Below are 229,651 nucleotides of genomic sequence, written 5' to 3'. Positions count from 1 at the left end.
TTGACATATCCTTCACCTCTCCTGATCCCGAGGGCGCAGCCAGGATTGCGAACGCCACGGCCGATGCCTTCGTACGTGAGCAGATCGAAACCAAGACTGACGCAGCCAAGGAAGGAGGCGCGTGGCTGGAAATGCGGCTTCAGCAGCTGCGAACTCAAATGAATGAGGCCATGGCAAAAGCGCAGCAGTTCCGGTCACGGCACGACTACAGCGTCGGCATTGAAGCCAAAGCAGACGGGACGAGTGCTGAGCCGACGCTCGAAGAACTTGAGGTGACGGCTGAAACCTACCAGAAGATGTACGAGAGCTTCTTGCAGGCCTACACCAACTCGGTAAGCCAACAGTCGTATCCGGTTGCCGATGCAAGGGTCATCACAGCTGCGACGGCGCCGCTCAATCCGAGCGCTCCAAGGCCGAAGTTGATGCTGGCCTTGGCGGTGGTTGCCGGTCTCATTTTCGGTATTGGACTTGCGTTTGTAAGGCACGCGTTTGACTGGACCATAAGGTCGCCACGACAGATCCGCGACAATCTGGGCGTCGAATGCCTCGGAGAACTGCCGCCGATCGGCAGAAGATCGGGCCTTGTCGACCAAGTGGCAAGATCTCCGCAATCCCGATACAGCCATAGCCTGAGAAAAGTGCGAACCGAGATAAGCCTTGCGGAAACCAGCCGCCCGATCAGGTTTCTTGGGTTGACTGCCGTATCCAACGACGGTTCGAAGAGTTCGGTGGCCAGCAATCTCGCTACGCTCTACTCGATGTCGGGCCTGAAGACGCTGGTGATTGACGCCGACATCCGGCGCCCGACCATGACCCCCTCGCGGCTTCTGAGCCAGTCGGGAGCCCTCGACCTACCGTGCCAGGACCCTGTCCGTCTCAACATCGTTCGTGCTGCGGGGCGGCCGTTCGACATCCTTTCCAGTTCGACCGTGGACGCCAGACACCTCCTGGCGCCTAGCAAGATGGAGGCGTTCCTCTCGGAGCTAGCCGCTAGTGACCTTGCCGCCAACGGACTTCCTGCCTACGACATTGTCATACTCGACCTGCCGACGCTTGCCTCGGGTGCCGACGAACTGATTGTCGGATCTGTCCTGGACGGCGTGGTGATCGTTGCCGAGTGGGGCAAGACACAGGTCCAGACGCTGCAGGAACTTGTCAAGACGTTGCAGGCCTGCAGGACCCCGATACTAGGCGTACTCTTGGCCAGGGTCCGCGCGCCCAAGCGCCGCAAAGCATGAAACCGTAGCGAGACATTCTCCTTCGGAAGTTGCAAAAAGTCTAGGAGGATCATTCCTTGGGATTAGGGGGATAGCCCCTGAGCGTCACGCTACCTCCTTTGCCCTTCTTGTCGACAACCTCCGACCTTGGAAGAGTGCAACAACAAGTCGAAACAGCGATTGTTCCATGACAACGAACGCCTTCGAGTCACATCAGGCAGCCCCGATCTGGGTTCAGCCATCTCTGCCTATCCCGTCCGACAGCCGAACGGCAGTCCTGCACGTCCTTCCCGCATCCGACAACAACGGTGCCGGGGCAGTGTTGACGGACCTTTCGCCCGCGCTCAGGTTGGGAACGACGAACCCTCCTGTGGGCGGTCTCCTGAAGCGCATCATGGATCTGGTAGTAGCATTCACGGCGCTTATGGTTGCCGCGCCGGTAATGATTGTCGTTGCTCTGCTGATCAGGATGACGGCAGGAGGCCCGGCAGTGTTCTCGCATAGCCGCATCGGCTTTGGCGGAAAGCCATTCGATTGCTACAAGTTCCGCTCGATGGTCACCAATTCGGACGAAGTTCTGAAGTCATTTCTCGACAGCAACCCTCAAGTCAGGTTGGAATGGGAGGAGACCCGCAAGATCAGGAACGACCCCCGCGTCACGGTGCTTGGGTGGATGCTGCGTAAGTCGAGCCTCGACGAACTCCCGCAATTGTTCAACATCATCCGCGGCGACATGAGTTGTGTGGGTCCAAGGCCCATCGTCAAGGACGAACTAAAATGCTACGGCGACCACTTAGGGGAATACCTTCGGGCAAAGCCCGGGCTCACCGGTCTGTGGCAGGTGAACGGAAGAAGCAGCATGGACTACGCCAACCGCGTGAAGCTGGACTGCCAGTATGTGCGGAACTGGTCGGTTTGGCTCGATATCGTGATCCTGTTCAGGACGGTTTTCGCAGTCATACGTTTCGACCGGGCTTCCTGAAGTCCCGCCGTGTCACCTTTCCTTGCGCTTCCGGTGGACGGACAGGGACAGACCGATGATATAGGCGCCAGCCAAGACGAATGACAGTATCAGGAACTTAGTGACGGTCACGTAGCCCGGCAACCCGAGCCCATTCCAGGCAAAGCTTCCGACCACAAGCAGCGCAGTCGCCGCGATCAGCGCAGGAGCCTTGAAGCGCAGTCCCATCAGAACGCCTGCCGCCGATATAGCGATTACACTCATGAGCACCGACATCTCCAGTGATACCCGCAGGAACTGATCGCCTCACTGCGGCAGGGAAGGCATCGTCAGCGTGCCCACTGATATGCGGCCTCAAAGTGCAAGGCAAGTGCCGCCGGAAATTGCTAGCATGGTCGGCCAGATCATTGAACTTGAAGCGAACCAGTTCAAAGAAAGGTGCGCGGCGGTTTTCCGTGTGGAACAGCAGAAAAACAAGCACCTGCAGCGAGCTGGCAGCTCCGCCCACTCTGAACCGCTCTGGCCATGACGCCGGCGCGTTCTTTACCCGTCCAGGCGGCCACCAACGGTCTCGGGTTCGGAGGTCATGTCGAAGGCGTTGCGAGCCGGCACCCGCGCCAATCATGAAGCCTGTCAATTGGTACCTTGAACAGAAACCGTCCCTGCCTGGACGTCGTCCTCTACAGGTAGAGCAGCCAAGCCGGACGGCGGGGCGGGGATATCGATCTTCACGGTATCGCCTGGCTCGATCGGCGTCGTTTCCTCAGCCGTGAGTTCTTGCGAGCCGCTGTCCGTCGTCCTCACGATCTTGAAGATCGGCTTGGCCCTTTCGGCGCGCTCTCTAAGGGCGAGCAGAGCAGGGGCCGTGACCTCGGTATCGTGCAACAACTGCACCGCGGTGTTGGCCTTGCTGGTCACTTCATTGAGCTGCAGTTGCGTCTCGCGCAAGGCAGCAGCGACTTCGCTGGCTTGGCTATTGCCGAGGTTGAGGATCTCGATGTCGGTCTTGCTTATCTCCTGCCTGACTCGCAAGAGCGAGGTCTCGGAAACCAACCTGTCGCTCTGCATCTGTGCGACCGTTCCCTGTAGAGAGAGTTCCCGCGGTGCAACCGCCAGCCCCTTCTGGACAAGGGCCGAAACACCCGCGAGTTCCTTCTGGATAAGTTCGATCTGTTGGTCGTGGAAGGCCATCTGCTGGCCGAGCGAGGTCAGTTCCTTTTCGAGGAAATCCTTGAGTTCGCGCAGGGCACGGAGTTGCGTCGCCATGGCGTCCTTGCGGACGGCGAAGATCTTGCGCTCCTGCTCCATCGCCACCGCGACCGTCTCGTTCGAAGCTCTGTCCTTCAGTTGCGCAGGGAAGGCGATGTCGTCGCTGCCAGCTAGTTCTGATTCCAGCCGTGCTTTGCGGGCGAGCAGACTGACGTTGCTCAGCGCCAACAAACCCACATCGCCCTGACCCACGATGACTTCACGCTCGAGCCTCGACATGTCTTCCTCGCGTGTTCGCAGGCCGCCGGCGATTCCCAGCGCCTGCAGCACTGTCAGCCCGGGCCTGTAGGGGAACTCGCCTGGCTGCGTGACGTAGCCGACAATGTAGAACGGCCTGTACTGGACAATCTCGACAGCGACATCCGGCTGGCGGCCGAGGCCCATGTGCTGCATCAGGCGGTCGCCGATCGCGCGGGCGAGGTCGCCGGGGGCGGTGCCCTGCGCGCGTATCTGGCCGACAAATGGAAGGAAGAGCGTGCCGTCGGCACCGACGACGAAACTGTCGTTGAGAGCCGTCCATTCGAAGATCACGTCGCGTGATGCGCGCCATTCGTAGACCTTGAGCCTGACCTTGTCCTGAGGTCCGAAGAGGTACTCGGCAGCCACCGTCGGCAAGGGGCAGGCAGCCGCCGCCAATGAAGCCGCCGCCACTGTCACAAGCCATTTCCGCATTGTCTTCCCACCTTCAGATTTTCAGGATGTATTCGGGTTCGATTCGTCCCATGGCGATGTGCCGGATCGCCAGCATGTTACCCCTGAGCCTGCCCCTGCGATCGATATACGGCTCAGGCCGCAGGCTCTTTGCGAGATTCGCGGCGATATTCCTGAACATCAGCGGAAGAGCGAAAGAGGCCGGAACGGAGCCCTTCCTGATCAGATAGATCGCATTCGCAACCTGGGAGTAGCCGAACCGCTCGCCGCTGACCCGCCCTGTCTTGATACCGAGATGGACGCCCGTGATCGCGGTCACGCAGACCACGCGGCCTTTGGATCTCATTTGGCTGGTGAAGTCGATGTCTTCCTGCCAGCCGTACAAGACGAGGCGCTCGTCGAAGCGCAAGTCGCCCACAAGCGAGGAACGCAAGGACATGTTGCATCCGTATGCTCCGACATGGTCGACCACCGGCGGTCCATCATGTTTTTTGCCCTCGTTTTCCCGCAAGGCGGCTTCGGCATTTTCCCAGGTGAGGCCAGCATTCGTGGCACCGTCCCTGACGACCGTGCCCATCACCACCGCCCATCCATCATTTTCCACGAAAGCTTTCTCGACCTGCTGCAGATATTCGGCGGACGGAACGAAATCATCGTCGAAGAATGTGATGATGTCGAAGCGCCCCAGGGAAGGTACGAGAGCCCTGTTCCGCTGGGCAGCCAGTCCTTTCGGTCCGAAAACGAGTGACACCTGGAAAGGACAGCTTTCCGGCAGGTCGACATGCGAGGCGTCGGGCGCCGACACTATGACCTCATCAGGAAGCCTCGTCTGGCCGCCCAAATATCCAAGCAAACGCCCGACCTGTCCGCTGCGGCCAAGCGTCGGGATGATCACTATGAGTCTCATGCTCGATCCAGCTTCGGTTCCGCCGAAACCTAGACCGACGAGTGGACCGACACAGCCTGCATAAAAGGAGACGGGAGGAGCCTGGCCTACCGCCGGACACAGGCTTTCGGAGTATCCCGGTGACGGACCACATCCGCAAGTATTAGATGGCCATGCGCCCGTAGCGGTGTGTAGCCGATCGGACAGCTTGCCGGAGCAACGACATGGAATGGAGACTGCCAGCCTTATGAGGCTAGGGGGAACCATGCTCCACGAACGCTCTTCCGATTTGGCCGTCGCTGCCAAGATCGATGTATCCATCGAAGAATTGCCGGCCGCGCCGGGGCCCGGCTTCGACAGCAATGCCAGGATAGCGATCGTTCATGACTGGTGCCCGAATTTCCGGGGAGGGGAAAGGGTTCTTGCGCAAATCTGCAAGCAGTTCCCCAACGCCGAGGTCTTCACGCTTTTCGATTTCCTGCCACAAGAGGTGAAGGAGCAATATTTCCACGACGTGGAATTCCATACGTCTGCGGCCAACCGGATACCGATGGTCCATAAATTCTATCGATCCCTCTTCTTTTTCTGTCCCTTTCTGATCGAGCAATTCGACGTGACGGGCTACGACGCGGTGATCTCGTCGTCGGCCGCCTTCTCGCGCGGCGTCATCACCAGGCCGGACCAGCCGCATCTGTGTTATGTGCACAGTCCCGTCCGCTACGCCTGGGATGAACAATTTTCCTATCTTCAGCAGGGACGGCTTGGTTTCGGCCCCAAGGGAATGCTCTATCGCTACATGCTCCATCGCCTGAGGACATGGGATACGAGAACCGCGCACGGTCCGGACCTGATGCTGGCGAACTCGAATTATGTCCGCTCCCGTATCCAGCACATTTACGGGCGCCAGGCGCGCGTCGTTTTCCCCCCGGTCACACTGGGCGAATTGCCTTGTGTGGAGGATAAGGACGATTACTACGTTTCAGCGTCCTTCCTCGCCCCCTACAAGCGCACCGACCTTGTCATCCGGGCCTTCAACGAAATGCCGTCGCGGCGACTGGTCATCGTTGGCGAAGGGCAGCAATCAGCCTGCTTGCGGGCGCTTGCCGGTCCCAACGTCACCTTCTCGGGCTACCTGCCCCGGAAAGACTATGTGGACACCCTGGCGCGGGCGAAGGCGATGGTGTTTGCGGGCTGCGAGGATTTCGGCATAGCGCTGGCCGAGGCACAGGCCTGCGGGACGCCGCTGGTCGCCTTCGGTCGCGGCGGCGCCGTCGACATCGTACAGCGGCTAGGATCATCCTCCGAGCCGACAGGAGTGCTGTTCAAGGCTCAAACGGTCGATCACCTCAAGCAGGCAGTGGAACGGTTCGAAGAGAATAGCCGTGCCATTGCGCCGCGCGCTTGCGCCAGAAATGCAGGACGTTTTTCAGAAGAGAACTTCGACCGCGCGATCCTGGAATCGCTAGACGCCGTCCAGGCACTTCACGAGATCATGTGAATTCGGGAGCCCTGACGATCTTCGTTTCCGTATCGACGCCGTCTGCGGCCGCCATCGCCTGGAGATAACGCAGGCCCGTCGCCCTCCAGCTGTATTCCGCGGCTCTCGCCTTTCCCTTGCCCATCATCTGAGCGCGCAGGGCCTGAGAAGTGCGAAGCTGCACGAAACTGTCGAACCATGCGTCCTGGTCGTCTGGGGATGCAAACAGCGCTGCATTGCCGCAGACTTCAGGCAGGCTGGCGCGGTCTGAAACCACGACAGGACAGCCGACGGCCATCGCCTCGAGGGCTGGGAGACCGAAGCCCTCCGTGAGCGAGGGGAAAGCCAGGCATAGCGAGTCCCCGAGGAGGGCCGCCAACTCGCCATCCGAAATGCGGCCGAGCCAGTGGATGTTTCGCGCTTCGGTCCTGGCGGATCCTGACCTAAAGACGCGCGAATCCGACATGCCGACAATCGCGATTCTGAGTCCGGCTTCGCCAAGACGATCAGCCATGTTCAGGAGGAGATCCAGATTCTTGTGAGGTGCGGCACTGCCGATCAGGACAACGGTTTCCCGCGAGGCCGCCAGCCGCGTCTGTGCTGAGTGTTCAGGCTCCCACCGCAAGGCATGCTCATGGCCGTTCGGCGCCACGAAAGCCCGCTCTGCCGGGATGACGTCGCGGCGAACCAGTTCATCCAAGGAGTAGTTGGAAACGGTCGAAATACCGCACGCCGTCTTGCCGAGGGCGGGCAACAGATTCCTGTAAAGAAGTCTAAAGGCAAATGAATAGCTCTGCGGGGCATTCCAGACGTTTGCATCATGGACGCAGAGGATATGCTTGCGGGAAAGCAGCGGCCCTGTGTTGCAGAGGCTGAGCAGTCCGCTGCCATCCAGGGATGAGGGGAGCTGCACCTGTTCCCAGGCATGCCCGTTCATGCCGCCGATCTCTCGACGCTCGATGCAAGCCAGGGGGAAGTCTCCGGACCCTGGAGGGTGGAGCAGTGCAAGCTCGAGGCCGCGGGTCAGCGGGTTCTGCTCGGCCAACAAGGTGTCGAGAGCGCGCACGACCTCGCGCGCGTAACGCTGAACGCCTGTTGTCGGCTGCGAAAGAAACCGCCCATTGATCGTCCAACGTCGCGCCATGTCGTCCACCCCTTGGAACTTTCAGTGTGGAACCGTCAAGACGCCAGGTCACCATGGCCATCGGGTCATTCGGCTAAGTGGCAATCATCCGGATTGGCGACGTCGGACAGCGTACCTACCTCGAACGTTTAAGGGCCTTGGTGTTCCTGGGAATGCTAGTCTGCCTAGGGTGCCGGAAGGTCGGGGAAGCTGGACATGGCCAAGCTCGGGTTCGATACGAGGGAGTCGCCGCAACCAAGATCGGCCTGGCCGGCGAACAGACACCGTGCCGACACGCCCTTGGCCAGATCCGCTGTCGCCGGCGCCGACTTCCTGATCGGCCATCCCGCTGCGGTGTGCGCGGACCGGGAAGCGCCGAGACGGCGCTGGACGATAAATGGAGACTTCACGACGCTTCGGCCAACCGGTGTGGCCCGTTACGCCCGCGAGGTCACCTTGGCTCTCGACGCCCTCATTTCAGAAGGGCATCCGCTCGGTCGCGACCTGGAGATTGATCTCGTGGTGCCGCGTCCGCTTTCGGAACCTTTGCGCCTCGATGCCATCCCCGTCCGGGTCGTTCCTGAATTCAGCAGGCCGCGACTGCCGCAATTTTGGGTGCAGGCGCAGTTGCCCTGGCATGTGCCTGGAGGATTGCTGAGCTTCTGCAATCTCGCTCCCGTCGCGCTGAGGCGCCAGATCGCGTGTATCCATGACATGCACACAAGGCTCATGCCGTCGAGCTACGCGCGAGGATTCCGCTGGGCGCACCGCTTGATCCTGCCGGCACTTGGCAGGCAGGCCGCCCGCATCACGACCGTCTCGCAACTCTCACGCAGCCATCTGATCAAGTTCGGAATCGCGCCAGAAGAAAACATCGTCGTCACCTACAACGGCAGCGACCATGCGAACCGGTGGGATGCGGCGAGATCAACTCTGGCCGTCGACCGGAGCAGGCCGTATGTCCTCTGCTTGGGGAGGCGGGACCAGGAATATAAGAACATGGGGCTTCTCGCCAGGCTGGCCCCACACCTCGACGCGATGGGTCTTGACCTGTGGATGCCAGGCGATGTCGACGAGGCCACGCTCCTGAGGTACATCCCGCAAATGCCCGGAAACATCGTCCTTCCTGGCCGCATAGGGGACGACGACTTCAAGAAGGCGCTCGAAGGCGCCCTGTGCTTCCTGTTCCCGTCACGGATCGAGGGCTTCGGGCTGCCGGCGGTCGAGGCGATGGCTTCGGGCTGCCCGGTCGTGGCCTCGACCTCGCCATGTCTTCCCGAAATCTGCGGGGATTCGGCCCTTTATGCCGATCCCGACGACGTCCAGTCATGGGCCGAAGCCATCCGCCTGTTGATGCTAGCCCCAGACTTGCGGCAGCGTTTGGTTACCAAGGGGAACGCCAGGGCGAGCAGTTATTCCTGGCGGTGGATAGCGTGGAAATACCTCGAACTCATGATTCAGGTCGACGCCGATTTCGGGGAGTTCGGCGATTGACCGGCGGCCAGTCTTCGGATTGACCTCCAGGAGAGCACGATGGACGAGAACGACTTGCGAGCATTGGTGGCAGCCGCTCATCGCGCGCGCCGGCCTCGCCGTGTAACCACCGATCCTGGCCGCAGACCGAAACCCATGCCGACCATTTCGATCTGCATCCCGACTTACAACCGCTCGTCCATGCTGGCGGAATTGTTAGACAGCATCATCGCCCAAGCTTTGGAGGACGAGATCGAGGTCGTGGTCAGCGATGATGCTTCACCGGACAATACGGTCGCCGTGGCCGAAGGCTATAAGGGTCGCATCAAGCACTACACCTTGCTTTCCCAGCCGAAGAACTTGGGAGTGGACGGCAATTTCCTGGCGGTCGTGGAGGCGGCGAAGGGCGATTACATCTGGCTGATGGGCGACGACGACCATCTGGAACCGGGCGGGCTAGCACGGGTGCTGGAAGCGATCCGGCGTTGGCCCGGCGTAACCGGTCTAACGCTAGGCGTGATCGACTATGACGTGACGATGACGCGCCGGACCGGCATCCGTCGGATCCCGCCTACACAACTGATCGCCGATGCCGGTACGCTGTTCGCGACGATGGGTGATCTGCTGGGCTTCATGTCCGCCCTGGTGATAGACCGTGCCAAATGGAATGAGATCGCATCCGAGCCTAATGTCTCGGAATTCAAGAATTACTACGTCCAAGTTTATATCATCGGCCGTGTTGTCGAACGGTTTGGAAAATGGGGCGTGGTCCAAGAACCTTGTGTCGGCTATCGGTCGGGCAACGACCAGTTCAATATCAAGTTCGGGTGGCTGGATCGCCTGAAGATCGACGTTGCCGCCTATGATCAGATTGCTTTCGCGTTGTTCGCGGACACACCCGCTGTGTGCGAAGCGTTTCGCCGCCGGATATTTGATACGCACGTGATGGCGCGGTTGAACAACGCTAAAACTGCGGGGGGACGGACCATCGCGGTGAGCGCAGCGATCAGGTACCTGTACGGCCGTTACCATGGAATGCCGCACTATTGGACCCGCGCAGTGCCGACGCTCCTTGCGCCGCAATGGATCCTGCGGAACGCACGGTCCGCATACAAGCGGCTGTCGCCCAACTCGGGCGCGTTCCGAGCGCGTGAAATGTCCAACTGATAGATAGCGGCAGCGGGGGGTGCTACCAGATTGAGGATCGCGTCAATGGGCGCAAAGGATGAAGATCGTGCAGAAGAACGGACAGGCCACCGCGAGGCCGACCTCGTAACAGAACGGTTGAGGGCTGATCGCCGATGCATTGGACCATATGACTCAAGGGGATGCTGGGGTCCCTGGGGTGGGGCGATCTTCTCAACAATAGGCACGGTCAGCTTCGGACTGATAACCCGGGTGAACGCGGAATACCATCCGGCCGCCCGGACTGCTGGGGCAAGGAGGTTCTGGCACAATCCTCAGCTTTTGAGGCTCATATCCGCCTACGCCATCGGCTACATCCACATGTCCGGAGTGGTGAGCGCCGCCCATATTGAGCCGGGTGTCTTGGACATTTTCCGTTTCGGGACGGATCTGTTCATGGTTCTGGCCGGTTTTCTTACCGCGCATGTGCTTGGGAACAATGGCAGGTCGGCCGGCGCCTATTTGCGAACGAGGCTCATTCGAATCGTGCCCTTGTATTGGGGCGTCACGATTCTCGCATTTCTTGTCGAGAACTACGCGATGAAAAGCCATCAGAGGACCTTGTCCGAGCTTTTCATGTCGCTCGCCTTCGTCCCCTTCGGACCCTACCCCATCTTGTATCCGACGTGGACCTTGCTGGTAATCGTCGAATTCAGCCTGATCATCGCAGCTTTCCAACTCGTCAACGTGAAATATGGGATCCTCTATTCCGCCGCCTTCGCGGTTCTTCTTGCGGTCGCGGGCGAGACATCAAGCATTGAGAACCCCATTTTCGTATTTTACACCAATCCGATCCTGATCGATTTCGCTTTCGGCATCGTCATCTTCAAGCTTTCCAACTCCGGGCTGTTCCCTTTCAAACTGCCGTGGAGCGGGGCCGTTACCCTCGCGGCGGCGGCAGTCGCCTTCGGAGCCTTAGCAGCAGTCTTGCGTCCTTTCTGTTGGCCGGCGCTGCCCCGTCTCCTCGCGCTCGGCATGCCGATGTCGGTCCTGTTGCTGGGGGTTGTCGCTCTGGAGCAGCTCGGTGTCTTCAGCGACTCCAAGCTCTTGAACTTTCTCGCCAAATGCACTTATGCGATCTACTTGACCCACTGGTTCGTGGCTATCGTATCCGAGAAGCTCGTTGCCGAAAGCGGAGATTCGGCGCGGCTCGCCTCGGTGCTGTTGTTCGTGACGCCCATGGCCGTCACCTGCGTTTCGGTGCTGGTTTATCTTTTTGCTGAAGTGCCGCTGACCCGATATCTCTCCGGCCGCTTCACAGGCAGCTGAATGAGACGGAGAGGCTGGCGATGAGGTTGCACCTCCCCCTACGCCTTTGGTCGATTGTCATCCCCTAGCCTTTTAGACGGCATGACCTTCCAGCCGATTTGTTGGAGGATGGGCCCGGAAACCAAGTCTTTGTCCTCGATCGTGGCGTGGTGCCTGTGCTGGCCCACATCAGGTCGCTCCGATAACCGAGGCGACCAATCAGGTAAGGGGAGCCTGTGCTGATGCCCAGCATCAATGTAGTCATACCCTGCTACAACGCTGATCGGTTCCTCGCGCAATGTATACGCAGTGTGCTTTCGCAAGGCATCGACGATCTCCGGATTGTTGTTATCGATAACGCGTCAACAGACGACAGCGTGGAAGTGGCACGCCGACTTGCCGCCCAAGACAGCCGGGTTGAAGTCGTGTGCCACGCCAGGAATGTAGGGCCAATTGCGTCCTTCAACGAAGGCGTCGAGCTTGCGCGAGGAGACTACTTCATCCTTTTGTGCGCCGACGATCTCCTGACAGACGGCTCGCTCCAACGCGCCGTTGATGTCCTCGAAAGCAATCCTGGGGCTGCTTTCGCCATAGGGTCTGATCTCAGCATGATCGAGGGGAAGGATTTTGCCGAACCAAGTCAACCAGATGGATGGCGCGTAACGGCGGGTGCCCGGTTCATTGAAGACTGTTGTCGTCATCTGGGCCATCTGGGAGTGTCCCTGGCCTTGGGAGCGGTGCTGGTCAGGATGACTGCGCAAAAGGCGGTGGGTCACTACCGTGCGTCACTCGCGCACGCGCCCGATTTGGAGATGGTGCTTCGCCTCGCGCGGTTGGGTTCAATCGTGGAATTCGAGGGCGCGCTCGGTATCCGACGCGTGCATGCAGCACAAATAACGGTGGTCCACTTTTCGGACAAATTAACGCAATTGAAAGAACGAGAGGCGGTATTCGCCAGCTTCTTCTCGTGCGAAGGCGCTGCCATGCCGGCGGCATCGGGGCTTCGTCGCATGGCAATGCGCCGGGTTGCCGATGCCGCTTATTGGTCGGCAGTCTCTCATATTGTCCGAGGAAGGACCGCTTGTGGCGTCGAATTGCTTAGATATAGCTTTTCGCTGTCTCCGATATTGAGGCTGTTTCCGCCGCTGGGCCATCTTTATCGAACGAAGGGCGCCGTCAGACGGGCCTTGGCAGTGGTTTCCGGTCGGTCGGGCTCGTCCACCCGCCAAGTGGAGCATGCGGATACAGCATAGTGCTGATCAAATCCTGTCGAGTGCCACTTTAGAGAGGCGCCCGCCTCCCTACACCATTTGTGATGACAAGCTGCTATCAGCCACCTGGCCTGCCTTGCGGAGCCAAGACAGGAACGGGCCATAGCACACATCGCAGGAAAAGAGGCTGGCGAATACATGCGCGGTACCCTCGGATTTCTGACGCCGAAGTTCCGCATTGCTCAACAGCGCGATGACCGCCTGTGCAAAGTCTGCACCACCATTGGCCACGATCGCTCCCTCATCAAGTTGGTGGGGGTCACCTGCGTCCACACCTATCGAGGTCGTCACGAGGGGGCGGCCGTAAGACATGGCCTCGGCCACCTTTATCTTGACGCCGGCGCTGCCGGAAACGAGCGGGGCCACGACAAGCTGGGCGCGCCTATATTCGGGAGCGAGGTCCGGGAGCGCTCCCACACACTCCAGGCCGGCCGCCGGCGTAACCTCACATGTGAAGGCGGCGGTTCCGACGATGCGAACCCTTGCCGTGGGGCATGAGGTTCGAACAGTTGGCCAGACCTCCTTCAGGAACCACGACAGTGCGGCACGATTTGGCTCTGTGGCATTCCCGACGAAGAGAACGATGGGCTCATTGCTGTCGGGTTGCTTTTCGTGATTGTCGAAGCCCATGCCAAGAGAGATCACGCGTGTCACCCCGAGATGGTTGCGGGCGTAGGAGGCGTCATCCTTGCTGTTGAAACCGACACACTCTGCCGCCTTCAGCGAGTTTGACAATCTCTTTTCCTCGGTCCAATTCTTGTCCGGGCCGGGGGTTGCGCCGGCCTCCCAGCGCGCTGCCCCGTTGCGGTGCTGAAGATGGCCAACAAGTGAGAAAACCCTGTTACCGTTGCGGGAGAGGCCAGGGGCGAAATGCACGGCATCGTGGAACAGTATGACGGCGTCCGGCCGTCCAGCTTCGATACGGTCAAGCACCCACTGAGTCTCTCCCTCGGAAAAGTTCTGGTCCGTCGTTGGGGAAACAGGTGCGGTCTTCCGTCCAAGGAACGATCCGGCCAGATGCCCGGACCGAAGCAACTCCGTGGATAGAAATGTTCTCTGGCCCAATCTGATACTTCGACGAACCTGCCACGAAGAAAACTGCTCTATTTCATATACGCTCCTACAGACTGGACTCCTTCGGCCGCGCGCTATGTTGGATACATACCCGTGTACCTCGTGGCCGGACTTCAGGAGATATCGCCCGAACGCCTGGATATAGGCGCCGTCTCCGCCGAAGAACGCGTCGTACGGATAGCTATGGACGATTGCTATACTGGCCATTTGCCCTCCAAAAAGCTTCTCTCTCGGGCCTTCGCCGGTCGAAGTCGCGGGCTGCGTCAAGCGCCGGCCCGCGCCTCGCCTCGAAAGCCCAGCAGCACATCCTGAAACAGCTTGAGCTGCCCCAAGACGAACAGCAAGACGAATGCATAGATACTGATCAGAACCAGCCCGCCAGCCGCGAGCCGCAGAAGCGAAGGAACCTCCGGGCCGAGATAGCGCTGCACTGCCAGCGCACCCACCGAGGCCACGATGCCGGCCATCCATGGCCTCATGATCGTCCGCAACAGATCCCCGACTGAAACCGGCGTTCCGTGCAGGCTCCACACCAGGTGTGGATAGAGCCAGAGCACCAGCGCCGTCGAGTAGCTCAGTGCAACGCCCTCGGGGCCGAAGGAGATTCCTGCGCAGTAGGAAGTGATGACGAGAGGGGCGATGGCGAAAGCCAGATACAGGCTGCGCTTCTGCTTGCCGGTCGAGATGAGCAGCCAATATGTAGGGTTGATGATCCCGAACACCAAGATGGTAGGCGTGAGCAGCCGGAAGATGGTCGCCGCCCCCGTCCATTGCGAGCCCAGCACCACGGTGATGATCTCATGTGCGAACAGGAACGAGAACATTGTGATGGGAACCGTCACCGCGATGACGATCGAATATCCCTTGAGGTAGAAGTTCCGCAACCGCGCGGGATCATGCTGCATTCGTGACAACGCCGAGAACAGTACCGCACCGACGGCGCTGTTGATGGTCGCCGTAGGGATGCCAATCAGCTGGAAGGCCCGGGTATACAATCCGAGCGACGCAGCGCCCCAGAGCCGCCCGAGAAGGACTTTCTCCACATTGTAGCCAATATAGACAACGAGGTTGTTCAGCGTGACGATTCCACCGAAATGCAAGAGCGAGCGAATATTGGCGCCGCGTCGAGGCCATCCAGGAATCCACCCGGTGGCGATCCAGCAGCCCAGGCTGTTGATTGCCGGCGAGATAAGTGTCGGGGCGATCAGTGCCCAGTAGCCGTAGCCACGCAACGCGAGCAGCACACCGGACAGGATGCCCACGCACAGGGCACCCGTTTCGATCGCGCTGAGTGTGACATAACGCAAGTCGCGCTCGATCAGAGCGGCATGTTGCACGCCGGCCGCGTTAAGCAGGAAAGCTGGAGCGACCGCGATGGCGATCCTGAGTAGACGCGGCTCATGGTAGAAGGCTGATATCGTGTAGGCACTCGCGGCGCAGAGCAGCGCGAGAAAGACCCCTACCAGTATGTTGATCCAGAACAGTGCCGAAACCTGGTCAAACGAAATCTCATGCTTTTGGATGGTAGCGGAGGAAAGCCCGGCGGTGGTGAAGACGTCGAAAATGCCTGTGAGTGCCACCACCATCGCGACCAGGCCGAAATCGTCAGGGCTGAGCAGGCGTGCCAGGATGGCAATATAGCCCACCCTGAGAATCAGGTTCACCCCCTGGCTCACCATCCTGGCGACGCCACTTTGAATGGCTTCCCTTTTAAGGTTGCGGGGTTCGCCTTTGGCACTGAGGGCCTTGTGGGTCATGTATCACTGGCTGCATACGCGCTTGTTTCCGTTTGAGCTGCCGTAGCATGCCCCATGTGAGCGATTGCCTCGCCAGGCACCCGTTCCAGCCAAATTTCTCGCCACCAGGGATAGACGGCTCTTGGGCACTGCATCCGGCAATCGCTATATCTCGAATTGCACCAGACTTTTTCCAGGATGACCGCCGGTCCCCTGAGCCGGTTGAGAAGTCCGGTCTTTTCATTGACAAACGCTGTTACTCGCGACCGGACCCTGAAAGTATGGTCGCAATAGGGGACCATCTCGGCGTCGAAATACAGGCCACGGTTCTTATTATCCGTGTCTAGGGTCTTGAGGATTTCTTCATAGGACTTAACCCTGATCAGCTCCCCCGGTTGGAGATCAAGCTTGATGGTTGGAACCGGCTGGCCGGCAGGTATCGATCCCCGATATCGTGGGAATGAAACGCCACCGTAAATGTGCTGCACCTTGTCATACAGCCAGCTGACAATCACGGAGAGCCTCCCGAGATGCAGACGGCCCATGTAGTGATAGATACTGAATACTGCTGCATAGATGAATCCGACCAGGAGACGCTTTTTGCTGGCATTTCCCGATGCATAGTCTTCCACATACTGCCGGGCATCCCACCAAGAAAGTGGGGTGGTCGCATCCAGAAGTTCTGTGGCTTGGCATGAGTATCTCGGACCACCTGAAAGTGGCTGGCTCTTGGCGCGCGTACCAGCCAGCACGTCGCTTTCCGTGCAACCTTTTCCATTCGCCGCGTTGGTTCGCGGCGCGATTGCCTCGTCCGAGGACGCCACAGGCCTGAGCCATGCCTCTTTCCAGAAGACCAGGCACGCTGCCTGACAACCTCCAAACGCGTTGCCGTCGCACCTCAGATTTTCAAGATGGATGCCTCCGGATAACTTGCGTCCGCCAGCAAAATTGATCGTGTCACATGTCTTGTGCGCGCGCTTGTAAACACGAAAGCGGTGACCACAATATTGAAACATCTGTGGCATGAAAGGAAGCTCCTCAAGTCGACCATTTCTGTCGAGCGTAAGAAGGATTTCTTCCTTGGACCGAATCTCTACCCAGTCGCCGACCCTCAGTGACATGCAGCACTCCCGTCCACAGCGCGCTCCGCAACCAATGTCATTTGCCTAGTGCCGTACCATAGCATCCCTGGAATCCGACAGCCGTCCCCGAATTAGCGGTAGCTACCTTCCACTTTTGACGGAGTGGAGCCATGGCTGTCACATCACTACGATCCTTCTCTCGGACCCGAACGGTCTCCGAGGCATTTGGGCGGGCTGGTAAGGGTTAGGTGCGGTCGGGTGGAGGCCAGTCCAAATAGGCTGTGCCATGACCACCGTCTAAAGGGGTAACGAGAGCCCGCGCTCAACCGTATGGGCAAATTGCGCGAAATGTGTGCAGTCCCCACTATCCCGGATCTCGAAATCGGGCAGGGAGGCTTGTTGCCGTGTCGTTTCGTCTCGCAATCGTTGCAGCCTGCCTGCTGGCAACAGCCGCGCCTGCATCAGCCGATTTCCTCTGGGGCATCAATGGCCATCCAATAGTCTCCTATCCGGGCATTCCGGTGGAAAGGCAACTCGACTTCATCAAGGATCTCGGCCTGAAATCGTACCGCGTCAACGTTTCAGGCGTGGACAACGCGGATATGCTCTCCAACCTCGTCGACGCCGGGAAGGCGAGAGGGATCGAGATCCTGCCCGTCATCACGCCTGCGGTCGCCGATCTGGACAAGGATAGTCCGGAAGAGCTCTACGCGAGCACCCGGAAACTGGCGGTCACCCTTGCTACCAGGTTCAAGAACGACATCCGTGTTTGGGAACTCGGCAACGAGATGGAAAACTATGCCATCATCAAGCCCTGTGAGAAACGCGACGATGGTTCGCAATATCCATGTGCATGGGGACCTGCGGGCGGAACAGGACCGCTCGATTACTACGGCCCGCGATGGGTAAAGGTGAGCGCTGTCTTGAAGGGCCTGTCCGACGGCATGACAGAGGTCGATCCGAGCATAAGGAAGGCGATGGGCACCGCCGGTTGGGGCCACACCGGAGCGTTCGTGCGGATGAAGCAGGACGGGATCGCCTGGGATATTTCTGTGTGGCACATGTACGGCGATGACCCGGAATGGGCGTTCCGTGAAATCTCGAGATACGGCAAGCCGATCTGGGTCACCGAATTCAACAATCCTTATGGAAGTCAGCGCAGCGAGCGCCAGCAGGCTGACGGCATCAAGCAGACGATGACGCGGCTTAGCGAACTCAAGGACAAATATAAGGTGGAGGCCGCGCACATCTACGAACTGCTCGATGAGGCCTACTGGGCCCCCGGCTTCGAAGCCAATATGGGATTGGTGAGGCTCGTGGCTCTCTCAGATGGCAAATGGCGGACCGGCGAGCCTAAGCCTGCCTACAAAACGGTACGGGACTTCACCCGCGGCCCCCTGCCGATACCCAAGCCCCATCGGGACTGCGACCCCGAGGCCGCGGCTGCGGACCAGTCCCTACCGGCGCGGCAGGCAAGTTTCGTCTACTGCCTCATTCTTGGCCGCAAGGGCGACACGGCCAGCGTCAATCAGTGGTCGGCGGCACTTGAAGACGGAGCGACCAAACTCCCCGACATGATCATGGAAATGATGCGCTCGCACGAATTCGAAACCAGATATGCCACGATCGGCCTGACAGACCGCGCCTATGTCGGGTTTCTATATCTGTTGCTTCTGAACCGGTCCGCGGACGGCAACGGGCTTGAAACCTATACCTATCAACTGCGTCAAGGCTCAATGACGCGTGAGGCCGTGGCCTTCGGAATCGCCACGTCGGCGGAGTTCAACACCGGACACGCCGCGATGCGCGAAACATCCGCGGTCGCGGGGCCTGGGTGAAATCGAACCAACAAGCGCTAATTGAGTCTCGGATCGGGAATGCTGATACCGAGGCCGATGGAAGCATCAGCGACGGTGATCAGAAGAAAATCCTCCGAAAGGATTAGGCTCGGACCACCCGAAAGGTTCACTGGCGGCAAAGGCTTCGTCCAACAGGGCATCCTGATCGCCTATTGGCGTTCTCCCTCACTGTTTTCAGCCCAAGTAGCCTTGTGGCGATCACTATCGGCTTGAGAGGTGCGCGATGAAAGTCATGGTAACCGGCCATCAAGGCTATATCGGCTCGGTGATGGTGCCGATGCTGCTGCGTGCAGGGCACTCAGTGACGGGCTATGACAGCGATCTCTACCGGCGCTGCACCTTTACAGCAGGGGGCCAGCGGGCTTCAATTGCTTCAATCCAAAAAGACGTCAGGGACGTAGATGCGCGCGACCTCGAAGGGGTCGATGCCGTCATCCACCTGGCGGCTCTTTCCAATGACCCGCTGTCCGACCTTGATCCGGACATCACTTACGAAATCAACCACAAGGGCAGCGTCCGCTTCGCGAAGGCGGCCAAGGACGCCGGCGTGTCGCGCTTCCTGTTCGCCTCATCATGCAGCAATTACGGACAGGCCGGCGACGGGATGGTGGACGAAACGGGCGAACTGAAGCCGGTCACGCCCTACGGCTGGTCCAAGGTGCTTTCGGAACGGGACATTTCTGAACTGGCCGACAGCAGCTTCTCTCCCACCTATTTCCGTCCCGCCACGGCCTATGGCCTCTCTCCCCGGCTCCGCTTCGACATCGTGCTGAACAATCTCGTGGCCTGGGCGGTCACCAAGGGCGTCATCCTGCTGAAATCCGATGGAACGCCGTGGCGGCCGATCGTCCATATCGAGGACATTTCCAGGGCGTTCATTGCCGGGCTGGAAGCGCCCCGCGAGACCATTCACAACGAGGCCTTCAATGTGGGGCAGACGGACCACAACTACAGGATCCGCGACATCGCCGAGATTGTCGCCGAGGTCGTGCCGGGCTGCCGGCTTGAGTTCGCGTCCGATGCCGGACCCGACAAGCGCTCCTATCGCGTTAACTTCGACAAGATCGCGCTTGCCCTTCCTGCCTTCAAGCCGCAATGGGATGCGCGCAAAGGGGCCGAGCAGCTCTATCATGCCTACCGAAAGTCGAATGTCACTCTCGACGAATTCGAGGGGCCGCGCTTCCAGCGTATCGGCCACATCCGGTATCTTTTGGCCAACGGACTTCTGGACGGTCGGATGCGGGTCGCCGAAGCCTCGAAAAGACTGGAGGTAGCGGCGGGATAAGCGGTGTGGAACAGGTGAATCCCGGCGGACTCGGCTCGCCGCCAGCGTCCGTCAGCCTCGGCCAGGAAATCTATGCCTTGGCCGAACGTCTGTTTCCGATCTGCAGGAGCATCACCGGAGATGGTGTGCGACAAACGCTGGACGTCTTGTCGGGGCACATCGATTTGGAACGGCATGAAGTGCCGACCGGGACGCAGGTTTTCGATTGGACCATTCCCAAGGAATGGAACATCCGCTCGGCAAGCATCACAGGCCCGGACGGACAAACGGTCGTGGATTTCGCTGACTCCAACCTGCACATCGTCAACTACAGCGTACCCTTCAAGGGGATACTGCCGCTCGAAGAATTGAGGCCGCATATCCATACGCTGCCGGAACAACCGAAGGTGATTCCCTACCGCACTTCCTATTACACCCCGACATGGGGCTTCTGCGCAGCCCATGACCGTGTGGCCAACATGCCCGACGGTCTCTATCGGGTGGAGATCGATGCCGAATTCAAAGACGGCAGCCTCGCCTACGGAGAATACCTGCACCGCGGGCAAACAGAACGGGAATTCCTGCTTTCGGCGCACATTTGCCATCCCTCACTCGCCAACGACAACTGTTCGGGCCTGGCCCTGCTGGCAGCGCTCGCAAGAAGCCTGAAGGCAAGGGAAACACGATACAGCTATCGCTTCCTGTTCGCCCCGGGCACCATCGGCGCGCTCGCGTGGCTGTCGCGCAACGAGGACCGGACATGTCTCATCGACCATGGTCTGGTGCTGTCATGCGTTGGTGACGCAGGAAGCCCGGCATACAAGCGCAGCCGCCGCGGTGACGCGCTCGTCGATCGCGCCATGGCACACGTGCTCGGGCGTCTAGCTGGGGCAAAGATGCTGGATTTCTCCCCTTACGGTTATGACGAGAGGCAATATTGCTCGCCGGGCTTCGATCTTCCGGTCGGCATGTTCCAGCGGAGCGTCCACGGCACATTCCCCGAATACCACACGTCGGCCGACAATCTTGACTTCATCAGGCCGGAGCATCTCGAGGATTCCTTCCGCATCCTGACGGACGTAATCGACATCATCGAAGAGGACTGGACGCCGTTGAACCTCTTGCCTAAAGGCGAACCGCAACTCGGCAAGCGCGGCCTCTATGCAGCCCTGGGAGGGCAGAAGTCGTCGGGCGCAACGTCGATGTCGCTGCTTTGGGTGCTAAACCTTGCCGACGGGCAGCATTCGCTTCTGAGCATGGCGGAGCGTTCGAACCTGCCGTTCAAGGAACTCGCCGCCGCCGCCAGACTGTTATCGGGACATGGTCTTTTGGCAGCAGCCTCATGAGGCCGAGGCGCCGGTTCGCCGTCTGACAAGGGGCCAGGACTTGTCCCTTTCCGACATTGCTGTCGGCATCAATGGCCAGCGGATCGAAAAGGCCGGGTCATTGTAGAGGACGCCCGTCGACGCGTGGGGCGCATAGAACTGCGATATGAGATAAGAGACCTCGGTGCCGTCCGTAAGGGTCTGCAGGCCGTGCGCGAATCCGGCGGGGATATAGACCTGCTTCATGTTCTCGGATGTCAGCTCGAAGCCAAGCCACTTGTAGCGTGTCGGTGAATTCGGGCGCAGGTCCACGACGACATCAAAAATAGCGCCGCGGACACAGGAGACCAGCTTGACCTCGGCGTAAGGCTCCTCTTGGTAGTGTAGTCCCCTGAGAGTTCCCTTTTGGACCGAACAGGACCGGCTGTGCTGGACAAATCGGGTCGCCAGACCGCAATCCGCCATCTCCTTTTCGCAGAAAAGACGGGTGAAAAAACCACGGTCGTCAACCATCAGTGTAGGCTCGATCAGCCAGACACCTTGAAGCTCCGTTTCGGTAAACAGCATGCACTTGGATCCCCCGTGCCGAGCAAGACCGGCGCGGCAATTGTCAGCGTCGCCAGCCGACGCTGGAAGGGCTACCTAAGCCTTAGGTGGCCTCTTCGATAGCGGTATATCCGGATGACGGCTTTACCCGTTCGGCGGGCCTCGCGCCGGCATTGCCGCCGCCCGCTCGCTATTAGGATTAAGGCACCCGACGGATTGGCAAATCGAACCAGGGGGGGCTGTATCCTAACCTGTGGCCATCTGCCTGCGGAGGCGCGGCAGGCATCGGTTCTGCGTAGCGCACCGCGTCTCCGTTTTCTAACCAGCAGACAGGAGCAGGGGGAATGAACATTCAGGCACTCGAAATCGTCCGCGATCATAGTGCGGCAAGCCGGAATGTCGGCTGCAGGCTCTGCGGGTCGCGCCTGCGCCACACCCTGGTCGATCTTGGCATGTCGCCGCCGTGCGAGAGGTTCCTGCAGCCCGACCAGCTCGACCAGATGGAACCTTACTACCCGCTCAACGTGCTTGTCTGCGACACGTGCTATCTGGTGCAGCTCAAGGAGTATATGAGCCCAGAGACCATCTTCAGCGAATACGCCTACTTCTCTTCGTTCTCGACCAGCTGGGTGGCTCATTCGAAACTTTATTGCGAGACGATCACACGACGCCTTGGGCTTGGCCCTGACAGCCTTGCGGTGGAACTCGCAAGTAATGACGGTTACTTGCTGCAGCATTTTCTGCCACTCGGCGTTCCTGTGTTGGGCGTCGAGCCGGCAGCCAATGTCGCGCGCGCCGCGATCGAGAAGGGGGTGGCCACCTGGGTCGACTTCTTCGGCGTCCGGCTGGCAAATCAAATGGTGGGCGAAGGACTTCGCGCGGACCTCATCATTGGCAACAACGTCCTGGCGCAGGTGCCAGACCTCAACGACTTCGTCGCCGGGGTGGCGATCCTGCTCAAACCGGAGGGCATGGTCACTCTCGAATTCCCACACATCGAGCGGCTGATGGCGGAGAACCAGTTCGACACCATCTACCACGAGCATTTTTCGTATTTCTCACTGTTGACGGTCGACCTGATGGCGGCCCGTCACGGGCTGCGGCTGATCGATGTCGAGGAACTTCCCACCCACGGTGGGTCGCTGCGGGTCTATCTCTGCCACGAAGGCAGTGCCTGGCCGAGGAAGGACAGCATCGCCCAATTGCTCGAGCGCGAAACCAGGCATGGGCTTGGAGAGATGTCGACCTACGCCTCTTTCGGCTACAAGGCGCAGCGCGCGAAGCGTGATCTCTTGGCATTCCTGATTTCGGCCAAGGAAGAGGGCAAGACGATTTGCGGTTACGGCGCGCCTGGCAAGGGAAACACGCTGCTGAACTACTGCGCCATCGGCACCGACTTCCTGGATTTCACAGTGGACCGCAACCCGTACAAGCACGGGCGTTATACACCTGGAATGCACATCCCGATCAAGCCCGTCGACGAAATCGACGAGGCTAAGCCAGACTACATCCTCATCCTTCCGTGGAATCTGAAGGACGAGATCATTCAGCAGATGCGCCATGTCGCCGCTTGGAACGCGAAATTCGTAGTGCCGATTCCTTTCGTGACCGTAATCGATCCGTCGGAGTACGAGAAATGAAAGTCATTCTTTTCTGTGGCGGTCGCGGGACCCGCATTCGCGACTATTCCGAAAGCATCCCAAAGCCGATGATACCGCTCGGCCACCAGCCGATCCTGCGCCATGTCATGCAATGGTACAGTGACTATGGGCATGACGAGTTCGTGTTGTGTCTGGGCTACAAGGCCAACGTGATCAAAGACTTTTTCTTGAACACCCGGCCGCAAACGTTTTCCGATTGCGTGGTTACGCGAGGAGGCCAGGACGTCAAGCTCCTCGGCGACACAATCAAGGACTGGAGCATCACTCTGCTCGATACCGGTATTTGGCGCAGCATTGGAGAGCGCCTGTGGGCTGCGCAGGATCACGTCAGGAACGAGAAGATGTTCCTGGCCAACTATTCCGACGGCCTGACCGATGTCGACTTGGACGACATGATCAGAAAATTCGAGGCCAGCGGCAAGATCGGCTGCTTTCTGGCAGTGCACGCGCCGCTGACTTACCATTTGGCCGACATCGCGGAAGATGGCCGCGTGCGCGAGTTTCGTGCGGCCGAGACATCGGAGATCTGGATCAATGGCGGCTACTTTATATTCCGTCCGGAAATTTTCAACTACATGCGCGACGGCGAGGAACTCGTTGTCGAGCCGTTCAAGCGTCTGATCGATGACAACATGCTGATGGCGTACAAGCACGAGGGTTTCTGGCGTTCAATGGACACGCTGCGCGATTGGCAATCACTCGAAGACATGGTCGAAAAGGGCGACATGCCCTGGAGTATGATAGCCACCGCCGAGAAGAATAGGCGTAGTATGGGGTTGGCCGCATCATGAAGGGGCTTGGTCTCGCGCGTGGCGGCGAGGAACTCTCGATTCTGTGCGTCGGGGCCCATTCCGACGACATTGAGATCGGCGCGGGAGGCACAATCCTCAGTCTGATCGCGTCGGAGGTCAAACTTCACGTCTACTGGTGCGTCTTAAGCGCCGGCGGCCAGCGGTCGGCCGAAGCCAGGGCTTCGGCCGAAGCCTTCCTCGAAGGATCCCATTCGTCCACGATCGACGTTGCGGATTTTGAAGACGGCTATTTCCCAGTTCACAGCCGATCGATAAAGCATTGGCTGATGGACGTAAGATCAAGGGTTCATCCCGACGTGATATTAACCCATGCCAGGTTCGACGCCCATCAGGACCATAGGGAGGTCAACCAACTGACCTGGAACGTTTTCCGCGATCACCTTGTGCTCGAATACGAGATTCCGAAATGGGACGGCGATCTTTGCCAACCCAATGCGTATGTGCCGATTGCAGCCCACGTGCTGGAACGCAAGATCCAACTCCTTCACGAGCACTTCGGGACACAGCGCTCAAAGGACTGGTTCGATCGGGAGACATTCGCCGGGCTTGCGCGGTTGCGTGGAATGGAATGCCGGGCACCCGAGCACTTTGCGGAGGCCTTCACGCTTAGGAAGGTCAAAATATTGTAGCGATAGCCCTCCGGGGTCGCTGTCGCAAGGATTGGTCCCCCAGGACGGCACGACCAGTTCCACGAGAGAGCAGCAACCTGGTCCTCGCCATTGACGAAGTGTCACTTCCGGCTGGTTGCTGGACAGTGAGGCAGGAGTGCTTTGGACGCCTCGCAATGGTTAGTCTTTAGGAACAGGACATATGGGAGCTGGCTATATGCGGGGCGTCCACCACGGGTGTCCAGCGGGACGGAGGTCCCTCAATTGTGCAGCAATCATCCCCCAGATCAGACGCTACGCGAGAGCAAAACGGCCCGCACGATTTAACCAAAGTTAGCGTCTCATTTGCTTCGTCACTCCACAGCCAGAGATCCTTCGGCGAAGAGATCGTTGACCTTGTAAGCGACTTCCGTCCGGTTGGTCGCCTTAAGCTTTTTCATGATGTTGCGGATGTGCACCTTCACGGTGCTTTCTCTCAGGTTCAGCTCATAGGCGATGATCTTGTTCGCCTTGCCGCGTCGGAGCGCCTGGGCGACCTCAGCCTGTCTGAGCGTGAACATGCCTGTCAAAGGTGTTTCAAGGCTGCCTGAATCTATCAGGTGCCGCATGGACAGGACACTACTTGCAGGAACGAAAATGCCTCCTGCCACCGCAAGATTGATCGCCTCGACACAGACGTCGATCCCGACAGAGGTCGGAATGTAGCCACGTGCGCCACATTCGAGAGCCGCCAGTATCTGTGCAAGGTCTTCTGTGTCGGCCAAGATCACCACAGGCACCGACCTGAACTCGGACGAAATGCGCCTGATCTGATCCGCTATGCCATGGTCGGTGACTTTCCGGCCGCCCAGGTTGAAAAGAATGGCTGCAAGGATCATCCCCTCTTTCACGCGCCATTCGTCTATCGAACCCTTGGCCTCGACGGCCATGCCGAGTTCGTGGTCTTCCAAGGCCGATGCCAGACATTCGCGATCTAGCGCCCTTCCGTCCAAGATGAGGAGGCATTCTCTGCCTACTTGTTCATGGACCGTTGCTTTTCCGCCGGACGGAATTCCTGCCGGCTCTACCGAAGTGTATTTATGCAGTTCTACTGTGGAACTCATACTCTAACCCACCCTTTTCCCAACAAAATTCGCCCTGAGGCGGCAATTAGCCCCTCACTCGCCAGTTTCTTCAGAAAGTATAGTAATGCCCACCCGTTCTGAGAGCCTGGCCGGAATTGTCCAACCTGGTGCACCCGCTGTTCCTCATTCCCAGCCAGAACAGCGTGAGTAGCTTATGGGCTATTCACAAGCGGGCGCTAACATAAGTTAATTTTCGGTAAATTTTTGAGCCACGAAATCCCGACGCCTACCGGGAAACGCGAAGCCAGGGCGGCCGCGCCGCGCTTGTGCCGACACAGATACGCGTTGCGAAGGCTCGGGCTGAGGTGGCCACCTGAGGACCATCCTCCGTCAGCAAACACATATCCAGAACGGATCCGGCATTCTGGATCTCGGCTTCCAGCGCGTCGATCAGTCTTTCGACAGCTTTGCTGGCAATATGGCTGTCAGGGTACTTGGCTTTCACAGTGGCGCACTCGTAGATTTCCTTGAATTGCCTGACCCTGCTTGGGTCCGAACATGCGATATACATCGTGGGTGTCATATCGCCTCTCCTCCTTATGGTGGATTCTAGACAACCCGCCCGTTGCCAGCCTTCGGTCCGTCACGCGCATTTCTTAGTGCCGACATAGATGCGGCCATTCAGCCCAGGATCGCATTTTGCGCCGGCCACTGCCTTCACCATCAAGGGCAAGGGCGATGGAGACGAGCGCGTCCGCTACCTCCCTTCGCGGGTGAAGGCTACCCCCTTTGACTCTCTTGCGGGGGATACTCACCTGCCGAAAGATTGGCCATCGGACAGCTTGCTGTATCCGCTCACCGGGAACTCGATCGGCATGCAGGTGTCTTTGCCGGGACTGCTAGTATGCGCGGCTATTTTGCTTGTTGCGTACTATTCAAGGGGAATGCTGATCATTGGCTTGATCGCTTCCCAGGCTTTCGGTGCGACGGCCGTGATGACCCTGAGCTTTCTGGGTGGCTCATCCCCCTTGATCTACACCTTATTCGCGGGCCTGCTCGTCACGGCCGTCGCCGCGAGACGGCGTATCTGGTTTGATCTTGGATTCGTGTTCGGAAGCATCGGGTCGATCTGGGTCCTTACAAGCCTTATGCTTTACGCAATCATCGGATCATGGCTGTTTCCGAGGTTCTTTGCGGGACAGACGACCGTATTCGTGCAGTCCAAGAACCGTGGAACAGTCGTAGAAGATTCATTGGCGCCCGTTTCAGCCAACATTTCGCAGACGGGCTACTTTATTCTTGGTGGCCTCGCCGCGATAGCACTTTGCGCCCTGCTGCTGCACTCCAACCGGATCGATCAAATCAGGCGCGGCTTCTTTTTGTGGTGCGGCCTGCACGCGGGAATGGGGCTGATCGATTTCATTGGCAAGACCGCGGGGGCGGGAGACTTTCTGGCCCCGATCAGAACCGCCAACTACGCGATTATATCGAACGCGGTCGAGGCAGGCTTTGTGCGGATCACCGGGCCTTTTTCGGAGGCCTCTTCGTTCGCCAGCGTTTCTCTCGCCTGCCTGGCATTCTGCTACAGCTACTGGAGAAAGACCAAATCACCGCTTGCGAAATGGCTGGCCGGAATCCTGCTCTTCTTGTCCATTCTGTCGACTTCATCGACGGCTTACGTCGGGCTGACACTGCTATGCATCCCCGTTGCGTTGTCCATGCTACAGTCGGTCATCAGGGGAAAAGTTGCGCGCGAAGAGATACTGATAATAGCTCTCATGGTGGTGGGCGGGACCGCCGTACTGGGCATTAGTCTTTACAAAGCCGAGGCGTTGGACCCGTTCGTCAGACTGATCAACAGCACCATCATTAACAAAGCGGATTCCGGGTCAGGCCATGAGCGCACTTATTGGAATGTAAAGAGCCTGCAGTCGTTTCTCGATACGAGCGGACTGGGCGTTGGTTTCGGCAGTTCAAGGGCATCGAGTTGGCCGATCGCTGTCCTGTCGCAGTTGGGTCTGTTTGGATCGCTGATGATAGTGGCCCTGCTCTATGTCGTGACCAGAGGCCTGGGCGCGGTTCGGGAACGGGTGGATGCAGAGACAGATGCAATCGTGACGAGCGTCAGGAATGCTGCCCTTGCAAGCATAATTGCAATGTCGGTGTCGGGTGGCAGCGCTGATCCAGGCATCCTCTTCTTCATCGCACTTGCAGTTGTTTGCGCCACGAGAGCCCGTGCTCGGCGCGGCGTAGCCGCCTTGGAACGAAGCGTTCCGGCGCCGGGCCACGCCACCGTCAACGTCCTGTAATCCAGTTCCGCCGAATTGGCTTCGCGGTGGCAAAGGTTCCTGGCGATGTGCCAGGCCCCCGTCCTGTGCAATATCGGCAGCGAAGTCGAATAAGGGACGGTCGTCGCGATCGAGCGTGCGACAGTACCGCGGCGGTCGCTTGCGAACGAGTAGAAGGGCTGCCGGCAATGTGCATTCGAAGCTTGCGTGGCTGTATCGAGGAGGTGCAGCAGCATCGTGCGGCCTTCTCCGCTTACGTGGTCTCGGGGTATAAAAGTGATCAGAAGCCGCTGCCGTAAGTCAAGTGCGGCCAGGACAGCTGCACAAAGCTTGCTGCATCCCGACGGAGCCAACTAGGTCCAGGGCTATCGGGAATTTGTCAAAAGACTTTTATGCTGCAATCGATATTTGCTTCCATAACGGGCCGACGACTTTCGTCAGAAACAGTCACCGAAAGGTTGCTTTGTAACCCGCCCTGAACTTCGTCCTGTGCCATGGCGACCAGCATTTTAACCGCGTCTACCCGGGCCTCGAGCGCACCAACGTAGTGGGTGCCCTCTGTATCGGGAGAATGGGATTTGCCGTCCCGGATATCGAAAAAAAACAGCGGCATTTTTGCGCCCGTGCTTAAAGCTGTGCGTTCGTCAGAGCAGAAGACTTGCTTCTTGCTCACGGCTGCTTAAGGCATTCCCCTGGGGGATTCTAGCAACCGCAGATGGTCAATGGGACGCGACTGTGGAGAACTCGAATGGCGGCGATCACAAAATATTACAAGGTTTATTAACGCCAGGAAACGCTCCTTATGGGTGGTCCTGGGAGTCGCAATCCAGCCTACGTTGGAACGCGGCACGGTCGTCGATCAGATCGCGGCATCACGACATTCAGCGGTATTATCGGATCTTTGCGGGCATCAGGGCTTGCAGGGCACCGCGGAAATAGCCCGACAACGATGCTCGCCGGCTTTCCATGTCGTGAAAGGGATCAACCAAACTGATAGATAGGCCGGAAGAACGGTTCCGGTAAGCTACCGCCTCGACAACCGCATTTGTGTCGTTCGGAGTGTCCTGTCTTGTCGCTGAATTTCGTTGACGAAGCCCGGCCCAACACGTTCGAGTTTGAAACCTCGGCGCTGATAAAGGCGTCCGGGTTTAGGGAATATGATGCGCGCTGGTGGTTTGGCCAGGTCGCGCCCGAACTTAACCTGATCGGCGTCCAGGCGCTCGGAATGGGGCTTGGCACGCTGATCCGCCGTGTCGGTGCCGGTCCCGATATCGTCACCGGGCATGATTTCCGCTCCTATTCGCTTGGCATCAAGCTGGCGCTGGTGTCCGGTTTGATGGCTGCAGGCGCTCGGGTGAGGGACATCGGACTGGCGTTGTCGCCGATGGCCTATTTCGCCCAGTTCGCACTGGACGTGCCTTCGGTCGCTATGGTCACCGCCTCGCATAACGAGAATGGCTGGACCGGGGTCAAGATGGGCGCGGCGCGGCCGCTGACTTTCGGGCCGGAAGAGATGAGCGCGCTGAAGCAGATTGTAATGGCCGGCGATTTCGACCTTGTCGGCGGCGGGTCTTATGATTTCGTTCCCAATTTTCGCGAAACGTATCTCGACGATCTGACCCGGGGCAAGCGCATCTCGAAAAAGCTCAAGGTCGTAGCCGCTTGCGGCAATGGCACCGCCGGCGCCTTTGCGCCTGAAGCGCTGGAACGGATCGGCTGTGAAGTGATCCCGCTCGATGTCGAACTCGACCACACCTTTCCGCGCTACAATCCCAATCCCGAGGATATGCAGATGCTGCATGCCATCAGGGACAAGGTGCTTGAGACTGGAGCCGATGTCGGCCTTGGCTTCGACGGTGACGGCGATCGCTGCGGCGTCGTCGACAATGAGGGGAATGAGATTTTTGCCGACAAGGTCGGTGTGATGCTGGCGCGCGATATCTCCAACCAGCATCCGGGCTCGACCTTCGTCGTCGACGTCAAGTCGACCGGCCTGTTCAACACGGACAGCGTGCTGCGCGCCAACAGCGCCGTCACCGACTACTGGAAGACCGGCCACTCCTACATCAAGCGCCGCGTCGCCGAGCTTGGCGCCGTCGCCGGTTTCGAAAAGTCGGGCCATTTCTTCTTCAATCCGCCGATCGGGCGCGGATATGACGATGGGCTGGTCACCGCCATCGCCATCTGCCAGATGCTGGATCGCAGCTCCGGCAGCTCGATGGCCGATCTCTACCGCGCGCTGCCGCTGACCTTTGGCACGCCGACCATGTCGCCGCACTGCGCGGACGATGTGAAGTATGGCGTTGTCGAGCGGGTGGTTGCCGACTTTCAGGCCATGAAGCGGGATGGAACGGTTTTTGCGGGCCAGAAGATCGCCGACCTCATCACCGTCAACGGCGTGCGCGTTGTCGCCGAGGACGGCACCTGGGGACTGGTGCGCGCCTCGTCGAACAAGCCGGAACTGGTCGTGGTCGTCGAAAGCCCGGTGTCGTCGCAGCGTCGACGGGAGATGTTCGAGGCTGTCGACACCGTGCTGCGCCGCAGCCCCGAGGTGGGCGCCTACAACCAGACATTCTGAGTATCCTTAGGCCGCCGGCTGACAGCCGCACGTCTGCCTGATCGATCACACCCCAACGCGCGCGCTGTTGGAGCTCGCGGCGTCAAAAGTACCGTTGTGGGTCACCTGCGCTTCGCCCAGTAATTGCAGGACCCATCCCGGCGTCCGAGTGAACCTTGGTGGCCGCTGGGATACGCATCATGATCGGAGACGCGCCGCTCGGCTGCAACAGGTGCAAACTTCCCCTGTCGGTGATGAGACCCAAGGATCAGTCGCTTGACCTGTCCTGGTTGTGGCGCGCTCTTCTCGTCAACAGGCGGATGCCATCTTCATCCATGATGAGCTGAGTGCGATACCCGTCGAATTTGATCTCGTGAATCCAGTCGCCCCGCTCGGGCGGGTGTCGACAAGCTCCGGCTCAATAGGTGGGATGAACTTCAAACGCATGAACTGCCTCGCAAGACTGCGATTCAATATAGCGTGCGCTAAAATGGTTCCGGACCATTTTAGACGAATTGAATGTTTGATAGCCATGGCGAATCCGACCTTGGACCACCAATCCCCGGCAAGCTGCACGGTGGCGAGCCAGCCCACGAGACGACAATTTCCATACCTGCCCGATTTGCGGTCAGCAGGTCGACATGCGCGACCTGCGCCGTCATTTGGCACGAACGGCCGAGGCACAGACCGCTGCTGCTGTTGGTTGATCAGGCGAGAATGCCGCTCGAACGGGGCGGCGTTTCGTTGCCCCGGACCCCTCCGACTGCCTCTTCTCAAAAGCTGTTCCATTGCGCGGAGCAAAGTCACGATTCAGAAGGGAGTCTCGCGTGGCATCGGTCGTGCGGCAACGCGAAATCCATCGACCTTCATTCAAATGTTCTGTTGACAAAAAACACGACCCGCCAGCACTAAACCAGGACGGGCCGTCTTGTTGATGCGATCACTCTTGGCCCAGAGGTCCTTCCGCGAAGAGATCGTTCACCTTGTAGGCGACCTCCGTGCGGTTGGTCGCCTTCAATTTCTTCATGATGTTTCGGATGTGAACCTTCACAGTGCTTTCGCGAAGGTTCAGTTCGTGGGCGATGATCTTGTTCGCCTTGCCGCGTCGCAGTGCCTGGGCGACCTCTGCCTGCCTGAGCGTGAACATGCCCGTCAAGGGCCGGGCGTCGCAGTTGCCTGATTTTATCAGGTGCCGCATGGAAAGGACACTACTGGCCGGAACGAAGATGCCTCCGGCTGCAGCCAAGTTGATCGCCTCGACACACACATCGATCCCGACCGAAGTCGGAATGTAGCCGCGTGCGCCGCATTCGAGAGCCGTCAGCACCTGTGCAAGATCTTCGGTGTCGGCCAGGATGACCACCGGAACGGTCTTGAACTCGGACGAAATATGCCTGATTTCTTCTGCAATGCCCTGATCGGTGACCTTCCGGCCGCCGAGGTTGAAGAGTATGGTTGAAAGGGGAGAAGCCGAACCCTTCCTTATGCGCCATTCCTCGATCGAACCCATGGCGACGACCACCATGCCCAATTCATGATCCTCAAGCGCCGAAGCGAGACACTCGCGGTCCAAGGCCCTCCCGTCCAGCATGAGAAGGTATTGCTTACCTGCTTCTTGGTGGAGATTTTCTGTGCCGCTGGACGGAACTCTTGATCGATTTGACGAACCGTAACTGTGCAGTCCTGCTGTAGAAACCATACCGATACTCACCCTTCCCCAACGAAGGTACCTGTGGCGCCCGATAAGTGCCCTTTCTTAGAATTGGAAGTTTTTGGTACCCGACCCATTTTCCACGCTCAAGGCTGATAGCGAGCCTCAAGCAACGTGGCTGCTGACATGTAGAGCAGCCTCGGGAGTGTAGGAGCTATTTATTAGCATTCTCTAACATAAGTTAATTTTTTCGGTAAATTTTTACGTTGAGAAGACGGGACTCCAAACCGGTTTGACCCGCGCGAGCGGCCCGAACTAAGGCGCATGCCCGTGCCGCACCAGGCTATAGATATCCTCGGTTACCGCGCACTGTGTTGGTTGCACGCGCTCTTGCGATTAATTCGGCGGGTCTCATGCGATAGGCGGTGGTTGGGTTTGCTCGCACCTCCTGACAACGCTGCATCATACCTCCAAAAGCTTCGTTGACGATGTATACACCACGCTGAACACTGGATTGCCGGCGTCTGCTCGAGCTTACGCTGCCTGTCTGCGAACAAATGCGGAGACAGGATAGGGGAGCCACCGCCGCCCAACACCCCATGGCTCCCCTATCGCTCCGCATGGCGACCCACTTCCGAAATTTGATTTTTGAACGGCAAGCACGATCCGCCTGCAGGGCATGGCTGACGTCGGCAGATGAAGCGGTTCATCGTGAGCCTTCGCCAGACAACGTCCGGGTCTCAGGCGGTCCCCAGGGGGTTTGCTTCGCATAGCTGCTGAAAATCCAGAACCGTCCCGTCAGTCTGGATCTCGGCTTCGAATGCCTCGATCAGCCGTTTGGCGGCTTTGCTGGCAATGTGCGAATCGGGGTAAGTTGCCTCCACAACGCGCGCGCGCTCGTAGACTTCCCTGAATTGCCTGACCTGCTTGGGACCGAATACGCGATGTACAACCTGAGTGGTCATACCGCTTCTCCTCCTGGTGGCGGAACTTGAATTAACCTGCCCGTTGTCAAGCGCGCGCATGATTTCATCATCGGCACAGGATTACAACTGAAAGCCCAACAAGCCTGCGCCGGTATTGTAAGATACCAATTTCCTTGGTCGAGGCGTTCTTTAGTAGCGTTCGCTCGATTGCGAGTTAGCCGTTTGCAGGAGGCAAGGTCGCATGGTGAAGATTGCCAGAACCGCTGACCAGCCTTCGTGACGCCTTGCTCGAAACAAAAAAGCCAGGAGGCTTTTGCCTACTCATCCCGATGCCGCCCAGGGACTACGCGAAGCTGGCGTCGTCATTGGCCATTCGGTGCTGATCGTGGTTGACATCGACCGGGAAGGAGATCTCAGCGGTTACGGCATCGCTCGCCCCCTGTCGCAAGCAATCCTCATAATGATGGGTGGTTGCTGGGCTACAGAGGGGGCCCGTATCCTTCAGAAAAGAGGGGCGAGCAACGATTTCGGGTCGGGGGCGCCGGTCACCCGTAGCACGAGGCCCATGGTTGCTACTCGATGCTCAGGCCTGCCACACGATTCATTTATGATCTTTCAAGGGGAACCAAGAGTGCTTGGGCAGAGCGATATCCAATCGGCTGGGGGCTCAACGAAGACCGGACGAAGCGACTGGCACTGTAGGTCGCGGATTTACGATTTTGGTAATCGATGGAGGCCATCAGAGGGAAGGGGAGGCGGTGTTGGTCATCGAACGACACTACATCGCACCGGGCAAGTCGATGTGTTGAAAGCTTCGGCCCGCCTGCGTCGGCGCAACAACGGAGGCTCGGTCGAAATGGGAAATAACCCATCCGCGCATCCCGTTGATACGCAATGCAATCATACCGTCAAAAGGGCTAACTCCGAAATGCGGTGGGGAGAACCCGCCACCTTAATCATAATGGAGGAGCCGACACTATCGACATGGCTGTGGTATTTTGTCTGCCGGGTCACGTAAAGGAGCGGTGAGTGGAACAGGTCACGACTTGCTGGGCCAGTCAGCTGGCGGAAGGACGCCTCAATGGTTTCGTGCCAATCCAACAACAGCGCTCAACGATGGCTGGACTTGAATCCGAGCGCGCCGAGAGGCATGCCAAGGCTTGTGGGTTGAGACGGCTTCGGTCCTACGCCCAGTGGCTCGTGCCAGATGATCTGGCCGTGTTCATTGAAGAGATCGATTGTTCCGCAGTCTTCGGGCGTGACGGCAAGTTGCTGGGGAAGAGGCATCCATGGTCTCGGACGGACTAAGGGCTAACGCCGCACAAGCGGCCGAATTTCTGGAGGTGCTGGGCAATGCGCGGCGGCTGCACATTTTGAGCTTGCTGCTCGACTATGAATTGCCGGATCGCAAAATTCGCGAACGGCTTAATATTAGCCGGACAGCCTCGTGGCACCACCTAGCCAAGCTCCGGGAAGTTGGGCTCGTAAAAATCCGCCGGGACGGCCGGAATGTATATTTTTCCTCTGAAAATCGAGCGGTACGCGATCTGCTTTGCAATTGGAATGTCGTGGTTGCTGTCCAGCAGTCTGGGCAAGCGGTTCCGCCCGGTGGCGGTGCCTTGGCGGTGACATGCCAGGATCTTGTGCACTCGGCCCCCGGTCTGGAAAACCGAGTTTGTCAAAGCGCCAGCGAGTCCCGGAGCGACGAGTGATTATCCCCAGGAATCTCGGTTAGACACCGTTGGATCGAGAAGATCACCCGCGCGATTGTTGCCACCCGCGGGTTTTCTCTGCGGCGTCAGCCCCCGGATCGCGAAACGGCTGACGCATACCCTGTGGATTGGCGAATGCCGCCGACTATGGTCGCGCTATCGACGCGCCCGATTGAACCTCGGTACTCCGACTTGCGCTATAAACACTCGGTATCCTGCTACTGCCTCAAGCCGGCATTGAATCAATCCTGTGGTCAGTCAGTTGCCAGCGGGTAGGTCAGGTGCGGTGCCACCGCTTTAAAATATAGACAGGTTTCTTCGCGTGGAGCCCCATCCATGATCTGTGGGCCGTTGCACGTTGTAAAGTTCCTCAATAGAGACAAAGCCAATCAAATGGGAAACTCGAAATATGCAGAATGACGCTGAAGCACCGCAGGTCCAGTTGTTGCAGCTCACCGCCGACATAGTGGCGGCATATGTCCAGAAGAACGCCATTCCGGCGGCCGGTCTTCCCGAATTGATCGCCAGCGTCAATTCTGCCTTGTCGGGATTGGGTCAGCCGGTGGAAGCGACGCCGCCCGCGCTTGTTCCGGCAGTCAATCCAAAAAAGTCCGTGTTTCCCGATTACATCATCAGCCTGGAGGACGGACGCAAGTTCAAGTCTATGAAGCGCCACCTTGGGTTGCTGGGAATGACACCCGACGAGTACAGAGCCAGGTGGGGGCTCGCCAAGGACTATCCCATGGTTGCACCGAGCTACGCGGCCCAGCGGTCAGCCCTCGCGAAATCCAGCGGACTCGGCCGCAAGCCAACTGCAAAAACGCCGTTGAGGAAAACACCAGCGAATCGGAAAGCTAAGGCCTAACAACAGGTGTCTATCAAAGGCGGCGGGGCAACCTGGATCACAAGGCAAGCATCACAATATCGCTCGGCTCCAAATATCGGCCTGGATAACAAATACCGTCCTCTGTTGAAAGCGACCGTGAGCCATCATCAGCTCTGACGAATGGCTGCAACCGATAAATGGTGAGACCCCGGACACTCATTGGGAGACCCCAGGGCGCAGCGTCCAATCTCATATGGTGCGGGGATGGCGGTAGGCTGCGGCGGCTGATCGGCCTCGCAGCTGTTCAGAGACAGGAAACTGCTCCATCCTTTTACCAGTTGCTCCGTTACGGCCGCAGCAATCTAGTGCGTGGTGCCTCCGCGCTCGGCATGTAGACAAGTTCTTCACCTGGAGACGCATTCATGATCGGCGGGCGTGTTGCCGTCTCTCTTGGTACTTTCGATTTGTGCAAACAATCCATAATTACGATAAGACGTTTCACTATCTCCGTTTCGAGGTCCAATGTCTGAAGTGGACTGGCTGAGCCATCTCCTGCAAATCATCACCGTGACCGGCCAGCTCGAGGTCCGCTGCGCCTATGGTGCACCGTGGCGCGTTGCCTGGAACAAGGCTGCCGCGAACGAAATTCCCTACCACGTCATAGTCAAGGGCCGGGCCATTCTCGAGGATCCGAAGACGAGAGCGGCGCGGGAGCTGCTGAGCGGAGATATTGTGCTGCTGCCTCACGGCGCGGCGCATGTACTGCACGACGGTAGCGGGCAAACACCAATTCCTACCCAGCAACGCCGGGGGTCAGCCGGATGGATGCTGAGCGAGAATGATGGCGAGGGCGAGCAACTGGATCTGCTGTGTGGGCGATTTTTTATCGCGCCACCCCATGATCGACTGATCCGCAACTACCTGCCCGCCAACCTGGTGACACGCGCTGTGGACAGCCATGGAGAAGACGGCATGGGGTCCGCATCCAACCAACTTGCCGGTCTTGTCGGGCTGATGCGGATGGAGTCCTCCGGTGACAGGGCGGGAGGGCGCGCCATTCTCAACGCGCTTTCCTCGGCGCTTTTCACACTGGTACTGCGCGCGGCGAGCCAATCCGGGAAAGCCCCCGAAGGCTTGTTGGCCCTGGCTGGCCATCCGCGGCTGGCACCAGCAATTGCGGCAATGTTCGCCGATGCGGCACGGCCTTGGAAACTGCCCGATCTGGCCGATTTGTGCGGGATGTCGCGCGCTACGTTCATGCGCCAGTTTCAGGACAAGCTGGGTCGCTCCGCCCTCGATTTTTTGACTGATCTGCGCATGAGCCTGGCCGCCAACGAGTTGAAGAAGCCAGCCATCAGCGCCGAGGCCGTGGCCGAGACCGTCGGGTATCAATCCGTTTCGGCATTCCGGCATGTCTTCGCCGAAAGGATGGGGATGACGCCGGGGGAGTGGCGGCGACTGGCGCACAAGGGCGAGTAACGCACACGGTCTGGGATCGCGAAGGCGCAGTTTGATCCTTTCGCGCATCATACTGAGCTGAATCAGTCTCGAAATAATCACTCGTCCTCGTAAATTGGGCTCCGCAATCACTTGATAAGGGAGCCATCCAATGAACTGCATCGCCACCACCGGACCCGCAACCCGCGTAGCCGCCGAGATCTTCGGGGAGAGCGGGAAGAGCGAAAACGCTTTCGCCACGAACGCCGTCATCGAAACGATCCTGAGCCGCAGTGCCGCAAAGTACTACGACCCTGCTGCCACCTTGAGCGACGACCAGATCCGCGACCTGGTGCGTATCGGCACGTCCGCGCCAACCTCCTTCCACCTGCAGAACTGGCGTTTCATCGCCGTACGCTCGCCGGAAGCCAAGGCCCGGCTGCGTCCGATCGCCTGGAATCAGCCCGCGATCACCGACGCGGCCGTGACCTTCATCATCATCGGCCAGCTGGCCGATGCCAGCACCGTTCCAGCCCGCCTGGCACCCGTAGTGAAAGCCGGCATCATGCCGGCGCACCTGGTGCCGGAGTGGGAAATCCCCGCTCGCGGTCTGTATGATGATCAGCCGCAGCGCCAGCGCGACGAAGCAGTGCGCTCCGCGACCTTTGGCGCCGCGGCGATCATCTACATGGCCCGGTCGCTGGGCCTGGGTTCGACGCCGATGATTGGTTTCGACGCTGAAGCCGTGCACCGCGAGTTCGGCCTGGCCGAAGACGAAGTGCCGGTCATGCTGTTGACCGTCGGACCGGAGCGAGCTGGCAACTGGCCGCAGAAGCCGCGCATGCCGGTGGCCGATGTGCTGGACTTCGCATAACGAAAATCCTGGAATCGCGGGCGCGCGAGAGCTCCGAGGAACCCAGGCAGGGACCTCAAGGTCGTCGTGGAGGACGCGAAGCCGACGCGTGAAAGCTCGAAAGAGCTGCCACGCCCGCTAATTACCCCAACACAAATGTCTGAGGAGACAATTCCCATGAAAGCGATCGTAGTGACGGACCAGGCTGCAGGAGAGGCCGGGATGAAGCTGGTACAGCGGCCCGAGCCGCGGGCGGCAATAAACGATGTTGTTGTGGAGGTTCATGCGGCGGGATTCGTCAACACCGAACTGGAGTGGCCTTCGACCTGGGCCGATCGAGCCTTCCGTGACCGGACGCCATCGATCCTCGGCCATGAGCTCGCAGGTGTGGTCACTGCGCTCGGCTACGGCACCACGGGACTGTCAATCGGTCAGCGCGTATTCGGCCTCGCCGACTGGCATCGCGACGGGACCCTCGCTGAGTATGTCGCCATGGAGGCACGCAATCTCGCGCCGCTGCCCGGCGACGTTGACTTCACGGTGGGTGCGAGCCTGCCGATCTCCGGCCTGACCGCGTGGCAGGGGCTGTTCCAGCATGGCCGCCTTCAGGCGGGGCAAAGCGTGCTCGCGCACGGCGCGGCCGGTGCCGTCGGTTCGATGGTGACGCAGCTTGCAAGGGAGGCCGGGGCCTATGTCATCGGCAGCGGACGCGCCGCCGACCGCCAGAAGGCGCTCGACTTCGGCGCGAATGAGTTCGTCGATCTCGACAACGACAAACTGGAGGAGGTTGGCGGCGTCGACCTGGTGTTCGACGTCATCGGCGGCGATATCCAGAAGCGGTCCGCGGCCCTGATCCGGGCCGGAGGAACGCTTGTGACAGTCGTTGGACCGACGGATATTCGACCTGCAGATGGCCTGGCGATTGACTTCGTCGTCGAGGCTGATCGCGGCCAGCTTTGGGAGATCGTTCAGCGGATCCGGGACGGACGACTGCGGACGAATATCGGCAAGGTCTCCAGCCTTGAAGATGCCGTCGCCACCTTCAATTCGACCGAGCGGCGTGCGGGAAAGACGGTCATCCGCGTTCGGCCGTGAGGACTCGGGGGAGAGAGGGCAGTTCCTCTCCTTGAAAGCCTAAGGTCCGCGGCAAATGCCGCAGCGTCAGATGTGATTGCATCTTGGGAGTTCGAGTTCGCTAGCCTCTGCCTGCAGCAATCCCGGTAGCTGGCGAGATTTTGATCCAATACTGCGTTGTTTGTTGAATCTGAAGCCTGGAGGCAAAGACCCAGGCTTAGCGGCGAGAGACGATTAAACATTGATCGATAGCTTTAGACCTTGCTTTGCCGTCGCGTGGTATATGCGCGTAGGCTAATGTCCGTCGGGAGTAGAAACATGCTGAGAATTGTTGGGCGGTTCGCGCGTTCCCATGACGGTTCGATGGCCCCGTTGTTTGTTTTCATGCTGGCGCCCATCATCACCGCCATCGGGTTCTCGGTCGACTATACCAGGGCGGTCCAGACCCGGTCCAACGAGCAGCAGGCGCTGGATGCCGCGGTCCTATCGATCACCGGTATGGACACAACCTCAACGTTGGCGCAGCGCCAGACTATGCTGCAGGATACCTTCATCGCCAACCATGGCCTGGGTACCCCGACACTGAACAGCTTTGTGGTTTCCGCCAATGGCACCGCCACCGCGCAGGCCATGGCAAGTTACTCCATGCCCACCGTGTTCATGCAGATCGCCAGGATCAACACGGTGCCGGTCGCCGTTGGGTCGGCGGCGAGCAAGACGCCGGCCCTGGTGCAGACTACCTTCAAGGTTTCCAAGGTGTCGGGCTGGTGGAACAAGACGATGACGCTCTACGGCACGACATTTGGAGCGACGGTGGCCAAGCCGCTGATGTCGATCGAGTATACCTATAACGGCTTCGGTGATCCGAAAGGCTACGGCACAACGAATGTGTACACAATCACCAACAACGGCGGGGCCGACATCAAGACGCTTGTCCAGTCGCAAGTTTGCACCACCGCCAGCGTGAGCACCTTCACGGGTCTGACTGCAGACGCGATACTCCAGACCAGCGGCACCAAGAAATATTCAACCACTTGCCTCAACACCATGTACCCAGCCAACAGCGCCGGCGCGTCGATCGACGTCAGCCAGATGGCTGGCCTCTCCCTGCAGATGTACGTGCCATCGGGCAACCCGAAGTACCTAAAGTCGGATGATCCGACCACCTCCAACCGACTCTACAGCGGCGTGGACGCGAACAACCTGACCGAGACCCCGACTGGGCAGAAGGTCGACATCTTCACCATCGTGCCTTGTGGTGTAACCAGCTATCAAGCCTGGGAGGACGGCGGCACAACCGTGCCGACGCCGTCTTCAAATGCCGACTTCTTCTACAGCGTCACCGGCAAGTGCGACTTCAACAAGCGCCCCTCGATAACGGCCCTGACACAGTAGGAGGTGCATCTCTTGCCTTTGGAAAGCGGCACGTGCTGCGCGTGTGACAAGACTTGATACCGGGATCACGCTCATCGGGCAAAGTCTGCCGCGTCCGATCATCCTGGCCCGATAGCATATCAGCGGCTGGTGCATCCGGAAGGCGAGGTGGCGGCGGCGCGCGGCGCCGGAGTGGCGGAAGCGGTGTTCACGACGGCAGCGATCGAGGATGGCGTGGCGGTGAGCCAGTCTCCAGTCTGGTTCCTGCTCTCGGCAAAGCAATCGCGGTTTTAATGGCACGGCACTTGGCCAAGCGATCTGTGTAGCGGTCGACATGCCGAAGCCAGGCGATCGCCGTAGGCAGTTCCGGGCAGGATTCAAAATTCCCGACGGCCTCGCAACGCCATACTTCAAGGACCGGAACACCGGCGTGCTCAAAGTTGGCACTGCGCAGCGTCGGCCATGCCGACCTGGGCGGATATTGCCTGGCTGCGTTCGCTGACAACCCTGCCGCTTATCCTGAAGAGCATCCTCGATCCTGAGGATGCTGAGCAGGCGATCGGAACGGGTGTCGATGCCATCGCGGTCTCGAACCACGGTGCAGTGGCCGGACGGATTCCCATCATCCATGCTGGCAGCGTGAGCCGTCGCGCCGACGTTGAAGACGCTTGCCCTGGTGCAACCGCAGTCATGATTGGCCGCCCCTATGTCTACGACCTGGCAACCGATGGTGCCGAGGGCGCAACCCATTGTATCAACCTGCTTCGCCGAGACTTGGAGATGGCAATGGCGCTGACAAGGCCGGGCGGCATCGGCGAGATCGACCGGTCGGTAATCTGGTGAAGCCCGAAACTATTTTTCAGCAAGTTCAGCATTGCACTTTTCGCTTCACCTCCGTCGCGCCCTTTGTCCGGCCGAGCGCCGACTACCTGGATGTCCGATTAGATTTACAGCTGACGGTCTGCTGTCGGCCACAATCGTGCCTTCGCATTTTGACTACTGGCGTCGAACTTGCCGTGAGGATGACTCGGACGGAGGACAGGAGCGCGATGCAACTGACTGCCTTTACCGGCTTCGTAGCCGTTTACCGGCCGTTATAGCACAATCGATGCCGGACTGAAGTGCACGGACAATGGCACCGTCGTGTACAATGTCGCACAATGGTATAGAAAGGCGGTGGTTCGCGAGCCGAACGAAACTGCGAACCATGGTGTTGCCGGTCGCTACTTCTGGTGCTGAGTTGCGCCAACTTCCCGCCCAAGGCGGGTTTTTTGTTTCTGCCCTTCGTTACGATCAAGGCTCCGATCAGGCAGGCTTCGAGACGATGATGGCCAGCGATGCCAATCTGCCTTCGTTCAGGCTACGGATGTAGTTCTTGCGTCGCTGCACGAATTCGGTGCCGAGCACGATTTCATTGACCTGACGTTGCACAGGCGAAGGAATGATGCCGGAACTGGCCCTTTGCATCGCCAGTTCGACATGTTCGCCGGTCTCGTCGATGACTTCGTCAATATGGAAGCCCGCGTCGGCGAACAGGGTCTTCAGGGTATCCCGGTCAACAAGGTGGCTGGTTTCCGGCGCAACCGCCCAGGGCAAGGGATAATTCGGCTCGCCGGCAGCCAGCACGGCTTCGGTCCAGATCAGTTTGCCGCCCGGCTTCAGAACGCGAAAAGCCTGCCCGATGACGGCGGCCTTGTCGGCGATGTTCATCCCGACATAGAAGCAGATTGCCGAACGGATAGAGCTGCGCGGCATTGATTTTATCGGGCTTCGCATCGGAAATCGCGGCCAATATACGCTCGACGATGCCGTCGCTGCCGTAATGCGTGGTGACGTTGCTCATTGCTGTCCTCCTCGAACAGCCAGCTTCCCATCAATAGGTTGTCTCCGCAACGCGCGCTGATTCAGGAGTGTGATTCATGACCCGCTACGCCACCGTCATCACCGATGCTGACGGCCGGGAAATCGTCAGCGCCATCGGCGAATTCGCAGGCACTGCGCCGCACCCACACCTGGGGCGTGGCGAGCAGGTCGCATCCGGCGTAGAAATCGGCATGGTGCAGGATGGGGCCGGGCCGATAGCAAGTTGCGCGGCTACAATCTCGTCGAGCTCAAAATCGGTAACCTGGTTTTAGGGCTGGAACCCCAGAAGGTCGGCACTCTGTCAGGCGGCGCCGGACTCCTGGCCGCGCTCAGAGCGGGCAAAGTCGCGGGCTGCGGCAGTGCCTGCGGGAAAGCCGCTGCGATCGCTGTAGTCGCGTGGCTTGGTCCCCCTGCGAGAGTGGCGCGCGGTGACGCCTTTCGCACCGATGATGTCGAGCAAAGCGATGCCGGCGACCACGGCAAGCGCAATGCCCACGTTGTCGCGCTTTGGATTGTCATGCCGATAAGCTGACAGCAACGTCGCGATGTCCAGGCCGTCGCCAGCCACCCGGCTCCAAAGCCCAGCCTGCTTGTCCACGGAAAGCGAGAGTATGCCGCTGCTTATCTCCCGCGCCCCATAGGCTCGGATGAGATCTTGCTTGCCGCTCATGCCGAGCGCACCGGCAATCCGCTCGGCACCAACCAGCTCGACGACACCCAGCGCGATGCTGAACCAGCCGAGCTTGCGAGCAAGGCCGTCGAAGGCACCGACCACACTCGGCCCGGCCTGCAGCACTTTGGGATCGCCAGGCGATCGGGTGATGTTGGTGAGTTTAGCGACCACGTTCATGACGATTCCCTACGGTTTCAAAACAACCTTGATGCAGCTGTCCTGCTTGTCGCGGAACACCTTGTACATCTCGGGTCCCTGCTCGAGCCCGACGGTATGGGTGATGACGAAGGAAGGGTCGATCTGGCCGTCCACGATGCGGCGCAGCAGATCCTCGGTCCAACGGGTGACATGGGTCTGCCCCATGCGGAAGGTGAGGCCCTTGTTCATCGCCTGTCCCATCGGAATCTTGTCGACCAGCCCGCTGTAGACGCCGGGGATCGAGATCACGCCGGCCGGCCGGCAGACATAGATCATCTCGCGCAACACATGCGGTCGATCATTTTCCATCAGCATCAACTGCTTTGCGCGATCGTAGACGGTGTCGGGCTGGGCCAGCGAGACATGGCTTTCCATGCCGACGCAATCGATGCACTTCTCCGGGCCATTTGCGCCGGTGAGTTCCTGCAGCCGTTCGACGACACTTTCCTCGGCGAAATTAATGGTGATGGCACCGCCGGCCGCCCCCATGGAAAGCCGTTCCGGCAGGCAATCGATCGCCACCACCTGTTTGGCGCCGAGCAGCAGGGCGCTGCGTATTGCCATCTGCCCGACTGGGCCGCAGCCCCACACCGCAACCGTATCCGTAGGCTCTATGTCGCACTGTGCCGCGGCCTGCCATCCGGTGGGAAAAATATCGCCGAGGAAGAGAACCTGCTCGTCGGTAAGGTTGTCAGGCACCTTTACGTGCGTGGCGTCGGCGAACGGCACCCGCAGGTATTCCGCCTGTCCCCCGGGATAGCCGCCCGTCAAATGGGTGTAGCCAAACAGACCAGCGGTGGTGTGCCCGAACACCTTGTCGCCGAGGTTCTTCTTGCGGTTCGTACGTTCGCAAACCGAAAAGTTCTGTCTCTTGCACTGGTCGCACTCACCGCAGATTATGGTGAACGGTACGACAATGCGGTCTCCCTTCTTCAGAGCGCCGTTGACGCCCCTGCCGACCTCCACGACCTCTCCCATCATCTCGTGGCCCATAATGTCGCCTGGCAGCATGGCTGGCACGTAGTTGTGGTAAAGGTGAAGGTCGGAGCCGCAGATGGCACAACTCGTCACCTTGATAATCGCGTCCCGTTCATCCTCAATTTCTGGATCGGAGACCTGATCGCAGCGTATGTCTTCCTTACCGTGCCAGACCAACGCACGCATAGCCCGCTCCTCTGTTGGCAAGGTCGATCGGGACCCGCGCTTGGCAAGCGGGCATGCTATTCATCGACCGTTCCCGCCGCCTGTCGAACCGCAATGGCCGACCTATGTTCCGGGAGCTTGAGAGAATATTTTGGGCCATTCCAAACGGCGCCTTCGCCTGACCGCGACTCGCTTGCCGCTCCGTCTGAAGTCGGCTCCTCAGTCTTGATGCAGCTACGGCATGTCTTCGTTGTTTGTGCCATGCACGTTGGAGCCGTGCAGGAGGGACTGGATTTCGTCTAGATCGATGTTGCCGTCACCATTCTCGTCGATGCTATTGAACATCCTGCCGACCGCGCTTTGAACCTCGGCCTCGGACAGTGACCTGTCGCCATCCGTGTCCAACAGGCCGAACATAAGTCGCATGCCGGCACCGCGCATCTTTTGGTGACCACGGTGTCGAGCCATTCTGTGTCCTCTGCCCCAGTCGCCACGATTTCGCCAATGGTCGCCATGCCGGCTAGCTTCATCGGGGCGGTCAGCATGCCCGTTGCGGTCGCCCTGGTCGTTGCGGCTATCTTCGTCACGGAAAGCTTCTTCAGAACCGCGATCCTGGTGCATCCTCTCCCGGACAGCTTGCTCAACCATCTGGCGGATTATTTCGCGTGTCTGTTCACCCCCCTGTCCGTTTGCGTTCGACCCGGCGCCGGGTTGTTCGGTCGCCGTCGTGGGTGCAGGCGTCGTGGGTGCCGGTGTTCCGCTTGACTGGGCGAGCGCCGGGGACGTGAGGGCTATGAAAGTGGCGGCGGCGGCCGTCGTGCTGTGTGGAAATCTCATGGCATGCCTCCATCGAACCATCGGCCGTGTTTGTTTGGGTCAAACTGGGGCTCGGTCTGATTGTTCCCTCAAGGGGATGAGTCACGGCGAAGTTACAGGCCATGTGCCCGTGGGCGCAGGGCGACCACAACCAGAATGGTGGAGATGGTGATGGCATTCATGTCGTCGTAGCCGCCTTCTGGAATGGCGGAACGTGCCAAGGTGTTGCAGCGCTGTGGTGGAGCTTGCTTCGCTGCCGCGGCATGCAGGGCGAGAGATCGCGCATCTCGATCTGCATCCACACGACTGGAAGCCAGAACAGGCCGGTAATGAGGTAAAGCAGGATCGAAAAGCGCAATCCACCCCTCGGTCGGCGAATAGGCGGAATGCCAGGCGAGGGCATGAGCCACCACCGCGGTTGCAGTGAACACGAATTCAGCGATCACGCGATGCGTGCGACCGCTACGATAGTCGCGGAATTTGCGGTCTGATGGGCGAGCAGCATGAACAAGGCGATGCCGGCCGGACGGCGAGTTGTTCGCAGACCGCCTCGGACGGTTCAGTGCAAGGATCAAATCCCCCTGCGCCGCTCATGGACGCAGCGCCAGCTCAGGAACCTGATCGGCGGGATCCGCGATGTTCATGGACCCGATTCCCGGCGGAAGTGCGGCATGTGGGCTGGATCGTTTGACAAGCGATCAGAATGTCAGGAAACCAGAGCGAGGCGGCGCGGCACAACCGGCGGCCAGCGCCTTGGCGAAGGTCACGCATGTCGACCTGCTGACCGCACGTCGGCCAGATGTAGGAATATCCTTCTTGGGCTCGCCGCTGTAGAGCTTGCCGGGAATTGATCCACCAAGATCGGATTGCTCGTCATATCCATCGACTTGTCTCAAATGTTAGCGAACTGTTCTGCGCTTATTCCCGTCCGCTCGGTCAAAGTCTAACGATCAGGGAAGCACATTGGAAAGCACATGCGGTAACGGTTGATTCAACCATTGCTGGTATGTTGGTGTGGGTGGCGACTCCGACAGTTGGGCGGGCGCTTCAGTGCCGGAGCCGCCTGCGCAGTCCGGTTGGGGTTTGACCGCGCCGTCCTATAATGGGACAGCGCGGTCAACGATTCGTTAAAATGCTCCGGAGCTAATTAAACGTGTGCTAAATTGAATCGCAGTGTTGCGAGTCAGCTCATGCGTTTGAAGGTCATCAGGCTATCGCGCAGGAAGGACGAGGCGGTGTTAGCCGTCAGTCATTCTATCTCACGCGCTGACGACCTCTGGCGCCTTCCAAGTCATCGATTGTAATCATCGATCACTGCTTGATGTATGGCTAGCGACAGTGACTCACCAAAGACATGAACTCAGAAAAGAAACCAACGAAAGCTGGACCGTGTTTAACGTGTTGACTGGGCAGCCAGCAGAGGGTGACGTGGCAAGGCTTGAGCGCCCAACCTATGCCTGCAGCATCAAGAATATGATCCTGCCAAGAGCGCCTAAGAGCAGGGCAAGCTGCATGTGCGTCATCCTGACAACCAATCGCCAGGATTTTGCGGCTTGAGCCGCGAGCTCTTGTCTCCCCTATGGCAACAGGGTCTTTGCCGAAGGACGCTTCGAGCCGCTTATGCTAAGCTGCTTTCACTGCGATATCTGAAATGCAGGCAGGACGTCCGCAACCCCGGAAAGCCAAGGGGTGGATTGGGATCGAGAACGCGACGATCGCGATCACCGTCGAAGGCATTGATCGCGCCGATTCCAATGTGCGCCGTGTCGGACTTCCGGCTTTTAGACCATGCGACAGCTCCCTGACTCGAGAGGCGAACCCACTACGGCGCACTAGACGCGGAAAGGGAGAATGCTGGTTCAGTGGGGGCCTTTGGGCCCAACGGACCGCACCGGCCACTACGGAAGAGATTTGGACAGTCCGCGGTGCTCAAGCCATAGTTCGATGTGTTCATGGCGCGAGGGGGCGCCTGCTATCTTGACATGGTGCGCGGTCACAGCGTGGACCTCCTGAATGGCGAAGACCCGAAACATGGATGGCCAGGCAATTCGCTCGTGTAGCAACGCGTCCGGGGCAACCGAGTCTTCACGGTTTATGGTCGCGTCCCGCCGCAGGCCACTCCTTCCGCAGGCGTATACACCGACACGGTTGTCGTCACTGTGACCTATTGAGCGATGAAGGCCTTTCCGACAAGACCTTGGTCCGAATTGACATTTACCTGACCCGCTCGAATGATCCGGCCAATGCAGGGGCAGGGATCATGCTGGTAACAAGCATCGCGAACGGCACCTTCGAGCCGGAGGAACTGTCTCTTCTCCAGGGGCTGTTCGATATGCTTTGTGAGCTGCGCGGCATTAACCGCGAAAGCCCCGAAGCTACGACGGCTGCCGAAAGCCTGATTGCACGTTACAAAGCCGGCCTTCGCGGCGATGAACTTTTTTCTATCGGTCGCGCCGGAGTAGCTGCTGCTCCAACTCTCTTCAGGCAATCCATCGGGAACCATTAAGGTCACAAAGGGGTTGGGCTCGGTCAAACCGTGCGGGCCAACCATGCAAGAGCTTTCTCCCGAGCAACAGCAGGCTACATCGCGTCTCATTCGGTCGTGGATTACTTCAGAGACGCTGCGCCATCAAATCCGCCAACTGCTGGGAGGTCCAGCAGATTGGGATGTGACCGAGCAGCATCGGTCCATGCTTGACGAGCTGGATCGGAAGCTGAACGAATGACCCATGGCACAGCAGCGGTACGACTTAAGGCAAGAGCCAGGTGGAAGCTGGACGGTGTTCGACGTGTTCACCGGCCTGGCGGCTGATGCGTGGGGCGCGCCGGCTGAAGGTCTGGACATGGGACATGCCGACGATCTGGTTGGCCTGCGAACGACATTGACCTGAAGCGTAGGGTCGCCCGAGGTGACTTCTAACCGTTGCTTCAATCTTCCCGCCGACCGCATCGACAGATGGTGATTTGGCAGGCTCGCCTATCGTGCTCTCTACCCGCTGCAGGATCGTATCGAGGGGCTCCGCGACCAGGATCTCGGCGAGCGGTCGATAGACGAATCCCAGGGACTCGGCGCGAGCAGACAGCTGAAGGCCCTTGCGATCCTCGGATTTGACTTCGCCGCGTCGGGAGTAACCCGTCCTTTCAGCGTGCGCAGCCCAATGGTAACTCCTGGGCGTCTTGCTCCCAGCGCTACAGCTCGAACCGCAGTTGACGTTGATCCGGCGGCAACACATCGCCTAGCGACGAAGCGTGACGCCATTCGGATGAGTTTCATGCCGCCCGTTCGCCAGGCGCTTCAATTGCCAAAGGGGGTGCGGTTCTATGTCAAAAGGGTAGGTCGGCACGATCAGATTACCAAGCAAGGGTGACGGTGACCGTGCCGACCGGCACTGGTCATAAGGAGGGACCCAAACAACCAGATCTACAAACTACGCGCAAAACGGTAATCCCGCAACTAAGCCCCATGGCCTAGGCTGCCCGTCAGGGCCATTGCGCGATAGCACCATAGGCACCAGAGTTGGGTATATATTAGCTTGTGCTTGCGGCGGCCCACCCCCGCCCGCCCGGCCGGCGCCTAACGTCCCAACAAACCCGCCACAGGCGCCGGCCACCCCTCCAATCGCTTACCGAGATGTGGATTGTGGGGGATGCGCACCATGTGTCGGCGATGACCAGTCGATGCCCGTCCGCGTGAACGTCTGCGCCCCCCTCCAGCATCATCGGTTCGCCGGCTCAAGGATCAGGTAAGTTCCGGCGCCACCTCAGTGATCATCCCACTGACGCGGAGGGAAGCCCGCTTTGAACTGCACATTTTACGTCGCGGACCCCATGTCGGTCTGGTCGCCATGTTAGCCGACGCTAAATCAGAGCGATGCGACACTTCTTGCTGGGCCTTACAGTCTGTCTCTATTGCACCACATTGCTTCGGGCCGAAGCATGGCAGCCCTTTGGCGTCCGGCAGCTTGGCTTTACATTCGATATTCCTCCAGGTTTCGTCCTCACCCAGCACTCGGATCAAGGCGCGGCTTTTCTGGGGCCGAGAGAAGCGTCCCTAGTCGTTTGGGGCGGACGATTGGGCAAAGCCAGTTTTCGCGCCGAGATCGAGCACCGCATGATAGAGGACAAAAAGTCCGGTTGGCGACTGACCTATCGGCGCATAACATCCAGATGGGCAAGCTACTCGGGTGTCAAGAATGGCGAGATCCGCTATGTCCGCGCAATCACGGTCTGCGGCGACCGCGCCGCGCTTTTCATAATTAATTACAGGAAATCGGAAAAGAAACCATATGACCCTGTTGTCGTGCGGATGGTCCGGTCCCTGAAGGCACAGGGCTGCTAAGTGGGGGGTGGGCAACGCGGACTGCTGCGCCCTGAGCTGCGGCCGCGTGATCCGCACGCTCAGGCAGTCGGCCTTGCGGCTGTTTCCAAATGGTGCATCCCAGACGTTGGAAGACGACGCGGAGAGCATCTCCCGACCGCTTCCTGCAACGGAGGGGCGATCATTTCCATTACTATCGCCGTGTGCTCAGAGGGGTCAGAGACGAGAGCTGCGTGTTCGTGCGCCGCGCCCTCGACACCACTGCCGTATAAAATCCGCACGCCAGAGATTTTCGCGAGGCTGCTGACGATGCCTTGTAGGCATCGTTGATGCTGGGCGAAATCCACAAGCAGCGCGTGTCCGATACCGCCCATGCCGTGTCTCTGGATTTGTCTATCAGCCTCTCGCTGAGATATTGGTCGCCGGGCTCCTCGGCACGATCCTGCGGACTAGCCGAGAGCACGATAGGCGAGCCTGCCAAATCATCATCTGTTGACGCGGTCGGCGGCCGTCGAGAACAATACACACTGTCTATTCACCGCGCCACTCGTTCGAAGACCGCATGAAGAACGGTAGGCTCGGCGAGGAGCTTCGGCGCATGTTGATGGGCTACCCTATCTACCGGCCGAAATATGGCGAGGACGGCGACATGAAGATGTGGCAACAGGAACTATGAAGATCGTGTGGCCGCTCGATCCTGGGATCGTATGACCCGCTGACGCACTGCGGCAAGACGTTCTTCCTTCGCCCAGTGGTCCTGCAAGGCGCGTTCCAAGTGGTCGTATAACGGGAGCCATGCCTCACCATGGTCACCTCGTGCCACAATGATTTCGGCGACGCGGTCGAGTACTCGCTCAATCCGCTGTGCCGTGACTGGTCGAGGCGTGGGCGAGTCTCGCCTCACGGCTTCGCCCGTCCGCAAGGCCATGAATGCACCATGCCTTATGTGTAGCGGACTTTTTTGGTGCAGTGAAGGCCTGCATTCGGCTTGAGCTGCAATCGGCGGCTGCGGCTTGCAGATGTGAAAGGCTCTTTGCTCATCGGGGTTGGCAGCGGGAGGGCGATCGTCCGCAGCCCCCGAATACGATAGCGCGAGTTGCCGGCGCAGCCCGTCCGTCATCTGGTCAACCGAGCCTCTCCTCCTCGTGAGCGCGTGGCAGATTGTTTGCTGCGGCGGCGTGATTGCCGCCGCAGAGAGTTTTAACGGTTAGTTCGTGTGCACTGCCAGTCTTCGGCCCTGTCATCCAAGACGGCGCCAACGGAACGTCTTCGATCACACCCACCCTGCGTGCCCAGGTCGCAAACGCCTTGTGCGCGGCCTCGACCGACTTGCGACCATCATACGCCGAGTAGCATGTATCACAGGCCGCTCCGTGGAGAAGGCCGCGCCTTTCGACCGGCCATTCTTCCAGAAATTCTATGGCATCCATGACGCAACCGATCTTTTTGAGGACGAAACTGTCATCTCGCACGAAAATCGGCTGTTTGAACGTAGCGCTCTCCATCGTGACCTCCCTTCAAGCCCTAAAGCGGCGCTTGTGTCTCTTCGGGTGACGCAGGATGATTCCTCGGCAAAACATGCCGGTCTGCGTGACGCCTTCGGCACAGAGAGGATATTGGAAATGGCTCTTTTCAGTTCAAGAGAGAATTGGCCGGCCGAGCCCAGCAGCCTCTTGGCAATTGGCACCTCATCCCGCTGCCAGCGCGTCTGTCCGCGAGGCCCTCGGCCCACCAACCTGCACGTCGGCGATCTTGCCGTCGCGTAGCAAGGCCTCTAACCGGCGTAGCAGTGTAGATAGACTGGAAGAGCATCAGCGCAGCGAAGGCAGCGTTGTGTTTTCCTTTACTCATGTCCATTGCGGCCACTCCACACAGCGCGGGATATAGGTCGTCAAACCGGAGCGCATCAATTCTGGCACGTCAACGCCTTCATCGCCGCCGGCATCGTCTCGCGAAAAAAAGAGCGGGCCCGGAAGAGTCGGACCCGCCAGCGGCTATGATCAGGCTGCAGAGAGCGGTCGGTCATTCGCGAGCCAAAGGCTGGCTGCTGCCAGGGCAGCAACCACAGCGCCAGCGATGGCGTGCGACCACATTGCTGCCGCCAGGCCGGCAAAGCCAAGCACCCAAGGTGCGGCCACAATCCACAGGCCGACGACAAGGTTCGCCCATTCCTCATATTTGTGGAACGCCACCAACGCGCGCGCTGCGATCAGAACGGTGATTACGCCCGCGATGAGGGCGTGCCAGACGGCAACAGCATCGGCAGCATAGCCAAGGAGCCAAGGCGAGAGCGCCAGCGCGATGCCGGCAAGGATGTTTACGACATCGAGCGCCGGCCTGCTGCTGTCGGAAGCGAGATTCTTCAACATCGTCATTCTCCTTTCCTGCGTTTCAGTACGTCAATGTACCGCCCTTGAGTCGAGGGCGGGTGCGGCAGCGGGCCTGTTCGGCCCGATGCCGCAAAGCTTCTTGGGTCCGGATTTGAAACGGACGCAGTCCTTCGGCGAGATCGGCTCAGTCAGGAGGAAGGGTTCGATCTCCCGAGGTTCGAACGCATTGCCGGCGATCTCACTCAATGCGAGATGCGGCCGGCTCTTCGGGCTGGCCGCCAACCGGGGCGCTGCGCCGCGCGCCAGTGCGCGCGCCCGCCCTGCTGCCGAGACCGCAAGTGCGAAGGGGTTCGGGATGGTCCGTTGGGCGTCGAAGACGATCAGTGGGTCCATCCTTGCCTCCAATCATGCGGCTATCCGGGATCGTACCGGGCTGAGCCGAGTCTGGAATCTCTGGGTACTGCCTTCCAAGGCCAGCAGAGCGAGCTCAACCTCGTCCAATCGCGTGGGACGTGCATTTTCCGGCATGCCTTTAGCGGTGGCCAGGTCGATCAGGTACTCGTTCCAGGCCCAGTTCTTGAGCACGGCACATTTCTCGTCGGGTGCGAGTACCGGGTCATCCACCACCTCCATCGGAGAGGCATAGAATGTCTCGGGCTCGGAAAGCGCCGTCTGTATGTGCGCTGCCTGTGCACCAGCGCCATAGTTGTGGCTTGCCTGGAGCCATGCCAATTGTAGCCGTTGCCAAACCACGTCGGAAAAGGCGTGCCTCTCCTCCGATGCTTGCCTGTTGCTGACCTTGGCCTGAGAGCCAGAAGATGGAGCCTGCACCACGTAGCTGAGGCCTTGGCGCTCCGCATAACGGATCGCCGCCCCCAGCGTCGGAAAATCCAGTTGAACCTGGGTCAGGGTGTCCCGGCCGCCCGTATAGCCCATCAGCGGCTCGATGAACGGGGCTGTGCGAGGTTCGAAGATCAATCGCCAGTCCTTGCGGGGCTTTGCCGAGGTCGTGGCCGAGCGGCATGGCTGGTAGATCCGTGCCGTCACGCCGTCCGGAAACACTGACCGCCCCATTGACAAAGCCGGTTCGTCGACACGAGGCCGATTGTCATTGTCCGGCCGGCCGGAAGTCCTTGTTGGGTTTCTGATGTCGCTGCTTTGAACTGTCTCCATTGTCTGTCCCTCCCATCATGAAGGGTGGTACGAGCAGCGGCCGTGACGGCCGCTGCTCATACTGCCGTGCGTCAGTTCTTGCCGTTGATTGCGATCCGCTTGGCCTTCGCCTGCGCCCGCTCGGTCTTGGGCAAGGTCACGGTCAGCACCCCGTTCTTGAAGGCGGCGTTGACCTTGTCTTCCTCGACCTCGTAGCCGAGCGGAATGAGGCGCTCGAAGCGACCGTAGAAGCGCTCGGAGAACTGCCGGTCTTTGTCCTCGGTCTCGGAACGCTTCTCGCCTTTAAGCTTGAGCGCCCCGTTGTCCAGCAGGACTTCTATGTCGCTCTCGTCCAGGCCGGGTATTTCCGCCGTGACGCGGACTTCCTTGTCCGTGTCGGAAATTTCGACGCTGGGCCAAGTGGCGGCAAAAGAGGGACTGAAGGCCGGCAGTCTGGCGCCGAAGCTGCGGAAGGCGTCATCGAACAGCCGGTTTACCTCCCGGTGGAGGGAGACGAAGGGGTCTCGATCTCCATCAGGGAAGAGACTGGGCGCCGAGTTTCCGTTGCCCCGGCCCCATGGGATCAAGGCACGTACGCTCATTGTCTTTCTCCTTTCGTAGGTCTGTGAGCCGGGCCGGACGCCCGGCTCAAGCGATGCCTTCATCGTGGATTGCTCAGGCCGCCAGCTTCTCGGTCTCGACCTTGGGGGCTTCGATCTTCGGCATGGGAGCCCCGCTGGAGATCTCGACCTTGCGCGGTTTCATCTCCTCGGGAACCTCGCGCTTGAGATCGATGCTCAGCAGCCCGTTCTCAAGGCTGGCGCCAGCAACTTTGACATGATCGGCCAGTTCGAACCGACGCTCGAAAGCGCGCCCGTTGATGCCGCGGTAGAGATACTGGCCGTTCTCATCGCCGGATTGCGACCCGCTCACGACCAGCATGTTGGGCTGGTGAGTGATGGTCAGCTGGTCCTGCGAGAAACCGGCGACCGCCATCGTGATGCGATAGTCATCATCATCAACCTTGGCGATATCGTAGGGCGGCCAGTTGTCGAACGAGGCCACACGGCTCGCATTTTCAAGCATGTCGACCATGCGGTCGAAGCCGATGCTGGACCGGTACAGGGGGGTAAAATCGAGGTTCATAACCACATCCTCCTTTGAGCAACATGGATCATAGGAGGCGCCAAGAGCCTTGCCGCCTCCTGGTCTTGCCGGCCCCATCAGGCGACCGACGACCATCAATTTAGAATCGCGACTTGCACCTTCAAGAGGTATTAGGAAAATTTTCGGCGGCAATCCGGGCGAAACGCACCCATGCCACCCCCGCCGGCGGGGTCACTCGCCGACGGGATGGTTCACGAACAATCAGGTCGCGCTTAAATCCGATCGATGAATGGCACGAACCCGGCCACCACCGCGCTGTCACTGCCATCAGGACCGGCAAGCTCGTTCGATTGATCCAATTGTTGCAATGCATCCATGATCGCATCGAAGCTGACTGGTTCACCCGCCCCCGGCAGCATGCGAAGCGCTGGCACGGATTCTACCGCGCAGGCATCCGACGCCCATGACGAAAGGATGGCGCGCTTCTCCTGACCGTCCAGGGCAACGTCGGCCAAAACGTCGTGGGGATGTTTGAAATGCCGTGCCGGATGCAGCAAGCGGTCCAGAAAACCATCGGGGGCCACGGGTTCAATCGAGGCAAAATGGGTCGAAATGGCTGCTTCCATTGATGGTCCTCCGCTTCAGACAATCTCCTGCGTGTTTGAGTTTGGCGGCTCTCGCGATTCCCGCCAGACGAAATTTTGGGACGTCTCAAGCAAGTTTCAATGGCTTGGCACGGGTCACATTTCCCGTGGTCAACGCCTTAGAACCATTTTATCCAGCCGGTGAAACAATCGGCGAGAATCTCAGTTCTGACGTCGGGCGAAAATCAAGGACCCGAATCCGGCAGGAGAACCAGTCATGTCTTACCTCTCTAGGAACTTGTGCATTGGCTTGATCACAGGAGCCCTGATGCTCTCGACTGGCGGCCTTGCTCCGGCCACCGCACAGGAAATTCCGAACGACTTCAGCGCAATCGTGCGTCAGAAGCTGCCCGCGGTTGTCGCCATCACGACCAGGCAGATCATCCAGGATCAAACGACGCTCAACGACTTTCCCAATCCCTTCGACGGAGGAGGGCGTATCCAGCCCCAGGTGCGGGAAGCACTCGGCTCCGGCTTTGTGATCAGTCCCGAAGGCTATATCGTCACCAATAACCATGTCGTCGCCGACGCAACTGAGATTCACGTCGTGTTCTCCGACAAGGAGACGGCGCCCGCCCGGGTGGTGGGCCGCGATCCGGCAACCGACATCGCGGTATTGAAAGTCGAGCCTCCGCCCAACATGACGGCGACGGCCTGGGGGGATTCGGACGCGATGCAACCAGGGGCCTGGACCATCGCCATCGGCAGTCCCTTCGGCCTCGGGGGCACGGTCACTGTTGGCGTCCTTTCTGCCCGCTCTCGCGATATCCAGGCCGGTCCTTACGACGATTTCCTGCAAACTGACGCCTCGATCAACAGAGGTAACTCGGGAGGTCCTTTGTTCAACGCGCGCGGCGAAGTCATCGGAGTCAACACGGCAATCGTGTCGCCGTCAGGCGGTAGCATAGGCATTGGGTTCGCGGTGCCCTCGCGCACAGCTCGGACTATCGTCGACCAACTGATCAGCACTGGCCGCATCGAGCGCGGCTTCATCGGCGTGCGTCTTCAGGAGATCACGCCCTCCATCGCCGAGGCGCTCGGAATGCCGGGCGCCAAGGGAGCGCTGGTTGCCTCGGTCGAGGCTGGCAGCCCGGCGCAGAAAGCGGGAATCCAGGCCGGCGACGTGATAACCCGGTTCAACGACAAGGACATCCAAGGCGTCCATGACCTGACGCTGGCGGCAGCAAGCCAGAAGCCGGGATCGAAAGTCACCGTAACAACGAACCGGGGCGGCACAAACCAGGAATTGTCGCTGACTGTCGATCGACGCAGGGATCAGGAGGAACAGACCGGTGCCATTCCAAGCCTGGGGACTGAGGACCAGCGCCTTGGTATGTCGCTGAGCGCCATTCCGGACGAAGCGCGCCAGCAACTCGGCCTGCAGGCCGACACCACGGGCGTGTTCGTCCAGGATGTCGCTCCCAACAGTCTTGCGGCCGAAAGCGGCATCCGGCCCGGCGACGTCATCGTGTCGGCCAACAACCGAAACATGACCCAGCCGTCTGACGTCCGCGAGGAATGGGCGAAATCCCGTCAGCAGAAAAAGCCAGTGTTGTTCCGTATCGACCGGCAGGGACAATCGCTTTTCGTTGCTGTGGCAAACTCCTGACTGACAGGCCAGACGGCGTCGCGATCTGTGCTGCTGGGCTGGCCCCCTACCGGAGCGCACCAGAGTTGTGAAGCTGATGAGCGGTATGTTTGAAGTGGCGGTCCGGCTCAACATGCGGCTGCGGGAACTGCTCTGCGGCTTTGCGCGCACGGTCGGCGACTCCGGTCGGCGAGGCGAAAGTCCTTACGTTTCGGCCCATCCGGCGACCACACAGGTGGACAACAAAAGCCTGCGATCCGCTTCTGAGCGCGTGTGCTTTTATCGATGTAAGGAACTTCGCGCCACAGGTTTAGACTAGCGATCTCTGGCGTGTGAACGCAAGAGAAGTGGGCGATCTCCAAATCGGCTGTGTGATCAATGCTGTAGCGTTATCCAGTGGCCGACTGAGCCGCACGAGGCCTGTGATGGCTGCTACTCGGCTACGATGGTCGGGAGTCTGGAGCCCACGCGCAAGACCTATGACTGAACTGAAACGGGCACAAAGGTCGGTTTCACCGAGAAAGTGTCTGCAACGCTGCCGTGGATGACAAGACCGAATTGCACATTCGATGGGTTTGCTGATTTACTCCAGACGGGTGCCCGGTTCAGCCGGGTCGTCCTCGTCGGGCTTAAGCAGGTCAATAAGCGCGGCCGCTCGTGTTCCCGGAAGCGGGCGCCCCTGTCCCATTAACGCCTCGTCAGCAAAAGCCCATGCCCATGCCTCTCTCAATTCCTCGATCGACGCACCCGTTGCGATGATCTCCGCAACCGTAATATCGTCGGCTGATCCAATGACGGAGAGAACTTCTTGCCGTGTCATCGTTTGACCGCGTTCTGACTACAACTGAACTAGATGGAGATTTCATGGAGCACTTGCAACCGATCTAATGAGGGCTGTCGCAGGATTCCCTTGCGCAAGATCAGGGGCTGCGCAATGGGCGCCCTTCACCTAGCCAAACGCGCGCCACATAGGGCGCAGGGCGCAGAAATCGACGGAGCCCATGCGCTCGGCATTTGCGAAGACCCGGCAAGTCATCCAGATGATCGCCATCACTGAGGCCACTTGGTGGAACTCCTCCTGGATCATCCACGCAGCCGGAATCGGCCATGGGTGTTCTCAACAACCCGGAAACTCGGCCACGCACGGCCTATGCCCCAAGGCTGCCCGGCCGAATATGTTTGCGCGCGGATAACTCCGGTCTGTGAAGCAGCACCCTGTTGCGGCCCGTCTGCTTGGCAAGGTAAAGTGCGGCATCCGCCCGTTGCTGTAACTGCTCCGGCGAGATCGCCTCAGCGGTCTGAACGGCAACTCCAATGCTCAGGGTCACCCAGCGCGACACACGGGATCCAGGGTTGGGCAAAGCGGCAGCCTCGACGCTCTTACGCATTCGTTCAGCCACAGCGGCGGCCTCTTCCTCGTTCACCCCGGGCAGGAGCACGAGGAATTCTTCGCCGCCATAACGGGCAACGTGATCGCGATCACGCCTCACGTTTTCCTTCAAGATAGTTGCGACCTTTACCAAACACCGATCTCCCTCCGCATGGCCGAGGTGGTCGTTTAGCTTCTTGAAGTTGTCAATGTCGCACATCAGCATCGCGGCACCGGCAAGGCAACGTTTGTCGCTTCCCCATAGGCGCTCGAGTGTTTCCGTCATCCAGCGACGGTTGGAGATGCCGGTGAGTGGATCGGTCCTCGCCAGGAGTACCAGTCGATCATTCGCTTTCGCCAGTTGGGCGACCCTGCGTCGGTCGCGAAGCTCAAACAGGAAAGTCTTTTGAGCGAGAATTGTCATGATGCGCCGCGCGGCCACCGTTGCAAAGATACCGCTGGCGAAGAACAGCGTTCCAGCTACTGCACTCCCATGCGCGATGGCCGGGTTCTGCAGTTGAAGCATGAGATAAAGTCCGAGCGCCAGCGCAGCGATCGTCATCGTCCAGGCCAAGGGGATCCCGAAGATGATGATGGCTGTGATGGCCACGAACAACATGACGTTCAATTGCCGTTCGTAGAACTCGCCACCAGCGCTTGCTCCGACCAATGCGACTGACAACAAGATAAGGAACATGCCTGCGATCAGCGAGGCTCCTTGGAGCCAAGGCGCCTGCGGTTTGCGCCAAACAAGGACCACGGCCAACGCGACGGGCGGGATGATGGCGCCGGGCAGGAGCATGGACTGCGCTACGCCCCATGGAAGCAACGCCGCGTTCAATGCCAACGTCAGCACATCCAAAAATGCCACCCAGATCATCCACGCGCGGATGATTTTCGCCGTTTGCGACCAGACACGTGCTCGAAATAGGCGTTCGATCTCGCCACCCAGGCTGATTTCGCGCGTACGGCGCGCCAGAAGCCGGTCGACCTCAGCGGCTAGGGCAGGATCATCCTGCACATCGGGGGGCATCAGATCTGACAAGTCGATAGGCCCTACGCTGCTTTCTCCTGAATATCTATCCAAGCCATAGGCGGTCGGCGGTGGGCAAGCATGTCAACTTACCCTGAAGATTTGATTTATAGCTGCGATTTGCGAACAATCAGTCCCAAACCATCCGATGCTCGATGCGTAGCCGAATTAACCTTTGTAATTGCGGTGGCGCTGCACCGCTGTTATCCACGCCCCGCCGCTGGGCTCGGCGAAATGTTCCGAGAGCTTCTGAAGTTGAGCGCGTGAAGGAACGGGTGATGCCGATTCTTGTCATGTCGACCTTTCGAGTATTGCCTGCAGACCAACAGGATGGATTTGGCCATGAAAGGAAGCCGACCGGTTATTTCGTTGTTGGATTTCGACATCCTCTCCCGGGCTCTTACGTCAGCCATCAGGGAGAGCCCGGAATCCGATTCGATGGTCCAGGCCCGCGAGCTTGTGTGCCTATACACCGGGAAAAAGTCAGCCGACCAAAATTTGATCGCGGCCTTGCTTCACGCCAGTCGCGCCCAGCTGGACGTGGAAGCATCCAAGACCAATCGCCCGGCAAGAATTGACTGAGTGCCTGCATCTGCTCGACGTGACCTCTCACCGGGTTGTCTCCTCGACGGAGCTACGTCCGAGACGAAGCCCAAAGGCGCGACCGACTAGGACGAATATCCTGACCGCGACACGATAGCCAGCAGGTCACCGAATGGACCTTTGGAAGTCATGGCAGCGGGTTGGACTTCGATCGAGATAGCCGAGGCCATCGAGCGCCGTGGCCGACCGTCGTGGGCGCGAGGAAAGCGCCGCTCTAGATCCCTGCTGCTCGCACGAGCATTTTTACCCCAGGGCCGTAAATTTTGCACTGATCTGAGGAACACGCATCTGCAGTCGAAGGTCGGGATGTGCTTGGTGAGGACGACTCCCTCCTTGAAAGGACCAAGCTCTGGTGCGAGGGCCAGCCTCCGGTTCCGAGACCCGGTTGCGGGCGTATGCAATGCAAGCAAGCGTTAAGTTTTTCTGCAGGCCTGGAACCTCTTTCTGAAATCGAAATTAGGTCTGCAGCTTGGCTCCCGGGCCAGGTCTCAAAGCAGGGCCCGCCGCCGTTTGTGTCCTCAGTGGCGGGCCCACTTCGTTTCCGCTCAACGCTACATTGCGATTGACTAAAGCAACGAACATCCAATGAACGCAATCTCACATGGCATCGATCCATGGCCAGGTCGGCACGATCATTTTTTGGGTGACGGTGACCACGCCGACCAGTTGGTCACAAGGAGTGACCAAACGACGAGACCTGTAGCTACGGGCACAACGGCAATCCGGCCCTCCGCGATTTGTCGCGTCGGGTGGTCTTTCCTCCCGATTGCCGCAGCGTCGCAGTGCGACGAGCCGGTGAGATTGGCCGAAGGCCTGACGCCGGAAACGCGCGAGCGCGCTAAAACTACTGGGTGATGCGCGGTGATGGTGGGATGCTATCTTTAACTATGCCGATTTGCGGCTCTTGGCCTTTGGCCGGTCTTGGCCGATGCCTTCCTTGGCGAGGCTCTTTCGAAGAACCGAGGCCAGCTCGACCACGTTCTCCTGAGGCTTTGGCGCCGGTTTCGGAGGCTTTTTGCCCTTTCGCTTGGCGTCGATCATGGCAATCAACGCATCTTCATAGGTGTCCTCGAATTTCGAGGGATCAAACTTCGTCACCTTCTTGTCGATAAGGAGGCCCGCGATTTCGAGCAAATCCGAATCGTATTTTGGGCTTCTCACGTCATTAAAGACGGTGTCTTCCGATGTCATCTCATTGTGGGTGCGCAACTCGGTCAGCAGCATTCCTTTTTCAAACGGCTGTATCAATACTTCGCGGCCGCGCTGATAGAGTACGACGCAGGAACGTGCCGCGACGCGCTTCTTGGCCATCGCATCGCGCAGGACGGCAAAGGCCTCAAGGGAAGCGCCATCTGCCGGGATCAAGTAGTAGGGCTTTTCGAGATAGCGCGTGTCGATCTCGGCAACCGGAACAAAGGAATCGACATCAAGCGTATGCTGGGACGTCAGTTTCAGTTTCTTGATCTCGTCCGGCTCGACGTGGATGAAATCGCCCTTGTCCGCCTCATAGCCTTTGATCTGATCCTCGGCTTCGACAACATCGCCGGTGCCTTCGTCGACATAGGCACTCTTCACGGGTAAACCGTCGCTGCGGTTCAAAATCTTGAAGTGGATTTTCGATGCCTCGCTGGTGGCACCCACTATCTTGACCCCGCACGACACGGAACCGACCCTCAGAAAACCCTTCCAGACCGCGCGTGGCGCCACCATGCCGTTTCTCCTAGACGTCGACTTCCGCACAACGCCAGGCACACGGTTCTGTTCCGCGTCATGGGCAGCACCTTGTCGCAAGCTTATTCCTCACGGTAGTCCAGCAGCTTGGCGTGGCGGAGCCTTTCCTCGCCCTTCAGGAACCGCACGCGACCGACCAGACCAGGCTTAAGCCATTCGGCCTTTTCTTTCTTGAGACCGATAGGCACTGGTCCGCCGACCTTCCCTTGCACGCGATCCCAAAGTCGCTGGCGCTTGTCAGCTTTAAACGCAACGAAAGCGCCGCCGGCATAGCGGCCCTTGTCGGCCATGAGCACCATTGCGGGCTTTCCAGCCTCGCGCTGCACGCCAATAATGTCCATTTCCTTTTCGGCATAGCATTTGATCTTTCGCCAGTTCATCGTCGGCCCGCTGCGATAGACGCTGTCCTTGCGCTTCGAGACCATGCCCTCCAACCCCGCCCTGTCGACCAGGTGATAAACCGCGTCACCGGTGCCGGGCATGGCTTTGCTGACCTGAATGCGGCCGACGGCTGGAATCAGTTCCTGCAGGATCTGGCGGCGGTCTTCCACCGGCATGTTGCGCAAATCATGCCCGTTCAGGTGCAGGAGGTCGAATGCCACCAAATACAGATCGCGCGACGGCTTACGACGGGTGACGGCTGACTGCAGGGCCTGGAAGTCGGACAGGCCGGCCTCGTTGACCGTGATTGTCTCGCCGTCGATGATGAAACTTTCCGCCTCGATCGCCTCCGCCTCTCCGGCAAGTTCGATATAGCGGCCGGTCCAGTCGTAACCGTTCTTGGTGAACAGCCGGATCCCGTTTTCATCCTTGATGATTTGGGTCCGATACCCGTCGAACTTGATCTCATGGAGCCATTCGTCGCCCTGCGGTGGCGTCTCGACCAGCTCGGGCTCCATGGGCTTGATGAACTTCAGACGCATGCGCTGACTCGCATAGTGCGATTCAATTAGCGCTCGCTAAAATGGTTCCGGAACATTTTAGACGAATTGAATGTTTGATGGTTATGACGAAGCTATCCGACCTTGGACCGCCGATTCCCGGCACGCAGCACGGCGGCGAGCCTGCCGACGAGCGCGACAATTTCATGACCTGTCCGGTCTGCGGCCAGCCGTTCGACATGCGCGATTTCCGCCAGGTCGCTTGGCACAATCTGCCTCAGCATGAACCGCTGGAACCGGAGCTTGCCACGGTCCGGAACGCGAACTGGTTGCGGATCCGATCATTGAAATAGCGGCCCTTGGCAAAGGCAGATTTGAAATCGGCGACGATCTCCGGCGGTACATCCAGAAAGTCGTACTGCCTGCCACTCGCTACAAACCACACTGAGAGAACCCTGGTTTCCGGGTCGTATTCGAACTTGCGTATTGAGGTCGACGGCATGGTGCACCAGGTCATTGCCGGTGAGCGACCCGCGAGATGGCCCGCCCAGTGAGGAAGCAGAGAGCGGGCCGACCACGGCTGTACGTCCATGGCCATCATCGCCTCCACGGAAGGACGGTGACAGCATTCCAACTCCCATTGGAATTCGGCGTTCCACACATAAACAAAAAGGCCCGCCACCTCTCGGCAGCGGGCAGTGTAGGTCGCTAGGATCACCCAGCGGTACCTAAAGTACACCCCGCCTCGCCAAAAGGGAAATGTTAGGCATCCCTAATGGACGATTCGGACCCTGGGGCTGACCGTGGGGTATCAAATCCGAGAATATCCTGCGGGCCAGGTGATAGCGGAATACCGAGCTGGGGCCCCGACATCCTATTGCGCCGCCGCACAGGCAACGAAAATGCCCGTGACGCTAACCGATCCGGAAACTACTTTCTTGAGGTGACCGATGAGAGCAACGGGAGGGTGTTCGCCTACCAATACGCCGATTTGCTCTACTGAGTGGCTTTGAGCAGCGGCTGCTGCTTCACCTCCGGGCCAAAACCGGCCGCTCCCATTCATAGCCGCAACGGGCTGTCCTAGGGATAGTTGGACTGGACGGTGTGTTGATTCACCCCTGCTGGATGGCTGAGGTGCAAAACCATGCAAACCACAATGCGCGGATACGCGACAGAAAGCCGTTGCATCGTCGACTTTATTCAAGCCGGAATTCAACCGCATGCTTGTCGGCCTCACGAATGAGGCCACTGTCCATGGCGGCTTCGAACGCCTTGGTGAAATACTGATCATCGGAGGCCTCGTGATCCTGCTGCGCAAGATCGATCGGCAGCGCTCCGATCACGCGGCCCGTTGTCTTCTCGATAACCGTGACGGTCCTCTGCATCATGGTTTGTTGACCGTGTCGTCGACTGCGTTGGCCGTTGCCTTGACGTCCCGGCCGACGCCTCGGACGGTGTTGGCGCAGGCCGCAAGGGCAAAGGCACAGGCAAGAATGACAATCGGTGTGATGCGTAGCAGTTTCATGGACGGGTTCTCCTATTTGTGATTATCAAGTCCGCTTTGCCGTATCGCACCTGTAACCGCCATCACCTTGTTGTGGGCGGCCGCTTCATCGGCGGTGTCAAAGGGCGTTGCGATGTCATCCAGAGCCAGTATCACAGCCAGGAACGGAAGGCCGATCAGCGGTGGTGCGTAGACAACGTACGCTGGGCGGGCATTCTTCATCGCCCATGTAGCACCATTTGTCGGTCAGGACCTAATCCACCTCGCCGACTTCCTGCACCACCGTGGCAAGCGATTCTTTCTATAGGAAACAGCCATGATTTTTCCTGCCGGGTAGCGATTGGGGTATGGTCGTGGAGAAATCTGCTGACAGCAAGTCCGCGACCTGGCCCCAAGTCATATGCGTGCGAGGATGGCCATGGATCAGAAGCAGAGGCGGCCCAGATCCGCCATGCCGAAGCCTTATAGGCCCGCCCTCGGTTTCCAACATTTCAAGCACGAAGTTGTCGAATCTGCCATCCTCAAAAATGGGCGGTTGTCGGCTTGAAGAACTCCTTGAGCATGGATTGGTTCAGGACGTGCAATCGCGACTGCAGATCGTTTCGGCTCCCGGTTAGCTTTCGCTCAGGGCTCATTCTGGACGCGAATGGCTAGACGGATTTAACGGAGCAGGCCCTCGTCGTCGAACGCGTTCCAGCCCTTCAACTTGGGCCGGGGAGCGTCATCTCTGGGGTTATTCCCGGCACCGCGAACCTTCTCGCTACCCTTTCCCGCCCGCGTCAGGGCAGCCTTGCCGGCGCCACGTCGCCTGTTCTCTGTAACTTGCTGCGCGTCCTCTTCACGCCAAAGGCTTGGCAGATCACGATCAAGGATGTCCTCGATGTGCCTGGGATCGAACACGTGGAAGGTGACGGCCTTGGATCGACCGCGCATCTTCACGGTGCGGGTGCCAATGCTTTGCAGCCGTCCGTCTTTCAGCCACTTGTGACGCTCACGCGAAGAGATCGCAAGGATGTCTTCGGCCTCGCGCGGCAGGACCGGGAGTACTGCGATGGTTTCCAGTGTCTTGGCGATCTTGTTCGAGGCGGCCTCGAACTCTTCGGCATCGTCTTCGCGCATCCGCAATGTCATGCGACCAGTCTCGGCTTTGACGTACTTCCTCACCGCCCAAGGCAGGCGGGCACGTATTTCACGCTCGATACCTTTCGTGCGCACCGACGAGCCAAGCGTCGCTGATGGCGGAAGGGGCCACTCGGTAATCAGTGACAACGAGGTGCAGACGCTTTGGCGAGAGCCGCGATCTCGAGGGGCCACAATTGCCGCAGCCAAGCCGCCAAGAATCTTTCGTGTTTGCGCAAAACGCACCGGCATCTGAGCTAGTCGCTTCCTTGTCGCACGGTTTCTACCGCCAGCGACCGGCCGGCAAGGCCTTCAACAGCTCCACCTCGGGTTTCGTGAGGTGGATCCATGCCGCCCAATCATCCGGGCGCAGAACCACAATCTGGCGATTGTGGGTGGGCGCCACGTCCAGGCCGGGTTCCGTCGTCAGCATAGCGAATGTCGGGGGCTTGTTGCCTTCGCCATCGCGCCACAGGGCGGCGATCGCCATGAACGAGGCGCCGTTGAGCGTGAAGCGATGCTTAGCCTTTGGAGACTTCTTTCCCGTGAATTCGAAGAAAGCCGACGCCGGAATAAGGCAGCGCTTGCTGTTGGAGACGTTCCGTCCTTCCGAGCGGAAGTTGAAGATCGGCCCGCCTTTGGGCCCGGAGGGCGGAAAGGCAAAGGTCATGCGCGTGAGTTCGATCGTGTCGCCGGCGGCGCGCATGATCGGGGCGGGATCACTGATGCGGATGTCATCCGCCTGCGGCAGATCCAGTTCGGTTTGATAAGTGGGAATGTCGAGCGCCAGCAATTGCATCATCCTGCAATATTCGGCCCAGGCGATATGCTGCTCATAATCGTTGCACATGGCTGCCCACGCTTTCAGTCAGTTGATGACTTATAACAGATAACGCGGCTTGGCTGCGGCGCCACCATCCGGAGATTTTCCGCTATGCCCGAAATCTCGCAATCTGCTTGATGCATTTCGAAGCCGTGCACGGGCGACGTGGATAGACGTGTCGTCGGCAATCAAAGTCCCGTCAGCCTCCCGCCACAGAGGTGCTCGGGCGATGGCCGGGAACCTGTGCAACCATTGCCACCCGGTATGTAGTAACGGAACGAGGCAGTCTGCGGCTGGCGCCCATCGCCTTCCATTTGTTAGGCGCAACGATGTTGCAGACCGTGACGAGGGAGACGAAGTCCGGTGCTACAAGGCGAACCAATCGATCGAAGGTCGCGAAATCATCAGCCAGAAGATGGCGAGCACTGCCGCGAAGGCAGGAAAGCCAAAGGCGAACCAGAGCCGAAACAAGGTGTCATAGCGCTGTGGTGGAGGTTGCTTCTCTGCCGCGGCCTGCATAGCGAGATTGCGCATCTCGATCTGCATCCACACGACTGGAAGCCAGAACAGGCCGGTGATGAGGTAGAGCAGGATCGAAAGCACAATCCACCCCTCGGTCAGCGGATAGCCGGAATGCCAGGCGAGGAATGCACCGGTGACAGGTTGGGCGACGACGGCGGTTGCAGTGAAGATGAAATCGGCGATCACGACCATGCGTGCGACCGCCGCGATGGTCGCGGAATTTCCGGTCCGGTGAGCGAGCAGCATGAAGAAGGCGATGCCGGCGCCGGTGCCCAGCAGCACGGCCGCGCCGACGACATGCAGGAACTTGAGCATGAAGTAGGTCATCAGCGTTCCTCCAGGACCGCCAGCGCGACAACATGCAGAACCAGGATCGGCAGGATCTTCAGGAATGGGCCGAGCGGCTCGTTCCACAGTTCTGGTCGCAGCATGGTCCCCGCGATCGCATAGAAAAGAGCCACCGCGATCGCCCCGAACAGCCCCAGCCGACTGGTCGGTCGCCAGGCGATCAACGCGCCGACCGCCATGTCGGCCAGCGCTCCGGCGATGACCGCCGGTTCCGCCAGCGGACCGATGGCCGTGCCGACCAGCAAGTCGACCCCGCGGCGCCAGCCGGTGGTCAGGGAAATGATGCCGGTCATGATCCAGAAGAAGGGCAGGACAGTAAAGATCGCCGGCTTGACGAAATAGAGACGGGCGAACCATCGCTCCTGCACCGTCGCGGGATTGAGCTTTAGCGCCGCTTCGAGGCTGGATGGTTGGATCCCTGTCGCAGTGATCCACGCCTGCGGGTCGCCGACAGCGCCCCGCACGATTTCCTTGGCCGCATTGCTGCGCATCGGCGGGCGCCAGCCGAGCAGAGCCGCCGCATCGCCGACCCGGTACAGGCCGGCCGCGACGCTACCGGGCAGAGTGAACTCTCCAGCCGGTCTCGACCCAAGCCAGCGGCGGTAGAGGCCGACCACCTTGCTAATCGGCAGCGCTTCAGGTCCGGCAAGGTCAAGCGCAAGGTGCGATGCGCTATCGGGCCGGAGAAAATGCAGGACAGTGGCGATCACGTCATCCAACTGTACGACCTGAAGCCGACCCGTGCTGGGCATCACCGGCAACAGTGGCAATGCGGCCAGTCCGCGAAACAGCGCACTGGCGCCGAACGCCGGCCGGCCCAGCACGACCGACGGGCGCAGGATGACCCAGTCCAAATCGCGCGCCATCAACGCCTGGTCGCCAGCCAGCTTGGTGGCCGAGAAGGCGGACGGCTGCAGCCGATCGACCCCGATTGCCGAGAAGTGAATGACTTTTCTCACGCCCGCCTGCTCACAGGCGGCAAAGAGTGCCGATGCGCCACCCGCATGCACACCGCCAGTGCTTTCTTGCGCGCTGTCCTGCAGCACACCGGCGCAGTTGACGACCGCGTCGATGCCTATCAGATGCGGGCTCCAGTCCTGCGTCTGCAGCGCCTTTGCCATGTCGAGCAAGACAGGCGGCAAGCCTCTGAAGGGCGCGGCGCCGGCACGATGCAGTACGCGAACGATTTCATATCCATCGGCGGCCAGGCGCGCACAAAGAGAAGCTCCGATCAGACCCGACGCGCCGGTGACGAGGACCCTCACTTGGCACCTGAAAACTGCAGTGACAGTCGCGCCTCATCCTGTCTGCACGCGGAGCCGGACGAAACAGCGGTGTCGCTGCGATCGGGCCGCACGATCGAGCGATTCCGCGCGCCTCGCCGAGGGCAGATGGAAGCGAGCGTCGCGGCGCTGCTGGCGCGTCCGGCCAGAGCTCCGACAGTTTCGAGCAACGATATCGAGCGGAAGCTCGGGTTGATTGTTCCTTTGGTTTCTACCATGGGCGCTGATCCCAAGCTGCCACGGATGTTCCTGCCACCATTCATGGGCAAGGCGAGTTGTTCGCGCAGGAATGACCGCCTCGGACGGTTCAATGCAACAACCGTATCCACTATTTGCTCATGCACGCAGCGCCAGCCAACCTGATCGACGGTGTCGATGGACTCGATCTCCCTCCCGCCCAACGCGTTCAGCTAGATCTAGGCGGCATCTTGCAGCGCCCTTTCATTTACGCTGGTGCCTCCAAGCTGCGTCAACGCCTCGTCCGTTGCCTTCTCTTCGTCGAGCGTCTGCTGCAGCAGCGGAACCGCGTCATTCAAGCCGAGCAGCCTTGCCCAGGTTACCAATGTCCCATAACGGGCGATCTCATAATGCTCGACGGCCTGGGCAGCGGCAACAAGCCCGGCGTCGAGGGCCGGCGCCGCCTGGAACTCCTCCAGTATCTCCCCGCCCTCCTCAATGATGCCGTCGATCGCGGGACAGGTCTTGCCCTGCGCGCGCTTGCCGAAAATCTCGAACACCTGCTGCAGCCGCTCAACCTGACCCTCAGTCTCGTCGCGGTGCTTCTCGAACGCGGCGGTCAACTCTTGCGATTCGGCACCCCTGGCCATTTTCTTGAGGGCACTTAAGATCTTACGCTCCGCGTAGTATATGTCCTTCAAGGCTTCGTAAAATAGATCTTCCCAGGCCCTTTGTGCTGCTCTGGGCGCTTTTCTTCGTCGCCATCTCCATGTCCCACTTCGAGTTCAATGCTTCGCGGCATATGCAGCTCTAACAACCAAGGCCATCGGTTGTTCCTCGCCCTCAAAGACATGGTGGGAACACGAGCAAGGACCGTGATCTCGCTCCGTTCTGGTCGGCACAACCGGCGCCATGTCGCCTCTGCGCCTGGCTAGCCTCGCGGCCGCTTGTCAAGCCGCCTGCCGCGCCTTAACCGGCGTTCTCGCCTATCGAAGTCGATTGCTGGTCACTCTTTCGCCGATCAATGTTGATAAGACGGCGGTCGGGGGCCGCGGCGCCGGAACGACCTCTTCAGCGTTTTGTGGGCAAGCTGCTGTGAGACCAGATCGCGCGCTTTTCGGCACATATTGCAAGCCACAATGGTCGCTCGGCTGCCTCTGCCGGTCTAAACGGGACCCGGCCCGCGGCATGCCCGGATGGTTGAAGCGGATTGTTGAAAAGGTGTGTCGGGGTGAACTAGATCATCCGCCGCCATCGGTTGCGACGATCGAGCGACGATTGCTCCTACCGGCCGCCCGACCGCCGTTTCGCTTCTTCATCGATCCTGCGACCTGAGAATCTTGAGTGCCTCGTCCTTGGTGAGGCCGCACTTTCGGGCAAAGTAGTCGCTTCGATGGCCCTTTCGCGATCCGTCCGAGACGCGGTGTTCTGCTTGGCCTTCTTGCCCATCGATGCTATCGCCGCGATTATATCGCCTGCTGGTGATCAAGCGCCTACGCCGTGGGAGGGCTCACGCGGGGATCGGGTCACCAATCTTGCAGCTCCGCTGCCTGGCTCGAACTGTGGTTTGGCGCGATTGTTCCGAGATCGCAGAACTTCGCAAGAGATGCCTGGCGCCGGACTTTGCTGTGGCCATTCGGGATCTGTCATCCCATCGCTGTGACCTGCAGACGAATGCAGAGCCTCAGCAGTTTTTTCGCCGCTTTCATCGTGGGTTAGTCCCGACAACATGTTCGTTCCAGTACCCGGAGGAAAAAACGTGCGCGACCAGTCTTTTTCCCATCTGGAGGCGCTCATTGATGTGCGTCCCGACACGAATTTCACCCCTAGCGCGCCATGGCCTCGCGGATCGGCCACTGCGTCACTCGATGCAATATGGAACAATCCTCGCAGGCGGATGTTGGGCAACCCAACCCCCTGGAGGATTGCCAATGTTCATGCACAACAAGCGCCTGCAATACACCGTCCGCGTTTCGGAGCCTAATCCCCGCCTGGCCTGCATGATCATGGAACAATTCGGTGGCGCCGATGGTGAGCTTGCCGCGGCGATGCGCTATTTCACGCAAGGCCTCGGCGAGGATGATCTTGGCCGTCGCGACATGTTGCTCGACATAGCCACTGAAGAACTCAGCCACCTTGAGGTGGTGGGATCGATCGTCACCATGCTGAACAAGGGGCTCAAGGCACAACTTGCCGAAGGCCAGATGAAAGAAGCGGACCTTTATATGATGGTCGGCGCCAGCGGTACGACAGCCAAGGAATCCATCCTGTTTGGCGGTGCTCCCGCGCTGTGCGACTCAGCCGGCGTTCCCTGGACCGCGGCCTATGTCGACTCACGCGGTGAACCTACCGTGGATTTGCGGTCGAACATCGCCGCTGAAGCGCGCGCCAAGATCGTTTACGAACGCCTCATCAACATCACCGATGATCCGGGCATCAAGGACGCGCTCGGCTTCCTGATGACACGCGAGATCGCTCATCAAAAGTCGTTTGAGAAAGCACTCTACGCCATCGAAAACAATTTCCCGTCAGGCAAGCTCCCGGGCATCGAGAGGTACGCCAGCATGTACGTCAACACCTCTCAAGGTGACGGCGATACCAATGGTCCATGGAATTCCGGCGAAGAGTGGGATCGGATCGATGACCTTGAACAGGTGATGCCCGTCGACGGCGGAGACGGCTTGGCAACCGTCAAAATGGGCGCCAGAGACATGAAGGTGGTGGCCAAGATGGCCGACCGTACTCTTTCTGATCCGGCGTCCGATCCGATCACGGGCGCTGATCTAGGTGCCGGTCCTGGAGCTGGCCGAACCAAGAACGCGGATTTTGGCGGCGCGGCAAGCATTCAGGAGGCCCCGGCCGTGGCCGAGGCTGCTGTCAAACGCGCACGTAAGCGTTAGTTTGGACTGACGTCATTGCGGGCAACTATGTTCGGGGTCAGGAAGCTAACGACGAAAGCAGGGTATCCGACTGGCAGCAGCGGACTGGCCGGAGTGCTCGCTATTTGCTGAGTGGGTGAAGCACATATGGCCACCGCCGCACCACGATCAGAGTCGGAACATGCGGGGCAGTCGGAGAAGGTCCGTGCCTACGGTTGCGAGAACCGGTGCATTGTCGCAATCGGAGCCTCGGCGGGGGGCCTCGACGCGCTGAAGAGACTTGTCCGGGATATTTCGCCGGACATTCCGGCGGCCCTCCTCATCGTACAGCACGTCGGTCTCACGAGTTACCTCGGCGACATTCTCGGTCGCGCTGCCAACATGCCCGTAGCGAATGCCGCCAGCGGCACGAAGGTTAAAAACGGGCACATCTTCGTTGCACCGCCCGGAGCTCACCTGCTTTTACATGATGATCACATGCTGCTACGGCGCGGGCCGCGGGAGAATTTGGCGCGCCCTGCCATCGATCCCCTTTTTCGATCAGCGGCCTGCAGCTTTGGCGGCAGCGTGATTGGTGTCGTGCTCACGGGCAGCCTCTCCGACGGGACCGCCGGCTTGCGCGCTATCAAGATTTGCGGAGGGGTCAGCGTGGTTCAAGATCCCGACGACGCTGCAGTACCCGATATGCCGCTGAGCGCCTTGCAGAATGTGGAAGTCGACCATTGCGTCGCCCTGTCCGAAATGGCTGGCCTGTTGCGCAGGCTTGCGTCCGAACTCGCAGGGCCGACACCAGAAATCCCGCCTGTCATCCGCCTTGAGGCTGCGATTGCTGCTCAGGAGCACAGCACAATGGAACAGACAGAACGCCAGCTTGGCATCCCCTCGACATTTGTCTGCCCCGAATGTCACGGACCGCTTTGGGAGATCGAAGACGGGCCGATTACCCGTTACCGTTGTCACACTGGACATGCATTCGGAGCGGACGTTTTGATGCAGGCCCAGGCGGACGATGCGGAACAGGCCCTTTGGAGCCTTCTAAGAGCGCACCAGCAGCGGGCCGAGTTGGCGAAACGGACGGCGCAACGAGAAGCCGCTCGGGAAAGACATAGCTTGGCCAGCCAAATGGCTACGCGGGCCGCGGAACACGAAGCCGACGCGAAACTTATTGAAGAAATTATCCATCGTCGAAGGCCGTGACAAACACACGCCCCGACAACCATGACCTTATTTCGGTCCGGGGCTCACAGTACGGCGTTGGCGACTTGCCGGAAACCATGATCCCCCACAGAGACAGCGAGGGTGGTCAACACGAGTCATTCTTCAAACATCCTTCAATGCCGGCGGCAAACAACGATATTAGGTCACATTAGCGTCAGGCGGACGACGTCATTTCTACCTCGACGGCAGAAGGCGCCAATCGCATTTTCAGGCGTCTTGCAGTTCGAAAGCAATGATGGCAGCCTCAGCGACCGCATGCCGCTGGCGTTGGTGCGCAGCCATAATGAATAGCTAGGGCCGCGTCCTCATCCGTCGGGCGGCTCACGCACCAACTCGAACGTGACCTTCACGGAGAATAGGAGCTTGCTGGTGTGATCGCGGACATCGATGGCAACCTCTCTGAAAGTGCCGTCCGGCATCCGGTCTTTGGCTATTTCAAGCAACGCTCTTGCTGCCTCATCTTCAGCGGCTTCCCGGCTCGCAATTTCGGTTCCTTCAGGATCGGGAAAGACTTCGCCATCGTCGGTTAAATCAAAGAAGAAGCGGGCCATGCGACCCTAATTCCGAGCCCCCAAAAAGGTTTCCTTGTAGCGCTACTTGCTGGTGATCCAATCCACCAGGCCGGTTTCCATCTGCTCGCACCCGGTGAATTCATGTACCAGGCTCGTGGCCAGATCACGCCATTGATACTCAGGCACACCCGTTTGCCTGACCAACTCTCGGAATGCCGATCGGAGAATGTCGGCGTCAAAGGCGGAGACGGCGACGCTTGCCACGCCCGGATCTTCCCACCCTCGCGCCATGTCATCGTGGTGACGTTGGCGAAGGCGTTTGAGCAGTTCGCGCGATGTCTCGATTGCGCGCCTTGAACGATCCACGTCTTGGCGAAACTTGGCAGTTCCGATCATGGAATTATGCCGAACAAGATAGCCGGTTGCGATTACGCCTTGTGCAACTTCTAAATGCGTTCGAACCATCGCGGCCTCCCTTCCAGCGAAAGGAATTGTTTACCCTGTTGTCCAGCATAACCCCAACGGATTCGCTGTACGTTTTCAACCAATCGGCTATTCGGCGATTGTCGGCCAATTGCTGGGTTTTAGCTCCGTGAGCGGCACTTCACCTCAAAGTGCCGTGGCGGCCGGCGCAGAGGTGCGCGAACGTTGGCGCCGACCAACAGAATCTGAGCGGTCATGCCTCGCGCTGGTGGAGTATATCGGCCCTTCGGGAACCACAGTGACGCCAAACGCAACGACCCGGAGAAGTCGGTGCGCACAGTCATTCATTTACAATATTAGCGCAGGCTGAAACTCGGACATGCAGGGTAGCTCGTACATGCCCTTAGCCCCGGTGAAGACCCAGCGCCGGCGCTTTTCTGTTTCGCTGCTGGGTAGGCCTGTCCGCACTCCTGCTTGACTGCGCGACTGCGAGAACAACGCCTCGCGGGTTCCCAAGCCTTGCAAACAGTTAGATCCGGGAGCTAAAGTGCGGCATAGGCTGGTAGGGCAGGCGACCAAAGCGATCTTTCGAAGAACGAAGTCGTCCTCTCGCACGAATCGGCTGCTTGAACGTACACTTTCCATAGACCCTTCTGACCGCCGAGCAGGTTGCCGCTTCGCAAGTACTCTCAGAGAAAAATTGGAGGATCTTATCCCAGCTTGACGCATCAAGGAACTCAAAGGGGGTGGTGTCTAAGGCGACCCTACGCGACATTAGCGGCTGCTATTGCGTTCGCCAATTCTTCTTCAGTAAACGGCTTGCTGAGAATTTTGATGTCGCGAGTCCCCGGGAGTTCGGCGTAGCCCGTTGCTATAATGACGGGTACGTTCGGCCACTGGACTTTGATCGTATTCGATAGCTGCAGGCCCGTCATCTTCGGCATAGCATGATCCGTTATGACGAGGTCGAACGGCTGCTCCTCCAGCAACCTGAGGGCTGCCGCCGCAGAATGCGCCTCCGCGACAGTATGGCCGAGATCCTCGAGCATTGCCGCGGTATTCAAAAGGACCAGCGCATCGTCATCCACTGCCAGAATCCGCAGCGACGCCGTCTCAATGGCTTCCTCGGCAAGAACATCCGGCCCGCGCGCGACTTCCGAGCTCGCGGTGGCCACCGGCAGCCACAGTTCCGCCGTCGTTCCGGTTCCCCTGGAGCTCTTGAGCACCAGGCGCCCGCCCATTTGTTCTGTCATCCCATGGACCATAGACAGACCGAGACCCGTGCCTTTGCCTACGCCTTTTGTGGTGAAGAACGGTTCTGTCGCCCGAGCTAGTGTTTCTTCGTCCATTCCTTCGCCAGCGTCTGCTACCGAGAGGCAGACATAATGCCCCGGGGCCAAGCCAGCCTGTTTGCTTTCGCCGACCTGTTCCATCCGAGTGGAGATGACGATCGTCCCACCATCAGGCATCGCGTCCCTGGCATTGACGCACAGATTGAGCAATGCGAGTTCGATTTGACTTTCATCAACCATCACACGATCAAGCGAGAGCGGAAATTTCGTCTCTATGATCGCCCTTGAGCCCAGCGATCGTTCCAGCAATTCTCTCATTCCCTGGATTAGGCCAATTAGATCGACAGGCTTTGGATCGAGTTGCTGCCGCCGGGCAAAGGCCAGCATGCGCTGCGTCAAGGACGCTCCCCGTCGCGCGCCGAGCACCGCGTTGTCGAGAAGACGCAGCAATTGTGGATCGTCGGGAAGCCGTTTGCGGAGCAGCTCAAGACTTCCCAGAATCGCCATCAGCAAATTGTTGAAATCGTGGGCGACGCCGCCCGTTAGCTTGCCGACCGCATCCATTTTTTGTGAATGGAAAAGGGCCTCACGGGCCTGATCCAAGGACTCCTGCGCCTTCTTCCGCTCCGTAATGTCGCGTGTGATCTTCGCGAACCCCAGGAGTTCGCCATCCTCGTGCCGAATGGCGTCGATGACCACGTGGGACCAGAACGTAGTTCCGTCTTTGCGTATACGCCAGCCTTCGCGCTCAACTCGCCCTTCACGGGCGGCGATCTCCAGGGCACTTTGCGGACTGCCCCGCTCACGGTCCTCGGGCGTGTAGAATTGCGAAAAGTGCTTGCCGATTATTTCGTCGGCCGAGTAACCTTTGATGCGTTCTGCACCCGAGTTCCAGCTCGTGATTACGCCTTCAGGATCAAGCATGTAGATCGCGTAGTCCGTCACGCCCTGAACCAGACGCTGGAACTGCTCCTGATTTTTCCGGATTTCCTCCTCCGCTTTCTTGCGCTCGGTAAGATCACGGGTGACTTTGGCGAAGCCGGTTAGTCTGCCGCTTGGATCGAGTATAGGATCAACCACAACGTGAGCCCAGAAAGGAGTCCCGTCGCGACGAACCCTCCAGCCCTCGGTCTCAAATTTGCCATCGCGGGCTGCTGTCTCCAGAGTCCGCGATGGAAGACCAGCTTCGCGATCCTCCTCCGTGTAGAAGCACGAGAAATGCTGACCGATGATCTCGCTCGCGGAATAGCCTTTGAACCGCTCGGCCCCCGCGTTCCAACTCGTCACGGTTCCCGAACGGTCCAACATATAGATCGCATAATCAGTAACGGCTTCGACGAGAACGCGGTAGCGATCCTCATCGGCTTTATCGACGGTCCCTTGAATCATACCCCATCCGTTCATTTGTTAACTCTGTGAAACTGCTGGCGTCTTGGATGGTTCCACAGACGATGGGAAGGCGTGCGCGCTGTGGCACATGCCGTGACTGCCGTGGCCTGCAACGAGCTACTTGCCTGACGGGGGCGCGGCCGTTACAGAAATTGGAATTTCAGATACCGGGCCGGGCCGCCGATCGCTCCACCCAGTTCTACTTCGAACCTGTGATACTGGCGGCTTGCGATTCCTGTTTGGAGACGATGGCGGAATGACCGAGCGAAAGAAGCAGCCCGTTGTAAGTTCCGGCATTGCCGGCTTGGACGAAATTCTTCGCGGTGGATTGCCCGCTTCAAATTTCTACATCGTGCAAGGCGATCCAGGCGCAGGCAAGACGACCGCGGCGTTGCAATTCCTGCGCGCTGGTGTGGCAGCCGGTGAACGCTGCATCTATGTCAGCCTTTCGCAAACCGCCGCCGAACTGCAAGCGATTGCGTCCTCACACGGCTGGACGCTTGATGGCATCCGCGTTGAGGAATTGTCCGCTTCGGAGACCTTGAGCGGAGCGGCCGATCAGACGATTTTCCAGACTGCGGACCTTCGATTGGATGAGACGCGCAAGGCGATTGAACGCGCGATTGAAGAACACAAGCCACACAGGCTTGTTTATGACTCGCTGCTCGAGATCCGGCTGATTACCGGCGACACACCGAGGTTCCGGCGCGAGCTGATTGGTTTCAAGGCCTTCCTGGCCAAGCGGGGCATTGTGGCGGTGTTGCTCGACACCCAGACCAGCGGAGGCGATCACAATGGCGAGGAAATCGAGGGCATTGCCCACGGCGTGATCCGGCTTGATAAATCTCTCGAGGATTACGGCGGCGTGCGCCGGCGTGTTGAAGTCAGCAAAATGCGCGGCGTGCCGTTTGCAGACGGTTATCACGATATGGCCATTCGCGAGGGTGAAGGCGTTGTGGTGTTTCCGAGGATTGTGCCCGGGTCGCCTGCCGAAGTGACCAAGCCGCAACTGATCAAATCAGGGGTAGCCGCTCTCGACGAGATGTTCGGCGGCGGCCAGGAATCGGGAACCATAACGCTCGTGATTGGTCAGTCGGGGACAGGCAAGTCGACGATGTCGTCGCTTTACGCCACTGCCGCGCTTCAACGGAGCGAGAGCGTGGCCCTGTTCCTGTTTGAGGAGCGGCTGGAGACTTTCTTTCGCCGGTCCGAAGGCCTTGGGATGGATCTTCGGCAGTTCTACAAGGACGGCCAACTCGTCATCTACGATTTTAGTCCGAACGAAATCTCGCCCGGAGAGTTCGGCCAGATTGTGCAGCAAGTCGTCAGTCGCAACAATACCCGGGTAGTCGTGATTGACAGCTTCACCGGCTATCTGAATTCTCTTCCCCACCGGGAAAAGGCGGTGCTGGACATCCAGTCTCTCCTGAAACATCTCGCTCGCGCTGACGTGCTAACCATGCTCATTGTCGCCCAGCATGGTTTGCTCGGGCAGAATGTTGGGATCGACGTGGACGTCAGTTTTCTCGGCGACACCGTGCTTCTGCTGCGCATGTCCGAGCATGAAGGCCGCCTTAGGCGCAATATCACGGTTGTCAAGAAACGCCACGGTCCCCACGATCTCGATGTCCGGGAACTTTTCATCGCGAGTTCCGGCGTTTCCGTCGTTTCCTACAATCCTCTGCCCGAGACGTGAGCGACGTCGAGCGAAACGGGCTGGGAACACTGGATTGGGTGCTCATTTTGGCGCCTTACCGCAAGGATGCTGGTTACACCGCCTCCCTGCTGCAGGAACGTGGTTTACGGGCTCGAGCGGCGAGCCCCGAGGACTTAGAGGGATTGCTTGCACTGTCTCCTGGAGTGCTGGTTGTCACCCACGAAGCCTTGAATCCTCAGGCGATCGCAACAGTTGAAGGTTTCCTTCAGGCTCAGCCCAATTGGTCGGAAATTCCAATCGTTGTTTTGTTGGACCGTGGGGCACAGCAGTCACGCATCCAAGCGGCGCTGAGTGCTGCCTGGCCACGTTCGCGCCAGATATACTATCAGCGTCCAGTGGCTGCGCTCGAACTGATAAGCGGAATCCAGTCGGCACTCCTCACCAGAATTCGCCAGCGCGACGTGCGTGACTATCTTGAGCGGGAGACGGAACTCCGCCTTGAGCTAAATCATCGAGTGAAAAACATCCTGGCGACCGTCATATCCATCTTCGATATGACCAGGCGCGGCGCGATCTCGGCAGAAGGACTTGCAGAAGACTTCAAAGGGCGATTGAGAGCCTTGTCGGATGTTCATTCTGCAGTTTTTGCTGCCGGTGGCGAGACCGTGGCCTTAACGGATGTCGCAAAATCGGTCCTCGCGCCATACCTTTCGAAGGAACAAACTGCCATCACGATCGACGGACCCGAGGTGCTGCTTTCGCGCGAGGCCGGTACAACTCTCGCCCTCTCGCTTCATGAACTAGCAACAAACGCCATTAAATATGGCGGCTTGTCCCGCCCCGAAGGCAGGATACGATTGGAATGGAATATAACGGCGAGTTCGGAACCAGTGCTGACGCTGAGATGGATCGAATCAGGAGGACCGTCGGTAGTTCAACCCTCGCGAGTAGGGTATGGAACACGCTATATGCGCGCCGCATTGACCAGCCTATTTGGAGAGGGTCCAGATCTCGTTTTCGCGTCGGATGGCCTGCGTTTCTCTATTCGCGGCCTACTGTCCCGCCTTGCACCCGATGAACGGCTAGGCTGATCGCGGCAGCGCCTACAATTTGGGCAGCGGAAATTCTAAGGTCGGTTGAGACCGGTGACCACTCCCTTGGCATTCAACGACCGCGCAATCTGAAGCTCGGTCCGACCAGCCTTCACGTATTCATGGTAGATCCAGCGCACCGTCGCAATTTCATCAGGTGGTCCAGACACGAGGATGACCCGATCCGTCTGGAGGCTCTTGTACTCTTTGAGAGCGAGCATGGTCTTTGTGCGCCCAAGCTGGTCGATGAGCCGGCGCCTCAGGCCCAGGCCGGACGACCCTCCCTGCCGGTATCCCATTCGAACGAGCCTGCACTGGCCGGCAAACACCTTGACCGACAACACCCGGCTGTGCTCGGCACGCCCTCGTGCGCTTTATCGCCTTGAGCAGGTCTGATCCGATGCTGCCATCGTTTGCGAACTGTTCGCCAAAATATTCAATTCAACGCCGGCAACACGACACCGATACTCGTACGACGCACTCTCATCGGGGTTCGGGAATCGCGCCCAGCGGCTCACGTCGTTGACGATGACGATTCGAAATCCGCGTTCTTCGTTTCGACATCCGCCAACAGCCTTTGCAGGCCGGCGCGACCTTCAAGGTTCAAGCCGTTGCGACCGGCGTCCTCGTATGTGGCCACGATGTCGTAGTTCATCGCATCCGCGAATTCACGGATTGCATCCTTCTGATTGTCGATCGAATAGCTCTGGTGGTCGGTGGACATTCGCACGTATTGAACTGCGCGCACGCGCTGTGCGTTCTCAGCAGGTCGACGGACCGTGTGCGCCTGTTCCATCATTTCGCGCCTGGAGGGCAGATTGAACGTCCGCTTGAACCAGACGATCCTAGCGGTATGAGGCTTCAATCCCGTTACACATTGATCGACACTTTGTATCGAATGAGACTTGTCGCCATAAACGAGAAGCGCGGAAAATAGCAGGCAGGCTTCAATCAACACCCGAGAAACCATGTCTTTTATCGTGAGGGCTCGTGCCCCCGTTCCGCCGCATTGCGGCCGCACGGGACGAGCCATAGGGATTTCAGGCATTCAAGGGAGACGTCAGATGAATTTTCGCAAAGCCATAGCCGCCGTGCTGATGACCGCAGCACTGGCAGGGTGCGCGCAGACCGAAGGCCAGCAGCGGGCCGGAACTGGCGCTCTGATCGGCGGCGCCGGCGGCGCCCTCGTCGGTCAGGCCATCGGCGGCAACACCGAAAGCACGCTCATCGGCGCTGCCGGCGGCGCCCTGCTCGGCGCCGTCGTCGGCTCGGCCACTACGCCGCAGCGTCGCGGCGAACAGATGTGCCGCTACCAGGACCGCCGCGGCCGCATCTACACGGCGCCGTGCGACGACAGGTACTACAACGGCGATTATTAAGCAGGGTTAGTCTGCTCATCCGTTGTCTGAGTGGGAAATGGGAACGGAAGCTCCACTGTGGGGCGGTGGCCCTGCTGGTACATTGTTTCTGATCGCGCCGCCGGCGGCGGCGCTGCGTTGTCATCTTTTGCCCATAACATAGTGCTACCAGCAAGGACGGCGGGTTTCTGGAGGTCGTGATGACTGAGAGCCTTGCCGGCACCCTGAAGAGCCGTGGCAAACAGGCAGCCAAGCGGCTGCTTGGCTATGATTCCCGCAACTGGCTGCGTATCCGCCAGATCGAGGCTTTCAGCCTCTTTCTCGAAGCCAGCAACCGTAAATCCTCCGACATCATCGAGATCTCGCCCGGCTGGAACCGCTATTGGCGTACGATGTGCTCCAACTACCGCTCTGTCGATTTCCCCGCCTTCGACATCTGCAACGACCGCACCGATGAGCAGTATTCGATCGTCATCGCCGACCAGGTGCTGGAACACGTGCAGCGTCCGCAGGCGGCGGTGCGGAACATCCACGCCATGACCCGGCCCGGCGGTTGGGCGATGGTGGCAACGCCCTTCCTGTTTCGCGTGCACGCCAGACCGCACGACTACAACAGATGGACGCCCGCCGGCCTCAAACAGCTGATGGTGGACGGCGGCTTCCCCGAAGCCAACGTCAAGGTCCACGGCTGGGGCAACAAGGCCTGCGCCAGGGCCCATATCGGTGGCCCTGTTCGCGCCTACGGCCTGTGGCGGGATACTCAGTAACGACGAGGAATACCCGCTGATGGTCTGGGCGTTCGCTAAAAAGGGGTGAGTGGCGGAAGCCGCGCTCCATCCCGGTCATAGCCAGGGTGTCTGGCTGGACACTTGACCGGATCCGCCGCCAGTGACCTACTTCGAAATTCGAGGAGCCGTTCGCGAATGGACATTCGAGCCACATTGACGGAGCTTTGCGTGGCCTTCAATGCGCACGATCTGGATCGCATCATGGCGTTCTTTGCCGACGACTGCGTTCTGGAGATGCCAAGGGGGGCCGAGCCTTGGGGAACGCGCTGCGAGGGCAAGCGCAGCGTACGAGACGCGCTAGCGACACGCTTTGAGGGTTTGCCCGATGTGCATTACGGCGGTGGACAGCACTTTGCGGACGAGGCTGCCAACACCGGCATGTCGAAATGGACCCTCACCGGCACCACCCGCGAGGGCGTCAAAAAGGAAGTTCGAGGTTGCGATTTCTACACATTTCGTGACGGAAAGGTGATCCGCAAGGACTCATACTGGAAGATCGTGGAGTAGGGGGTTGGCATTCCTGTCGGATCTTTTCGTTGTCCCGCATTCCAAAACAGGTGGATTACGCGATGCGCGTTTGCATCGCTGCACTCGCCGACGAAATGCCAACCTCAGAATTCCGGAACGCATTCAAAGTAGCTGCCAAGGATGAAACCACGTCCAGCTATTCCATGTCCGGCACGTCGCCACCCGCAAACAGAGTCGTCGGCTCGCCATAAGCCACCGAAGGGTTACCCTCGCGCGACCACGCAATGAGGCCAGCATGCTTGCCGGTTTGCAGGTCGCCGGTCTCATTGTCGAAGGCCGTGGTTGCGATCAGCCTGGGTGCTTTGGGTTGGGAGAGCAATTATTTGACATGCAGGGTGTCTTTCACCAACAGCCGGTGAAAGTTGGGTGGCGCAGGGGGAAGAATCTCTGTCATCTCGAACAGAGGCACAGGGACTTCCGGCTCCGGTGCTTTCTGCTTGGCCTTCAGGTCCGTGATCTCCTCGTCGCGCCGCGCAATCCGGCTTTCCAGATTGGCAATTCGCTCCGCAAGGAAATAGCGCCCAACGGCAAAGCCGCCGCCGCCGAACAATACGGCAGACGTAGAAAAGGCCAGCGGGTTAGCCGCCACCAGCGCAGAGTTGCTTTGAATGAAAGCGATAAGGTCATGCATGGCCAAAAAGCTCTCCTGTCACGCCGGGAACGATTCAACCTGCCGAGGTCGCGCGAGGGGTCGCAATACCAAGTCTCCTCCGATCAGTTTATGGGCAACTTCGTTTTCCGGCCTAGCCTGCCGTGCGGAGCGCCGCGAGTGCGTCAGCACAAGCTGCCTCAGAGGTCGTTCCGTTCATCCGCGCTATCCTAGCCATAGGGCGGGACTTCGCAATGTCCACGCCGGTCATCCTACAACAGGGGGCGTATCGTCGTAGCCAATGGAACCTATCCCCGGATGCCTGGGCTATGGCGAGTATCTGAGTCTCTGGCTCGCGGTTGTAGGCCATCAGGGCCTTCACGGTCTCAAGCGGGCTTTCGTAGCGGGCGACAAGCTTCACGGCTTCAGAGTGCAACTCGGCTTTGACCTCGGCATCGAAGTACATCGTTCCCATCGCGGTTCCTCCTAGCGTGTCGCACGCGTGATGGAGGGAGCACATCAAGTCGCTCCTAAGTTGGCCGTTGAGCAGGTTCATCCCTTTGAGGGCCTTACGTGATGATCGGCATGAGCATGGCAGTTGGCCTTTCCGGCAGGCTCGGTGAGGGAACAGAACGGGAACATAAATGTCAAGCAAGAATTGACTCGGGCGAGGGATCAATTCCTATTTTTGGCCATGCCGGACGCGGCAGAACTCGGTCGGCTATGTCCTGGCATGCTGCAGCCACCCTCAAGGCGCGGCTTCACTCGGTCCTTAACCCCTAGGCTGGTTGAGCATTGAAGCCAACCTGCCCGCGTTCGACGTCCCAATGCCTTTTACCTCGGAGGCGGCCAGTGGATCGAGCCCAGCAGGGAGTCGTCGAGGATCAATAAACCGAAAGCAGCATTCTGCCAATTTCCCAACCGATGAATGCTCGCGGCGGGAACGGTCGCTGCAGCCCAGGCGCGCTTCACTCCTCCCGGAATGCTCGCTGGATCTGATCGGCCAGAGGCTTGACGAGATAGGACAGCATCGTGCGGCTGCTGGTCGTGAAGAATACCTCGACCGGCATGCCGGGCGCCAGGGTCAGTCTTTTGAGTCTGGCAAGTTCCGTGCGCGGCAAAACGATATGCACGGTGTAATAACCGGCGCCGGTGCGCTCGTCGGTGCTGAGATCGGCGGAGATCTTGCTGACGGTTCCGTTGAGTTCAGGCGTGGTCCGCTGATTGAAGGCCGAAAGCCGCAGCGTCGCCTCCTGCCCCTGTTTCAGCTGATCGATGTCCTGTGGAGCGACACGGGCTTCGACGGTCAGTCGGTCCGCGACCGGCACGATGAGCATGACCGGTTCGCCCGCAGTGATGACACCCCCAATCGTATGTACAGCAAGCTGAAGGACGACGCCGGCCTGCGGGCTTCGAATGTCTATGCGCTTGAGCTGGTCCTCGGCCGATACCTTGCGTTCGACTAGCTCCGAGAGTTTTGCCTGGACCTCACGCAGCTCCGTGGCGACTTCGCTGCGCAGATCCTGATCGATCTGGATGATCTGCAGGCGGATTTCCGACGTGTGACCTTTCGACTGCGCTATCGCCGCGATCAACTGCCCGTGTTCAGCCTCCAGCCGCACGGCCTCGCGCTCGAGCGCGGTGATGCGATCGATCGAGACCAGCTTGCGCTCCCATAATGTGCGCATGCCCGCGAGCTCGGTTCCGATCAGCTTGACTTCCTGGCTCTTGGCGTCTCGTTGCTCGGTCAGGCCGGAGACCTCTTCCGCGAGCTGCGAGATACGTTCCGCCAACTGCGCCTTCTGGCCGGCGCGTGCCTGTCGGCGGAACTCGAACAGCGATCGCTCGCCGGCCATTGTGCCGCCAACATCCGGATCGGCCCGCCGAGACGTCAGCGACGGCGGAAAACCGATTGCGTCCGCACCATCGCGCTCGGCCTTGAGACGTGCCAGGCGGGCATCGAGTTCATCCGCGCTCTTGGTGACTATAGCCAGATTGGCGCGGGTGACGGTTTCATCCAGATGAATCAGAACCTGTCCCGCTTGCACGGCGTCGCCTTCGCGCACGAAGATTTGGCCGACCACGCCGCCCGTCGGATGCTGCACCTTTTTGACGCTGGAATCGACAACCAGCTTTCCCGATCCAATGACCGCGCCAGAGAGGTCGATCACGGCGGCAAGGCTGCCCGCTCCACCGACCAGTAGGATGGAGGTCGCAATGCCGCCAAGCAGATAACGTCGAATGGCCCGGTCGATCACCGATGTCGCCCTCTCCGGCATCAGAGCGCCGCCTCTTCAGGACTTGGGACAACTTTCAACGGAACGCTGATGGGACGGGTCACCTTGGTCATGATCTCATTCTTCGGGCCAAAGGCCTGGATGCTGCCGTTCGTCATGACAAGGATCTGGTCAAGACTTTGCAATGCACTCGGGCGATGCGCCACCACGATGGCCATGCCGCCTCTGTCGCGCACGCCCTGGATCGCCGCCGTCAAGGCGGCTTCGCCATCGGCATCGAGATTGGAATTCGGCTCGTCGAGTATGACAAGAAACGGATCGCCATAGAGAGCACGCGCCAAGGCGACCCTCTGTCGCTGGCCCGCCGAAAGCGCCGACCCGGCCTCGCCGATACGCGTTTCATAACCTTCAGGCAGGTGAACCACCAGATCATGAACACCGGCGGCGCGCGCAGCGGTCAGTATTTTGTCCGAGGGGGGTTCGGGTTCGAAGCGAGCTATGTTCTCGGCAATGGTGCCGTCGAACAGCTCGACATCCTGCGGCAGATATCCGACATGCTTGCCGAGGTCGTCCGACGACCACTGGTCGAGCGTCGCACCGTCGAGCCTGACGGTACCGCGCACTGGCAGCCAGACGCCGGCGATGGCTCTGACGAGCGAGGATTTTCCCGAAGCGCTCGGACCGATGATGCCGAGGCCGGCGCCCTTCTCCAGCACGAACCCCGCATCCTGGACGACAAGGCGGCGCTCGCCCGGCGGCGCCACACTGATGCGCTCTACCGAGAGGCGAAACGACGGCGGAGGCAGCGAGACAGTTGTTGCAGCCTCGGGCAGCAGCCCCAGAAGGTGGGTGAGGCGGGCCCAGGCCTGGCGGGCGCTGACGAAGCTCTTCCAATGCACGATCGCGAGTTCAATCGGTGCCAGCGCCCGGCTCATCATGATCGAGCTGGCAATCATGATGCCTCCTGTTGCCTCCTGATGGATGACGAGCCAGGCGCCGATCGCCAGGATGCCGGATTGAAGCATCATGCGCACGACTTTCGAAATCGTTCCGAGCGTCCCCGCCAAATCGCTCGCCTTGGCATTCGTCTTGAGATAGTCGGCGTTGACGGCAGACCAGCGATCGGCAATGCGTGGGCCAAAACCCATTGCCTGAAGCACCTCGACGTTGCGGCGTGTCGCTTCCGCCAGCGTGTTGCGCGAAGCGGCCTGGCTGTTAGCACGTTTCGCCGTCTCCCTCGTGCGCAGTTCCGCCAGTAAGGTCAGGCCAAACAGAATGATGGCGCCCAAGAGCGCGGTCATGCCGATCCAGAAATGGAACAGGAAACAGATTGCGAGATAAAGCGGCATCCAGGGCAGGTCGAACAGCGCGGTCGGCCCAGCGCTCGACAGGAACGATCGGACCTGATCGAGGTCCCGCAATGACTGCAAGCCATCGCCGGGAAGCTTCGTGCGCAACGGCAGACGCATCAGTGCGGTGTAGACCTGCCCGCTGAGCCGCGCATCGAGCGCCATGCCGATACGCACCAGCAGCCGCGATCGGATCAGCTCAAGAACGCCCTGGAAGAGGAACAGCGTGCCCGCAAACACGCAAAGGCCGACAAGCGTCGGCACGCTGCGGCCGGGGATGACGCGATCGTAGACCTGCAGCATGAAGAACGAGCCGGTCAGCGCCAGGACATTGACGACCCCGCTCATCAACGCGATGCCGGCGAATGCCCGGCGAAAGGAAGCCAATACGGCCGTGAGCGTTGTTCGCGGCGGCTCAGAAGGGTGGGAGTGAGACATCGTCCTTCACCTCGGGTCCAGCGCGGGCGCAAGCGGCAATGAACGCGTCCAAGACCGGTTGGCGAAGGGTGTCGGTTTCACTCCATCTTCCAGCATGGCATCTAGATGAACCAGTCATTCAGCGCGTAGGCATGAACATAGTCGACGTGCATTTCAGAAGGGGTGGCAAGCCCGTCGGCGGGCGCTCCCGCCATGCCGCCGACAGCCTGGTCGACCAACATATACATTGGCTTGTGCATGTCGGCAGGCGTTGGTGCGCGGGCAACTTCTACATCGTCGAAATACCAGACCAGTTCGCTTGGGGTCCAAAGCACCCCATATTTGTGGAACCCTTCGGTATCCGCTGCATATACGGTCGAGGTCACTTTCGTATGCGACCCCGTGGCATTCGAGTGGCTGGTCAGGGTGAGCTTGTTGGGATCCTGGCCGACCATCTCCACGACGTCCAGTTCCGGCGGCCAGGATCCATCCGCCGGAAGAAGCCAGAAGGCCGGCCATGCACCCTGCTTTTCGGGCATGTCGGCTCGAATTTCGAAATAGCCGTAGGTCTGTGCGAAGGAATGGTAGGTCGTCAGCAGACCTGACGTGTAATCATAGTTGTTTATGTATGGCTTGATCGCATCGGGAGCCCGGGCGGCCGTAATGGTGAGAACACCGTCCTGTACGCTGAACGGGTTGACCGAACTCGTGGGAGCGTAGCTGCTGTCGATATACCACTGAAGCTCGCTGTTGGTGGTGAGCGAGCTGCCGTTCGGAGCACCCCACCAGAAGTTCGTATCCCAGGTCCCGCTAGAACCGCTTTGCAGGTTCAACGTATTGAACTCGTCCGAGAAGGTGAGCGTCAGATGCGACTTGTCCAGGGCGAGATCGAACTGGTTGGCGCTGAACTGGTCGATGGTCTTGTTCTCGAAGACGAGAAACTCGGTTGGCGACAGGGTAAGTCGGACGTTCGATCCCGACTGCACCATGTTGGCGTGCACCTGGTCGAAAGAGAGGAAGCCGTAGCCTCCGACGCGCACGGTGTCGTCGGCGCCGAAGTCGAGAATAAGGTCGCTACCATTGCCTGGTTTGACGACGAAAATGTCAGCGCCGGAGCCACCCTTGAGAACGTCGTCGCCCTTCAAGCCGTCGAGCGTCTGCTGGCCGGAACCGCCGACGACGATATTGTTCAATGCGTTTCCGAAGGCATATTGTTTATCGCCGGTGACCGTCAGATTCTCAAAATTCGCCGGCAGCCTGTAGCTCATCCAGGTCGAGATCGTATCGATGCCCTCGTTGGGCAGCTCCGCCGCTTTGTTTTTCGCGGAGTACAGGTAGTAGATATCGTCGCCCTGGCCGCCATACATCGTAACGCCGACGCTGCCGTCGCCATACAGCGAATCGTTGTAGATGCTGCCGTAGAGGGCCGGGCCCGAATTGGTCGCCGAGTACCACCTTGCGGAGGACCCACTATAGGGGAGCGGAACGCCCTTGGCGTTGATTACGGTGGCCATTTTGCTTGCAGCTCCGTTGGTTTGTTCCAAGCCCTAACACGATGCAAGGCAAAAGGAGCCGATAGGTTTTGTCTTCAAACTCAGGAGGGTTATCAAAAGGTAAATGCCCGAGGGGCAAGACGCGTCCGTCAGGCGAAAGCTGGCTTGAGCGTGAAGTGGGGCGACTGGGGCCGGTTGGGCGAAGAGCGCGCACAAACGACAATGCTGCCGAAACGTGGCAGGCTTCGGAGCGGAACCTTGGACCTGAATCGCAAGTCTGGCGGGCACCCGCGAGAGCCCTGCCGATCGGGCGCGGATGCGGGACCACGTTCCCCCTAGCCGCCGAACGCTTGCGGCCATTCCTCGCAGATCAGAGGCCGAGGGTCTGACCCGTTTCCATCTGAAGGAAATCTGCCGACGAATTCCGCAACACCGAGTTCTGGAACGCGTCGAGGGCAGAGCCGTGGGTGATATCGACCAGCACGGCCGCTGCGGCTTCAACCTTATCGGCCGCTTCGTCTACCTTGTCGAAACGCATCAGCATTCGATCGTGGAGCATCGACAACCGCGTGGCGTGGTAAAGCACGCTGCGCTTATGGTAATCCGAGTCCAGCGGCTCAAACAGTATTGTCATGACGGCAACTCCTCGCCATTTCATGTCCATTCGGGGGTGATTTGGAGGCCGCCCGCGTATAGATATTGGTCTGGCGCTCCCGAGGCCTCCGTCACGCGCTGTTGAGCTGCCCGGACCCTGCAGCACAGGGCGATATTCACCACGCCATTTTTCCTGTCCGTTTCTTCCTTTGCGCGCCTCAACGATTTCTCAGCACGTTTGAAGCGCAACCTTGAACTGCCAAGTTTCAAGAATTTCAGCCATCGTTCCGCTTCCTATGCGGTTGCTTCCCTCGGCTGATAATTACGGCTGTTCTGTTTGGTTCCGGCCAATCGCGACCGGCTCCCAGATTTTACAGAGCCAGGCCGATCTGGCGCTGCCGATTTAAATCTCTCCGGCAATGGGCTTGAGCGCATCTTCTGTCTCAGGCTCCAGCGGGACGCCGGCGACGTTCCGGAGCATCAAAGCGGCGCGCTGAAGGACGGACTGCAAATCCGCCCCGGATATATCCGCGATGCGATCGACCGCGCTTCAACCTCTTCCGCGATAAATAGGCGCGCCGATGATCATTCCTTCGACCATGTCCTCTCCGAGGAGGTTTCAGCTTGTTGGGAATGGCATGTGCTGGCCAAGTGGTCTATCTCACGCACCACCAGAACCTGTGCGAAATTGCCAGGACGGTTGTGCACGGCGTGACGGCCACGAACTCGGATAGCGATCCAGGGGCCGCTGGAGGTCAAAAAATTGCGCCGTTCGCAACCGCGGTGGAGGTAGGTCCGGAGAGCCAAAAACGTCGGCTGCGGTCGAATGAACAGCCGCCTTGTGTGCATGCGTTATGAACCATCGGATCGATCTTTGAATGAGCAAACTGGCCAAAAGGCGCGCATTGCTGCTCCTCAATCCAAAGGCGCGGCGCGGCCAGGAGCTGATCGCCCCGATTGTGGAGCGGCTGGAGCGCGGCCGGCTTTCTGTCACTGTCGAAAAGTTCGAGGCGTTGCCGGAGATCGCTCGTGACATCGTTCGCTTGCGCCAAACGGCGGACCTTGTGGTCGTGTGCGGTGGCGATGGTTCGTTGTCGGCGGCGGCGATGGCTGTAGTGGAAAGCCGCCTGCCGATGGGCATTATTCCTATGGGAACGGCTAATGACCTCGCTCGCACACTCGACATCCCTATGGATCTTCTGCAGGCCGCTGACGTGATCGTGCGGGGCCGACTCCGGCAGATCGATATCGGCACGGTCAATGGCAATGCCTTCTTCAACGTTGCGAGTATCGAACTCAGCACTGAATTGGCGAAGGGTCTGGATCCCACTTTGAAGAAGCGTTTCGGCAGGCTCGGCTATGCGCTGGCGGCGGTGAAAGTGTTGACGCGGGCCACGCGATTCCACGCGAAGATTATTGAGAAAGGCGCGTCGACCGACGTCGAAACCTACCAGATTGCGGTGGGAAACGGTCGCCATTACGGCGGCGGCAACGTGGTGGAAGAGACGGCCGAGATCGATGACGGACATCTCGATCTTTACAGCTTGGAAATGACGAACCTCTGGAAGCTGGCACTGATGCTCCGCTCCTTCCGGTCTGGAAGGCATGGCGCCTGGCGAGAGGTGCGCACGGCTAGGTGCGTCGAGTTCGACATCGAGACGGAGAAGCCGATGCCGGTCAACACCGATGGTGAGATCGTCACCTCAACACCAGCCCATTTCAAGGTCCATCCAAAGGCGATCTCGGTCTTCGCGCCTCCGCCCGTCGACGACGCTGACCTCCACTAGGCAAGCAATTTGGCCCCACGATCGTCCCGAGGTCATCAAAACGGCGACAACGACCGGTCCATACGAGAAGCGGCGAGCTCGACAAATTATGATTTCCTTGGTCTGTTGCTAGCAGGTCGACATGCGCGACTTGGGGCCGTGGCCGCTTGGCACGACCGGCCTGAAAAGAGTCCTTGGCCGGAGCTTTGCGTCATGAGCCGGAATGCAAACGGTTGCTGCGGCTCGTTACAACGCGCCTTGGCAAAGGTGCCGAACGCGGCCCTTAGGCGTTCCCGAAGGCTGGTTCAAAATGAACTGATATGTGATGCAGGCAAAGGATTGTTGCCCTTTGCCGTTCGAATATTAGCAACCTCTTGACGACCGCCGGCCGCGCTCCAGAATCTCTCACATGGCGCAGAGACAGACTGGCATCGACTTTGGGCTCGAGGTGACGGCAGGCGGCGTCACTCATCTGGAACTGCGCGACGACCGTCGGGCAAGCAACGCGCCGGAGAAGGCAAAGGCGCCGGGCCACGCCACGCCGGTCGACTATGAAGCTGGCAAGGCCACGGTCGGCGGTTTGGTCACAGTCGAAGCGGGCTCCCATCAGGGGATGGAAACGCGCCGCGCCGGTGCTTCGCGATGAGAAAATCCGGGACTGACAATCTCGTCCCGGCCATCAAGAGCCCCGGCGATGCGCCGTCGATGAAGGGCGCAGAGCAGTTCGAGATTTTCCCCGACTACGGCCCGACGATCAACAGGCGCCACATGGTAGCGGCAGCGGTGGTGGCAGTCCCGCTCCTGTTCGGTTTCACTGGCCTTGCCATCCGTTATGCCGCTGTTGCTTCAACATTGGCAGAGCCAGGCTTCGAGTCTTATGCTCGTGCGCTCTGCCGATGGGATTGCCACTGGTATGTGGACATTTCCGAACGCGGCTACGAGCGCTTTCCCATCCCGAACCAAAGCAATGTCGGACGATGGGGCTTCTTTCCATTCTACCCGTTGCTGGTAGCGGTGATCCGAGCGATTTTTCCTTTCCCCACGATAGTGGTCGCAACCGTCGCTTCACTTGCATGCAGCTACGCCGCATGTCTGGTGGCATGGCCGCTGCTGAAGAAGAACATGCAGGCCTATGTGCTGTACTGCGCTTTTTTGCTTAGTGGCCCGTTCTCCTTCCACTTCACCACTTTCCTTTCCGAACCTCTTTTCGTGCTCCTGACCTCGAGCGTTTTCCTGGCACTCAAACGCTCCAGCTATCCCGCCGCTGGCATCTCGTCAGCGCTCCTCTCGGCAACGCGGCTTGTTGGGGTCCTTGTCGTCTTTGCGACCGTCATTGAAATGTTCCAACAGCATCGGAAAGGGGGCGGCTCACCACTCTCCTTTCCTCGTTGGGTGCTCGGTCGGCCGGATCTGCTCGTCGCTATCTTGATCTCGCCTGCCGGCTTGTTCGCTTACATCCTGTTTTTGTATGTCACTGTCGGCGACGGCTTTGCGTTCCTGCACGTCCAACGCGCCTTTGGACGAGTGGCTGGGAACCCGATCCTGTTTCTGTGGGACGGCCTCTCAGCGTTTCCCAAGACCGGGTGGCTGCCCACGGCGCCGCAATGGAGTGCGCTCGCGGCAATCGCCGGGCTGGCGCTATCAGTCGTGCTGATGGCTCGCAAGCAATATGGCGCTGGTATCTTTTGCGCGATCAGCATTGTCGTGCCATTGATTACGAATCTGGCCTCCATGGTCAGATACGTCATTGGGCTTGCGCCTCTGATACTGTTGATGGCGTTCTTGCTGTCGGCATCGAAACTGACCTGGATAGCCGCTTTGTTTCTCTTTCTGGTCGCCTGCTATTTCATGACAGTGGCATGGATTGGGGGCTACCTTGCTTTGGTCTGACGTCGGCAACCCCTACGCACGCGCGATCTCGCTTGGGTGTTACGCGCTCGCCGCGGCTTTGGCCGTGTCAGAAATCCTCATCCTTGCGCTGGCTCTCCATCCGAATGTCCACCCCGACTATCGGGCCTATTACATCGACCGCACGACAACCTGCCTCAACCGCGATACCGTTGGCATCTACTCACTCGGCCAGACAGTGTCCTTCCGGTCCGACGGCGCCAAACGGGCTTCCGGCATGAAAGTTTGTGGCTGGTCGGGGCCAGCAGCCGACGGCACGCATTCGCTGGGTGAAACCTCGCGGCTCCGCCTGCAGATACCGCCGCTTCGCGACGGCCTAAAGGCAACGCTACAAATGGCCGCTGTCGTTCGTCCGCCACAGATGACCCAGAGGGTGATTATCTCAGTCCATGGCGTATCCGTGCATAAGGTTACGCTGTCGGGCAAGCAACCCATGACCGTCTCGTTCTTCATTCCGCACGCAGCTTTTTCGAACGCCAGCACGTTCGAGATGACGTTTGACTATCTCGACGGGATCCCGCCCAGCAAGGCCGCCAGCAGCATTTACAAACGCTCCATCAAATTGGTGTCGTTTCGACTGGACGCCGTTTAAGTATTATCGCCGCTGGCGGGAGCGGTTGCCCTGCCGACCGGGACGGCGATCGGCAAAAACCCACCGGTCAAGGACGAAGAAATTGATGGTGGGAACGAGCAGGCACGTAATCAGGACGGGAACGACGAGCGGCAAGCCCAGCTTCACCGTCATAAGTGCCGGCGCGCCATAGGCAATGGCAAAGCCTGTTGCCGCCAGCAGGAGAAAACGTGGCGCTGCGGTTCGATGCGACCGGCCCGACACGAACGTCAGGTATTTGTGCGCGAGATACGAAAACAAGGTGGCTGCGGCATATGCCCCAAGCGAAGCCTGGATGGGCGTGAAACCGAGCAGTTGCGATTTGGAAAAAGCGGCAACCAAAGCGGCATACAGAATTGTGGCAGAGATGCCGACCATGCCGAAGCGTGCCAGCAGCGTGAGCGCGTCGTCGCCGGGAGACAGGTGCTCAGGCACGCGCACTAGACACATACTGTGCTCCCAACGGCACGCGGGCGAGCATGCGCTCGACGTTTCGGGCAAACGGTCTGCCTGACGGCAGCAGCAGGAAGTGCTCGGACCGGATGTTCGTGAAGCCTGTCATCTGCAAGAGTGACGCTGTTTTGGCTGCGCTGAGCAGCACGGCATCTCGGTCGAAGGGACACCGGAACACAGCCAGACGCGTCAGCGGGTTATAGGGATTATGCTCGATGATGCAGGCGACACCGCCCGGGCGAAGGACGCGCCGCATCTCGCGTACGAACTCAAGCCAGGAAGCTGGCGGTACATGATGGACGACGCAGCTGGCGAAGGCCAGATCGAAGACGCCGTTGTCGTATGGCAGGGTCAGGCTGGAGCAGACCTTGTACATGACGCCAGGATTTTCCTCCCTGGCACGCAGGATGGAGTCCGGCGAGATGTCGCAGCCGTCCAGGGACGCGAAGGCGCCTTTGAGAAATGGATGGAGAACGCCTACGCCGCAGCCGACATCAAGCGCCCGCACACCCGAGCCATCAGGGCCCAGCCCTCGTTCAACCACAACGCGTCGCAGAAACTCGGCCTTGGCCTTAAGAAAGAAGTCGTGCTTAAGCCCCGAAAATCGGATCGATCCCTGGACTGTCTCGTCATAGATCGATCTATAACTGTCGAAGAGTTCGGACATTGGCCGGCACTCCAATCCGGGATTTTCGAGACGATCGTCGGTTCTTGACGGGAACGGCAGGCATCGCCCGGTCGAAGCCGGTGAGGCGATCGATCACGTAAAGTGGGCGCCGTTTCACTTCAGCGTGGATGCTTCCGACATACATCCCGACTACGCCGGTCATGAAAAGGTTGATGCCGCACAGGAGCGATACAATCATCACGGTCGAGGTCCAGCCGGCAACAACGCCGGTTTCAAAAGCCCAGGCATAAATTGCAAACGCACCAAAGGCGACGGCCAGCGCAGAAATGGCCAAGCCACCCCAGAGCGCCAGGCGCAGCGGCCGTTCCGAGAAGCTGACGATGGCGTGAGCAGCAAGATGCACCATCTTCCAGAATGGATATTTGGTCTGGCCAAGGGCTCGTGCTGGACGTTCGAACGGCACCGCCGCCTGCTTGAATCCCATCCAGCCAAACATGCCCCTGACGAAGCGATCCTGTTCGGGCATCTGTCTGAAAGTTCTCAGCGCTTTGGGGCCGACCAACCGGAAATCTCCAACGTCGCGCGGAATGTCGACGGTCGTCATCTTTTCCAGTAAGCGATAAAAGAGACTTGCCGTGAAGCGCTTGAACAAAGATTCGCCTTCGCGTTTAACGCGCCGGGCATAGACAATCTCGAAACCTTCCTTCCACTTCGCCACCAGATCGAGGACCACCTCGGGTGGGTCTTGGAGGTCGGCATCCATGACGATGACAGCATCCCCCTGGGCGGCGTCCATACCGGCTGTAATTGCTATCTGATGCCCAAAATTGCGCGAAAGTTCGATCAGCCGAAAACGAGGCTCGGCGGCAACCACGCACCGAAGGTATCTGACGCTACCGTCGCGGCTTCCGTCATCAACGAAAATAGCCTCGGTCTCACCGTCCAGCTGGTGGATTAGCAACCTGATGCGCTCGACCAGGCGAGGCAGCACTTGTTCTTCGTTGTATATCGGCAGAACCAGTGAGTAGCGCAGCGACACGTTCGCTCCGGTCCCGGTACCTTGGATCACAGTGGCCTCCATGCCGATGAAATGAAACGCCAGCCCCAAAGTTCCATAAGACGTTGCTAATTTAACAGTTGCCGTAGGCGGGTGGCGAACTGTCCGTTCGGAACGTCTTCGGTCTGATTAGGAGTGAGATATCGTTTCGCGCGCCGGCGGAGCAATGCGCTGTTTCGTCATTTCGCAATCCATTGTCGGGTAAGGCCGCCTTGCCAGCTCTTGTCAGCGCGTCGGCGCGCGATAATTTTTGTGGGGAAGGGACTTCGATCAAAAGGAGCCGACGATGGAACACCAAACTCTAAGCCAACTGCAGACAATTGCAGATGTAGAACCCCTGTCGACATACCCGATCATGACCCGCCAACAGCGAATCGAGCGCTGGGCAGAGTTGCTGGAACAACGTCCCGAGCGACGCCTGAGAGCGCTTACTGGCACTGAGTATCTGAAGCGCGAAGCTCGCGACGCGGCGCGCGGTGAGGGCTCGCCGATTACAGTGGCCTTCGAGGACCCGCTACTGCGTGCGTTAGGCCTGAAGGATGACACCTATGGGGAAGCAAAGCGCTTCTTCGAACTGTCCGACGGGGAATTGCATGACATCGTCTGCAGTTGCCATGTCGGAACCACGTTCAGAGGGCAGTGGGCTGCCGCTCGAGTCCGCCGGTCAATCGGAGGGAACAGGCTTCTCAAGTGGCTCAGAGAAAGAATGTGGCATTGAGGTCGCCAAGGACGGCGATTGAAGCTCGTTCAGAGCGAGGTGGATGAACGATTGACGCGCCAGCGCTCCGCCGTGGTGACGAGGGGGTTCGGCACCCAAAGGTTGTCACGCAGACGGGTGGGCGCTCTACTTGCGGTGCTTCCAGGCAAGGCTGCATTCCCAGGGGCAGGATTCTGGGCTTCTCTTTGCGGCTAGCATCACGACGTGAAGACGTCGATCGCTCGGCCCTCTGTTGCGCTAACCTCGGCGGCGCCTGGCCTGAATGGCAGCAAAAGTCACTGGGCGAAAATCCCAGGCGTCAACGCCGACATCGTGCTGGCGCGTCATTGGCTTCAGCCGGCCATGAGAATGGCCGTGCAGGTTTATTGATTTCTTGCCGATCTGGTTCCAGGTGCGGAACGGGTAGTGGCAAAGAACCAGGAAACTGCCCTCGACAGTTAGCTCCTTGTAGTGTTGGACGCTTGCCCAAGCCGAAGCGCCGAGCGTTACCACGCCGTCGTTGTTGCCGATGATCAGGTGCTTCGTGCCGTGGAGGCAGGACAGCAGCGAAGACACTGTCTCGGCAGATCCCTTGGCGAAGTCGCCGAGGTGCCAGACCTCGTCGCTTGGAGCAACAGTCTCGTTCCAAAGTTCAATCAGTGCTTGGTCATGCCCCGCCAATGAACTGAAGGGGCGGGGGCCGAGCCGCAGAATGCGGGGATCGTTGAAATGCGTGTCGGAGGTGAAGAAGATCATGCCGCCGCTGGCTGTGACGAGCGATCGACGATCGCTTCTAAGTTCGGTTGCCGGAGCTTTTTTTGGGTCCACCATCGATCCTGATTTGGGCTTCCCTGAGCATCTTGAGTGCCTCCTCCTTGGTGAGGCCGCACTTGCGCGCAAAGTAGAGCGCTTCGATCGCCCTTTCACGATCCGCCGTGGCTTCTGAGGGCTGTTTGGGCTTCTTACCCATCGTTCCCAATCACCTTTTGATGCCACCGAACCATCACCGTGCCGGGTTTGTTCCCCCCTCGGATCTGCTAACCTGCCGAGCGTCGCCGCCTGATACGCCGATGAAACAACATCCGAGCCCTGCAACCGGCATCATCTCCAACAACGAGCGAGCAGGTCGGCCCTTACGTGTATAAATTCCACGCCGGCGTGGGGAGGGACCGGCGGTGCGCTTTATGGGTGAGCCAGTCTACAGGCGCTTCTAAGCGCCACGCGACCAAGCCGGCGGGGGCGGAGCATCGTCGTTGGTTCAAAGATCCGTTCTGGTCCGCCCTCGCTCAAAAACCGGAACGTCTTCATCATCTCCTTCGCTTCGTCCGGTAGGGATGTCTTCAGCGAAGCTGCGGGTCATCTCTTCGGTGTCGCTCAACCCGTCGACCGTTTCATTTGCGCCGGCTCCCTCGTCGTGACGGCCCGTGATCTCGCTTCGAGGCTGCGCGCCGATCGGCTGTTCGATGTCGTGGGACCCCAAAACGCCCGGTCCCGCACCGTGTCTATCCTCGTGGCCCGCGATGCTCTCCAGTACGGCAGCATCCTCCTCGAAGATGGGTTTGTCATTGGCAAAGTCGCTCTTTTGCTTCCGGGTTGTTATCGGCATGTTGTGAACTCCTACGCAGTGAATCGCACAACGTACGACTACGGCCGAAGTTGCGAGGCGGCCGCTTTGATTTTAAGGAACCCCGACTTCGGGCAAGCGGTCGCAAAAATGGAGACAGCGGCGCACGTGCTGAAATGGAACAATCAAGCGCGCAAGTTGGCACGATGGCGGGATTTTGAACGAAGCACTCCTCTCCTCGCTATCGACTCCAGTCGGGTAAGGCCTGCTCCGAGCCACGGTTCTTGCACGGCGCTTTGCAAAAGGCGCCAATCGAGGCCGAACGAACTGCGCTCGGATGCTTTACAGCCGCCAACAGGCTGCGCGGTCGCGTCGTTTTTCGCCGCTTAATGGCACAGCGATGGCGAAGGTGGCGGACGAGCCTTAAGCACCAGCTTACGAGTATGCGTGCCTCGCTGGCGAGCTTGCCCACATTCGCGCGGCGCGAACTAGAGACGCTGCCGCGATACGTGCGGGCAGCAGATAGACTGACACACAGGAAGCGGCCTCCGAATGTGATGAAGCAGCCCACGTTAGGCGCGAGTTGGGCGCAGTCACTCAGCAGCTGCCGGTGTGATCATCACCGGCGAAGCCTGTCGGCGAGGCGGAGCCCAAGGGCCAAAATCGTCAAGGTGGGATTCGCCTGGCTGGATGTTGCCAGAACCGAGCCGCCCGCGATGTGCAGGTTCATCAGTCCATGAACTCGGCATTCAGCGTCAACAACCCCGTCGGTCGGGCTCGCAGACATTCGCGTGGTACCGAGGTGATGACCGTCCATGGCGCCTGATTTGCCTGCCATTTCGATCACATGGCCAGGTTCAAATCCTGAAATGGTAGCTCCGATCTTCTCCAGCTTCCAACCGAGCAGTCGATAGGCGCGCGCGATGCTTTGGAGATCGTTGCTCGTGGTTTTCCAATCGACGCGCAGCTTCGGCATACCCAATCGGTCGCGTTCGCTCACCAACGTCAGTCTGCTTGCGGGGTTCGGCTCCTGTTCCGAATGAAACTCAAGATTGACCCCATTGGCGCGCGGCCCCAATACGATGGAGGGCAGCTTTCGCCGTGCGAAAGTTCTGTTCGCCATCCCGCCTGCTGGGCGTTCGGCAACTTTAGTGCTCCGACTGTGCCTCCCAGATGGGCCATATAGAAACGACCGAGCTGATCTCGGGCGTTGCCGATACCAGCTGGCATCACATCAATCGAGGCAAGTAGCAATCGGGTGGTCTCAAAGCCGCCGGCGGCTACAATGTAATGGCAAGCCGTGACCTCACGCTTTGTGCCCTTCAAGTCAACACAGTCGATGTGGTGGACGCAACGCCCGTTCGGCGCCAGGCGAATTCCCGTCGCCGCAGCGTTTAACCAGATGTGGATATGACGCGAAGTCCGCAGCAACCCGGAAAGCCGTTTCCAGACGTTGGTTGGTCGACTAAACCGCTCCAGGCGGGTCCTGAACAAATCGCCGTCGACGCCCTCGAATAGTTCAACGCGAGAACCAGGCAACGCGCTTGTTGGATCGTAGTCGTAAGACCCGACCTCGATCACCTCGTGCGCCCGACGGTAGTAGGGCAGCAGGGTTTCATAGGTGATCGGCCAGCCCGAATTGCACACCCATTCCCGCTTCTGGAAGTCGATGCTATCGAACGGCACGCAGCGGCCACGCCATGCTCGGCTCGATCCTCCCAGCGCTCGTATCCGGAAATTCTGGACAGGCGGGTGGACGAGGGGATCTGCGACAATGCCGTGGTAGAGCTCCTGCGATCTATTGGTCTGCCACCTGCCGCCCGCTTCCAGAACGCAGACGCGTAGCTTTGCATTTTCGAGCGCCGCGGCAATGGCCAGGCCGACAGTGCCACCTCCGACAATGCAGATGTCGTAGGCAAGTCCGTCGCCCGCTACGGTGAATTGAGCGATCAACGTTCACTCCGGATTTGTTCGATCCCCGAAGGCACGCTCCACCCTTCGCGCCCGGCTTGGGCGAAGCAGGTAGCGCGCGAGGAGCAGTTGGCAACCACCCAATTGATCGCATTTGAAGCGCCGGCCCAAAAGAGGTGGCTTTGGTGACGAGGTCCGTGACGACTTCAAGGGGCCCGAACCGGAAGAGTTTTTGTCGCGACCACCCTCAAAGGGGCATGGTTATGGTGAACGCTACTTCTCAGCCTGAGTTCGGTGGTGGTATTCCGGTTCGATCCGCGAGATTTCCCGCCCATGGCTCGCCGACAGACACGCTGTTGGCTCCGGCTGAAGCCTTGCCTCTGCTTGCGAGGTTGCCATGGCGATCCGGAACCTCGAGGCATGTGGAGAGTTGTCCAGCAGCCCAGCGGAGATCCAAGCCATGGCGCTACCAGATGCCAGTTCCGGCGCGGCCGCGCAGCCGAAACGCTCTAGCAAGCCGGCAATCCCATCGCCGCACGCCACAAGGCTTCCGGAGCAGGATTATCGATAGACGGGCGCCCAACGATATGAAGGACAATGGCCCATGAACGTCGCCAACCTGCAATTGGAAGGTTTGCTTATGGCGGTCGCTGCCGTCAATAACGCCTTGGTCCGGAGGGGCCTTCTTTCGGTTGATGATATCGATATGGCTTTGAAAACCGCGGAGGCCTCGTTCACGGCTGATGAGCGCCTCTTCGAGGACATGTCGCCCGCCAACCGGGACGCAGTCTGTTTTCCTTTGCGGCTTTTGCGGTTGGCTAACACCAAACAGTTCGAAGCGGGTGTGCCACCGTTTGCCGAGCTGGCCAGGCAAGTCGGGATAACCAAGCAGCCCTACAACGATCAGATGTGAAGGGAGGAAGACAGGCAGGTGCAGGAAATCGTCGTGGTCAACAAGGTGGTCGAATTCCGGGGAGAGGCGGTGACCGCATACCGTGACGGTCCCGCACACTGCTGCATGCCACCGCTTTCGGCGAGGCGGGCCGCGACCCTGGACGCGAGACCATTCCCGCATTGAACCCGTAGCTCTGGCGAAGGCACCACATGGAATATTTTCGAGCACAAGGAACATGTCAGCCCACGGGTGTTTAGGCCGGAATGACAATCATCGCCGTCACGACAATGAACTACCCTCTCGCCGTCTTCCCTGGCCCGAAGCGACGCAGGCTCTCAGCAATTGCGCGACTGGAACGAAGCCGCGGCAAGTGGCTGGCGCAGAACCGGATCCACATGACCGGTAAGCAGAAACAGGAGCCGGTCGCGGGCAGCGAACCACAATGCGGCTGCCATGAGCCGTGCGGTTCCAGATGGTTGGCTGCATTCCAAGATCGACAGCAACCGAAACAACAAGCGCCTTTAGGGTCTGCCTGCGCGCGTGGCCTCGAAAGCCTTGGCCATGAACGATGACCCTGTGGATTCGCTCGCCAACGCAATTCACCACCGCAGCGCAATTCTGTTTGTTGGGGCAGGGGTGTCGATCAGTGTTGGACTCCCTTCTTGGGAGAAGCTGATAGAGCGAATGGCAAAGGAGCTCGGTGTCGACGACGAATTTTCCATGCGACGCGATCGTTTTCAAACCCTGGCCGAGTACTATCGGATCAAGCATGGCAGCATCGGGCCACTTCGCAGTTGGATGGACCGAAATTGGTCTGTCCCCAAGGACCGGATCGAGAAATCCGAGTTGCATCGTCTCATCGTGAAGCTCGATTTCCCTGTCATCTACACAACCAATTATGACCGTAACCTGGAACTGGCTTATGAAATATACGGTCGGGACTACGTGAAAGTGGCCAATGCACGCGATGTAGCGCAGGCCCGCCAGGGCGTTACCCACATCGTCAAATTCCATGGTGATTTCGACGAGGATTCTTCCCTCGTCCTCACCGAAACGGACTACCTTGATCGTCTCTCCTTCAATTCTCCGCTGGACGTGCGTTTTCGCTCGGATGCACTCGGCAGCACGATCCTCTTCATTGGCTATAGCCTTTCCGACCCAAACATTCGGTTGTTGCTGCACCGTCTCTGGCAGACGTGGCATCGGTCCGGCTATGAGAAAGATCGCCCGCCGTCGTTCATCTTCATGACCAGCCGAAACCCTGTGGAGGAGGCCGTGCTTGGACGTTGGGGCATTTCGGTCGTCGTCGGCGAAATCGACGAGCCGCAAGCTGCTTTGGTGGACTTCCTCAGCCGGCTGGCGGAGATGGTTGGGGACGGAGCCGAGCCTGGAGAGACGACCCATGAGGGAACCGTCGTCAGACAAAGAGCGATTGAAACAGTCAGATCAAGGGGCAGCTAGGCGGGCTCTCAAGGAACGCCGTACGGCAGAGAACGTCGTTCCAGAGGCGATCATAGCCAGTTTGTGTGGCCAGTTTGAAAATCGCATCCCATAGAGCATGCGATCTCCCATGTGAGCTTTCAACTATTCTGGCGGACGCGCTGGAACATTCTCGCATCAACGAGCTTCGAAGGGGGCACTGTTCCCGTTCAGTGTGTTTTCCCCCTGTGAGACTGCCCGCCGCCGAAAGGTGGCGGGCTTTTTTGTTGGGATGCAACCTTGGACATTATAGCGACTTTGGCCGGACACGCGCAGCGTCGCTTCCCATCATCGGTGCCTGAAGTTGGCGACAGCTTCGAAGTCCTCCCGATGCGATCGCAATTTTTGGGATAGATGTTCGTGTGGTGCCTGTCGGCGACCTGGACGCTGCCTTACCAGAACCGGCCTCCTCCGGTCCGAACCACGGCGCTGGAACCTGATGAAAAGATCAATGTTCGGTATGCAGCTTGCCCTGCACAGCCAAGCGGTCTGGTGCGGCCCGTCGCCGCCTGGTCCGTTCAGCGGCGGGCCTTTGTGTGGTGATGACGCCACCGGCATTATTTGGCCAAGCTGGGAACCTGTGTCGCGAATCAAAGTTTGGGTGGCAGCTTGGCTTACAACCCCGGGCCAAGTGGTCTCAAAGCAAGACCCGCCATTGCTGATCAAATGACGGGTCTTCGCTGTGCATCAATCGATGGACCGAACATCCCGAAGCTCAGCGCCGCGCCCCGTCCTTCGCACAGAGCGTTGGCGTCACACGCCTGTCATGGGACGAGCTTATTCGCTGAAGAACCGGCCTGCGGCCAGCGACCTGCGTTTTTAGGATGGCTCGACGCCGAGGTCGGTCCGCTCCTGCCTACCTGGCTGCCGTTGCCGGTCGGAGGGCGGGAGAGGAATGACCTCCTGCTCACTGCGCCCGGCAGCTTCGCCGAGTTTGTATGCCGCATATAAGGCGCCGATTCTGACTAACCAACGGATCATCGCAATCTCCTTTGGCGCCCAGAACACAGCGGCTTTCGATATGTTCCACATGCTGGAAGCGCCACCCTCCGCATCGTGCAGGATGGCGAGTGCTACAGACCATCGCGGCATGCCGACGTTTGGATTGTCTATCGGTGTCGATGCTCTCATCAACGCCTCGGCTATCTTTATCATTGCATCTCGGCCATCGTAACTGTGCGCTGCGGCAAGGTGCTTTGCAGCGGATGAAGGCCGCTCGTTCATGTGGCGGCCGCTACGGGACGCCGTCCTAAACGTGAAGCCAGGCCCAAACGAACCTCTTCGGTTTTATGAACGAAATTCCGCGCGTCAACGAGATGGTCAGAAAACGAGTAATCGAACCAAGCATCAGTCGGACGTGCTGGCAGGCGAACACTCTTCCGCTGCCTCGTCGGTTACCCTTCCCGTCCCGGTGGAGCGTCACTGGCCTTGTCGTTGCCTTGTAAGCTGGGGCACTCGCGCGGCCTCGTTGTCCCTCGCTGCGAGACTGTCGTCAGACGCTTGGTATATCTGTCGAACAATTCCACCTTTTCTGGATAGGTAAGGCGGTGTAAACGCTGGCAACCTTCGCACCGATAGTGGGCGGCAGCGATGAACCAACGCCCCGGTTTGATGAAAGCCGTTCCGCATGCCGGACATTCGAGCGTCATCTCAATCGAAGACAGTGTCTGGGGGAGCGGCATCAGGTCCCGTGGCTCAAACTGCCGCCGCCAGAAGCAGCGTTATACCCACGACCGTCGACCCACAGATCGTCGCTAGAAGCACAATCGGCCGCGGATACTCGGTGGGTGCTGCGAGGCTGGTGAGGTCGGAACCTCGAAATCTCACGGCGCTGGGCGACTGGACGTGGGCAGCGGTAGACTTGTCATTGCACGCTAGCACAGAAAGACGCTGGGCGATATCGGCGGCGATGAGAGGATCGTCCGCCACCAACTTCGACCAGTCCGAAACAGTGCCGATTTCGTGATGCAACATCGTTCCCTCCCAGGTGATCGCACAACTGCGAGATCTGACCTTTGTTCCTTTAATCTTTGCGAGGGGGGGAAGTCGCGCCCGCTGCCTCGATGGACGGCGGATCACATGCGACTGATCGCTATTTCCGGGGCTCCGGGAACTTGATTATCGTCGCGCTGTCTTCCGGCTCCAGCGGCTCGTGGCCAGGCCGTTCGTGCCACATGACTTGCCGCAAATCGGTCTGATCGACTTTCTGGCCGCAAGATGGACACGCGTAGAAGCGGTCCTTTTCGCGAATGCAATTACCCCCGTTGCGGGGGATGCGAGGTCCAAGGTCAGACAGTTTTGTCATGGCGACGAAAAATCACCGCCGGAGGAAAAAGTTCCCGCCATTTCAGCAAAAACCAACGGAACACTCTTTGGCGCCCGAGGTTCGATGAGCTGAAAGCATCGTGACTGCATGGACGCTTCCGCCAGCCCATCGACAGCCTCTATGGCACGATCCACGATGCCATCTCCACTACGATCCTGGTTTGACCGGATGATGCTCGCGGCCGCAGGTTCCTCGACGATTGGATCGCGAGCCATCTGCCGTTTCCAGAACCGGCTCCCCCCATGGCTGCCAGCGACCTTGCGGACCAGCCGCCGGTGATGCCGGTACCAAGCCTGACGAGGTCAATGAAGAAGTCAGGAGCGTATCCGAAGTAATGTTCAAACGATGCATACAGCAACGACGCCTCACCGGCTTGACCGGTTTCTTGGCTCGCCCCTTTAGGTGGGCCGTGGGTCAAGTGGATTGCTAATACGAGGCTCAAGGACCTTTATCGTTATGCTTGTCTCTGCCGGCTGCGCCACATTCTATTGGTGGTGGAGAGACTGCTATGCCCTTCAGGGCGGGCTAGCGATGGAGCGCCTTCGAAGGTGAAAGCAATTCCCGCGTCCTCAAACGCCTGACGCATGGCCGCGATCTTGTGGGGACGCGGATTTCGAATACCGTTCTCAAAATCTCTGATCGTCATTTCGCTAACGCTCGCTTTTGCGGCAAGCCGTACTCGCGGCCAGTTCAGCAGGGCGCGTGCTGCTCTCGATTGAGCTGGTGAAAGTTGGGTTCGGCGGTCCATAGGATTTGAACATTCGATACGTCTAAAATGTTCCTTCGATCTATCGACGATCGAAAGATCGAGCAATTCCCGCGCGGGGGACGGTCGTCACGAGCGATGTCTCAGCGATGCATGCGTCAGGCAATAGGCCGGCACTGGGACGAGGGGGGCAAGCAGTGGGCGCCTGAAGCGAGCGCTGAGGGTTGGCGGGCGTCCGCCCGCTATCGCAACCAACCCTGTTGCGGCTCGTTGACCTATGCTGGTTGGTCCCAGCACACTCCAGAACCTGCCCGCCACCACTTCGCGGTGGCCGGCTTTTTGTTAATCAGCGGAACCTGATATGCCACGGCAGGTTGGAAGAGCGGCAGCGTCCCCCGCTGCCGGTCGAGGTCCCCAAGCCTCGCCCGGGTCCGCCTCTACCCGCAAGTGGGGGCGGACCCACTAAATATGTTGCGATCAAGGCAACCTGGTTTGTTGCTGTTGACGGGCCTTCGCGCTGGCGCTGCTACACACCTCATTGCAAGCACTCTACCGTGTCTGGGCCCGACCAAAGCCCGACATGGAATCGCAAAGGTCTGACCTATGAAACAAGGAAGCCTTTTCCACATTTGGAATGTGACCGTCGATCATCGTCCCTTCATCGTCGGTTGGTTGATTACCCGCCACGGCTCGCTTGGCGTGGCGGGTACTCATTCATGGAGAGTGTATGCAGCCTGGTGAGATCATCGCGAACGTGTTTGCAGCGGGGTTGGTCAGTGTCCTGGTAGCAGTCGTTTTCCTGATTTTCGGGAACCCGCTCTGGCCTGAACGACACGTCCGGATGGTCATCATCCCGCCTGTCCATCGAATGACAACCACCGCTATCAAAAATGCCTGGCCAGACCTGCCGGACAAAATTGATTTGAACGTTTCGCGCCCGAGGCCGGCCACCGGTGAGCGGATCTGAAGCGTCCTTCGAAACGCACTGACCTGGAGCGCTATGGCGCGCGCCCTGTGCTAGGGTGGCCGGTCAGCTTTCCGGTCTAGACTGAAGTGCATTGTGGATATGTGTTGCTGCGGTGGCGGCATGGCCAAACGCAACGGCAATTTGATTGAGGCCCTCAGCCACGTCTCCAATGGCATAGAGACCCGCAGTCGACGTTTCGAGGTGTCGGCTGACCAGAACATATCCTTGCGCGTCACACTCTGCACCGAGTGCGGCGGCGAGTTCAGAGCGCACATCAGACCCCATTGCGGGGTACACCACATCCAATTCCCGCATTGGCGCACCGTCGGCCATGACAACGCCGAACCCGGTTGCCCGAGCAACAAGATCCTCGACGGTGTCCCAGACTTCGATGCCGCCTGCCGAGGCCATGCCGCGGGCGGCATCGGAAATATCCTCCGGATAGTTGGCGAGCAAGGTAACCTGACCGCTGTACTCCTTCAAAAACAGGGCTTCCTTGAGCGCCAGATGCTCTGGGCCGACGACGCCGATGCGCTTGCCCACGGCCTCATAGGCGTCGCAGACCGGACACAGTCGGACGGTGCCGGCCGCGACGGCCTCCTCCAGCCCTTCTATTGCCGGGGCCTTGTCCACGATCCCGGTTGCAAGAACCACGCGCCTTGCTCGGATGGTCCCGAAGGTGGTCGTCAGCACAAAGGTCCCGTCGCGCTTCTTGGCGCCCGCTACACGACCGTCCACTACGCCTGCACCGTATCTCTGTGCCTGGGCTTTGAGACGGCCGAGCAACTCTGACCCGCCTACGCCCTCCGGGAAGCCAGGACAGTTATGCGATTTTGGAATGAGCTTGGCTCGTGCGTCGCCGGCGTCGACCACGATCACCGAATGCAGGAATCTGGCCAGATACATGCCTGCCGCAAGTCCTGCGGGGCCGCCGCCGACAATAGCCACGTCGAATTCATGACCGCGGGAAGAAATTGGCATTTCGCCCAACATTGCAAACAGGATCTTGTTCCCTGCTTTGGCAGAGGGGATGAGCAGGCGACGGTCAGGCCTCCAAACGTGATTTACGCGGCAACTCGTCGAGGTCCCTTTCACCGGGCGATGGCGCGCGCCTCGATCTGATTTGCGCAGTCTTCGCCATCAAGCGATTCCAGCTTCTGCAAATCAGGCTTCAATTCGAGGTGCCCGAAAATGCCGGCATGGCATTTCACCGGCCAACTTGCCTTAGACCTGCGACCGTGCGCATTTCCCAAGCCCACGCGATTCGAATCGGATCGACCTGCCGGGAAAACCCACCTGATAGCCCCGTCCTTCCGATCCGGAGGGCGCAATGCCGATCGTCTGAAGGGCCGCTCAAATTTACTGACCCAGTCGAGGTGCAGACTATCATAGTTGATTGTTGCTGCCGGTGACCTCGCGTAATCAAAGGCTCACGAGGCTTTCCAACAGAGGACGGTATGTTGTATCCAGGTCGATTTTTGGAACCGAGCGATATTGTGATGCTTGCCCGTGTTTGTGCGACGGTCTGCGAACAGCGCGGCGTACCTGTTGCTTCGCGGGCCGGAGAACGGACAGCTGCGCACGTACTCAAGCTGTTTCTGAACGGCTTGACTGGGGAGAATGAGCTGATCGATGCTGAGAAGAACTGGGCTCGCGGGAGTGATCTGGCTTTCGAGGGGGCTCCTGTCAGCTACGAAAACAAAAGAGAGGCCGCGTGATTCAAGCTTCCTGAGAATCGAATGTAGCCAAGAAAACTGCTGGCCCACGGGTCAGGCACCAGAGGCACCCTCCCTGCATATCGGGGGCGTTGCTGTGGCACTTCAGGTGAGAAAAAGATCTCCGCACGCCGCCCGATCCGTGGTGTCCGGGCGATTTTCCAGGTGGACTCGACATGAGGCAAGCGCATGCTTTTTGATCCCGGCTCGGGCCTTCCTGGTTTGGGGCTGAAGCGTCGGATTGGTCGGGGCACATCGATGTCTGTCAAAGTCCGAAGACCGCTTCGTAAAATCCGTTTCTAAACGCTGCCGATCCGCTCCTGGCCAAACGCCGCCGGACCGCTTTGGCCCAGCAATGAGCGAAGCAACAAAAGGGGCGGTTTGGCCGTTCTCATTAGTCGCACTGGCGGGCCGGGGCATTCGAAGACATGACTACGCCGCAAATTTTGTCATTTGCCGTAACCTTCGTGATGATGGCAGCGTTCGTGTGGGGTCGCTATCGATATGATCTGGTCGCGGCTGTGGCACTGTTGCTTGCTGTCGCGGTTGGCATTGTGCCTTTTGACGAAGCCTTCAGCGGGTTCAGCGACGATATCGTGGTTATTGTCGGCAGTGCTCTGCTGGTGAGCGCAGGGATAGCACGCTCGGGAATCATGGAGGCAGCGATCAAGCGCTTTGCTCCGAAATTATCGGGAGTTCGGTCGCAACTGGCGCTGCTGGTGATCGTGGTCACGATCCTCTCTGCCTTTGTAAAGAATATCGGGGCGCTCGCTATCATGATTCCGATCGCCTTCCAGTTCGCGCGCCGGTCTAACATTTCACCCTCGATATTCCTGATGCCCATGGCATTCGGGTCACTGCTCGGCGGACTAATGACGCAGGTGGGAACATCACCCAACATCGTAGTGTCCCGAGTGCGAGAGGAGCTGATCGGAACCGCCTTCACAATGTTCGACTTCACACCTGTTGGAGCTGCCATAGCCGCTGCCGGAACGATCTTCCTGCTGTTTTTCTATTGGTTGTTGCCGGTGCGCGAAAAGCATGGCGGGTCACTGAATGAAGCCCTCGACATCAAGAATTACCTTACAGAGGCTCGAATTGTCGCCGACTCCACGGTGCTCGGGAAAACCGTCGCAGACCTCATGAAGCTCGCCGGGGGCGATGCAATCGTGACGTCGATCCTGCGCAATCGCACGATGCGGATGACGCCGCTGCCCGACGTGGTCCTCAAGGTGGATGACATCCTGTTGCTCGAGGGCGACCCAGAAGCGCTGGATCGCCTTGTCTCCCAGGGCAGGCTCAGCGTGACCGGGGATAGGGGCGGTGGTGACGACACCACCAACGAGATGGTCGCTATCGAAGCCGTAATCGGTGAAAGCTCCTCTTTGATCGGCTGGACCGCCCAGCGCCTTGCCCTTTACGATCGCTTCAACGTCAACCTCCTGGCCGTCAGCCGTCGTGGGGAGCGCCTCGACCGCAGGCTGGCCGCAGTCGAGCTGAGGCTCGGGGACGTTGTCGTCTTGCGGGGCAGTGCAGCGAGGATGCCCGAGATACTTCGTGAACTCGGCTGCTTACCGCTGGCAGAAAGGGCTATCCTTCTTGGTAGCGTCCGCAAGGGTATCGTGCCGGTAGTGGTCCTTGCTCTCGCCATGGTGGCGACGGCGTTTGGGCTGCTGCCAGTGTCCGTCGCTTTTTTCGCGGCCGCGGTCGCGATTGTGCTTTTCAAGGTCATTCCGCTCCGCGATGTTTACCAATCGCTCGATGGGCCTATCCTCGTCATGCTCGCCGTTCTCATTCCAGTGAGCGATTCACTACGCAGTACAGGAGCTACGGGAGTAGTTGCCGGCGAGCTTGCTAGACTGGGGACCCTCCTTCCGGCGTCCGGCGCACTGACGCTCATCCTTGTCGCCGCCATGGCCGTTACGCCATTCCTCAACAATGCCGCCACCGTCCTTGTCATGGCGCCTATCGCCGCCGAATTTGCTAGTGATCTGGGCTACAGGCCCGAACCGTTTTTGATGGCTGTCGCCATTGGCGCCGGCTGTGATTTTCTCACCCCGATCGGACACCAGTGCAACACGCTTGTCATGGGGCCGGGTGGCTACCGCTTCAGCGACTATCCGCGTCTGGGACTGCCCCTGTCTTTCCTCGTAGTCATTGTTGCTGTGCCGATGCTTATGATCGTCTGGCCAATGAACTGACATCCGATATTCGGATGCCTTCTTGGAAATCCCACACGACACCACATTCGTGAATGAGGTCGCCGCGCAAGCCTGACGCGGGCTGGCCAACCTGCGGTCAGTGTCGCCAGCAGTTCCCCTCTCGTCCCGCCCGCGGCAACAGAAACTGTGTTCCGGCCGCTCTATCGGGGCAAAGGGAAAGCCAGCAAACAAACCTTAGGCCATGGACTATACACCGCAGCGAGATTGTCAGGGGCTTGGCGGAGTATTGACGTCGTTTCTCACCTAGGAAAAGCCGGTTCACCTTCGTGATGACGACAGGCCGATAACTCTTTCTTCGAGAATACGAGGCCCTTTCGGGCTGCGATCAGCATCACAAGTCGTGTGTTGCTCAGCGGCAGGGCCCTGGTGAACTGCAAGTCGTCGCGACGACCATTCGACCTTGGTGCTACCTGAGATACCAGCGTTGCACATCGCGCAGGAAGGACGAGGGCGGCTGTTAGCCGCCCAGTCATTTCATCTCACACTTCGCGACGACCTCTGGCGCTTTCCAGGTCATCACCTGTGTAGACTTCATCCGTTGGATCGAAGCCGGTCCAACCGCCTGCTTCGTATTCGGTTCGCCGATGGGCTATGTCGACGGAATTATATTGCTTCAGTATCTGTTCCGCGTCGGGGACAAGGTCGTCTTCGACCCTGGCTATAACCATTGTTCCCCCGCGCCGAACGCCTTCGGCATAAACATGTGCGTCGCTTTCCGGCACACCGGACTCTGTCATCGCGCCGATGATGCCGCCCGCTGCGCCACCGACCACGGCACCGCCGACAGCGCCGACCGCAGTCGCTGCCAGCCAGCCCGCGGCAACCACGGGGCCGAGACCAGGTATGGCCATCAGGCCAAGGCCGGTGAGCAGGCCGCCGGCCCCGCCGACAACGGCGCCGACACCAGCCCCTGCTGCCGCATCCTCGCCAGCCTCCGACGCTTCGCCCGTAAGTCGGCCGCCCGAATTACCCGCCACGATGCTAATATCGTCGTGCGGAACGCCCGTGGCTTCAAGCTCGCCCACAGCGTCGCTTGCTTGATCGTAATTGTCGAAGAGGCCTGTTACGGTTTTCATCTGATTTGTCCTTGGTTGGTGATCAATTCTTGCCGGCAACGACGTTGCCTTGAAAGTCGAGGGCGATGGGTGCTGCTTTGCCGTCCTTGCTCGCCGTTCCACGCCAGATGCCCTTGTCATCCTTCGTCAGGGCGGAGACGTCCGAGTAGCCCGCCTTTTCGATGGCGCTCTTGGCCTGGTCCTCGGTGAAGCTGTTGGCGCCAGGCACCGGTGCCACAGAATTTGTGGCGGCCGCATCGGACGCGGCTGGCGCGGAACTGTCGGGGGCAGGAGCGGCAGCCGCGACCTTGCCAACCATCTCCTGATGCATCTTGAGTGTCGGCAACGTCTCGCTTGCAAACGACTTGAGAGCGGAATTGTCGCCGTCCTTGGCGTAGCTTTCAAACATGCTTACAGCATCGGCATGCGCCCTCTTCTGCATGTCGGCATAGGTTGCATCGACTGGCGCCGCAGCTGACTGCAACTTGTCGACTTCGTTCTTGTGGGCAGCGTCGAGGTCGGCGGGCACCTGCAATTTCTGTTCGCCGGCAATACTCTCGAGTTTGGCGTTCGCAGCACCGTGGTCGGAGATCATCTTCTGCGCGAAATCCTTAAGGGTCGGATCCTGGAGCCTGCTTTGAGCGACCTTGCTGGACTGCACTTCGAACATCCCGCCGATCGCGGCCTTCGTGACGAAGTCCTGGGCCGTCTCTGCTGACAAGGCAGGCAGTACAGCGGTCATTGCGGTCGCGATCGACAGCGATGCCATGCGTAGTTTGGTTCTCATGCTTAGGTTCCTTGGTTGAGGAGGACGATGAACTCCAATCTCCCGGCGCCATCTTTGTTCCGGGCCTTGATAAATGTCGGATATTTTCGGGGCGCCATTCCCGCCGTCACGAGCTGGGCGGAGTGACACCGATCCCAGATTGTCCAGGAACCCCAGACCGATCGAAGAGTTGCCATTGCTCGCAGAGGGGACCTGATGGCGGAAAACCAACGGTGAGTTTGGTATGCTTGCCGGCAAAGAGCCTGAAGCAGACGGGACGGCCGACCAGAAGATCACCACACGGCGGAAAGACGTCGGTAGCGCCACAGATTGCGCTTACCCAGGCATCCCTGCGGCGTCAGCAGGTCGACATGCGTGACCTTCGCCAAGTAAAATGCCGGCCAAGGCTCGTTTCTGAGGGTTAGCTTATGAAAGCCCGCCGCCCCATTTGCGAAGCGGCGGGCTTCATCCGCCCCAACTTGTCAAAGCAACTTTGATGCCAAACCTTTTTGGCTCTTTATAGGACAATGGCCCCTCCGACAGCGATCAAACAGACATCCAAAATGCCAGCAGCAGGGCGCATAAGGACGAGACGAGGGCAGCGGTGGCAAAAAACACGCCCTGCCAATCTGGCGGTGGCTCGGATATCAACTTGTCGGGGGGCGGCTGATTGTCATTCATGAAAGCAATTTGCGACGCCAAGTGTAGTTCCCCCTGATCCTTCAGGTTGTCGGCGGAAATGCTCGTCGCCTACCGAAGGCCAAAAAAACTCAAAATCGCCAAGACGACGACCACCGCACCAACGAGCCAAATGAGATTGTTCATGATCTCTCTCCTGTTGCTTTCGAAAGTTCGCGCCTGGCAGCCCCGATCGTTTGGGACGCTTCTTCTTCGAGTTTTACAAGCTTCTCCCTGATCTCGTCCGGCTCGGCATGCTCCAATCCGACAACGTCGTTCCTGGTTTCCTTCAGTGAAACGATGATCTCGTCGAGTTTTGCGTGAATGGCGGCGGTATCGCGATAGCCTTGTAAAAGGACAACACCGGTGATCACGATGGCGGCAACCGACAGGGCATAGGTGACCGCATTTGTCAGTCCAAAAGGCACCAGGGCGGTGCACAAAACCATTGCCATGAGCATGACATAGAAGCCTGGCGGCCGAGATAGGAAGTCGGAGGCCGCGAAAAGGAACCGATTCATATCCTGGCCAAGGTCATCAAGGCGACCAGTGCGGTAATCGCCACACAAACAGGCACCGCCGCCAACAGGCCTGCCTCTAAGATCCGACTCTCCTTGTCGCGCAACATCAGGTCACCTACTGCAGGTTAAAGATACGGGTTCGGCGTCGGAAGGGACGTTTGCCCGCCGATCCACCACATGCCAGCCAAGAACGAGTGCCATCACGAGAAAGGGAACAGCCGCGAATAACCAGCGTGCTTGGTCCACACTTTATCCATCTGCATTCTTCCAAATTCGAGAGACAACAGCCGCGGAAGCCAAGCGTTCCAGCCGCTGCCGCTGACAGGACCAATGCGGTTTCCAGAACCAGACTTAGGTCCCAAGGGGACTAGACCTAAGTACCTAGGGCGGAACGTTTAGGGCGGCTCCATGTTCAACTTGCCGGGCGGCGCGGGACGATGATCGTGTTGCGCCCGTCCCTACAGGAGTGCAGATATGAACATGCTTCTAAAGAACACCGCAGCAGCGATGTTGCTATTGGCTGGGATCGGCTCAGCCGCCGCGGACGACATCATCATCCAGCCGGAACAGGACACCGTCATCCGCGAATATGTGAAGAAGCAGCCCCTGGCGTCGGTCAAGCTCCCCGGCGTGGAACTGAATGTCGGGACAGCCCTGCCGGAAACGGTTGAGATCCATGAGGTCCCCAACGTCAAATATCGCTACGTTGTGGTCGACAACCGCACGGTGCTGGTGGACCCGGGCACCCGGAAAATCATCAAGGTTTACGACTGAACGAACCATCCAACCCCGCCGCCATCGCTGGCGGCGGGGTCGAAGCTTACAAATCTCCACAATCCGGTGACGAGCCTTGAGTCCCGACATCGCAACCTTCCAAAGGTCCGGCTTCATGGATGATGGTCGCGGCCAGGCAGAGTTTTCCGCTCAACAAGCCAGTCCAGGAGCTCAAGGACTTTCAGGGCAAGATCTGTGCACGAGTAATACGCTTTATGGCGCTCCTGCCTCCGGGTGACCAGACCAGATTCTCGCATCATGCCGAGATGCTGGGAGAGTGCTGAGTTGCTAAGCCCCAATCGCGGCGCCAGATCAGAAACGGACATTTCTCCGTCAGCAAGAATCATTAGAGCGAGAAGGCGCTTTTCATTAGCCATGGCAGCGAGCAGCTCGGCGGATGGCGCATAAATGCTGGGCTTTTCGGGATTCATGATGTTCCCCTCGCTCACGCGTCGAGCGCGCCTTGCGCCGGCCTCCTTGACGGCAGCGGCGGGCGCCCCAATGAGGATGTGCCGGGATCGTCGCGTGCCCGGCGCGCTAGAACTATTAGCGTGGTGTATGTTCCATCAGAAGGGCGTCGCTGTCTCACGGCCAGCCTCGGCGGCTAAGCGCCTTAGCTCCTGGATCGGCCTTTCTTCGAAGCCTGGGGACCCTTGGCTTCGGCAGCAAGGCGTTGTTCTCGAAGTCGCGCAGTTTTCAAATAACGCGCCTCTCTCTCGGCCGCGTTAGCAACTTTTGCCTCGCGGTCTGCGCGCTCCAATCGGTCTTTGTCGACGCTTCGCTGGGACACTTTTGCCTCCTACCAGAAGACCGTTGAATTTACTGTTCGCTAAATTGTTCCCGTCAATCGGCGACTGCCTTCCTGACGCATGCCGACCCAGCCGCCGTCCGCAGCACCGATGGCCACGACGATCTCGTCGGCAGCCGGGCCGTCTGCGATCTGAAAATTGGCGGTGATGAAGTGTGAGCGGCGACCGTTCTCACTCTTGTGCATCATCGGAAGCGACAGCAGCGCGCCAGGCGCGCTGCGTGTGTTGCAGAATTCGAGATAGGTCGTGCCGCCCACGAGGTGAAGGAAATTGCTTCTCGCCTCGCGGATAATGGCGTCATTAACATGGGCTAATGCGAGAGACCCTCCGAGAGGGTATTGGAGAGCTTAGCGAAAGGGCTGAACGATGACGATAGTCGAACTGGCTTTCGATTTGCTTGCGAAGAAGCTCGCCGCCCGCACCGGCATTTCCAGCGAAGAAGCTAGTGACCTCGTCGCCACTATGGGAGCTGATTGGTCGTCACTCGTGCGAGCAGCAAGGGTAATGAAAAAATACTCCGGTGTTGCCTGACCCGCTCGACCTGGAAGGACTTCCTCCTCGCATGAGGGCACAAACGACCAGCTTGATGGGACGAATCGTCAGGCCATAACGGAGGCCGCGTGGCACGCGCATTTCCCAGAACGCACTCGATCACCTGCCAAGAAAACATGGCGGTGCGGGTCGCCCCAAACTCCCGAGACAACGCCCGACCGCTGCCGAATGTTTCGTGGCCCGGCCCGACGGAGGTTCTCACTTCAGTGGCCTAACGATGCTTCTTGCGACTTGCGTCTTGACGCAAGATGCCGCTCTCTCAGTTCCTGTTTTCAATCGGAATGACGCTCCACGCCCGCATGAGGAACTGCCGTCATCAGACCAGGTCGTTGGTTTGTCGTTGCCGCCCAAACAGGACGGTCACCCCCAAGACCGATACGAATATTACCTGGTCAAGGTAGTTGCTATGTGGGCCCGCGGCACGGCGGTCAGCGTGGGCCCGTACGCTGCGCTGACCGGCGCTCACTATCGCCTGCGAGCCACGATCGTAGATCAGCGCTTGGCGTTGTCACTCTCCGAGTCGGCCCGCGCGAGGAACTGCTCGGCTGTCGCTGGAATATGGCTTTTCAACCAGTCCGCCATCGCAACTTCCTCACGCAGATTCTCTTCGCAGAGCTGGGCGACCTCTGCTTCGCCTAGCGATTTGGCGGCGGCGATCAGGATTGTGTAGGAGGCGATTTCCATGTGCTCGAACGTGTAGCTTGCAAGCGATCCCTTCATCACTTCGTCCCCGGCGAACACCCCACTGAGCGACTGCGCCATTGCCGTCAGCTTGCCGCCGGCATCCTTCAGTGTGGAAGATCCTTGTCCGATGCGGTCAAGACAGGTTTCCAGCCGAGCAGCCTGCTGTCTGGTCTCCTGGATGTGCTGGCGAATCCGCTCGCTGAGCTCAGGATAGTTCTCTATCCGGTTCAGTTGCCCATTCAACATGGTTTCGGCCTGCTCCTCCATGGCGTGAGCATCCCTGAGCCATTGGACAAGCCATTCGCGTGATTCTGACATTTCATACCTCCTTCATGGGTCGGCCAGAACTTTCAAAGGGAGATATTGTTCCTCATCGGTTGAGCTGCCGAGTCAGCCTGTATTGCAGGCTCCTCGAGGTAGGCGCTGCAAGCGGGCGCTTGGCACCAGGAGAGAGTGGCGGGCGACGGGCATGGTCGCGGTGTCCGCGTTGGCAAAACGCATTCCTGCAGAAATGACGAAGCTGCTGCCTGCCGCGGGTTCCGTGATGGATGATCTCAATGAAGCGTTTCGCGTCGGCTCGCATTCCAATACCCGCGCCGCGACGTGTCAGGCTGTGTCTTGCCCGAGCGCCTTGGCCGTCGCCATTCGTCTTGCGAAATCAGCCCGTTGCCGGTGCGCCCCAGCGAGGCAGGTTCAACAACGGAGATCATATCACGATGGAACGTCACGGCCTTTCGCAGGTTGGTATTGGGGTTTTCGCGCTAGGGAAAGAGCCATGACTTCTTCAGACAAGTCTTCAACTGACATATCACACCGCCCCGAGAAATCGAGCGGCAGGACCCCGTCAAAGTCGGCGACACCTTCACCGGCCCCAGAGAAAATATCCGGAGCAGGCCCTGCGGTCGCCGAGCATTCGAAAGACGCCAAGGCGCCCAGAGGCGGGCGTCAACCTGGGGCCTATGTCGAGGATTAGATGGCCGAGCTGGGTGCGTTTGTCTGGCCAACAGGAAGCGACGAGGAGGTTTTTATGCAGATGATGGGAGTTGTCGTCAGCCGAGACCAGGCTCCGGTCGTGGAATTTCGGGGCGAGGGAGGCGAGTGTATTACAGTTACCCTGCAGGCCGGGCATACTCTTCCCGACGATGAACTCATTGCAAAGGCCAGGGCTATGATGGTTCAGGTCGCTCAGTTCGGGACGGACCAGATCAACAATGCGGCGATGTCTGACGGGTCGTCGGCCGATGGGGTGATACAATCCGGAATGTCGGGATAGATAGCTTCGCTCGGTGCGGGCTACAAGGCCACGAGTCGGTAGCGGACGTGCACTCATCAGCCAGAAGATGGCGAGAGCGGCACGCAGGCAAGGCACGCAGATCGCACCCTCCAAAGCAGCGACACCGGCGATCATCGAAAGCCGAGCGTGAGCGTTGGGGCTATCAAAGCTATGGAACAAAGCTGGCGCGCACTGGTTGGGGCCAAATTCAACGCTGTGGGGAGGGGATATGTCGCGCATCTTCAATCTTGGTTTGCCGGTCCTGCTTGGCGCTGCAACGTTCACGCTCAATGTTGCTTCGGACCCGCTGCCGCCGGATCTGACGTATCGACCATTGCCAAGCTTGCCTTTTTCTGCGGTCAAGGAAACTGACGAGGCGCAAAAGCCGGCTGTGACACAACGGCAACGCGGCCTGCTCGAGAGCCGTTACGATCTGGCCGACCGGCCGATGCCCGGCGTCATGATGTCGGGCGGGCGCAAGGCTGTACAAGAAGGCTCGCGAGTGAAACTGCCGGCAGGCGAAACCTGGAGCAGCCTGGCAGCGAAAACCCCTCAGGAAATTCGTGATCGTGGTCTGTTGCCGCAAGGCTTCCTACCGTTGCCGCACGTCAAGCAGGCCGCCGGAGGTCAGGTCTTTCCTGAAAGTGAGATTAGAGAGATCGGCGCTGATGAAGGACGCGATCTGCGCCGCTTCGACGTCGATTTCGATCTACCGGATCACCTTACCCCGGAGTTTCCACCTCCAATATTTCTGACCACGCACCCGGAGCTTGGAGATGTGTCGCGAGGGGATCTGCTGACGATACGCAACTTCTACGAATACATGAACGGCATCATCACGCCCGTGCAGATGGAAGGACTTCGTCTGCTGCTGACGCCATTTCCGCAGGAGGAATTCAACCAGACCGAGGACAGGAAGGTAGCGATGCAAAGCACGGGTGTCGCTTGCCTCGATTGCCATTCCAATTTCCACACCAACGGGGCGTTTCACCTCACCCCGGACGTGCGGCCGCAAGCCGAGCGCTTCCGGCTCGACACAACCAGCCTGCGCGGCTTGTTCAACCAGCAGATCCACGGATCCAAGCGCTCGCTGCGTTCCGTGGAAGACTTTACGGAGTTCGAACAGCGCACCGCCTATTTCAACGGCGATCACGTGAGCGCCACCCGCAAGGGCGTGAACCTGCCGGATCGGCCCAACCAGGTCGCGATGATGGCGCAGATGCAGAACATCATCGATTTTCCTCCGGCACCCAAGCTCGATCCATTTGGACGACTTGACCCGGCTACCGCCAGTGCGCTGGAGATCAAGGGCGAGCAGGTGTTCATGGGAAAGGGCCGCTGCGGCGAATGTCATGTTCCAGCCCAGTCCTTCATGGACAACAATATGCACGACCTGAAGCTCGAGCGATTCTACAAAGTTGGTCAGACGTTCAACGACCAGGTTGCCATTCCAGATGGACCCATCAAGACCTTCACGTTGCGCGGGATCAAGGATTCTCCGCCCTATCTTCATGACGGCCGTCTGATGACGCTGGGCGATACCGTTGAGTTCTTCAACCTGGTGCTCGGAACGAAGCTCGACCAATCGGAAAAGGAAGCATTGGTGGCCTATTTGCTCACGCTCTAGACATCATCCGGGAAAAACCGCGGCCGACAATCAACTAGGTATTGAATGGAGGACAGTTCATGCGTGCCGCCATAATGACAGTAGTCCTGGCAGTGTCGCCCTGCTGTGCGCTGGCGCAAATCGGCAATCCAGCCGGTCTTGCCCCCGATACCAGTATGGAGAAGCCTGGAGTTCCAGCACCGCACCAGACGAATTATCAGGATCGGCTTTTCGTACAGCTAATTACGGCAGGCGGCAGGGCCGAGATAGAGTTCGGGCGACTCGCGGCTGGAAAGACAAGCCACGAAGACCTCCGTGAATTTGCAAATCGGATGGTCGATGATCACAACAAGGCCAATGAGCAGCTGAAATCCGTGGCCGACAAAAGCAAGATTCCACTTCCCGAAGGGCTCGACCCAGATCACAAGAAAATCCGTTCCGATCTCGAAAAGCTCGACGGCGCCGCGTTTGAGCTGGCGTACCTGAGGGCGCAGATCGTCGATCACCAAAGGACGGCGCAGCTCCTGGCTTGGGAGATAGGCTCGGGCGAGGATGCAGCGCTTCAGCGCTTCGCCTCCGAAAAGCTGCCGACGGTGCTTGAACATCTTGACCTGGCCCGCACGTTGCACGCGAAGCTGGCAGGCCAGGCCCTGTTCGCGCCGGATACGCAAAAGGCCAAATGAAGCGGCGGTCATGTGGCACCTGAAAGTTCAGCTGCCTTCCGTGAATGTCAGCGCACGCGCTTCTGTTCGTCTGATTGAGAAAGTGACGCCATGGCGGAACTTCGGATCGCCGCCGCGCTTAATCCGGTGGAGGAGTTATCCGATGAACGCGACCAAAGAGTTTTTTGAAAGCTGGCTGCAGGAGAATGTCGGCACTCTTGCCGGCCAAGAGGAAGTGAGCTTCGCCGTGCTGGCCCAGCAATTCGAGCAGGATGCCGAAGCGGCCGGTTATGGTCGCGAGGTGCGTGAGGACGAGCTCGGAAACATTGAAGATGCGATCGAGCAAGCGCTCAAGAAAGCGCGAACTGGCGTGCATGGTGACGCCGCTGGCGAACCCAGCGATGTGGCAGCCCTCATGGATGCGCTGGAGGTCGAAGATGCCAAAAGCGGGCCGTAGGCCATACCAGATCAGCTCTTTTCGTTTGTCGAAGTTGCCGGGGTAGCCCCATGGAGCAGTTTCGCAAGGACATGGCCGCCTTGGCAGAGCCGGCTTTCTGGGTGACGATAGGTTTGCTTCTGGTCCCTTATGCGCTTGGAACGGTGCTGCTCGTTTGGACCTGCGGCTGCCTGTAAGGTGCTACTGACACACCCCGGTGGTGGTTCAACGGCCCTAACGCCCTACAACACCCAGCTAATGCGCTCGCGGGGGATCCTGCGCCGCAGCAATGTCCGAACGATCTCGTCGCCAGGAAGTTCATCGTCGACACCAAGCTCCTTTGCTGCCGGTAATCGCACCGCCGCGGCTGACAGCGTTTGGGAGAGGTCCGCCGTGTGCAGGCGCCGACGCTATCTGCGCTCTCAAAGTTCCAGCTACGGCCCCCTGTCACGGTTCCCCGATCACGCGCCTGAAGCGCGTTTCCTTGCATCGAAAATAGCCCAGCAGCTTGCGCGTTGCCTTGGAACACTTGGGTCATATCGAAGTTCGGCCCGCATAGGAGAACCGAGATGGCCATCCCACAAGCGGACAACGACAACCACCTGCGCAAGAAGCCGGCTCATCGAGGCAAAATCTCGCCCAAGGGGGCGATACACCAGGTTAGAGCACGACCCAGGTACAAAATGGCTCTGCGGGCGACAAGAATTAAGGCGAGGCGCTGAGATGCCGCGGACCAATAATGACGCTCGCAACGAGAAGACCACATCAGCTGCAGCAATCATTGTCGACAAGGAACGTGCTGAGCGCGCCGCCAAGACGGCGCGGTTGAAGGAAGCGCGCCTCGCACAGGCCATCACGCCGTCTCCCATAGAACGCAAGCAGCGTGTCACCAAAAAGGTTCGCAGGATTTTTGTTGCTGGCTAGGAGGTGTCCGTGACGCGCAATCATGACAAGGAAAGATACGACCGCGCCAAACGCATCAGCCAAGAGACGCTGGACGCTGAACGCGCACAACGCGCCGAGAAGACGGCGCGGCTGAGACAAGCAAGGCTTGCACAGCGTCCGGTGGAGTCGTTGCCGGCGCAGCCGCAAACTCGCCGCAAACCCATCCAGGCTCTCAAAAAGAGAAGCCGTAAGGTGATCGAAGTCTTTTAGGCTCTCCACATCCGTGCGGAACACTGGGAGAGTCCAGCGGCGAGCGCGGCTGGGAGGGAGGGCTTCCGCGACCTGATCCAGCAAGGCTGCGAAATACCTGGCGAGCAATCGCGGGGACTTTGGATCTCCGCCTCCTCGCCATTATCAGAGCTGGGAGCGAAACCTGCTCGCAAAGTAGTCGGTGACCTTTTCGCTTAGCGGACGCGCTTGCCATTCTTCCAGACTGACCTGCCTTGATCGCTTCAGGTCCTCGTTGAAAACGTCTATTTGCGTCCGCGCGAATTCCAAGCCGTAGACGTTCAGACTGGCCTCATCGTTGAGGCGCAAGGATCGCTCATCCAGATTAGCCGAGCCAAAGCTCACCCAGGCATCGTCGACGATCAAAAGCTTGGGATGGTACATTGTGGGTTGAAACTCAAAGATGCGCACACCGGCCTTGAGCAATTCGCCCCAGAAAAAGCGCGAGCCCTTTCGCACCACAGGCACATCCGTGAGCCAATTGGGAACGATGACATCGACCGAGACGCCTCGCTTCCTTGCATCAAGAATCTGCTGCAGCGCGATGTCGTCCGGCACGAAGTAGGCCATGCCGATGCGCAGATGATCCTTGGCCGCGGCTATTGCCGCCAACATCATCAACTCCATGTTCTCCGAGCCGTTTGGCTGCGAAGAAAGTATCAACTGCGCATCGAGACCGCCAGCGGCCGCAACTGCAGGGTAGAACTTCCCGCCCTGCAATGTCTCGCCGGTCGTCTCAAGCCAGTTTTCGGCGAACGCCGCCTGGAATGCGGGCACGGCTGGTCCTTCGATCCGGTAATGCGTGTCGCGCCATTCATTTGAGTTGCGTGCGTTCCCGCGCCAATCATCGGCAATGCCGACCCCGCCAGTGAAAGCGATCCGGCCATCAACGATCAGCAGCTTGCGATGAGTTCGGTTGTTTACACGGTCCAACGTATACCAGCGTAGCGGCCGATAGCGTTCGAACCGCACACCTGCCGTCGTCATGATGCGGATCAGGTCCTCGTCGAAGGGAAGGCTGCCAACCCAGTCGACGTTCACGCGGACTTCCACGCCTTCGCGGGCCTTCGTCGCCAATGCGATCGCGAACTCGTAGCCGATGGCTCCTGACCAATAAATATACGTTTCCATGTTGACGCTGGATCGAGCCGCCCCGATTGCTTGCAGCATTGAGGGAAATATTTCGTCTCCGTTGACGAGAGTTTGGACCGCGTTGGAACCGAACATCTGCCCTTGCGAATAGCTGCTCATCGTCTTGGGAAATTGGGGATCCGTAGCGTCGAACCGGTGGGGGACGATAGATCGTAGAACGCGCGGCTGTGGAGTGAGGTTTATGATCAACACCGTGAGCAGGCTGCCGATGGCGGCAATGGCCAGATAGATGAGCACCTTTCGCCAAGGCGCAATGCGGGAGGTCTTCTTGCGGGCGCCTGACGCAACGGAACCGAAAGGCTGCACGTCAATCGCCCAGTTGCTGGCGATGGCGATGTTTTTCGATCTCCTCAGGCTCTTCATCGTCGATCCGGGTGATGTTTGAAGCCGCGTGATCTGACCGCAGGATCTCGTCCAGCTTGGCGTGGATCGCTTGAGTGTCGCGGTGCTCCGCGCGCTGGATGAACAGCGTCATCGCCCACGTGAACAATGTTGCGGCTCCATGCCAATCCAAGCTCTGTCGCTCGAAAATCATCCAAAGAATTGCGTAGGCCAACAAGACCAGGAACGCAGCGGGACGGGAAGTCAGTGTGCCGATTGTGGTAAGGGCGCTGGTGATCGGATGATTTGCCATTCCAGAGAACTCGCGGCAGTCCCCCCTGGTTCCAGCGAGACATCATACCGCCCCGCCGTGCCTGCAGTGGATTTGGGTCGGCCGCTTGAGTACATCGCCTCTGGCCGATCGTTACTTTCGATCGAGCACCTTTCGGACCTTCTCGGCCAGCTCGTCGATCGTGTAGGGTTTGGTCAAAAGCTCCGTTCCAAAATCGAGCGTGCCATTGTGAACAATCGCGTTTCGCGTGTAGCCGGTGGTGTAGAGCACCTTTAGTGACGGGTGCGATGTCCTGACCTTGTCCACCAGTTCGCGGCCTGACATTTCCGGCATGACCACATCGGTGAACAGAAGCGAAGGCACATGCCCGCTCTCCACGGCGGCAAGTGCGTCTCGTGGCCCCGACATTTCCAGGACGGAATAGCCTAGTTCTCGCAGCGCTTCTGCGGCCATCAGGCGTACACGATCTTCATCCTCGACGATCATGATGACCTCGTCTGAACGTCCCGGATGCTCGCCCGCCAAGGCGGCGGCCGGGCTGTCGGGAATGCCGCCATGCGACCGCGGTAGATAGATCTTCAAGGTGGTTCCGACACCGAGTTCGGAATAGATCTTGACGCTGCCGCCGGACTGACGAACAAACCCATACACTTGGCTAAGTCCCAATCCGGTACCCTTGCCGACTCCCTTTGTGGTGAAGAACGGATCGAAGGCTCTTGCCAGCACGTCCGCAGTCATGCCCGTTCCGGAATCGGTGACCGCTATCATCACATACTGGCCCGAGGAGATCGCGTTTTCTCTCGCATACCGATCGTCAATATGGGCGTTAGACGTTTCAATCGTGAGCTTTCCGCCGCCGGGCATGGCATCGCGTGCGTTGACGCAAAGGTTGAGCAATGCGCTTTCCAATTGCCCTGCATCGGCCTCCACATGCCACAGCCCAGCGGCGAGCACCGTCTCGATTGCTATGGTCTCTCCAAGCGTTCGGCTCAGCAGTTCGCTCATGCCGGAGACGAGTCGATTAGGATTCAGGCGCGTCGGTGCCAAGGGCTGCTGGCGAGAGAAGGCAAGCAGCCGCTTGGTAAGTTCCGCAGCGCGTTGTGCCCCATCGATTGCACCGGTGACGAAGTGGTTCACGTTCGTGTCGCCGTTTCGGAGCTTGCGCTGCACGAGATTCAAACCGCCAATGATGACAGCCAGCATATTGTTGAAGTCGTGGGCGATGCCACCGGTAAGCTGTCCCACGGCCTCCATCTTCTGCGCCTGGCGCAGGTGCTCTTCTGCTCGGACGCGTTCGGCAACTTCCTCAGCCACACGCTGCTCAAGAGTGGCGTTGAGCGTCTGCAGCGCTTTGAACAGTCGGGAGTTGTCGATTGCCGTGGCGGCATGACCGGCCAGCCCCAGCAAGGCTGTCTCATGCTCTGCGGCAAAGACACCGCAACCGGAATGTCCGAAGAACAGCCCACCCAGCACTTCGCCCGATCGCGAAATGACCGGCACGGCAAGATAGGATCGCACGGGAAGATGGCCTTCCGGCATTCCCTTCCTCGGCGAATTTTTTCCATAGCGCACATCCATGAGGATATCATCGGAACGCACCACGCCCGTCCCGCGAAAAGTAGGCTCGAACACGGCCGTGTTGCGTGGCATGGGAAAATTTTCGAAAGCGGAGCGTGGCGCTCCCGACAGGGCGTAGAGCACATAGCTGTCCCCCGTGTCATCGAGGACATTGTAGAAAAAAGCTCCGAATTGCGCGCCTGACAGCGCGACGCCAGCGTCGGTGACAATCTGGACAATGCGCTCCACGTCCAGCTCGGCTGCCACGGCGGCGGCAGTCGCATTCATCATCTGAAGCTGGTTCTCCACCCGCTTTCGCGCGGTAATATCCATGACGGTGCCGATGAAACGCACCGCGCGTCCGGACCGGAAAAGAGATTCGCCCGTTGCAGCTATCCAACGCTCCTTTCCGTCGCGCAGCCCGATCGTCCGATATTCGATGTCGTAGCGGGAAGACTCGCCCGGCGCGAGCGCCCGGCGTACGGCCTCATCCGCCCGTTCACGGTCTTCTGGATGGAGACCGGCCAGGAACGCGCTCTCATATGTCACCTCCGCCTCAGGTGGCAGACCGAAGAGAGCTTTGCATCGGTCGTCCCAACGCAGCACCCTTGTGATGGGATCATAGTCCCACGTTCCGATAGCGGCTGCATCGGTCGCTAGCCTTAGCCGCTCCTCGCTCGCTCGGGCAGCCTGTTCCGAGCGGACGCGCTCGATGTGAGCCCATGACCGCTCTGTCACCTCCGCCAGCAAGGACAGTTCGCGCTGCGACCAGACGCGGCGCTGCGTGTCGTGAACGGCCATTAGCGCAGCCAGCCGGCCTTGCTTGACCAAGGGCATGCAGATCGTTGCCGTTATGCCGATATCCTGAAAGGTCTTTGCTTCCTCGGGCGCAATTTCCTCGAGATTGTCGTTGATGACGAGCGGCCGATTGGCGGTCAGATTGCCAACAGCGAGGCGACCGAAATCGGCAAGACTGTAGTATCCCCTGATGCTAGGCGAGCCAGGAGCGCTCCAGTCGCCGCGAATGGTGAAGTGGTCCTGGTCCGGCTCCATGTCAGCGTAGGCGCAAATCGAAACGCCTAGATGTTCGCCAAGTAGACGGGTGGTGACCTCCATGACAGCGTCGGCATCTGTCGCCGGGGATATCTCTCTGCCGAGGCGATCCAGAAAGGCCAGGCGCTCGGCATTTTCACGCAGGGCCTTCTCCGCACGAAGCCGTTCAATTGCGGTGCGCGTCCGGTCAGCCACTTCCGAAACCAGAGCAACCTCGGCCGGCGTCCAGTGTCTTGGCTCGGAGTGATTGAGGTACAATAACGCAACCAACCCGCCGCGCTCCGTGACCGGCATGTTGATGACGGATTGGGCGCTGATTGCTTTGAGAGCCTCGGCATGGTCGTGGGTTCGCGGGTCTGTCTCGGCATTCTCGAAGACGACCGTCTCGCCTCGTTTCAAATCATCGACATAGGAGCCGTAGTCCCTGAAGTTCAGAGTTCCGGCCAGACTTCGGATTCCCGGCGCGTTCCAGTCTCTGTCGATGACTATCGTTTCTTTCTCGAGATCGATCGTGCCATATCCGGCTCGACTGATGCCAAAATGCTTCCCAAGCAATTCCGCTGCCGCAAATGCCAGTTCGGCAGGATCATCGATCTCCCGAATCCTGTCACCCAACCCCGCCAGAAGCTGGAAGCGCTGCACTTCAGACGAACGTTCGCGTGACGTGACTCCCATTTCGCCCCCGGTTGGTCGGACTAGATAATGCCGTCAGTCGCGAAGAGTTCCAGGCGCCGGACAACAGGTCGGGGCTAGGCCGCCGACGCATTGCGAAGAAACTTGCGTCACGACAGCCAAGGACAACTCCATATGCGCCCTCAACGGGCGAACGACGCGCCGTGCATCATAGTTTAATGACACCTGCTGGGCTGTGCCGCATAAAGCCATTGTCAGCGGCTGTGTAACGGGCGCCGCTGCTTGGGAGCAATCCCACTGTAGCCGAATAGGAGCGCCTGATGCTTAGCCGACCAACCCGCACGAATACGGAAGCTCTCTACCCCAGTGACCTGAACATCCTTCGCGACGCGTTCGACGCGCTGTGCCAGGAATTTGCTATCTTGCCCGACACGGCGGCGGCCAACGCCGTGGCGAGAGAGCTGATCAGGTTGTTTGAAACAGGAATGACGGAAGCGGCTACACTGATGATCGCCGTGCGCGCACGTTGGCAAGGCGACTGGGAGATGGGAGGCAGCAATGCTGCCTGAGGTTTGATGATCAGTCGCAATCAACCCGCTGCATCCTTTTCGACACCGCCGCGTTGAGCGTCAAACCTGCCAGAAATGTCCGATGCGCTGGCACAATGACTGGAGCGACCGATGCCGAAATTTCGCTTCGAGTTTATCGAAGGCATGGCCCAGCCTGCAATCTTTGCCGATATGGCTGATCGAGATGAGGCTGTCAGTGAGGCGAAGCGTGCAGCCAAGGAGGCCATGCTCGACGGAATTGTCGATGGCGTGGACCCGACCAGTTGGGTGACGAAGGTTTACGACGAAGCAGGCTATCTCGTCGCCACTATCGGATTCCAGGATCTGGTCGCCGCGCCCAGGGATACGGAAGAGTTCAAGGAAACAGAGGAGCCAGGCGTCTTGCGATCGGGTTGAAGCCGGTTTCTCCGCTATCGCCATCGAGCCAGATGTTGCGGCCGCCGGGCAGATCACGCCGTGAACCCGAAAAAGACCGTTTCTGGCTGGTGCGGACAGCCTTTTTGTTTAATCTCCGAAAGACGCGCAGAGGCTGCAACACGGCTTCAGCCCGCCTCGACGCTCTCGAGACGGGCGCGCGGGAGTTGAGATGCGATGCATAGAGACGCCTTCACCCCATCAGAACTTGCCCTGCTCAGTCGCGTCTTCGCACGCAGCAAAATCAAAAACGAAACCGCAACCGAGAAGGAGCGGCGCGCATCACGTATTCTGGCTTACTACCAGGCTGGGGTCACGGATGAGGATGAGCTAGAACTGCTTTCTCGCCAACCGCTCGGAAGGTGACGATTAGTCTTCCTTCTTCAGAGCTTCCGCCTCGTCTTTGAGCTTCGGCCAATCGGCGCCATGCCTGCGAAGCAGCGTTCGTGCCTGCTTGGGGTCAATTTCCGTGAGCTCGACCAGATGTTCGACCTCAAGGTCCTGGCCTTTCGCAACCCGGCTTGCCTCGTTCGCTTTTCGTTGCATCTCGACGACCCTCTGCTGAGACAACATGAACGAGCGCTGAGAGTGCGCGTTCCAGAACTTCATACAAAAATCGGGACATCGATTAAATCGGTCGGATTGCGCCACTGAGGCGGGCATGCCCTTCTGCTGCGGCTTTCCGATTTGTCCAATGTGGAGAACCCGAGCTGGTCGCAAATGGCGGCGGCATCTTCGTGCGACAGTCCGGCCACGCGGCATTCGGCTTCGTCGCCGCTCCGTTTGGTGTGCCGGCGTTCGGCAGCGTTCTGTCGCAGCAAGTCCTATCGCACGTTATCTCATCAGCTTGATCTGAAGCGAGATGCTCAGCCTCAGAATCCTGTCGCCGTTTTCGTTCCGCACTTCAACAAATACTTGCTGCCCGTCCACCTCGGTCAGTGCATCTTTCGTAAGGTCGATAAGGCCTTCGAAGCCCACGCGGCGCACCTCCTCCAGACCGGCACATTCGATGCCGATTTCGTCCTGGATGACCACATCGTGATCGCCACTATCAAAGAAAAATCGTGCCATCCGAAAGCTTCCGTCACCACTAAGCTGCGGGGTTCCTTTGGTGCAGGTAGGTCGTTTCGAAATCACCTGCACGAGTGAGGCCGGGCCAATCAAGAGCCTGCACCCTTGGGCCTGTGGTGGCGATGAGGCCTCTACGTCGAAGTTCCTGAAGCATTCGGTTGACGTGGACTGTAGACAAGCCCAATGCATCGCCAAGTGCTGCCTGGGTAATGGGAAGATCCGCGACGTGATCCTGGATGCGTCCAACCGAGCGCAAGCGAAAGATCAATTCGCACAAGATGTGAGCCATGCGCGTATAGGCCTCGCGTCGTCCCACATTCGTTACCCATTCCCTGTAAATCGCTGCATCGATCAGCGTCGAGCGCCAAAAAGCCGTCGCGATTCGGGGATGCTGTTCGCAAATGGCGCGAAGAGCGTCATGTCGCATGAAGCCCAGTCGGGCTGCTGTCAGGGTCGTGAAATTGCAATCCATGACCGACAGATGCAGTCCATGCAGATCGGGAATGTCCCCAGCCACAAAGAAGGATGTAATCTGCCGTTTGCCATCGCCGGTAAGTTTGGTGGAACCGAGCAGGCCATCCAAAACCACGAACGAATTGACAGGGCGGTCACCCTCACGCACCAGGTCGTAATTGGCAAGAAAATCCTTCTCCTGAATTTGGATGTCTTTCAAAACATCAATATCGCCCTCTCGGAGATCCGAGATGCTCTGGAGCTTGCGGATAAGTACATCCGAGGATGAAGTGGGTGACAAAGTGGCTACCTAGCTGATGTTGGTTATCGAACTTGCATCCGCGTCAAAAGTTCCGAATAGCCGTAACGAGGCGCCGGACTGCTGGTCGGGAACTGGGAATTCAGGATGCCGAGGCAGGTCCTTGGCCGGGACTTCATTGCACGGGGCACAGGAGTGCTGCACTCCCATAATCGAGCCCCTCGAGCAGGGCATTAACCTATGACATAGGCTGCGCTCGCAATTGTCGCTGCGACATCACATGAGGTGGTTGATCCGCCAAGGCCTGACGCTGCAACCTTACCTATGAGGACCAGATGGCTCCGGCCATGCATCAGGCAAAAGGCGTCTCACCTGAAGCGAGAAATCCGGCCTTGCAAATGGGCATCTCAACGAGCCCGCTTGAGGTCCGGCCGCGCAATGTCGCTACACGGTTGACGAGCGGCTATCTCTTGGGGTCACTCATGGTTCATCAGGCGTCTCCAAAATCCGGCCTGGTGGGGAATGGAACTTTCTGCCGATCAGCGGGCTTTCGGATATGTCCGTCGGAAACGATGTGGAGAAATTGATGCGGAACCTTATACTGGCCTTCGCAGCACTTGCCCTACCCGCGTGCCAATCGGCTCCTGAACCGCTGCAATCCGCCGCTATCGAACCTGCTGCCATTCCCTCCCAATCCGCCTTGGATCCTGCCGTTGTTCCCCCCGGCCCGGCAATAATGGATCAATCCGTGGCAATCATTCCTCCTTCAAAGGGCGTTCCAACAAAGTACGCTGCTTTTTCGGGCAATTGGGTCGGGCGATTGGAAGGCACATATGAGGGTAAACTGTCTGTTCAATCTGTTTCTTCAAACGGGAAGGTGGCCGTAACCTACGCGTGGGGAATTCTGAGCGATGACAATCCGGGTGAGGCCGCGGGCGAAGGAAAAATTGTAGGGAATACGTTGAAGCTGGGGCGCCTCCCGAATGGCGCGGACGTCAGTTTTAGGATGATGCCCGACGGCACGCTGACCGCAACCCATACGCTCGCCGGCCAGACCCATACGGGCATGTTCATCAGGCAGTGATCAAAGAAGATACGGCCGCGTTCCCGCGGTTTTTGATCCGAGCGATCCCGCGCCCTTGGACCATCTCCGATAGCGGCCCTTGAAATACCAGTCCCTGGCGTCATAGCCGCTACGTTCGAGGACCGTGGCGGCCCCGGACCGAAGCATTTCCTCAACATGGGGGTCAGGAGACCCGCCTGACCGCCCACGTCCCAAAACACACCACCGATGCCAATCCCCATTAATTCTGAGGGGCTGCGGGGCGTTTCGGCGCGGCTTGCACGGGTTTCGCGCAGGTTCTGTTGGGACCGGTTTGCGTACGTTATCGAAGGTGTGTGGTGTTGGATCGCCCCAGGTGGACCTGCTTTGCACCGCCTGCGACAGTCCCTAGCGAATGGCGCTATCCTCGCTGCCGCGAATCGGACGCGGGCTTTTTTCTTGTTTCGTGAAACGAAAGGTCATTCCGCAAGTTGGCTTCCCAAAGGAGGAACCCAATGAAAAAGGATGGCGATGGCCGAGTCGAAAAGGGCAATCAGCAATTGCTTGCCCGACGTCTGTCTGAAGAAGTCGGCATTTCAGAGCCGGATGCGCGCGGTCTGATCAAGCTTATCGGCACGGATTGGAATTCGCTGCTTCGTGAAGCCCGATTTCTGAAAGAGAGGCACTAGAATGCTTCTGCCGGTCACATGATCTCGACTGAAAATATTATTGCTCTCGCGGCGGTAGTTTCTGGGCTCAGCCGGCTGTGAGCGAAGAACATGCTTCCGCCCCAACGGAGGGTGTCATGACTGCTCCCGCTACCACGCGCTTTCAGAAGGCAGCGTCGACGACAAAACCCGTGTGATGTGGCTGCTCCAGCACTCTGGAGCGCACTTCGAAGAAGCCACTCTAAAGACATGCTACGGGGTGGAGGCTGTTGAGCCGCGCACCTTATGGCTGGATCATCTCATTGCCAGAACAGGACCGTCCAAGCGAACTGCTGCAGGTTGGCGCCTGGGCCAGATGCCAAGGAAACATTAGCTGTTTCGAATGGTTGAGTTCTGCTCGGATGTTGTCACTGGCACCCGACGAAGGCTAGTGGGTCATACCTCGGCCGGGCCGCGCTATTGGTCCCTCCATGGCGCGGCCTTCTTGGGAGAAGAGATTGACCCGTGGGTACGGTTTGGCTCACGCGCGACTGTGCCGCGTAGCGTCGCAGGCGGACCGAAGCGATGGCGCGATGAAGAGGCGCAGGCCAACCGCCGTTGATCTTCAGGCCGTAAGCCCGGCCCCACACCTCAAACGTTGAAGCCGTTCGCTCGGCATTCGACGCCGTGCGTGGTGCCCGTCAGAGGCGTGAGCCTTGACCGTGGATTCATCTGCAGTGACTGGCAAAGGCAAGATCATCCGAGCCGGCGCCGTATCCCTCCATACAGCTTGCGGCTTGCTCAACTGCGACTGATTTATGCCGATCGTCGGCGCGTTGCGATGGCACCTCGCAGGAAGGGTCTGCCCGGATAACCGGCTCCAGATCGTGGGGGAAGTTCGGCGCATGGACAGGCAGTGCTTCGGCCGAATTGTCGCCCTTTTGAGCCATCGCTGGAAGGATTTCAGCGATCTCGACCAGGATTTCCTTGACCAGATGTCTCATCTGCGCGCCCGCCCTGCGGCCCCTTGCTATGGCGATCAAACTTGCTGACGTAGCCAATGTTCCCGCTTGAGCTGAATGGCGCGCGCTCTGCCGGCAAAGATCGACGGAGCGGCTTGACGCGACGGGCCTCGTCCCTCTCGCCTGCATGATCGATATTGGAAAGTCGAAATTTGAACGGACTGTTGCCTGCCTTCGCCGGAGCGTTGGATGATCCGATCACGGCATGTGCCTGACCCCCGACTTGCCTCGCGCAGCTTCTTCCCTGGCTGCTGTCTGCCTCTGACGGGGTCGACGGGAACAAAGGCTCGATCATCCGGTTTGGAACCATCCCGTTAAGCACAGGACGAAAGTGCAGCCTGGCGGATGAGATACGGCAGCCGGATTGCTCATGGCTGCTTCGATCTGCATTCGGCAGCCGAGACTGAGCCCAAATGCCTGCAGGAGACTTCGTATGAGCGAAGCACGACACAGCGAAGGCAATGAGGTGACTTCGATTGCGGGCACGTCGCCCTTCGCCAGTTTTTTCATGGCTGGCTTTGAGTGCTCGTCGCACCGGCGCAAGGACGGCGTCCGCCTCGATCTTATCCGTGCGACCTCGCATTATTTGCACGCCCTGGGCGACTACCGCGGTTGCACCGAACTCGGTCTTCGTACCGTCCGCGACGGGTTGCGCTGGCACCTGATCGAAACCGCTCCTGGAAACTATGACTGGTCAAGCTGGACGCCGATGGTCGAAGCAGCGCAATCGGCAGGTGTCCAGGTCATCTGGGACATCTTCCACTACGGATGTCCAGACCACGTTGATCAAGGGTCGATGCATTTCATCGATGCCTATGCCTCGTTCGCTGCAGAAGCTGTGAGGGTTCATCGTTCAATCGCCGGTACAGCGCCTTTGTTGTGCCCGATCAACGAAATCTCGTTTTTCGCCTGGGCTGTTGAGGTTGGCTATTTCCCGCGCGTTGGCCCGAAGAAGCGGGGATGGTTCAAGAGGCACCTCGTGAGAGCTGCAATAGCTGGCGTTCGCGCGATGCGCGAGGTCGATCCCGCTTGCAGATTTGTCTGGGCCGAGCCGCTTATCCACATTGCCCCTCGCGACCGGACGCGGACCGAACGGCGTCGGGCCGAAAATGCCCGTCTCGGACAGTTCGAAGCTTACGACATGCTGCTGGGCCGGGCAGAGCCCGAGTTGGGGGGCAGCGACGATGTTGTCGATGTCGTTGGCCTGAATTTCTATCCGCACAATCAGTGGTACCTCAACGGGCCGACGATTCCCATGGGGCACCACGAGTACCGTGCCCTATCCGAGATGCTGATCGAGGTCGCGCATCGATATGGCAAGTCGATGTTCATCGCCGAGACCGGCTCCGAGGGATCAGGCGGGGCGGCGTGGCTCCATTATGTCTGCGACGAGGTGCGTGCCGCAATTGACCTCGAAGCGCCGATCGAAGGTATTTGCCTATACCCGATAACCGCCTATCCGGGCTGGGACAATTCGCGGCATGCGGAGGTGGGATTGTTTTCGGTCGTCCAGGCGGACGGCAGTCGGCACGTCCGCAAGCCCATCGCGCAGGAATTGGCCCGCCAGCGAGCTTTGTTCGCGGCGAACCTGACGCGTTAATACATGAGCGACACGAGGGATGTTGCGAGCGCCTGTCGGCGCCGCCTTGCCACGCTCGATGCTCCCAGGTACGTCCGGGTGGGCGAGCTACAGCGCCCCTTCGGCCAACGACGCCTTCCCCGCGCTCGCCCATTCCGGGACGCTCTTCTGGATACGGGCGAAGGTTGCCAGGGCCTGCCCGACCACCTGATCCATGTTGTAGTAGCGGTAGGTTGCCAGGCGACCGACAAACCACACGTCGGGACAGGTTGCGCCAAGCGCTTCGTAGCGCTTGAAGAGCTCTTCGTTTTCGGCCCGCGGCACCGGATAGTACGGGTCCCCGATATCGGTAGGATATTCGTAGGTCAGACTGGTCCGCCCGTTCTGCTGGCCAGTCAGATGTTTGTACTCGGTGATGCGGGTGTAATCTTCCGTCTGGGGATAGTTGACGACGGCAACCGGCTGAAACTGCTCTTGGTCGAGGGTGACGTGCTCGAAGCGGAGCGAACGATAAGGAAGACGCCCCAGCCGCCAGCCGAAGTACTCGTCGATCGGGCCGGTATAGATCAGGCGGTGGAACGGTATCTCGTCACGAATTTCGCGGAAGTCGGTCTGCAGCATGATCTTGATGTTCGGATGGTCGAGCATGCGCTCGAACATCCTCGTGTATCCGCCGGCAGGCATCTTCTGGAAGCTGTCGCTGAAATATCGGTCATCGCGGTTGGTCCTGGTCGGCACTCGTGCCGTCACCGATTTGCTCAGCTGGTTCGGATCGACGCCCCATTGCTTTCTGGTGTAGCCACGGAAGAATTTTTCGTAGAGTTCGCGTCCCACGGTGCTGACGACAACATCCTCGGCCGTTCGCACGTCCTCTACCGTTTCGCGTCGCGACGCGAAGAACTCCTCCAACTGTGCAGAATTCAGTTCGAGGCCATAAAGGCGGTTTATCGTGTCGAGATTGATCGGGATGGGGAGCAGTATCCCATCCACCGCCGCCAGAACCCTATGCTCGTATGTGCGCCATTGGGTGAACTGGGAGAGGTAGTCCACGATCGACTGGCTGTTGGTGTGAAAAATATGTGGCCCATAGCGGTGGATGAGGATGCCGGCTTCATTATAGCAATCATAGGCGTTGCCGCCGACATGGCTGCGGCGATCGACCAAGAGAACGCTTTCATGACGCTGCGAGGCTATTCTTTCGGCAAGCACGCTGCCGGCAAACCCCGCGCCGACGATCAGCCAATCGAACATGGCTATGCGCTCCTGCGCAACGGGACGACCTTCTTGCGTCGGTAGGCGCCCTCAATGTGAGCGGCCATGGCCGTCCATGTTCTTTCCCACGACATGTCAGCCAGATAGGCATCGACTTGCGGCAGCAGCATCTCACGCGGTCGCAAAAGCATGGAGCGCAGCTTGCTCTCCAAGTCGTCACTGTCGGCGATTTCCACCAGTCCAGCAGCGCCGTAGCTGCGCACGACGTCAACGATCGCCGTCGAGATTACGGGCAGGCCCGCAGCCAGGAACTCTGGCGTCTTGGTTGGGCTGATGAACCGGGTCGCCTCGTTGAGTGCAAACGGCATCCAGCCGGCATCCCAATGGCGCAGATAATCGGGCAGGTCGCAGTAGGCCTTGGCACCCAACCAATGCAGGTTGTCGGCCTTCGGCAGGATTGCAGGATCGATTTTGACCACGGGGCCAATCATGACGAAATGCACGTCCGGCATCGTCCGCGCCGCTAGCGCCACGAGTCCGGCGTCCAGCCGCTCGTCGATGACGCCGAAATACCCCACCCTCGGGTGAGGAATGCCGGCCTGATCGGCTGGGTCCTTTCCTGGCAGCCTTGCCTTGTGAAAGTGTTTCACGTCGATGCTGCTCGGAAAGGGGTAAATAGCCTGATGCAGGCGGCGCTTGGTCTCGAACAGGCTCAGGCCACCGGTGAAAACGAGATCGGCGCGGCGCAGAAGTGCCTTTTCCATCTGCGCCAGTTCGGGCGGCGCATTCTTGAAAGCGGAGAGTTCGTCCATGCAGTCGTAGACGCATATGTCTGGGTCAAGAAACTCCGTGAAGCGGAGAGCCATCGGCGTGTAATACCAGGCGATCAGCCGGCTGTGCGGCATAGAAGCTATGATCTGCTGAACAAACCTCCGCTGCACGGCATCTGATTTCGCGGCCGACGCGCCGAGCGGCAGCACTGGTGTCACGATTAGGATGTTTGGCGATGCCTCGCTCGTCCGCATCTGCGGCTGTGGCAGTTCTTCGAAAACAGGCTCCTCAAAGTAGACCACTCTCTGCTGCTCGGATGCGAGGGTGAGGATATGCTGCGGCCGTTGATGAACGAAATTCCATCGCAAGTGGGAGAAGCAAACCAGTAGATTTTCCCTGCCAGTGTGTTTACTGGCGGATACCCTGCCCAAGGCTGCTTCCATTGAGATGTTCCTTCCCGTAATCTTTAGTTTATGTTACGACTAACATTTGTTAAGCGCGGATCGAGGAGAAATAGACTTCGATGCCAGCTCCTAACTTTCCAGCGCGTGAGTTGTTCCAAGGTGAAGTGAAGAGCTCTCGGTCACCGCTCGGATCACGAATGCGACCATATTTCCGCGAAGCTGAGAACGCCCGCCGCGCATCGCCGGGCTTTGAAAGCGTGAGCGACGGGGGAATGTCGGTGGAGAACGGACCTGCCGTATTTGCGTTGAAGTCGCTGGCTATAAAATGCGCAGGACATCAAGTTGATTCGCCCGCATCGCTGGCGAGTCCGTGCCAGGCGAATTCCGGGGCTGATATGAAGATCGACTTTGCGACCAACGTTTTTCCGCTGTTTCATCCGCAAAGCGTGGATGACCTCAAGGACCCTTGCCCCGTCTTTGATGGCAGCCTGTGGCACGTCTTCGGCTCGAGCGGCACGGTGACCACCGAGACGTGGACGATACTGCACGCCACGGCGCCGGACCTTTATGGGCCGTGGACCGAGCATCAGTCGATCGAGCTTCCAATCAATGGGAGTGGTGTTGCGGCTCCGGGGGTCATCCACGAAAGCGGCGTCTTTCACATGTTCATCCAGACCGAGTTCATGAAGTCTGGCGGCCGCTGCGAGCATGCGGTTTCCAATGACGGGTTCCAGTGGGTGGTTCTTAGCCCCGCCATCCTCGCGATCCCGGACACGGAGGAAGATGGCATTTACGATCCGCATCCCGCACTTATTGGCGGCAAGCGCTACCTCGTCTATTCCGCCATGCCAAAATTCACCAGGGTGCCGCAGCCCGACATCTATCTCGCACGCAGCCAATCCGACTCATGGTTCGGTCCCTGGAAGCGGATCGGCAAGATCCTCGACCACAATGATGTGCCTCACCACAACACGAGAGAGGATCCCGACTATGAATGGGGCATTGAGGGCGCACAACTGGTCGAATTGCCGGACGGTCGCGTGCTTCTCAATGCCACTTGCTTTCTGCCCAATGGCCTTCGCGGGAACCGGCAACGCGTGTTTTTTGCCATCGCGGATAACGTTGCTGGACCTTACGTCTCGATCGGCCCGGTGCTGGAACCAGGCCAGCCGGGAGAGAACGGCCACTCGACAGTGATGATCGAAGGCAGCCAGCTTTCACTGTTTTATCAGAGCCGGGTCGCCACGACTGATCATCGGTGGCGCTACGGCTTGGCCAGATGTGACGTCGCTCTGCTTTCCAGGGTCGCGTGATCCGGTCGGCGCCACTCGCACCGACTGCATCAACGAACTGGACGGCTCGCATTGCGAATAAGCGTCCGTGGCTCGAGACATTCCCGCGGAAAGCCTGCCGGAATTAAGTGTTCCTCGCACGGAACAATGCATCAGAGCTGAGGTTCGGCTGACTTCCAACCAGGAGTCAGCCATGTATTACACCGACAAGAAATTGCAGTACCCGGTTCGTGTGGAAACGCCCAATCCAGTCTTTGCCCGTGCCTTGCAGCAGGCCATCGGCGGAGTAGAAGGCGAGATCCGCGTGGCCTTGCAGTATTTCTTCCAGGCATGGGGATGCCGCGGGCCGGCCAAATACCGCGACCTGTTGTTGAACACGGCGACCGAGGAGCTCGGCCATATCGAAATGCTGGCGACTGCGGTCGCCCTCAATCTTGAGGGTGCACCACTTTCGCTGCAGGAGGACATCTCGTCGGACACGGTCGGCGGCTCGGTCCTCAACGGGATGAACTTCCGCCATATCTTGTCGACCGGCCTGGCCGCACTGCCTGAAAACGCCAACGGCGTTCCCTTCAATGCTTCGCATGTCTATGCCAGCGGCAATCTTGCCGCGGATATGGTCGCAAACGTCACCGCGGAAGGAAGCGGCCGCGTGCTTGCGACCCGCCTGTACAACATGACCAGCGATCCCGGCATGAAGGACATGCTGTCCTTCCTTATTGCGCGCGACACCATGCACCAACAGCAGTGGCTCGCGGCAATCGAAGATATGGGCGGACTGAACGCGTCTCTGCCGGTCCCCAACTCCTTCCCGCAGGAAAAGGAGCATCAGGACGTATCCTATGCCTTCATCAATTGCTTCGTCGAAGGTGTCGAACCAGCGCAGGGACGTTGGAGCGAAGGACCGTCGATGGACGGCAAGGGCGAGTTCTCCCTGGTCGCCGGTTCGCCAATGGGCGAGGAGCCCATCCTGTCGCCGCCTCGGCCAAGTTCCGGCGCCCAGAGCGAGCAGATGATCGACAGGCGGGCAGCCGAATAGGCAAAGATAGCAATGCCGGAGGCAGCCGGCACTCGGCTGTCTCCTGCTAGCGGCTCCTGCGGAGTAGGGCGCACCCATTGGTGACTGGTGCGTGCCTGACGAAGCTCTCCATTTCCGCTTCGACATAAATGCTTCACCTAGGGAACATCGCCGGCTCCGCGAAGTTGGACAGCCACGGAGGACGTGCACATGAACAGTGTCATCTATCTTATCGGCGTTATCGTTGTCGTGCTGGCGGTCCTCTCCTTCCTCGGTCTTCACTAGGTGGCCCCATGCAGCATGAAAACGATCAGGGCGGACAGCCCACCGATTTCGACAAGGCGAAAAGCGACGTTTCCGAAAGGCTTCGCCAGGAAAATGAGCGTGCCAGCGAGTTGCTTCACGACGCGCGTGACACGGTCACCCGCAAGGCTGGCGACTATGCATCTGAAGCCAGGGAGGTCATCTCCGACAAGGCGCAGGAAGCGCAGCGCGACATCGGATCGACTCTGGCGGCGCTGGGCGGCGCACTGCGCGCGGCCAGTGATCACCTGGCCAACAACGATGAAAGGAACGCATCGAAGTTCGCATTGGATGCTGCCGGTGGCTTGGAGCGGCTTTCATCGTCATTGAAACAGAAGCCGTTCGGCCAGGTCCTGGAGGACGTGCAGTCCTTTGGCCGGCAAAATCCCGGTGTCCTGCTTGCCGGATCGGTATTGGCCGGATTGGCTCTCGGGCGGTTCATCAAGGCCTCGCCGCCGGCGGGTCCAGAATTTCAGGATGCGCCGGGAGACCTCAAATCCCACACCGATCAGGCACAGGGTTGGTCCGCTGATCGGTCGCAGGATTCTGGCGTCGTTGGCGATGATGGGGCCATGCAGAGCACGGAGCAGGACAGATGAACACCCAGGACAACCCAAGCCTTGCCGGGCTGATCACCGACTTGGCCCAGAATGTCACCACTTTGGTGCAAACCGAGGCTAGGCTGTTTCGGGCCGAGCTTTCTGAAAAGCTTGCCAAAGCCGGAGCAGGTGCCGCGGAAGTGCTGGGCGGCGCGATCTGCCTGCTCGCCGCGCTAATGGTGTTGCTGCAGGCACTCGTTATTGCACTGACGCGGGCAGGACTTGGCGCGGGGTGGTCTTCCCTGCTGGTCGGCGTGGTCGTGGCGGCCCTCGGCATTATCCTGCTGCGGACCGGGACGGCCAGCATGGCGCCTTCGGAACTTACCCCCGACCGCACCCAGGAACAGCTCAAGCGCGACGCGAGCGTGATCAAGGAACAAGTGAGATGACTGAGAAATCCGCAGCCGAACTTGAACGCGAGGCCGAGGCAGCCCGTGCGCGGGTGATGGAGACCGCCGAATCCATTCGAGGCAGGATGTCGCCGGGACAATTGCTGGATGAGTTCACCGGGCTGTTCTCGGGAGGGGAGAGTTCGGCCATGCTCGCCAACCTCAGAACGCAGGTCCGAGACAATCCTTTGCCGGTCACCATGGTGGGCGCGGGTCTGGCTTGGCTGATGTTCGGCAGTGGTATCGCAGACACCGCCCGCGGTTCGGCTGGCTACTCAATGCCCTCGGCGCCGGGACGACATGATGAACGGGAACGTGGAGGCCTGGGCAGCACGCTTTCCGATGCCGCCGCATCTCTGTCATCAGCTGCCACCAGCGTCGGCGATACCGTTTCCAGCGCGGCAAGCAGCGCCGCGGAGGGTTTGACGGGCAGCACGGCCACTGCAAGATCGGTGACCGGCGACATAGCGGCGAAAGCCGCCCGCTCCGCGCAAGATCTGTTGGAGAACCAGCCCTTGGCCATAGCGGCCGCGGGTCTCGCCATCGGCGCCGCCATAGGTGCAATGCTGCCCCACACCGCAACGGAGGATGAGCAGCTAGGCGCCTATGGCGACAAGCTTCGCGATACCGCCGAAACCATGCTCGACAGGGGTCTCGACGAGGCCAAGCAGGTCGCCGCCGAAGCCTATGGAACCATCAAGCAGGAAGCTGGCCGGCAACATATGGAAGCAGACACGATCGCCGATCAGCTCGGCGAGATCGTGAAGTCCACAGCAGACAAGACCGAGCATGCCGTGCGTGAACGGATATCCGATCCGTCTCAGCATCAAAGCTAGATGATCCTGGATCGGCGATAGTCGGTCTCTTCCACACAGGGTCGGCGTTGCCCGTCAAACGGTGAACCGCTCAATCATTTCAGAGCGTAGAGGTAGGCCGCGATATCGCGCGCCTGCTGCTCCGAAATTCGGGTCGATGGCATGGCCGTGCGCGGATTGATTTCCCTGGCAGATCGTATCCAGCGGATCAGGTTCTCTGGATTGTTGGCCAGCCCGCCGCCGATAAAGGTGCGGTCAGCAAGACTGGCGTCGAGGCGTGGACCGACCTGCCCTTGCGCGCCCGGCACGCCCGAAATCGTATGGCAGCCGGAACAACCATTCGCAGTCATGATCGGCATGGCGCGCGCAATGTCACCTCCCGTGGCCGCCTCCGCCTCGTGGCGGATGCGCGCCGCCTGATCGGACCACCAGGTCATTCCGGCCACGCCCGCAACGAGCAGCACCAGCGCGACGCTGGCGCCGGCAAGCAGCTTAGACAAGCTCGTAGGCATGCGCAGCCTCCCCCCTTCCGCTCGCCTTGATCCACAGCGCGGCCAGCAGCAGCGCTGCGCCGCCATAGATCAGTCCAGCGGGAACCCACATCACCAGCCCGGCAAGTTGCTGGTCTTCCAGGGGGCTCAAATTCCATAGTGCCGCACCCACCGCGTTCTGCGGGTACCAGAGCCGCGGCGAGAGCAGCAGGAGCACGCCAAGCAGGCCAGTGTGCAGCGAGGTGACGAAAAGATGCATCACTGCGGTCCCATAGGCATGCTGGCGGCCGGGACGCGGCAAGAGTACCCACCAGAACAGCAGCCCTGTTCCGAAGAAGCTCGCGTGCTGTGCATAGTGCATCACGCCGCGTTCGAGCGCGGCCTCGAACAACGCCGGAAGGTGCCAGATCCATATGGCCAGGCCGTGGGCAATGGTCGCGCTGAGCGGTCGAGTTACGAAAGACCAAACCGCATTCAGCCATCTGCCGTGCGCGGCCATTCCAAGAATGCGCCGGACCCCGGCGGGAAATCCCCACATCAAGGCCGCAGCCGGGCTGGCGGAGACCAGCAGCGGCGCCGCCACGGCCATCAGCAGTTCATGCTCGATCATATGCGCCGCAAAGATCTGCTCACCGAGTGCATGAATCGGGCTGACCAACGCGGCCGTCAACACGCCCCATCCGGCCGTGAACAGCAGAGCCTGGCGCAGCCGCAGAGTCCTGCCGCGGCTGCTGCGCCGCCAAAGCCGGCCAGCTCCAACGACATATATCAGGGCAAGCACCGCAAGTGGCAGGGTGATGGGCAGCGCGAGCGTCCACCCGGCCTCGGGTGCGCCGGCGCCGTAGCAGATGGAAGTAGAGAACAGCCCGTCCTGATTCATCGCAGGCACTCATCCAGGATCAGCGCCGCGCTGCCTTGCATGAGGATCACAAGCGCAAACAGCAACGCCGACAGCATGCCGAGATTGGCGACGAAGCGCTCTGTGGCGCGCGTACGCTCCGGCTTGAATGCGGCACCGCCTCGCCGCTTCGCCCGCCACGACAGCGCCCCGCCGAGCAGCGACAACAAGACGAGCAGCAGCGCCACGGGAAGCACGACCGGCACCTGGCGATTGCATTGCCAGGGCACCAGCGCATAGTTCAGCTGTGTCGAGACCGCCCACGCCAGCGGCCCTGACAGAAGACCACCCCAAGACGTTCCCAGGCGTAATGCACGCATCTCAGCCTAGCCTCGGCACCCAGTAGATGAGCAGATAGATCGGAATCCAGGTCAGGACCACGAAGTCCCAGTAGAAGACATTGTCGCCGACATCGCCGAAGCGACGGCCGCTATAGCCGTGGCGCGTGAACATCAGCACAGTCAGCACGATGGTGTCGCCGACATCGGTGATGAGATGGGTGGTGTGCAGCCCGAGCAGCACCCAGAGCATCGATCCATAGGCATTGGTGTCCCAATAGATGTTGAGGGCCGGGAATTCGAACCAGCGCACGACGAGCGGAGCGATGCCGAGCAGCGACATGACCATCAGCCCGATCCGCACCGGCACCATCGAACATTGCTTGGCATAGCGGTGGAGGATGTGGTTAGGCACAAGGCTGACGATGAACAAAATGGTGACGATCGTTCCGGGCCAATGGTTCGGGCGCGGTGCGCTGAGCGGCCAGTCTGGCCATGACTGCGCAAGGTAGAGATAAGCGCCGGCCGCCAGCGCGAAGCCCGTGCCTTCCAGCGCCATGAAACCCAGCGTGCCCCACCAGGTCGGGCTGCGCGGACCGTGCCCGAAGGTGGGCAGGCCAGAAAGATCGGCGGCGGCGCGCTGCTTCATTCCTCGTCCTCCGGATCGCCCTTGGGCCAGAACCATCCGATCAACGTGATGGCGATTGGCGCGGCGCCCCAGACGATCGCCCAGGGCGTGAAGATTGAAAAGAGAAACGTGCCGCCGACGGCCAGCGCCGCTAAAAGCGGCCAGATTGAAGGGGCGGCCGATTTCTCGCGAATGTCGGGTTGAGCTTCGGCCACGGTCGAGATGAGGAGTTCGCGCGCGTCGACGCGGAGCCCGGTCGCTACAGGGAGCGCCTCGCGCTCGGCCCAGAGCGGCTCGATATGAGTCACGATGGGAATGCGCGCGAAATTATAGCTCGGCGGCGGCGAGGATGTTGCCCACTCCAAGGTTCCTGCGTCCCACGGATTGTTGCCGGCCGAGGTGCCTTTCAACGCGCCATGCACAAGGTTGAAGGTGAACAGGACAAAGCTCAGGAAGAAGAGTAACGCCCCAGCCGAGATGAAAAGGTTGATGTTGCCCCAGCCAAGCTCGGCCGGATAGGTGTAGACACGTCGTGGCATGCCCCACAGGCCGACCAGATGCATCGGGAAAAAGGCTGCATTGAACCCGATGAAGGCCAGCCAGAAATGCCACCGCCCGAGGCGTTCGCTCATCATGCGGCCGGTGACCTTCGGGAACCAGAAATAAGCCGCGCCAAGCAGCGGGAACACCGAGCCGCCGATCAGCACGTAATGGAAATGGGCGACGACGAAATAGGTGTCGTGGACCTGAAGATCCAACGGCACTGAGGCGAGCATCACGCCCGTCAGCCCGCCGATGACGAAGATGAAGAAAAAGCCGAAGACGAACAGCAACGGAGTTCGGATCACCGGTCTGCCGTCCCATAATGTTGCCAGCCAGCAGAAGATCTGTACGCCGTTCGGGATGGCGATCATCATGCTGGATGCGGTGAAGAAGCTGGCGCCAAGCTTTGGCAGGCCGGTGGCGAACATGTGATGGACCCAAAGCCCGAACGAAAGGAAGCCGACCGCGATCAGCGACAGGACCAGCCCGAGATGACCGAATGTCGGTCGCCTGGCGAAAACAGGAATGATCGAGGACACCATGCCCGTCGCCGGCAGGAAGATGATGTAAACTTCCGGATGGCCGAAGAACCAGAAGAGGTGTTGGAACAGCAGAGCATCCCCACCTTCGGCCGGGTTGAAGATGTGCGTGCCAACCAGCCGGTCAAGGATCAGGAAAGTCGAGGTGATCATCACCGCCGGCATCGCGAAGACGACGACGAAGGAAGTGACCAGCATCGCCCAGACATAGAGCGGGATCTTGTCCAGCGACATGCCGGGGGCTCGCTGCTTGAAGACCGTGACGATGGTCGCCACCGCGACGGCCAGTGACGACACTTCGGTATAGGTGATCATCTGCGCCCAGACGTCAGCCCGCTTGCCCGGTGCGAATTCGGGGCCGGACAGCGGTACGTAGGCGAACCAGCCCACATCAGGGGCCATGTTGAGGGCGAAGGACACCCAGGCGAAAGCGCCGCCCGAGACGTAGACCCAATAGCTGAACGCGTTCAGGCGCGGAAACGCGATGTTGCGGGTGCCGACCATCAGCGGCACCAGGTAGATCCCGGTCGCCTGCACGATGGGCACGGCGAACAGAAACATCATCGTAACGCCATGCATGGTGAACAGCTGATTGTAGAGGTCGGGCCCGATCAGCCCGCGTTGCGGTCCAGAAAGCTGGATGCGCATGACGACAGCGTTGAGGCCGCCAAGACCAAGGAACACGAAAGCGGTGATCAAATAGCGTCGTGCGATCACCTTGTGATCGACGCTCGACAAGGCTCCGACGATGCCGGATGGCGTCCGCCAGGTGCGCTCGAGCCAGCGATGCAGGCCGGCATCATCCATGCCGGTGTCGCGCGGTCCGTCATGCTCGGGCGCGATGTCGCCTTTTGCAGATACCTTGCGCTCCGGCGGCAGGTCGCGTTGGCTTGTGAGATCCGCGCTGCTCATTTCAGACCCTCGAGATAGGCGACCACGGCATTGAGCTCATCGCCGCTGAGCTCCACCACCGGCATGTGGGAGCCGGGCTTGATGCCTTGCGGGTCGGCTATCCAGGCGGCGAGATTGCCGCGGCTCATCGTCAAGGTCCCGGCAGCGAGCGTCTGCCGGCTGGCTATGTGGGTGAGATCGGGAGCCACCGTTCCGCCGGCCGGCGTCCCCCCGATCCTGTGACACATCACGCAGGGGCGTTTGAGGAACAGGTCCGCACCGACCTTGGCTTCGCCGCTCGCCGGCGCGCCGGCCGGCTGCAACTGGTCGTTCAGCCAGGCATCGAATTTCGGGCGCGGCTCGGCGATGATCAAGGTGCCCATGTTGGCGTGCTGCGCACCGCAGAATTCAGCGCATTGACCACGGTAGACGCCTGGCTTGTCCGCCTTGATATCCAGGACGTTCATGTGGCCCGGGATAAGGTCGAGCTTGCCGGCCAGGCTTGGGATCCAGAAGGAATGGATCACATCGGTCGAGGTCAAAAGCAGCCGCACCGGCTCGCCGGCAGGGATATGAATCTCGTTTGCCGTCGTCAGGATGCGGCTCGGCGTAGCATCCTCGTAGCGCACCTCCCACCACCACTGGTGCCCGGTCACCCTGATTGTCAGCGCAGCCTCCGAGCCGATCGCAGCCAGCGTCCTGTTGGCGAAAAAGCTTAGCAGCGTCAGTCCTATCAGGATGATGGTGGTCACTCCGACGGCGGACACGACCACGCGCATCTTGCCGCGTTCGGCCGCTTCGTCGAGTAGGAGGGGTTCATCGCCGGAACGCGATCGCATGACCAGCGGTGCTGCGAGAGCGATCATCACCAGCGCCCAAACAACCGCGCAAAGCGCGGTAAAGAACCAGATGAGCCAGGCCAGCTCGCCGGCTGCGGGGCCCTTCGGGTCAAGCGCCGACTGCCAGCCTGCGCATCCCTGCAGAAACAGGACACAGAAGGCGAAGGCCATCGAGGCCGGGCGCTTCACGGTGATTTGCCCAGTGTCGCGGCATCCGGCAGGCGGTTTTCCGAGGGATGCACCATCATGTCGTCATTGCGTTGCGGCGCGGCGGAAGACGGCGCGTTGCCGCCCAGTGCGCGCACGAAGGCCGCCAGCTCCCATATCTGGTCGTCGGGTATCTTCTGGCCGAAGCTTGGCATCCCGTTGGGCCTGCCGTCGCGGATCGTGGCGTGGATGCTTTCCATCGAGCTGCCGTAGATCCACTTCTCGTCCATGAGCGCCGGACCCATGCCGCCACCGCCATTGGCATGGCAGCCCGAGCAGTTGAACCAGCCGAACAGGCGTTTGCCCTCGCTCATGTGGAAGGCGTTGGCCTCGAAGCTCGCCGCCTTGTTGTCGGTGGGGGAGGGTCGCTGTCCGCCCGGCTCCAACGTGGTCACAGGCGTCGGCTGCTCACCTGAGCCGAGCGCCGATTGCGGTCGCGTGTCGCGCTCCTCGCGCTGGCAGGCGACCAGGGCCAGTGTCAAGGGCAGCAACATCGCCAGAGCGCGCCTCATCGGGCCGGTCTCCCGGCCATGTCCAGACGCGGTACGCCGTATCGCGCCAGAACCGCGTCGATCTCGGCCTTGTGTCGGGCAAGCGCGCTATTCACATCGCCACGCAGCGCATCGTCCTCGCGTCGAACACCCATTGAGATGTCGTACATCAGCGGCAGTTGCGGTCCATCGATGCGAGGCGTGACCGGCGTGATCCGGAGCGGCACCTTTTGCCTCTGCGCGAAATAGCCGGCGAGCGGACCCCAGACCACGGCAAGGTCGATCTCGCCGTTCGCGACAGCTTCGACGATGCGCGCCGGCGGGTTGGGAGCAGAGTAGTCGCCATAGACGGGGTAGCCGATGAGGTGCCCGACAATGCCGCGGCGGCCAAGCGCCTGGACAGGCGGCGAGTTGGCGCCATCATCGCCGATGAGCTGAACACCGATGCGCAATTCTTGCAACCGCGGGTCGTTGAAGGACGTCACGTCCGGGCCGTCCTGGCGGGTCACGAAGACATAGGACGAACGGTAGTAGGGCGTGGTGGTGCGCAGCATTTCGAGATTGGCAGGCGTGCCGGGCACGAGATCGCAAAGGCCTGCCTTCAGCGTGTTGCGGATGAAGCCACGGCGCTGCGCCCACCAGGTATACGTCAGCTTGGCGCCAAGATCAGTGGCGACAATTTCCGCGATCCTGTTCTCGAACCCTTGACCGGCCGCATTGGAAAACGGCATGTTGTTCGGGTCGGCGCACACTCTCAATTCACGTGCGTTGGCAACAGCCGGAAAGAGCAACAAGGCGAGCCCGGCCATGCCGATCGCCACCCGTTGGAACGCCTTTCGCGCCGGACGTACGGTCAAGTTCAATCCATCAAGGCAGCCGGAACACATAAAGCGTGCCTCCCGCCGTGGTAGCGTTCTTCAGATCCTTCATCGCGTTGACGAAGCCAAGTGCCGCGGTGGCATCGCGTGGGTCTAAGTCGCCCGAAACGATGGCGCCGGCCCAGCCACCGACGCCTGACAGAATTGCGACATACTGGTGCCCATCGGGGCCGCGATAGGTTATTGGCTGGCCGATGATGCCGGACGATGTCTTGAACTGCCAAAGCAGATCGCCAGTCCTGGCGCTGACCGCCTTGAACCAGCCTTCCATGGTCCCGTAAAAGACGACATCGCCGGCAGTGACGACGGTGCCGCTCCATACCGGAAAGTTCTCCTTCAGGACCCAGGCCGGCTTGGCGGCGGAAACATCCCAGGCGGTAAAAGCACCACGATTGCCGCCCGGCCCGGGGATCATACGTACGTTCATGCCGACATAGGGCGTGCCTGCGATGTAGTTTACCTCGACGCCTTCTTCATCCATGCAGAGATTGTTGTGGGGGATATAGAGCAGGCCGGTCCTCGGCGAAAACGCCGATGGCTGCCAGTCCTTGAGGCCGGATGCCGTCGGACAAATGTCTCGGACCACCTTGCCGGTGCCGGTTCTCTTGTCAGGGTTTGCAATCAGGCGGCCGGTCTTCAGATCGACGCCTTTGCTGGAATTGACCGGGCCATAGGCTGTGGCCGATAGCACCTCTCCAGTGGTCCGATCGAGGATATAGAGGTAGCCGTTGCGTTCCGGTCGGACAAGGACCTTGCGCGGCTTGCCTTGCCAGGTCATGTCCAGAAGGATCTGCTCGTTGATGCCGTCATAGTCATGGAGGTCATGCGGGCTCCACTGATAGAACCACTTCGCCGCTCCGGTATCGGCGTCACGCGCGAAAATACCGGACGTCCATTTGTTGTCGCCTGGCCGCAAATCCGGATTCCACGGTCCTGGATTGCCTGTGCCGTGGAAGATCAAGTTCAAGTCCGGATCGTAGGAGATCCAGCCCCACATATTGCCGCCGCCGATCTTCCAGGCTTCCGGCGGCCATGTCGTCACGCCAAGGTCTGTGCCCTTGTCCATGTCGTAGTGGGGCTTGAAGTCCGGGCCAATCAGCACATCCTTGTCGGGTCCAGTGCCATAAGCCGTCCAGACAACATGCCCGTCTCCGGCATCCAGCGCCTTGACCCAGCCGCGGACGCCCATTTCGCCGCCGGAATTGCCGACCAGAACTTTGCCCTTCACCACCAGCGGCGCCATGGTGATGGTCTCGCCGATATTGATGTTGCCGATATGAGTGTTCCAGATCGGCTTGCCCGTATTGGCATCGAGCGCGATCGTGTGGCCGTCCAGCGTGTTGAAGAAGATGCGTCCGTCGGCGAAGGCCGCTCCGCGGTTGACGACATCGCAGCAGGCCACTCCTTGTGCCGCCGGCTCGGGGTTGGGCTCGTACTTCCACTTCATCGGCGCGCCGGGCCTGGAAAGGTCGAGCGCGTAGACGATGTTGGGAAAGGGCGTGACGATGTACATGTTGTTGCCGACGACCAGCGGCGCTGCTTCCTGGCCCTTGTTTACGCCGGTCGAGAAGGTGAAGGCGACCTGCAGGTTCTTGACGTTGCCTTCGTTGATCTCGCTGAGTTCGCTGAAGCGGGTCGACGCGTAGTTCTTGGCCGGCATTGTCCATTGCCCGTCATCGGGTGGCGCCGCGGCGGCGGGCGGCGCGATAGCCGCCGACGATACGGGCTCCGAGGCACCGCTCAGAAACAGGCCGCATGCCAGCAGCATCACCGAGAGTATGCCCGTGCGAAAGGAATTCTCGGTCGCCAATGCGCGGGCGCCTTGTCCTGCGTCAACGCGCGCTGGTGGCGGGTGCAGCATGCCTTTCATTTGTGGATCGAGCCTCCCACGCCGGCGCCGAGCTCCGCCGCGATGTCAGCCTCGGTGCCGGCACAAAGCGGATGGCCCCAGCCCGAGGCGCTTTTGCCGCCGGGATCGACATCGTAGACGATGGCGTCCTTGCGATTGGGATTGACCCCGGCGGGAACCTTGTCGAGGCCAAGCGCCGCGCGAACACGCCAGGCGACATTGTGATCGGCGCATGAGGAATCTCCTGAGACCCCGAGGCCTCCGACGATGCTCTTGCCGTCATAGAGGGCAAGCCCGCCGCCAAACACGACGACGCCTCCGATTGGCTTGCCGACGAGAGGATCGCTGGCACTTCCAAACGTTTTGGGATCGCCCGCATAGGCTGCGGCCTGGTTGACCGGGTTGGTCTCCTGCAAGCCGAAAAGCGGCCCGCCCGGCTGCGTCCCCGCGTAGAGATTGGCCGTCGATAGGGCCATTTGCGCCAGGCTGAGCCCATTGGCTGTATTGGCCTTCTCCGCCGCGACGAGGCGACTGCCTGGCCATTGCGAATCGGCGGTGGGACCGCTGAAAGCGATCGCGCACACCGCGCCGTCGCGAGCAACGACAGCGACCCATTCATTGGTCTCAAAGCCTCCGTTGGCAGGTCCGCCGCTTGCTTTCACATTGGCCTTGAGTGCGGCGAGCAGCTTGTCGTGGTCGGCCGGGCAGGGCGCCTGTGCCATGGCTTGGCCCTGTGGGAACAGGCCACTCGTCAACAACACCAGACCAAAGGCTGATAGCAAACGCCGACAGCGATACATTGTCCTGCCCATTCGTTCGAGCATCAAAGACCCCCGGAGCATTCTGGCAGCCTGGAAAATGCGAAAATGAGTCCGTGGTCCAATGCCGTCGCTATTTAACTTGGCCGATGCAGCTATGTTCCTGCTTTTGCAAAAAATTGCGCAGCCGCGTGCGCCGATGCAAGGTTGCCGTCTGTCCGTGTCGCCGGCGCAATATCCGCGGCCGAGATCGTGGCACCTACTGTCATCCGTGTATTGTGATGCAAACGACACCCGGGGAGAAGGAATGAACGTAGCCAAAACAGGCAGTTGACGGGCTGACTGATCCCTGCCCATTGTGCCGGCACCTATGAACGTTGCGCCAGCATTGCTAAGGCAACGTGTCGGCCCTTGGCAATGGGAGAAAACCTGCCTGTCATCGAGGAGTCAGGCACGCCCCTTTGCTTGGTCGAGGCTCGCCTACATCCAACCACACGCCGCCAACTGCGGCGGTGTCACGGACTGGCTGCGCGTGGCACACTTTCAGGCAAGGCCAGGATTCCCATCTGGAGTCACGGAATGCAGGAACTTCCCGTCAGCCTGGTTCACGTTTACGCCTTTGCCCGCAGCGTCAGCCGATGGAACATGATGCCGGTCGCCGCCGTTGGAAGAGCTTGGAGGCGGCCGCATGCACCTTGTCCAGATCCTGCGATCTCGGGCGAGACGATCGACTATGGCCCGACGCGCATTGGGGCGCCGATCAGCTTGTGTATTATCCTCGATGTCTTCGAGTCGGTCAGATCGATGGCGAGATCGAATTTTCGGCGGCGGAGCTCAGCGACCAAGCTTGAATATTCCTTCAAGCGCCTGGTTAGGCTTCTACCACCACCTCGAGGGTCGAATCCGATGGCTATGTCTGCGATACCCTGGCTGACCACCAAGTCTCGCAGGCCAGGAGCGCAAAGCATGGCCATGATGGCGTGTGGGTGGGCGACGCGCAGATTTCGCATAAGCGCCGAGGTCAGAATGACGTCCCCGATGTACTTTGCCTGGATAACCAGAATGGATTTGACAGCCAGCCGATCAGCCATCGAGATATTCAGCACGTCAAAACGATGGGGCAGGATGTTGGTCATTGGGCGCGCACACACGTCCAAGAGAGCTCATGTGCCGCTTGTGGTGATCGATGGATCGGCAGCCTTGGAACCTCCGACCCATGCACCTCTCGTTTGTTCCACAAACAAAAAGGCAATCCCACGCAGCGCTCGCTGCCTGGGAGGAGCGGAACCGGGGCCTGTCGGTCTGCGGATGCCGTGGTCATGGCGTCTGTCCCTGCCAAAGCGGCAATCCGCTTTCTCTGGCGAAGTCTCTATCTTCCGCGTAGATGGGCTCGCCTCTTCTCGCCACCCGCCGAAGCAAATCCGCATCTTCGTCGGCATGATATCGGAAGGCGTTTCGGCTATCGTATCCATGCCCGGCCTGAGACAGGGAAAACCCGCTGACCACAACCGGAGCGAAGCCGGCGAAACGCGCAAGCATGACAGCGAAAGCCCCCGTGGAGATGTTCCGGTGCCAGCCGCGGGATACGTGAAATTTGCCGCTAAGCCGCCAGACGATGTTGGCAAGCTGCCACCTGGTAAGCGCCTGCAAGGTCTCGTAACGATAATCGAAGGTGCGACAGCCGGCTTTCAGCTTGTCCTCCACGTCAGGCCAGATCGGGACGATCAGATGCTTTGCCTGCCGCCCTTTTAGCAAGTCACGCTTGTAGAAGTCCTGCTCACCTTGGCCAACCAGAATGCCGCGACGCATCAGCGCCATATCAGGAGCGGCGAGGCCAAAGGTTTCCGCCAAAATCTGGGAAGCGTTGACGGTTACAAGCGCCCAACCGGCATCATGTCCGTACGGGAGGCGAAAATTCGGCGCCGATCCCATGACCAAGGCGGGACCCGTGAGCCTAGGCAAGCGGAGGATGGGCTTTGAGAGCACGGGCAAGAGATCCGAAAGCGGAGGTTTCATGCGGGGATCTGAACCGCATTTTCCTCAAACGCACGCAGAATGCTTTCTTCTCGGCTCCACAATTCGTCCCATTGTGTGGCGCCCGACCAACCGGCAAACCAGGGACCGCCGAGCGTGTAGTGCGCCAGCGACACCTCGGCGGGGTCGAGTTCGGAAGCCGACGCCCCTACGAGGTAGTTCCATGCCAGAGGCAACTCCCCGATCTCATGATCCTCGAGCCATTTGAAGGCGTGGAGGTCACGTCCGGGCCACGTATTAAGCATTTCGTTCGTCAGTCGTTTGTTGGCGGGATGGTCTAGATTCCACAAAACGACCGACGACCAGTTCTTGCGCCGATAGAACGTCTGCGTTTGTCCGTCCATCTTGACGGCTTCAGACTCGCGTTGCCGGTGCTTAACCGCCATGATCGCGTAGGAAGGATCGACCAGGTCGAGCAGCTTGACGGGATCCTGCAGAAAAAGAACGTCACAATCGCAGAACATGGCCCAGCCGCCTTGCCGCATAAACGGAACGGCAAAGCGCGATATGGCAAACTCGGTCGCCATCGGTGCCTCGGAGATCGGGCACCAGAGCCTACCGTCACGTACCTCCATCGGTCGCTTCATGATTCCTTGGGCTTCAAGGTCTTTGAGCACCAGTGGGTGGATCTGCAACGGCGTGCTTGTCCGGCGGAAGGCGCTCCATCGCGCCACCTCGAGGACTCGGGCTTCGCGTGGGTCGTACCCGATGTAGATTGGCATCATAGTGTAACTCTGCAGTTGGAAGTGAGTTTGCCCGCATTATGCAAGGTTGCGCGGCTGGCGGTAGACCCCAGGTAAATGGATCAACCCGCCGCGATGGCGATCGTGCAAGGCCAGAGCGCCACAGTCGGGATATTGTTGCAGTCAGGCCGGAGTCAAGCAACCGTGAGCGACGGTATTTCGTTTGGCTCGACGGAACATTAGCCGGGCCGGCGGCCCAAATAAAGCGAACAGATGTTATCGCGCTCGCTAGCTCCTTTTCCGTGAATGGCTTGCTGAGAATTTTGATGTCGCGAGTCCCCGGGAGTTCGGCGTAGCCCGTTGCTATAATGACGGGTACGTTCGGCCACTGGCCTTTGATCGTATTCGATAGCTGCAGGCCCGTCATCTTCGGCATAGCATGATCCGTTATGACGAGGTCGAACGGCTGCTCCTCCAGCAACCTGAGGGCTGCCGCTGCAGAATGCGCCTCCGCGACAGTATGGCCGAGATCCTCGAGCATTGCCGCGGTATTCAAAGGACCAGCGCATCGTCATCCACTGCCAGAATCCGCAGCGACGCCGTCTCAATGGCTTCCTCGGCAAGAACATCCGGCCCGCGCGCGACTTCCGAGCTCGCGGTTGCGATCGGCAGCCATAGTTCCGCTGTGGTTCCGGTTCCCCTGGAGCTCTTGAGCACTAGGCACCCGCCCATTTGCTCTGTCATCCCATGGACCATAGACAGACCGAGACCCGTGCCTTTGCCTACGCCTTTTGTGGTGAAGAACGGTTCTGTCGCCCGAGCTAGTGTTTCTTCGTCCATTCCTTCGCCAGCGTCTGCTACCGAGAGGCAGACGTAGGGGCCCGGGGCCAAGCCAGCCTCTTTGCTTTCGCCGACCTGTTCCATCCGAGTGGAGATGACGATCGTTCCGCCGCCAGGCATCGCGTCCCTGGCATTGACGCACAGATTGAGCAATGCGAGTTCGATCTGACTTTCATCGATCATTACATGATCGAGCGAGAGCGGAAATTTCGTTTCTATGATCGCCCTTGAGCCAAGCGACCGCTCCAGCAATTCTCTCATTCCCTGGATTAGGCCAATTAGGTCGACAGGCTTTGGATCGAGTTGCTGCCGCCAGGCAAAGGCCAGCATGCGCTGCGTCAAGGACGCTCCCCGTCGCGCGCCGAGCACCGCGTTGTCGAGAAGACGCAGCAATTGTGGATCGTCGGGAAGCCGTTTGCGGAGCAGCTCAAGACTACCCAGAATCGCCATCAGCAAATTGTTGAAATCGTGGGCGACGCCGCCCGTTAGCTTGCCGACCGCATCCATTTTTTGGGAGTGGAAAAGGGCCTCACGGGCCTGATCCAAGGACTCCTGCGCCTTCTTCCGCTCCGTAATGTCGCGTGTGATCTTCGCGAACCCCAGGAGTTCGCCATCCTCGTGCCGAATGGCGTCGATGACCACGTGGGACCAGAACGCAGTGCCGTCTTTGCGTATACGCCAGCCTTCGCGCTCAACTCGCCCTTCACGGGCGGCGATTTCCAGGGCACTTTGCGGACTGCCTCGCTCGCGATCCTCGGGCGTGTAGAATTGCGAAAAGTGCCTGCCGATTATTTCATCTGCCGAATAACCCTTGATGCGTTCCGCACCCGCATAATGCGCTGACCCTTGGCGTTGAACAGATGCAACTGGGTGAGGTTCGGCGCCAGGAAAACCTTCTGGCCCGGCATCACGGAAATCCGCTCGCGCAGCAACGCGCTCAGCGTGTTGTTGCCGGCTTTGGCGATGACAAGGGTTTCCGCGCCGGTCGGCTCGACCACTTCGACCACCGCCGGCACGCCGCTGTCTGAGAGCTTGAGATGTTCGGGCCGGATGCCCCAGGCAAGCGCACTTTCGCCCTGTCCCAACGCAGGCAGCGGAAATACCGTGCCGTCGCTGGCGACAAAACCGTCCGTAGTGGTGCGGCCGTCCAGGATGTTCATCGACGGCGAGCCGATGAACTGGGCAACGAACAGATTGGCCGGCCGGTCGTAGAGATCGAGCGGGGCGCCGACCTGTTCGACGATGCCGCCATTCATGACGACGATCTTGTCGGCCATGGTCATGGCTTCGACCTGGTCGTGGGTGACGTAGACGATGGTGGTTCCCAGGCGCTGGTGCAGCGCCTTGATTTCGGTGCGCATCTGCACACGCAGCTTGGCGTCGAGGTTGGAGAGTGGCTCGTCGAACAGAAAGACCTTCGGGTCGCGCACGATAGCGCGGCCCATGGCGACACGCTGGCGCTGCCCGCCGGAAAGCTGGCGCGGATAACGATCCAGCAAGTCCTGCAGTCCGAGGATCGTCGCGGCACGCGCAATCTTGGCGTCGATCTCGCTTTTATCGATCTTCTTCAGCGTCAGTGCGAAGGCCATGTTCTCACGCACCGTCATGTGCGGGTAGAGCGCATAGTTCTGGAAGACCATGGCGATATCGCGCGATTTCGGCGCGACATCGTTGATAACCTTGCCTTCGAGCGCGATCTCGCCGGCGCTGATGTCTTCCAGGCCGGCGATCATCCTGAGCAAGGTCGACTTGCCGCAACCGGACGGGCCAACCAGGATGACGAATTCGCCCGACGCGATGTCGACGGACACGCCGTGGATGACCTTCGCCTTGCTGTAGGCCTTATCGACACCTGATATGGTGAGCGCACTCATTGGTATTTTCCTTAGAAAGAGACCTTGTCGCCGCCCTTGAGCTGCAAGATCTGCCGTGCCTCGTCAGGGGTGGCGACCGAAGCGCCAAGCCCTTCGATGATCTGGCGTACCTTGCGCACCTGCTCGGCATTGGATTTCGCCAGTTGGCCCTTGCCGATCCAGAGCGAGTCCTCCAGCCCGACGCGCACATTGCCGCCGAGCGCAATGGCCTGGGTGGCGATCGGCAGCTGGCTGCGGCCGGCGCCCAGCACCGACCAGTGGTAGTCCTGTCCAAACAGCCGGTCGGCGGTGCGCCTCATATGCGCGACATCTTCCGGATGGGTGCCGATGCCGCCCAATATGCCGAACACGCTCTGGACGAAGAACGGCGCCTTGACCAGGCCGCGCTCAACGAAATGGGCGAGCGTGTAGAGGTGGCCGATGTCGTAGCACTCGATCTCGAAACGCGTGCCGTTTTGCGCGCAGGTGCGCAATATGTGCTCGATGTCGCCAAAGGTGTTGCGGAAGATGCGATCGCGCGAGCCTTCGAGATAGGGGCGTTCCCAGTCATGCTCGAAGGTCTTGAAGCGCTCCAGCATCGGATAGAGACCGAAATTCATCGAGCCCATGTTGAGCGAGGCGACTTCCGGCGCGAAGGTTGCCGCCGGCTTGACGCGCTCCTCGACGCTCATCGTCGCGGCACCGCCCGTGGTGATGTTGATCACGCAGTCCGAGCGTTGCTTGATCACCTTCAGGAAGGGCGCGAAGGCCTCGGTCGATTGGTCGGGCCGGCCATCGGCGGGGTTGCGCGCATGCAGGTGGACGATGGCAGCGCCGGCCTCGGCCGCGCCGATCGCGGCATCGGCAATCTCTTGGGCGCTCACCGGCAGATGCGGCGACATGGACGGCGTGTGGATCGAGCCGGTAACCGCGCAGGTGATGATGATCTTGTTCTGGTTCGCCACTTGAAGATTTCCTCGTTGACCGCAGTCTATTTCACCGCGCCTTGGGTGATGCCGGAGATGAACTGCTTCGACAGCACGATGTAGAGCAGGGTGATCGGCAGCGCTGCCAGTGTCAGTCCGGTGAACAGCACGCCCCAGTCGGTGGTGAACTCGCCGACGAAGACGGTGAGGCCCTGCGGCAGCGTCTTGAGATTGTCCGAGGTGATCAGCACCAGCGGGAAGAAGAAGTCGTTCCAGATCGGAACGGCGTTCTGGATGGCGACGATGACCAGCGCCGGCCGCGCCAGCGGCAGCATGATCGAGCGCATGATGCGAAATTCGCTGGCGCCGTCCATGCGTGCGGACTCTTCCAGTTCGCGCGGCAAGGTTCGGAGGAAGCCGGTCATGATGAACACCGCTGAGGGAATGCCCATGGCGACATAGACCAGCACCAGGCCGGCATAGCTGTCGACCAGCCCAAGCGAATCCAGCTGGATGAACAGCGGAATGATCGCCAGTTTGAGCGGCACCGTCATGCCGCTGAGGAAAAACATCAGCACCAACGCGCTCAGCCTGAACTGGTAGCGGGCAATCGCATAGGCGGCCATGGTGCTGAACAGAAGGATGAGCGCCACCGCGGCCATGGTGATGCCGACGGAGTTGGCGAGGTAGCGCACGAAGTTGGTTTCGCTCCACACCCGCTCGGCATTGGCCAGCGAAAAGTGCGCCGGCAGGGCGAAGGGCGAGGAGAAGATCTCGGCGTTGGTCTTGAAGGACGACATCACCATGACGAACAGCGGATAGATCATGATGACGGCGTTGATCGCCAGCATCAGCTGGATGGCGCCATTCTTCAGCAACTCGGCGGGTTGCCCGGTGCGGGCTGTCGCGCTCACAGCTCGATCTCGCGACGGCGCAGGTAGCGAAGCGCGATTGCAGTGACGCCTGCAACGATGATGAACATCATCACGGCCAGCGCGCTGCCCTGGCCGAAATCCTGGATGCCGGTCGTCGTCGAGCCGAAGGCGGTGCGGTAGAAATAGAGGCCGAGCACGTCGGTGGCGCCGCCGGGCGAACCGGTGAGGCCGGCCATGACGTAGGGGATTTCGAACCAGTTGAAGCTGCCGATGAAGGTCAGGATGGTGACGATGGTGACGCTCGGCGCAATCAGCGGCCAGATAATCCTGGTCATCAGCACATAGTCGCCGGCGCCGTCGAGACGGGCGGCCTCGATCACTTCCTTGCTGACGCGCTGCATGCCGGCCAGCAGCACCAGGGTGGGGAAGCCGAGCCAGTGCCAGACGTTGGCGAACAGGACGCTGCCGAGTGCGGTGTGTTCGTTGCCGAGCCACGGGATGGCGCCGATGCCGACCAGCGCCAGCGTCTGGTTCACCAGACCGAACAGCGGGTGCAGGAACAGTTTCCACAGGAAGCCGACGATGACCGCCGACAGCACGACGGGAAGAAAGACGATGACCTGATGGATGCGGTGGCCGGGCAGCGCCTTCAGCAAGGCATAGGCGAGCAGGAAGGCGGTGCCGTTCTCGAACACCATCAGCGCCACGAAGGCAATGATGTTGTGCTTCAACGCGTTGAAGGTCCAGTCGCTATAGGGCTGTTCAAACAACACCTTGCGGAAATTTTCAAAGCCGATGAATCCGGTCGGCTGCAAGCCGTTGAACTCATAGAAGGCAAGGCGGAAGGCTGAGAGCAGCGGCCAGAGCACGAACAGCACCATGACCACCAGGGCCGGTGTCAGCAGGGACGCGATCCAGAGTGATCGGCGCCACGGAAAGGCTTTTGTGGTGTGGCGCCGGCCGATGTTCATGTCACTTGCCCTGGAAAGGCTTGTACCATTTGGCGAGGCCGCTGGTCAGGTCGGCGGCCAGCTGGTCCGGGGTGATCGAACCCGACATCATCTTGGTGATGTCGCCCTGCAGCAGCTCCGATCCCGTCGGCTTCTCGAAACGGAAGTAGACGACATTGATATGCGGCATGGCGGTTTCGTTCAACTTGGCGACATGGGCGAGAAGCTCGTCCTTGATGACGACGCCCTTGATCGGCGAGATGTTGCCGAGCAGAGCGGAGAACTTGTCACCGAACTCCTTGGTGCCCATCCAGTTGACCAGCTTGAGCGCCGCCTCCTTGTTGGCCGACTTGGCGTTGACGGCATAGCCGCCGTCGAAGAACTTGGTCACTTGCGGCTTATCACCGGCCTTGGCCATTGGCGGGGCGACGAAGTCCATGTTGATGGCCGGGTTCTGCGTCCGGTAGCTGGCGATATCAAAGCTGCCGCCGGCCAGCATCGCCGCCTTGCCGCTGATGAACAGCTGGCCGGCGGTGTCGTAGTCGATGCCTTCGAAACCGGGCGGCATGTAGTCGCGCAGTTCGAGCAGCTTGCCGAGTGCGGCGACATAGCGCGGGTCCTTGAAGGTGGTCTTGCCCGACGTCAGGTCGCTGACAAAATCCTGGCCAAGGAACGGGTTGGTGAAGATGGCGACGAACATCTCGTTGAACCAGCTTGTGCCCATGCCGTTGGCGAGGGGATAAATACCCTTGTCCTTCAGCGCCTTGCTGACGGTTATGAACTCATCCCATGTGGTCGGCGGGGTCAACCCGGTCTTGGCGAAGACGTCCTTGTTGATGAACAGGCCGAGCGTCTGCGAGGCGAAGGGCAGGGAATAAACCTTCTTATCGGCGCGGTAGGTGCCGGCCACCAGCGCATCGGCGGGCTGGTTAGCGAGTGAAGGCACCGTGGTCAGATCCTGCGGCTCGAAATAGCCGGCCTTCACGAACTGCTCGAGCCAGCCATAGGCGTGGGTGTGGATGACGTCGCCACCCTTGCCGGCGGCCAGGGCCGTCGAGACGATGGTCGGATAGTTCTCGTCCGGGAAGGACTCGAACTTCACATGGATGTCCGGGTTGGCCTTGGTGAAATCGGCGAAAAGTTCGTTGTAGGCGGCCTTGTCTTCCTGGCGCCAGGTCCAGAACGAGATGTCGGTGGCATGCGCCACGCTGGCTGCCAATCCCCATGCGAAAGACGCGGCCGCGAGGGCCAGCCCAATCCTTCTCCTGCTCATGTTGCAATCTCCCAATCGCGCTTGATGCGCTTTTTACGACGATTATCAAATCATAGTTCTTGCCGTCTGGAAAGATAGTTTGTAAAGTTTCCTAACTAACCTGGACGCGGCAGCCCGCTTCGTCCGGCGTGCGCGCGGTGGCTCTCGGTGACCCAGAAAATCATTGCAGGCGTGGATATAGGCGGCACCAAGACACGCATCATGGCGTGCCAGGGCGAGCGCATGATCGCCGACGAGGTGCTGGTGACGGAGAGCTGGCGCATTCGCCAGATGGAGACCGATGCGACGACACTGGCCGGCATCGTCGCCAATCTGTGCGGCGGCGTCGCGCCCGCTGCGCTGGCCGTTGGCGCGCATGGCTGCGACACGGGTGAACAATGCCTTCGCTTCCAGGCGCTGTTGGCAAGCAGGACCGGTGGTGCGGTGCAGGTGGTCAACGATGCCGAGCTGATGGTTCCTGCCGCTGGCTATATCGACGGCATCGGCGTCGTCTCCGGCACAGGCTCGATCGCGGTGGCACGCACGGCCGATGGCAAGATGCTGGCAGCCGGTGGCTGGGGCTGGATCCTTGGCGACGAGGGCAGCGCGCCGGCATTGGTGCGCGAGGCGGCGAAAGCAATCCGGCACAGCCTCGACCGGGGCCAGGATGGTGACCCGCTGATTGCCGGGCTGATGCGCGAACTGGGTACAGACGACCAGACCAAGCTTGGCATCCTGCTCAACGAAACGCGTGGTGCCGCGGTCTGGGGCCGCTATGCCAATGCCGTATTCGACGCGGCGATCGCCGGCTCGGCTCTGGCTATCCGTATTATCAGCGAAGGCGGGGCAGGGTTGGCCGCATTGGTCGAACTCTTGATCGAACGCGGCGCCAATCCCGCCCTTGTCGTGGCTGGCGGCGGGGTCATCTCGGAGCAGCCGATGTTGATGACGGCATTCGTCGAGGCCATGGCAAAGGTCTCGCCGTCGAGCCAGGTGCTGCTGCTGCGCGAGCCGCCGGTGCTGGGTGCGGTCGCCTTGGCGAGACGACTGCTGGTCGGTCAGGGCCAATCTTCGGGAATTGGAGCGGTTTGAATGATGAAGCGTATCGGCTATCGCCCGGCGGTGGCGCGCCAGACGGAAAGTCTCGAAATCGGCCGGCGTTCGGTGGCCTCGTCGCTTGACGACCTCGATCTTGGCGCTTTTGCCGGCAAGACGATCGGGCTTGCCGGCATCGGCGCCAGCTATCAGGCGGCGCTGGCCGGTGCGCTTTATCTGCGCGCCTCCGGTATCAAGGCTTTTGCCTATACGCCGACCGATCTCTATGGCCGGACGGATGCAGCCGCCGATGCGTTCATCGCGCTGTCGGCCTCCGGGCAGAGCCGCGAAATCTACGACGTCATGCGCGAGGCGTCGGGCGCGCCGTGCCTGGCGGTCTGCCGTGGCAGCGGCAATCCGCTGGCTGATCTGACTGGTGCTGTGCTTGCCACGGATTCTGGCGCCGACAATGGCGCAAGCTCCACCGGCTATACCGGGACCTTGCTGGCGCTCGGCATGCTGATCGACAGGCTCGCCGGCAACAGATTCGACTGGACGACTTTGTCACCTGCAGCCGCCACCGTCCTTTCCGGTGCGCAAAGCGCTGCCGGGCAGGCGGCCCGGCTGCTGCAGGGCAGAACATCCATCGACATCGTCGGCGCCGGTGTCGGCTTCGCCAATGCCGGCGAGGCGGCGATGCTGATACGCGAGGCGGTGCGGGTGCCGGCATCGGGATGGGACACGCTGAACTATCTGCACGGGCCGATGGAATCGCAGGATGCGGCGACCGGACTGATCGCCATCGGCGACGGTCGCGAGGTGAAGATCGCGCAGGATCTTGCGGCGCTGGGCTGCCCCTCGGCGCTGGTGACGCGGCGCAGCGATGTCGCTCCAGCCGACAGGCTGGTGGTGATCTCGATTCCCGCGCTCGGCAACGCCATCGCTGATGCCATACTGGAGATCATCGCCATCCAGCTCATTGTAGGCGACATGCAGGACGCGGCCGGCCTCACCGACATCGTGTTCCGCTACCGCCAGACCGATACCAAGCTGAAGCCGTGGTCGCCGACCGAAGTCTGACGTCCTTGTCCGGACATCGCGGAAATTGCCAAACCGGTCAGCAATGAGGCATTGAGGACAGGATATGGCTTTCGAGTCGGGGCAGCGAATGCGCTTTCGCCGACCGGAGACAGGATTTCAGGCAAAGGTCGAACGGCTGAGATGGCGGCTGCGGAAATCCCCAATCTGACCGACAGCGCCCGGGCGGTGCTGCGCCTGCTTGCCTCGCACGGGCCGGTGACGCGGCCAAAGCTCGGCGCCATGCTCGACCTGTCGAAGCCTACCATGTCGGCGGCGGTGTCGGAGCTGAGCGCGCTCGGCCTCGTCGCCTCGCGTGGGATTGAGCGCGGCGCCATTGGCCGCACGGCGACGATCTACGGCATCGGTCCAGGTGCCGGCTACGCGATCGGCATCGATGTCGGCGCCGCCCAGGTGCGCGCCGTCGCCTATTCGATGGATGCGCAGAAGCTGGCGTCGGTGGAAGAACCGATCCCGGAAACGATAGCCGGCGATGCCGACGCGGTCGGCGCCGTCGTGCTGTCGGTCGCTCGTGCCACAATGGCCAAGGTGGCCAAGAGTTTTCGCGCGCTGCGCGCCATTGCGGTGGCGGTGCCGCGCATCGTCTCCAATGATCGTTTCGACCGGCCCGGGGGGCCGTCCGCCGTGCTTGGCCTGCTGCGGCGCAGCATCGAGGTGCCGATCGTCCTGGAAAACAACGTCAACTGCGCGGCCATTGGCGAGATGCATTTTGGTGCCGCGCAAGGCCACCAGACCTTCGCCTTTCTGCAGGTCGGCGTGCGGGTTGGCCTCGGCTTCATCACCGAGGGGCGTTTGTTTCGCGGCGCCGGTGGTGCGGCCGGCGAAATCGGCCGCATGCCGTTTCCATGGTCGGCCAGCGAGACGCCCTATCGTGAAGGGCTCGAACATTATCTCGGCTCTCGGGCGCTAATAGAGCGCTGCCGTGTCGACTGGCCCGCTGGGGAAGGCGCGCCGCCCGACTCGGCCAAGGATCTGTTCGCGCGTGCTCTGGAGGGCTCAGCACCGGCGGTGGCGGCTGTCGCGCGCCATGCCGCCGATATCGGCAGGCTGGCCGCTGGCTGTATCGGCATACTCGACCCTGGCCTGATCGTGCTTGGCGGCGGTGTCGGCAGAAACCCGCTGATGACGGAAAACGTCGAGCGTGTCGCGGCAGAGCTTGCGTGGCCGACACGGATCGCCGTCAGTTCCCTGGGGGACGACGGGACCGCGCTGGGTGCCGTGAAGCTGGCGGTTGATTACACTCTCGGGCTGATGCTGCGCGAAGGGCGCCACCCGGCTGTGGTGCTGCCCCCAACGTCAAACGTGGAGCCTTAGAGGTGGTGTATCGTGGAGCACAATACCTCGTCGTCACTGAGCATTGCTGGCGCTCATCGCGCCAAAGAAGCGCCTGACGGACGAGAGAGACTGGGCCATATGGATTTCGTTTCTTGCGGTGTTCGGGAACGTGCTTTCGCTCGGCCCTGCGCTCGTTTGGCGCGCCCACGTACTGCGACGAGACTTTTTTCCTTCGCCTGAAGATCCTGCATCGCTCGTTCTAGGTGGTCGTATAAAGGAAGCCATTCCCTCGCCTTGGTCACTAGGCGCGACGATGATCTCCGCAACGCGGTCGAGCGCTCGCTCGATGCGCTCCTCCTCATGAGAAATTTCAATGGGATATATGCTATTTGCACGATCGAGTGGGCATCCAGTTCCAGGCTCGAAGGCGGACGGCAGCTTTGCGCCCCATCTCAGTCGTAAAGTTGCATTTTTCAATTGCCCGGAAGCAGACACTTTCTTCAAGGCCCTTCGACGGGTTGGATAGGCTGGACTCACCGGGATCTAGACCAGGCGAAGTTTATCTCGAGCGATCTGCCAAGCCGATTCGACATGTCGCCGTGCCGCCGCTTCCGCCTCATCGGGCTTGCGCGACCTTATCGCGTTCATGATCTCGTTCATCTCGCTGATCGCAGGCTCGCGGCGGTTCTCCGAAAGAATGGTCATCGAACGAAGCTGATTGATTCGGACATTCAGCCCGCTGACGATTTCCCAGGCGACACGCTTGTCGGCGGCCTCGAACAGCGCCTCGTAGAATTTCGTCGTCGCCCGCATCACTGCCGGCGGCGTCGCCGACGCCCATGCCTCGAACAAGTCCGCCAGCGCGCGTTCGAGCGTTGCCAGTTGCTCGCCGGTGGCCGACAGGGCGCAGGCGCGTGCCGCAATGCCTTCAAGCAGTGCCCTCAACTCATAGATCTCGTCGGTGCGGCCGAGATCCGGCCTGGCTACGGCCGGCCCGTGCCCAGGGATCATCTGCACGAGCCCCTCGGCCTCCAGTTGCCGCAGCACCTCGCGCACGACGGAACGGCTGACGCCAAGCTGGTCGCAAAGCGGCCGCTCGACCAACCTTTCGCCAGGCTGGAAGTGGAAATCCATGATGGCTTCGCGCATGCGCTCCAGCGCCAGCGTTCTCAAGGTCTTGGCGCTGCGGTCGATGCGAAGGGTGTCGTCTGGCATGTCTTGGCTCCTGCACCGCCACGAAAACAGATTCCATGCCCGGTTGACAAGGTACTTGGTGCTCCATAGCATGGTATACCATAAGATGATACAGGGATCGGACGGTCCCTGGCATCGCCGACCCGAGGATTCCATGCAGCCTGCCATCCGCAAGATCGTGACTTATACCGAGAACACGCTGATCGAAGGCGGCAAGGCTGCACCGCGGCCGCTGCGCCTGATCGGCGTCGCCGCGGTGCTGACGAACCCTTGGGCGGGACGCGGCTTCACCGACGATCTGTCGCCCGAGATCCGCGACTGTGCGCCTGTGCTCGGAGAGACCCTATCCCGCGAGATCATTGCCATCGCCGGTTCCGGCGACGCGATCGAGGGTTATGGCAAGGCAGCCATTTGCGGCACGTCTGGCGAGATCGAGCATGCCTCGGCGCTGATCCACACGCTGCATTTTGGCAATCATTATCGCCGCGCCGTCGGCGCCAAGACCTATCTTGCCTTCACCAATCTGCGCGGCGGGCCGAACACGCCGATCATGATCCCACTGATGGACAAGAATGACGAAGGACGGCGCTCGCATTACCTGACCGTGCATTTCCAGATCGGCGATGCGCCGGCGCCGGACGAACTGGTGGTGGCGCTTGGTGCGTCGATCGGCGGTCGCCCGCATCATCGTATCGGCGATCGCTATCAGGACCTCAAGGAGCTTGGGGACGTGCATGGCTGACGCTTCCACCTGGGCGCGACAGGGCACAACGTTCGATGGCACCTGCTTCATCCGTGCCGGCGCTGGCACGCCGGTGCTGTTCATCCACGGCGTCGGCATGAACGCCGCGATCTGGCAGCCGCAGTTCGAACGCATGGCCGACAGCTTCGACGTCATCGCGATCGACATGCTCGGCCACGGCCAGTCGCCACTGCCGCCGCAGCACCCGGAACTGGCCGACTACGCCGACCAGGCCATTCGCCTGCTCGACCATCTTGGCCTCGACCGGGTGTCCGTCGTCGGCCATTCGATGGGTGCGCTCGTTGCCCAGGAGTTGGCCCTGCGCGCACCGGAGCGCGTCCGCCGCATCGTTTCCCTGAATGCCGTGTTCCGGCGGCCACCTGAACTGGCCGAAGCCGTTCGCCAGCGCGCGGTGGCGCTCAACGGGCGCAGCGATACGGCCGGCACGGCACAGACCATTGCGCGCTGGTTCGGCGATCCGGTGCCGACCGAGCTGGAGGCGGCAGCGCGGAACACGGCATCCGCACTGAGCGCGGTCGACCCGGAAGGCTATGCCCGCACCTACCGCCTGTTCGCTCGTGCCGACGGCGATCATGCCGACCGCCTGCCGACGCTGGCCGTACCGGCCCTGTTCATGACCGGCTCCGAGGACAGGAACTCTTCGCCGGCAATGTCGGCCGCGATGGCACGGCTGGCGCCGCATGGCCGCTGCACGGTGCTGCCGGGCGAGAAGCACATGATGGCGGTCGCGGCGGCGGACCTCACCACGCGCCATATCGTTGACTTCCTCGCGGAGGACGAAGCGATCGAACGAAGCGGCACTGCTGAGGCGAATACCGGGTTCGACAGCGGCGAGTTCCGCCGTGCGCTGGGATCCTTCCTCACCGGCGTCACCATCGTCACCACCATCGGGCCAGAAGGCGAGCCGCGCGGCTTCACCGCCAACTCGTTCACCTCAGTGTCGCTCGATCCGCCCCTGGTGCTGGTCTGCATCGCCCACAAGGCCTTAGGCCATCCTGTCTTCGCGACATCGAAAAGCTTCGCCATCAACATCCTCAACGAGGGCCAGAAGGCAGCGTCCGGCATCTTCGCCTCGAAAGCCGCCGACAAGTTCGCCGCCGTAGCATGGCGGCCGGGAAGGACCGGCAGTCCCGTTTTGGACGGCTCCGTCGCGTCCTTTGACTGCGACATGGAGCGGCTGGTCGAGGCCGGTGATCATTCGATCCTCATCGGCCGCGTCCGCGATTTCGAGCACAATTCCGCGCAGCCGCTCGGCTATTGCCGCGGCGCCTATGTTGCACCCGGCCTCAGCCAGGACGCGCTGGCCGCCACCCAGCCCGGCACCGATGTCGGCGCCATCCTCGAAAATGGTGGCCGGATCCTGTTCGTGGAAACGACGGACGGTTTTGAACTGCCGCGCGGCCGAGGGTTGGGTTCGGCAGGCGATGGCAATAGTCTGCGTGGACTGCTTGCGGCAAAGGCCATCGAGGCCCAGCTCGGTTTCCTGTTCGCCGTCTGGGACGACGCCGGACCTGTTTCGCGCACGCATGTCTACTATCGCGGCACGTTCGACGTGCCCGCTTCCAGCGATCGCGGCATTCGGCTCATCGAGATCGACGCGATCGAAGGATTGAAGATCGCCGATCCGGCGATCCGCTCGATGCTCACGCGCTATATCAGGGAATGCTCGGTAGATGCATTCGGCGTCTATGTCGGCAACGATGTCGAAGGCGAGGTCCGGCCGCTCGCCAGACCCAGCGCTTCCACCGTCAATACAGGTGCCCACGGATGAAATTCTCGCTCTTCGTGCATATGGAACGGTCGGATCTGGCCAAGCCGCATTCCGAGCTTGTGACCGAGCTCGAAGAACTGGTCCTGATGGCCGAACAGGCATGCTTCGAGACCGCCTGGATCGGCGAGCATCACGGCATGGAATTCACCATCTCGCCCAATCCCTTCATCAACATCGCCTATCTCGCCGCCAAGACCAGCCGTATCCGCCTCGGCACCGGAACCGTGATTGCGCCCTTCTGGCACCCGATCAAGCTTGCCGGCGAAGCGGCGATGGCTGACGTCATCAGCGGTGGCCGGCTGGACATCGGCATCGCGCGCGGCGCCTACAGCTATGAATATCAGCGCATCTTCCCAGGTCTTGACGCCTGGGGCGCCGGCCAGCGCATGCGCGAGATCATACCGGCGATCCGCGGCCTATGGGACGGCGACTTCGAACTCTCCGGCGAGTTCTGGCAATTCCCCGCCACCACCTCCTCGCCCAAGCCGCTGCAGAAACCCTACCCGCCGATCTGGGTGGCGGCCCGTGACCCGAACTCGCACGATTTCGCCGTCGCCAACGGATGCAAGGTCCAGGTAACGCCGCTGGCTTCCGGCGATGACGAGGTGACGAGCCTGATGCAGCGCTTCAACGCCGCCTGCGCCGCGCATCCCGAGATCGAACGACCGGAAATCATGCTTTTGATGCACACCTTCGTTGCCGACGACGCGGCTGACGCAGATCGCCTGACGCAGGACCTGTCGACTTTCTATTGCCAGTTCGGCGCCTGGTTCCAGAACAAGAAACCAGTGCATCAAGGCATATTGGAGCCGCTGACGCCGGACGAGATCGCGGCCATGCCGCAATACACGCCCGACAAGATCAGGCAGAACCTGGTGATCGGCGAGGCCGATGAGGTCATCGCCCGGCTGAAGACCTATGAGGCACTCGGCTACGACCAGTATTCGATCTGGATCGACAGCGGGCTTTCGCACGAGCACAAGAAAAAATCGCTGCAACTGTTCATCGACCGGGTGATGCCGGCCTTCCTTTGATCGCGAGCCCATGACCGACGCCCCCTTCAGGAACTTCATCGACGGCCGCTTCGACGAACCGTCCGCTACTTTCGACAGCGTCGACCCGTCGACCGGGGCGGCCTGGGCCAGGATGCCGGCGGCGAGCGAAGCCGATGTCGACCGCGCCGTCGAGGCGGCGCACCGCGCCCTGCGTTCCGGCCCATGGCGTAGGATGACCGCGACGGCGCGTGGAAAGCTGCTGGTCAAGCTGGGCGACCTCGTCGCCGCCAATGCTGGGCGACTTGCCGAGCTCGAGACCCGCGATACAGGCAAGATCATCCGCGAGACCCGCGCCCAGATCGCCTATGTCGGCGACTACTACCGCTATTATGGCGGGCTTGCCGATAAGCACGAAGGCGCGCATGTGCCGATCGACAAGCCGGATCTCGACGTCACCATCCGCCGCGAACCGATCGGTGTCGTTGCCGCGGTGGTTCCGTGGAATTCGCAGCTCTTCCTCTCGGCCGTCAAGCTCGGTCCGGCGCTCGCCGCCGGCTGCACCATCGTGCTCAAGGCCTCCGAGGATGGCCCGGGGCCGCTGCTCGCTTTTGCCGAACTGGTTCATGAGGCTGGCTTTCCCCCAGGCGTCGTCAACATCCTCACCGGTTTGGGCCATGATTGCGGCCGGCGCCTGACCAGCCATCCGCTGGTTTCGCGAGTCGCCTTCACCGGCGGTCCCTCGACGGCGCGCGCCATCGTCAGGAACACGGCGGAGAACCTTGCGTACACCACTCTGGAACTCGGCGGCAAAAGCCCGGTCGTCGTCTTTGCCGACGCCGATCTCGACAGCGCCGCCAATGCAGTGGTCGCCGGCATTTTTGCCGCGACCGGCCAGAGCTGCGTCGCCGGCTCGCGGCTGCTGGTCGAGCGTTCGGTCAAGGATGAATTCCTCGCCCGCCTGAAGCGCAAGGCCGAGGCGATCCGCATCGGCGATCCGCAGGATCCGGCGACCGAAATGGGTCCGCTCGCCACGCTGCGTCAGCGCGACTGGATCGAGAAAGTTGTCGCGGAAAGCGTCGCCGGGGGCGGCACGCTGGTCACCGGCGGCACAAGGCCAGCCGGCAGCGGCTTCTACTATGCGCCGACCATCATCGATGCCGGCGCCAGCGACCTGCCTTGCGTGCGCGAGGAACTGTTCGGGCCAGTGCTCAGCGTGCTTGCCTTCGACACCGAAGCGCAGGCGCTGGCGCTCGCCAACGACACGCCCTTCGGCCTCGCTTCAGGCGTGTTCACCAGCAATCTCGCTAGGGCGCACCGCATGGCGCGCGACATCCGTGCCGGAGTCGTCTGGGTCAACACCTATCGCGTCGTATCGCCGCTCGTTCCCTTCGGCGGCTACGGCCTGTCGGGGCTCGGCCGGGAGGGTGGGCTCGACACCATCAGAGATTACACACGCTCGAAATCCGTCTGGATCAACACCTCGGACGAGCCGATCCCCGATCCCTTCGTCATGCGCTGAGAACCGCGGGACGCAGGTGCACTGAGAAAAACAAGAACAGACCAACAGAGGAGAATGACATGAAACTGATTTTGACCGGCCTGCTGGCCGGGCTACTCACGGCAACCGCCGCCAAGGCCGATGAGATGGCGTTCACCAGCTGGGGCGGCACCACGCAGGAAGCGCAGACCAAATCCTGGGCAGCCCCCTTCGAAGCCAGCTCCGGCATCAAGGTGCTGCAGGACGGACCGACCGACTATGGCAAGCTCAAGGCCATGGTCGACGCCGGCAATGTCACCTGGGATGTCGTCGACGTGGAAATGGATTTCGCCATAAAGGCCGCCAAGGACGGGCTGCTGGAGCCGATCGACTATGCGGTCGTGCCCAAGGCCGATCTTGACCCGCGTTTCAGCAATGAGCATGCCGTCGGCAGCTTCTACTACTCCTTCGTGCTCGCCTGGAACAAGGGCGCCGTCTCGGGCGAACCGACCGGCTGGGCCGACATGTTCGACACCAAGAAGTTTCCCGGAAAGCGGACCTTCTACAAATGGTCGGCGCCGGGCGTCATCGAGATCGCTTTGCTGGCCGACGGCGTGCCGGCGCACAAGCTTTATCCGCTTGATCTCGACCGTGCCTTCAAGAAACTCGACACCATCAAATCCGATATCGTCTGGTGGGGCGGCGGCGCTGAATCACAGCAGCTGATTGCCTCCGGCGAGGCTGCCTTCGGTCAGTTGTGGAACGGGCGTGTCTTCGCCCTCCAGCAGGATGGCACCGACGTCGGCGTCGCCTGGAAGCAGAACCTCACCGCCGCCGACGTGCTCGTCGTGCCGAAGGGCGCCAAGAACAAGGACAGCGCGATGAAGTTCCTCGCCGCCGCCACCAGCCCGACCGGCCAGGCGAAATTCGCCGAGGCAAGCGGCTATGCGCCCATCAACACCAAGGCCAAGGCGGAGATGCCCGCCGATGCCGTCAAGGCCCTGCCTGATGCCCATGTCGACGGCCAGATCAACCTCGACATGAACTACTGGGCCGAGCATCGCGACGAGATCGCCGCGCGCTGGTATGCCTGGCAGACCAAGTAACACCGTTGCAGACCGACGGGGCGCAGCTTGCGCGCCCCGTTTTGAGACAGGACCGCTCGATGCAGGGAAGTTCTTTCAGACGCAGCTCGGTTGCCGGCCTGCCAGCCGGCAGCGGCAGCGCCTTGCCGGCCCTGCTTCTGGTTGGCCTGTTCTTCATCGTGCCGGTGGTTGCCCTGCTGCTGCGCAGCGTCACCGATCCCGAACCCGGCTTGCAGAACTACGCGGCGCTGTTCGGCAGCGACACCTATGTGCGGGTGTTCCTCAACACCTTCCTGGTCGCATCGGTCGTCACAGCCGTCACCATCCTGGTGGCTTTCCCTGTTGCCTGGATGCTGGCGATCATGCCGCCGGCCCCGGGCTCGATCGTCTTCGGCATCATCATTCTGTCGATGTGGACGAACCTTCTCACCCGCACCTATGCGTGGATGGTGCTGCTGCAACGCACCGGCGTCATCAACAGGGCGCTGATGGGGTTGGGCATCATCCATGAGCCGCTGCCGCTCATCAACAACCTCGCCGGGGTCACCATCGGCATGGTGTACATCATGCTGCCCTTCATGATCCTGCCGCTGGTCGGCACTTTACGCGCCATCGACCCTATGACGCTGCGCGCGGCCGCCCTTTGCGGCGCAAGCCCGTCCGAGGCCTTCCGCCGCATCCTTTTGCCGCTGTCGCTTCCCGGCATCGCCGCCGGAGGGCTGATGGTCTTCGTCATGTCGCTTGGCTACTTCGTCACGCCTGCCCTGCTTGGCGGCACATCGAACATGATGCTGGCCGAGATGATCGCCCAGACGGTGCAGTCGCTGCTCAACTGGGGGCTTGGAAGTGCGGCCGCCTTCGTCCTGCTTGTCGTCACCATGGCGCTCTACGCGATCCAGCTTCGCCTGGTCGGCGCCAGGCGCGCCGGCGGAGGGCTCTGACATGCTGCTCGACTATGACCGGCTCGGATGGCTGCGCGTGGCACTTGTCGGCTTCACGGCGGCAGTGGCGGCTTTCCTGTTGCTGCCGGTGGTCTTCATCGTGCTCCTGTCGTTCGGCTCGTCGCGCTGGCTCGCCTTCCCGCCGCCCGGCTGGACGCTGAAATGGTACCAGCAGTTGCTGGCTGATCCGACCTGGATCGATGCCGCGCTGACCAGTGTCCGGATTGCCGCCATGGCCGCCATCCTCGCCGTCGTCATCGGCCTGTTCGCCTCCTTCAGCCTGGTCAGGGGTGAGTTTCGCGGACGCCAGGTCCTGCGCGGCTTGCTGTTGATGCCGATGGTGCTGCCAGTCGTCGTGTTCGCCATCGCCATCTACGCCTTCTTCCTGCGCATCGGCCTTGCCGGCACCACGGTCGGCTTCGTCATCGCCCACACCATCCTGGCGCTGCCTTTCGCCATTATCCCGATCACTGCGGCGCTAGAGGGTTTCGACAAATCCATCGAGGACGCGGCCATAGTCTGCGGCGCCAGCCCGCTGCAGGCACGGTTGAGGATCACCTTGCCGTCGATCAGGATCGGCATCTTCTCCGCGGCGATCTTCTCTTTCCTGGCCTCATGGGACGAGGTCGTGGTGGCGATCTTCATGGCAAGCCCGACCTTGCAGACCTTGCCGGTCAAGATCTGGGGCAGCTTGCGCGCCGACCTCAGCCCGGTCATCGCCGCCGCCTCCAGCCTGCTTGTCGGCCTGACCTTGTGCCTGATGATCGTGACCGCACTCCTTCGCAGGAAAATGTCAAGATGACCCGGCCATTCCTGTCCATACGCGCGGTGAGAAAGACGTTCGGCGCCTTCGTCGCCGTCCACGACGTCACCATCGATGTGCCCAAGGGGGAGTTCCTGACGTTCCTTGGCCCGTCGGGTTCCGGTAAGTCGACGACACTCTACGCCATCGCCGGTTTCCAGGATCCGAGCTCGGGCGATGTGCTCCTGGAGGACAGGTCGCTGCTTTCGGTGCCGTCGCACAAGCGCAACATCGGCATGGTCTTCCAGCGCTACACGCTATTTCCGCATCTGAGTGTCGCCGAGAATGTCGCCTTTCCGCTGCGCGTGCGCCGCCGACCGGATGGCGAGATCAAGCGCAAGGTCGCCGACATGCTGGCGCTGGTGCGCCTCGAAAACTTCGCCGACCGCCATCCGGGCGCGCTGTCGGGCGGCCAGCAGCAGCGCGTGGCGCTTGCCCGCGCGCTCGCCTACGACCCGCCGATCCTGCTGATGGACGAGCCGCTGTCGGCGCTCGACAAGAAGCTGCGCCAGGAGATCCAGGCCGAGATCCGCCGCATCCACCGCGAGACCGGCGTCACCATCCTCTATGTCACGCACGACCAGGAGGAGGCGCTGCATCTTTCGGATCGCATCGCTCTGTTCAGGGAAGGCCGCATCGAACAGATCGGTACTGGCGAGGATCTTTACCTCCGGCCGGCGAGCGAGTTCGTCGCCGGCTTCATCGGCAACTCGAATTTCCTGCCGGCTGAGCATTTGCAAACCGCAGATGGCGCATCGACGATCCGCCTGGCCGGCGGCTCGATCGTGACCGGCGTCAAGGCGACAACGTCGTTCGGCCAAGGCCAGAACGTCCGGCTGATGGTGCGCCCGGAAGCCTTCCGCTTGACGCCTACGCCGACAAGCGTGGCACTCGCCGTCGAGATCGTCGATACCGCCTTCTTCGGCGACCGACGGCGGGTCGTGGCACGCACGGCCGGCGGAGATGAGATCGACGTCAGGCCAACCTCTGACGCAGAGGTGGGCGATGGCACCGCCACATCAGGTCAGCGCATCTTTTTCGATCCCGCTTCGGCGTTCCTGTTCCCGGCCTGATGGCCGGGATTGCGCATGTCAAAGCGATTCCAAAAGAAAGTCCGCTTGTGAAAATGCGCGCTTAGAAGAGCTGTCAGTCCGCTTCAAGCCCCTTATCTGCCAAACAAAGTTGCTTACGGCCTAGCGAGAGGGTCAGACGCCTCTGGCTGGAAAGCTGTTCGGTTGCCATCGCACGCCTGCTGGTCTGCAGTCCCTTAACACCCCGCCGACCAGTGTCCCTGGCCTGCGCGTTATGCATGCGGCACCTCTACCCCGAGCGCGTGCGGTGGCCGCTCTTGCTGCGATCGGCCGAGGCGTTTATGCAGGTGGAGGATCGCCGCGAACAGCTGGACGTCGTGAGACGCCGCGACTGCATCGTCGCTCAGCTCGCGCATTTGCTCAAGGACCAGGGCGCACGCGCGACCTCGGAGCTGAGCAGCGTCAACCTACATCTGGTCGAGGATGACATTGGCGTCTTGCATACCTGACTATAATCAGGTTACGGAACATTGTGTGCAAAAAACGCACAAGAAAGTTCTGCTTCTCTTCTTTTTTCGTTCCTACGAGGGAGCCGCCGGTAGCCCTTTCGGACGCTCTTCTGCCGACGATATTGACCGCCCCAATGCGAATGTTCGCCGGTGTATTCGTAAACCTCATTGTCCGCAGCGCCGTTCAGTCTGCTTGATTTTCCTAGAAGCTTTTCGAACTTTCTGTCTTGCGGCTCCCGTCGAGATGCGGGCCCTTCTCGAGGAGGTCGGGGTGTTTTGGATCCGCTGTGGTGCAACCTTGATCCAAGCATTTATGGGGGTTCGAGTCGGTAGACCGCTACATCGCAACACCCACTATCGACCAGGCGTTCTTTTGCTATCGGCGGAATGCGGCTTAAATAGTCGAAATTCCATTTTGAGGAAGAGGCTGGCCGATGTCCTCCGAAGGCAGAGGGTCACGACTGCCTTTGCGGCTGACTTCCCTTCTGCTGGCGTTTCTAGGAGCAGTCCATTCCTGCTTCGCATGGCAGGGTGCCTTGCTCGAACCGCGTTTGCGAGTTGTCCGTCATGTTCCCCCCATCCCTCAACCAAACGGCGTTTGCGTATCTACGTCGGCCGGTAACGCCCGACTCAGCATTCCAGCACTTCCGACCCACTATTGGTAACGGCACAGGGTTACTCAGGTTAATGGCAGAACTTGCCGTGAAACGCGACAGGTGCATGGAAGTTCCTCGCGTAACCAGTAAGATGACTTTGGTTGTACGGGTGTACAAACGAATCTCTTCAGTATTTGTTGGGGCGAACGATAATACAACAGTCTCCGAGCCGGTCTATCATGCGCCGGCCGAGCTGCTTGTTGCTGGACATGAAGGGCAACAGGCTCGGGATCGCGACCCCCAATGTTGCACTTCATCCGCTTGATCATCGGGGCGCCCAAGCACCGCAGCACGGGCGAGGGCGCATCGCAGCGCGATTGTGGAGATGGCTCGCTCGGTTCCGAAAATCGACGTTGCAGCTCGGCTGATAGCGCTTGGTCAGGCTCAACCTGAGATCATCCCCAACGAGCCGGCCTTCGCCGGCGGCGGCGTGCATCTCGTCGTCGTGCCTATCGACGCTTAGCCAACCGTAATTGGGCGTTTTGTACGGCTTCGGATCTACCATCCGGTGCGGGATGCTCCTATTCGAGAGCCGCCTTCCCCGAGCAGATGGACTTAAGACTGCGGGCGAACAATGAAACGCCCCCGAAGTAATTAGGGTATACTTCAACAAGCTTTTCAACCTTGTCCACTTCGACCAAGACAGCCGTCCAATCAAGTCCCCTCAGCGCGATTTTCACCTCAAGATCCTTTAACTTAAGCGCGCCCAGCATAATAGTTCTAAACGATTCGATGGTAACGTTGCGATCCACACTATATTGTATTAAATGGTGTCGAGCAGTTCCTATCGATTGTACGATGCTTCCTGAGCGGCTGCAAATATTCGCGATGTACTCCAGCATAGTTGTCGCACCTATACGCCTGTTGATATCTCGCAATTCCCGCACTCGGTCATCGTGATCCGGAACACCGACAGGAATGGGACACTGCTCAACCTGTGCGAATTCCGCCGACATGAGGTGGAAAAGGCGTAGCCAATCCTGCTCCCCGTTTCCGTGCTTTAAATCCTGGCGCCGGAATAGCCCGACGGCCTCAACTGCAGTTGCACATGAGTGCTGAAGTGTGGTCCGAACTTGCAATTCGATGCGTCGTCCCTGGAACGCCTCAGTCTCGGCAGTTCTGGGTCGGTACTGCAGAACAATATGGTGACTTCGATAGCCGTCCGGCTTCGGCTCATCGATATAGTTGAATTCCCGAGAGCGGATCTCATGGGGGAACTTTTCTCGCATCGATGCGAGAAGCAAGCGAACACTTTTGATGTCGGGCATGATCGCTCGGCAGCCGCCGACGTCGTTCATGGTGTCCAAATTGGTGGTGGACTCTCGAAGCTTCCGACAAATGGACGCCATACGTTTCGGACGCGATGCCATGTCGCCCTTCAATCGCAGGGCTTTCATGTGGTGACCGACAGAGAACCGAACGCTCCGCATCGGCAGAAAGTGCGAGTCGCGCCAGCTATTCGCGATTGAGAAGATTCGTAGCGTGTCCAGGTACTGGCCGGCAGTAGTGTCTTGTCCGAACTGCATAGGTTCTGCCAGCCGGTCGCCTGCCTTGCGAACGGCTTGCATGCTGTATTTAAGGCGCGGGTACTCAGTCATTGGACCGCAAAGTCAAGGTAGACCGCCTCATTCTGGATTGAGCGGAAACGACCGCAAGAAAGTCGGATCTCATGGATCGTATCGCTTTGGATGCGTCAAGTCGGTTCAGAGCGGGGGGGATCGAAGCCGCAAGACCTCGCCTCCTCGAGTGCGTCATCGGTGACTCACCGGCGCCTGCAACTTAAGCGCACGCAGCTTCGGAACCATGCCGTTCCCGTCGCGCACGAACAGCGCCTCTCGAGTGATTGGCGCAGGCGGCCTCTCGCCGGAGCCCCTCCCTACTCTTCTTGGCTCTGCAAGACCTTACGCCAAGCCGGACCGTCCATGGACCTGGCGCCCTTAGACGAGAGTCTCTTGGACGGGGCCCAGAAGCCTGATCACCCTCACAAAGCCCAATACCGCCGGCTGCTGGGAATGTTGACGCGTGCAAGCAGCCGATGGCCCCGTCCACGTTAATCAGAATGACCGCGATGGGCCTGCAATGGTGGAAGGCCATCGTGAGTCTTGGCTCGACGGCACAATAACCTGCGGCGTGCCGGGCAGCTCGATCTTCCTGCCGTGTGCGTGCCGCACACGTATTGCGCGGGGGGGCGCGGTCGTGACACGGGGCGGATTGGTGCCATTCTTCTCGGATGTCGCTGCCGGCAACCTCATGGTTGCCGCCGACATGCCGGCACTCTTCGAGCCGGGAATCTCTGCGGCCTTGAACTCGTCGACTCCCTGAAACGATTGAAACCTATTGCAAATGCCAGGATGGGTATTCTCGATTGTAGCCGGTTAACGTTCCCCTAGATCTGAGTTTCACTTTGTGGCGAACATCCCAGTGAAAGTATGCACCTTTGCGCTTGCCTGGAAGGCATCCTATTCTGGAGGAATAGCATCCGCTCATGGGCATAGAATGTCGGTACTGCCTTTCTTGAGAATTTACGCTCCGCTAAACGCGGTGCTGGCTGCGCCTGGGCTGCTGGCGGTGGCTGCGCTCACCATGCCGGGCATATCGGGACGAAGCAGGCTGGCTCTGGCTGCCGTGCTGGCGGTCGTTTGGGGCGCTTATTTCCTGCAGATGGCCGAGACGCTGCTCAAGCGCTGGGCGGGAGACCTTCGGGATAGAACGCCGGCAATCGCCATTGATATGATCGCGGTTTTGGTTCCATTCGCTGCATTTCTGCTCGAAGGCACGCCCGACCGGAGCCTCTACTGTGCAGTCTGGCTGCTCAAACCGCTACGCGACTCGACTTTCTTCCCGGTACTGGGCAGGGTGCTGTCTAACGAAGCGCGCAACCTGATCGGCGTCACCACGCTCTTCGGCGTCGTTCTGTTCGGTGTCGCGCTCGTGGCCTATGTCATTGAGCGCGACGTCCAACCTGAAAAGTTCGGCAGCATCCCTCAGGCAATGTGGTGGGCAGTGGCCACGCTGTCCACCACCGGTTATGGCGACGCCATTCCGCAAAGTTTCGCCGGCCGCGTCCTTGCTGGGGCGGTCATGATGTGTGGCATCGGCGTCTTCGCGCTCTGGGCCGGCATTCTTGCCTCCGGCTTCTATCAAGAAATCCGCCGCGAGGACTTCCTCCGCAATTGGCAATTGGTCGCCGCCGTGCCGTTATTTCAGAAACTCGGCCCGGCAGCGCTGGTCGAGATCGTTCGTGCGTTAAAGCCTCGTAGTTTGCCGGCCGGCGCCGTGATCTGCCGCAGGGGCGAGACCGGGGATCGGATGTTCTTTGTTGTGGAGGGGCGGGTGAGCGTCGTGATGGCGAACCCGGTGGAGCTTGGCCCTGGCGCCTTCTTCGGCGAGCTGGCGCTGATGACCGGCGAACGGCGTACGGCGACCGTCAGCGCCGCCACGGCCGTCTCACTCCTGTCGCTGCACGTGGCGGATTTCCAGATGCTATGCAGCAGCAGCCCGGAAATTGCGGAAATCATCCGCAAGACCGCGCGCGAGCGGCACGGCGCGGCACCGATGGCTTGATCGTACCAAGGTGTTCGTCAGGAGGAGGACGCGACTGCAAGGGCTGCCCCTGTCGAGAATTGGCTGGCGAATTATATGGGTGGCTCTATAGCTGCGGTGGTTTCTGGACGGCACGTGGAAGGTCCCAGAGGCACAGCCGCCGTGTCCGCTGCGGTGGGCAGTCAGTGAGACGACGGGCCGCGACCACCCGCTCGGGATCATGTCGCGTTGTGCAAGGTTCTCAACTGAACGACCGCCACCAAATGCGAGGCTAAACATCAGGAGCATGCTCCAGGGCCAGACGCGCGGCAGCAACAACATCCGCGAGCGTACCAGTTAGCAGAGTATCTATCGGCGAGTTCCCGCCAAGCTTGTCCGTCGGCGTCATCAACCATTTCCAGGCAAGCCGATGATCGCCAAACATCGCGATCAATTCGGCTATTCCATCTGCAGGGCGAGCATCGACAAACTGTTTCAATGGGAACACAAACCTGCTGCTTCCGGTTCTAAGTGCGATCACTTCATCGCGTTTCTGCCACCGAAAGAGCGTCGACCTCGGTATCCCAAAATGCCTTTCTATCACTGTTGGCCCAGCTACCGGCCCCGCCCAATCACTCGCCGCACCGAGAGGCGCTTGTGGGACCGCCAGTGGTGGTACCGCTTTGAAACGCTGCAGTCGTGGATCAAATCGGCCTTGTGCCTCTGACACTATATGGCCGATAAATATCTGAGCCAGGTTCTCAACATCATCCTCGATAGTTGGAAGGGCTCGCTGAACAGCCTGAGTTTGAACAGTGATTGATGAAGCTATATACCCTGCCAACTTCGCGGCAATTCTAAGGGCCGGCTGGCGGATTGTCGGATCGTGCTCAAGAAGAATTTTCGACACGGCGGCAGCCACGGCATTTTCGAGTCTCGGTCGGCTGGCCTGCTTAACGATGTTTCCGCCTCGTGAGAACCGCCGCCTGGTGGTCATGCAGATTACCTCTTCAAATGGTACTCAAGGTCGCGTGACCCCCGTTTAACCGAGGAGACATTGGACATCAGTGCGTTCCGGAGGTCATACAAGGCAAACACAATGCACAAATGGCACCGTTGCGTCCAGTGGAGATGATCTGGGTGTTGACGTTGCTTTAAGTATTGCTTGGCCTACATTGTTTTGACTGTTCGAGCACGCCGCTGGCGCTTTGCGCGCGACCCTGACGAGACCTTCGTCATGACCCGGTTTCGTTCTTGATCTCCTGCGCTGCCGGTGGCAGCCCTTCGAGCACGGTGACACAGCCATCGAGATTGTTAACGGACAGATGCGCATAGCGCATCGTCATAGAGAGCGTCTGATGACCCAGCCACATCTGCACACGCCTGATGTCGATGCCGCCTTGTACGAGGCGCGCAGCACAGGTGTGACGCAGGATGTGCGGTACGACCTGGTGGTCGGCGCCAAGTCCGACCTCGGCTTTCGCCTCGTTCCAGATGGCAGCGAACTGTGCCTGGCTCAATTTGGTGAACGGGCCTTTCGGCCGACGGCGTCCGTCCGGAGGCAGCCTGATCACCTCCTTGACCCGCTCGGTCATCGGGATTGTGCGGCTGCGGCCGGATATGATGGTCTGGAAACTGACGCGATGTTCCTTGATGTCGTTCCAGGTCAGCCCGAGCGCTTCGCCGAGACGGCAGCCGCTATCGACGAGGAAGACGGAAAGCCTGTAAGCGTCCTCGCTGCGGCTGTTGATGGCGGCGAAAAGCCGCGCCTCTTCATCCCTCTCGAGAAAACGAATCCGTCCCGCCCGCTGCTTCTGGCGGCGGAGCTCGTGAAAGCTCTGGAGATCTCCCATATTGTACGCCTCGCGGAACAGTGGTCGGGAGTTTAGGACCCACCAGAGGATTGAGCCTCCCCTAGCAGGGCAGCGCCTTCGGACACTCGGCCGCCTCTAGGTTGCGCTGCTGGATAAAGAAAAGCGCCGGCACAATCAACAAGGCCGTGTCATTATAGGGAGAAGGGTGAGCGCGCCGTGATTCCGTCGACCGATCGCCGGATTCGGCCGAGACAGGCGGTCGCGGCGGGCCCAATGGTTAACGAGAGCTTTCCAAGTGAGGCCAAATCGTGACGTTTCTGCAACACAGGTCGGGGATAGCGGCCGAACTGTCCCTTCGCCGGCACGATGGTGATTGAACGCCGCCGGCTCATGGGTAATGTCGAATTCGAAGGAGCGGCGCGGTGCGCATCTTTTTCGGTAGTGGGGATGGGGCAGGGAACGCTGTCCTTCAGCAAAGAATACCCAGACCCGTTTTTTAACTTTTGACTGGAGGTCAGAAAATGAACATTAAGAGCCTTCTCCTCGGCTCCGCTGCGGCCCTGATCGCAGTTTCCGGTGCGCGCGCCGCCGACGCCGTCGTCGTCGCCGAGCCGGAACCCGCTGAATACGTCAAGATTTGCGACGTCTACGGCGCTGGCTACTTCTACATCCCCGGCACCGAGACCTGCCTGCGCATCGGCGGCTACATCCGCTACGACATCGGCGTCGGCGACGTGGGTTCGTTCGACGGTGCGACAAGCGCCGATCACGAGGACGGCAGCAGCAACGACACCTTCTTCAAGCATGCCCGTTTCACGCTGAGAACCTGGACCGGTCAGGAAACCGAACTCGGCACGTTGAAGACCTATACCGAGACCCGCTTCAACTTCCAGAATAACAACCGTGATGCGGGCTTCGATCCGGATGGAGCCGGCCCGCTCACTAACTCGCTCAATCCTGCGGACAACGGCACCGTCTCGCTGAACTTCGCCTGGATCCAGCTCGGTGGTCTCCGCGTCGGTAAGGACGAATCGGCCTTCGATACGTTCATCGGCTACGCCGGCAACGTCATCCAGGATACGCTGGTTCCCTATGGCGGTTTCGACACCAACGTCGTGCAGTACTACTTCGACGCTGGCAATGGCTTCTCGGCCGTGGTTTCGCTCGAAGAAGGCTCCGGCTTCGATACGATCGACAGCTATGTTCCGCATGTCGTCGGTGGCGTGAAGTGGACGCAGGGCTGGGGCGCGGTTACTGGCGTCATCGCTTACGACAGCAACTATGAAGAAGTCTCCGGCAAAGTCCGTTTGGACGCCAACGTCAACGACGCTCTGTCGCTGTTCGTTATGGGCGGCTACGGCTCCGACGACAACCTAACCGACGGCACCTGGGCGTTCCCGGCTGGCGGTCGCGGCTTCTACAAACCGTGGAGCGGCAATTGGGCAGTCTGGGGCGGCGGTACCTACAAGTTCAACGAAAAGACCTCGTTCAACCTCCAGGCGTCGTATGACGAAGGCAAGAACATCGGCATCGCCGCGAACGTTGCCTATGACATTGTTCCCGGCTTCACGGTCACGGCCGAAGTCGACTACTCGCATCTCGGCGATGACTCCGTGTCGAACTGGACCGGTATTTCTGCTGGCGATGACGACGCAATCGGCGGCATGCTTCGCTTCCAGCGCTCGTTCTAAAAGGCGCTGCCTGATTGAAATCGAAAACCCGGCGGGCAACCGCCGGGTTTTTCATGTTGTCTGTATGGAACTTCGGACAGCCGATGGCATGGACGCCCGCCTGCTCTGCTGCCACGCTTGCAGCCGTGGAAGAACAATCCTCGCAGCGAAAGGAAAGAAGGAAGCCAAAACTGCTTGGCAACCGACGCGCGAAAACGGCGGAGACTCTGTGGCCGGGATAGCCCGCGGGACAGGTGAAGGAACGCGGCTTTAAGCCTGAGACCTATTAGACTGATCTAGTGCGGAAAGGGTATGCCGGCCGGATTGGGTGCAACCTAAGCTGCGCGCCAGCATCAGGCACCACCGGTTAAACCTCAGCAAGATCGCCCAAGGCTTCGATCAACGGCTGAATCTCGCTCTCGTAATTCTTCCAACGCTTGACGGACGACGTATAGATCGGCTGCCGGACCTGCCAATTGCTGTAGGTATTTTTCGGAGCCGCCCCTGTCAAAAAAGCGCAGGCATCGTCCCACGGCAATCCGAGATAATCTATGAGCCGGCGTGACTGCTCCTCCTGATTTTCGATCAGCGTCTCGCAGCGATTTTCGAGATACGACCCGGGAAAACCTTGTCCCAACGTCTCTGGATCATCGCGCAACCGAAGGATACGACCGTTGGGTGATCCAAGAAGATTGCCGGTCGAACGCATGACTCCAGCATGCTGATCGTCGGATTGTGACGCGCCAAAACTTGTGATCACCGTATCGTCTTGGCAGTGCGCAGGGGGCTAGATTACTACCGCATAGCGCGGAACGGAAATCCGATAAGGGGGTCGATCCGGAAGAATGGGCAAGTCGTGGGGCGACGCCAGCGCTCTGCGCAAAACGGCTATTGAGGCTGGATTCTCCAAGCCCCTTTTGCTAGCCAAACAGGATGAGCAACCGATTGCCGCCCGCATGGGCAAAGCACCTCAGGACCCCACCCTCGCCGAAGTCGGCATCACCGAAGGCTGCGTCATCCAAAGCGCAGTCCCACTGCAGCCACGCCGACGACTTGCTTTTACGGCAGGCGATCAAGTGGCAGCAGGCCGAACGTCTATCCGAGGCTGAGGAACTGTGCCACAGGGTCTTGGCTCGCACGCCCAACCATCCGCTGGCCCTGTATATCCTGGGAACGCTCGGGCTCGATTTCGATGACGAAAAGTCACTGCGGTATTTCGCTCGGGCGGTGGCAGAGGATCCGCAGAATCCTTACTACCATCTTAGCCTCGGCGAGACCTATTTGAAGGTCAGCGAATTTAGCCGGCGATCAAGCACTTCAGTACGCCCTTGACTTGAAGCCGGATCTGGTGGGGGCGCTTTGCGCCTTGGGCGATGCCTACAATGCTTTTGACAAGGGGGAGATGGCGCTGCCGTTCTTTGAGAAGGCGCTCAGGATCGACCGAAATCATCCCCGTAGCCTGGTTGGGGTTGCCCCGCGCGCTCGCAAGCCTCGGCCGTAGGGAGGAAGCCGCGGTTCATCTGAAAGAGGCAATAGAACGGCGCATCGCGGTACCTGCTGCCCACAATGCGCTTGTACGCACGCGCAATTCGCTGAAGAGCCGCCAGAACTCGGGGCAATCCTGACGGAGCTTCAAGACCCGGGCCATGGGCCGGAGGGAGCGGCAGCGCTCCATCACGCCGCGACGCCATCGACAATTGCATCTCCTGTTTCGTCCTGCAGTTCAATAAAGCTCAAAGCTACAGTGCCGATCTTGAGACGCTGGGGCTTTACTAAAGGGAGTATGATCGCTTGATGCGGGCCCACTGCGGCCCATTGATTGCCGGCACACTCAATATCGCCGCACGCCTGCAGTCACTGGCGGAAGCCGGGCGAGATTTGCATCTCGCAAGCGCTCTATTCCGCGCCAGGCGTGAGTGAGCCTTGCCGGGCTAGGCATTGTCACTTTTGATGCGCCTCTTCGAGGTTATAGAGGGCGACGGGCCTGTCTATCGCGTTGTGCGGGGATAGAGGCCCACGGTGATGCTTTTGGCAGCCCCGATGTGTATAGCCTGGGAAAGCTTTCCAGATTTCCATCCCATAGCCTCGGTCGCCGATGCGCAACGCGGCATACGCGTTCTGCTCTATCAGAAGCCCGGTGATACCCAGCGTCTTTGAATTGCGGATCACATGACTGATTTGCGCGACCACACCTACGCAATGGTCTAGCTTGAACGATGGCGTCTTGCGCCACAACATCCCCTTCTTCAACGTGGGAGCAATGGCGGGCATAGATGTTGTTGCTTGCCGATTTGACCGGAAGGCTAACAGCATGATCGGTCTCATCACTCGCCGATTGGGAACCAGGAACCTGGCGCGCCCGGCACAACCTCTCCGAACCATGGCGGCGTCCTTGTTGCCGGGCCGCTTATCTTTGGGATCGCCCTCTTATTGGCTGGTCCAGCGCAGGCGCCGGCGACCGTCCCGTGCGTAGCGGCAATCAAGGTGAGATTCAGCGTCGATCAGGATGAGACGCGAGCGACAATCTGGATGAGATTCCTATGTCGCGGTCGAGACGAAGTTATCATGCTGATTGTCGCTCGCGTCTCATCCTGATCGACGCGCTATAGTCCCGCCTGAAAGGCCAGACATCTATTCTAACTGCTCAACGATGCCTCAGTGAGGGCCTGGATGGCCGAACAGCGAAATTCAGGACGCCGGGTCAACGAGAGCGCCTGCCGAGGTAGGAGCTCTCCGGCAGACGCGTCGTCCGGCGCCGCGGCCGCACCAGGCCAAATGAATACGATGGCATCCTCGACGCTCGATATGATCAGGCATCATATCGGAAGAATCGTGCGAACTTTGCCCCTGCTGCCAGATCAGTTCGCGCGCGTTCGGGCAGAGACGATGGAGGATATGTCCAGCAAGGGATCTGCCGGCGTACTCTTGCTGATTGCGATGTTTATCGCTGCCGGCCTGGCGCTTACTTTGGCAACGTACAAGTTGACCCGTCCATTTCGTGATAATACCCGGCCTGACATTGTCGCCATTGAAGCGACCGATTTCTTCACAGATGTGAAGGGCGGCCGAAAATCGCATCCGGTGGCCGCGAGAATGCTGCCATCACAGCATCACCGATCATCTTTCGGATCTGAGCAGAAACATGTCACTGACAAAGGTTACCGTTCAACCGAGCACGGCCTCGACGGTGGCAACAAAGTCATCAAGCGAGCGATCCCCGCGGATCTCGATGCGCGGAAGGTCGATGGCGTCGCTATTAAGGTCCGCCGGTCCGTGTCTGCCGCCGAAGCCGATCCGATAGCCGCACTCCTTGGCGAGCCTGCCGAGCCGTCGGTCGGTGACAGAGAAGGGTGCCGCGAAGGCCCTGGTTGGCCGGCCGGTCCACCGTTCGACGAACATACGAGAGCGCAGGAGCTCGGCGGCCAATTCAGAGCTCGACAGACCATCGATGGCGCGATGCGTCGCCAGATGGCTTCCGAAGAACGCACCTTCGGCGGCGAGACGTCGCACCGTTCCCGCATCCATAAGCCGTGTCGGCGGACCGCTGACGGCGTCCCATTTTGCACTTTCCCCCACCAGGTCCGTCACTAGGAACACTTCCGCGGTCAGGTCGTGCGCACGCAAGATCGGCCAGGCATGGTCGGCAAAGTTCTGGAAGCCGTCATCGAAGGTGATGAGCACCGGGCGGCCGGCGAAAGGCTCATGGTTGGCGATGAACCACTCCAGTTGCTCGGACATGAGCGCGTGAAAGCCATTTGCGCGCAACCATGCCATCTGGCTTGCGAATGCAGCGGGCGTGAGCCGGAAACGGGCGAGCGCGGCCGGACCTTCATCGGCGACGCTGTGATACATGAGAACAGGGATCCGTTGCCGCCGCTCGCTACGAACGACGTCGCGGCGCAAGACCCGCGCCCCGCCCCAGACGATATTACGCGCGACCCCGATACCGATGGGTGCGCGGACCGGCACATGATCAATCACCGGCTCCGTCGCCATGTGGTCCGGCGACAGGCGGCGGAAGCGATCTATGCGATAGAGTTCGGTCTGGATCGATTGCGCAAGGACGATGCCTTCGGTCTCTGACAGGGTTTTCGAGATCGTTTGGGCACCGAATGTGTTCCAGTCGAAGCCCGTCATTTCAATATTGTCGCGTAGCACGAATGCGTGTGCGTTGATAAAACTCCCGCCGGGCGCCAGTGCCTCGACGAAGTTTTTGGCGATGCGCCGCAACACGGCGATATCATCCAGGTAGTAGAGAACTTCCGAACAGACGATCAGATCCATCTCACTGGGCAGCGTGTCCGCAAAAAAATCCAGTACGCCGAACTCGACATTCGGGTGGTCCGAGCAGCGCGCGCGTGCCCGCTCGATGGCTACGGCGGAAATGTCGGTCGCGGTCAACTGTCCCACTCGGGGCGCCAGTTGGCGCGTGAAATGGCCTTCCGCGCAGGCCAGCTCAAGCGCCCGTCCGATGGGACCTGCCGGCAGAATTTCGAGCTGCCGGTCATATTTTTCCTGTTCGTATGGCGAGCTGTAGTTCCAGGGATCCTCTGTCGCGAAATATTGGTTCCAGAACGACGTACGATCCTTATTGTGGCCACTCGAGGCCGGTGCACGGCGCGGCGCCGGATGCGGCTGCGTTGCTTCGGCGCTTGACCGAACCAGTTCCCGCGCTTCCGAGATCAATTGCGCGAGTTTGCCGAAGTGGCTGTCCGGATCAGGCCGGCGTTCCGCTGTGGTCGACAGTGCATCGGCTGCCAGCGTGCTTGATGTGTCGGCACCGTCGTCCTTTTGTGGTAGGAAATTCAGGATCAGTTCAATCCAATGGCGCCCTGTCACTTTCCCGAGTACGCCGAACTGTACGATAGCCCCGATCTGCCCATCCATCATCAGGTAGGCATAGATTTGATCGATTCCTTCCGGAAGCTCGGTCGAGGTTGGATTTCGAGCGTCGACGCGAATTCCGAAGGTGCGCGCCAGCCTGCGAGGAGCGGCAAGATCGTCGGCATCGAGCAGCATTTGCTCGAGATGATACTGGAGGCGACGACCCGCAACCGGGTCGCCCCAGACCTTGCCGAGTTCGATGATCAACTCGGTGATGGCGCCGCCGAACATGTCCCAGCGGGCAGCCATATGGGCTGGCACCGATAGGCTTCCTACCATCAGGCCGTCGAAGGTCACCTTGGCGATCTCGCGCGCCCACTTACGCCCTGCCGGGAGCGCGCGCAGGGATTGCGGCTTAATCGAGCCGCCGCCGCTGCCGCAATCCGACGCAGCGTTCCACAGGGCGAACCACGCCAGTGCTTCGGAAGCGGTGCGGCCGCCCACCGAGATCGTCCCATTGGCATGCGCCGGCGCAGGGTGCTTGACCCTGGGGTCGGTGGCAAAGCCGCGGGCGATAATGATTTCCGCGTCTGCCAGCGTCTGCCTCGAATTGCGGGTGAGCGCGTTGGGGCTGGTTCGATAGAAGGCGAGCGGCTCGTCGACCATCACCCAATTTTTGCCCAGACGCGCGACGCGCTGCCACAGATCCCAACCCTCGCAGGTGGAAAGAGACACGTCAAAACCGCCCAACTCCACAACTGTCGCGCGATCGATCAGCAGCGCGTGAGTGGCGATGGCACATCGGCGGGCGAACGTTTCGAAGGGCTGGCTTGCGACCTCGGGCGCGATGCTCGCCGGGGTGAGCACACCATCGGGCATGACGCGCCGCGAACCGCAATAAGCGGCCACTGCATCGGAAGCGGTTTCTAGTGCGGCCAGCATTTTCGTAAGGAAGCTGGCATCCACCCAGTCGTCGGCATCCAGGAACATCAGCCAGTGGCCGCGCGCCGCCGAAATCCCGTTGTTGCGTGCGCCGGCGGGGCTTTTCGCGCAAGAACTCAAGGTCCGAAATCGGGCATCTTGTTCCACATAAGCGGCGATGATCGCGGGGGTACGGTCCGTGGAGGCGTCGTCGACGATGATCACCTCCCAATCCGCGGTTTCCTGGTCGAGAAGGCAATCGAGTGCCCGCGTCAGCGTTACCTCCGCGTTGTGCGCAGGAACTACGATCGAGACCAACGGATTATACGCCACGTTGTCTCACCCGCGCCCGGTTCGTAACGGTAGAACAAGCTGCGTTGATCTTTGTCGGCGCAGGCCGGCACGATCGATGCCGATCCATTCGAGCCCAACGTCCGACCATGATTGTACCCAATATCCGGCAGGTCTGCCGGCGAATGCCGGCATGCATTGCGCCGATGTTTTGCTCGACACTGAACATCGGTACCACACCCTTGCGGCAGCATTATTCTGGATCATTGAGCTTTCGTTTTCTTCTGCAAGAGTGGCGAATGTCGAAACCCGATACCGGCATCGGATGGCAGCACCGCCCTGTCAAGATCGGGGCCAATTAGGGTAGCAAAAAAGACCTGAAGACAGGCTTGAATGGCAAGCACTCATGCCCAAGCCTTAGTGCTGCGCCGCCCGGCAACAAAAAGATGGTCGCGAGCGAAGACGCGAGGGAAAGCTGATCCTGATCGAATTAATCGGAACCGCAGCCGAAGGTCGAGCGCCGCAGTTGCTGATGATGGGTCCAAGGCACTCGATCTCGATGCCGCAGTGCTCCACAACGGCCGCCAATTTGCGCACAAGATTCCGCAAAAGGGCCTGTTCGCTGGCAGATTGTCGCGCTTGAGCAGCATGTCAAATTTACGCGTGAACCGGCTTAGGTGGAAAAGATTCCGGCTTGCGAGCCGGGTATTTTGCTGGCATCTTTACTAGTTGCTAAATTAGCACGCTGGTAGCTGTTTAAATGAAGGGTATAGGGATGGCCAAGGAATCTTCGAGTACCGCTTCTCCGGCAAATAAAGCGGACGGAAATCTGACAAGTAGTGCAGACGGTAACGGGCTCGCCTTCCTGGCGGGCCAGGCTCGCGAGAGTGGGACCCCCGGCGATGCTGTAGGTGTCGACAAGATTCGTGATCTGCTGTTCGGCAACCAGATGCAGGACTATGACCGCCGCTTTTCCAAGCTTGAAGAACGGGTCTTGCAGCGCTTCAAGGATGTCGAATCCGAGGCCAAGCGCAATCTTGAAATGTACGAGTCAAATGCGAAAAAGCAGATCGACTCTCTTGCGGCGCAATTGCGGAACGAAAAAGACGCGCGAGCCGACGCCGACAAGGAGATTGACCGGAATCTTCGCGAACAAAATCAAGCACTTGAAAAGCAGGTGCGTGCATTGTCTGATCAAGTGAACGAGCTTGAGCGCGAAATTGCCGACCGGATAAACCGAAACGATCATTTGCTGCGTGAGGAAATCAAGCAGAAGAATGAAGGCATTCAGATGCTGATGGAGAAAATGTTTTCCGATCTCGGTAACGTCAAGACCGACCGAAATCTTTTGGCCGGCCTGTTTGTCGAGGTTGCAAAATGTCTGAATCAGGATCCCGTCGGCAGCAAGAACAACTCGGACCGTAGCTGGAAAGTGAGTTGATCGGATTTGACGTCGACCGTCGACCCAATCAGCCTTCCGCAAAGAACAGCCTCGAACGATACAGAGATTGATCGCGAGGCTCTGGCCCGTCTTTTGGTCGAAATTGCCCGGAACGTTGATCCGGACTACCGTGTGCGTCTCGACGGAGTTCCATCCGCCGATCCTCGCATGGAAACGCTGCGCCAGTTGCTGGTCAGCCGCGAAATTTCAGAGCTTTCACGTGTTACGCACCTGCTCGACGAACCGGAGCAGCTTGCCGCAGCAGTGGGCGACGTGCTTCCCAGTGCGGCCGCACGAGCGCCTCATGCGCAACTCGGTGAGGCGCTTGCGCCGGCTGTCGAAAGGGCTGTGCAACGGTCGATCCAGAAGAGCCCGCGCACGCTGACGGATATATTATACCCTGTGTTTCTTCCAGCAATTCGGAAGTCAATCGGGGAAAAGATCGACCAGACGTTTCAGTCACTCAATGAAACCTTAAGACATATATTTACCTGGCATGGGCTAAAATGGAGGCTTGAGTCTTGGAGAACCGGAGCCAGCTTTTCGGAAGTTGTGTTGAAGCACTCTCTTCTCTATCATGTTGAACATGTCTTTCTTATTAACCGAACTTCTGGGCTCTTGATAGCGCATGTAGCAGCCGACAATGCGACGAGCGAAGATCCTCAACTGATATCTTCTATGCTGAGTGCAATCCAAGACTTTGTGAAGGACTCATTCAACGAGAAGGAGCAGAGCGGCCTGGACACTATTCGTTTTGGCGACCTTCGTCTCTGGTCGGAAGTAGGACCGTTCGCGACCCTGGTTTCGGTAATCCGAGGAAACCCCCCAGAAGGATTGCATGACATAGTTCGCGACGTGTTGCTCCGTGTCCATGAGGACTACTCGCAGGCTTTAAGGGAGTTTGACGGCGACGGGTCGCAGTTGGCCGGCATAGAGGCGCAGTTGCAGGCCTGCGTCGAGCTGAAGCAGGAGGAATCAAACCAGGGATTTCCGTGGCTGGTGCTGGGCCTGGGCCTGCTGCTGTTGGTTCTGGCAGGCGGTTGGTTCTTTCTTTCATGGCAATCCGGGCAGCGCTGGCAGGCTTATGTGTCGCGATTGGAGAGCCAGCCGGGCATCATCGTTGCCGAACAAAAGATACGCGATGGCCAATTCTATATTGCCGGCCTGCGAGACCCGCTTGCCGTCGACCCGCAAGTCCTGCTGTCGGGAACGCAGGTCGATCCCGGCAGGGTCCATTCGCAGTGGCAATTCTATCAGAGCCTTGAACCGGAGTTCGTGTTGAAGCGGCTGACGGCATCGCTGGCGCCGCCGGAGTCAGTTCGGCTTGCCATCGTCGAGGGGCGCATCGTTGCCGAGGGTGAGGCTCCCGACACTTGGATAGATCGGGCGCGCGCCGCCGCCCGACAGCTTTCGGCAGGTGGCCCGGTATTCGATATCTCGAGGGTCCGCGACGTAAGCCCCGAAGCACGCGAGGCAGAGCACTGGCAGGCTTATGTGTCGCGACTGGAGAGCCAGCCGGGCATCATCGTTGCCGAACAAAAGATAAGCGATGGCCAATTCTATATTGCCGGCCTGCGAGACCCGCTTGCCGTCGACCCGCAAGCCCTGCTGTCGGGAACGCAGGTCGATCCCGGCAGGGTCCATTCGCAGTGGCAATCCTATCAGAGCCTTGAACCGGAGTTCGTGTTGAAGCGGCTGACGGCTTCGCTGGCTCCACCAGCGTCAGTTCGGCTTGCCATCGTCGAGGGGCGCATCGTTGCCGAGGGTGAGGCTCCCGACACTTGGATAGATCGGGCGCGCGCCGCCGCCCGACAGCTTTCGGCAGGCGGCCCGGTATTCGATATCTCGAGGGTCCGCGATGTAAGCCCCGAAGCACGCGCGGCAGAGCACTGGCAGGCCTATGTGTCGCGACTGGAGACCCAGCCGGGCCTCATCGTTGCCGAACAAACGATACGCGATGGCCAATTCTATATTGCCGGCCTGCGGGACCCGCTTGCCGTCGACCCGCAAGCCCTGCTGTCGGGAACGCAGGTCGATCCCGGCAGGGTTCATTCGCAGTGGCAGTCCTATCAGAGCCTTGAACCGGAGTTCGTGTTGAAGCGGCTGACGGCGTCGCTGTATCCGCTGAAATCGGTTCGGCTTTCGATCGTCGATAGTCGCATCGTTGCCGAGGGTGAGGCTCCCGACACTTGGATAGCTCGGGCGCGCGCCGCGGCCCGACAGCTTTCAGTCGGCGGACCGGAATTCGACATCTCCAAGGTTCGTGATGTGAGCCCAGAAGCACTCGAGGCGGAGCACTGGCAGTATTATGTGTCGCGCCTTGAGTCCCAATCGGGAATCATCGTCGCTCAGCAAACGGTCAGGGGCGGCCAATTCTACATTTCCGGCCTGAGAGACCCGCTTGCCGCCGACCCGCAAGCTCTGCTGTCGGGAACGCAGGTTGATCCTGCCCGCGTTCATTCAAAGTGGCAATTCTTTCAGAGCCTTGATCCAACGTTCGTGGTGAAGCGGCTGACGGCGTCGCTGTCCCCGCCGAAATCGGTTCAGCTTTCGATCATCCAAGGTCGCATCCTAGTCGTCGGGGAGGCGCCTGCCGCGTGGATCAACCGGGCGCAGGCTGCCGCTGAACAGCTTTCGGCGGACGGAGTGGTTCTGGATGTCTCACAGCTGCGCGAGCTGAACCTTGCAGAACTTAATTATTTGAGAGAGGCCATTCAGACCACCGATATTTTCTTCTCTTCCGGCAAAGTTGTGCCCGGACCAGAGCAGCTGCCGGTTCTCGACAGGCTGGCGGATCAGATAAAGGAATTCGCCCAAAATGCCCGCAGGTCAGGGGTAGCAGCGCGTTTCATGTTGACCGGGCATTCGGACGCAACAGGCCGTGAGACGGCCAACGCGTCGATCAGTGCAGCCCGCGCCGAGACCGTTCGTGCGCTTCTCAACAAACGCGGCGTCGCTCCGGAACTGCTGCTGGTTCGGGGCGCGGGCACTTTTGAGCCGCTCGTGCCTGAAAATAGTCAAGCCGGGAGCTCCACCAATCGCCGGGTTTCGATTACGGTAAACCTGGACTAGGGGAGCCCAAGATGGTGCAAAAAAAGATCTGCATGCTGGGCGGGTTCGCTGTCGGAAAGACGAGCCTGGTTCGCAGGTTTGTGCAAAGCATCTTTTCAGAAACCTACCTGACCACGGTGGGAGTGAAAATCGACAAGAAGAATGTCGCCCTCCCGGATAAAACCGTCGATCTGATTTTGTGGGACTTGGCCGGCGAAGACGACATCGGCTCATTCCGCGTCAGCTATGTTCGAGGTGCAACCGGGCTTGTGCTAGTCGTCGATGGAACCCGCGCTGCGACGCTCGCGGTGGCGCTGACGCTGCGCGAACGGGCCGAGGCCGAATTCGGCGCAATGCCGTTCGTAGTGCTGATCAACAAATCCGACCTAGCCGATCGGTGGGCGATATCGGACGGTGATATCAACGAGCTTAGGCAGCGTGGATGGCAAATCTATCTAACGAGTGCGCTCTCGGGTGAGAATGTCGATGAAGCGTTCCGTCAACTTGCATTAATGGTAACCAATTAGACCATGCATGGTTTGCCAGAAGAAGTTAGCAGTTGGCTTTTCAATTTCTTCTATAACGTGAATTCTGTCGCATATCTGAAAATCGACACTCAGCTTTGCGTGGCTGCGAAGGGCGGTAATGTTGAGCATTACGGGCTCTCATCGCTTCGCATTGGCGAGCCTGTTGCCGAGCAGCTTGAATTCATGGAAGGTTTGCTGCCTTGCCCAGAGCTTGCGTTTCACATTGCCATGGTCGAACTGCCCAGCGGGCGCGTCGCAGACCTTCATTTTTTTGCTGACAATGCCTGCGTGTGGCTGCTCTTTCTTGACGCCACTGCCGAACGCGACAATAGGCAGCGGCTTCAACAAAAGGCTTATGAAATGACCCTCCTGCAAGAGAGGGAGCGTCAACTCAACAAGGAATTACAATCGACGAACGAGGCGTTGAGGAAGAGCCAGGAAGGATTGGCGCGTGAATACCATCGCGCCGAAACCCTGCTCCTTAACATACTCCCGGCGTCGATCGCGGAGCGGCTAAAGGCGCACAAAAAAATTGCTGACAACCACGCAGAAGTGAGTGTGCTTTTTGCCGACATAGTCGGTTTTACAGAACGAGCGCGGAGCGTCGGAGCCGTAACGACACTCGCAATTTTAAATTACTTCTTCAAGACGGCGGATCGGCTCTCGGAACGATACGGCTGCGAAAAGATCAAGACAATCGGCGATTGTGTGATGGTGGTCGCTGGCCTGCCCACCGCGCGAGCCGATCATGCGAAGGCACTCGCGCGCTATGCACTTCAGCTGCGTAAGGCGGTCAAGCGCGAACGCTTCGCAGGAGAACCGCTGAGACTCAGAATCGGAATTCACTCAGGGCCAATCGTCGCCGGCGTCATAGGCAAGAGGCGGTTCGCCTATGATTTGTGGGGCGAGACAGTTAATCTCGCCTCGCGTATTCAAACCTCCGCGGAGCCCGATGAAATCCGCATTTCGGATGCAACTCGCCAAATGCTTGGGCCAAATTTTGCTTGCGACCCACTCGAGGAAACGGAATTGCGTGGTACAGGTCGTGTGCGAATGTGGCGGCTCCCGGCCTGATTGCCGCGCAGCAGTGCCGATCCTGGGCCCAATCAAGCCCCAAGCTGTAACGCGAAGTTTTGACCCGATGGTGACCGCCGACGGTCTATTGGGCGACTTGGGACACGGCTGACATGAGCTCTTGCGGGTTTGGCGCCCCAAACATGTATCGCCCACCTTCTGGCACCTCCGTGAAGCTCCAGCGGACGATCCCTTGCCGGTCCAATAGGAACTGACCTATCAGTTGTCCGTGTCCCGTCGCCATCATCTGCTCGTCGGCTTCGGTCACTTCATAATTATCCCTCTTGTTGAGGATTTCGGTGGCCGCAAAAGGATCCATTGGACGGGGCAACTCGCTTGGCATGTCGACCAGCATGTCCTTTGCCGCTGCGATCGAGACCTTGTACGGCCAGTTCGTCTCGTTTTGGGTGAATTCGAGATTGGGCAGCCCAAAAGCACGATGGGAAGCGCGTTCAGGATCTGAGGCCGCAAGCAGAGTCGGCATCGGGTGGTAGCGGAAATACAGACGCGCCCGTTCGATAGGCGTGTTGACCACCGTCAGGCTCTCCACGCCCTTTTCGCGCAGCTCCGGATCAAGCCGCGCCTGAGCGGCGATATGGCGCCGGCAAAACGCACAATGCAGACCTCGAAACAGACCGACCAGCACCGGTTTTTGTCCGCGAAAGTCGTCAAGCGCGATCTTGCCATCCTGGGTAATGGCGTCGAGGACCAAGTTCGGCGCACGGTCGCCGGGTTGAAGCGGTACCAAGTCACTACGCGCGGACATTTCCAACCTCCAACCCCGGCTAATCGAGAAAGGGCAGCACCACAAGCGCTTCCGGGTCGAGCCCGTGCTGGGCGCATATACCCTGCGCCAAGGAAAAGTAGCATTCGGCCTCGGCAAGATTGTCGAAGTCGAGATTAAGCGTTGCCAGACCATCATAGCACGGAAACAGCAGTTGGGGTTCGCCCGTTTCGCGCGCTACCTCCAGTGCTTCGTGGAACAAGCCAACGGCCAGTTCCGGCCGGCCGTTGCACTGGTGGATTTGCCCAAGCACAATCAACGGCACCGGCAGGTGCTCTCGCTGGTCGAGTGCGCGGTCGATTTCGATGGCTTTCTCGGCAGCAGGCACGCCCTCTGTTGGACAGCGATCCGTGAAAGTACAACAAGCGACCGCCAGATTGGCGAGAAGGCGCGCCTGGAAGCCCAAATCCCCAATATGGCGCGCGACTTCAAGACCGCGTCGACAGACCTCCATCGCCCGTGCGGGATCGATGGTCGTGTAAAGCACACCTAGATTGGTATAGCCGCGACAGGCCGCGCCCAGCAGACCGGCGGCTTCGGCCAATTCAATGCTATGCTCGACCTGACGCACGGCTTCACGGTTTCGTCCAAGGCGAGCCAGTGCGACAGCCTTGGTATTGAGTGCCTCGGCGGTCACGAGAGTGGCATCATGCCCCACCTCGGAGACATGCCCCGTAGTCCGAGTGCGTACGCAATCCAACGCCGCATCTGCCCATTTTGCCGCGAGAGCGTGATCTCCGCTACGGAACGCCTGTCGGCCACGTTCTTGCCAGAGATGCGCCTGCTCGACCGGAGCATCGGCTCCATCGAGGAGCGCTGCCGCTTCAGCGTAGCGGAATTCTGCTTTTTCCCGCTTGCCGACGTCCCAGAGCAGCCGACCGATTTTACGCAGAACGCGCGCAGAGGCTACGCGATCAGCCGACTCACGGTATGCCTGCAAGGCCGCCTCGTAGTGATGCTGCGCGATCTCGCGGCGGCCCGCCGAGCCGCTCAAATCGGCAATGCGCTCGGCAATTGTAAGTTTGAGCGGTGTTTGCCCGGTCGCCTCCAACGCAGCCAGTGCTCGCTCGTAGAAACGAAGGGCGTCGTCGTTGGCGTATATCATGCGGGCGCGATCGCCGGCCGCCTGCAGGTAATGCGCGCCCTTCTCCCGCTCGGCGCTTTGTGCGAACTGGTGACCGAGCACGGTCAAGTCCTCGAGCCGTTCCGGATTATCGCCGCACAGTTGCTCCAAGGCGGCACCTATCCGCCCGTGGATTTCGGTCCGGCGTTGCCGGAGCAGATTCTGGTAGATCACGTCCTGCAGCAAGGTTTGCGTAAAGCGGTAGCTTTGCGACGAGACGGAGCCTGATCCGGCAACTTCCTCGATGATTTCCGCATCGCAAAGCAGTTCGCAGCCTGCTTCTAGCCTGGCGGGGTCGGCTGTCACGGTCTTCAGAAGGGTGGCATCGAAGCGCGCGCCGATTACCGCGGCTTCCTGGGCCAACCGGCGCACCTCTTGTGGCAGCCGGTCGACGCGAGCAAGCAACATTGCCTGGATAGTGGCGGGAATGTCGGTTGCGACTTCGCCTGCTACGGTCCGCCATTGCTGCCCCTCGCGCACCAGTACACCGCGATCAAAAAGGCCGCGAACAATCTCCTCGACAAAAAGAGGGTTGCCACCCGCTCGGTCGAGGATCTGATCGACCAGCCCTGCTGCGGAGCTTACCCAGCTCTCGCCGAAAAGCCCCGCCAGCAGGCTGCGTCCTTCATCGTTGTTGAGCGGTGAAAGCCTGAGCGCCGTGTGACTGACCCGACTTGAGTCGAGCTGGCCGCTCTCCGGTGCCGAGCGATGCGTGACCAGCACCATTAACCGCATGCGTTCCAACCTGTCCATCACGAAACGTAGTGCCTCGAGCGAAACGGCGTCGGCCCAGTGCAGGTCTTCGACGACAATCAACAGCGGCGACAACGCAAGCCGCCGTTCGATGATTGTTCGGACCGCGTAGAAAATTTGCCGCCGGAGCTGCTCGGGTTCGACGTGCTGCAAGGTGGCATCCGGGTCGCCAAGCCCAACCACATGGTAGAGCAAAGGCATCAGCCGCTTCGCCTCCTCGCCCTGCAGGCCGAGATCGGCAAGCAAGCCTGAGAGCTTCCCCCGCATATCGTCCCCATCGTCGTTTTTCATCATCCCGGCAGCACTGCGCACCACTGCGCCCAAGGCGCCAAATGATTGTTCGCCCAGTGGTGAGCACGTGGTCTGTCGCACGGCGACGTTGCGAAAACGGTCCTCGTCGCCGACACGGGCGACGAACTCCTTCACGAGCCGCGATTTCCCGATGCCGGCTTCTCCGACGAGGCGGACAAGTTGGGCCGTGCCGCCGCAAGCCCGGTCAAGGCTCGCCAGCATTCTGTTGAGCTCCGCAGCACGACCTATCATCGGCGCGCTGAGGCCGAGCGCCTCGAGCCCACGCGCTGCACGCGGCACCGCAAGCGGTGCATCCAATCGATGGACGAGCACACTGCCAGCCTTGCCGCGAAGCACGACATCACCCATCGACTCGTAAGAGAAGGCATGCCGGGTCAGCCTGTGAGTGAGTTCGCCTACCAGCACTTCACCCGGTGCGGCCTGCGATTGCAGGCGTTGTGCTGTATTCACGGTGTCGCCGGTCACCGAATAGGATTTGGCGGTGCCGATGCCTAATCGTCCAGTAACGACGGGGCCAGTGTTTATGCCAATATGAAGCAATAGAGGCGAGCCGGAGTGAGGGGTGCTTTCGCCGAGCCGCGCCGTCCGGGCGATCATGTCGAGAGCGGCGCGAAGCGCACGCTCCGGATCGTCCTCATGCGCGACCGGTGCACCGAACAAAGCGAGCAGTGCATCGCCGATGAATTTGTCGACGAAACCACCAAAATTTCGCACCGCCGCCGTCAATTCCTTGAACAGCTCGTTCTGCAGGGTTTGCATGACCTCGGGGTCCAGCTGCTCGCTGAGTGTCGTGAAGCCGCAAAGGTCGGCAAAGAGGACGGTTACCGTACGGCGATCGGCGTCAGAGATGGGCTGCAGCCCTTCGTCGTTATCAATGTTCGGAAGCAGCGACGGAGTTCGAGAGGGCGGCACAATGGTTCGGCTTGGTGTTGGAGCAAGCCGTTCGACGGCTTTTGCGGGCACACCGACGCTTGCCCCACATTTTGGACAGAACCCGAAATCAGATGCGCAGGGATAACCGCAACTGGCGCATGGCACGGGCTGGCGCTTGCCACACCTCGGACAGAAAGCGTAACCGCCCTCAACCTCGAAACCGCAGCCTGCGCAGTCCATCGAGCCAGACCTCACTAGGGGCCGTGACGGCGTGTTCTCCCTACGCATTTCCCGGCCGGTGTATTCACAAGCATGAACCCATAGCCGTCGATGGGCAAGCGGCAGCGCAAATGGGCATCGGGCGATCGGGTGGGCCTGTAACAGCGCGCAGCCAATTCGGTTCTGCGTGGCTGTCGGTTGCGAAAGTTCCCTCTTGGTTCGGTCTTCCTGCTATCGTGAAGATAAGGAGACGCACCCTTGAGCGAGAATCGTAAGCTAGCCGCAATTCTAGCAGCGGATGTGGTCGGATATAGCCGGCTCGCGAGCGCGGACGAAGATCGTACATTGGCGAGGTTGCGGGCACTGCGCAGCGACCTGATCGATCCGATCATCGCAGTGCACCACGGCCGGGTGATTAAGCGCACTGGCGATGGGGCGCTGGTCGAGTTCCGCAGTGTGGTGGATGCCGTGCGATGCGCCATAGAGGTTCAGAATGGAATGGTTGAGCGCAATGCCGGCGTGCCGCAAGACCGCCGTATCGAGTTCAGGATCGGCATCCATCTGGGAGATGTGGTCGAAGAAAGCGACGGCGACCTGATGGGCGACGGCGTCAACATCGCTTCGCGTTTGGAGGGACTCGCGGCAGCCGGCGCCATCTGCCTGTCCGAGGATGCCTATCGCCAGGTCAAGGCCAGGCTCGACCTCTCCGTCAGCGATCTCGGCAGCACACAGCTCAAGAACATTGCCGAGCCGATCCGGGTCTATTCGCTCCAAGTTGGCAGCGCCGGGACTGCCATCCCGGAAAGCGCAACTAGCCGGCCGGCTACGGCAGTGCCGCCGAAGCTGTCGGTCGCCGTGCTGCCGTTCGTCAACATGAGCGGTGACGCCGAACAGGATTACTTCGCCGACGGCATCTCCGAGGATATCATCACGGCCCTGTCCAAACTGTCGCAGCTCTTCGTCATCGCACGCAATTCGTCGTTCACCTTTAAGGGCCAGAACGTCCGTGTGCAGGAGGTGGGCACGAAACTCGGCGTGCGGTACGTTCTTGAGGGTAGCGTACGCAAGTCGGGGAACCGGGTGCGCATCACCGCGCAGCTCATCGACGCAACCTCGGGCGGCCATCTTTGGGCGGAGCGGTTCGATCGCGACCTGACCGACATATTCGCCGTGCAGGACGACGTGACGCAACAGATCGTCGGCGCGCTGGCGCTTAATCTGACCGCGGGTGATCGGCAGCGGCTGGCGAACGAGTACCCGCGCAATACGGAGGCGTATGACTATTTCCTGCGGGGCAGGGAGCTGTGGCACCGGCTGACGAGGGAGACGAACGTCGCGGCTCGCGACCTCTTGCAACGTGCCATCGAACTGGACCCGACATTTGCCTCTGCCCACGCATTCCTGGCCCTTACCCACGGCATCGATTACCTGAACCGGTGGGGTGCGTCGCCCGCGGAATCGATGGCGCAAGCGGAAGAGGCCGCAACGCGAGCGGTAATGCTGGACGGCAGCGATCCCTGGGCGCACTGGGCGCTTGCTATTGTCAAGCTGTACACAGGGCGACACGACGGGGCCATCGACGAGGCCGAGCGCGCGCTAGTCCTCAATCCGAACTTCGCCGAAGCGCACGTTGCCCTCGGCGAGGCGTTGTACTATTCGGGCAGATCCGAAGACGCTCTCGAGAGTTTTGCCCGGGGGAAGACCTTGAATCCATATTTCCCGGATGTGCTTCTCCACTTTCAAGCTTTGGCCTTGTTTCAACTTGGAAGGTACGAAGAGGCCGCTGACCTGTTGATGCAACGGATGGCTCGCAACGCTGTCACCGACGTCTCGCGGGCGCTTCTGGCCGCCAGCTACGGCCATCTGGGCCGTTTCGCCGAGGCCCAGGCGGCATGGCAGGAGGTGCTTCGCGTCAATCCTGACTATTCGCTGGAATACCGTCGTAAAGTCTTGCCCTACAAGAACCCTGGCGATTTCCAACTCATGGTGGAGGGGCTCCGCAAGGCCGGTATAGAGCAATGACAGGTGAGGCCATGCGGCGGGATCAGACGCTGTAGGCTTGGCCGATCTTGCGCCATCGCGCGTTTTCGCGAATCAGCTTTAGGTTGTCGGTGGCCTCGGCAAATGTCCACGAACGGTATTGCCGGAGCAGGTCCGCGAAGAGCGCCCCTTCCGGTAGGCCGGCAAGCTGCTCGCGGACCGAAATCTTTTCATCGATGACCCGGGTGCCCCAAGCATTTTCCCTTACCTGCAGCTCCGCAGCCAAATCACGCTCTTCCGGTGCGGTTTCGTCCAACGCAGCGAGGAAGATCGAGTGGAAAAGCGCTACATAGCCAATCTGTCTCAGGCCGCCGACAACCCGCACCCGCGGCAAGATGGCGAAAACCAGGAACGTCAGGAACAAGTTCGGCAGCAGCACGCCGTCCTGCAGCGCCTGCCTAAGATGTGGCCGCTCGAACGGGATGGAAAGACCATGCGGCTTGTCAGGCTCGATCAGGTTCCCGTTCTCAAGAACGAGCTTGCGCACGCGCTCCTCGCGGATGCCCCAAAAATAGTCAGTGGCATTGGGAAGGAACCTACCGAATGGGCCCGATGCCGCCTCTTGCAAGGCATAGTCGAGGCGCCGGCGTCTTGCGGGTTCGATGAGCAGCCTGGAAAGAAGACTGCCGTCATGTTGTAGATGCCGCGCCATGGCAGCCGCGGCGAGCCGATCATCGATGAAAACCGGCAGGGCCATGCCGGAGCGATCCCAATTGGCGACCAGATCCTCGTTCAGCGCTGTTATGGCATCGGCGGCGGTTCCAAAGACCTTATCCTGGTGGGCAAGCAGTGTACCTAGCCAGCGGCTGGCATCCGTTTCATCGCCCACCGCTTCGAGCGCGCGCTTGTTGAGGGAGACGGGACCGGCCGCGCAGGCGCTTTTGCGGCACAGCTTGTGGCGCCCCATGCCAAACAGGTTGACCTTGTCGTCACCGACATGGAGCCATCCGGGCCCCTCCCGGCCAATTGTCTCCATGGTCATCGTCGTTCCCATGAAGCCGACGAAGGTTGACAGCTCGTTTTCGACCGCGCCGAGCCAGGCAAACAGGAGGGAATCGAAGGTGATCCGATCCATCAGGAGCAGGCAGTGCAGACCGGACTGAATCACCGGTCTGTACTCGAACTCATCGAGGGCCTTGCCGATCTCCTCAGGCTGCATAATTTCACCGAGGCGCTGATGCAGGACTTCGCGCAGCATCGAGCGGGCAGCGATCGCCGGGCCCGATACTGGCCTTGCCACCGGGCGCCACAGGTGGCGGGCGTAGTCGGAAACCGGCGCATTCCAGTTCTGCTCGATGTCACGCACGACTTCCGGGCAGAGCAGCGACAGCACAGCCTGAATTTCCGCCGGAGGCGCAGGGGTTGGATCAAAGACGTCGGTCATCGGTCCCATCTAACCGCTTGCGGGGCAAACGCCAAATGAGAGCGGATCCGGCACGAATTGTCTACGTCAACGTCATAAACTGGGTTGTGAGAGATGATGCAATGAGCCTCAGATTGCGTGTTGTCGCTGTCCCGGCACTCCGAGGATACCTGCTGTCGACCGCGCTCGTTTCGCCAGCACGTTGATAAAAGCGGCCTTAGAACCGCAGCCGGGCCATACTCAGGAGGTCGCGGTACTGGCCGTCGGTAAAACCGGCCTTCACATGCCGGCCTTCGACCTCGAAGCCGTGGCTGGTGTAGAGGTGGATGGCGGGTTCGTTGTCGACATAGACGCTCAATTCGACCCGCTTCAGGGCGCGCCAGTTGTCGGCCACGTCAAGCAGCGCTCCAAGAATGGCAGAGCCGATACCTTTCCCGACAAAGCCGTCGTCTAGGCCGATATTGATTTCGCCGATATGTGAGCGGCGCGGCGAGCTTTGCACGACCAGGCTGCCATGGCCGACGACCTTGCCGTCCAATTCGGCGACGATCCAGGTGTCTTCCTGGCCGGACTTGGCGATGCGCCGCTCAACCTGGTTCACCGTCTCGAAGGGCATCCTCAACGTGCCCCAGCGGAACCCCGGCATGTTGAAGATCGCGCAAAGCGCCTCCGCATCGCTTCGCCGGACGGCCCGGAGCTGCGGATGGATCTTCTCGGATGGAGAGGTCGTGCTGGTCATGGCTTTCCTGGCGATGCAATCGGCCCTACAGATGCACCGGACGTCACTTGAAAATCCAGCCGTCTCTGCCGCCTATGCTGTCGATTGCGCACCAAAATACCGAGAGGCGGTGTAGAGTTTTAAGGCGCCGCTGATGCCGATCCAGCCGAAAAGGGCGAGCCAGCTCAATGTGGCGGCCGCCGTCCAGTCGATCCGGTGAACCGCGCCGTTGGTGATGACGAGGCCAAGGATGGAAAGCAGGCCGACCAGAAATTGCGCCAAGCCTAGCACCAGCAATTCTTCGCGCGGCGCGCTTTTCCAAATAAGGTAGGTGCCGCCAGCTCCGGCGAGGAAGATGGCGCTGTAGACCTGGGCGTGGAAGGGATCGACCGTCCATGGCCAGGTGCTGCTGACCATGGCGGGAAACAGCAACATGCCCAAGCCATAGAGCCCAAGGACCGCCGTTTCCGCCAACATGTAGCTGCGCCATGCCGGGCTCGGGATCGCGCCATTTGCTGACTGACGGGCCCTTGCCCGCCACAGGAACAGCCCCGATACCGCGACCGAACCAAGATAGACCAGAAACCAGAGCCAGGCCGCCTTTCGTTCGAAGTTGAAATAGCCGAGATTGATCAACGAAACCGCCGACACTATGAGGGTGAAGATGAACGCCATGACCAGCACGAGCCTGCCCGGCGACCAGCGATTCCAGAATAAGAGCGCCGCCATCACTGCCATTTCGGCGGTGTAGAAGCCGCCGAGAAAGCGGGCACTGAACGGCGTGACGGGCCAGGGCCAGCGCGGCTTGACCAGCGCAGGCGCGAAAAACAGGCCGGCGCCGACGATGAGGACGATAATGACCCCTGCCGAGAAAAGCCGTAGCGCCGCGGGAAGTGGCGGGTTGTTGGATGTCGGCACGGGAGAATGCCCCCAAGATGAATGCCTCATGCCCCCACCATAGCGCCGCTTGCGGCCGGTGAAAATCCGCCGCATCGAAATTGAGCCGTCATCAGATCTATCCATTCGAATGGCCGTTCGATCCCTTTCGACGTATGATGGGGTGCGCGGACCGAAGCCCGGTCCGCCCAATACGCCTCGGGGCGCATTTTCCGGAGCCTGCACGATGACCGAAGCTCAGGATCTGTTCTCACTTCTGCGGCAATCGACCGATGTCGAACCGCAGGCAATCGATGCGATCCGGCGAACCATCGCCGAGGGCAAGGACCGCGAGCTTTGCCGCATCAATGCGCTGGCCTTCGCCAGGAAGAATGGCGTCGACGAGGAACGCACCATCAGCGCCTTTCTGCATGCGGCGCGGGTGGGCATCTTCGACATCTCCTGGAATGTTCTGTGCCCCGGCTGCGGCGGCGTGCTCGACACCAACGCCACGCTGAAAACCATGCAGAAGGACGAATACACCTGCGCGCTGTGCTCCGAGGGCTATTCGCCAACCCTCGACGAGATGGTCGAGGTGACATTCACCGTCAGTCCACGCATACGCAAGATTGCCGCCCACACTCCACACGAACTGCCGTTGGTGGAATATTTCCGCCAGATCTACTTAGCGTCCGGCGCGGATCTGCCGGAAGAAGATTTGGCGGAGGAGATGGAAGCGTTCTCGCTGGAGGATATCGAGCTTGCGCCCGGTGAAAAGGCGGTCCTGCCCATACAGCTTCCGCCTGAATTCGTCATCGTGTTCGAGCCGGTCACGCATTCAGCGCAGTTCATTGATGCGAAGGGCGAACCAACAAAAGAGCGCCGAAGCCTCTCCTTGGTTTTCGACCGCGACCATGTCCAGAACCAGACGTTGGAGATGCAACCAGGCCCTTTGCGTATTTCCCTGGAAAACAGGACCGACACCCGCGTGCTGCCGACGGTCTTCATCGCCGGCCACGCATTGCATGATTTCCTGGGCAAGCGCCGGCCCTTCCTGACCGCCAAGCGCTTGCTCACCAACCAGACGTTTCGCGATCTCTATCGCACGGACACGCTCGATATCAACCAGCGGCTGAAGATCACCAGTCTGACCTTCCTGTTCACCGACCTGCGCGGATCGACCGAGCTTTACGAGCGGGTGGGCGATCTGTCGGCCTTCGATCTGGTGCGCGAGCATTTCCAGGTGCTGCACGAGATCGTCGCGGCAGAGGCGGGCGCGGTGGTGAAGACGATCGGTGATGCGGTGATGGCGACCTTCGCGACCCCTGATCGTGCGGTGGCCGCGGCCCTCAGGATGCGCGATGCCATGCGTGGGCTCAATGGAAAAAGCGGCCGCGAGGACCTGCTGCTCAAGATCGGAGTCCATACCGGCCCTTGCATCGCCGTGTCCATGAACGAGCGGCAGGACTATTTTGGCCAGACGGTCAACATTGCTTCACGGGTCCAGAACCTGGCCAACGCACAGGCGATCTTCGCCACCCGCGCGGTGGTCGACGACAATCTCACCGCCGATCTGTTGCGCAGGAACGCGCTGACGCCCGTGCCTCACGAAGTCTCACTGCGCGGCATTGAGCGGGAGATCGCGGTATATACAATTCCCTGAGGAATTTCAGAGCAATTCCTGGCCAAGCGTGAAATGGTTTCTCGGGAGAATGGCTACGATTTCGCTTGGGGTTAAAACAGGAGCTGGAGCAGCGTTTCCGTGAGGCGCTCTCGGCCGCTCACAAGCGCTTGCAGAGGAAATAACGATCGGCAGGCTCCGACGTCGGCGCCGGAAGGGGTTGCAGCAGCGGGTGATCGAGCGGCGTGCCACTGACCGCGAAGCCGCCAACGCGAAGCAGGCTCGCAATCAGATCGGGAAGCCAGGTAGCGGTCACTGCATCGCGATCATCATAGCCGGTCCCGATATCGGCATGAACCAGGGCGGCTTCGATGCCGATGAACTTGCGGCCCGTTTCGCGTATTTCGCCGAGCACGAGGTTTTCAGCTTCGGGAATTGAGCTGGCGTGTGCGCCGACTTCGCGGTCGAACACTACGATCCGGCGCCCGGGCAGGCGTTCGCGCAGATGGTGGTACGTCCGGCCATTGCCGAGGCCAAGCTCGAGCACCAGCCCTTCCATCTTCGCCACCTCGGGGCAGACGTGATCGAGAATGTCACGCTGTGCGGTCATCCTGCTGATGAAATTCTCGAGACGACTCATATGCTTTGTGTGTCCTCAACCAGATCAAGAGATCGGTAATGCCCGCGATCAAACCCCGATCGCGCCTCGCCGCATATAGAGGCCAACGATGGACACTGCAACCACCAAACAGGCTGCCGACGAGGGTCCTACCGGGTTGGACTTGGCGGCCCGGCGGGCGTCGGAATATGCGGTGTCATTTGTATGGGTCTGCCGCGTCCCGCAAGCCGTCGCCAAGGAAGTTGAACGCCAAGATGACGAGAACAACGGGCAACATCGGCAAAAGCAGCCATGGATAGAACGCGATCACGCTGACGCTGCGCGCCTCGGTTAGCAGGATGCCCCAACTGGTTGTCGGTGGCCTCAGGCCCAGCCCAAGGAAGCTCAGCGCCGTCTCGCCCAGGATCATGCCGGGTATGGAGATCGTCGCCGTCGCGATCAAATGCGACATGAAGCCGGGAATGAGGTGCCGCCGGATAATGCGGCTGCTGCTGGCGCCCATCAGTTGCGCGGCCAGAACGTAGTCCTCCTCGCGTAAAGCCAGAAGCTTTGAACGCACGGCCCGCGCCAGCCCGGTCCAGTGGAGCAGCCCCAGGATGACGGTGATGCCGAAATAGATCAGGATTGGGCTCCAGGTTATCGGCATGATCGCCGCCAGAGCCAGCCATAGCGGAATGCTCGGGATCGATTGCAGAACTTCGATTATCCGTTGAACGATCAGGTCGAAGATACCGCCGTGATAGCCAGCCAGTCCGCCTATGACAATGCCGAGCAGGAAGCTGAAACTGATGCCGACAAGGCCGATTGTTAGTGAAATGCGGGCGCCATAGATGATACGCGAGAGCACATCGCGCCCCAGCCTGTCGGTGCCGGCCAGAAAGAGCTGGCCGTTTTCGGCAGGACAGAAAAAATGCCTGTCACCTTCGACGAGGCCCCAGAACCGGTAACTGTCGCCCTTGCAGAAGAAGCGAATCCGCTGAACATTATCCAGTTCGTCGATGTAGTTGCGCTTGAGTGTGTCCATATCCAGCGTCATCTGGCGACCGTAGACGAATGGCCCGACAAGCTGGCCGTTGTGGAACAGGTGTACCCGCTGCGGCGGCGAATAGATGTAGTCCATGTTGCGCGTGTGCAGATTGTAGGGCGCCAAGAATTCGCAGATCAGTATTCCGAAATAGAGTGCTGCCAGAAATATGCCGGATACAAGGGCAAGCCGGTGCCGTCGGAATTTCCACCACATCAGCCGCAACTGAGACGCCTGAAAGACCTTCGACTGCTCCGCCGTCATCGCCTCGACCGATTGCAGATCAAAGGGCGCGATGGAAACATAGTGTTGCAGTGTGGCACCCGGAGCGGGCAGGGGCGATTGCTTGTTCATTTGGTGCTGCCGCCCTGCAAACGAATTCGTGGATCAAGCAGCGCCAGCGCCAGATCGGAAATCAGGACACCGATCACGGTCAGAAAGGCAAGGAACATTAGGAAAGACCCTGCCAGATACATGTCCTGGCTTTGCAGTGCTCTGATCAGCATCGGCCCCGTCGTTTCCAAAGACAGCACTATCGCGGTGATTTCGGCACCGGAGATGATGGCCGGCAGGATCGAGCCGATGTCGGAAATGAAGAAATTTAGCGCCATGCGTAGCGGATATTTGACGAGCGCCCTGAAGGGATGCAGGCCTTTGGCGCGCGCGGTCACGACATATTGCTTGTGAAGCTCATCGAGCAGATTGGCGCGCAGCCGCCGGATCATGCTTGCCGTGCCGCCGGTGCCGATGATCAAGACCGGGATCCACAGATGGGCAAGGATCGACTTCGCTTTCGCCCAGCTCATCGGCTCACTGAGATATTGCGGGTCCATCAGGTGACCGATGGAGGTGCCGAACCAGATATTAGCGAAATACATCAGGATCAGCGCCAACATGAAATTCGGAATGGCCAGGCCGAGAAGCCCGAACAGAGTAAGGCCGTAGTCGCCCCAACTGTATTGATGTGTGGCGGAGTACATGCCGATCGGAAAGGCGATGAGCCAGGTGAAGATGATCGTGACGAAGGAAACCAGCACGGTCAGCCACATTCGGTCCCCGACGACGTCGCGAACCGGCAGCTCATACTCGAAGGAATAGCCGAAATCGCCGTGCAGCATCCCGCCGACCCAGTAGAAGTAGCGAATGACCGGCGGCTGGTCGAAACCATATTCCTTCCGCATCATTTGGATGCGGTCGGAATCTACCGCTTCGCCCTGGGCCCGAAGCTCGGAAACATAGCTGTCGAAATAATCGCCTGGGGGAAGCTCGATGATCGTGAACACCAGCGCCGATATGATCAGCAGCGTTGGAACCATCACAGCGATGCGCCAGACAATATATCGAAACACGCTCAGGACTCTCCAAGCCAGAATGTATCGGGCATGTAGACACCGAAATAGGCGGTCGGGTCATAGCCGTAGAGCGCCTTGTCAGGCAGATTGCGCAGCCGTGAGGACGCCAGAACCGGCTGATGCGTTCCATTCACCGTGCCGATCGAAAACACCTGATCGGTATAGATCGACAGCATTGAATTCCAGATCTCGGCGCGCTCCGCGGCCTCGGTCGATGCGTTCCAGCGCTTGAGCAGAGCCATCAACTCGACCACAGGCGGAAGATCGGGCGCCTCACCGAGCGTGCCACGAGACAGGTAGTGAGCGCCCCACAGCGGCCATTGCAGCTGGTCGTCGATGGTGGGGGCCAACTGGTACGGATTCATGTCGGAGGTCGGCACGCCGTTGTCGATGCCGGACCACATTGACATCATGATCTGGCCGCCAAGCGCGCGGCTGCGGAAGATGTCGCGCTGCGAAGTCCGGACGAACAGGGCGATGCCGATCTGGCGCCAGTGATCGGTGATGAGTTCGAGCGCGTCGGTTTCCAGCGTGCTTTCGCCGGCCGTTTCCACTATGATCTGCGCCGGGCGTCCATCGGGAAGGACACGCAGGCCGTCATCGTCGCGTTTTTGAAGCCCGACCTCGTCGAGCAGCGCGTTGGCTTTGTCAGGATCATGGGCGACCCAGGCCTTCGCGAATTCCGGCCGGTAGAGCGGGCTCTCCGGCAGAACCGTATCGGCACTTTCGCGCGCTAATCCGTAGAATACAGCCAAATTGATCTCCCGCCTGTCCACAGCGAGGGAAAGGGCGCGGCGCACGCGCACGTCACGAAAAAGGCTACGCCATAACTGGTCAGCACAATTCAGATTGGGCAGCAGCGCCAGCCGGGAACCTTGTGTGCGTTTCCAGAGATGCATCTTCACCGGGTAACGCTTCTCCGTATCCTTCAGGAAGGAATAATCAGCGAAGTCGATGCCCATGCTTTGCAGGTCGCTCTCACCCGCACCGGTCTTGGCGGAAATGATCGCCGACGAGCTGACATTCAAGACAAACTGATCAACATAGGGCAACTGCCTGCCATTCTCGTCTATTCTATGAAAGAACGGGTTTCGCTCGAAGATGAACTGCTCAGCCGGCGGCTTGGTCCGGTTCTGCCACGGATCGAGCGTCGGCAACTCCGGGTTCTCCGGGCGATACTGCCGCGACATGCGGATATGCAGGAGCGTCCATTTCTTGACCCGGTTCTCCGTCATTAGGCCGGCGAGCCGGAACGGATCTTGGTATTTCTTGTGGAACTGCTTGAGATAGGCGGCTGGCAGAACAAGCGATAGCGGCGAGGCAGCAGCGAGCTTGGGCAGGAAGTCGGGATTTGGCGCCTCCCAACTGTAGCGGACCGTCAACGGGTCGACGATCTCGAAGCGTGGCGGCTTGCCATCTGCCACCAGGCCCGGAGCAAGCCCGCCTGGCGAAAGCTCATCGTTCAGCCAGACATCTTCCCAGCAATAGCGGAAATCTTCCGATGTCAACAGGCTGCCGTCAGACCATTTATGTCCTTCCCGCATCTTGAATGTGAAGACACGATCATGCGCTACGTCGAAACTTTCGAGGATGTCGGGTTGCATGTTAAGCTTTTCGTCATAGCCGACCAGGCGAGCATACCCATAGATCGTCATTATCCGGATATCTTTCTGGCTGCCGATGATCGTGCGCAGCGTGCCGCCATACTGGCCGGGCTGCCGGCCCATCGAAGCCAGATTCAATACGCGCGGGCTCTTGGGCAGGCGTTCGGCGAGTGCCGGCAGCGCCCTGGCCGTGAGCTGCGGCTGAAGAAACTCCGGCTCCAGATCGCCTGCGCGTAACGTGCCCGGCACAAATGCCGAAGCCATGAGCCCAAGGACGGTGCGCCGGCTGATCAAGGCCGTAGCTCGCTGACATGGGCCGAACGTCGGGCCAGCACGAGGTGGCCGCCGCCAAGGTCGAGCGGCGACAGCACATCCTCGTCGCCCTCGTCGCGGAATTGCGGTCCCCATGCGCTCCTGTCGGAAGCACCGCTGAGCTTCAGCGTCTTGAAATCCATCGGCCTGTCGAGATCGGGAAACGGCACTGCGGCGACCAGTGAGCGCGTGTAGGGATGGACCGGTTTCCTGAGCAGAATTTCGCGCGGCGCAAGCTCGACGATACGCCCGCCGCACATCACCGCGATGCGGTCTGCCATGTAGTCCACCACAGCGAGGTTGTGGGAGATGAATAGGTAAGTCAGGCCCAGTTCCTTCTGCAGGTCCTTCAGGAGGTTTAGAATCTGCGCCTGGACAGAGACATCGAGCGCCGAAACCGGCTCGTCGCAGATCAGCAGTTCAGGCCCCAGCGCCAACGCGCGCGCGATGCCGATACGCTGCCGCTGCCCACCGGAGAAACTGTGCGGATAGCGCTTGATGAAGCGCGGATCGAGACCGATTGCTTGCATAAGGCTCTTCACCGTGGCTAGTCGGGACGCGGCATTGCCTCGTTGATGGATTTCCAACGGCTCGCTCAAGATGCTCTCCACCGTCATGCGAGGTGAAAGCGATGAAACCGGATCCTGAAAGACCATCTGGATTTTCGCGCGCAGCAGGCGCAGGGCGTCTCTGTCGCCTCCCAACACATCGATCGGTCCATCGCGTCCATTGAAAAGCACAGAGCCGCCGCTAGGCGTGACAGCTCGCATGAGCATCTTGCTGACGGTGGTTTTGCCGGAGCCGCTTTCGCCGACCAGACCCAGGCACTCACCCCGCATGATATCGAAGCTCACGCCGTCCACGGCGCGGACAGGCGTTTGATGATCGCCGCCGAACCATCCCGACTTGCGGATGGTGAAGGTTTTTGTCAGATCCCTGACCGATAGCAGGATGTCGTGCGGCCCCTTCGATGCCGGCGCCGTCTGTTTGCCGAGCAGGTTCTCGACATTCACCGGCACCTCGCGCAGCGCCTTTAGCCGTTCACCAGCCTTCAGGTCGAAATGCGGAACGGCTGCCATAAGGCCCTTCAGGTAAGGGTGACCTGGCCGGCGGAATATCGCCTCGACAGGTCCCGCTTCCATGATCTCGCCATGGTAAATGACGACCACCTCGTCGGCGACATTCGCGACCACGCCCAGATCGTGGGTGATCAGCAGCATCGCCATATTCAGCTTGCTCTGAAGCTCGCGCAACAATTGCAGGATTTGCGCCTGGATGGTGACGTCCAACGCCGTCGTCGGCTCGTCGGCGATCAACAGGGCGGGCCGGCAGATAAGCGCCATGGCGATCATGGCGCGCTGACGCAATCCTCCCGAAAGTTCAAACGGATACATGTCATAGGCGCGCTTGGGATTGGGAAAGCCGACGAGGCTGAGCATTTCCTCGGTCCGCGCCTTGCGCTCTGCCCGAGGCATGGGCGTATGGATCTGAAGGGATTCGCTGACCTGGTTGCCGATCGTGTGCAGCGGCGAAAGCGATGTCATCGGCTCCTGAAAGATCTTGCCGATGCGGCTGCCTCTCAACGCCCGGATTTCGGGTCCATCGCGCGGCATCTGCAGGATATCCTGTGTCGTGCCGGGCTTTTCAGGATCGGAAAATAGGATACGGCCACGAACATGGGCTGTGTTCGGCAAAATGCCCATCACTGCCTGGCTGAGAACCGATTTTCCGGAACCGGACTCGCCGACAAGCGCGGTAACCTTGCCGGGAAGGACGCGAAGATTTGCCCGCCTGACGGCATGCAAGGGTCCCCCGATAATGGCAAAAGAGATGCCAACATCTTCGACCCGCAGTAGATCAACTCCCGAATTCATGCTTACACCGGCCCGGTTTGCCGGCCTGCCGGGCGGCAGACCAGAAAGCGAGACTAGCGTATTGCAGGCTTAGAGCAACTTGGATTCGAAACGGTTGCCGGTGGCGAATCGGGCGACCGGACATCGACAAGGCGTTCGGATAAGATTGGGGCGGGCTACTGAAGCTTCCTCGGGTCGGCCGGCGACCGCCGTGCGGCATCGCGATGAAGCAGCATGACCTGCTCTGCCTCCGATCTCCGGTCGTAAATCGCCTCCAGCGCACCCTCTTCATCGAGTGCGAGAGCTCCTGACAGATCGGGGGAAAGCACCGTCAGCTTCTGCTTGAGCCCCGCCAGTTCCTCGATGCCGAGCGTCAGCCAGCTGTTGGCGCCGCAATAGCTCGCGAAGTCCTTGCTAGCGAGAACGCGGTGCCGGTATTTCTTGGTCAGGGTCTGGAGACGCTGGACCTCGTTTACAGCCGAGCCAAACACAGAGAATGTGAGCCGGTCGGTAAGCCCGACATTGCCGAACATCACGTTGCCGACATGCAGGCCGATGCCAAATTTTATGTCGGACAACCCTTGTTCCCTTCTTCGCAGATTGAGCTCCATCATGCGCGCGGTGGCCTTGTGCGCTGCCGCCAGAGCCGCCTGGCACGCGATCTCGGACTGCGAGCGATGCCTTTCGCAAGGATAGACGGCAATGAAGCCATCACCTATGAAGCTCATGATCTGCCCGCCTTTGCGATTGAAAGGTGCAGCAATGGCGTCGAAAAACTGGTTCAGCGTGTCGATGTAGATTTCGCGGCCCGAAGTTTCGGCAAGCCGTGTCGACCCGCGCATATCGGCCATGACCAGTGCGGCCCGGATTGTGTCGCCCTCGCCGCGCTTGATCTGGCCGTCCAGCACGCGTCTGCCGGCGTCGCCGCCGAGATAAGTGGTCATCATGTTGTCGGCCAGCTTGGTGAGCACCGCCATTTTGGTTGCGATGGCGAGATGGTTTTGGATACGCAGCAGCGCCGAAATCATGCTGTCGCTGAAACCTGAAGCACTGTCGGTCGACCAGGACCCGATCATGCCCTGACTTGTATTGCCGTTGAAGGGATGGACGAAAGCCATGTAATCGGTCACGCCCATAAGCCTGAGTTCATCGAAGACAGGAAATTCCGAGGGGACCGACGGGTCGAGACGACGCCGCAGATGGTCGAGCTTGTTGCTGAGCAGATGGTAGTATGGGCTGGTCAGGAACCTGTCGGAATGAACGCCATCCTTTTTGCGGAAGCCTTCCACTTCCATGCCCTGGCCGCGAAGCCAGGTAAAGCCAAGCGCGTCATAGAGCGGATGAAGCATCGAAAAGCTCAAATGCACCCGCTTCAGCGGCAGGCCGGCAGCAGCCAGCCGCTCGCAAAACCCCTTTACCAATGTTTCCAGCTCGTTGCCCGCCAGCGCCGACTGAGTAAGCCAGTCGGCAACCTTATCCATGAGAATTGTGGAAATTTCTGCTCGCGCCATGCTCATACCACCTCGAAACCCGTCGACTTCGATCCGCCATAACACAGTCCGCCAGAGACCCAAAGATACCCCAGGTCAACCGTCACGTGCGGCGGCAAAGGCGAAGGAATTCCCGAATGACTGTCGTTGCAACCAAGGAACAGGCTTAACTGCATTCATGCCTTGCGGCGTTATGTGCGAAGCTGCGGCCGGTGTGCAATCACGTTCCTGACATTGGCAAAAAGTTGCCGGCTGGGGCGCTGTCAGGCCTTCACCACCGTGTCTCGGAGCAGCCCGAGACGGCCAAAAACATTGCGTGTGTCGACGATCAGAAGGGCATGATCAGCGATCGACTGATAGTCGATCGCGTCATGGTCGGTTGCAACGACGACAGCATCGAAATCCTTGACCACCGCCTCGGTCAACTCGAGCGAGCGGCGCCCCCTGATGGCCATATGCTCCCGTGTGATCGGGATCTCGGGAACATGCGGATCGTGGAATTCCGCCTTGCCGCCCCATTCCTCGATAAGTTCGATGAGCCGCAATGAGGGGCTTTCGCGGATGTCGGGCACATTCTTCTTGTAGGCGAGCCCGATGATGAGAATGCGCGAGCGGCTGAGCGCCTTGCCGCAGCGCCGGTCCAGTGCTTTGGCCAGTTCATCGACCACGTGACGCGGCATAGCCGTGTTGATCTCTGCCGCCAACTCGATGAAGCGGGTCGGCAGTTCGTATTCGCGCGCCTTCCACGTCAGGTAGAAGGGATCGATCGGAACGCAGTGCCCGCCCAATCCGGGGCCAGGATAAAAAGGCATGTAGCCGAAGGGCTTGCTCTTGGCCGCATCGACCACCTCCCAGATGTCGATGCCCATCGCGCCGAGCACAACCTTCAATTCGTTGACGAGGGCTATGTTGACTGAACGGAAGATATTTTCCGTCAGCTTGACTGCCTCGGCAGTCGCCGTGCTGGAAACGGGAACGACGGTTTTGACCACCCCTTGATAGAAGGCCTGCACGAGCGTCGCCGCTTCAATGCCGTCACCTGCCACAACCTTGGGGATCGTCGCAACTTCAAAGTTGCGGTTGCCGGGATCCTCGCGTTCGGGCGAGAAGCCCAGGAAGAAGTCTATCTTCGACTGCAAACCGGTTTCTTCCAGTATGGGCTTGATCACATCGTCGGTGGTGCCGGGATAGGTGGTAGATTCCAGCACGACGAGGTGGCCGGGACGCAGATGCTTTGCGATGATGCCAGTGGTGTTCCTGACAAAGGAGAGGTCCGGCTCACGGTTTTTCGTCAGCGGTGTCGGAACGCAGATGATGATGATATCGCAGGTCGACAGTTCGGCAAAATCCGCTGTGGCGCGGAACCGTCCACTCGCCACGTGGCCGGCAAGGGCTGTAGACGTCACCGCCTCAATGTAGGATTGGCCGCTGTTCAGGCTCTCGACCTTCTGGGCTTCGATGTCGAAGCCGAAAACCCGGAAGCCGGCGCGTGCGACTGCAATCGCCAGCGGCAACCCGACATAGCCCAATCCGATCACGCCGACTTGCGCGGCCTGGGTCGAGATACGGTTCAGCAGACGGTCATATGCCGAAAATCGTGAAGCGTCCAAATCTGCTTTCCCGTTAATTGGGACAGGATGGCCGGTGCCATGCGCGGCTTACCAGTCCCACAGAACCATGGCCGAGGCATATTGCGGAAAGTGGATTCTCGCAAGCTGTCATCCGACCGGCAACTTTGCCTTCAGGTTCGCGGCAGCCATCGCATAGCCGCCGGCTGCACCATCTATGAAATGGACGTGATCGCGGTGCAGCGGCGAGGCGACGAGGCATGTCATCAACGCCGATTTCTGGCGGTGCAGGCCATAGTTGCAGATGCCCGCCTCTTCCGCCTGTTTCAGCCGGTTCTCTATCCGCTGCAACACATCAGCGTCAACGTCGATGGTCATCTTCAAGCCGTCGTCGAATTTCCGGAAATCCGAATTGCTGGCCACGTCGCGTTTGTAGATCTTCGGATCGAAACTGCCGATGGTCCAACCATATCTATCGGCGACGGCCGTAAGCCCCATCAGGAACACTATCCACAGCTTCGACAGCCACCGCCGTCCCACCGGCGCCGTGGCCCGCGCCTCGATATCGAGGCCGGCGGGCAGCAAGCTGTAACTCGGCCCGTTCACCGGCACCGGGTGCCCATCGCGTTCCTGTCTGCCGGCAATGGCGATGATGTCGGATGCCAGAAACTGAAAACCGCGCAGATCGCGCGACGACCCCGGAGTGGCTATGATCGAGACGATTTCGCCATGACGGGTTTCGATCGGGTTCCAGCGGCAGGACAGGCCGGTCAGATCCGGCCGTGCGCCGGCCGGAGCAGGATCGATGCGGTAGCGCCCCGCTTTCATCTCGGCTTCCGCCCAACTGCCGCCACCGCCGGCGAACATGGTATAGATGACCGCATCGGATGCTTGGAACCTTGCCACGCGGACGTCGAGGCCTTGCGCTCGGATATCCTTTATCGGCACGATTGCGGCACGCAGGGTTAGGTCCAGTTCGTCCGCCACCCATCTCTGGACAGCCGCCAGCGCCTTGCGGGTGGGCTCCATCGCCGAGCCGGGAAAGGCGACGAGCGCCCCGTCGCCGCCGAAGACAAAGGGAAGGTCTTGCCGACCCAGCGCGTTGAGGAGAGCCGAAATGACGCTGGCGCCGGCCATATTGACCGTTTTGTAGCGTCCCGTCTCGATCGCCTTGGTCGAGCCGACAATGTCGGCGGTGGCCAGCGCCCAACCATCGGGGAGGGGCCAATAGTTGTCGATGTCGGCAACGCTTTCGAATTTTGCGAAGACGGGCAGAGAAGCGACAAACGGGTCCGAGGCGGCAGCTGTTTCCATGAGTATCAGATAGCACATTCCACTGCTTGGAGGTGCAGTCGATGATGCTTGGAAATTGACTTGCGCATGCTTTCCGATCATAGGGTCGCACAATGCGAATTGCCTTCTACGCGCCGCTGAAGTCGCCCAATCATCCCGTTGTCTCCGGCGATCGCCAGATGGCACGGATGCTGGTCCAGGCGCTGCAGCATGGCGGGCATAGCGTCGAACTGGCATCGGAGTTGCGCTTCTATCTACGCCAGCCGGAGCCGAAAAGTTTCGATGCGCTCAAGATCGAGGCCGCAGATGAAGCCGCGAGACTGACAAGGCGTTGGGACCGTGACGGCAAGCCCGATCTCTGGTTCTCCTATCATCCCTACTACAAGGCGCCCGACCTGATCGGGCCCGCGCTGGCTTCGGCCTTTGCTGTCCCCTATGTGACGGCGGAAGCCTCTTATTCCAGGCGACGCAACGCCGGCTTGTGGGCCGATAGCCAGGCGTTGGTGGCGCGAGCCATCGAACAAGCGGCACTGAACATCTGCTTCACTCAAAGGGATCGTCAGGGACTGGCGGATGCCATTCCTGGCGCAGTTTTCGGCATGCTTTCACCCTTCATCGACACATCGGCATTCCACGAAATGCCTGCACTGGATTATCCGACGCGCCTCGTCACCGTCGCTATGATGCGCCCGGGCGACAAGGTCTTGAGCTATCGCATGCTGGCGCAAGCGCTCGGGTCGATCGGCCACCTGCCCTGGACCCTATCGGTCGTCGGCGACGGACCTGCCCGTGACGAGGTCAAGGCGCAATTCGCCGGCTTGTCCGCCGACCGTATCGAATGGCTTGGCGCGATCGAGCCGGCCGCCGTGCCGGATGTCCTCTACACCAAGGGAATCTACGTCTGGCCGGGTTACGGCGAGGCCTATGGCGTTGCCTATCTTGAAGCACAGGCCGCCGGCCTTCCGGTGGTGGCTCAGGACATTGCCGGCGTGCCGGAGGTCGTGCGGGATGGCCAGACCGGGTTTCTCACCCCGCCGCGAGATGTGGCGGCGTTCGCTTCCGCCATTGAAAGGCTTCTGGCCGGCGCCGACGAAAGAAGCATAATGGCTGCACAAGCCAGACGTTTCGTTCTCGAAGAACGCTCCCTCGGTGGCGCGGCGGCGCGTCTGGCCGAACTTCTCAAGAAGATCCCGGTGTCATGACATCCGACCCGATCTGGCAGCCCCTGGTGGAGGAGCTGGCGCGCCGGCAACGGGCGGGTCGCAAGGCGGAGTTCTGGCTGCGCGACGATGACGCCGTGGATCCGACGCTGGCGCTCGATCGATTGCTCGACCTCACCGGTGAGTTCACGGTTCCGGTCACCCTGGCCGTCATTCCGGCCCTGACCAACGAGAAGCTTGTCGTCCGGCTTGACCAGGCGCCGCATGCCACAGTTGCCGTCCATGGCTGGGCGCACCGAAATCATGCCCCCGAGGGCGAGAAGAAGCAGGAGCTCGGCGCGCATCGGTCACGCGAGGTGGTGCTCGACGACCTGGGTCGCGGGCTGTTGCGCGTAACCGGCCTGCACGCCGCACGTGCCGTTCCGATGCTGGTGCCACCCTGGAACAGGATCGACGCCGGCCTGGTATCCGATCTTGGATCGACAGGATTTACGGCATTGTCGGTCTTCGGGCCGCCGAAGCCGGCTGCCCTGGCGGTCATCAACAGCAATGTCGACATCATGGATTGGCATGGCCCGCGCGGCTGCCGCGATCATGGCCTGTTGGTTCAGGCCATCGTCGCGCAATTGCAGCGTGCATTCGACGGCGGCGAACCGGTCGGCCTGCTCACCCACCATCTGGTCCATGATGAATCGGCCTGGCTTTTCCTCGAACGGTTGTTCGAGATCACCACACGGACCGAAGCCTGCGCATGGCTTCCGATCAAGACATTGATCGGGTGCGGCGCCGCTAAAGCTGTTCCAGGAAAAGGGTAAGCGGAGGAATATACCTCAGCGCTTTTTGTGCACCGAGACCGGAAATTTGAGCGTCTGGCCATCCCGTGCGGCAAAAGCGCCGGCAAACCTGTCTTTGGCCAGTCTGTCCATCCCGTCCAGCTCATCGTCGGTGCGTGACGGGTCGTGGTGAAACAGCGCAAGTTCGCGCGCACCGGCAGCTTCACAGAGCTTGACGCCCTGTTGCCACGTCGAGTGCCCGTTACCGCGGTAGCGCTCCATCTCCTCCTCGGTGTAGGTGCAATCGTAGATGACGAGGTCGGCATCTTCGATCAGCTGAAGCACCGCCTGGTCGAGTTCGCCCGGCTCGTGCTCGGTGTCCGTGATCACCGCTACGACGCGGCCGCCCCATTCGACCCGGTAGCCTATGCAGCCACCCGGATGGGCAAGACTACCGGTTCGCACCACCACCCCTTCGCGCGGGCGAAGCACGTCGCCGGATGCGAAATCGCGGCAGTCGAGGCTCGCCCTGCAGACACCGAGTGTCACCGGAAACCATGGCGGCCGAATGAATTCATCGACCATCTGCCGCGTCGTCATGCGTCCAGCGAGATGCCCGGACCAAAGCGTAACTTTGATGCCCCGTTCATACATAGGCTTGAAAGCCGGCAGCCCGATGATGTGATCGTAGTGGCAATGGGTGAAAAACAGATCGAAATCGGTCACGCCCGACGCCCGAAGCGCCTTGCCGGCCGGCCGCAGGCCGGAGCCCGCGTCGAACAGAAGCGTATGCTCGCCGCACCGCATCTCGATGCAGATCGTGTTGCCTCCATAGCGAGCGAATTCTGGCCCCGACACCGCGATGCTGCCGCGGACCCCCCAAAATCTGACCAGGAAAAAGTCGTCGTCCATGACGCTCTAGGCGGTTCGTGCGTCGATCAGGTCCGCGGTCGTACTGCTTAGCCGATCGGCAAGTACCCGCAATATCTCGATGGTCATCTCCGGAAACTCCTTCAGAAGCCTCAGGAAATGGTCCTTGCGAATTCTCAAGGCTTCCAACTGGCTTGCTGCCCTGACGGTGGCCGTGCGGGAGCTGTTGCACAATATGGCGATCTCGCCAACGATCGAATTTGGCATCAATTCGGCGACTTTTATCGACCCGTTGTCGGAATCGACCAGAATATCCGCCCTGCCTGAAAGGATGACATAGGCGGCGTCCGCCTCGTCGCCCTGCCGGAAAAGGATCTCGCCGGCATTGTAATTCACGCGATCGGATGTGAACGCGAGCAGCTTGAGCTTCGCCGGCTCGATGCCAGAGAACAAGGGAACGCGTTGCAGCATTCCAACTTCATCCTTGAGCAGCATTGTCGCAAACCTTCCCACAATTCGCGTCTGTCAGACTATGACAGAAGTTCCTTGAAGATACCGTTTCCTGCCAAAAGTGTCTCATGTGTTCCATCTTCCACCAATTGCCCCGCATCGAAGACGATAACGCGCTCGAACATCGTCGCCATTGCCGGATTTGTCACCACCCACACAATGGCCGGCGAATGATCGTCGCGTCTGGCTTCCTCGAGTACGTTTCGCAGCACCTTCTCCTGCACGCGCTGTTCGAGCGCTGACAGCGGCCGGTTGAGAATGAGAAAATCGGGACGCTTGAGCAAGGCCCGGGCAACATCGAGCTTCTGTCGCTGTCCGCCGGTCAGCCGCCTGCCGCCGGCGCCGACATTGAAATCGAGACCGACATCCAGAAGCTCGGCATAAAGCCCCAGTTCGTCGAGAATGTCATAGACGATGGAGCGTATGCGGTCCGGCGCGTCGGGATGATTGTTGCCCACACGCCCGAACAGGACATTATCCATGACGGTGGCCGCGGCAATGTATTTGTCTGGATCGTACCGTTCGATCGCGTTCTGTAGCTCGGCCGGCAGGTTTTCATAGAACCGGCTGCGTGCAGCGACTATCTTGCTCATCAGCTCGTCGGTCAGCAGGCCGAAGCGATGCCGGGGCTCGATATAGGCAAAGCTTAACGTGACCATCATGGCGCGGTCGTTCTCAGAAACCGCATCGTATGGACGATTCTTGAGCCGTTGCAGCAAGGTTTCGTAGGCGGGTATCTCCTCGGCGCTCATGAAGGCGAGCTGCTGGAAGAACTGGTGTTCGGGCGGCAGGTCGGCAAACAGCTCGATCGCCTGTTCGGCGATCTCCATGCCCATTTCGTATAGTGTGCGGTCGAGGCCGGCTTGCTTCAGCACAGAAGCAAAATAGGGATTGGCTGCCAGTGCCTTGTGAGCCAGGTCGGGGCCGGCGGCGGCGCCGAAGAGCAGGTTCTGGCCGATCGTCGCCTCCTTGTTGTAGGCGCCCGGTTCGAAAGGAACCACCAGCGCGCTCAGCCCTTCTTCCTCCAGCCGGGTTCGCAGCGCCGCACGCAGTTCGACGATCCGCCCGGCAAGCTTCGTGTGGCGCGTGAGATCGGCCGAAGAGCGCAAGCCAAGATCCAGAATGTCGCGCGACAGAAGAACCGCGTCGAGCACCCGGCGCACGGCTTCGAAGAGGTCGTGCGGGCCGGTGGCGCCAGCGGAAGCATAGTTGATCCAGTCGCTGCGGATATCGAGATCCGGATTGCCCGACCGGCGCGCCTCGTCGACGTTCCAACGCTGCTGCTCCGCCGCGGCGCCATCATAAGTCACCGCTGTCAGCGGCGCATGCTTCAACCCGTAGAGCAGATTATCGCGCAGGCTTGCCTGGAACAGGAAAACATCCGACGAGGCGTAGGACATGCGCCGGCCGGTCAAGGCTTCGGGGAGTTCAAGCAGGTCGTCGCTGCCCGAAGCGACCCTTCCGCTGTCCGGCCAGTTCAGCCGCGCGAAGGCTTCCGCAAGCGCCTCCGCTCCACCTGTTGCGGTGCTGACCAGCGCCACCGTCTCACCCGGCTTGACCTCAAGCGAGATGCGATTGAGGAGCATTGCGCCGCCATCGTCGGCTATGGACAGGCTGATCGCCGACAGCGGGTTGGTCATCGGACCGGGATCGTCGATCGTCAATGCTCCGATGCTCGGCGCGATGATGTCCTCGACAGTGAATTGTTCAACGACCTGCTGATATTTGACCTGGACATCCTGCCGATCCTGATCCCAGTCGATCAGTTCCTTCATCGGGCCAGGCAGGTCCTTGTAGGCGCCTATCACGGCCACGAGCTGGCCGACATCCAGCCGCCCCCGGATGACCAGATACCCACCGATCATGTAGAACAGAAAGGGCGTGAGCTGCGCTAGAAAATTGTTGAGGAACTTTACCATGAATTTCCATTGGTAAAGATCGAAGCGGATCTTGAAGATGAGCCCGAGCCGGGCAGCTATGTCGGCGCGCTCATAGTTGGATGTATCGTGGACGTGAACCGCGCCGATGCCGTCGACGATTTCGCCAACGCGGCCCGACAGTGCGCGCGCCGTCAACTGCCGTTGGCGCCCGAGCACGAGCAGCCGTCGCCGCATGCGGGGGATGAGCACGATCTGGATCGCCACGATCACGACCGCTATCATTCCGAGCCAGACGTTCTGGACCATGATGAACAGCATGGCCGTCAGCGCCTGGCCGCCGAGCAGCACCGGCTGCAGGAAGGCATCGCCGATGAAGCCGCCCAGCGGCTCCACCTCGTCCTTCACCATGGTCGCCACTTCGGCTGATTTCACCCGCTTGAAGTAAACCGGCGGAAACCGCAGCACACGATCGACCAGATCGAAGCGGATACGCCGCAGCATGCGTTCGCCAAGGCGGCCCTTGTAGGTGTTGATGTAGAGCTTGAACAGGCCGTTGATGACGACCAGCAGGAGGAACACGATGCTGAGCGCAAGCAGCGTCGCCGTGCGGTCGAGCTGAAAGCCGGAGAAGAACTGGACCTCGCCAATGAACGGCAGGTTAAAGTGCAGCCTCATGAAGGGCAGGGTCGCGCCCGGTTGCTCGAACCCCTTGCCCTGGATCGGGCCGTTGACGATCAGCTTCGGCAGATCGAACGACATGAAATACGGGATCATCGACAGCACGACGATCATCAATATCCAGAGCTGCTGCTTCTTAGTGTGCGTCCAGATATAGCGGGCTAGGCTGGGTTCCATATGCGACTGTCAGTTTGAAGGATGCAGGATGGAAAGACACCTGCTGGCAAATGAGGTGTCGGCAATGGCTTCGCCGCCAACGACGAGCTCGAAGCGGCAGCTGCGAGCCTGGCGGATGGACGCCGACGGTGGTCCGGACAGATGCAATCGGCCTCCTCCGCGACCCGGCAATGGCGAAACGGCTTGCGGCGCAGTCGCGTCCGCAAGTCGAACAGCCTTGCGTGAGGCAAGATTGCGTTGTGTCACCCGAAATCCCAACATAGAAGACGAATATGATAGATGTCACGCGACCACGCAATGCCGGCATGGGCAATGCCAGCCTGGAAGGGCACGAGCAAGCCCTAGACCTCACGCGGGGAATTGCCGCCTATGTCAACCACCCTCTCGTGGCCGGGCTGGCGCGCGTCATCGCCAAGCATCCGGGTGCCGATATCGCCAACGCCTTCAACCACAAGCAGGTCGCCTGCAAGATGTGGGCGCTCGACAGGCTGTTCGAAAGCTGCGGCGGCCGGTTCGGGTGCATATGGGTTCTGGGTGGATGGTACGGCGTATTGCCGGCAATGCTTTTCAACGACGCCCGCTTCGACATCGCGGCGGTCAACAGCATCGACATCGATCCCGAAGTCGGCGCCGTCGCTCGGACCCTCAACCGGGACGCCGGCGACCGGTTCCGGGCGCTGACGGCAGATATGTACGCACTCGACTATGCCGCCGGGCAGCCTGACCTGGTGGTCAATACGAGCTGCGAACACATAGCCAATCTCAGCGCCTGGCTTGCGCTGCTTCCGCGGGGTACGAACGTGCTGCTGCAATCGAACGACTATTTCAGCGAGCCGACGCACATCAACTGCGTGGCGTCACTTGCAGCCTTTGAAGAAATGGCTGCGCTGCGAGAGATCAGGTTCTCCGGTGAACTGCCGACAAAAAATTATAAACGCTTCATGCTGATCGGCGCTGTTTGAAGCGCGATGCGCGAATCCAACCCGGGCGCGATCGGGTCCACCTCTCTGTTGGAGCATGATCTTTTCCGAAACCGGATTCCACTTTTCGGGATCATGCTCTAGGATTTCAGCGACCAGGTCCGATACCGCTCGCGCAGGATTTGCGCCGCTCGCCGCGCGCCTTCCAGATCGAGACGATGCGCGGCTGGCGGCGGTCCCGCAAGCGCCTGTTTGATCGCTTGCGCCAGACCTTCCGGCGTCAGCTCCTGTTCCGTCAGCACCGTTGCAAGATCGAGCTCTTCGAGCATCTGGGCGCGACGCGTCTGCTCGGTTTCCCCGCCGGCTGCAAAGGGAACGAGCAAGGAGCGACACCCCGCACGCAGGACATCGCAGACCGTGTTATATCCCGCCTGCGAGACCGACAGGCGGGCGCCGGTCAGCAGGCTGGCGAAATCCTCGCGGAACCGGAAGACTGACAGGCCCGGCGTGGCATCGCGGGCGATCGCGTCAAACTCGTCCTTCGGCAGGTTTGGGCCGGTGATCAAACACCATTTCAAAGCGCTCTTGGCATTTTGCGCAGCGGCGATGGTGGATCTGACAAGGCTCTTTCCGGCAGCCCCGCCGCCAACCGACACCACAACATCGAAGCGCTCGGAGGCCGCGGGCGCTGGCGGCGCGGCAACGAGCCCTGTGTAGCTGACCTCGGCCCTGATCGCCCCAGCCAGTGGAAACGTCTTGTCGATGGTCGCGAAAGCCGGATCGCCATGGACCAGAACAAGGTCGAAATGCCTGTTGACGAGGTCGACCATTTCCTCGTTTCGGCCCGGCTTGACGCGCTCCTGAAGGATATCGCGGACGGACGTCGCCAAAAGCGGCCTGGGCGATGTCGCGTCGATGGCCTCGATCAGCGGCAAGAGTTCGAAACGCATCTGCCGGCGTCCAAAGGGAAACGCCTCGATAATGACGATGTCGGGCCCGCAATCCCTGAAAGCCTGCAGCAGCATCTCTGAACGGCGTTTCTTGAAATCATCGTCGATGGGTTCGCCCTGCAGGTCGACAAGCCCGGAAAATGCTTCGTCACCGGAGGTGACAGGCGGCAGGGTTACAGATTCTACACCCGGTCCGGGAAATCCGGCGATCGGCGCTCCACCGGTCACGACGGTTACGTCAAAGCCGTCATCGACGAGAGCCGCCGCAATGCGACTGGCGCGCGCGAGATGGCCGATGCCGAGCAGGTGCTGGACATAGAGGAAGGCACGCAGCTGATTCAATCGACGGCCCGCCATTCCCGCTCGAACAGCTCCTTGAGCTGTCCAATGCTCGCCATATAATCGAAATTGGCGCGCACGTGCCGCTCTGCGGCCTCGCCCAGGCGGGCGCGCAGCACGGGATCCCGGATCAGGCGCTCCAGCGCCTGTGCCAGGGCGATTGGGCTATCTGTCGGTACCAGCAGCCCGGTTTCATCGGGCGATATAAGCTCCGGCACACCAGAAACATCGGTGGACACGCAGGCAAGCCGCTGGCTAGCTGCCTCCACAAGAACATTTGGCAAACCGTCCCGGTCGCCATTTGCCGTGATCCTGCAGGCAAGGGCGAAGATGTCGGCGCAGCGGTAGTGCTCTAGCACCTCCTCCTGCGCAAGCGCACCTTTCCAGGCGACGCGATCATCCAGTCCGAGCTTTTGCGCCAGCACCTTGAGCCGTTCCAGTTGCTCGCCCTCGCCGATATGCTCGAAACGCCAGGCCAAATCGCCAGGCAAGAGGGCAAGGGCCTCCAGCAAGGTATCGTAACCTTTCTTTTCGACGGCGCGCCCGACACTCAGGACGACCACCGCTCCGCCCCGTTCCGAGCCGTCATACTGTTTTCGCGCGGCGCCAAGATTTCCGAAGCGATGAAGGTCGAGCCCATGATAGCTCAGATGCACAGACGAGTTGCCGTTGGCGAGTTTTTTCAGACGATCGAAGCCGGTTTTCGTGCAGGTGACTGTCCAGCGGGCCGAGGAAAGTTTTCTAGCTAAATCCCAGTCCGGCGAGGTCCAGATATCCTTGGCATGGGCTGAGCAGCTCCAGGGTAGGCGACGAAGCTGGCTGGCGTAGCGCGTCACCGATGCCGGGGTGTGCACGAAATGCGCATGCAACCATCCTGCTTCTTCAGGCCATTCCGCCGCCAGCACGAGCGCTTGCCCGAAGCGGCGTGCGCGATTGCGAGAAAAGTCGCGGGAAATATCGGCGGCGAGCGATCCGAGCGCGCGCCAGAAACTCGGCCGCGGTAAATAGGCAAGCAGCGAGCGAAGCACGCGTCGCGGCTCGTCATGCAGGTATTCCGGCAGGTAGTGGACGGGCGCTTTGATCTCGTCATGCACAGGGTGTCGTTTTGCGTCGGTGGGCCGCCTGAGTGCGACGAGTATCAAATCGAACCCCGCGCGTTCCAGACCGAGCAGTTCCTGCGCAATAAAAGTTTCCGACAGCCGCGGATAACCCTTCAGGACCACGACGATCTTGCGACGCTGCAAGTCAGTTGATTCCTTCAACGACCGAAAGGTGGTGGCCGGCCCGCCGGTCGAGCAATTCCGCGACAATCTCGGAAATATGAGGCAGCCCTTCCAGCGTCAGATGCGGATTACTTTGTGAGGGGCGGGACCGGTCCGGCAGCGACACCAGTGCATCTGCGAATCGCACGGAGTCCTTGGCTTCTTCCGGCAAAAGCAGCTCGATGAGGCCGAGTTCGGCTGCGCGCCGAGCGCGAATTAGTTGTTCCTGGCGTGGCTCGATGCGCGGCACGATCAGGGCCGGCTTGTCGAAAGATAATATCTCGCAATAGGTGTTGTAACCGCCCATGGCCACGACCGCCTTGGCGCCGGCAATCAGGTCTTCCATGCGGTTGTCGAATTCGATCATCTTAATGAAGGGGATCTTGGCCCCCTTTTTGAGCAGCTTGTTGCGCTTGCGGGCCGGCATGTAAGGCCCAAGCACGATCAGCGCCCTGTGCTGCAGTTGCGGATCCTCCTGATAGGCATCGATGACGTCGTGGATCAATTCGGCACCGTCGCCGCCGCCACCGGTGGTAACCAGGATATAGTCGCCCTCGGGCCGGTGGCCGGGCAACTCGTTCCGCTGCAGGCTCCGTTGCAGGAAACCGAGAAAACTCATCTTTGCCCTGACAGCCGGGGGCACATCCAGGCCGGTCAGCGGATCGTAGAAGTCCGGCGGGCCGTAGACCCAGACCTTGTCGTAGAACAGGGCTATCTTGCGCATCACATCCCTGCGCGCCCACTCTGCTTCGAGCAGGTGCGGCGCATCCATCACCTCGCGCAGGCCAAGCACCAGCGTTGTTCCACGCGTCTTGAGGTAGGACAGAGTATCCTCAATCTCACCGCGCAGGCCGAGCGGTTCCTTGTCGACGATGAAGATATCCGGCCGGAAGGTCTCGGCTGTGTGTCGGATGATCGACTGGCGCATTCTCAGCGTCTCATGCAGATCGATATCCTTTTCCAGCGAGGTGTATTCGCCGTTGCGCAACTTGATGACGCTGGGGATCTTCACGAAATCGACACGGGCGCGGTAGTCGAAGGCGCCAGCGATCGTCGCACCCGAAATGATAAGCACCTGAAGTCCGCGGAAATCCTCGACCAGCGAATGCGCGATAGTCCGGCAGCGCTGCAAGTGGCCAAGCCCGAACGTGTCGTGGCTATACATGAGAATTCGAGCGTTTTCTGCGTGCTGGGTCATTGTTGAACGTCTCTTAGAATTCTCGCCTTAAGGACCGTGAGCGACGCGCCGGCTTCGAAACCACCGTGGCTTTGAGAAATGAGGCGCCATTTTCAATATATTTTACTTCGGTGGAATGCCTGCCAGACAGGCATTCCGATCGTTTGAGTCGGAAACTTGATGGATTGGCGAATATCGCCTTGTGGGGGGCCGAGACTCCTGATCTCGTTTGGGAGGGATCGAAGGGGAATGTGGTATCCAAAAGATCGGCAGAAATCATCCCTCTTGATTCCAAAAAGTTTCGGTGTCTCCGAAAACCATTGGGTCGGAGCGGTGCGGGTGAGTTGCGCTTTCGGGCCCGTGTACCCAATCGTCCCACGGTTCACTGTTGTTGTGGAACTCATTTCGTGCGCCGTTGTCCTCGGTCTTGAGGGACCAAAGGTGCTGCCCAACAATCTGTTGATGGGCCGTCTGATTGTGGTTCACCGACCAGAACTGAGTCATCTGTCGCGCAAGCTAGCCGGAATTTCAGCAAGAATCGAGTGGATGTCAGCGCGGGCAACGCACCGCCCCGCAGGCGGGTGTGCAAGACCAGTTGCTTGTCGATCGTAATGGCCTCTAGTTATCTCGCAACGTTCGACATGACCAGCCCACCGCCGTGCTCCACACATGGGGCTCGGCAATGACGCACCATCCCCATGTCCACATGATCGTGCCGGGCGGTGGCATTGCCCTCGACGGGACCCGCTGGGTCTCCTCGCGCCCGGCCTTCCTCCTTCCGGTGCGCGTGCTCGGCAAGCTGTTCCGCCGCCTGTTCCTCGCCCGGCTGATCGCACTGCACGATGCCGGACGGCTCACTTTCTTCGGATCGATGGCGCACCTCGCCGAGCGAGGGGCCTTCCTACGCCACCTGGCTCCCGTCAAGAAGAAGCGCTGGGTGGTCTACGCCAAGCCGCCCTTCGCTGGTCCCGAGGCGGTGCTCGCCTATCTGTCGCGCTACACGCACCGGGTCGCCATCTCGAACCGCCGCCTGATCGCCTTCGAAGAGGCTGGCGTCACCTTCCGCTACAAGGATTATCGCCGCGACGGCACCGACCGGCAGCAGGTCATGACGCTCGCCACAGACGAGTTCATTCGCCGCTTCCTGCTCCATGTCCTCCCGCGCGGCTTCCATCGCATCCGCCACTATGGCTTGCTTGCAGGCGGCTCTCGCAAGGACTGCCTCCCCGCTCGCCCGCCAACTGCTGGCGGTCGCGCCTGCCGTCACGAATGATCCTCCGGCGGAACCGGACGACTTCCGCCCGCCGTGCCCATGCTGCGGCGGGCGTATGATCGTCATCGAGGTGTTCGAACGGTGCAGCCAGCCGCGCGGACCGCCGGGCGCACGGACGACGAACCGGGAGACCACCCCATGACCCGGCACGGCCCGTCTGGCCACACGACCGCGCTACGCCGGCGCAGGTCAACGAAAACGCATGTGCGCGTCGCTGCAGCGCCAGTCTCTCGGCACCCAAACCACACCGTCCTCATCGCGACAGGCTACCCGACCAAGCCGGAAGGCTACTTCCTCGACACCCTGACAGCACCGCGCGGACGTTCGCGACAGGCGCTGGCACACCTCGAAATACAAATCCTCACGGCCCGCTGACCGCGGGTTCCTGCATGAGAGGCTTTCGTACGCCTGACGGCACCCGAAACCCTTCAGCATGTCAGTCATTGGCAAGGCGCCGTCCATTTACCAAAAGTGGACATCGCTAACGTACGGGCCACAGGTAAGCTGTGAGCCCGACATTCGTGCCGAACGACTTGGATCGATCCTGCCGCGGACCATCGACTAATGGCTTGGAGCTATCTTCCCTTGGCTCGGCAGTAGTGCCAGACTGGATGGAGGGAGCACAACATGAGGGAGACCCGCAAAATAGCAGCGATCCTGGTCTCGGATGTGGTCGGCTACAGTCGGCTAGCCGGCGCGGATGAAGATCGCATCTTGGCACGGCTGCGGGCGCTGCGCAGCGATCTCATCGATCCCACCATCGCTGTTCACCGTGGTCGCGTCGTCAAGCGCACAGGCGACGGGAGCCTAGTCGAGTTCAGCAGCGTGGTGGAAGCGGTGCGCTGCGCGATCGAAGTGCAGAACGCCATGCTTGAGCGCAATGCCGGGGTGCCGGATGATCGCCGCATCGAGTTCCGGATCGGCATTCACCTGGGCGACGTCGTGCAAGAAGGCGATGGCGACCTGATGGGCGATGGCGTCAATATTGCCGCGCGCCTAGAAGGCATCTGTGAACCTGGCCATATCTGTCTTTCCGAGCAGGCCTATTGGCAGGTTAAGTCAAGGCTCGATATCGCGATCAACGATTGCGGTCATGTTCAACTCAAGAACATCACCGATCCGGTCCGGGTCTATTCGCTACAGGTCGGCGTTCTCTCCAAGGCAAAGCCCGCGGCACCAACTGCCCCTCTTGTTTTAGAGAAGCTTTCGCAGCCGCTCGCACCGCCCGACGAGCCTTCGATTGCTGTGCTGCCCTTCATCAACATGAGTGGCGATTCCGAACAGGAATTTTTCACCGACGGGCTGACGGAGGACATCATCACCGATCTGTCGAATGTGTCCGGCCTCTTCGTCATCGCCCGCAACTCCACGTTTGCCTATAAGGGCAAACCCACCGACGTCCGTCAGATCGCTCGCGATCTGGGCGTCAAATATGTTCTTGAGGGCAGCGCCCGACGATCCAACAAGCGGTTGCGCGTCAATGTGCAGCTTATCAATGCGGCAGAAGGCGGCAATCACGTGTGGGCCGAACGCTTCGATCGCGAAATCGCCGACATCTTCGACCTTCAGGACGAGGTCACGCGACGCGTTGTAGAAGCAATTTCTGGCAAGCTTGGTGAAAAGAAACTTGTTACCCGTTCCCGACCGTCAAATCTCGAAGCCTATGATCTCTGTGTTAGGTCGCGAGGCAAGTGCAACAATTCCAGATCGGACAACAGTGAGGCGTGTGCTGACCTGGAACGTGCCGTTCAGATCGATCCAAACTACTGCGAGGGGCACAGCAATCTTGCCATCTCACTGCTATTTGGCTGGATCGTCTGGGGAGAGCCACAGGAACCCGGCCGCGCAAACGCTCTGATGCACGCGCGCCGGGCCGTGGAAATCGATCCCGACGATTCCCACGCTCGCAGGATCCTTGGCTGCGTTCAGCTTTATGAGCGCAACTGGGATGAAGCAAAATCCCAATTCGATGCTGCCATTCGGCTTAATCCCAACAATGCAGATGCGGTTGCATGGATGGGTGAGCTGCAAATCTACTTAGGCGATCCGCAAGCGGCGCTGATTGCTTGTGGCGCGGCGCTCCGTATAAATCCTCACCCACCCGGGTGGTATTTCTGGATCGTGGGAATTGCGCAGATTTCCGCCGGTTACTACGAAGAAGCTGTTGTGACCTTGAGCCGGGAAGATACGTACGGGACGGGTTCGAGGGAGCACCTGGTTCCCGCGCTTGCCCTTGCCGGTCGCGTTCCCGAGGCACGGGAGGAAGCCCGTCTCTACCTTGCGGGTAATCCAAATTGGAGGATCGGTGAGACGGCGGCGAACTCGCCCTTTAGGGATATGAGCACTGCACAGCTCTTTGTTAGGGGCTGGCGTCTGGCGGGCTTGCCAGATTAGCGCGTTGGCAGGAAGACTGGAAGGTTGCTGGGCCGCCGGGCGCCAAACAGCCAAGCAACACCGTCGCGCTCGACTGCCAGGCGCTCGCCGCTCCCTCTGAGGCACGGCCTCACTTTCAAAGGCGGTTACGGCATGTCCTCGCTGTTGGTGCCATGCATGTTGGAACCATGCATGAAGGACTGGATTTCGTCCCGATCGATCTTGCCGTCACCATTCTCATCGATGCTACTGAACATCCTAGCGACGGCGCCTTGAACCTCGCCCTTGGACAGCGATCCGTCGCCATCCGTATCCAGCAGGCCAAACATCAATCGCATGCCGGCATGGCGCATCATTTGATGGCCTCGGTGTCCAGTCATTCTGTGTCCTCTGCCCCAGTCACCATAATTCCGCCAACGGTCGCCATGGCGGCTAGCCTCATCGTGGTGGTCAGCATCCTCGTCGCGGCTGCCCTGGTCGTCGTAGCTACCTTCTTCATCGCGGTAACCTTCGTCAGAACCGCGATCCTGCTGCATCCTCTCGCGGACCGCTTGCTCAACCATCTGGCGGATCATTTCGCGTGTTGGTCCATCCCCATGTCCGTCCGCATCCGGCAACTGCCTGGCGCGCGGCTGTTCGGTCGCTGGAGGGGGTGCAGGCGTCGAAGGTGCCGGTGTTTCGCTTGTCTGGGCAAGGGCGGGGAAGGTCAGGGCTATGAAAGTTACGGCCGCAGCCGTCGTGCCGTGTGGAAATCTCATGGCATGCTCCATCCATTGGTCGTGTTTGCCTGGAAGGCCAAACTGGAGCGCGATCTGATTGTTCCCTGAGGGGATCAGGCTACGCTGTCTACCAGCCCAGGTCGATCGAAGCGGGCTGTAATCGCCTCTGAGAGCGATGGGGTTACAAGCAGATGATCCATACGCAGGCCGGAGCTTCGGTCGTTGCCTCCGCGATAAGTGAAAATTCCAGTAGGTGTAGATGCCCTTGCCCGGATGGATCCTACGGATCGCGTCCACCCAGCCCAAGCTCAGCATGCGGGCGTACGCTTTTCTGCTCTCCGGGAAGAACACGGCATCGCCCAGCCAGCGCCCAGGTACGACGGCGTCTATGTCGGTGGGAACGACATTGTAGTCACCACACAGGATGGTCCGCTCCCCCAGCAGCGATCTGCTGTAGGTCGCCAGGAAGGCCACGCCGGCGTTCGACCGGATCCCTGCCACGCCCCAGTATAGCTACACTTTGTAGGATTTCTGGCCGTGCCAGACGGCGCCATAGCCGGCATCCCGGATGGCTTCGGCCAGAAATTTATCGTCGGAGTTTTTCAGTTCCTGAAGGCAGACTACATCACAGCGTGTCGGGCCCAGCCACTTCAGTAGAACAGGCAGGCGGCCGTTGACACCATTGACATTGAAGGTCGCGATCCGGGTTACTCCTTCCTCGCTGTTTGGCTTCTCCCACGCTTACAACGCCAGGCGTGGTGGTGGGGGGTAACATATTCTGGAACCAATCGAAGGATGGAGCCGCCGCAAACTCCTCGGAGTGCCGCTTTGCCGCCGGCGACTTGGATCACCAGTACGGCGCGAAGCAATAACGCTCGCCACGCCGGAACGCCTTCTGCACTAGTCCGGCATTGCTACTCGGGAAGTCCAGCCAGCCGAAGGCTCTCGGCGATGAAGTCGCGGTCCTCCAGCTTTCGAAATGGGTCGATCTCGACATACCGGCCGATGGTCATCTCAGGCATTTCCGAGAGGAGCTTCTCAATTCAGCCTTTGCCTCACCCAGGTGACCAAGGCGTGCATGGCACATCGCTACTAGTCCTCCGGAATGGACTTCGCCTACAGTCACACATACCATCGCCGCAGCTGGTTGCAGGAGGTCTACACAGGTGGCCGAAGAACGCGTGCTTCGCCGACTGGCCGCCATCCTCGTTGCGGATGTAGTCGGATATTCGCGTCTAATGGAGGCCGATGAGGTAGGCACGCTTGCCACGCTTAAAGAGCGTCGGACCTTGATCCTGCAGCCTACAGTGCGCGAGCACGGCGGCCGCATCGTCAAATTTTTGGGTGACGGCGTGCTGATGGAGTTCGCCAGCGCGGTAAACGCGGTGACCGCGGCGATCGAGCTGCAACGAAAGATGATAGGAGCGAACGCGGACTTGCCAGATCGGCGCCGCATTGTGCTCCGCATAGGTATCAATCTTGGCGATGTCATCGGCGAAGGTGCCGACATCTATGGGGAGGGCGTCAACATCGCCGCGCGCCTCGAGACGCTGGCGGAGCCCGGCGGCATATGCCTTTCCGGCAAGGTTCACGACGAGGTACGAGGCAAGGTCGACGCCGCCTTCGAGGACGCGGGCGAACGACAGCTCAAGAATATCAGCACGCCGGTCCGCGTCTATCATTGCGGACCTAGCGTCGTGCCGATGACACCCCAGACGATCTCACCCGTTTCCAATAAGCCGTCGATAGCCATCCTGCCGCTGGACAACCTCAGCGGCGATCCCGGCCAGAAATACCTGTCAGATGGCATCACCGAGGACATCATTACCGAGCTGTCCCGGTTCAAGAACCTTTCCGTAGCCGCTCGTCATGCCTCCTTTCAGCTTGGCGGCAAAGGCGTTAACCCCGTGCTGGCTGCGCGCGATCTCGGTGTGAACTTTGTTGTCGAAGGTAGCGTGCGGAAAGCGGGCGAACGGATACGCATAACCGTACAGTTGATCGACGCCGGCACTGGCAACCACGTCTGGGCTGAAC

The 229,651-nt window shown here is 59.9% G+C and carries 208 protein-coding genes and 9 pseudogenes (2 of these 217 running past the window's edge); 92 read left to right on the top strand and 125 right to left on the bottom strand.

Annotation, left to right across the window (positions count from 1 at the left end; all coding sequences use genetic code 11):
- A protein-coding gene (locus A9K65_RS34995; protein WP_084016074.1) for a GNVR domain-containing protein crosses the window boundary here: on the top strand, positions 1–1,238 show its 3' portion. The gene continues 580 nt to the left of window position 1, outside the view; the window shows 1,238 of its 1,818 coding nt (coding positions 581–1,818); the start codon falls outside the window, past its left edge; its stop codon occupies positions 1,236–1,238.
- A 166-nt stretch (positions 1,239–1,404) separates the two neighbouring features.
- Complete coding sequence (locus tag A9K65_RS34990) at positions 1,405–2,199, top strand: sugar transferase (protein ID WP_024505420.1); 795 nt, start codon at positions 1,405–1,407, stop codon at positions 2,197–2,199.
- A gap of 12 nt (positions 2,200–2,211) precedes the next feature.
- Here the strand turns inward: A9K65_RS34990 and A9K65_RS34985 are convergent, their stop codons facing one another.
- On the bottom strand, positions 2,212–2,442 hold the full coding sequence (locus tag A9K65_RS34985) for a hypothetical protein (protein ID WP_127219079.1): 231 nt from the start codon (positions 2,440–2,442) through the stop codon (positions 2,212–2,214).
- Positions 2,443–2,569: 127 nt separating this feature from the next.
- Between A9K65_RS34985 and A9K65_RS35565 the strand changes: the two genes are divergently transcribed.
- On the top strand, positions 2,570–2,707 hold the full coding sequence (locus tag A9K65_RS35565; RefSeq protein WP_155924994.1) for a hypothetical protein: 138 nt from the start codon (positions 2,570–2,572) through the stop codon (positions 2,705–2,707).
- Between the two features lie 104 nt (positions 2,708–2,811).
- Here A9K65_RS35565 and A9K65_RS34980 read toward each other — a convergent pair whose 3' ends face one another.
- Both A9K65_RS34980 and A9K65_RS34975 read right to left on the bottom strand, forming a co-directional pair.
- The gene (locus tag A9K65_RS34980; RefSeq protein WP_064994808.1) at positions 2,812–4,119 is read right to left on the bottom strand and encodes a polysaccharide biosynthesis/export family protein; all 1,308 of its coding nucleotides are present in this window, start codon (positions 4,117–4,119) and stop codon (positions 2,812–2,814) included.
- A 13-nt stretch (positions 4,120–4,132) separates the two neighbouring features.
- The gene (locus A9K65_RS34975; RefSeq protein ID WP_063170851.1) at positions 4,133–5,005 is read right to left on the bottom strand and encodes a glycosyltransferase family A protein; all 873 of its coding nucleotides are present in this window, start codon (positions 5,003–5,005) and stop codon (positions 4,133–4,135) included.
- 244 nt (positions 5,006–5,249) lie between these two features.
- Between A9K65_RS34975 and A9K65_RS34970 the strand changes: the two genes are divergently transcribed.
- Positions 5,250–6,482, top strand: a complete 1,233-nt coding sequence (locus A9K65_RS34970; RefSeq protein ID WP_064994807.1) for a glycosyltransferase — start codon at positions 5,250–5,252, stop codon at positions 6,480–6,482.
- Here A9K65_RS34970 and A9K65_RS34965 read toward each other — a convergent pair.
- Positions 6,475–7,605, bottom strand: coding sequence for a glycosyltransferase family 1 protein (locus A9K65_RS34965; protein WP_064994806.1), 1,131 nt, complete (start codon positions 7,603–7,605; stop codon positions 6,475–6,477). The genes A9K65_RS34970 and A9K65_RS34965 overlap by 8 nt on opposite strands.
- 195 nt (positions 7,606–7,800) lie before the next feature.
- On the opposite strand from A9K65_RS34965, the gene A9K65_RS34960 reads away from it, so the two are divergent.
- The 4 genes from A9K65_RS34960 (at position 7,801) to A9K65_RS34945 (ending at position 12,743) form a co-directional block, all read left to right on the top strand.
- Entirely contained in the window at positions 7,801–9,078 is a 1,278-nt protein-coding gene (locus A9K65_RS34960) for a glycosyltransferase family 1 protein (protein ID WP_024505414.1), read from the top strand.
- 39 nt (positions 9,079–9,117) lie between these two features.
- Positions 9,118–10,224 carry a glycosyltransferase family 2 protein gene (locus A9K65_RS34955; RefSeq protein ID WP_206516563.1) on the top strand — a complete coding sequence of 369 codons (1,107 nt, stop codon included), beginning with the start codon at positions 9,118–9,120 and terminating at the stop codon, positions 10,222–10,224.
- Positions 10,225–10,455: 231 nt separating this feature from the next.
- On the top strand, positions 10,456–11,511 hold the full coding sequence (locus A9K65_RS34950; protein ID WP_157678615.1) for an acyltransferase: 1,056 nt from the start codon (positions 10,456–10,458) through the stop codon (positions 11,509–11,511).
- Between the two features lie 221 nt (positions 11,512–11,732).
- On the top strand, positions 11,733–12,743 hold the full coding sequence (locus tag A9K65_RS34945) for a glycosyltransferase family A protein (protein WP_024505411.1): 1,011 nt from the start codon (positions 11,733–11,735) through the stop codon (positions 12,741–12,743).
- Between the two features lie 48 nt (positions 12,744–12,791).
- Here the strand turns inward: A9K65_RS34945 and A9K65_RS34940 are convergent, their stop codons facing one another.
- Genes A9K65_RS34940 through A9K65_RS34930 form a run of 3 tightly spaced genes read right to left on the bottom strand, consistent with a single transcriptional unit; the run spans position 12,792 to position 16,692 of the window.
- Positions 12,792–14,042, bottom strand: a complete 1,251-nt coding sequence (locus A9K65_RS34940) for a glycosyltransferase family 4 protein (RefSeq protein ID WP_063170848.1) — start codon at positions 14,040–14,042, stop codon at positions 12,792–12,794.
- 56 nt (positions 14,043–14,098) lie between these two features.
- On the bottom strand, positions 14,099–15,592 hold the full coding sequence (locus A9K65_RS34935) for a lipopolysaccharide biosynthesis protein (RefSeq protein WP_024505409.1): 1,494 nt from the start codon (positions 15,590–15,592) through the stop codon (positions 14,099–14,101).
- On the bottom strand, positions 15,589–16,692 hold the full coding sequence (locus A9K65_RS34930) for a hypothetical protein (RefSeq protein WP_024505408.1): 1,104 nt from the start codon (positions 16,690–16,692) through the stop codon (positions 15,589–15,591). Before A9K65_RS34930 ends, A9K65_RS34935 begins: the two co-directional genes overlap by 4 nt.
- Before the next feature lie 365 nt (positions 16,693–17,057).
- Here A9K65_RS34930 and A9K65_RS34925 point away from each other — a divergent pair, with 365 nt between their 5' ends.
- The 3 genes from A9K65_RS34925 (at position 17,058) to A9K65_RS34915 (ending at position 21,122) form a co-directional block, all read left to right on the top strand.
- Complete coding sequence (locus tag A9K65_RS34925; RefSeq protein WP_024505407.1) at positions 17,058–18,491, top strand: DUF4214 domain-containing protein; 1,434 nt, start codon at positions 17,058–17,060, stop codon at positions 18,489–18,491.
- 244 nt (positions 18,492–18,735) lie between these two features.
- Complete coding sequence (locus A9K65_RS34920) at positions 18,736–19,797, top strand: NAD(P)-dependent oxidoreductase (RefSeq protein WP_024505406.1); 1,062 nt, start codon at positions 18,736–18,738, stop codon at positions 19,795–19,797.
- A 14-nt stretch (positions 19,798–19,811) separates the two neighbouring features.
- A complete protein-coding gene (locus A9K65_RS34915) occupies positions 19,812–21,122 on the top strand; it encodes a DUF4910 domain-containing protein (RefSeq protein ID WP_064994814.1) in 1,311 nt (436 codons plus the stop codon).
- On the opposite strand, the gene rfbC is transcribed toward A9K65_RS34915, so the two are convergent.
- Complete coding sequence (gene rfbC, locus A9K65_RS34910; RefSeq protein ID WP_024505404.1) at positions 21,117–21,668, bottom strand: dTDP-4-dehydrorhamnose 3,5-epimerase; 552 nt, start codon at positions 21,666–21,668, stop codon at positions 21,117–21,119. The two genes, A9K65_RS34915 and rfbC, sit on opposite strands and share 6 nt — an antisense overlap.
- A 323-nt stretch (positions 21,669–21,991) precedes the next feature.
- Here rfbC and A9K65_RS34905 point away from each other — a divergent pair, with 323 nt between their 5' ends.
- From A9K65_RS34905 to A9K65_RS34895, 3 genes are read left to right on the top strand one after another with little or no spacing between them, the layout of a single operon-like run.
- Complete coding sequence (locus tag A9K65_RS34905) at positions 21,992–23,287, top strand: class I SAM-dependent methyltransferase (RefSeq protein WP_064994803.1); 1,296 nt, start codon at positions 21,992–21,994, stop codon at positions 23,285–23,287.
- Positions 23,284–24,099, top strand: a complete 816-nt coding sequence (locus A9K65_RS34900) for a sugar phosphate nucleotidyltransferase (protein WP_063170845.1) — start codon at positions 23,284–23,286, stop codon at positions 24,097–24,099. The genes A9K65_RS34905 and A9K65_RS34900 overlap by 4 nt, the downstream gene beginning before the upstream one ends.
- The gene (locus A9K65_RS34895; protein ID WP_024505401.1) at positions 24,096–24,749 is read left to right on the top strand and encodes a PIG-L deacetylase family protein; all 654 of its coding nucleotides are present in this window, start codon (positions 24,096–24,098) and stop codon (positions 24,747–24,749) included. Before A9K65_RS34900 ends, A9K65_RS34895 begins: the two co-directional genes overlap by 4 nt.
- Positions 24,750–25,081: 332 nt before the next feature.
- Here A9K65_RS34895 and A9K65_RS34890 read toward each other — a convergent pair whose 3' ends face one another.
- The gene (locus tag A9K65_RS34890; RefSeq protein WP_244507031.1) at positions 25,082–25,780 is read right to left on the bottom strand and encodes a response regulator transcription factor; all 699 of its coding nucleotides are present in this window, start codon (positions 25,778–25,780) and stop codon (positions 25,082–25,084) included.
- Positions 25,781–26,463: 683 nt separating this feature from the next.
- On the opposite strand from A9K65_RS34890, the gene A9K65_RS34880 reads away from it, so the two are divergent.
- Positions 26,464–28,101, top strand: a complete 1,638-nt coding sequence (locus A9K65_RS34880; RefSeq protein ID WP_244507007.1) for a hypothetical protein — start codon at positions 26,464–26,466, stop codon at positions 28,099–28,101.
- A gap of 358 nt (positions 28,102–28,459) precedes the next feature.
- Here A9K65_RS34880 and A9K65_RS34875 read toward each other — a convergent pair whose 3' ends face one another.
- Positions 28,460–28,753, bottom strand: coding sequence for a hypothetical protein (locus A9K65_RS34875; RefSeq protein WP_127218776.1), 294 nt, complete (start codon positions 28,751–28,753; stop codon positions 28,460–28,462).
- A 396-nt stretch (positions 28,754–29,149) separates the two neighbouring features.
- On the opposite strand from A9K65_RS34875, the gene A9K65_RS34870 reads away from it, so the two are divergent.
- Positions 29,150–30,658 carry a phosphomannomutase/phosphoglucomutase gene (locus A9K65_RS34870; RefSeq protein ID WP_063170842.1) on the top strand — a complete coding sequence of 503 codons (1,509 nt, stop codon included), beginning with the start codon at positions 29,150–29,152 and terminating at the stop codon, positions 30,656–30,658.
- A gap of 919 nt (positions 30,659–31,577) precedes the next feature.
- On the opposite strand, the gene A9K65_RS34860 is transcribed toward A9K65_RS34870, so the two are convergent.
- Both A9K65_RS34860 and A9K65_RS34855 read right to left on the bottom strand, forming a co-directional pair.
- Entirely contained in the window at positions 31,578–32,228 is a 651-nt protein-coding gene (locus A9K65_RS34860; RefSeq protein WP_245322253.1) for a response regulator transcription factor, read from the bottom strand.
- Positions 32,229–33,028: 800 nt separating this feature from the next.
- Complete coding sequence (locus tag A9K65_RS34855; RefSeq protein WP_024505842.1) at positions 33,029–33,253, bottom strand: hypothetical protein; 225 nt, start codon at positions 33,251–33,253, stop codon at positions 33,029–33,031.
- Positions 33,254–34,503: 1,250 nt separating this feature from the next.
- Between A9K65_RS34855 and A9K65_RS34845 the strand changes: the two genes are divergently transcribed.
- The 8 genes from A9K65_RS34845 (at position 34,504) to A9K65_RS36435 (ending at position 41,333) form a co-directional block, all read left to right on the top strand.
- Complete coding sequence (locus A9K65_RS34845; RefSeq protein ID WP_063170839.1) at positions 34,504–34,926, top strand: metalloregulator ArsR/SmtB family transcription factor; 423 nt, start codon at positions 34,504–34,506, stop codon at positions 34,924–34,926.
- A gap of 409 nt (positions 34,927–35,335) precedes the next feature.
- Positions 35,336–35,791 (top strand): MucR family transcriptional regulator, encoded by a 456-nt coding sequence (locus tag A9K65_RS34840; RefSeq protein WP_063170838.1) that lies wholly within the window; start codon positions 35,336–35,338, stop codon positions 35,789–35,791.
- A 483-nt stretch (positions 35,792–36,274) separates the two neighbouring features.
- Positions 36,275–37,231, top strand: a complete 957-nt coding sequence (locus A9K65_RS34835) for an AraC family transcriptional regulator (RefSeq protein ID WP_063174055.1) — start codon at positions 36,275–36,277, stop codon at positions 37,229–37,231.
- Positions 37,232–37,361: 130 nt separating this feature from the next.
- Positions 37,362–38,063: a nitroreductase family protein gene (locus tag A9K65_RS34830; protein ID WP_027163551.1), complete on the top strand. Its 702-nt coding sequence runs from the start codon at positions 37,362–37,364 to the stop codon at positions 38,061–38,063.
- Positions 38,064–38,219: 156 nt separating this feature from the next.
- A complete protein-coding gene (locus A9K65_RS34825) occupies positions 38,220–39,137 on the top strand; it encodes an NADP-dependent oxidoreductase (protein ID WP_024505836.1) in 918 nt (305 codons plus the stop codon).
- 297 nt (positions 39,138–39,434) lie between these two features.
- The gene (locus tag A9K65_RS34820; protein ID WP_027163552.1) at positions 39,435–40,511 is read left to right on the top strand and encodes a TadE/TadG family type IV pilus assembly protein; all 1,077 of its coding nucleotides are present in this window, start codon (positions 39,435–39,437) and stop codon (positions 40,509–40,511) included.
- A gap of 129 nt (positions 40,512–40,640) precedes the next feature.
- Positions 40,641–40,784 (top strand): hypothetical protein, encoded by a 144-nt coding sequence (locus A9K65_RS36440; RefSeq protein WP_244514448.1) that lies wholly within the window; start codon positions 40,641–40,643, stop codon positions 40,782–40,784.
- 168 nt (positions 40,785–40,952) lie between these two features.
- Complete coding sequence (locus A9K65_RS36435) at positions 40,953–41,333, top strand: alpha-hydroxy-acid oxidizing protein (RefSeq protein ID WP_244514447.1); 381 nt, start codon at positions 40,953–40,955, stop codon at positions 41,331–41,333.
- 462 nt (positions 41,334–41,795) lie between these two features.
- Here A9K65_RS36435 and A9K65_RS34810 read toward each other — a convergent pair whose 3' ends face one another.
- Positions 41,796–42,245, bottom strand: coding sequence for a hypothetical protein (locus A9K65_RS34810; RefSeq protein WP_245322234.1), 450 nt, complete (start codon positions 42,243–42,245; stop codon positions 41,796–41,798).
- 164 nt (positions 42,246–42,409) lie between these two features.
- On the opposite strand from A9K65_RS34810, the gene A9K65_RS34805 reads away from it, so the two are divergent.
- A complete protein-coding gene (locus tag A9K65_RS34805) occupies positions 42,410–42,625 on the top strand; it encodes a hypothetical protein (RefSeq protein WP_013525008.1) in 216 nt (71 codons plus the stop codon).
- A 29-nt stretch (positions 42,626–42,654) separates the two neighbouring features.
- On the opposite strand, the gene A9K65_RS34800 is transcribed toward A9K65_RS34805, so the two are convergent.
- From A9K65_RS34800 to A9K65_RS34785, 4 genes and pseudogenes are all read right to left on the bottom strand, one after another.
- Entirely contained in the window at positions 42,655–43,203 is a 549-nt protein-coding gene (locus A9K65_RS34800; RefSeq protein WP_063170835.1) for a hypothetical protein, read from the bottom strand.
- Positions 43,204–43,212: 9 nt separating this feature from the next.
- Positions 43,213–44,388 (bottom strand): zinc-dependent alcohol dehydrogenase, encoded by a 1,176-nt coding sequence (locus A9K65_RS34795; protein WP_013525010.1) that lies wholly within the window; start codon positions 44,386–44,388, stop codon positions 43,213–43,215.
- A 213-nt stretch (positions 44,389–44,601) separates the two neighbouring features.
- Positions 44,602–44,988 carry a hypothetical protein gene (locus A9K65_RS36430; RefSeq protein ID WP_224675712.1) on the bottom strand — a complete coding sequence of 129 codons (387 nt, stop codon included), beginning with the start codon at positions 44,986–44,988 and terminating at the stop codon, positions 44,602–44,604.
- 466 nt (positions 44,989–45,454) lie between these two features.
- Positions 45,455–45,706, bottom strand: a pseudogene (locus tag A9K65_RS34785) (DUF2269 family protein); the annotation flags it as partial.
- A 1,591-nt stretch (positions 45,707–47,297) separates the two neighbouring features.
- Here A9K65_RS34785 and A9K65_RS36605 point away from each other — a divergent pair.
- From A9K65_RS36605 to A9K65_RS34760, 3 genes and pseudogenes are all read left to right on the top strand, one after another.
- Positions 47,298–47,354: pseudogene (locus A9K65_RS36605) on the top strand (spore coat U domain-containing protein); the annotation flags it as partial.
- Complete coding sequence (locus A9K65_RS34770) at positions 47,351–47,689, top strand: hypothetical protein (protein ID WP_164752009.1); 339 nt, start codon at positions 47,351–47,353, stop codon at positions 47,687–47,689. The pseudogene A9K65_RS36605 and the gene A9K65_RS34770, both read left to right, overlap by 4 nt.
- 223 nt (positions 47,690–47,912) lie before the next feature.
- Positions 47,913–48,074, top strand: coding sequence for a hypothetical protein (locus tag A9K65_RS34760; protein WP_244514446.1), 162 nt, complete (start codon positions 47,913–47,915; stop codon positions 48,072–48,074).
- Positions 48,075–50,625: 2,551 nt separating this feature from the next.
- Here the strand turns inward: A9K65_RS34760 and A9K65_RS34750 are convergent.
- The 7 genes from A9K65_RS34750 to A9K65_RS34720 all read right to left on the bottom strand — a co-directional run bounded on the left by A9K65_RS34750 (position 50,626) and on the right by A9K65_RS34720 (position 54,716).
- The gene (locus A9K65_RS34750; RefSeq protein ID WP_064994950.1) at positions 50,626–51,006 is read right to left on the bottom strand and encodes a DUF982 domain-containing protein; all 381 of its coding nucleotides are present in this window, start codon (positions 51,004–51,006) and stop codon (positions 50,626–50,628) included.
- A gap of 495 nt (positions 51,007–51,501) precedes the next feature.
- Positions 51,502–51,870, bottom strand: coding sequence for an SPW repeat protein (locus tag A9K65_RS34745; RefSeq protein WP_063174098.1), 369 nt, complete (start codon positions 51,868–51,870; stop codon positions 51,502–51,504).
- A gap of 30 nt (positions 51,871–51,900) precedes the next feature.
- Complete coding sequence (locus A9K65_RS34740) at positions 51,901–52,224, bottom strand: hypothetical protein (RefSeq protein WP_063174045.1); 324 nt, start codon at positions 52,222–52,224, stop codon at positions 51,901–51,903.
- A 12-nt stretch (positions 52,225–52,236) separates the two neighbouring features.
- Entirely contained in the window at positions 52,237–53,004 is a 768-nt protein-coding gene (locus tag A9K65_RS34735; protein WP_064994949.1) for an NADH dehydrogenase ubiquinone Fe-S protein 4, read from the bottom strand.
- 71 nt (positions 53,005–53,075) lie between these two features.
- Complete coding sequence (locus A9K65_RS34730; protein ID WP_064994955.1) at positions 53,076–53,585, bottom strand: Hsp20/alpha crystallin family protein; 510 nt, start codon at positions 53,583–53,585, stop codon at positions 53,076–53,078.
- A 73-nt stretch (positions 53,586–53,658) separates the two neighbouring features.
- Positions 53,659–54,135, bottom strand: coding sequence for an Hsp20 family protein (locus A9K65_RS34725; protein ID WP_164752017.1), 477 nt, complete (start codon positions 54,133–54,135; stop codon positions 53,659–53,661).
- A gap of 227 nt (positions 54,136–54,362) precedes the next feature.
- A complete protein-coding gene (locus A9K65_RS34720; RefSeq protein ID WP_064994948.1) occupies positions 54,363–54,716 on the bottom strand; it encodes a hypothetical protein in 354 nt (117 codons plus the stop codon).
- 286 nt (positions 54,717–55,002) lie between these two features.
- On the opposite strand from A9K65_RS34720, the gene A9K65_RS34715 reads away from it, so the two are divergent.
- Entirely contained in the window at positions 55,003–56,343 is a 1,341-nt protein-coding gene (locus A9K65_RS34715) for a Do family serine endopeptidase (RefSeq protein WP_245322233.1), read from the top strand.
- Positions 56,344–56,905: 562 nt separating this feature from the next.
- Here A9K65_RS34715 and A9K65_RS34710 read toward each other — a convergent pair.
- From A9K65_RS34710 to A9K65_RS34635, 13 genes and pseudogenes are all read right to left on the bottom strand, one after another.
- Positions 56,906–57,142, bottom strand: a complete 237-nt coding sequence (locus A9K65_RS34710; protein ID WP_013525027.1) for a hypothetical protein — start codon at positions 57,140–57,142, stop codon at positions 56,906–56,908.
- 328 nt (positions 57,143–57,470) lie between these two features.
- On the bottom strand, positions 57,471–58,724 hold the full coding sequence (locus A9K65_RS34705; RefSeq protein WP_063170825.1) for a diguanylate cyclase: 1,254 nt from the start codon (positions 58,722–58,724) through the stop codon (positions 57,471–57,473).
- A 1,488-nt stretch (positions 58,725–60,212) separates the two neighbouring features.
- The gene (locus A9K65_RS34690) at positions 60,213–61,037 is read right to left on the bottom strand and encodes a Ku protein (RefSeq protein WP_063170823.1); all 825 of its coding nucleotides are present in this window, start codon (positions 61,035–61,037) and stop codon (positions 60,213–60,215) included.
- Positions 61,038–61,120: 83 nt separating this feature from the next.
- Positions 61,121–61,981: an ATP-dependent DNA ligase gene (locus A9K65_RS34685; RefSeq protein WP_063170822.1), complete on the bottom strand. Its 861-nt coding sequence runs from the start codon at positions 61,979–61,981 to the stop codon at positions 61,121–61,123.
- A gap of 235 nt (positions 61,982–62,216) precedes the next feature.
- Positions 62,217–62,537 (bottom strand): KTSC domain-containing protein, encoded by a 321-nt coding sequence (locus A9K65_RS34675; protein ID WP_082826812.1) that lies wholly within the window; start codon positions 62,535–62,537, stop codon positions 62,217–62,219.
- A gap of 598 nt (positions 62,538–63,135) precedes the next feature.
- Positions 63,136–63,327 (bottom strand): hypothetical protein, encoded by a 192-nt coding sequence (locus A9K65_RS34670; protein ID WP_063170821.1) that lies wholly within the window; start codon positions 63,325–63,327, stop codon positions 63,136–63,138.
- A complete protein-coding gene (locus A9K65_RS34665) occupies positions 63,324–63,464 on the bottom strand; it encodes an entericidin A/B family lipoprotein (protein WP_032809501.1) in 141 nt (46 codons plus the stop codon). Before A9K65_RS34665 ends, A9K65_RS34670 begins: the two co-directional genes overlap by 4 nt.
- A 12-nt stretch (positions 63,465–63,476) precedes the next feature.
- Complete coding sequence (locus A9K65_RS34660) at positions 63,477–63,665, bottom strand: hypothetical protein (protein ID WP_063170820.1); 189 nt, start codon at positions 63,663–63,665, stop codon at positions 63,477–63,479.
- A gap of 133 nt (positions 63,666–63,798) precedes the next feature.
- Positions 63,799–63,933: pseudogene (locus A9K65_RS36425) on the bottom strand (alpha/beta hydrolase); the annotation flags it as partial.
- Positions 63,934–64,103: 170 nt separating this feature from the next.
- Complete coding sequence (locus tag A9K65_RS34650; RefSeq protein WP_245322227.1) at positions 64,104–64,814, bottom strand: hypothetical protein; 711 nt, start codon at positions 64,812–64,814, stop codon at positions 64,104–64,106.
- Between the two features lie 5 nt (positions 64,815–64,819).
- A pseudogene (locus tag A9K65_RS34645) lies at positions 64,820–65,412 on the bottom strand (SOS response-associated peptidase family protein).
- Between the two features lie 339 nt (positions 65,413–65,751).
- On the bottom strand, positions 65,752–66,234 hold the full coding sequence (locus tag A9K65_RS34640) for a DUF2269 domain-containing protein (RefSeq protein WP_063170818.1): 483 nt from the start codon (positions 66,232–66,234) through the stop codon (positions 65,752–65,754).
- On the bottom strand, positions 66,234–67,520 hold the full coding sequence (locus tag A9K65_RS34635; protein ID WP_064995240.1) for an SDR family oxidoreductase: 1,287 nt from the start codon (positions 67,518–67,520) through the stop codon (positions 66,234–66,236). The genes A9K65_RS34640 and A9K65_RS34635 overlap by 1 nt, the downstream gene beginning before the upstream one ends.
- On the opposite strand from A9K65_RS34635, the gene A9K65_RS35555 reads away from it, so the two are divergent.
- Positions 67,425–67,901, top strand: a complete 477-nt coding sequence (locus A9K65_RS35555) for a hypothetical protein (protein WP_164752013.1) — start codon at positions 67,425–67,427, stop codon at positions 67,899–67,901. The two genes, A9K65_RS34635 and A9K65_RS35555, sit on opposite strands and share 96 nt — an antisense overlap.
- A gap of 53 nt (positions 67,902–67,954) precedes the next feature.
- Here the strand turns inward: A9K65_RS35555 and A9K65_RS34630 are convergent, their stop codons facing one another.
- A complete protein-coding gene (locus tag A9K65_RS34630; RefSeq protein WP_063170817.1) occupies positions 67,955–68,416 on the bottom strand; it encodes a DUF892 family protein in 462 nt (153 codons plus the stop codon).
- A 1,230-nt stretch (positions 68,417–69,646) separates the two neighbouring features.
- Between A9K65_RS34630 and A9K65_RS34620 the strand changes: the two genes are divergently transcribed.
- On the top strand, positions 69,647–70,615 hold the full coding sequence (locus A9K65_RS34620) for a manganese catalase family protein (protein ID WP_063170816.1): 969 nt from the start codon (positions 69,647–69,649) through the stop codon (positions 70,613–70,615).
- A 126-nt stretch (positions 70,616–70,741) separates the two neighbouring features.
- The gene (locus A9K65_RS34615) at positions 70,742–71,791 is read left to right on the top strand and encodes a chemotaxis protein CheB (RefSeq protein WP_063170815.1); all 1,050 of its coding nucleotides are present in this window, start codon (positions 70,742–70,744) and stop codon (positions 71,789–71,791) included.
- 326 nt (positions 71,792–72,117) lie between these two features.
- On the opposite strand, the gene A9K65_RS34610 is transcribed toward A9K65_RS34615, so the two are convergent.
- The 3 genes from A9K65_RS34610 to A9K65_RS34600 all read right to left on the bottom strand — a co-directional run bounded on the left by A9K65_RS34610 (position 72,118) and on the right by A9K65_RS34600 (position 75,428).
- Positions 72,118–72,363, bottom strand: coding sequence for a hypothetical protein (locus A9K65_RS34610; protein WP_063170814.1), 246 nt, complete (start codon positions 72,361–72,363; stop codon positions 72,118–72,120).
- Positions 72,364–72,405: 42 nt separating this feature from the next.
- A complete protein-coding gene (locus A9K65_RS34605; protein WP_063170813.1) occupies positions 72,406–72,789 on the bottom strand; it encodes a hypothetical protein in 384 nt (127 codons plus the stop codon).
- 722 nt (positions 72,790–73,511) lie between these two features.
- Complete coding sequence (locus tag A9K65_RS34600) at positions 73,512–75,428, bottom strand: PAS domain-containing sensor histidine kinase (protein WP_245322226.1); 1,917 nt, start codon at positions 75,426–75,428, stop codon at positions 73,512–73,514.
- A gap of 256 nt (positions 75,429–75,684) precedes the next feature.
- Here A9K65_RS34600 and A9K65_RS34595 point away from each other — a divergent pair, with 256 nt between their 5' ends.
- Positions 75,685–77,124, top strand: coding sequence for an ATPase domain-containing protein (locus tag A9K65_RS34595; RefSeq protein WP_064993610.1), 1,440 nt, complete (start codon positions 75,685–75,687; stop codon positions 77,122–77,124).
- On the top strand, positions 77,121–78,176 hold the full coding sequence (locus tag A9K65_RS34590) for a sensor histidine kinase (protein WP_064993609.1): 1,056 nt from the start codon (positions 77,121–77,123) through the stop codon (positions 78,174–78,176). The genes A9K65_RS34595 and A9K65_RS34590 overlap by 4 nt, the downstream gene beginning before the upstream one ends.
- A 35-nt stretch (positions 78,177–78,211) precedes the next feature.
- Here A9K65_RS34590 and A9K65_RS36730 read toward each other — a convergent pair whose 3' ends face one another.
- Together A9K65_RS36730 and A9K65_RS36725 are read right to left on the bottom strand one after the other, a co-directional pair.
- Positions 78,212–78,397 carry a recombinase family protein gene (locus A9K65_RS36730; RefSeq protein WP_348629623.1) on the bottom strand — a complete coding sequence of 62 codons (186 nt, stop codon included), beginning with the start codon at positions 78,395–78,397 and terminating at the stop codon, positions 78,212–78,214.
- A 293-nt stretch (positions 78,398–78,690) separates the two neighbouring features.
- Positions 78,691–79,209 carry a recombinase family protein gene (locus A9K65_RS36725; protein ID WP_348629617.1) on the bottom strand — a complete coding sequence of 173 codons (519 nt, stop codon included), beginning with the start codon at positions 79,207–79,209 and terminating at the stop codon, positions 78,691–78,693.
- A 31-nt stretch (positions 79,210–79,240) separates the two neighbouring features.
- Here A9K65_RS36725 and A9K65_RS34580 point away from each other — a divergent pair, with 31 nt between their 5' ends.
- From A9K65_RS34580 to A9K65_RS34570, 3 genes and pseudogenes are all read left to right on the top strand, one after another.
- Positions 79,241–79,555, top strand: a complete 315-nt coding sequence (locus A9K65_RS34580) for a YMGG-like glycine zipper-containing protein (protein WP_064993606.1) — start codon at positions 79,241–79,243, stop codon at positions 79,553–79,555.
- Between the two features lie 179 nt (positions 79,556–79,734).
- Positions 79,735–80,350 (top strand): annotated as a pseudogene (locus A9K65_RS34575) (methyltransferase domain-containing protein).
- 107 nt (positions 80,351–80,457) lie between these two features.
- Positions 80,458–80,829: a nuclear transport factor 2 family protein gene (locus A9K65_RS34570; protein WP_064993605.1), complete on the top strand. Its 372-nt coding sequence runs from the start codon at positions 80,458–80,460 to the stop codon at positions 80,827–80,829.
- A gap of 157 nt (positions 80,830–80,986) precedes the next feature.
- Here A9K65_RS34570 and A9K65_RS34565 read toward each other — a convergent pair whose 3' ends face one another.
- The 7 genes from A9K65_RS34565 to A9K65_RS34535 all read right to left on the bottom strand — a co-directional run bounded on the left by A9K65_RS34565 (position 80,987) and on the right by A9K65_RS34535 (position 87,569).
- Positions 80,987–81,169 (bottom strand): hypothetical protein, encoded by a 183-nt coding sequence (locus A9K65_RS34565; protein ID WP_064993604.1) that lies wholly within the window; start codon positions 81,167–81,169, stop codon positions 80,987–80,989.
- The gene (locus tag A9K65_RS34560) at positions 81,170–81,481 is read right to left on the bottom strand and encodes a hypothetical protein (RefSeq protein WP_064993603.1); all 312 of its coding nucleotides are present in this window, start codon (positions 81,479–81,481) and stop codon (positions 81,170–81,172) included.
- A 112-nt stretch (positions 81,482–81,593) separates the two neighbouring features.
- The gene (locus A9K65_RS36420) at positions 81,594–81,914 is read right to left on the bottom strand and encodes a hypothetical protein (protein WP_245322225.1); all 321 of its coding nucleotides are present in this window, start codon (positions 81,912–81,914) and stop codon (positions 81,594–81,596) included.
- Between the two features lie 493 nt (positions 81,915–82,407).
- A complete protein-coding gene (locus A9K65_RS34550; protein WP_064993602.1) occupies positions 82,408–83,718 on the bottom strand; it encodes an HlyD family type I secretion periplasmic adaptor subunit in 1,311 nt (436 codons plus the stop codon).
- Entirely contained in the window at positions 83,718–85,463 is a 1,746-nt protein-coding gene (locus A9K65_RS34545; RefSeq protein ID WP_064993601.1) for a type I secretion system permease/ATPase, read from the bottom strand. Before A9K65_RS34545 ends, A9K65_RS34550 begins: the two co-directional genes overlap by 1 nt.
- 101 nt (positions 85,464–85,564) lie before the next feature.
- Positions 85,565–86,956 carry a family 16 glycosylhydrolase gene (locus A9K65_RS34540; protein ID WP_064993600.1) on the bottom strand — a complete coding sequence of 464 codons (1,392 nt, stop codon included), beginning with the start codon at positions 86,954–86,956 and terminating at the stop codon, positions 85,565–85,567.
- Between the two features lie 349 nt (positions 86,957–87,305).
- Positions 87,306–87,569 carry a hypothetical protein gene (locus A9K65_RS34535; RefSeq protein ID WP_013525078.1) on the bottom strand — a complete coding sequence of 88 codons (264 nt, stop codon included), beginning with the start codon at positions 87,567–87,569 and terminating at the stop codon, positions 87,306–87,308.
- A gap of 838 nt (positions 87,570–88,407) precedes the next feature.
- Between A9K65_RS34535 and A9K65_RS34525 the strand changes: the two genes are divergently transcribed.
- The 4 genes from A9K65_RS34525 (at position 88,408) to A9K65_RS34510 (ending at position 91,795) form a co-directional block, all read left to right on the top strand.
- The gene (locus tag A9K65_RS34525; RefSeq protein WP_064993599.1) at positions 88,408–89,316 is read left to right on the top strand and encodes a lipid kinase; all 909 of its coding nucleotides are present in this window, start codon (positions 88,408–88,410) and stop codon (positions 89,314–89,316) included.
- A gap of 388 nt (positions 89,317–89,704) precedes the next feature.
- Positions 89,705–89,941 (top strand): hypothetical protein, encoded by a 237-nt coding sequence (locus A9K65_RS34520; protein ID WP_013525080.1) that lies wholly within the window; start codon positions 89,705–89,707, stop codon positions 89,939–89,941.
- The gene (locus tag A9K65_RS34515) at positions 89,938–91,185 is read left to right on the top strand and encodes a hypothetical protein (RefSeq protein ID WP_013525081.1); all 1,248 of its coding nucleotides are present in this window, start codon (positions 89,938–89,940) and stop codon (positions 91,183–91,185) included. Before A9K65_RS34520 ends, A9K65_RS34515 begins: the two co-directional genes overlap by 4 nt.
- Positions 91,172–91,795 (top strand): hypothetical protein, encoded by a 624-nt coding sequence (locus A9K65_RS34510; RefSeq protein WP_013525082.1) that lies wholly within the window; start codon positions 91,172–91,174, stop codon positions 91,793–91,795. The genes A9K65_RS34515 and A9K65_RS34510 overlap by 14 nt, the downstream gene beginning before the upstream one ends.
- Before the next feature lie 3 nt (positions 91,796–91,798).
- Here A9K65_RS34510 and A9K65_RS34505 read toward each other — a convergent pair whose 3' ends face one another.
- From A9K65_RS34505 to A9K65_RS34495, 3 genes are read right to left on the bottom strand one after another with little or no spacing between them, the layout of a single operon-like run.
- Complete coding sequence (locus A9K65_RS34505) at positions 91,799–92,248, bottom strand: GtrA family protein (RefSeq protein WP_224673146.1); 450 nt, start codon at positions 92,246–92,248, stop codon at positions 91,799–91,801.
- Positions 92,241–92,933 carry a class I SAM-dependent methyltransferase gene (locus A9K65_RS34500; RefSeq protein ID WP_013525084.1) on the bottom strand — a complete coding sequence of 231 codons (693 nt, stop codon included), beginning with the start codon at positions 92,931–92,933 and terminating at the stop codon, positions 92,241–92,243. The genes A9K65_RS34505 and A9K65_RS34500 overlap by 8 nt, the downstream gene beginning before the upstream one ends.
- On the bottom strand, positions 92,908–93,933 hold the full coding sequence (locus A9K65_RS34495) for a glycosyltransferase family 2 protein (protein WP_224673147.1): 1,026 nt from the start codon (positions 93,931–93,933) through the stop codon (positions 92,908–92,910). The genes A9K65_RS34500 and A9K65_RS34495 overlap by 26 nt, the downstream gene beginning before the upstream one ends.
- Positions 93,934–94,237: 304 nt before the next feature.
- Between A9K65_RS34495 and A9K65_RS34490 the strand changes: the two genes are divergently transcribed.
- Positions 94,238–94,669 carry a hypothetical protein gene (locus A9K65_RS34490; RefSeq protein ID WP_027161853.1) on the top strand — a complete coding sequence of 144 codons (432 nt, stop codon included), beginning with the start codon at positions 94,238–94,240 and terminating at the stop codon, positions 94,667–94,669.
- Positions 94,670–94,906: 237 nt separating this feature from the next.
- Here the strand turns inward: A9K65_RS34490 and A9K65_RS34485 are convergent, their stop codons facing one another.
- The 5 genes from A9K65_RS34485 to A9K65_RS34470 form a co-directional block, all read right to left on the bottom strand.
- Complete coding sequence (locus tag A9K65_RS34485) at positions 94,907–95,404, bottom strand: metallophosphoesterase (protein WP_013525087.1); 498 nt, start codon at positions 95,402–95,404, stop codon at positions 94,907–94,909.
- A 37-nt stretch (positions 95,405–95,441) separates the two neighbouring features.
- Positions 95,442–95,618, bottom strand: coding sequence for a hypothetical protein (locus A9K65_RS34480; protein WP_084015754.1), 177 nt, complete (start codon positions 95,616–95,618; stop codon positions 95,442–95,444).
- Between the two features lie 288 nt (positions 95,619–95,906).
- Positions 95,907–96,254, bottom strand: coding sequence for a hypothetical protein (locus A9K65_RS34475; RefSeq protein ID WP_027161854.1), 348 nt, complete (start codon positions 96,252–96,254; stop codon positions 95,907–95,909).
- A 577-nt stretch (positions 96,255–96,831) separates the two neighbouring features.
- Positions 96,832–97,212: a GMC family oxidoreductase gene (locus A9K65_RS35840; protein WP_198327707.1), complete on the bottom strand. Its 381-nt coding sequence runs from the start codon at positions 97,210–97,212 to the stop codon at positions 96,832–96,834.
- A gap of 5 nt (positions 97,213–97,217) precedes the next feature.
- Entirely contained in the window at positions 97,218–98,165 is a 948-nt protein-coding gene (locus A9K65_RS34470; protein WP_064993597.1) for an FAD-dependent oxidoreductase, read from the bottom strand.
- A 562-nt stretch (positions 98,166–98,727) separates the two neighbouring features.
- On the opposite strand from A9K65_RS34470, the gene A9K65_RS34465 reads away from it, so the two are divergent.
- Positions 98,728–99,036, top strand: coding sequence for a hypothetical protein (locus tag A9K65_RS34465; protein WP_027161855.1), 309 nt, complete (start codon positions 98,728–98,730; stop codon positions 99,034–99,036).
- Between the two features lie 543 nt (positions 99,037–99,579).
- A complete protein-coding gene (locus A9K65_RS34460; RefSeq protein ID WP_013525092.1) occupies positions 99,580–100,479 on the top strand; it encodes an SIR2 family protein in 900 nt (299 codons plus the stop codon).
- 837 nt (positions 100,480–101,316) lie between these two features.
- On the opposite strand, the gene A9K65_RS35835 is transcribed toward A9K65_RS34460, so the two are convergent.
- From A9K65_RS35835 to A9K65_RS34435, 4 genes are all read right to left on the bottom strand, one after another.
- A complete protein-coding gene (locus A9K65_RS35835) occupies positions 101,317–101,652 on the bottom strand; it encodes a hypothetical protein (protein WP_198327705.1) in 336 nt (111 codons plus the stop codon).
- A 540-nt stretch (positions 101,653–102,192) separates the two neighbouring features.
- The gene (locus tag A9K65_RS34445; protein WP_027161857.1) at positions 102,193–102,471 is read right to left on the bottom strand and encodes a hypothetical protein; all 279 of its coding nucleotides are present in this window, start codon (positions 102,469–102,471) and stop codon (positions 102,193–102,195) included.
- 327 nt (positions 102,472–102,798) lie between these two features.
- On the bottom strand, positions 102,799–103,038 hold the full coding sequence (locus tag A9K65_RS35830; RefSeq protein WP_164755616.1) for a hypothetical protein: 240 nt from the start codon (positions 103,036–103,038) through the stop codon (positions 102,799–102,801).
- A gap of 239 nt (positions 103,039–103,277) precedes the next feature.
- Positions 103,278–103,571 (bottom strand): helix-turn-helix transcriptional regulator, encoded by a 294-nt coding sequence (locus tag A9K65_RS34435; RefSeq protein ID WP_084015752.1) that lies wholly within the window; start codon positions 103,569–103,571, stop codon positions 103,278–103,280.
- A 685-nt stretch (positions 103,572–104,256) separates the two neighbouring features.
- Here A9K65_RS34435 and A9K65_RS34430 point away from each other — a divergent pair.
- Positions 104,257–104,496, top strand: coding sequence for a hypothetical protein (locus A9K65_RS34430; protein WP_027161858.1), 240 nt, complete (start codon positions 104,257–104,259; stop codon positions 104,494–104,496).
- A 63-nt stretch (positions 104,497–104,559) separates the two neighbouring features.
- Here A9K65_RS34430 and A9K65_RS34425 read toward each other — a convergent pair whose 3' ends face one another.
- On the bottom strand, positions 104,560–105,489 hold the full coding sequence (locus A9K65_RS34425; protein WP_245322223.1) for an NAD(P)/FAD-dependent oxidoreductase: 930 nt from the start codon (positions 105,487–105,489) through the stop codon (positions 104,560–104,562).
- Between the two features lie 464 nt (positions 105,490–105,953).
- Here A9K65_RS34425 and A9K65_RS34420 point away from each other — a divergent pair, with 464 nt between their 5' ends.
- Both A9K65_RS34420 and A9K65_RS34415 read left to right on the top strand, forming a co-directional pair.
- Entirely contained in the window at positions 105,954–106,214 is a 261-nt protein-coding gene (locus tag A9K65_RS34420; protein ID WP_064993595.1) for a hypothetical protein, read from the top strand.
- A gap of 425 nt (positions 106,215–106,639) precedes the next feature.
- On the top strand, positions 106,640–108,412 hold the full coding sequence (locus A9K65_RS34415) for an SLC13 family permease (RefSeq protein WP_027161861.1): 1,773 nt from the start codon (positions 106,640–106,642) through the stop codon (positions 108,410–108,412).
- Between the two features lie 500 nt (positions 108,413–108,912).
- Here the strand turns inward: A9K65_RS34415 and A9K65_RS34410 are convergent, their stop codons facing one another.
- From A9K65_RS34410 to A9K65_RS34400, 3 genes are all read right to left on the bottom strand, one after another.
- The gene (locus A9K65_RS34410) at positions 108,913–109,509 is read right to left on the bottom strand and encodes a hypothetical protein (protein WP_064993594.1); all 597 of its coding nucleotides are present in this window, start codon (positions 109,507–109,509) and stop codon (positions 108,913–108,915) included.
- Between the two features lie 22 nt (positions 109,510–109,531).
- Entirely contained in the window at positions 109,532–110,485 is a 954-nt protein-coding gene (locus tag A9K65_RS34405; RefSeq protein ID WP_348629616.1) for a DUF4142 domain-containing protein, read from the bottom strand.
- A gap of 590 nt (positions 110,486–111,075) precedes the next feature.
- Positions 111,076–111,453, bottom strand: coding sequence for a low affinity iron permease family protein (locus A9K65_RS34400; RefSeq protein ID WP_024504638.1), 378 nt, complete (start codon positions 111,451–111,453; stop codon positions 111,076–111,078).
- Between the two features lie 474 nt (positions 111,454–111,927).
- On the opposite strand from A9K65_RS34400, the gene A9K65_RS34390 reads away from it, so the two are divergent.
- Positions 111,928–112,227 (top strand): DUF1236 domain-containing protein, encoded by a 300-nt coding sequence (locus tag A9K65_RS34390; protein WP_013525105.1) that lies wholly within the window; start codon positions 111,928–111,930, stop codon positions 112,225–112,227.
- A 113-nt stretch (positions 112,228–112,340) separates the two neighbouring features.
- Here the strand turns inward: A9K65_RS34390 and A9K65_RS34385 are convergent, their stop codons facing one another.
- Both A9K65_RS34385 and A9K65_RS34380 read right to left on the bottom strand, forming a co-directional pair.
- Positions 112,341–112,658, bottom strand: coding sequence for a metalloregulator ArsR/SmtB family transcription factor (locus A9K65_RS34385; RefSeq protein WP_050596224.1), 318 nt, complete (start codon positions 112,656–112,658; stop codon positions 112,341–112,343).
- A 398-nt stretch (positions 112,659–113,056) separates the two neighbouring features.
- Positions 113,057–113,293, bottom strand: a pseudogene (locus A9K65_RS34380) (amino acid synthesis family protein); the annotation flags it as partial.
- Between the two features lie 109 nt (positions 113,294–113,402).
- Between A9K65_RS34380 and A9K65_RS35825 the strand changes: the two are divergent.
- The gene (locus tag A9K65_RS35825; protein ID WP_164752019.1) at positions 113,403–113,567 is read left to right on the top strand and encodes a hypothetical protein; all 165 of its coding nucleotides are present in this window, start codon (positions 113,403–113,405) and stop codon (positions 113,565–113,567) included.
- 513 nt (positions 113,568–114,080) lie between these two features.
- On the opposite strand, the gene A9K65_RS34375 is transcribed toward A9K65_RS35825, so the two are convergent.
- Positions 114,081–114,590, bottom strand: a complete 510-nt coding sequence (locus tag A9K65_RS34375) for a DUF892 family protein (RefSeq protein WP_024504634.1) — start codon at positions 114,588–114,590, stop codon at positions 114,081–114,083.
- A gap of 655 nt (positions 114,591–115,245) precedes the next feature.
- Here A9K65_RS34375 and A9K65_RS34365 point away from each other — a divergent pair.
- From A9K65_RS34365 to A9K65_RS34335, 6 genes are all read left to right on the top strand, one after another.
- Positions 115,246–115,545 (top strand): hypothetical protein, encoded by a 300-nt coding sequence (locus A9K65_RS34365; protein ID WP_024504632.1) that lies wholly within the window; start codon positions 115,246–115,248, stop codon positions 115,543–115,545.
- A 229-nt stretch (positions 115,546–115,774) separates the two neighbouring features.
- Complete coding sequence (locus tag A9K65_RS34360; RefSeq protein WP_013525109.1) at positions 115,775–117,172, top strand: cytochrome b6; 1,398 nt, start codon at positions 115,775–115,777, stop codon at positions 117,170–117,172.
- Positions 117,173–117,231: 59 nt separating this feature from the next.
- A complete protein-coding gene (locus tag A9K65_RS34355; protein WP_082826787.1) occupies positions 117,232–117,834 on the top strand; it encodes a DUF4142 domain-containing protein in 603 nt (200 codons plus the stop codon).
- 142 nt (positions 117,835–117,976) lie between these two features.
- Positions 117,977–118,270 carry a DUF768 domain-containing protein gene (locus tag A9K65_RS34350; RefSeq protein ID WP_013525111.1) on the top strand — a complete coding sequence of 98 codons (294 nt, stop codon included), beginning with the start codon at positions 117,977–117,979 and terminating at the stop codon, positions 118,268–118,270.
- 702 nt (positions 118,271–118,972) lie between these two features.
- Positions 118,973–119,173 carry a hypothetical protein gene (locus A9K65_RS34340; protein WP_013525113.1) on the top strand — a complete coding sequence of 67 codons (201 nt, stop codon included), beginning with the start codon at positions 118,973–118,975 and terminating at the stop codon, positions 119,171–119,173.
- A gap of 9 nt (positions 119,174–119,182) precedes the next feature.
- Positions 119,183–119,404 (top strand): hypothetical protein, encoded by a 222-nt coding sequence (locus A9K65_RS34335; protein WP_084015760.1) that lies wholly within the window; start codon positions 119,183–119,185, stop codon positions 119,402–119,404.
- 144 nt (positions 119,405–119,548) lie between these two features.
- Here A9K65_RS34335 and A9K65_RS34330 read toward each other — a convergent pair whose 3' ends face one another.
- The 3 genes from A9K65_RS34330 to A9K65_RS34320 all read right to left on the bottom strand — a co-directional run bounded on the left by A9K65_RS34330 (position 119,549) and on the right by A9K65_RS34320 (position 124,472).
- Entirely contained in the window at positions 119,549–120,937 is a 1,389-nt protein-coding gene (locus A9K65_RS34330; protein WP_013525115.1) for a phospholipase D-like domain-containing protein, read from the bottom strand.
- Entirely contained in the window at positions 120,882–121,208 is a 327-nt protein-coding gene (locus tag A9K65_RS34325; RefSeq protein ID WP_013525116.1) for a low affinity iron permease family protein, read from the bottom strand. Before A9K65_RS34325 ends, A9K65_RS34330 begins: the two co-directional genes overlap by 56 nt.
- Before the next feature lie 111 nt (positions 121,209–121,319).
- Positions 121,320–124,472 carry a GAF domain-containing protein gene (locus tag A9K65_RS34320; RefSeq protein ID WP_064993590.1) on the bottom strand — a complete coding sequence of 1,051 codons (3,153 nt, stop codon included), beginning with the start codon at positions 124,470–124,472 and terminating at the stop codon, positions 121,320–121,322.
- 278 nt (positions 124,473–124,750) lie between these two features.
- On the opposite strand from A9K65_RS34320, the gene A9K65_RS34315 reads away from it, so the two are divergent.
- Together A9K65_RS34315 and A9K65_RS34310 are read left to right on the top strand one after the other, a co-directional pair.
- Positions 124,751–124,999: a hypothetical protein gene (locus tag A9K65_RS34315; protein ID WP_013525118.1), complete on the top strand. Its 249-nt coding sequence runs from the start codon at positions 124,751–124,753 to the stop codon at positions 124,997–124,999.
- A gap of 111 nt (positions 125,000–125,110) precedes the next feature.
- Positions 125,111–125,395 (top strand): hypothetical protein, encoded by a 285-nt coding sequence (locus A9K65_RS34310; RefSeq protein WP_064993589.1) that lies wholly within the window; start codon positions 125,111–125,113, stop codon positions 125,393–125,395.
- 387 nt (positions 125,396–125,782) lie between these two features.
- On the opposite strand, the gene A9K65_RS35820 is transcribed toward A9K65_RS34310, so the two are convergent.
- The 3 genes from A9K65_RS35820 to A9K65_RS34285 form a co-directional block, all read right to left on the bottom strand.
- Positions 125,783–126,076, bottom strand: a complete 294-nt coding sequence (locus tag A9K65_RS35820) for a hypothetical protein (protein WP_198327719.1) — start codon at positions 126,074–126,076, stop codon at positions 125,783–125,785.
- A 171-nt stretch (positions 126,077–126,247) separates the two neighbouring features.
- Positions 126,248–126,484, bottom strand: a complete 237-nt coding sequence (locus A9K65_RS34290) for a hypothetical protein (protein ID WP_024504626.1) — start codon at positions 126,482–126,484, stop codon at positions 126,248–126,250.
- A gap of 19 nt (positions 126,485–126,503) precedes the next feature.
- Positions 126,504–127,238, bottom strand: a complete 735-nt coding sequence (locus A9K65_RS34285) for a Crp/Fnr family transcriptional regulator (protein ID WP_013525123.1) — start codon at positions 127,236–127,238, stop codon at positions 126,504–126,506.
- 544 nt (positions 127,239–127,782) lie between these two features.
- On the opposite strand from A9K65_RS34285, the gene A9K65_RS34280 reads away from it, so the two are divergent.
- Positions 127,783–128,280 carry a hypothetical protein gene (locus A9K65_RS34280; RefSeq protein ID WP_084015758.1) on the top strand — a complete coding sequence of 166 codons (498 nt, stop codon included), beginning with the start codon at positions 127,783–127,785 and terminating at the stop codon, positions 128,278–128,280.
- A gap of 473 nt (positions 128,281–128,753) precedes the next feature.
- Positions 128,754–128,927: a hypothetical protein gene (locus tag A9K65_RS34275; protein ID WP_013525125.1), complete on the top strand. Its 174-nt coding sequence runs from the start codon at positions 128,754–128,756 to the stop codon at positions 128,925–128,927.
- 686 nt (positions 128,928–129,613) lie between these two features.
- On the opposite strand, the gene A9K65_RS34270 is transcribed toward A9K65_RS34275, so the two are convergent.
- The gene (locus A9K65_RS34270; RefSeq protein ID WP_084015756.1) at positions 129,614–129,889 is read right to left on the bottom strand and encodes a hypothetical protein; all 276 of its coding nucleotides are present in this window, start codon (positions 129,887–129,889) and stop codon (positions 129,614–129,616) included.
- Positions 129,890–130,340: 451 nt separating this feature from the next.
- Between A9K65_RS34270 and A9K65_RS34265 the strand changes: the two genes are divergently transcribed.
- Entirely contained in the window at positions 130,341–131,507 is a 1,167-nt protein-coding gene (locus tag A9K65_RS34265) for a beta-glucosidase (protein WP_064993586.1), read from the top strand.
- 87 nt (positions 131,508–131,594) lie between these two features.
- Here the strand turns inward: A9K65_RS34265 and glf are convergent, their stop codons facing one another.
- The gene (glf, locus tag A9K65_RS34260) at positions 131,595–132,737 is read right to left on the bottom strand and encodes a UDP-galactopyranose mutase (protein WP_064993585.1); all 1,143 of its coding nucleotides are present in this window, start codon (positions 132,735–132,737) and stop codon (positions 131,595–131,597) included.
- A gap of 2 nt (positions 132,738–132,739) precedes the next feature.
- Positions 132,740–133,912 carry a glycosyltransferase gene (locus A9K65_RS34255; protein WP_024504622.1) on the bottom strand — a complete coding sequence of 391 codons (1,173 nt, stop codon included), beginning with the start codon at positions 133,910–133,912 and terminating at the stop codon, positions 132,740–132,742.
- A 158-nt stretch (positions 133,913–134,070) separates the two neighbouring features.
- On the opposite strand from A9K65_RS34255, the gene A9K65_RS34250 reads away from it, so the two are divergent.
- From A9K65_RS34250 to A9K65_RS34230, 5 genes are all read left to right on the top strand, one after another.
- The gene (locus A9K65_RS34250) at positions 134,071–135,186 is read left to right on the top strand and encodes a hypothetical protein (protein WP_164752036.1); all 1,116 of its coding nucleotides are present in this window, start codon (positions 134,071–134,073) and stop codon (positions 135,184–135,186) included.
- 172 nt (positions 135,187–135,358) lie between these two features.
- Positions 135,359–136,204 carry a manganese catalase family protein gene (locus A9K65_RS34245; protein ID WP_063170783.1) on the top strand — a complete coding sequence of 282 codons (846 nt, stop codon included), beginning with the start codon at positions 135,359–135,361 and terminating at the stop codon, positions 136,202–136,204.
- 272 nt (positions 136,205–136,476) lie between these two features.
- A complete protein-coding gene (locus tag A9K65_RS34240; protein ID WP_027161877.1) occupies positions 136,477–137,085 on the top strand; it encodes a DUF1206 domain-containing protein in 609 nt (202 codons plus the stop codon).
- Positions 137,082–137,474 (top strand): phage holin family protein, encoded by a 393-nt coding sequence (locus A9K65_RS34235; protein ID WP_013525134.1) that lies wholly within the window; start codon positions 137,082–137,084, stop codon positions 137,472–137,474. The genes A9K65_RS34240 and A9K65_RS34235 overlap by 4 nt, the downstream gene beginning before the upstream one ends.
- Before the next feature lie 56 nt (positions 137,475–137,530).
- Positions 137,531–138,310: a hypothetical protein gene (locus A9K65_RS34230; RefSeq protein ID WP_245322221.1), complete on the top strand. Its 780-nt coding sequence runs from the start codon at positions 137,531–137,533 to the stop codon at positions 138,308–138,310.
- Positions 138,311–138,384: 74 nt separating this feature from the next.
- Here A9K65_RS34230 and A9K65_RS34225 read toward each other — a convergent pair whose 3' ends face one another.
- From A9K65_RS34225 to A9K65_RS34130, 19 genes and pseudogenes are all read right to left on the bottom strand, one after another.
- Positions 138,385–138,801: a c-type cytochrome gene (locus tag A9K65_RS34225; RefSeq protein WP_063170780.1), complete on the bottom strand. Its 417-nt coding sequence runs from the start codon at positions 138,799–138,801 to the stop codon at positions 138,385–138,387.
- Entirely contained in the window at positions 138,782–139,660 is an 879-nt protein-coding gene (locus A9K65_RS34220) for a cytochrome c oxidase assembly protein (RefSeq protein ID WP_064993583.1), read from the bottom strand. The genes A9K65_RS34225 and A9K65_RS34220 overlap by 20 nt, the downstream gene beginning before the upstream one ends.
- A complete protein-coding gene (locus tag A9K65_RS34215) occupies positions 139,657–139,998 on the bottom strand; it encodes a hypothetical protein (RefSeq protein WP_013525138.1) in 342 nt (113 codons plus the stop codon). The genes A9K65_RS34220 and A9K65_RS34215 overlap by 4 nt, the downstream gene beginning before the upstream one ends.
- A gap of 1 nt (position 139,999) precedes the next feature.
- Positions 140,000–140,605 carry a cytochrome c oxidase subunit 3 gene (locus tag A9K65_RS34210; protein ID WP_013525139.1) on the bottom strand — a complete coding sequence of 202 codons (606 nt, stop codon included), beginning with the start codon at positions 140,603–140,605 and terminating at the stop codon, positions 140,000–140,002.
- Entirely contained in the window at positions 140,602–142,578 is a 1,977-nt protein-coding gene (gene ctaD, locus A9K65_RS34205; RefSeq protein WP_084015746.1) for a cytochrome c oxidase subunit I, read from the bottom strand. The genes A9K65_RS34210 and ctaD overlap by 4 nt, the downstream gene beginning before the upstream one ends.
- Complete coding sequence (gene coxB, locus A9K65_RS34200; protein WP_244514437.1) at positions 142,575–143,585, bottom strand: cytochrome c oxidase subunit II; 1,011 nt, start codon at positions 143,583–143,585, stop codon at positions 142,575–142,577. Before coxB ends, ctaD begins: the two co-directional genes overlap by 4 nt.
- Positions 143,582–144,115, bottom strand: coding sequence for a c-type cytochrome (locus tag A9K65_RS34195; RefSeq protein WP_013525142.1), 534 nt, complete (start codon positions 144,113–144,115; stop codon positions 143,582–143,584). Before A9K65_RS34195 ends, coxB begins: the two co-directional genes overlap by 4 nt.
- Positions 144,112–144,903, bottom strand: coding sequence for a substrate-binding domain-containing protein (locus A9K65_RS34190; RefSeq protein WP_244514477.1), 792 nt, complete (start codon positions 144,901–144,903; stop codon positions 144,112–144,114). The genes A9K65_RS34195 and A9K65_RS34190 overlap by 4 nt, the downstream gene beginning before the upstream one ends.
- Before the next feature lie 58 nt (positions 144,904–144,961).
- Entirely contained in the window at positions 144,962–146,842 is a 1,881-nt protein-coding gene (locus A9K65_RS34185; protein WP_064993582.1) for a methanol/ethanol family PQQ-dependent dehydrogenase, read from the bottom strand.
- A complete protein-coding gene (locus A9K65_RS34180; protein ID WP_084015744.1) occupies positions 146,839–147,543 on the bottom strand; it encodes a heme-binding protein in 705 nt (234 codons plus the stop codon). Before A9K65_RS34180 ends, A9K65_RS34185 begins: the two co-directional genes overlap by 4 nt.
- Before the next feature lie 767 nt (positions 147,544–148,310).
- Positions 148,311–148,715, bottom strand: a complete 405-nt coding sequence (locus tag A9K65_RS34170; RefSeq protein ID WP_064993580.1) for a hypothetical protein — start codon at positions 148,713–148,715, stop codon at positions 148,311–148,313.
- Positions 148,716–148,896: 181 nt separating this feature from the next.
- Complete coding sequence (locus tag A9K65_RS34165) at positions 148,897–149,511, bottom strand: hypothetical protein (protein WP_245322252.1); 615 nt, start codon at positions 149,509–149,511, stop codon at positions 148,897–148,899.
- 80 nt (positions 149,512–149,591) lie between these two features.
- Positions 149,592–150,338, bottom strand: coding sequence for a hypothetical protein (locus A9K65_RS34160; protein WP_013525202.1), 747 nt, complete (start codon positions 150,336–150,338; stop codon positions 149,592–149,594).
- Between the two features lie 226 nt (positions 150,339–150,564).
- A pseudogene (locus tag A9K65_RS34155) lies at positions 150,565–151,964 on the bottom strand (response regulator); the annotation flags it as partial.
- On the bottom strand, positions 151,925–153,010 hold the full coding sequence (ugpC, locus tag A9K65_RS34150; protein WP_064994971.1) for a sn-glycerol-3-phosphate ABC transporter ATP-binding protein UgpC: 1,086 nt from the start codon (positions 153,008–153,010) through the stop codon (positions 151,925–151,927). The pseudogene A9K65_RS34155 and the gene ugpC, both read right to left, overlap by 40 nt.
- Before the next feature lie 11 nt (positions 153,011–153,021).
- Positions 153,022–153,954 carry a 3-keto-5-aminohexanoate cleavage protein gene (locus A9K65_RS34145; RefSeq protein ID WP_064994970.1) on the bottom strand — a complete coding sequence of 311 codons (933 nt, stop codon included), beginning with the start codon at positions 153,952–153,954 and terminating at the stop codon, positions 153,022–153,024.
- Positions 153,955–153,980: 26 nt separating this feature from the next.
- Entirely contained in the window at positions 153,981–154,829 is an 849-nt protein-coding gene (locus tag A9K65_RS34140; protein WP_064994969.1) for a carbohydrate ABC transporter permease, read from the bottom strand.
- Complete coding sequence (locus tag A9K65_RS34135; protein WP_064994968.1) at positions 154,826–155,761, bottom strand: sugar ABC transporter permease; 936 nt, start codon at positions 155,759–155,761, stop codon at positions 154,826–154,828. The genes A9K65_RS34140 and A9K65_RS34135 overlap by 4 nt, the downstream gene beginning before the upstream one ends.
- Before the next feature lies 1 nt (position 155,762).
- Positions 155,763–157,013 carry an extracellular solute-binding protein gene (locus A9K65_RS34130; RefSeq protein WP_064994967.1) on the bottom strand — a complete coding sequence of 417 codons (1,251 nt, stop codon included), beginning with the start codon at positions 157,011–157,013 and terminating at the stop codon, positions 155,763–155,765.
- Positions 157,014–157,160: 147 nt separating this feature from the next.
- On the opposite strand from A9K65_RS34130, the gene A9K65_RS34125 reads away from it, so the two are divergent.
- The 3 genes from A9K65_RS34125 (at position 157,161) to A9K65_RS34115 (ending at position 160,439) form a co-directional block, all read left to right on the top strand.
- Positions 157,161–158,084 carry a BadF/BadG/BcrA/BcrD ATPase family protein gene (locus tag A9K65_RS34125; protein ID WP_084016120.1) on the top strand — a complete coding sequence of 308 codons (924 nt, stop codon included), beginning with the start codon at positions 157,161–157,163 and terminating at the stop codon, positions 158,082–158,084.
- Positions 158,085–159,107, top strand: coding sequence for an SIS domain-containing protein (locus tag A9K65_RS34120; RefSeq protein ID WP_064994966.1), 1,023 nt, complete (start codon positions 158,085–158,087; stop codon positions 159,105–159,107). It begins immediately after the preceding gene.
- A gap of 141 nt (positions 159,108–159,248) precedes the next feature.
- Positions 159,249–160,439 (top strand): ROK family transcriptional regulator, encoded by a 1,191-nt coding sequence (locus A9K65_RS34115; protein ID WP_064994965.1) that lies wholly within the window; start codon positions 159,249–159,251, stop codon positions 160,437–160,439.
- A gap of 504 nt (positions 160,440–160,943) precedes the next feature.
- Here the strand turns inward: A9K65_RS34115 and A9K65_RS34110 are convergent.
- Positions 160,944–161,615, bottom strand: coding sequence for a GntR family transcriptional regulator (locus A9K65_RS34110; RefSeq protein ID WP_064994964.1), 672 nt, complete (start codon positions 161,613–161,615; stop codon positions 160,944–160,946).
- Between the two features lie 133 nt (positions 161,616–161,748).
- Between A9K65_RS34110 and A9K65_RS34105 the strand changes: the two genes are divergently transcribed.
- From A9K65_RS34105 to A9K65_RS36400, 10 genes are all read left to right on the top strand, one after another.
- On the top strand, positions 161,749–162,336 hold the full coding sequence (locus A9K65_RS34105; RefSeq protein ID WP_027161992.1) for an amino acid synthesis family protein: 588 nt from the start codon (positions 161,749–161,751) through the stop codon (positions 162,334–162,336).
- The gene (locus tag A9K65_RS36600; protein ID WP_064994963.1) at positions 162,329–164,128 is read left to right on the top strand and encodes an alpha/beta fold hydrolase; all 1,800 of its coding nucleotides are present in this window, start codon (positions 162,329–162,331) and stop codon (positions 164,126–164,128) included. Before A9K65_RS34105 ends, A9K65_RS36600 begins: the two co-directional genes overlap by 8 nt.
- A complete protein-coding gene (locus A9K65_RS34095) occupies positions 164,125–165,162 on the top strand; it encodes an LLM class flavin-dependent oxidoreductase (protein ID WP_064994962.1) in 1,038 nt (345 codons plus the stop codon). Before A9K65_RS36600 ends, A9K65_RS34095 begins: the two co-directional genes overlap by 4 nt.
- Positions 165,163–165,172: 10 nt before the next feature.
- Positions 165,173–166,642 carry an aldehyde dehydrogenase gene (locus tag A9K65_RS34090; protein WP_064994961.1) on the top strand — a complete coding sequence of 490 codons (1,470 nt, stop codon included), beginning with the start codon at positions 165,173–165,175 and terminating at the stop codon, positions 166,640–166,642.
- A gap of 59 nt (positions 166,643–166,701) precedes the next feature.
- Positions 166,702–167,706: an ABC transporter substrate-binding protein gene (locus A9K65_RS34085; protein ID WP_064994960.1), complete on the top strand. Its 1,005-nt coding sequence runs from the start codon at positions 166,702–166,704 to the stop codon at positions 167,704–167,706.
- A gap of 59 nt (positions 167,707–167,765) precedes the next feature.
- Positions 167,766–168,626 (top strand): ABC transporter permease, encoded by an 861-nt coding sequence (locus A9K65_RS34080; RefSeq protein WP_027161996.1) that lies wholly within the window; start codon positions 167,766–167,768, stop codon positions 168,624–168,626.
- A gap of 1 nt (position 168,627) precedes the next feature.
- Entirely contained in the window at positions 168,628–169,428 is an 801-nt protein-coding gene (locus A9K65_RS34075) for an ABC transporter permease (protein ID WP_064994959.1), read from the top strand.
- Positions 169,425–170,501, top strand: coding sequence for an ABC transporter ATP-binding protein (locus tag A9K65_RS34070; RefSeq protein WP_013525219.1), 1,077 nt, complete (start codon positions 169,425–169,427; stop codon positions 170,499–170,501). The genes A9K65_RS34075 and A9K65_RS34070 overlap by 4 nt, the downstream gene beginning before the upstream one ends.
- Positions 170,502–170,737: 236 nt before the next feature.
- Entirely contained in the window at positions 170,738–170,968 is a 231-nt protein-coding gene (locus A9K65_RS34065; RefSeq protein WP_027161998.1) for a hypothetical protein, read from the top strand.
- A 981-nt stretch (positions 170,969–171,949) separates the two neighbouring features.
- A complete protein-coding gene (locus A9K65_RS36400) occupies positions 171,950–172,087 on the top strand; it encodes a hypothetical protein (protein WP_245322219.1) in 138 nt (45 codons plus the stop codon).
- A gap of 58 nt (positions 172,088–172,145) precedes the next feature.
- On the opposite strand, the gene A9K65_RS34055 is transcribed toward A9K65_RS36400, so the two are convergent.
- Entirely contained in the window at positions 172,146–173,222 is a 1,077-nt protein-coding gene (locus tag A9K65_RS34055) for a RelA/SpoT domain-containing protein (protein WP_064994958.1), read from the bottom strand.
- A gap of 898 nt (positions 173,223–174,120) precedes the next feature.
- On the opposite strand from A9K65_RS34055, the gene A9K65_RS34045 reads away from it, so the two are divergent.
- Complete coding sequence (locus A9K65_RS34045) at positions 174,121–175,188, top strand: cyclic nucleotide-gated ion channel (protein WP_064994956.1); 1,068 nt, start codon at positions 174,121–174,123, stop codon at positions 175,186–175,188.
- 250 nt (positions 175,189–175,438) lie between these two features.
- Here A9K65_RS34045 and A9K65_RS34040 read toward each other — a convergent pair whose 3' ends face one another.
- Positions 175,439–176,143 (bottom strand): antitoxin Xre/MbcA/ParS toxin-binding domain-containing protein, encoded by a 705-nt coding sequence (locus A9K65_RS34040; protein ID WP_084016118.1) that lies wholly within the window; start codon positions 176,141–176,143, stop codon positions 175,439–175,441.
- A 238-nt stretch (positions 176,144–176,381) separates the two neighbouring features.
- Positions 176,382–177,020 (bottom strand): annotated as a pseudogene (locus A9K65_RS34035) (site-specific integrase); the annotation flags it as partial.
- Positions 177,021–177,481: 461 nt separating this feature from the next.
- On the opposite strand from A9K65_RS34035, the gene A9K65_RS34030 reads away from it, so the two are divergent.
- Complete coding sequence (locus tag A9K65_RS34030; protein WP_086081405.1) at positions 177,482–178,651, top strand: porin; 1,170 nt, start codon at positions 177,482–177,484, stop codon at positions 178,649–178,651.
- A 346-nt stretch (positions 178,652–178,997) separates the two neighbouring features.
- On the opposite strand, the gene A9K65_RS34025 is transcribed toward A9K65_RS34030, so the two are convergent.
- The 3 genes from A9K65_RS34025 to A9K65_RS34005 all read right to left on the bottom strand — a co-directional run bounded on the left by A9K65_RS34025 (position 178,998) and on the right by A9K65_RS34005 (position 184,708).
- Positions 178,998–179,339 (bottom strand): hypothetical protein, encoded by a 342-nt coding sequence (locus A9K65_RS34025; RefSeq protein WP_064995294.1) that lies wholly within the window; start codon positions 179,337–179,339, stop codon positions 178,998–179,000.
- A 1,232-nt stretch (positions 179,340–180,571) separates the two neighbouring features.
- Positions 180,572–180,943 (bottom strand): hypothetical protein, encoded by a 372-nt coding sequence (locus A9K65_RS34015; RefSeq protein ID WP_157678611.1) that lies wholly within the window; start codon positions 180,941–180,943, stop codon positions 180,572–180,574.
- 852 nt (positions 180,944–181,795) lie between these two features.
- The gene (locus A9K65_RS34005) at positions 181,796–184,708 is read right to left on the bottom strand and encodes a glycosyltransferase (protein ID WP_064995291.1); all 2,913 of its coding nucleotides are present in this window, start codon (positions 184,706–184,708) and stop codon (positions 181,796–181,798) included.
- A gap of 733 nt (positions 184,709–185,441) precedes the next feature.
- Between A9K65_RS34005 and A9K65_RS34000 the strand changes: the two genes are divergently transcribed.
- The 4 genes from A9K65_RS34000 to A9K65_RS33985 are packed head-to-tail and all read left to right on the top strand — an operon-like array spanning position 185,442 to position 190,759.
- Entirely contained in the window at positions 185,442–186,107 is a 666-nt protein-coding gene (locus A9K65_RS34000; RefSeq protein WP_064995290.1) for a hypothetical protein, read from the top strand.
- 6 nt (positions 186,108–186,113) lie between these two features.
- Positions 186,114–189,179 carry an OmpA family protein gene (locus A9K65_RS33995; protein ID WP_086081403.1) on the top strand — a complete coding sequence of 1,022 codons (3,066 nt, stop codon included), beginning with the start codon at positions 186,114–186,116 and terminating at the stop codon, positions 189,177–189,179.
- 11 nt (positions 189,180–189,190) lie between these two features.
- Positions 189,191–189,685 (top strand): Rab family GTPase, encoded by a 495-nt coding sequence (locus A9K65_RS33990; RefSeq protein WP_064994083.1) that lies wholly within the window; start codon positions 189,191–189,193, stop codon positions 189,683–189,685.
- A 3-nt stretch (positions 189,686–189,688) separates the two neighbouring features.
- Positions 189,689–190,759 carry an adenylate/guanylate cyclase domain-containing protein gene (locus A9K65_RS33985; RefSeq protein WP_064994084.1) on the top strand — a complete coding sequence of 357 codons (1,071 nt, stop codon included), beginning with the start codon at positions 189,689–189,691 and terminating at the stop codon, positions 190,757–190,759.
- 85 nt (positions 190,760–190,844) lie between these two features.
- On the opposite strand, the gene A9K65_RS33980 is transcribed toward A9K65_RS33985, so the two are convergent.
- Together A9K65_RS33980 and A9K65_RS33975 are read right to left on the bottom strand one after the other, a co-directional pair.
- On the bottom strand, positions 190,845–191,525 hold the full coding sequence (locus A9K65_RS33980) for a redoxin domain-containing protein (protein WP_064994085.1): 681 nt from the start codon (positions 191,523–191,525) through the stop codon (positions 190,845–190,847).
- 19 nt (positions 191,526–191,544) lie between these two features.
- Entirely contained in the window at positions 191,545–194,844 is a 3,300-nt protein-coding gene (locus A9K65_RS33975) for an adenylate/guanylate cyclase domain-containing protein (RefSeq protein ID WP_064994086.1), read from the bottom strand.
- Positions 194,845–195,081: 237 nt separating this feature from the next.
- On the opposite strand from A9K65_RS33975, the gene A9K65_RS33970 reads away from it, so the two are divergent.
- Entirely contained in the window at positions 195,082–196,845 is a 1,764-nt protein-coding gene (locus A9K65_RS33970) for an adenylate/guanylate cyclase domain-containing protein (RefSeq protein ID WP_064994087.1), read from the top strand.
- A gap of 22 nt (positions 196,846–196,867) precedes the next feature.
- Here the strand turns inward: A9K65_RS33970 and A9K65_RS33965 are convergent, their stop codons facing one another.
- The 3 genes from A9K65_RS33965 to A9K65_RS33955 all read right to left on the bottom strand — a co-directional run bounded on the left by A9K65_RS33965 (position 196,868) and on the right by A9K65_RS33955 (position 200,033).
- On the bottom strand, positions 196,868–198,247 hold the full coding sequence (locus A9K65_RS33965) for a hypothetical protein (RefSeq protein WP_064994125.1): 1,380 nt from the start codon (positions 198,245–198,247) through the stop codon (positions 196,868–196,870).
- 196 nt (positions 198,248–198,443) lie between these two features.
- Entirely contained in the window at positions 198,444–198,965 is a 522-nt protein-coding gene (locus A9K65_RS33960; protein WP_064994088.1) for a GNAT family N-acetyltransferase, read from the bottom strand.
- Positions 198,966–199,037: 72 nt separating this feature from the next.
- The gene (locus A9K65_RS33955) at positions 199,038–200,033 is read right to left on the bottom strand and encodes a hypothetical protein (RefSeq protein ID WP_245322218.1); all 996 of its coding nucleotides are present in this window, start codon (positions 200,031–200,033) and stop codon (positions 199,038–199,040) included.
- A 34-nt stretch (positions 200,034–200,067) separates the two neighbouring features.
- Here A9K65_RS33955 and A9K65_RS33950 point away from each other — a divergent pair, with 34 nt between their 5' ends.
- Positions 200,068–201,483, top strand: a complete 1,416-nt coding sequence (locus A9K65_RS33950) for an adenylate/guanylate cyclase domain-containing protein (protein ID WP_064994090.1) — start codon at positions 200,068–200,070, stop codon at positions 201,481–201,483.
- A 118-nt stretch (positions 201,484–201,601) separates the two neighbouring features.
- On the opposite strand, the gene A9K65_RS33945 is transcribed toward A9K65_RS33950, so the two are convergent.
- The 8 genes from A9K65_RS33945 to A9K65_RS33910 all read right to left on the bottom strand — a co-directional run bounded on the left by A9K65_RS33945 (position 201,602) and on the right by A9K65_RS33910 (position 212,577).
- Positions 201,602–202,081: a class I SAM-dependent methyltransferase gene (locus A9K65_RS33945; protein WP_064994091.1), complete on the bottom strand. Its 480-nt coding sequence runs from the start codon at positions 202,079–202,081 to the stop codon at positions 201,602–201,604.
- A gap of 175 nt (positions 202,082–202,256) precedes the next feature.
- Positions 202,257–203,438, bottom strand: a complete 1,182-nt coding sequence (locus tag A9K65_RS33940; RefSeq protein ID WP_064994092.1) for an ABC transporter permease — start codon at positions 203,436–203,438, stop codon at positions 202,257–202,259.
- A complete protein-coding gene (locus tag A9K65_RS33935; protein ID WP_023767396.1) occupies positions 203,435–204,433 on the bottom strand; it encodes an ABC transporter permease in 999 nt (332 codons plus the stop codon). Before A9K65_RS33935 ends, A9K65_RS33940 begins: the two co-directional genes overlap by 4 nt.
- Positions 204,434–204,435: 2 nt before the next feature.
- Positions 204,436–206,334, bottom strand: a complete 1,899-nt coding sequence (locus A9K65_RS33930; protein ID WP_064994093.1) for an ABC transporter substrate-binding protein — start codon at positions 206,332–206,334, stop codon at positions 204,436–204,438.
- Positions 206,331–208,226 carry an ABC transporter ATP-binding protein gene (locus A9K65_RS33925; protein WP_064994094.1) on the bottom strand — a complete coding sequence of 632 codons (1,896 nt, stop codon included), beginning with the start codon at positions 208,224–208,226 and terminating at the stop codon, positions 206,331–206,333. The genes A9K65_RS33930 and A9K65_RS33925 overlap by 4 nt, the downstream gene beginning before the upstream one ends.
- 155 nt (positions 208,227–208,381) lie before the next feature.
- Positions 208,382–209,722 (bottom strand): adenylate/guanylate cyclase domain-containing protein, encoded by a 1,341-nt coding sequence (locus tag A9K65_RS33920; RefSeq protein ID WP_064994095.1) that lies wholly within the window; start codon positions 209,720–209,722, stop codon positions 208,382–208,384.
- A 236-nt stretch (positions 209,723–209,958) separates the two neighbouring features.
- Entirely contained in the window at positions 209,959–211,305 is a 1,347-nt protein-coding gene (locus tag A9K65_RS33915) for a nucleotide sugar dehydrogenase (protein ID WP_064994096.1), read from the bottom strand.
- A 108-nt stretch (positions 211,306–211,413) separates the two neighbouring features.
- The gene (locus A9K65_RS33910; RefSeq protein ID WP_064994126.1) at positions 211,414–212,577 is read right to left on the bottom strand and encodes a DUF3095 domain-containing protein; all 1,164 of its coding nucleotides are present in this window, start codon (positions 212,575–212,577) and stop codon (positions 211,414–211,416) included.
- Positions 212,578–212,669: 92 nt separating this feature from the next.
- Here A9K65_RS33910 and A9K65_RS33905 point away from each other — a divergent pair, with 92 nt between their 5' ends.
- Positions 212,670–213,758 carry a glycosyltransferase family 4 protein gene (locus A9K65_RS33905; RefSeq protein ID WP_064994097.1) on the top strand — a complete coding sequence of 363 codons (1,089 nt, stop codon included), beginning with the start codon at positions 212,670–212,672 and terminating at the stop codon, positions 213,756–213,758.
- Complete coding sequence (locus tag A9K65_RS33900) at positions 213,755–214,531, top strand: polysaccharide deacetylase family protein (protein WP_064994098.1); 777 nt, start codon at positions 213,755–213,757, stop codon at positions 214,529–214,531. The genes A9K65_RS33905 and A9K65_RS33900 overlap by 4 nt, the downstream gene beginning before the upstream one ends.
- A 15-nt stretch (positions 214,532–214,546) precedes the next feature.
- On the opposite strand, the gene A9K65_RS33895 is transcribed toward A9K65_RS33900, so the two are convergent.
- The 3 genes from A9K65_RS33895 to A9K65_RS33885 are packed head-to-tail and all read right to left on the bottom strand — an operon-like array spanning position 214,547 to position 218,604.
- Complete coding sequence (locus tag A9K65_RS33895) at positions 214,547–215,401, bottom strand: MBL fold metallo-hydrolase (protein ID WP_064994099.1); 855 nt, start codon at positions 215,399–215,401, stop codon at positions 214,547–214,549.
- 6 nt (positions 215,402–215,407) lie between these two features.
- Positions 215,408–215,854, bottom strand: coding sequence for a cyclic nucleotide-binding domain-containing protein (locus A9K65_RS33890; protein ID WP_064994100.1), 447 nt, complete (start codon positions 215,852–215,854; stop codon positions 215,408–215,410).
- Between the two features lie 35 nt (positions 215,855–215,889).
- Entirely contained in the window at positions 215,890–218,604 is a 2,715-nt protein-coding gene (locus A9K65_RS33885; protein WP_064994101.1) for an ABC transporter ATP-binding protein, read from the bottom strand.
- A 305-nt stretch (positions 218,605–218,909) separates the two neighbouring features.
- On the opposite strand from A9K65_RS33885, the gene A9K65_RS33880 reads away from it, so the two are divergent.
- On the top strand, positions 218,910–219,566 hold the full coding sequence (locus tag A9K65_RS33880; RefSeq protein WP_245322216.1) for a class I SAM-dependent methyltransferase: 657 nt from the start codon (positions 218,910–218,912) through the stop codon (positions 219,564–219,566).
- Between the two features lie 98 nt (positions 219,567–219,664).
- On the opposite strand, the gene A9K65_RS33875 is transcribed toward A9K65_RS33880, so the two are convergent.
- The 3 genes from A9K65_RS33875 to A9K65_RS33865 are packed head-to-tail and all read right to left on the bottom strand — an operon-like array spanning position 219,665 to position 223,273.
- On the bottom strand, positions 219,665–220,816 hold the full coding sequence (locus A9K65_RS33875; protein ID WP_086081410.1) for a glycosyltransferase family protein: 1,152 nt from the start codon (positions 220,814–220,816) through the stop codon (positions 219,665–219,667).
- The gene (locus tag A9K65_RS33870; RefSeq protein ID WP_064994104.1) at positions 220,813–222,057 is read right to left on the bottom strand and encodes a glycosyltransferase family 4 protein; all 1,245 of its coding nucleotides are present in this window, start codon (positions 222,055–222,057) and stop codon (positions 220,813–220,815) included. The genes A9K65_RS33875 and A9K65_RS33870 overlap by 4 nt, the downstream gene beginning before the upstream one ends.
- A 1-nt stretch (position 222,058) precedes the next feature.
- On the bottom strand, positions 222,059–223,273 hold the full coding sequence (locus A9K65_RS33865) for a glycosyltransferase family protein (protein ID WP_064994105.1): 1,215 nt from the start codon (positions 223,271–223,273) through the stop codon (positions 222,059–222,061).
- Positions 223,274–223,904: 631 nt separating this feature from the next.
- On the opposite strand from A9K65_RS33865, the pseudogene A9K65_RS33855 reads away from it, so the two are divergent.
- Together A9K65_RS33855 and A9K65_RS33850 are read left to right on the top strand one after the other, a co-directional pair.
- A pseudogene (locus tag A9K65_RS33855) lies at positions 223,905–224,667 on the top strand (transposase); the annotation flags it as partial.
- 485 nt (positions 224,668–225,152) lie between these two features.
- The gene (locus tag A9K65_RS33850) at positions 225,153–226,919 is read left to right on the top strand and encodes an adenylate/guanylate cyclase domain-containing protein (RefSeq protein WP_064994107.1); all 1,767 of its coding nucleotides are present in this window, start codon (positions 225,153–225,155) and stop codon (positions 226,917–226,919) included.
- A gap of 125 nt (positions 226,920–227,044) precedes the next feature.
- Here the strand turns inward: A9K65_RS33850 and A9K65_RS36395 are convergent, their stop codons facing one another.
- Positions 227,045–228,091 (bottom strand): hypothetical protein, encoded by a 1,047-nt coding sequence (locus tag A9K65_RS36395; protein WP_245322214.1) that lies wholly within the window; start codon positions 228,089–228,091, stop codon positions 227,045–227,047.
- Between the two features lie 39 nt (positions 228,092–228,130).
- Positions 228,131–228,262: a hypothetical protein gene (locus A9K65_RS36390; RefSeq protein WP_245322251.1), complete on the bottom strand. Its 132-nt coding sequence runs from the start codon at positions 228,260–228,262 to the stop codon at positions 228,131–228,133.
- 521 nt (positions 228,263–228,783) lie between these two features.
- Between A9K65_RS36390 and A9K65_RS33835 the strand changes: the two genes are divergently transcribed.
- Positions 228,784–229,651, top strand: the 5' portion of a protein-coding gene (locus A9K65_RS33835; RefSeq protein WP_064994108.1) for an adenylate/guanylate cyclase domain-containing protein. It continues 857 nt past the right edge of the window; the window shows 868 of its 1,725 coding nt (coding positions 1–868); its start codon is at positions 228,784–228,786; the stop codon falls past the right edge of the window.

This window comes from Mesorhizobium sp. WSM1497 (assembly GCF_001672455.2).
GTDB classification, from domain to species: Bacteria; Pseudomonadota; Alphaproteobacteria; order Rhizobiales; family Rhizobiaceae; genus Mesorhizobium; species Mesorhizobium ciceri.
This window is presented reverse-complemented; position numbering and strand designations above follow the sequence as displayed.

Coding starts and splice junctions, on each gene's coding strand:
- A9K65_RS34990 (WP_024505420.1), top strand. CDS start 1,405: ATGACAACGAACGCCTTCGAGTCACATCAGGCAGCCCCGATCTGGGTT.
- A9K65_RS34985 (WP_127219079.1), bottom strand. CDS start 2,442: ATGAGTGTAATCGCTATATCGGCGGCAGGCGTTCTGATGGGACTGCGC.
- A9K65_RS35565 (WP_155924994.1), top strand. CDS start 2,570: ATGGTCGGCCAGATCATTGAACTTGAAGCGAACCAGTTCAAAGAAAGG.
- A9K65_RS34980 (WP_064994808.1), bottom strand. CDS start 4,119: ATGCGGAAATGGCTTGTGACAGTGGCGGCGGCTTCATTGGCGGCGGCT.
- A9K65_RS34975 (WP_063170851.1), bottom strand. CDS start 5,005: ATGAGACTCATAGTGATCATCCCGACGCTTGGCCGCAGCGGACAGGTC.
- A9K65_RS34970 (WP_064994807.1), top strand. CDS start 5,250: ATGCTCCACGAACGCTCTTCCGATTTGGCCGTCGCTGCCAAGATCGAT.
- A9K65_RS34965 (WP_064994806.1), bottom strand. CDS start 7,605: ATGGCGCGACGTTGGACGATCAATGGGCGGTTTCTTTCGCAGCCGACA.
- A9K65_RS34960 (WP_024505414.1), top strand. CDS start 7,801: ATGGCCAAGCTCGGGTTCGATACGAGGGAGTCGCCGCAACCAAGATCG.
- A9K65_RS34955 (WP_206516563.1), top strand. CDS start 9,118: ATGGACGAGAACGACTTGCGAGCATTGGTGGCAGCCGCTCATCGCGCG.
- A9K65_RS34945 (WP_024505411.1), top strand. CDS start 11,733: ATGCCCAGCATCAATGTAGTCATACCCTGCTACAACGCTGATCGGTTC.
- A9K65_RS34940 (WP_063170848.1), bottom strand. CDS start 14,042: ATGGCCAGTATAGCAATCGTCCATAGCTATCCGTACGACGCGTTCTTC.
- A9K65_RS34935 (WP_024505409.1), bottom strand. CDS start 15,592: ATGACCCACAAGGCCCTCAGTGCCAAAGGCGAACCCCGCAACCTTAAA.
- A9K65_RS34930 (WP_024505408.1), bottom strand. CDS start 16,692: ATGTCACTGAGGGTCGGCGACTGGGTAGAGATTCGGTCCAAGGAAGAA.
- A9K65_RS34920 (WP_024505406.1), top strand. CDS start 18,736: ATGAAAGTCATGGTAACCGGCCATCAAGGCTATATCGGCTCGGTGATG.
- rfbC (WP_024505404.1), bottom strand. CDS start 21,668: ATGCTGTTTACCGAAACGGAGCTTCAAGGTGTCTGGCTGATCGAGCCT.
- A9K65_RS34905 (WP_064994803.1), top strand. CDS start 21,992: ATGAACATTCAGGCACTCGAAATCGTCCGCGATCATAGTGCGGCAAGC.
- A9K65_RS34900 (WP_063170845.1), top strand. CDS start 23,284: ATGAAAGTCATTCTTTTCTGTGGCGGTCGCGGGACCCGCATTCGCGAC.
- A9K65_RS34895 (WP_024505401.1), top strand. CDS start 24,096: ATGAAGGGGCTTGGTCTCGCGCGTGGCGGCGAGGAACTCTCGATTCTG.
- A9K65_RS34880 (WP_244507007.1), top strand. CDS start 26,464: ATGCGGCCATTCAGCCCAGGATCGCATTTTGCGCCGGCCACTGCCTTC.
- A9K65_RS34860 (WP_245322253.1), bottom strand. CDS start 32,228: ATGCTGGACGGGAGGGCCTTGGACCGCGAGTGTCTCGCTTCGGCGCTT.
- A9K65_RS34855 (WP_024505842.1), bottom strand. CDS start 33,253: ATGACCACTCAGGTTGTACATCGCGTATTCGGTCCCAAGCAGGTCAGG.
- A9K65_RS34845 (WP_063170839.1), top strand. CDS start 34,504: ATGGTCTCGGACGGACTAAGGGCTAACGCCGCACAAGCGGCCGAATTT.
- A9K65_RS34840 (WP_063170838.1), top strand. CDS start 35,336: ATGCAGAATGACGCTGAAGCACCGCAGGTCCAGTTGTTGCAGCTCACC.
- A9K65_RS34835 (WP_063174055.1), top strand. CDS start 36,275: ATGTCTGAAGTGGACTGGCTGAGCCATCTCCTGCAAATCATCACCGTG.
- A9K65_RS34830 (WP_027163551.1), top strand. CDS start 37,362: ATGAACTGCATCGCCACCACCGGACCCGCAACCCGCGTAGCCGCCGAG.
- A9K65_RS34825 (WP_024505836.1), top strand. CDS start 38,220: ATGAAAGCGATCGTAGTGACGGACCAGGCTGCAGGAGAGGCCGGGATG.
- A9K65_RS34820 (WP_027163552.1), top strand. CDS start 39,435: ATGCTGAGAATTGTTGGGCGGTTCGCGCGTTCCCATGACGGTTCGATG.
- A9K65_RS36435 (WP_244514447.1), top strand. CDS start 40,953: ATGCCGACCTGGGCGGATATTGCCTGGCTGCGTTCGCTGACAACCCTG.
- A9K65_RS34810 (WP_245322234.1), bottom strand. CDS start 42,245: ATGCCGCGCAGCTCTATCCGTTCGGCAATCTGCTTCTATGTCGGGATG.
- A9K65_RS34805 (WP_013525008.1), top strand. CDS start 42,410: ATGACCCGCTACGCCACCGTCATCACCGATGCTGACGGCCGGGAAATC.
- A9K65_RS34800 (WP_063170835.1), bottom strand. CDS start 43,203: ATGAACGTGGTCGCTAAACTCACCAACATCACCCGATCGCCTGGCGAT.
- A9K65_RS34795 (WP_013525010.1), bottom strand. CDS start 44,388: ATGCGTGCGTTGGTCTGGCACGGTAAGGAAGACATACGCTGCGATCAG.
- A9K65_RS36430 (WP_224675712.1), bottom strand. CDS start 44,988: ATGCACCAGGATCGCGGTTCTGAAGAAGCTTTCCGTGACGAAGATAGC.
- A9K65_RS34760 (WP_244514446.1), top strand. CDS start 47,913: ATGGCACAGCAGCGGTACGACTTAAGGCAAGAGCCAGGTGGAAGCTGG.
- A9K65_RS34750 (WP_064994950.1), bottom strand. CDS start 51,006: ATGGAGAGCGCTACGTTCAAACAGCCGATTTTCGTGCGAGATGACAGT.
- A9K65_RS34745 (WP_063174098.1), bottom strand. CDS start 51,870: ATGTTGAAGAATCTCGCTTCCGACAGCAGCAGGCCGGCGCTCGATGTC.
- A9K65_RS34740 (WP_063174045.1), bottom strand. CDS start 52,224: ATGGACCCACTGATCGTCTTCGACGCCCAACGGACCATCCCGAACCCC.
- A9K65_RS34735 (WP_064994949.1), bottom strand. CDS start 53,004: ATGGAGACAGTTCAAAGCAGCGACATCAGAAACCCAACAAGGACTTCC.
- A9K65_RS34730 (WP_064994955.1), bottom strand. CDS start 53,585: ATGAGCGTACGTGCCTTGATCCCATGGGGCCGGGGCAACGGAAACTCG.
- A9K65_RS34720 (WP_064994948.1), bottom strand. CDS start 54,716: ATGGAAGCAGCCATTTCGACCCATTTTGCCTCGATTGAACCCGTGGCC.
- A9K65_RS34715 (WP_245322233.1), top strand. CDS start 55,003: ATGCTCTCGACTGGCGGCCTTGCTCCGGCCACCGCACAGGAAATTCCG.
- A9K65_RS34710 (WP_013525027.1), bottom strand. CDS start 57,142: ATGACACGGCAAGAAGTTCTCTCCGTCATTGGATCAGCCGACGATATT.
- A9K65_RS34705 (WP_063170825.1), bottom strand. CDS start 58,724: ATGCCCCCCGATGTGCAGGATGATCCTGCCCTAGCCGCTGAGGTCGAC.
- A9K65_RS34690 (WP_063170823.1), bottom strand. CDS start 61,037: ATGGTGGCGCCACGCGCGGTCTGGAAGGGTTTTCTGAGGGTCGGTTCC.
- A9K65_RS34685 (WP_063170822.1), bottom strand. CDS start 61,981: ATGCGTCTGAAGTTCATCAAGCCCATGGAGCCCGAGCTGGTCGAGACG.
- A9K65_RS34675 (WP_082826812.1), bottom strand. CDS start 62,537: ATGGCCATGGACGTACAGCCGTGGTCGGCCCGCTCTCTGCTTCCTCAC.
- A9K65_RS34670 (WP_063170821.1), bottom strand. CDS start 63,327: ATGATGCAGAGGACCGTCACGGTTATCGAGAAGACAACGGGCCGCGTG.
- A9K65_RS34665 (WP_032809501.1), bottom strand. CDS start 63,464: ATGAAACTGCTACGCATCACACCGATTGTCATTCTTGCCTGTGCCTTT.
- A9K65_RS34660 (WP_063170820.1), bottom strand. CDS start 63,665: ATGAAGAATGCCCGCCCAGCGTACGTTGTCTACGCACCACCGCTGATC.
- A9K65_RS34650 (WP_245322227.1), bottom strand. CDS start 64,814: ATGCCGGTGCGTTTTGCGCAAACACGAAAGATTCTTGGCGGCTTGGCT.
- A9K65_RS34640 (WP_063170818.1), bottom strand. CDS start 66,234: ATGACCTACTTCATGCTCAAGTTCCTGCATGTCGTCGGCGCGGCCGTG.
- A9K65_RS35555 (WP_164752013.1), top strand. CDS start 67,425: ATGCAGTACGCGAACGATTTCATATCCATCGGCGGCCAGGCGCGCACA.
- A9K65_RS34620 (WP_063170816.1), top strand. CDS start 69,647: ATGTTCATGCACAACAAGCGCCTGCAATACACCGTCCGCGTTTCGGAG.
- A9K65_RS34615 (WP_063170815.1), top strand. CDS start 70,742: ATGGCCACCGCCGCACCACGATCAGAGTCGGAACATGCGGGGCAGTCG.
- A9K65_RS34610 (WP_063170814.1), bottom strand. CDS start 72,363: ATGGCCCGCTTCTTCTTTGATTTAACCGACGATGGCGAAGTCTTTCCC.
- A9K65_RS34605 (WP_063170813.1), bottom strand. CDS start 72,789: ATGGTTCGAACGCATTTAGAAGTTGCACAAGGCGTAATCGCAACCGGC.
- A9K65_RS34600 (WP_245322226.1), bottom strand. CDS start 75,428: ATGATTCAAGGGACCGTCGATAAAGCCGATGAGGATCGCTACCGCGTT.
- A9K65_RS34595 (WP_064993610.1), top strand. CDS start 75,685: ATGACCGAGCGAAAGAAGCAGCCCGTTGTAAGTTCCGGCATTGCCGGC.
- A9K65_RS36730 (WP_348629623.1), bottom strand. CDS start 78,397: ATGCTCGCTCTCAAAGAGTACAAGAGCCTCCAGACGGATCGGGTCATC.
- A9K65_RS36725 (WP_348629617.1), bottom strand. CDS start 79,209: ATGGCTCGTCCCGTGCGGCCGCAATGCGGCGGAACGGGGGCACGAGCC.
- A9K65_RS34580 (WP_064993606.1), top strand. CDS start 79,241: ATGAATTTTCGCAAAGCCATAGCCGCCGTGCTGATGACCGCAGCACTG.
- A9K65_RS34570 (WP_064993605.1), top strand. CDS start 80,458: ATGGACATTCGAGCCACATTGACGGAGCTTTGCGTGGCCTTCAATGCG.
- A9K65_RS34560 (WP_064993603.1), bottom strand. CDS start 81,481: ATGCATGACCTTATCGCTTTCATTCAAAGCAACTCTGCGCTGGTGGCG.
- A9K65_RS36420 (WP_245322225.1), bottom strand. CDS start 81,914: ATGGGAACGATGTACTTCGATGCCGAGGTCAAAGCCGAGTTGCACTCT.
- A9K65_RS34550 (WP_064993602.1), bottom strand. CDS start 83,718: ATGCCGGAGAGGGCGACATCGGTGATCGACCGGGCCATTCGACGTTAT.
- A9K65_RS34545 (WP_064993601.1), bottom strand. CDS start 85,463: ATGTCTCACTCCCACCCTTCTGAGCCGCCGCGAACAACGCTCACGGCC.
- A9K65_RS34540 (WP_064993600.1), bottom strand. CDS start 86,956: ATGGCCACCGTAATCAACGCCAAGGGCGTTCCGCTCCCCTATAGTGGG.
- A9K65_RS34535 (WP_013525078.1), bottom strand. CDS start 87,569: ATGACAATACTGTTTGAGCCGCTGGACTCGGATTACCATAAGCGCAGC.
- A9K65_RS34525 (WP_064993599.1), top strand. CDS start 88,408: ATGAGCAAACTGGCCAAAAGGCGCGCATTGCTGCTCCTCAATCCAAAG.
- A9K65_RS34520 (WP_013525080.1), top strand. CDS start 89,705: ATGGCGCAGAGACAGACTGGCATCGACTTTGGGCTCGAGGTGACGGCA.
- A9K65_RS34515 (WP_013525081.1), top strand. CDS start 89,938: ATGAGAAAATCCGGGACTGACAATCTCGTCCCGGCCATCAAGAGCCCC.
- A9K65_RS34500 (WP_013525084.1), bottom strand. CDS start 92,933: ATGTCCGAACTCTTCGACAGTTATAGATCGATCTATGACGAGACAGTC.
- A9K65_RS34490 (WP_027161853.1), top strand. CDS start 94,238: ATGGAACACCAAACTCTAAGCCAACTGCAGACAATTGCAGATGTAGAA.
- A9K65_RS34485 (WP_013525087.1), bottom strand. CDS start 95,404: ATGATCTTCTTCACCTCCGACACGCATTTCAACGATCCCCGCATTCTG.
- A9K65_RS34480 (WP_084015754.1), bottom strand. CDS start 95,618: ATGGGTAAGAAGCCCAAACAGCCCTCAGAAGCCACGGCGGATCGTGAA.
- A9K65_RS34475 (WP_027161854.1), bottom strand. CDS start 96,254: ATGCCGATAACAACCCGGAAGCAAAAGAGCGACTTTGCCAATGACAAA.
- A9K65_RS34465 (WP_027161855.1), top strand. CDS start 98,728: ATGAACGTCGCCAACCTGCAATTGGAAGGTTTGCTTATGGCGGTCGCT.
- A9K65_RS34460 (WP_013525092.1), top strand. CDS start 99,580: ATGAACGATGACCCTGTGGATTCGCTCGCCAACGCAATTCACCACCGC.
- A9K65_RS35835 (WP_198327705.1), bottom strand. CDS start 101,652: ATGATAAAGATAGCCGAGGCGTTGATGAGAGCATCGACACCGATAGAC.
- A9K65_RS34445 (WP_027161857.1), bottom strand. CDS start 102,471: ATGTTGCATCACGAAATCGGCACTGTTTCGGACTGGTCGAAGTTGGTG.
- A9K65_RS35830 (WP_164755616.1), bottom strand. CDS start 103,038: ATGGCTCGCGATCCAATCGTCGAGGAACCTGCGGCCGCGAGCATCATC.
- A9K65_RS34435 (WP_084015752.1), bottom strand. CDS start 103,571: ATGGACCGCCGAACCCAACTTTCACCAGCTCAATCGAGAGCAGCACGC.
- A9K65_RS34430 (WP_027161858.1), top strand. CDS start 104,257: ATGCAGCCTGGTGAGATCATCGCGAACGTGTTTGCAGCGGGGTTGGTC.
- A9K65_RS34425 (WP_245322223.1), bottom strand. CDS start 105,489: ATGTTGGGCGAAATGCCAATTTCTTCCCGCGGTCATGAATTCGACGTG.
- A9K65_RS34420 (WP_064993595.1), top strand. CDS start 105,954: ATGTTGTATCCAGGTCGATTTTTGGAACCGAGCGATATTGTGATGCTT.
- A9K65_RS34415 (WP_027161861.1), top strand. CDS start 106,640: ATGACTACGCCGCAAATTTTGTCATTTGCCGTAACCTTCGTGATGATG.
- A9K65_RS34410 (WP_064993594.1), bottom strand. CDS start 109,509: ATGAAAACCGTAACAGGCCTCTTCGACAATTACGATCAAGCAAGCGAC.
- A9K65_RS34400 (WP_024504638.1), bottom strand. CDS start 111,453: ATGAATCGGTTCCTTTTCGCGGCCTCCGACTTCCTATCTCGGCCGCCA.
- A9K65_RS34390 (WP_013525105.1), top strand. CDS start 111,928: ATGAACATGCTTCTAAAGAACACCGCAGCAGCGATGTTGCTATTGGCT.
- A9K65_RS34385 (WP_050596224.1), bottom strand. CDS start 112,658: ATGAATCCCGAAAAGCCCAGCATTTATGCGCCATCCGCCGAGCTGCTC.
- A9K65_RS35825 (WP_164752019.1), top strand. CDS start 113,403: ATGACGATAGTCGAACTGGCTTTCGATTTGCTTGCGAAGAAGCTCGCC.
- A9K65_RS34375 (WP_024504634.1), bottom strand. CDS start 114,590: ATGTCAGAATCACGCGAATGGCTTGTCCAATGGCTCAGGGATGCTCAC.
- A9K65_RS34365 (WP_024504632.1), top strand. CDS start 115,246: ATGGCCGAGCTGGGTGCGTTTGTCTGGCCAACAGGAAGCGACGAGGAG.
- A9K65_RS34360 (WP_013525109.1), top strand. CDS start 115,775: ATGTCGCGCATCTTCAATCTTGGTTTGCCGGTCCTGCTTGGCGCTGCA.
- A9K65_RS34355 (WP_082826787.1), top strand. CDS start 117,232: ATGCGTGCCGCCATAATGACAGTAGTCCTGGCAGTGTCGCCCTGCTGT.
- A9K65_RS34350 (WP_013525111.1), top strand. CDS start 117,977: ATGAACGCGACCAAAGAGTTTTTTGAAAGCTGGCTGCAGGAGAATGTC.
- A9K65_RS34340 (WP_013525113.1), top strand. CDS start 118,973: ATGCCGCGGACCAATAATGACGCTCGCAACGAGAAGACCACATCAGCT.
- A9K65_RS34330 (WP_013525115.1), bottom strand. CDS start 120,937: ATGAAGAGCCTGAGGAGATCGAAAAACATCGCCATCGCCAGCAACTGG.
- A9K65_RS34325 (WP_013525116.1), bottom strand. CDS start 121,208: ATGGCAAATCATCCGATCACCAGCGCCCTTACCACAATCGGCACACTG.
- A9K65_RS34320 (WP_064993590.1), bottom strand. CDS start 124,472: ATGGGAGTCACGTCACGCGAACGTTCGTCTGAAGTGCAGCGCTTCCAG.
- A9K65_RS34315 (WP_013525118.1), top strand. CDS start 124,751: ATGCTTAGCCGACCAACCCGCACGAATACGGAAGCTCTCTACCCCAGT.
- A9K65_RS34310 (WP_064993589.1), top strand. CDS start 125,111: ATGCCGAAATTTCGCTTCGAGTTTATCGAAGGCATGGCCCAGCCTGCA.
- A9K65_RS35820 (WP_198327719.1), bottom strand. CDS start 126,076: ATGCCCGCCTCAGTGGCGCAATCCGACCGATTTAATCGATGTCCCGAT.
- A9K65_RS34290 (WP_024504626.1), bottom strand. CDS start 126,484: ATGGCACGATTTTTCTTTGATAGTGGCGATCACGATGTGGTCATCCAG.
- A9K65_RS34280 (WP_084015758.1), top strand. CDS start 127,783: ATGCGGAACCTTATACTGGCCTTCGCAGCACTTGCCCTACCCGCGTGC.
- A9K65_RS34275 (WP_013525125.1), top strand. CDS start 128,754: ATGAAAAAGGATGGCGATGGCCGAGTCGAAAAGGGCAATCAGCAATTG.
- A9K65_RS34270 (WP_084015756.1), bottom strand. CDS start 129,889: ATGAGACATCTGGTCAAGGAAATCCTGGTCGAGATCGCTGAAATCCTT.
- A9K65_RS34265 (WP_064993586.1), top strand. CDS start 130,341: ATGAGCGAAGCACGACACAGCGAAGGCAATGAGGTGACTTCGATTGCG.
- glf (WP_064993585.1), bottom strand. CDS start 132,737: ATGTTCGATTGGCTGATCGTCGGCGCGGGGTTTGCCGGCAGCGTGCTT.
- A9K65_RS34255 (WP_024504622.1), bottom strand. CDS start 133,912: ATGGAAGCAGCCTTGGGCAGGGTATCCGCCAGTAAACACACTGGCAGG.
- A9K65_RS34250 (WP_164752036.1), top strand. CDS start 134,071: ATGCGACCATATTTCCGCGAAGCTGAGAACGCCCGCCGCGCATCGCCG.
- A9K65_RS34245 (WP_063170783.1), top strand. CDS start 135,359: ATGTATTACACCGACAAGAAATTGCAGTACCCGGTTCGTGTGGAAACG.
- A9K65_RS34240 (WP_027161877.1), top strand. CDS start 136,477: ATGCAGCATGAAAACGATCAGGGCGGACAGCCCACCGATTTCGACAAG.
- A9K65_RS34235 (WP_013525134.1), top strand. CDS start 137,082: ATGAACACCCAGGACAACCCAAGCCTTGCCGGGCTGATCACCGACTTG.
- A9K65_RS34230 (WP_245322221.1), top strand. CDS start 137,531: ATGGAGACCGCCGAATCCATTCGAGGCAGGATGTCGCCGGGACAATTG.
- A9K65_RS34225 (WP_063170780.1), bottom strand. CDS start 138,801: ATGCCTACGAGCTTGTCTAAGCTGCTTGCCGGCGCCAGCGTCGCGCTG.
- A9K65_RS34220 (WP_064993583.1), bottom strand. CDS start 139,660: ATGAATCAGGACGGGCTGTTCTCTACTTCCATCTGCTACGGCGCCGGC.
- A9K65_RS34215 (WP_013525138.1), bottom strand. CDS start 139,998: ATGCGTGCATTACGCCTGGGAACGTCTTGGGGTGGTCTTCTGTCAGGG.
- A9K65_RS34210 (WP_013525139.1), bottom strand. CDS start 140,605: ATGAAGCAGCGCGCCGCCGCCGATCTTTCTGGCCTGCCCACCTTCGGG.
- ctaD (WP_084015746.1), bottom strand. CDS start 142,578: ATGAGCAGCGCGGATCTCACAAGCCAACGCGACCTGCCGCCGGAGCGC.
- A9K65_RS34195 (WP_013525142.1), bottom strand. CDS start 144,115: ATGAGGCGCGCTCTGGCGATGTTGCTGCCCTTGACACTGGCCCTGGTC.
- A9K65_RS34190 (WP_244514477.1), bottom strand. CDS start 144,903: ATGGCCGGGCTCGCCTTGTTGCTCTTTCCGGCTGTTGCCAACGCACGT.
- A9K65_RS34185 (WP_064993582.1), bottom strand. CDS start 146,842: ATGAAAGGCATGCTGCACCCGCCACCAGCGCGCGTTGACGCAGGACAA.
- A9K65_RS34180 (WP_084015744.1), bottom strand. CDS start 147,543: ATGGCACAGGCGCCCTGCCCGGCCGACCACGACAAGCTGCTCGCCGCA.
- A9K65_RS34170 (WP_064993580.1), bottom strand. CDS start 148,715: ATGACCAACATCCTGCCCCATCGTTTTGACGTGCTGAATATCTCGATG.
- A9K65_RS34165 (WP_245322252.1), bottom strand. CDS start 149,511: ATGGGATCGGCGCCGAATTTTCGCCTCCCGTACGGACATGATGCCGGT.
- A9K65_RS34160 (WP_013525202.1), bottom strand. CDS start 150,338: ATGATGCCAATCTACATCGGGTACGACCCACGCGAAGCCCGAGTCCTC.
- ugpC (WP_064994971.1), bottom strand. CDS start 153,010: ATGAGTGCGCTCACCATATCAGGTGTCGATAAGGCCTACAGCAAGGCG.
- A9K65_RS34135 (WP_064994968.1), bottom strand. CDS start 155,761: ATGAACATCGGCCGGCGCCACACCACAAAAGCCTTTCCGTGGCGCCGA.
- A9K65_RS34130 (WP_064994967.1), bottom strand. CDS start 157,013: ATGAGCAGGAGAAGGATTGGGCTGGCCCTCGCGGCCGCGTCTTTCGCA.
- A9K65_RS34120 (WP_064994966.1), top strand. CDS start 158,085: ATGATGAAGCGTATCGGCTATCGCCCGGCGGTGGCGCGCCAGACGGAA.
- A9K65_RS34115 (WP_064994965.1), top strand. CDS start 159,249: ATGGCGGCTGCGGAAATCCCCAATCTGACCGACAGCGCCCGGGCGGTG.
- A9K65_RS34110 (WP_064994964.1), bottom strand. CDS start 161,615: ATGCCAGACGACACCCTTCGCATCGACCGCAGCGCCAAGACCTTGAGA.
- A9K65_RS34105 (WP_027161992.1), top strand. CDS start 161,749: ATGCAGCCTGCCATCCGCAAGATCGTGACTTATACCGAGAACACGCTG.
- A9K65_RS36600 (WP_064994963.1), top strand. CDS start 162,329: ATGGCTGACGCTTCCACCTGGGCGCGACAGGGCACAACGTTCGATGGC.
- A9K65_RS34095 (WP_064994962.1), top strand. CDS start 164,125: ATGAAATTCTCGCTCTTCGTGCATATGGAACGGTCGGATCTGGCCAAG.
- A9K65_RS34090 (WP_064994961.1), top strand. CDS start 165,173: ATGACCGACGCCCCCTTCAGGAACTTCATCGACGGCCGCTTCGACGAA.
- A9K65_RS34085 (WP_064994960.1), top strand. CDS start 166,702: ATGAAACTGATTTTGACCGGCCTGCTGGCCGGGCTACTCACGGCAACC.
- A9K65_RS34080 (WP_027161996.1), top strand. CDS start 167,766: ATGCAGGGAAGTTCTTTCAGACGCAGCTCGGTTGCCGGCCTGCCAGCC.
- A9K65_RS34075 (WP_064994959.1), top strand. CDS start 168,628: ATGCTGCTCGACTATGACCGGCTCGGATGGCTGCGCGTGGCACTTGTC.
- A9K65_RS34070 (WP_013525219.1), top strand. CDS start 169,425: ATGACCCGGCCATTCCTGTCCATACGCGCGGTGAGAAAGACGTTCGGC.
- A9K65_RS34065 (WP_027161998.1), top strand. CDS start 170,738: ATGCGGCACCTCTACCCCGAGCGCGTGCGGTGGCCGCTCTTGCTGCGA.
- A9K65_RS36400 (WP_245322219.1), top strand. CDS start 171,950: ATGGCTCGCTCGGTTCCGAAAATCGACGTTGCAGCTCGGCTGATAGCG.
- A9K65_RS34055 (WP_064994958.1), bottom strand. CDS start 173,222: ATGACTGAGTACCCGCGCCTTAAATACAGCATGCAAGCCGTTCGCAAG.
- A9K65_RS34045 (WP_064994956.1), top strand. CDS start 174,121: ATGTCGGTACTGCCTTTCTTGAGAATTTACGCTCCGCTAAACGCGGTG.
- A9K65_RS34040 (WP_084016118.1), bottom strand. CDS start 176,143: ATGACCACCAGGCGGCGGTTCTCACGAGGCGGAAACATCGTTAAGCAG.
- A9K65_RS34030 (WP_086081405.1), top strand. CDS start 177,482: ATGAACATTAAGAGCCTTCTCCTCGGCTCCGCTGCGGCCCTGATCGCA.
- A9K65_RS34025 (WP_064995294.1), bottom strand. CDS start 179,339: ATGCGTTCGACCGGCAATCTTCTTGGATCACCCAACGGTCGTATCCTT.
- A9K65_RS34015 (WP_157678611.1), bottom strand. CDS start 180,943: ATGCTGTTAGCCTTCCGGTCAAATCGGCAAGCAACAACATCTATGCCC.
- A9K65_RS34000 (WP_064995290.1), top strand. CDS start 185,442: ATGGCCAAGGAATCTTCGAGTACCGCTTCTCCGGCAAATAAAGCGGAC.
- A9K65_RS33990 (WP_064994083.1), top strand. CDS start 189,191: ATGGTGCAAAAAAAGATCTGCATGCTGGGCGGGTTCGCTGTCGGAAAG.
- A9K65_RS33985 (WP_064994084.1), top strand. CDS start 189,689: ATGCATGGTTTGCCAGAAGAAGTTAGCAGTTGGCTTTTCAATTTCTTC.
- A9K65_RS33980 (WP_064994085.1), bottom strand. CDS start 191,525: ATGTCCGCGCGTAGTGACTTGGTACCGCTTCAACCCGGCGACCGTGCG.
- A9K65_RS33975 (WP_064994086.1), bottom strand. CDS start 194,844: ATGGACTGCGCAGGCTGCGGTTTCGAGGTTGAGGGCGGTTACGCTTTC.
- A9K65_RS33965 (WP_064994125.1), bottom strand. CDS start 198,247: ATGACCGACGTCTTTGATCCAACCCCTGCGCCTCCGGCGGAAATTCAG.
- A9K65_RS33960 (WP_064994088.1), bottom strand. CDS start 198,965: ATGACCAGCACGACCTCTCCATCCGAGAAGATCCATCCGCAGCTCCGG.
- A9K65_RS33950 (WP_064994090.1), top strand. CDS start 200,068: ATGACCGAAGCTCAGGATCTGTTCTCACTTCTGCGGCAATCGACCGAT.
- A9K65_RS33945 (WP_064994091.1), bottom strand. CDS start 202,081: ATGAGTCGTCTCGAGAATTTCATCAGCAGGATGACCGCACAGCGTGAC.
- A9K65_RS33940 (WP_064994092.1), bottom strand. CDS start 203,438: ATGAACAAGCAATCGCCCCTGCCCGCTCCGGGTGCCACACTGCAACAC.
- A9K65_RS33925 (WP_064994094.1), bottom strand. CDS start 208,226: ATGAATTCGGGAGTTGATCTACTGCGGGTCGAAGATGTTGGCATCTCT.
- A9K65_RS33920 (WP_064994095.1), bottom strand. CDS start 209,722: ATGAGCATGGCGCGAGCAGAAATTTCCACAATTCTCATGGATAAGGTT.
- A9K65_RS33910 (WP_064994126.1), bottom strand. CDS start 212,577: ATGGAAACAGCTGCCGCCTCGGACCCGTTTGTCGCTTCTCTGCCCGTC.
- A9K65_RS33905 (WP_064994097.1), top strand. CDS start 212,670: ATGCGAATTGCCTTCTACGCGCCGCTGAAGTCGCCCAATCATCCCGTT.
- A9K65_RS33900 (WP_064994098.1), top strand. CDS start 213,755: ATGACATCCGACCCGATCTGGCAGCCCCTGGTGGAGGAGCTGGCGCGC.
- A9K65_RS33895 (WP_064994099.1), bottom strand. CDS start 215,401: ATGGACGACGACTTTTTCCTGGTCAGATTTTGGGGGGTCCGCGGCAGC.
- A9K65_RS33890 (WP_064994100.1), bottom strand. CDS start 215,854: ATGCTGCTCAAGGATGAAGTTGGAATGCTGCAACGCGTTCCCTTGTTC.
- A9K65_RS33885 (WP_064994101.1), bottom strand. CDS start 218,604: ATGGAACCCAGCCTAGCCCGCTATATCTGGACGCACACTAAGAAGCAG.
- A9K65_RS33880 (WP_245322216.1), top strand. CDS start 218,910: ATGGGCAATGCCAGCCTGGAAGGGCACGAGCAAGCCCTAGACCTCACG.
- A9K65_RS33865 (WP_064994105.1), bottom strand. CDS start 223,273: ATGACCCAGCACGCAGAAAACGCTCGAATTCTCATGTATAGCCACGAC.
- A9K65_RS33850 (WP_064994107.1), top strand. CDS start 225,153: ATGAGGGAGACCCGCAAAATAGCAGCGATCCTGGTCTCGGATGTGGTC.